Below are 230,686 nucleotides of genomic sequence, written 5' to 3' on the forward strand. Positions count from 1 at the left end.
CACTAAACTGCACATCGTGTCATTTAGATGGAGGGGAACATCCGCAAGCGGCCAGCTTTTTGGGAATCGCCACTGCCTATCCCGCTTGGTCGCCGCGCGAGCAGCGGGTGGTGACGTTGCAGGATCGGTCTTTGAATTGTTTTATGCGGAGCCAGAATGGAACGCGGCCGCCGTTGGGGAGCGAGGTTTCGGTGGCGATCACCGCTTACATCACGTGGTTGTCGACCGATCAACCGATCCGCCAGAACCCCAACAAACCGCTGGGGCCGCGTCACGTTCCCGCACTGGACGCTCCCGATCAACAGCCGAGCGTTTCGCGAGGTGCCGTTTTGTATGCCGATCATTGTGCGTCGTGTCACGCCGATAATGGGCTCGGTTCAGACGACGGGCCTCCGGTCTGGGGCGATGAGTCGTACAATGATGGAGCGGGTCTCAGCCGTGTGCCGAAATTGGCGTCGTGGTTGAAGGTCGCGATGCCGTTGGATGATCCCTACCTGTCGACGGCGGAGGCATTTGACATCGCAGCGTTTGTGAACAGCCATCGGCGTCCCCACTTTGAATTAAGCAAACATCTTCCCGCCGCTGACGCGCGGGGCGAATACAACGGAGTTAGCGATGAAGGACATCACTGAGAAAGCTGCGGGGAAAATGGTCCGGCAAATCAAGTTGATCGTGTTTTTGACGGTCGTGCTGCCGATCGTGGCGTTGGCGATATTTGTCGAGCTGCGGTTTGCTTCGATCAAAGACGATCTGCACTTCCGCGAGCCGGGAGCGCGCGACGAGGCGCGGATGGATTTGGATTCGCTGCCGTGGTCGCCGATCCAAGGCCAGACCCTCTACGTTCCCGCCTACTCGCATATCTATCAACAAGGGGGCGATCCGCGGTTGCTGACCGTGACGCTCTCCGCACGCAACACCGATCAGGCTCATGAGATCGTGATCACATCGGTGCGATATTACGACACCGCGGGAAACGAACTGCGGTCGCTGGTAGAAAAGCCGCTGCGTCTGGCTCCGCTGGCGTCGACCGAGTTTGTGATCGAGCAGAAGGATAAATCGGGCGGGAGCGGGGCGAGTTTCATCTTGGAATGGAAAGCGGGTAAGCCCGTCACACATCCTGTGGTCGAGAGCGTGATGATCGACACCAATAACGCTCAGGGGATCTCGTTTGTCCGGTCAGCCACGGTTTTGGAAGAGACACGCCCCGACAACGGCAACTCTGAGTCGGAGCAGCCCGAGTCGTAGGAAGAGGAGGTTTTGGCTCTGGCTTTGTGACTCGTTCACAAAGTCTCTTCTCTGAGTTTGCATGTCGACAGCTTGATTAAGCAACTGCGACTAAGAACCTGCGATGGAGTCACCGTTCCACTTGTCACTGACCTTGCGGGGCGGTGGGTTGCGAGTTGCTGAGACGGAGTTGCAGTTCTGCGGGGAGAGGTCTTGCCCCGTGATTGGTCACTCGATCGAGTTCTCTGTATCGAATGTCGACTAGTGACAGGATGCTAAGATAGATCGTCGCGACATGTTCCTTGGCGACTCGATTCACTTCCGCAGCAACCGCCGAAGAATAGCTGGAACCTTCGATCGGGGTGATCAAAGGCTGGTCTTGCACTTGAGTCAGAAAGAGTGAGGCGAGTCGTGGATCGCTGGAGATCAGGACGTGGTCGAGTTCGTGCAGCACCAGTGGGTTGCTCCAAAACGTTTCGATTTGGGGAGCTTCCCGGAACCAAACTGTATGTTTGCAGCGGAGTCCCGATTCGCTCAAGCGGATCCGCGTCACAGCGTGTGGACTCGAGTTGCGGTTTCGCAAACTCGTGTGATGTTCAAACTGGTAGCTCAATTCGTAGACGGTCAGTCCGTCCAAACGCCGGCCGACATCGGGCAGCTTCGCATCGGGGCGGGCATCCCATCCGTAGACGAAGCGAACGTTGCCACGATCGATCAGATCGGCGATCTGTGCGGGGGGCGTCGGCAATTCGGAAATCGGAATCGTTCCCGATTGGGCGAACGCCGGGGACGCTGCGGCGGAAACCAGGATTGCAAACGCAGCGCAAATCAAACGATGTTGCTGATGCGACATGGGAGGTCCCGCAGATGAGAGAAGCGTGAAAAGTAGAACGACCGGATCATCTGGCAGTTTACCAGACGTCGGTTTGGTCCTGGGAATAGAGCGGCATGTGTCGGTAATAGACTTCGAGATTGTACAGCGAAAAACAGGTGGTGTAGAGTCGGCCGCCCAGCCGCCCCCAGGCATCGCGTTGCGGGGGCCAGCTGCCGCGTTCGGCCCCTTGTTTGTCCTGCATCGCCGGCAGATCGACTCGCAGCTTTGCGTTCCAATCGTCCCACAGTGGGCCGCCATAGTGATGCATCGCCTGGGTTGCATAATACCAGTAATAAACATCGGGTTGGCCCGGATCGATCGGATAATTCGCCTCCAGCGTGATCAGGCCGCGAGACATCGCCGGATGATTCCGTTGCCAGCCAAGGTATTGTCGGCAGAGTAGACCGACGGCAGTCATCGTCGGCGACGATCGCTCGCCCTGCATGTAGGCATACCCTTCGTCGTATCCGCCGCCGACCGTATCGAGGAACTTGCCGACGCGAAGCAACACGTCCGGATCGACCTCCAGCCCCGCCGTCTGGCCACTTTTGAGTCCCATCAGAAACCAACCGGTCACCGAAGTATCCGAATCGGTCCGCGGTTGGTACCGCCAACCGCCGGCTGGCGATTGTGATTTGTCGGCGAAATCGCAGGCGGCTTGCGCGTAGGGACGCAGCCATGAATCCTTGGTCATCGCGTAGAGTTCGCACAGAGCGATCATCGCTTGGGATTGGGCGTACATCTTCTCATGCGAGTTGGCACGGTGGGCCATGAACCCGCTGCGGTCCTGTTGCTTGGCCAGCCAGTGGACGGCGCGAAGGACTTCCTTTTCGTAAGGGCCGCTGCGATGCGTGCTCCCCGCTCCCATGAATGCAAGCATCGCCATCGCCGTCGCAGCAGTTTCGTTTTCGCTGAAACTGCCCGTCGTATAAGGTCCGCGCATGCTCCAGTTGCCGCCAGGCAATTGCTGGCGTTTGAGCCACGCCAAGCCGAGAGCGACAGAATCTTCTGTTAATTTGGTTCCGCCGTATTTCTTCAGCAGTTCGGCTTTCAGCGGTCCGCTGCGACCTGCAAACATCGCCGGGTGCGCGGTGCGGATCGGCGTGGTGAGGTCAGCCGATGGAGTCGTTTTGGCGATCAATTGGTCCAACATCGGCGAGCTGGAGGCCATGGCGACGGTCTCGACAGTCGGCTGGTCGACTTGCAGCGAGCGAAGATCGAACTCGGGGTCGTGCTGAACCTCCGCGACCGCTTCGATCGGCAATTCCAATGGCGCGATCGGCTCGATCACAAATTCAGCCAGCTCCGCTTGCGGTTCCCATTCTCCCTGCCGCAACGTCAGCAGAGCGCGATCACCGCCGCTGGCGGCTAGCGTTATGAAAGCCAACGCCAACAGCAAGCTCAGGTGCAAAAACATGCTGATCGCCCATGCGGGCGTATTCTCCAACCGCCAGTCGATCGTGCGCCAGTCGAATTTCCGCAAGTCGCGGATCTTATCGAACAGCCGATGGAAGACCGATGTCGGCACAGCGACGTCGGCCGCCGACTCGTTCGGTTCGGTCCGCCAGCGATCGCGTGGCGGGGGAACGACGCTTGGCGGAATTCCGGCAGTCTGGAAGGAAGGACGCAGTGGCGCTGACATTAGTTTTCCCTTCGGCTTTCATCGCCTTGCATCGGTCTGGGCATCGACTCTCTAACCTACAAGTGCGATTTTCACTGAGGAATGTCACTTCCAACGCATGCAATTTTAGCCTGCCGAGCGAAAAAACACCGAATCGAAGCAAAACCGTTCCCCGATTCGACAAGTTTTTTTAACCGCAGCGCGTGATTGGGAAACGCACTTCGCCTTCTTCCCCTTCACGCGGTTGCGGATGGATTTCCGTGCGGGTGGATGGATGCGAAACGCAAAATGCCCGCGATTGGAACAACCGCGGGCATTGGCGAGGTGAACGAAATCTCCACCGCAGGGGCGGCGGCAAGAAGAGGCTATTCCGCTGGCGGACGGCGAGGACGTTCGCCTCCTTCGGTTGGCTTCTCCCCATCGGGACGACGGCGGCCTTCACCGCCACCTTGGCGACCGCGGCGCTCAGCCATCTTCATCAGTTCCTCTTTGCTCAAAGCTTCGTCGCCGTCGACATCGGCGCGACTCAGCATCGCCCGCATCCGTTCTGGCAGCTCTTCGCCACTCAGTTTTCCGTCGCCATCTTTGTCCAACTTCAAGATCCGCTCGACAAACTGTTCGGGATTCCCGCCGCGGCGATTGCCTTCTCCTTCAGGGCGAGGCCGCCTTCCCTCACCATCGGGGCGACCTTGTCCGTCGCGCATTTCAGGACGATCGCCACGACCTTGAGGGCCACCGGGACCGCGATCGCCACGCGGCGCGGGCATCATTTCTTGAAACGACAGTTTGCCGTCGTTGTCGCGATCGAGCGACTTGAGCGCTTTCGCAGCCTGTTCGATCTCGGTCGCGTCGAGCATGCCATCGCCGTTGCTATCGAGCGCTTCCAGGATGGGGATCGGCGGCAGGCGTGGAGCTCCGTGGCGTGGGCCTCTGTCTCGCGGACCACCATCGCGAGGTCCGCCGTCGCGAGGACGTGGGCGATCGCCATCGCCTGGCCCATCCTGGGCAACAGCAATGCCAGCGGAAACACCTACAGAGACCAGTAGCGCCGCGGTGGCGGCGAAATGACGGTAACGCATTTTTTTGACTCGGGGCTGAATTTCAAGAAGAGATCTAACGGGTGCCGAGGACTCGCTTCGCGATCGGGGATCGCTCCATCGTCGACACGTAGAATGAAACCCCAGAGGCAGGCAAACGTTCCGCATAAATCTTGGCGATTGATTTTCCCGTTTCCGCCGTCGGAAGCCCTTCTTGACGCGATCGGATTCCGACACGGTGCGGTCTACGTTTCGGGGCCGCCCAGCAGCGGTTCGTCCATCGCGCGGATATCGCTGTTGGGAAATCCGCCGGGGAATTCCTGTTTGGCCAGCTCGATCGCGGCGATTGCGACCGCCAGATGCTGACTCTTCGTCTTCTTGTAGAACTCGAGCGCTTCGGCGGCCAGTTTCGGTTTGCCGTGCAGCGGTTTATCGGAAACGCACAGCAGCGTCGCCGAGGGTATTCGATAGCGGAAGCCGTTGGCGGCGACGGTGGCCGATTCCATGTCGACCGCGATGCTGCGACTGGCTCGCAGATCGGCTAACGTCCCTCGCAGCGTCAGTTCCCAGTTCCGATCGATCGTCGTGTAGACGACGCCAAATCGGTAGGGAAGCTTGCGTTCGTCGAGGACGCGGGCCAGGTTGCGATTCAAGACAAAGTTGGGCGACAGCGGGACGCTGGTCGGCAGCGTTTGGTCCAACAACCGATCGGCTCGCATGTAACCCGAACCGAGCACAAAGTCGCCGATCTCTTGGTGATTTCGGATCCCCGCGCAATGGCCGACCATCAACATCGCGTCGGGCCGCAGCACGGCGATATGGTCGGTCAGGTTCTTTGCGTTGCTAGGTCCAACGCCGATGTTGATGATCGTAACGCCGTCGTTGTTGACAGTCCGTTGATGCAGCGCCGGCATCTGCACATCGGTCCGCTGCGGACGGATGCAATCGGGATAGGCTTCGATAAATGCATTCATATGCATTTGGTAATTGGTCAACAGCACATAGCGTTGAAAGTCTTCGACCTGCGTGCCGGTGTAATGTTCCAGCCGTTGGATCGACAGCTCGGCTCGCTCGGGCCCAAACAGGAAGACCTTCTTCCGCGTGTGGTCAAAGTCGCTCTCGTCGATCAATTGCAGCAGCTTGGGCGCGTTCAAGTCGACTCTTGCCCGTGACGGTGCGACGTGCAGTTGTGCCCCGCGCTGCGCCAGCTTGGTCAGCTCGCGGCGCAGATACCAGCGAAAGGCGGAAGGCCGCGCGATCGAACCGGAGATCGTAGGATTGTGCTTCGACCAACTGCGGACGACGGTGAGCTTCGAATAGACTCCCGACGCATAATGCCGCTCCATCAACGCACAGGCAGCTTCGATCTGTTGCTCCAGATCGGCCTGCGACTGGCCGGGCAAAATTTGCATGGTCTCGGACACGACGATTCTCCAGGGCCCTTAATCGGCGACGAATCATTGGGTGCCGCCGATCGGCGATTCGATCCGCTGGCGAGGCGGGCGTCGATCAAACGTTGATTCGACAGTGGTCGAGGATCTCTTCACCGGTAGCGGAATAGCCGACGTAAAACGGGCCAAACTCGCCGTACTTGGCACTCGCTTGATCGAACCGCATGCGGTAGACGATCTCTTTCAGATGTTCGGGATTGCGGCCCCACAGCGTGACCATCCATTCCCAGTCGTCCAGGCCGACGCCGACGGTGATCAATTGCGACACGCGGCCGGCGAACGCCATCCCGCTCTGAGCGTGTTCGGCCATCAGCGACTGCCGCAGCGACGACGATTCCATGAACCAGTTGGCTCCCGGCACGCGGGATTTGTTCATCGGATAGAAACAGGCGGCGGGCCAATCGGGGATATCGGGTGACAGCCGCTGTTGATTCATCATCGGCAGACGACGCTCGTACGCGGCGACCTTGGCGGCCAGTTCGGGCGAATCGGGGGCGTTCCCTTCGCGGATCAACTTCTCGCGATACTGCGGGACCGAGGGGACGTATTCGGAGATCTCGCTCATCGAAACAAACGACCAAGTCGCCTCGACCGCAGCGCCCAACGGGCCCGACACGACCGCTTGGTGAACCGCGTCGATCTTGAGCGGATCGGCGTCCATCATCATCAAGGCAAAGTCGGCTTTGTGACCGCTGATGATGTACCGCTGCAGCTTCTCGGGCCGCGTCGCTTCGGCTGGATCGACAGCCGCCAGGAATTGACGCATGCCGTCGCGGAGCCGCCGCGCCGACAGACCGGCCAAAACATCGCGTCGGAAGCGATACATGAAGTGCGAGCAGTGGAGCCCTTCGGATGGCGTGCGACTTGGTTCGGGCAGGCTTTGCGAGGCGGCGTGGGGACGTCCAGCGGGTTGGTTCATGAGCTTCGTATGGTGGTGGATGGAAAGGCGTGGTGGGCAGATGAGCCGTCGCCGGCTGACCCAGAGTCTACCGCTGATTATACCGGCGGAGGCGGTTTGCGGCAAAGCGGCTGGTCGCGTGTCGGATCGCGATTCGTCACCGCGCTCGCCGACGATTTATTCGACCAACATCGCTCCGGTTCGCTTGGCGAGCGTCGGATCGATGCAGGCCAACATGTGTGGCCTGAGTTGAGAATAATGAGCCACGCCCAAACCGTGGACGTAGGTCAGCGCTTCGTTTAACAGCGTGTCGATGATCGGCGAGATCATCCGCGTCGCGGTCGCGGTGCCAGTCGACGGAGGCCCGAGCGCCGACGCGTGGGCATAACTGGCGTGCGGGTCGCCGGCTGCCGGTGCCGGATCGGCGGCGGGCCAGTTGTGCAATACGAGATAATCGATGCTGACCGCCGAAGCCCCCAGAGCCAACAGTTTCACGAGGTCCAGCGGCGACGTGGTCGGTGCGGAAACCCAGAGTGCGATCCCGGCGGCTTCGCTGGCGTCGATCATCCGTCGACAGGCAGCGGTTTGCGCGGCGATCAGGTTGCCAACGCTGGGGGATGTCGGATCGAGATCGAACCGCAGCACGATCCCGTCGGGGCGAGCGGCCAGCAGGTTGGGCAGGTCTTGCTGCAGATGGAACGGGCTGATCGCGACGAAGATCGCCGCCTGCGGCGCGAGTGCCCTCAGTTGTTCAATTTTGCGGCCTAGCTTGTCGGGGAGGGCGACATCGGCGGGCCAACGCGATCCGGTGATGACTGTCGAATCGGGCAGCGAATCGGCGCGGTGATCCCACCGCCGCAATTGATCCATCGTATAGACGCTGCCATCGCCGACCTCGCTGTTCAAACGCAAATCGACAAACGCCGCTCGCGACAGATCATCGATCGTGACGCCATAACGTTCGGGACGATAGGGGCACATCACCAGATCGGCCGGTCGATCCTCATCGACATCCAGATCCAACAGGCTGGTCACGACAGCGCTTTCGGTCAGCTCGTGAGCCAACAGAGCGCAGGTGGTCGGTGGCAAAAGCGCCCAGGGAAGATCGTAAGCAAACAGCGGACAGCGCAGCGGGATCGCCGGGCCGTGGGCGCGACGCACCTCCGATGCCGGCACCTCGCGATCGCTTGTCGACCGTGGACCTGTTGGCGGTGGCGCCAAGTGCAAGTCGCCCAGCAGCGAACGGTTGGTATCCAGATGCATCGATCGATCGTCCTGTTACAGTTTGCTGAGAATCTGCGCCGCTTTGGCTTCGTAGAGCGCCTGCCACGCCGGGGCCAACACGCAATCGCTGTCCTCTTGCGCATTCCCCACGTTCCGCAATTGGTCGGCGGTGGGGGCGTAATAAATGTAGCCGTTGGTATACCCGGCGACAAAGGTGTGCTCGTGCGGCGACGCTTGTTTGATGTTCTTGCCGATCTGGACCGTCAGTTCGCCGGGGAACGTCGTCAGCACAAAATCGCCGACGCGCAGCCCGACCAGTTCGACATCGATCATCCGCTTGCCGCCGTCGACTAGATCAGCCTGATGTTTCCGCAGCAGGCGAATGTTTGTGTTGACTCGGGTGATCTGTTCCATCGTGTGGATGTTGTCGATGTAGCGAGCCATGTTCTTGCGGTTCTCGATGTCCAAATGGCGTAGGTCGCTGCGACCGAGCGCTTTGTCGTGCAGATAGCGATGCGAATAATAGGAGGGGAATTCTTCGGACAGTCGATACTTCACGACCAGCGGCAAAAACGTCTTCAGGTTCAGACTGGTACCGGTCAGCGAGTTGACCAATTTCTCGCGTTCGGCTTCCATTTCGATGATCCGCTGCGCCAGATCGGCTCGCGGCAACGGTAGCGTTTCGTTGACGACGCGCAGTGTGGCGTCGGGACGCGTTTCGATCTTGCGAGCCGCTTGCAGCGTGCTGAGTCCCAGCAGATTGCCGAGCGTTTGGGCGTGACGCGGATGGTCGACATCTTTGTAGTCGATCGGATTGATGTCGCCGGCGCAGCCTTGGACAAACAACGCGACCGTTCCGTCGCTCATGTTTTGTTCGATCACATCGGACGCATAGCCGGTCATGTCGGCGGTGTTCGCGCCGCCGGGGACGCCTTGGATCGGATGGCAGGCAAAGTTGTAGACGATCGCCAACGTATCCCCTTCGGTCGTGTCGACTCGCAGCACGCCGATCTGCGGATCGATCGGTCCGACAGCGGCAACCGCTTCATCGGGCGGCAAGGAGTAGGCGTGGCGGACATCGATCTGCCGGCCATCGGCCAACTGCAGCCGACGGTTCTCCATGATCCGATCCTCGTGGCCGACGCCAACGCCGACTTGGACCGGGACCATCTTGGCAGCAGCTTGCGAAATCGCTTGGACCGTCAATTCGTCGACGTCGGTCCGGACGACGCTGTGGCAATGACTGGCGTTGATCATCACGTTGGCCGGAGAAATGCCAAGCGACTTTTCGACCTCGCCGCGGACCTTGCCGAGATATTCGTTGTCGATCCGGCCGATCTCGCCGATCGCCACGGCATCGACTGTCACGATCGCGGCGGTCGTTGTCCCGTCGCTGATCACCAACGCTCGTACATAGGACCGATCGTTGACCGGACCGGCCTGCATGTCGGTGATGTCGACTTTGGCAACTCCCGCGGTCAGTTCCGCCGCTCGAAGCTCGGCGGCGGAGTAAATCGTCAGGGTGAAAGAGAACAGGCAGCAGAGGGCAAGATGTCGAAACATTGGCGGGCCTTGAGCGGAGGTGGGATAGGAAAGGCAAGAGATCCACAGTTTGTCCGATCCAGCGGCCGCTGTCGAGCAAATTTCTCCGGTGGTCAATGGTTCCGCGGGGCGAGGCGTTGCGTGGACAAGAGCCCGCGTCGCACGACGACGCTGTCAAATGCTACGCCTTGGCGGCGGGGACTTTATACATTTTGGTGCCGGTCGTAGGCAGCACGGACGATCAGGTCGATCTTTTACGCCTTGGCGGCGGGGACTTTAAAGATCTTGGTGCAGCCCGGGCATTTGACAGCTTTGCCGGCGCTGGCTGCGGAAATCTGCAAGACCTTCTTACAGCCGGGGCAGCGAATTTTGATCTTCTCGGTCGAACCCGACAGCGCCGCCTCGGCAGCTCGCTGGATCTCTTCCAGATCGGCCTCGTAGGGGACGTTGACGGTTTCTTGACAGCCGGGACAGCGGACGCGTTTGCCCGCCTGTTTGAGCGTCACTTGCAATTGATTTTTGCAAGATCGACATTGGATTGCGATCGACATCGGTACAGCCTCTTCTTTTTTGACGCCTCGCCGCGAGAGGAGGTTCCCATGGTTCGTTCCCGAACCGTTAATATGGGAAGCTTGTGGCGGAACGGCAGCCTCGGGCTCCGGCAGAATGAAGCGGAGTCAACGCCCCATTGGCGGATAACCGGAAAGGTTTAATAACATGGATGCCTTGAAGTTACCAAGCCGCCGCGAATTGCGATAGTGAATAAGATGTCCTACGAAACATCCGCATCATGCCGCCCCCGCCGAAGCGGTTTAAACGTTATTTGAAACACTCAACGAAACGATTTGCTCGATGGACACGCAACTTTTGATCGACACCCTCTCTCGGGTGATCCACGTCGCCACCGCGATCACGTTGGTCGGCGGCAGCGCTTTTATGCTGCTGGTCCTGATCCCAGCCGCGCTGAATCTGTCCGACGAAGAGCACGACCGCTTGCGAACGGGACTGATCGCGCGTTGGAAGCGGTTTGTCCACATCGGGGTGACGCTGTTTTTGATCAGCGGCCTGTACAATTACTACCGCGCGATCCCGTCGCACAAAGGGGATGGGCTGTATCATGCCCTGTTGGGGACGAAGATGTTGATCGCGCTGGTGATCTTTTTTATCGCCGCCGCCTTGGTCGGACGCTCTGCGAAACTGGAACCGATCCGCCGCAAGCGAACGCTTTGGCTGAAGGTCCTGCTGATCTGTGCATTGATCGTCGTCACGATCTCCGGCTTCGTCAAAGTTCGCGGCCCGCAGCCACCCGCCGCGGCGAAAGCTCCCGCAGCGGTAACCGAATAAGTCGGCTGGATCAGCAAAACTTCAGCCGCTGCGATTCGCGTCGGCAATGTTCGATCGAGCCAGCGGGCAGCTCTTATTTTGCAGCCCGTTTGACGTCGACTTCCATATCGATCAGCAAACGTTCATCGACGACGTCGACCGAAGCTTCCAGTCCGCGGAACCAGTTCATCACAGCGGCGGTTTGCGGCGCGTGGGCTTCGGTCGCCGAGGAGCACCAGTGTCCATCGTCGCGGCAGTGGTATTCGCCGTGCAGCGGACACTGCATCGCTGCCCCAAGCAGTTCCTCGGCAAACGGTAGCGTCGACGCGGCGTCGATTCCCAGTTGCTCGGTGAGTCGCGACAGCAGGTCACAGCCGGCTTGCGATTTCTTTTGTTCGCCCTCCAGCAGCGTCTCACTGACCCACTGGCCAAGATCGGTCTGCGAGAGGTCGGCGATTGTCAGTTGGGCTCGTCGCAGCGGTTGCTTGTCGAGCACCGCCAGATCGGGAATGCTCTCGACCAACACCTCGCGGTTGAACGACAGCAGGCTGACGCGTTCGGATTGATAACGGTACGCGCCACCGACAAGCCGCGTCATGTTGGGGCCGACGGGGCTGCCGCGTCCGAGTCCCAGCGGCAAGCGGTCGATCAGGCCGGGATCGGGCCAAGCGGCCAGGTATCCGCGGATCGTCGAGAATGCAAAGATGCGATCGATCGGCGATTCGAATTTCTCCAGCGGGGCCGGCCGGCAATCCTTGATTCCACCAAACAGATAATGAGGCGGAATCGATCCGTTCAATTTATCGCTGTGTACGTTGGCGTAGAACGAAACCAGATCGGACTTCGAAAACTGGACGCCGATATCGGTCGCTGGCCCCAGTTGATCGACTAGCCAAGCCTGTTTGCCCAACAGTCCTGGCGAGATGTCCAGTGCGATCTGCAATCGCTCTTGCCCCGGTGATTTTGAATCGGCAGTTGCCCGTGCGATCTGGATGAAGACCGGTTCCAGCAGCCCCGGTTGATCGGTTCGTGATCGGTTGATCTGGTCCTGCCAGACGCGCTCGGCCGGAGTGATCTTGTCGATCGTGGTGTCGTCGATCGGCAGCAGGGTCTGTCGACCGCCGCGTCGCGAATCGAGCATCCCGTCGGGCGTCAGGATCAATCCGCTGCGATCGGCTCGCCGGCCAAAGCCCTCCGGAAGGTAGCCCGCGGCGATCAAGTCTTCGGGCAATTCCAGCGTTTTGCCTTCGTTTGCGGCAGTCGCGCGGGCGGCGACCAGCACCGCCATCTCAGCGGCGGCGTGGCTGCGACGCTGCAGTTCGATCTGAAACTGTGGCGTGTAGAGGCGACTCAAGAATCGCCCCGACAGATAAAACGTGATCGCGGCGGTTTTGGCGTTGGGATACTGTTTGCGGAACTGTTGGAATTCGGCGGTTGCGGCGAGCGTCGTTCGCGATTTGCGGGCGGCGATGAACCGCCCCGCCAAATGCTCGCTGCTGGTCACGAACATCCAGTTCCCATTGGAGATCCAAAACGAACGGACTCGATTGTCGGGAGTCGACAGCAACGAGACTTCGATCCCTTCGATCGTTTTCGTTTCCAGCGTGCAATCGTCGAACTGGGCCTCGGTCGCGCGGCGGTCTTTTTCCAGAAACGTCGACAGCAGGAAGGCGTTCTTCGCTTGCAGCAGCACGCCGATCGAAGGTCCATCGTCGATCAACAGGTCGTTACCGATGACGGCGACGTCGCCGATCAGGGCGTCGCCAAACAGATCGGCCAGTTGGTTGTAGCGGACATTTAATAGCTCTTCGATTCGCTGGCTGCTGCGTCGATCCAGGATCGGCCGAGCGACCATGTTCTTGATGTCGCCGTCATGTTCTTGAGCCAGCTTTTGAAACCACAGGAAATTCGAAAAGCTGCCGAACCGCAGATAGAAGCACTCCGGCGGAACCATCCGCGCGATTGGTTCGATCTCCGCCGGGACATCGTCGTCGTCCAGCGGATCGATCTCCGGCGGGGCGGCAGCGGCCGGCAGATCGGTGAGGACTTCGGACTCTTCGGTCGAGTTGCCGCGCAGAACATTAGCCAGCGCGATCCGCTGCAGGACAGCCGAATCGGCCATCATCGCGATCGCAGCGGGTGGCTTTTCCAACCGCATCCGCGACAGCGACGCCGGTGCTGGCAGATCGAGTCGGCGGGAGAGATAGGAGAGCAGGTAGGCGTCGGCGACGGGAAGGAAGGGAGCCGCTTCGATCTGCCCTTCGGCTTGGTCTTGGTAGGTCTGCCACCACTGCAGCATCGCCGCCCGTTGGTCCTCGGGGCTGGCGGCGACCGGGACGATCGGAATCGTGGCGACCGCGGGCCCGGAGATCTGCAATTCAAACGGGCTGTCCCCTTGGAACAGGAACCAGATTTCGTAGCCGGTGACCTGTTCTCTTTCGTCGGCGGTGACCGCCGCTTTGACGACTTGGCCCAGTCGTTCGAGGATCTTACCGCGGCCGAACTTCAGTTCGCGCGGGGCGGGATCGAGCCGCATCGGATCGCGAACCGTAACGGTTACCGGTTCGGCAGTCGGATAAAGGACACGGCCTTGTGGCGAAGTGACCAGCACTCGCGAGAGCCCCTCGACCGGCTGAGGCCACTGAACGCGAGCGTATCCAACGCCATAGGTCTCGCCGGCGATCGCAATCACTTCCTGCCCCACTGCGGTTGTTGGGAACCAAGGGTTCGAAAGGCAATACGAGAGCCCCACGAGATACAGAAACAGCTTGGCATGATGCATCGCGTTCAATTTTCCATGACGAAGAGAGAAGCAGGACAATCCGTTTTCGCGTCGCGGCAAATTGGTTGATTGCGTTGTGCGACGCGCCCCATCGAACCGGACGCGATCACGCGGTCCGGTTTTGCTTTCCCAGGGACGTTACGCTGGAGCGCAACGTCTGCGACTACTGGATCGACATCGGTGCGTCTTCACGCAGCGAGCGGATGTAGTTGACCAAGTCCCAGATCTGGTTCGGTTCCAAACTGGCTGCGGGCATTGGCGTGCCGTCGATGCCAGCGGCGATCCGCAGATACAACAGCTCCGGATCGGAACCGCCGCGGTACAAGCCCTGGCGGAAATCGCGAGCCTTGATCAATCGTGGTGGCAGGACGCCGCGAGCGATCAATGGGATCTGAGCCGCTTCGTCGGTCGGATCGATACCGCGTTGCAGCGTCCAGTCTTTAGTCCAGTCGTCGTAGTCTTTGTTGGTTCCGTCGCCCCAGCCCTTGGGGCCGTGGCACTTGGCACATGCAGCGCGTTCGGTGACGAACAGCTCTTTGCCGCGTTGGATCGATTGCTTCAAGGGCGAATCGCCCGGCGCCTTCGCTGCGGCCACAACCTCGTCGATCGTTGCCGGTACGGGAACGTCTTCGGGTTCGGGGACTTCGACCACTGCATCCTCGGCGTCCAACCAACCCTCGACGGCGCCAAAGGTGAGGTCCTGGATGAATTCCCACTGCTCGGCGAACATTTCGTACTCTTCGATCTGAGCTTCATCGGTGAGCGTTTCGGGATCGAAGTCGTCTTTGTATTTCTGCAGATATTTGTCGACCATCGCGTTGTCGAACAGCGTTTCGCCAGCGGCAAAGTCGATCAATTCCGCCTCTTCCAACAGCGCCCGTTCGACTTCGCCACGCCAGGTCAGATACATCACGTAATCGATCAGCGCTTCGACATCTTCGGGATTCTTATTCAGCTCGGGGATCGCCACCATCGCGGTCCCATCGAGTCCGTGGGTGATCGCAAAATGGAGATCTTCACGCAGCGGCTTCGATCCGCGGCGGGTGCTCTTAAATTTGTATTTCCCCATTCGATAGTCGCGAGGATAGGGATCAAGCAGTGCGGCGGTCGTGCCGCGACCGTTGCCGGTGATGCCGTGGCAGGTCGAGCAATGTTGGCGATACAGCCCGCGGCCCTGTTCGCTGGGCGAACCCGACGCGGCGACCAAATTATCCATGCTGACCAGCGTTCCGAGATCGGGATCCTCGAGAAGGAAGTCGGGCAGTTTCGGATCGTCGGGAGTCCCGAACAATCGCGTAAGCGCGGTCTGCGTTTCCGCCAACGCTTGATCCATCGGCTCTTCGACCGACATCGACACCAGTTCGGCCAAGACCATGTTCGGTTCGAATTCCGCAACATAAGGCTTTTCGCAGCCAGTCAAAGCAGCCAAACCGATCAGCAGCAATGCGTAGGTAGTCGTTTTCATGGTGATCCTATGTAATGTGGTGGTCTGTTGTATTGTATCGTTTGCCATGCCGATTCGTCTTGGGGAGGTCGGCATTGGTGGCCGCCGGATCAGCCATCGGGATCGGCGGAACCGCGTCGATCGAGATCGCTTTCCGCGGCCTTCGCCGGCTGGGGGCGCGTGTCGCGGTCGTCGATCAAGATCCGTACCGCCGGGGTTTCCAAGTCGTCGTATTGTCCGCCGCGGATGCAGTACACGCAGGCGATCATGCCAGCTGCGCCCAGGGCTAGTGCCAGCGGCAAGGCGACAAACAACACGCTCATTTTGTCCTCTCGAGTTCATCTCGTTCGCGGAAACTGCGCGAAGCGAGCGTCAACGACAACACGCTCACACTGCTCAACGGCATCAACACCGCAGCGACCAGCGGGCTGATCCGGCCGGCCATCGCCAGGCCGACAGCGATCACGTTGTATCCTAGCGAAACGGCAAAGGTGATGTGAATCAGCCGAGCGGTTCGGCGGGCGCCGCGGACCAGTTCGACAACACTTCCCAGTCTACCCGATGCGATGAAAATTGGCGCCGCTTGCAAACTAACTTCCGCTCCGCCACGGACCGCAATCCCTACATCCGCCGCGGCCAAAGCTGCCGCGTCGTTGGCTCCATCGCCGATCATCACCTGCAATCCCGGGGCTGGTTCGGGCAGATGAAGTTCCGCCGAGCCAGGATCGGCCGGGCTGTGATGCGACACAATGTCCAGTTTGTTTTCGGGAGAAAGCCCGCCGATCGCAAGCGATTGCGGCACGCCCACGCGATCGGCAACGCTGCGGACGACGCCGGGATGGTCTCCCGACAGGATGCCGACTCGCCATCCGGCCCGCTTGAGTTCCGCGATCGCCACGTCGGCGCCAGCTCTCAACGGATCGTCGATCCCCAGCACGGTGATCGCGATCGCGTCGCGAGCGACCACGATCGCCGTGGTCCCTTGAGCGGTCAACCGCTCGGCTGCCTGCGACAATTTAGCCGGGATTTCGATCCCCTGGGATTGAATGAATTTCAGACTTCCGGCCGCGATCGCGGCGCCGCGATGTTCCCCCAAGACGCCGCCGATCGCGATCTGCGTTCGGGCGGTTGCTTCGTCGGTTGAGTCGGTTCCTGCGGGCGAGTTGTCTTTGTCAGTTGCCGCCACCCCTTCAAGGTCGTCGGGAAGATCGGCGGCGGCCAGGATCGCATCGGCGATCGGATGGCAGACATCGCGTTCGATCGCCGCGGCACTTGCCAAGCCGTCGCGATCACCGATCACTTCGACAACCCGCGATCGCCCCTCGGTCAGCGTTCCCGTTTTGTCGAACCAGATCGTCCCGGTTCCGGCCAGTTGTTGCAGCGAGCTGCCGTCGCGGATCAAGATCTTCCGCCGAGCGGCTCGGCCCAGCGAGACCGCGATCGCCAGCGGTGTTGCCAACGCCAAGGCACAGGGACAGGCGACGATCAACAGCGCCGTGGCATTAGCCGCTCCCTGTTGCCAATTGTCGCGAGCACTGAGCGCAAACGCGACGAGCGCCAGCGTGGTGACGACGATCACAAAGATCCCGCCGATCCGGTCGGCCAATTGAACGATCGGCGTCTTGCGAGCCGCGGCGGCTTCGACAGCTTGCATCACCCGCCCGATCCGGCTCGCATCGCCGCTCGCTTCGACGCAGACATCGATCGAACGCGTGACGTTCACCGTGCCGGCAAGGACCGTCTCCCCCACTGCGGCGCGAATCGGCTGGCTCTCCCCCGTCAGCAACGACCTGTCGATCGTTGTTTCTCCGGCGATGATCTCTCCGTCGGCAGGAAAGCTTTCGCCCGCGGCGACGCGAATCCGGTCGCCCGCCTGCAAGTTGTCGGCCAGCACCGCTTGCGTCTCGCCATCGTCCAGGATCCGGCTGGCGTGGCGCGGCGTGATCCGCAGCAGCAGATCGACCGAGCGAGCGGCGCGATGCTGCTGGCGGAACTGGATCCAACGGCCGATCAACAAAAAGAAGACCAGCACGGCCAGCGAGTCGAAGTAGACGTCGCCGCGGCCGGTGATCGCGTTGATCAGCCCGGCAATCGAACCGACCGAGAGGCCTAACGCGACCGGTAGATCCATGTGAGGTGTGCGGGTTCGTAGCGACGCCAGCGCGCCGCGGAAGAAGGTTCGGCCGGGCACCGCGACCGCCAGCAGGCCCAATCCCGTTCCGATCGTTCTCAAAAACGTGCGGTGATCCGCGTCGACGCCCGAGGCTTCCCCGGCGTACAGACCGATCGCAATCCACATCGCGTTGGCGGCGCAGAAGCCGGCGATCGCGATCTGGATCAGCAGTCGCCGGTTTTCGCGAGCGAAGTGGTCGTCGAGCTGTTTGGTGAGCGGAGCGACTTGGTAGCCCAAGCGGTCCATCGTGCGAGCGATCTCGCTCAACGGAACCCGCTGCGGATCGAAGACGATGCGGATCGTATGATCGCTCATTTTGACGCGGGCCAATTGCCAGCCGTCGATCCGCGCCGCCGCGTTTTCGATCAGCCAAGCACATGCGCCGCAGTGCAGTCCGTGGAGCGCTAGATCGGTCGAAAGCAGACCGCCCGATTGCGGCTTCGGTGCCGAATCGCCTAAGAATTCCGGCTGGTCGAAGACGTCGTATCGCGACCGTTGGCCGGGGACGCCTTGAGCCGCGGCGGAGGTCATCTGGTCGCGAAGGGCGTAGAAATCGGAAAGGCCCCAGCCGTTGATCAGGTCGTACGCACCGTGGCAACCGTTGCAGCAGAAGATCCGCTGCGGATCGGCATCGGCGCGGACTCGCGTCGGCAGTCCGCAATGGACGCAGGGAAGTTCGACGATCGCCGGGCAAGCGGTTTCGTCGGCACTGGCGGCTTCATCGGCTGGCAATTCAGCTGCGCTGGAATCAGAGAACGCTTCGGTATTCAACGCCTTTTCCTTATCCCTTTCACTATGCAGATCCCCGTTCATTAAAGGACCGCTCGCAACATGCCCTCGGCCTTGTCCCACGTCTCCTGTTCCTCTTGAACCGGTTTGCTGCGCGATGTGATCCCGCCACCGACGGGCATCTGCAGCCAGCCGTCGCGGCAAGTGACGGTGCGGATCAAGATGTTCAAGTCGCCGCGGCCGCCGGTCGAAAGGTAGCCGAGCGATCCGCAATAGGGCCCGCGGGCTGTCGGTTCCAGTTCGGCGATGATCTGCATCGCGCGGACCTTCGGGGCTCCGGTGATCGATCCGCCGGGAAAGCTGGCTCGCAACAGATCGACCACGCCGACATCGTCTTGCAGCGTGCCGTGGACGCGCGAGACCAGGTGCTGGACGCATTCATATTGTTCCAGTTCGCAGAGCCCCGCGACGTCGATCGAATCGTCGTTGCAGACTCGCGACAGATCGTTTCGCATCAGATCGACGATCATCACGTTTTCGGCGCGGTCCTTGAGACTGGATAGCAGTTGCGCCCCCAGTTGTTGATCGACTGCGGCGTCGCCGGTCCGCGGGCAGGTTCCCTTGATCGGTCGAGTCTCGACGAAGCGGTCGTCGATTTGCAGAAACCGCTCCGGCGAAGCGCTGACAACTTGCCAATCACCGCCGTCAAAATAGCCGGCAAATGGAGCGGCGTTTCGCGATCGCATCCGCAGGTAAGCGGCAACCGCTCCGTGTTGATCGGGGTACAACAGCCGCTGGGCGAGGTTGACTTGAAAGGCATCGCCGCGGCGGATGTAATCGATCACATCGCCGACTGCGGTGCGAAATTCACCGGGGGCGAAGTTGCTGGTCAACGAAGCGTCGATCGGCGTGCGGAACTGCGGCGCGAGCGCGTCGTGCGCCCGCGGAGCGGATCGGGGCGGTCGAGGCATCGCCGTCGGCGTGCATCCCAGCCACCATTGGATCTGTTGCATCCGTCGTGCCGCGGCGACGCGTCGCCGATCGGGATCGGTTTCGGGCCAGCCTTGGCTGATGATCCAGCCGCGGTTCTGTTGGTGATCGACGGCGATCGTCCAATCGTACAGGCCCAGGCAGAGTGGCGGTGTCGGCAGGTCGTTGAACCGCGGTGCGGGGATCGGTTCGAGCGATCGGCCCAGTTCGTAGCCGAGGACGCCGGCGAGGCCTCCTTGGAAGGGAGGCAGCCCCGGCGCGGCAGCTTGGCTGAGCAGGGGGATGAATTTTTGCAGCTTGGCCAGCGGATCGGCGTCGTCATCGGTGGCCGATACGATTTCGATCGGATCGGCGGTGAGGAACGAATACCGGCCCAGATCGGGCATCGGTTTGGCGCTGTCCAACCAGAGGCAATGGGGCAGATGGCACAGCCGCAGGAAGACCTCGCGGAGGTCGGTTTGCGGCGGCAGTGGTGCGACCAACGGGCAATCCCCCGCCGACGTGAAGTCGGGCGTGGCGGGGTGCAGGTCGGCGGGCGTGGGGATCACCATCTACAGCAAGTCGGTAGGGAGAACCAGCGACGCGGGCGTTCGCTGGCGGTGGGAAATCAAGCTTCGACAGCAGTCAACGATTCTTGCCCCATCACGGGTTCAACCGCTGGCAGATTGCCAGCGACCCGCGTCTCCTGCCACTTGCACCCCAGCATGACACAGTTGATTCCCGAACCGATGCCGAGCAGACCGATTCGTTGGTCGGGTTGAACATGTTGGTATTGGCCCGCTGCGGCCAGCGCCAGCGGCAACGCAACCGAACCGGTGTTGCCCAACCATGGGAAGACGGCGGTGTCGTTTTCCGGTGGCAGACTCAGGGTTTCCAACATCAGCGCGCGATGGCGTCCGCCCACTTGATGGCAGATCGTACGATCGATGTCGGCGCGATCCCATTTGGCATCGGCAAGCAGTTTCTCGAACCCGGCGGCTCCGGCGGCAACTCCCGCGGCCAACAGGCGTTCGGAATCGGTATCCATCAGCGGCGCCATGTTCGCGCCGGCCGAATCGGTGTCGCTGCGGCAGAGGTTATGTCCATCGGTGGCGGCGTGCGAAACCGCGTGTTCCAGCCGCGAGCCCGATTGGCTGATCCGGCGGTGGGTCAGCAGCACGGCACAGCTGCCCGAACCGATCGTCAGCGAAGCGAAAGCCGGTTTGACCGTCTTGCGCGTGATCGATTCATCGGTGTTCAGGTTGTTGATCGTCGCTTCCAACAGCGGACGGCTGTTCTCGGTCCCGACGACGATACCGGCTTCGATCGCACCCTGTTCGATCAGCGTCGCGATTTGCACGATCCCGTTGAGCAGACCGAGGCAGGCGTTGGAGACGTCATAGACCCAGCAGTTTGGGGAAAGGCCAGCGCCGTGATGGACGCGCGACGCCGTGGCGGGTTCGAGAAAGTCGCGGCAGACGCTGGCGTGGATCAGGCATCCGACGCGGGCTGGATCGATTCCGGCGGCGGAGATCGCCGACTTGCAGCTCTCGATACTCGGACCGCTGGGCAGTGTGCCGGCGGGCCAAACGCGGCGTTGGGAGATCGAACTCATCAATTCCAGGCGGCCTTCGGGCAGACGCAGCCGGCTGTAGAGCGGTTCCAAGCGGCGTTCGATCTCGTCGCTAGTCCAAACTTCTTCGGGCAAATGGACTCCCAGCGATTCGATGCAGACGTTTTCAAATTGCAATGGAAGCCTCGTAGAGCGGGGGGGTTGCGGCGGAATCAGGCCCGGGGCGAACTGGATCGGTCCCGGAAAAAGCTGGTCTCACGCTGAATTAGAACTGTAATCCCGACGCTCAAACGAAGCGCACGGCGACAGATCCGTCCGTGAAGGAATCTAAGATACCGCATATGGCAGGCGTTGGTAAAGCTGCGAAACGCCCAGGAGCGAGGGGGCGACAAAACGCCCGAACGGCTCTGCGGACCAGGCAAACAATGCTAGCAACGGGTTTGCTAGCACAACGGGTAGTAGCAGCAAATCGGGGCGGGCGTCAAATGTAGAAACTGCTTGCCATAGCGAAAATGCCCGATACAGTTCCTCCCGTCAGATGACGTGTCGCCCGTGACACGTCGCAAGACCCTTCGCTCTATCCAGAGATGGAACTTTCGATTCGCGATTGAGACACCAGCCGCAAACGCGGCGACACGGTTGGACCAACAACCGTTGATGTGATGATCCAGCGATCGATTGGAAAGAGGGTAGCGAAAGAATTCGGATGACGCCGAACCACGCTTCCCGACGCCGATCGATCGACGCTAGCGGCAAATGCTGCTGAAGACCCAGACTATTTAAATCATCACCGTCGCTGCAAGAGCAAGCTGCAAGCAATTACGAAAAACGTTTTGGAAGACGCGAAGAAATTCATTAACGTTCACTCTGGAGAGGATTTTCAGATGACGTCTACTCGACCACTTATCGGCATCAACACCGACTTTCGCCCTGCACAACAACGCACCCCTGCCTACGTCTACTTGGCGGCTGGTTACTACGAAAACATTCAAGCTGCGGGCGGCATTCCGGTAATCCTGCCACCTAGCGACGACGTCGATGCCATTCATGCCGCGATGGATCGCCTGGATGGATTTGTCTTGATCGGTGGTCAAGATTTGGACCCACGCAACGACGGTTATATGTTGCACCACAGCATGAAACTGATGCATTCGAACCGCGAGACATTCGACCGAATCGTCGTCAACGAGATCACCGAACGCCGCATGCCTGTGCTGGGAATCGGAGCGGGGATGCAGTTGTTGAACATTGTTCAAGGCGGCAACTTGTTTTATGACATCGCAGAAGACCTACCGAACGCGGTTCCGCACCGCGATCACCAAGACCCATTGCACCGCCACAGTCTGGTTGTCGAATCGGATTCGTTGGTCGGTCGCGTTTATGGCGACGGCGAGATCCGCGTTGCCAGTCGCCATCACATGGCGATCGACGAAGTTGCTCCCGGTTTCCGCGTCACCGCTCGCTGCCCCGATGGCGTGATCGAAGCGATCGAGAGCGAGATGATGGACTGGTTCGCCGTCGGCACCCAATTCCATCCCGAGTGCGAAGCGGCATCGGCGTTGGATATCCGGATTTTTGAAGAGTTTGTCGATGGCGTGAAAGAGCGTCAGACGGGCGACCTGCGATTGGTTGCTTAATAAGGAAGACGAAGGGGTTTTTACCCGATAACAGAATTTGCCCACCGGACAAGGATTGTCCGGCAGGTCACCATGGTCGGCACGCTTGGCGTGCTACGCGGCAAGGAAGCTGCGTCATGGTGGACTGGGCGACTGCGAAGAGATTGATTTAGACATCGGCTGACCTCAGGGGCATGGATGCTTTGCTGGGTTGCCGTTTGTCCGATTGACACGCAGCGGATCGAACGCGGTACGATGATGGACTAGACGACCGCTCGATCCTTTTTCTGTTGAAGGGCCTCCCGACGTGAAGAACTTCAGTATCGTACCGACCGACGACGAACTCGCTTCGGTACCACGCGACTTGCGTTTCTACAGCGTCAACAACGACGCCCCGACGGTTTTAACCGGCGATCAGATCGATCGATTCAATCGCGATGGCTACGTCGCGCCGCTGCCGATCTTCGGCGACGCGGAGATCTCCGGCATTCGCAGCTACTTCGACGATCTGTTGGCTCGTGTCACCGCGGCGGGTGGCAACAGTTATTCGATCAGTTCGGCGCATCTGAAATACGGTCCCGTTTACGACATCCTGAAGGATCCGCGGATCGTCGACTGTGTCAGCGATCTGTTGGGCGAAAACGTGATCGGTTGGGGATCGCACTTCTTCTGCAAGATGCCCCACGACGGTAAATCGGTCGCCTGGCATCAAGACGCCAGCTACTGGCCGCTGTCTCCATCGAAAGCTGTCACCGTTTGGTTGGCGATCGACGACGCGGATGAAGAGAACGCTTGCATGCGTTTTATCGCCGGTTCGCATCATGTCGGCCACCTGACCTATCGCCCCAGCGATTCGGCGGAGCACAACGTGCTGAACCAGACGATCGACAACCCGGAGCAATACGGTTCGGTCGTCTACAATCCGCTGCCCGCTGGCAGCGCATCGATCCACAGCGATCTGCTTCTGCACGGTTCCAAGGCGAACGATTCGGATCGCCGCCGCTGCGCCCTGACGCTCCGCTACTGCAGCGCCGACGTCCATGCAGCTCTCGACTGGAACCAAAAGGGAGTCCAAGTCCGCGGAACCGATCCGTCGGGCCACTGGTCCAACCTGACGCGCCCGGCGGAGAGCTGATTAAGTCGGATGCGTTCGCGCATGCGAGAAGCCTGTCCCGATGAAGCGTCTCTCGTGTCGTCGCTTTGCGACTAGCGAGGTTGCGGGCGCGAAGAGTCCTGGGACTCGCGTCCCAGGCTTTTGCATGTCGTCGCTTTGCGACTGGTGCGGATTGGGGCAGTCTATATATAGGACTGCCTCGCCTTGTTCCGTCGCGGACTTCGGAGAAAACGCTAGGAGACGCGTTCGTTTTCTTGGTCGACTTCAGGCGGGGCGGTCGGGTCGCGCTGTTCGCGTTTCTGCAGGTACATCTTGATCGGGACTTCCGAAAACGGCAGGTTGTCTCGCAATACGCTCAGCAGAAAGCGGCGGTAGTCGGGAGCAAAGCCCTTGGGATCGTTGCACATCAGCACGATCGTTGGCGGTTCGGTCGAGACCTGAGTCGCGTAATAGATCTTCGGTCGCCGGTTTTGGAACATCGGCGGTTCTTGGTGCTCGATCGCCGCTTGCACGATTCGGTTCAGCCTTCCGGTGCTGGTCCGCTCGCGAGCCTGTTTGAACAGCATTTGCGAATGGTTCAGCAGGGCCTTGATGTTCTTGCCGGTCTGCCCGGTGATAAACGCGATCGGGGCGTATTGCATCGTGGGGAATTGCGACCGCAGGTATTTAACCCAGCGTTCGGTTGGCATCTCGTCGTGGTAGAGGTCCCACTTGTTGACGACAAACACGCACGGTTTGTATTCGTCGGCGATGTAGCCGACCAATTGCTTGTCGACCTTGCTGATCTTTTCGCTGGCGTCGAAGAACATCAACGAAACATCGGCTCGGCGGATGCTGCGTTGAGCCCGGTGCATACCGTAATAATCGAGGTCGGTCCGGACGCTGCGTCGACGACGCAGACCGGGAGTATCGATCGCGGTGAATTGATGGCCGTCGAGTTCGAAGTTGACGTCGACGCTGTCGCGGGTCGTTCCGGCAACTTCGCTGACGATCATCCGTTTGGCTTGAGCCAGCGAATTGACGAACGTGCTTTTGCCGACGTTGCGGCGGCCGACGATCGCAAATTTCATGTGCGCGTCGACGGCGCGATCGCTGCTTGGCGGCAAGCGATCGACGATCAATTGCATCAGTTCGTCGCGGTGCCGCTTCTGTTCGGCGCTGACACAAATCAAATGCCCTCGCCCCAGCTTGTGGAACTCTTCGGCTGAGATGTCGAGGTTCTCGTGGTCGGCTTTGTTGGCCAACAGGACGATCGGGCGGTCGATGCTGCGCAGACGCTCGGCGACCAGAGAGTCCAGCGGCATCAGGCCGGTGCGGATATCGACGACAAACAGAATCACGTCGGCTGTGGCGATCGCGACTTCGATCTGGGCTTCGACATCGGCCGTCAGGTCGTCCGAATCGACGACTCCCATCCCGCCGGTATCGATCAATTCGAAGAAGTTCCCTTCGTGTTCGATCAGCGTTGTCATGCGATCCCGGGTCACCCCTTCGTAATCGTCGACGATGGCGATACGGCGGCCGGCTAGCCAATTGAAAATACTGCTCTTGCCGACGTTGGGACGTCCGACAATCGCGACTTTGGGCATCGACATGAGTGATAGCTAACGAGGGGAGACGCAAGAAAAAACGATACAACCTTTTAGAATCCGCTGCCGATGTCGATCAATCAATCCCAAATCGCGTCGGCGGTGGGCGAATGCATGAAAATTGGCCCCTGGTTTGGTTATATTTGACGTCCTGCCTGTTCTCATCCTCGATCGCTCGGTCATCAGCCCCCAAAAGGGAGATCTTTTTGGCTGCTCCACGCTCCGCACGTTTCCGCTGTTTTCTGCAGTTTGTCGTCGCTATCGGGCTGCTTTCCAGCGGCAGTTGGGCGGTCGCAGCCGATGCGGTTTGGTACCTTCCCCCAGCGGCCAGTTCGGTCGGCCAGACCGGTTGGTTGCCCCAACCGCTGCGAAAATTGAGCGGCACGATCGAGTCGTTCCAACAGGGGAAGTTGCAGATCGTCGTCGCCGATGCCTCGTCGGTCGAAGGGCTCGCCCGGCGGGAGCTGGACGACGACCGGATCGTTTGGATTCAGGTCGATTGGTCGGGAGAGGGAGCTGAGGTCCAACAAGCCTTCGAAGACTTCAACAACCGGCGGTTCGCAGCCTGTTTGAAACCGATGGGCGAATATGTCAAACGAGCCAAGCCGCGATGGCGGCAATTGATCGCTTACGGTTACCTGATGAATGCCGCCGCGGCTGTCGATAAGCATTCGGCGGCATTGGCGATCGCGGCGGGGTTCCACGCCGCGGCGCCGCCAGCTTGCTTTTACAGTCTGCTGCCGATCGCGTGGACTCGCCCGCCGATCAACGCTGCCCGCGATCAAGCGGCTGTGGCGGGGCTGCAGCACGCCGACCCTGCGGTTCGCGTGATCGCGGCCAGTTGGCTACTGACGGGAACAAATCGGCAGCGAGCCGATGCTGTCTTGTCGCGGGCCAGCAATGATCAGACTGATCCGCTGTTGGCGCGACTGGCCGATGCGATCCGCTGGCGAACCGCCGCCGGGCCGGAGATCGCTGCGTCGCTTGCGACTTGGGAGCGAAAGGTCGACCAATTGCCGATCGCGGTGCAGGCGGGGCCGATGGCCGCTATCGCCGATCGATTGCAAGCGAGCGGTCGCGGGGAGGAAGCGCTCGCGTGGTGGTTGAGCGTCGCCGAGCTGGGGAAACAGCCCGGCGAGCTGGCCGACGAAGCAGCTGCCAAGGCGCGGCAGCTGATGGAAACGATGGCCAAACAGGCCGCGGCGGATCAGTCCAACAAGTGAACCAGCAGACCGCTGCGCAGCTTTGGTTCGAACCAAGTGCTCTTGGGCGGCATGATCTCATCGGCGTCCGAAACGCCCATCAACTGCTCGATCGACGTCGGGAACATCGAAATCGCACAGGCCCAGGCGCCCGAATCGACTCGCGTTTCCAGCGCCTTGGTGCCGCGGATGCCGCCGACGAAATCGATTCGCGGATCGGTGCGGACGTCTTCGATTCCGAAGATCGGTTGCAGGACGCGTTTTTCCAGCAGCGCCACGTCGAGCGAGTCGATCGGATGGTTGTGATCGATCGAATCGGCCGGCAGGGTCAAACGGTACCACGATCCGCCCAGGTAGAAGCAGAACGAACCAGCGGTTGGCGGCACGGGATCGGTGATCGGTTCAAACGTGCCCAACTGACCCAGTTTCTCGCGGATCTGTTCGACCGATTGGCCGTTGAGGTCTTTGAGGACGCGGTTGTAGGACAAGATGTTCAATTGGCTGGCGGGGAACAGAACCGTCAGGAACCAATTGTATTCTTCGTCGCCGGTGTGGTTGGGGTTGTTGTCGCGGCGTTCGGCTCCGGCTCGCCAAGCACTAGCGGCGCGGTGATGTCCGTCGGCGACATAGAACTTAGGAACGGCGGACAATGCGGAAACGTAATCCCCCGCGTTGTCGATCTTCCAGACCGTGTGTTGGACTCCATCGGCCGCGGTGAAGTCATACAGCGGCGCTTCGGTGATCGCGGTTTCGACCATCGCGTTGGTCTTGCTGTCGTCGCGGTAGGTCAAGAAGACGGGGCCGGTGTGAGCACCCAAGGTGAGGACGTGGCGCGTGCGGTCGTCCTCTTTCGCTTTGCGTGTTTTTTCGTGCTTTAAGATCAGGTTATTTTCGTAATCTTCGACGTGGCAGCAGCAGACGACGCCGACTTGGCTGTTGCCATTCATGACCTGGCGGTACAGGAAGATCGCGTCGCCGTCGTCTTGTTGCAGGACGTTATCGCGGAGAAAACGCTGCAGGTTGTCGGACGCTTTGGCGTAGATCGCGTCGTCGTAGGGATTCGTATCGGCCGGCAGATCGATGTCGGGACGAACGATGTGCAGGAACGAATCGGGATTTCCAGCGGCCAATTCAACCGCTTCGTCGCGGTCGCACACGTCGTAGGGGACCGAGGCGACTTTAGCTGCGTTGTCGGCTTGGGGACGCAACGCGCGGAAGGCTTTAATTCGTGGCATCGTGTTGGACTTCTTTAATAGGAAGATTCAGTCGGTGATGGGCGGATTCCATTGCCCGACGCGGCGGCGGCTGTTTGAAAGGAGCCGGCCTGGGGCAATCCGAATACGCACCAAGGGGGCGTCGCGGGATTGCCCGGCGTTTGTCGGACGCTCGGAAAAGGCGAAGCCTAGCCGACTTTCCGCAGCGAACAAAGCCCCGGCGATATCAAACCGCGGTGCAGAAAGGATAGGGAAATGGTCAAGTTGTGCGGGTTGTCCAGCCGATAACGATTCTAACGCGTAATTTGTACGAGCCAAGACTTGGGCGGGATCCGCATTGGTGACTGCCGGCAAAATTTCCTAGAGATTCAACGATGCCTCGAAAGAACACATCCCACTTGCTCGAACTGGTTGGTTGCCTGTCGCTGGCGGCCACGATCTTGGTCGGTTCGACTGGCTGCCAAGTTAGTGTTGCCGGGCAAACGCTGCCAAGTCCCTACTATCTGGACGACGATGTTCAGTATTTCCCAGCGGGACCTGAGTTCAAGCTGCCACGCGAAGCTGCGGCGTTGCGAGCCGCTCGAGCCGAAGAAAAGCTCAAAGGCAATTAAGCTGCGAAAGCCGATCGTGCGGCTGGGATTTCAAACATCGCGCTCGCTTGGGACGCTATCGGTCCGGCGAGTGTAGGTTGAGATCCGGTTGTTCGCACGGCGATTTGCACTGCGGCCGAATCAGCCGCCGTCGAAGAAGAAGTCGTAACGTTCGGCTTTGACGTTCGACGTCGCCACGCACTTGTGGTCGGGGATAAACAGCGGCGCGAAAAACGCGTTCTTGTTGTATTTGACTTCGACCTTCACGACGATCTTCTCTGTCGTCGAAGTAAGTGGTGCGCCATCGTTGACCGTCACGGTCACGCCTTTGGCTCCAATCGCATCGAGCAGATTCTCTGCCGTATCGATGGCATCTTGCGCCGTCGCTCCCGAAACCATCGCGGCTCGAGCACCATAATAAGCGCTGTTCTGCGCGGTGTTGCGAATCAGGTTCAGTCGCGAGAACTCGACACAGGTGAAGATCACCAGAAACAGCGTGTTGGCGACGACTGCAAATTCGACAACTGCCGCGCCGCGACGATCCTGCCCACGGCGTTTGCCGCGGCGTCGTCGAGGACGATCGGTCGTGTTGGCGATTTGTGATCGGTTCATTAAATGGTGGGCCTGTTCAAAATTGCGGTGGGATCGAACGATTCGCTCGAATCCGCATCAGTCGATGTTCTCGTACTCTTTCCGCATCCAGACGAACGACTGGATATTCCCGCTGGTAAACAGCTTTGCCGGCGAGAGGACGTTTCCGCTGGCGGGAACTTGGACCAGGATTCGGCAATGTTCCAGCGTCTCGGCGGAATTGAAGCCGCCGTTGGTTGGACTGTCGGTGCGTTGGATCTGCACGACGTTGCCGTCGTTGTAGGTAATTCCCCGTTCGTCCAAGATCTCCTTCACTCGCGCTGTCGCTTGAGCGTTGGTGCCGCCGCGAGCGACTCCGACACGAGCCCCTTCGTAAGCCGCGATCGACAGCGATTCTTTTAAAAACATCACCGAGCAAACGTCGATCGTCGCCACGGTCAGGGCGATCAAAACCGGTAGACAGATCGCCATCTCGACGACAGCGGCTCCGGTGCGTTGTGACTTTCTATTGCTTCTGTACACGGTGCGATTCCAGTGAATCGGTGAACGAATGGATCTTGGATGCCATCGGGAAAAGAGTCTCTCCCTTATTGGGAACCATAGTTTCGAATTTAAAGAGAGCGGTTAGGTATTACGCAAACTTCGGCTCGGTGTTGTCGCTGGCGGTTCGTTCTGTAACGAATTTAACGCCGCGGTCGAGCGGTACTGCCGCATTGATGTCACCCGCGTGGGGGTGTTGGTGTAGTTTGTTTGTGCGTCTTTTTTCGCATTTACTCCCATTATTCGATTGCATCGACGTGAACTAAAGCCCCATAATCACGGCTTAATGGTGTTCTTTGTAAACAAAAGGGGAGAGAGATGGCACTCGAATCGGCAGCAACTACCACCACAGCGAAGCCTTCGCGGACGCGAAGCTATCTGCTGTTTGGCATCTTGGGGTTGATGATCATTGCGTTGGCTTACGATTACAAAGTCGCTCGCCCTAACGTTGAACAGGCGTATGAGGATCTGGTCGCCTTCAATATGCAGGTCAACGCCGACCCATCGGACATGGTGACACCCGAGATGGTTGCGGAGATGTTGGGCAAAACACCAACGCGAACCTTTAAAGACATGTCCGATTTCGTCGAGGTCTACAGCTGGCGTGGCGGTCTGTTTTTCAAATCCCACGATTTGTATGTCGCCTATCGCGTCACCCCGCTCGGAACGCTGATGGCTCGGACCTCGAAGTTCAACTACGACGCTCATCGAGAGGTCTACGAAGAGGTCTACGCCAGAATGGGGGTGGAGTTACCGTATGTCGAGGCAGAGGATGGGCGATACGAATCTCCCGTCCCGTCTTCGATGGCTGCCATGCCAATGGATCCGCAACTGGCTGTCGATAGCGGGGATGCATCGGTCATCGCCGTCGTCCAGGATGCGGAAAGCATCCCCACGGTCGAGCTTGCACTGCAAGAATAGGCTTTTTAGGAAAGCCACCTTCTCCCAAAAAGAGCGGCTCATTTGGCCAACTTGGCAATTATAGGATTGCCAAAGCGGTAGCCGAGCGGTTGAATGGTGTCTGGTTGCTAGCAACGCGATGGAAACATCGCCGTTGCGTGTAGCCAACCCACCATTGGATCGAATCTCGTCTGACGCAACGCACGCTCTTTCTGACCAAAGGGACGTTCCGTTTTAGGGGCCGTCGCTTTTCTCTCCGCGAGCTCAAGGTGCCGGGACGATCGATTCGATCTGCCCACCTTTGCGTCGTCGCCTGTCCTTCCCCCCAGCCTCGCGACACGCTCACCCTTCCTTCGACTGCAATTGAGGTGAACGTGAATTCTAGTGAGCGATCTGCAGATAGCCCCGATACCCCGATCGAATACGACACTTCGTATTTGAACTCGTTGCGAGAGTTGAAATTTGTCGGCGCGATCGGGACTTTGGCATTGGCTTGGACGCTGATCTACGGCGGCTTAAAAGGTTATTCGAGCGCTCCCGATGCGATGGATGTCATCTTAGGGATGCCATCGTGGGTGTTCTGGGGGATCGCGGTTCCCTGGTGCGTCACCTCGCTGGCGACGCTCTTCTTCGCTCTGTTTATCCTCCGCGAGGACGATGACGATCTGCTGGAACAGGAAGCACAAGCTCAAGCCGAAGCCCAAGCACAAGCCGAAGCGGCTAGCAAGGAGGACGTATCGTGAACCTCGACTCTTTTAATCTCCTGGCGGTGACCGAAGCTGGCACGCCGATCGCCGCTCTGGTCACCTTCATTCTCTATTCGGTCGCCGTGGTCCTGTTGGCGGTTGCCAGCCAGGTCGTGTTGCAAAAGCGATCGTTCCTGCAAGAGTATTTTCTCGGCAGCCGCAATCTCGGTTGGATCGCGTTCACGCTAACCTTCGCCGCCACCAGCGCTTCGGCCGGTTCCTTCGGCGGCTTTCCGGCCAAGGTCTACAACCACGGTTGGGTGCTGGGGCTGTGGATCGCCGGCTACATGGCGGTCCCGTTGGTCTCGCTGGGGCTGTTGGGGAAACGACTGAACCGGATCTCCAAGGAAACCGGTTCGATCACGATGCCCGAAATGATCGGTTTGCGTTTCCCCGGCCACGCCGTCCGCGGTCTGGCGACTGGGATGATCGTGGTGCTGATGAGCATCTATCTGGTGCCGCAGTTTAAGATGGCCGGCGTGATTCTGCAGTCGTTGCTGCACGATTTCGTCTTCTGGCAAACCGCTGCCGGGTACATGCAGCAACTGACGGCCGACATCCCGATTTTGCAAGCCGATGATCCGGGCTACCTGTTGGGATTGTTCGTCTTTTCGTCGATGGTGATCGTCTACACATCGTTGGGCGGTTTCCGCGCTGTCGTCTGGACCGATGTGCTGCAAGGGATCGTGATGCTGTTCGGCGTCCTAGGCCTGTTGGTCCTGGTCCTTTCGCAAGTCGGCGGACTGACGAAAGCGACACAAACGTTGGCTAAGATGCAGCCGCCCAACTTGGGAATGGTCGAATTTTCGACCGATGGGTCGATCGATCAACCGACGCGAGTCGCGATGGATACGTGGTTCGAAGTCGGCCCGGATCGCTTGTTCCGCACCAACGCGGCGGCTTACATCGATCCCGAAACCGGACGCTCTGCCCCGATCAAGACGGTCGAGATCATGGGGGAAGAGGAGAAGCAGCGGATCCGCCGCGATCTGCTATCGGGAGCGGCTCCCGCATTGCCACCTGGGCTGACCGTCGAACTCGACGAATTTCATCCCTATGCCTATGGAGCTGGAAAGGAAGGCGTCTACACGACCGCCCCGGGACCAAGCGCCCGTTCGGAAGTCGGTTTCCTGCCGCTGTCGCTCGCCTTTTCGTTTTTCCTGTTCTGGTCGATCGGCGGATCGGGGCAACCGAGCAATATGATTCGGCAGATGAGTTTCGATCGGGTGCGAACGCTGAAGCGATCGATGATCTTCCTGACCTTCTATTTCGGTGCGATCTATTTCCCGTTGGTGGTGATCTTTGTCTGCGGCCGCGTTTTGGTCCCCGGCTTGGATCAAGATCCCGACCGGATCATGGCGGCTCTTTCGTTGACCGCCGCGACCGCCGCGGACGTTCCTTGGCTGGCGGGCCTGCTGATCGCAGCGCCGTTTGCCGCGGCGATGTCGACGGTCGACAGCTTCATGTTGATGATCTCTTCGTCGCTGGTCCGCGATATCTACCAACCGATGGTCAAGGGCGACGTTTCGGATCGGACGGTCAAGATGCTCAGCTACGGCTGCACGTTTTCGGTTGGCACGATCGTGATGTTGGTTGCGATCAGCCCTCCCAAATTCCTGCAGGACCTTGTCGTCTTCACCTCCGGCGGCCTTTCGTCGTCGTTTTTGGTCCCCGTCTTTTTGGGCGTCTATTGGACCCGTTACAACTCGATCGGCGCCGTCTGCGGGATGCTGACCGGGTTCTTCACGTTCCTGTCGATGTACGGGATCGGGTATCTGATGTACGGCAGTTTGCGTGCCTACGAACCGCTTTCGTTTGACCCGATGATCGTCGGTGTGTTGGGATCGGGGATCGGCAGTCTGATCGGTTGCCTTTCGTCGCCGCCGCCACCGCGAAACATCGTGCATATGTTTTTCGGAGCGAAGTCGCCGGGCTCGCCAGCAAAGGGTGACGCGGCCGCAAGCGAAACGGTTTGATCGGGGCATAAACGAAAAAAAGCCCGGCGCGATTGCGCCGGGCTCCACAGATCAAGACCTGTGGTCTCCACCCCCATGGAAATTGTTGTGTCGCCTGCGGGTTTGCTGATCGGACGCGAATCTTCGATTCAGCGTGCGATCGGTTCCGCGATCCAGGCGACTGGTGCGACTATCCTCGATAGGGATTCGAGGAGCTGGCATTCTCACCGACCGCTTGGTAGCTGGCCGGTGCGATCACCGATCGTTTCTTCGAATCCATCGCCGATGTCGTCGGGCCCGGGCTGACCGCCGAGTTGTTGCTCAGCGGCGGGTTGATGCTGTTGAACTCAACATCTCCTGGCACGACTTCCATCGGCATCGCATCCTCGTAGTAGATCTCGCCGACTTCGTCACCCATCACGGTCTCGTTGTCGATCATCACGTTGTTGACGTTTGTCTTAACAGGACCTTGGCGGACAACGCCTGGACGTGTGTAGCCGTAGTTCATGTAGTAGCTGGCGTCGCGTTCGCGAGCTCGTTCCAACGCATCCCAGTAAGCCTTGTCGACCCATGGTCCTTCGCTGAGGGTGATGTTGTTGTAATCGAGCAGGGTTCCCTTGAGGTAATGGACGTAGGCGATCGATTTGTTGTATTCGCAAAGCGATCGGTAGTATTCGATCTGTGCCAAGGCACGACGTTGTTGACTTTGTAGGACCACGTTGACCGGCGATCGGCCACCTTCGTATTCAGCCAATCGAGCGCGGACTTCTCGCTCCGCAGCGGCCCAGCGTTGGAAACTGTTGTGGATCAGGTCGTAGTGCACCTGCAACTTGCCGACCGCATCGCTCAATTGATGCACCATCGCCAATTCCTTCTCTTGCAAGAACGCTTCCTCGCGTCGCAGTTGCAGTTGAGCATTGCGAACCCGAGCCTTCTCGCGTCGCGATCCAACCGCGGGTGGTGTGAATTCCAATCGTGCACCAACTTCGGTATGGTCCCCGCCGGTCAGGTCGGCCAGAGCGGAGTTTGGAAAATTGTTGCCGGGAAGGTTTCCGCCATCGCGGTCCGATGGTCCCAGTGTGTCGCCAACGCCGACCCAGCGAGCCGAGAACGAAAGGTTCAAGTCGGGCAGCATCTGGTTCTTGGCGACCAAGCATTCGAGTTCACGTTGTTTGATGCGGATCTTTTGAGCACGCAGTTCGGGGCTGCGATACAAAGCTTCGGTGGTTAGTTCGTGCCAGTCGAATTTGACAGCAGCCAGCGACGGTTCGTCGATCGGACGTGCAAGTCGTCCATCGGTCGAAGCGATGCCCATCAGGTTGCGGAGTTCGCGTTCGCGGCCGTAGACGCCAAAGGGATCGTTGCCGGGAACGTTGGTTCCCGCCAGAGCGGTTGTCAATTGAGCACTGAAGGCGAAGAACTGTTCTTCGGCTTGAGCGACGTCTTGAGCCGTTCCCGAACCACTTTCCAAGTTCAGTTGTGCGAATCGAGCTGTCGCTTGAGCACTGTCGCGAGCGATCTGGGTTGTTTCGACGTTGCGGTAAGCACAATACAGTTCCCAGTAAGCGTTCTCGACGTCGGCGACCAAGTTGCGAACCAATGCTTCGAACTCGGTTAGCGAGCTGTCTTCGTTCAAGCTAGCCAGAACCACGGGGACGCGATTGACCATCGTGCCGCGGTTTCGCATCAAAGGATGTTGTACTTCAGCTTCCAGGACGACGGTGTAGTCGCTGGGAACCAGACGTCCAGCGTTGGAAGTCAGGTTCGCCGGGATGTTGTTACGTGAGTAGATGATCTGCTCGCGAAGTGTGGCAACACCACCGGTGGCGAGTCGTTTGGACAACGCCAACTGTTGGGTGCTGTCCCAAGCACGGAATTGCTGTGCGCTGAAACCGTTGTTGGCTCCGACGTTTCGCGGGCGATCGGTTGTATCGTAGCTCAAGAAGCTGCTCATCTGAGCGTCGAATTCAGCCAACGCGTCTTCGACACCACCAACCTGCGAAGCTCGGATCGCACCACGTGGCAGCGTGCGGTTGCCATCGCTGTCGATGGTCAATGGCAACGACTGAGTGGTCGATGATTGAATCGCGGGGTCGTAGGTCGAACCCAATCCGTCAGGCGAACCGCTCAGAATCTGAGCCGCTGTGTTCTGACGTTGTTGGGCCGTTCCCGAAACGGTGCGAAGGATCTTGCTGTTGTTCAGCGCGATCGATACGCACTCTTCCAACGTCACATCCCAGAACTCGTATTCGTGATTGTCGACCGTCAGCGGCGCCTTGGCTTGCAAGACATCCTCCAACTTGGGTAGCTCGACATCCGGATACTCGATCGCGGTTGCGGTGTCCAAATAGTGCGATAGATCGCCGTCCTCGTGTAGGTAGAACGGTTGCGTAGGTGTACGACAACCCGTTGCTACGACAAGCAGCGCGATCTGCAGGTAGACTGCGTATTGATATTGTGTGCGATTCATCCGTCTCGGTTTCCTCTGATGGGTCGCGCCCCAGCTCCACTAACTGGATAACGCAACGATCCCTGGAAACCCCCCTCAACACCCCGACCCCAAAGCTGGGCGTACTCGTGTTGCTGTAATCGTTATCGTCAACGCAACCGGCAAACTTTGACATTTCACCCGGCGATTCCAGAATTTCTTTTCGATTCGATTAACGCCAACAAAAACGCTCGGTTTTTCGACAGCTAGCAATCCGCCGCCGACCGCCCGCTACTCTCCCCTCGCCGGCAATCGACGCTAGCATCCGCAGATCGGCGGCACTGATTGGCGCTCGCTCGCTTGGCCGTCATGCTGGGACTAACACGTGAAAACATTTGACACGTGGAAACATTTGACACGTGGAAACATTTGACACGTGGAATTATTTGACACGTGGAATTATTTAAAGCACTTTCCAATCGCGCGTTCCCCGCTGCGAAGTACCTGTTCTTTGTTGCAAAGTCTACGAATCGCCCATGTCCCCTCCCCTTTCCCGAATCACATCCCGCTGGAAATCGACGACGATCCTAGGCGTTCTGTTTTGGAGCGGATGTCTGGTGGCGATCGCGATCGCTGCCCGGACTCATCGCGCCGAGGCGTCGCGAGTGACCGAATTGGCGACTCACTTCATGCGGTCGCGCGATCGGTTTCGAATCGAACTGCCCGATGGACCGCTCCGCCGCGGCGACGCGATCTTTGCTCAGGATGCTAGCGGCCAGTGGACTCAAGTCGGACATGCGATCTCCGACGACGAATCGGGCGCGCAGCCGTCGGCTGAAATCCTTTGGTACGGCTCGCAGCCGGCATCGCATTACGGTTTCACCTACTGTCGCAATCGCGGCACGCTAGCCGAAGCTGTCGAGATCTTGTTGCCAGCCGAGCGACGAACGGTGATCCTTAATAAGATCGCCGCAGCTCAGCGGTTGCACGGTCCCGAGCTGACCGCAGCCTTTAAACCGATCATCGAACAGACGCTCCGCGAAAGCGTCCCGGTGATCCAGCAGGCGTTGGTTCGAGCGGTTACGGCGCATCAAGCTGAATTCGATGCGATCGGCGAGCGTTTCGAAGCCGAATTGATCAACCAACGCGTCGTACCGCTGGTGCGGTCTGAGGTGCTGCCGATCGTCCGCACCCACGGTGAACCGGTCGCCGCCGAGATCGGTCAAGAGATTTGGGATCGGGCGTCCTTGTTCCGCTTCGGCTGGCGGATCATGTACGACAAATCGCCGCTGCCGCAGCGCGATCTCAGCCAGCAGGAATGGGAGCGTTTTATGGAGAACGAAGCGATCCCGGTCTTCGAATCGCACGTCGACCAGATCGTCGGAGCTGTCAAAGCAATTTTGCGAGACGTCGTGAAAAACGAAGCGGTTCGCGACGAGTTCACTCAGGTTTTGCAGGAGGTCGCCAGCGACGATCAATTGCAAGCGTTGGCCGGTTCGATCGTTCGCGATGCGATCATCGACAACCAGGAACTGCGGCAGGTCTGGCTGAAAAACTGGCAGACCGCCGAAGCGCAGCAGGCGATGCAATTGGCCAACGCGCGGCTGGAACCGCTGGTCCGCGAGATCGGCGACGAGATCTTTGGGACGCGCGAGACGGGAATCAGTCCCGGATTCGCTCGCGTGTTGCGGAACCAGATCCTTAATAAGGATCGCCGTTGGATCGAAGCGCAGGTTTTACCCACGGCTCGGAATGAAGACCAGCCCGCGATCGCCGAGGCCGATGATCGCTCGCACCCCTATCCGATGCTCTTCTTCGCCGATCGCGATTAATCCGCGAAACAGCACACCGATCAGTGCCAAACGATTCCATCAGCCCAGCCGCGGCAAGCGATCTCAATGGCGAAGCCATGGCATGTGATCGCCCCGGACGCAAGTCCGGGGTGACGTGCGTGCGACTCCACGCTGCAATCTTCGCGAAGCGAAGACATTCTAGAACCGGATGTCGGCACCAAAATTGGCACCGTGAGCCCAGAAATCGGTCTCGCGGAATTCGAATTCGGGACGCAGGACCGAGTCGACCAGCGGCATTTGTTCGGGCGGGAACAGGTTGGGGTTCAGATCGGTATCGATCTGGTCTCCGGCTCGGACAACGTTGCTGAGATAGAACAGCGAATATCCGGCGCGAAGCGTGACGTAACGCGTCACCCGAGCACCGAGGTTGAAGGTCAACTGAGGCAAGACCGCCAGTTCGTTCCGCTTGTATTCGCCGATGTTTGTCCGCTGCGCCAGCACGCCGCCGGGGAAGCGTTCCAGGAAACCGGCTTCGACGATGTCGCTGTAGCCATCGATCTGGACGGTCTGCTTGTTGTTACCCGCCGCGACTTTGGCGACCAGTTCGGTTGTAAACCGATTCCAGCGACCGTGATAAGCCATGCCCAGCTCGATGCCGTTGAATTCGTTTTTCGTTTGGAAGCTCTCTCGAATTTGGAACGATCCCGGATTGGCAACGTCCAGACTGCGCAGGTCTTCAGCAAACACCAGGCTATCTCGCAGGTTGGCGTATCGATATCCAAACAGGACGTCGAAGCGGCCGATCTGCATGCTCAGCGGACTGTTGATCGCAATCACATCGCAGGGGCCAGGCGTCGGGCAAGTCGCTCCGCGGCCGTAGAGACCAAACGAGCTGAGCTTCGATTCCGCATTGACGCTGATCCGCCCCGAGACGACGTCTTCGTAGGAGATCAATTGAGCGGTTTCGCGTCCGTTGATCAGATCGAAGAACGGCCGACCGAGGATATTCGTCGGGGCGACTTGATCGTCCGAAGCGGCAGAAAACGATTCGTTGCGGTCGAAGATCTTTAAGTAGTCACCTTCGAGCTGCCATCGCAAGTTGGGATCCAAGGCAAATCCGGCCGTGATTCGATAACCACTCTGCCAACCACCGTTAAGGTCTTGCTGGCCAAACAGCACGGTTGTGTCGGGGCCTCCCAAAAAGGCGGCTTGGTCTCGCGGCGTCCCCGAGGGGCTGGAGGTGACCAGGGCGGGAGTGCGCATCCCTTCGGCGGACCAATATAAATAGTCGGGGTTGACCCAAAAGCGGCCGGTGCGGCGGAAGGGTAACCAGGTGCTAAACGTTCCGCCAAAGTTGGTGATCTGATTTCGAAACGCCGTCGGCAGGATGGCATACGGATCCTGGTCGCCATTGGCCGCCAATCGCGCATCGGCAATCCGCTCCGCCGCTTCGTTCTCTTGCAGTTCGTCTTCGAAATTTCGGTCCGCCAAATCTCGATTGTCCGATGGACTCGACGCTTCACTGGGGATCACGATCTGAGAATCGGCCAGCGAAGGGACTTGGATCCGCGACGGCTTTTTGTATGCGGGCTTCGGTGGGAGCGAAGCGACATCGACGCGATCGGTTTGCGATTGGCTCGACGTCTCGGCACCGTTGGATTCGGGAAAGCGAAAACGCCACGACGGACCGGCTGTCTCTTGTCCAACGACAAGCGACGCAGCGGGGACGCAGCATAAGGCGATCAGAATAACAACGCGAGCGAACAACGGATGACTCCCAACTATTCCGAAGAAAATCGAGCGAATTGCTCAAGTTTCCTGGAAGCGACGGGATCATCCGATATTTCGAACCCAGGGGTCAATACACATCCAGCCTGCTAGCGGCCTGTTTATGTAGGACTTTTCGGGAATCTTGGCTCGTCTACTGCGCCGCCGATCGATCGGCCGCGGATTCAACCATCGCGTGGCAGCAGCCGGCAGCAGATGCCAGCATTTAAAGAGAGGCTGAAATCGTGACAGCCAGCATCCGGGCCTCGATGATCGAGGCCTTGCATTGGATGTTCTGAAACCGCCGGAGGTGTTAGCGGATGAAGCCGCGTTGTTTCAGCAGATCGATCACCGCGTCGACGCAGGCATCGATGCTTTGCGTATCGGTGTTCAGCGTCAGATCGGCCGCTTCGGGAGCTTCATAAGGAGCGCTGACGCCTGGGAAATCCTGCAGCTTGCCCGCATCGGCGTCGGCGTATTGCCCGGTGGTGTCGCGCGAGCGACAGACGTCGATCGGTGCGTCGACGTGGATCGTCAAGAAGCGTTCCTTGCCGATCACGCTGGCCACCTTATCGCGGACCGAAGCGTTGGGGGCGACAAACGATGCGATGCAGATCAGCCCCGAATCGTTCACAAGGTGAGCCGAGTAGGCGGCGCGGCGAAGGTTTTCGCTGCGATCTTCAAAACTGTATCCGAGGTCTTTGCTCAATCCGCGACGAACCTGTTGGCCATCGAGGACCGAGACCGAACGGCCCGAATCGAACAGCCGACGTTCGACGGCGCGAGCGATCGTCGTTTTGCCGCTGCATGTCAGGCCGGTCAGCAAGACCGTCGCCGGCTTTTGACCGTAACGGGCTTCGCGTTCCTCGGAGCTGACTTGGCTCAACTGGCCGCTGCTATCCTCTTCGCCCGTCGATTCAGCGAGGTCTTCTTCCCAGATCGCTTGGCTCTTACCGCTGGAGCTGCGGTCGAGGATCATGCCGGCGGCAACGGTTTCGTTGGTCAATCGATCGATCAGGATCAACGCTCCGGTCGCTCGGTTGTTGCGATAGGCGTCGAAGCAGATCGATTCGTTCAGCGACAATCGGCAGCGGCCGATTTCATTTAGGTTCAACTGCGGCGATAGCGTGCGGTGGACGGTGTTCACATCGATTTGATAACGCAGCGTTTCGATCGCTCCGGTGACCGTTTGCGTCGCGTGTTTGACGACGTATGTCTTTCCGGGGACCATCGGGCTGGCGCTCATCCAAACCAGAATCGCTTCGATCGCGTCGGCGGTTTGCGGCACATTGCCCGGTCGGACGATCATGTCGCCGCGGCTGCAATCGACTTCGTCGGCCAACGTCAGCGTGACCGATTGCGATGCAAACGCCTCTTCCAAGTTGCCGTCATGGGTCACGATCTCCTTGACCTTTGTCGTCTTGCGACTTGGCATGATCATGACCTCATCCCCTTGGCGGATGATGCCCGATGCGATCGTGCCGCAGAAGCCGCGGAAGTCGAGGTTGGGGCGATTGACCCATTGCACGGGGAAGCGGAAATCCTGCAGGTTGCGGTCCGATCCGATGTAGACCGACTCCAGGAAATTCATCAGCGTGCTGCCGCGGTACCACGGCGTGTTGGGGCTCGGTTCGACGACGTTGTCGCCATTCAGAGCCGACAACGGGATGAAGTGCAGATCGGGCAGGTCCAAGCGGACGGCAAACGATTTGTAGTCGGCGCAGATCTCGTTGTATTTCTCTTCGCTGAAGTCGACCAGATCCATCTTGTTGATCGCGACGACAACGTGCCGGATGCCCAGCAGCGAAACGATAAAGCTGTGCCGTTTTGTCTGTGTCATCACGCCGTGGCGGGCGTCGATCAGGATCACCGCGAGGTCGGCTGAACTGGCACCGGTCGCCATGTTGCGAGTGTATTGTTCGTGGCCGGGAGTGTCGGCGATGATGAACTTCCGCCGCGCGGTGCTGAAGTAGCGGTAGGCGACGTCGATCGTGATCCCCTGCTCCCGCTCCTCTTTCAAACCGTCGGTCGCCAGGGCCGGATCAAATTCACCGCCGGCAGCACCTTGGGTTTTCGAATCGGCTTCCATCTTGGCCAATTCGTCTTCGTAGAGCATCTTCGAATCGAACAACAGCCGCCCGATCAGCGTGCTTTTGCCATCGTCGACGCTACCGCAGGTGATGAAACGGAGCAGTTGCTTCTGCTCGTGCTGCTTCAAGTAGGCGTTGATGTCTGTCGAAATGAGGTCAGATTGATGCGACATGTCAGTTTTTTAAGGGCTTGGTGCGCCGTCAGGATCGATCGATGGCGAGATGGACGACGGAATGAAGTCTCAATGATTAAACAACGGATACAGAGTTCGAATTCCGGCGGACGCCCTGAGCTGTGGCGACCGCCGAAACTATTAGAAGTATCCGCGTTCCTTTTTCTTCTGCATGCCTGCACCTCCCTCATCCTTATCGATCAGGCGGCCTTGGCGTTCGCTGGTGCGAGTTAGCAACATTTCTTGGATGATCTCGGGCAGCGTCGTCGCTTCGGATTCGACAGCGCCGGTCAACGGGTAACAGCCCAAGGTGCGGAAGCGGACCATCTTCTCCATCGGCTTTTCGCCCGGACGCAGTTGGACTCGTTCGTCGTCCAACATGATCAGCACGCCATCGCGCTCGACCACTTGGCGGACCGCCGATTTGTACAGCGGCACGATCGGGATGTTTTCCAGGTGGATGTATTGCCAAACATCCAGCTCGGTCCAATTGCTCAACGGGAAGACGCGGATGCTCTCCCCTTTATTGACCTTGGTGTTGTAGAGGTTCCACAACTCGGGACGTTGGTTTTTCGGATCCCAGCGATGCCGGCGATCGCGGAACGAAAAGACTCGCTCTTTCGCGCGGCTCTTCTCTTCGTCGCGGCGAGCTCCACCAAACGCGGCGTCGAAACCGTGTTTGTCCAACGCCTGCTTGAGGCCGTCGGTCTTCATCACTTCGGTGTGCTTTTCGCTGTCATCCAACGGGTGGATCCCCAGCTCACGTCCCTCTTCATTGATATGGACGATCAATTCCAGCCCCAGTTCATCGCGAACGTAGGTGTCGCGGAATTCGATCATCTCGCGGAATTTCCACGTCGTATCGACATGCATCAGCGGGAACGGCGGCTTGGCGGGATAAAACGCCTTCAGTGCCAACTGCACCATGACCGCCGAATCTTTGCCGATCGAATAGAGCATCACCGGGTTCTGAAACTCCGAGACCACTTCGCGGATGATGTGGATACTCTCGGCTTCGAGCTGTTTTAGATGCGTTAGGTTATAATCAGTCATGGATTTTTGTTAGCTTTTGTCCGGCACCGGGAACAGAAGTTGAGGGCGTTGGTTCGCCCGAGTGGATCGAGCCCCGGGGCAAAAACGGGGACCGATGGATGGCCGACGCGATCATCTGGGCGTTGGCCAGACGAAGTATAAACGACTTCGTCGTAAACGTTTAGCCCAGGCGTCGCTGGGCTGGAGCGTGGGAAATTACTTGCGAACCACGGGGACGCCGTGCTTCCAAATCTGCAGGATCACCCCTTCGTTTTCGGTCTCCGGCATTTGATAGCTGGCGACCTTTCGCAATTGCAAGCCTTTCATCACGCCGTGATGACGCGCTTCATTGCGTTCTTCGACCCACTTGGGGCCTTTGACCGCAAGCACTTGGCCGATCGAAGCCCAATGCGGCTCCAACCATGTGCACAGCTTGCGAAGCGAGCCGACGGCGCGGACGACGATCGTGTCGAATCGCAGATCGTGCAACAGATCCTCGGCGCGGGCTGCGTAAACGGTGATCGGCAGGTTCAGTTCGGAAACGATATCGTTGAGGACTTGGGCTTTCTTGCCGACCGATTCGGCCAGCGAGACCTGTAGGTCGGGGCGGACGATCGACAGCGGAATCCCGGGGACGCCACCGCCCGAACCGAGGTCGAGGACTTCGTGGTCGTCGGGGATGATGTTGGCCAGTTGGGTGACGTCGAGCATGTCGCGCGTCCCAAACAGCTGCCACGTCGTGTGCCGCGTCAGATTGACCTTCTCGTTCCATTCCCACATCAAACGGGCATAGTCTTGCAATCCCTCGAGTTGATCGTCGGGCAGGCTGATCTTTTCTTGAGCGAGTGCCTGCAGGAATTCGGGTTCAACGGTCATTCAATCTCTTTGTCTTGTTGTCTTTTGGTTGGTCTTCTGTAAACCAGATCGCGCGTCGGGTAAGCTGGTCGATCGCCTTGTTCGCGGATCGTTCGCGGCAGGAGCTGCGATCGTTGGGCTGCACCGTGGCGGCCTTCACACGCCGCGGCAACGGTTCTCAAGCACCTTGGTTTCCATCGGTCTTTGAGTCGCCGATCACGTAATGAAAGTCGCTCGGGCCTTAAGCTGCAATGATTATATTGACAATCGAATCAACGTGCGATGAGACTGCCGCCGCGGTGATCGCTTCGGGGCCCCACGTTTTGGGGGCCGCAGTCGCCACTCAGACCGAATTGCACGCCCGGTTCCAAGGCGTTGTCCCCGAGGTCGCCGCTCGCGCTCACGTCCAACGCATCCTGCCGGTGATCGACGAAGCGATCCGACAAGCCGACATCGATCCGGCCGATCTCGACGCGATCGCCGTCGCAAACACCCCCGGTTTGGCGGGGTCGTTGATGGTGGGGCTGACCGCCGCCAAGACCCTGGCCGTTGCTTGGAACAAGCCGCTGGTGGCGGTGAACCATCTGCAAGCCCATATCTACGCCTGCCAAATGTCCGATCCCGGCGAGATCTATCCCTGCGTGGGACTGATCGTCAGCGGCGGTCACACCAGTCTGTACGCTTGCCATAGCGCGACCGAACTGGACTATCTGGGGGGAACAATCGACGACGCTGCTGGTGAAGCGTTCGACAAAGTCGGGGCGATGCTGGGATTGCCCTTCCCCGGCGGGCCGTCGGTCTCCCGCGCGGCGGCCGCTGGAAATCCGAAGGCGCACGATTTCCCTCGCTCTCTGGTTGGCGAGGATCATCTGAATTTCAGTTTCAGCGGTTTGAAGACCGCCGTTCGCTACTGTTTAGTCGGTCCGGGGAAGCAAGATTTTTCGCAGCTGGACCTGTCCGAGCAGCAATTGGCCGATCTGTGCGCCAGTTTTGAACAGGCAGTCGTCGACTGTTTGGTCGCCAAGAGTCGCCAAGCGATTCGGCAAACCGGTTTTTCCAAGCTGTGCGTTGGCGGCGGCGTCGCGGCCAACGGGCGACTTCGCGCCGCCTTGGCCGAAGCGGCTGATCGAGACGGATTTGGGCTGGTGATCGCCCCACCGGACCTATGCACCGACAACGCGGTGATGGGAGCGGTGGCGCTGGAACAGATCGAGCGCCACGGATACGACAGCCTCGACGTCGACATCCACCCCGGCCTACAACGGGGCTACTGAGTTGGGGCGGTAGGAAGCGCTAAACCGAATAGATCGACCAGAAATGTCTGGACGGCCTTGATTCGCGGCAGGCTTAGGTTGTTTCCACGCAACCAAACGTTGTCTTGAATCGACGCCTGCACGGCTCGCCCTGGACGCAATGTATTTGCAATCGAACCGACGACAGCTTTGTTGTACTTTGCAGACTTTGACAAGTCTTCTCGTTTTTTGTCGACAAAGGAAGTGTCGTCCCTGGCGAAGTCGACATGTTTTCGAGCACTTTCGAGTAGCTTAGGAAATGTAGATTCAGCACATTGAAGCAACAGATCTTCCAAGTTGCCTTCGCTTTGATTGTCTGGCAGCACAAAGACGCCGACGCGCTGTTCATCTGCCGAAATCGTTCCCGGTATTGCTGGCAGATTGAAGGAATTGCGAGCAAACTCTTCCTTAAGGCCAGCGTAGCGGGTAGTGACGGCGACTTCTTTGTCGGTGTCCAAAATAATCCCAATGCCAGCAAGCTGACTATAGTCGATCGAGAATGCGGATTCTTCGATCGTTTGGGCAAGTCGTGTGTCACCCAATGCACTGTGGAGGGCGATTGCATGCGAGTTGCTTTGCATGAATAGCGGAACGGGGACTCTCGCTTGCAAGTCGCCATTGTGCGGAAACGTCGTCGGTACCAGCGGTTGAAAGAATGGATCGAGTTCTGCCTCGAGCCGTACACGTTCTAAGCCGTATGGTGCCAGCAATCGATAGGCAAATTCGATGTCATGGGGGCCTTCAACAACTAGATAACCGTATGTTCTCACCGCCTACCTCACATCGAGTCCGCGTTGATGACGCATTCGCCGCAACAGGTCACCATAAATTCGCTTCGCGTCCGTTCGGTCCCCGTCGTTGTCGAGATGGAAGGTCACCAAATCGTCGAGATTGTCTCCGCTGGCGGCTAAAATACCGTCGATTGCTTCGAGACTGTGGGTGGTCGCGATGACTTGAACGTCGAACTGTTTTGCCGTCTTCATCAGCCAATCGAAAACCTTTACGAGCGAGCTGATGTGAATACCGGTCTCGATTTCATCGATCATTAACAGCCCTCCCACTAGCTTTGGCAAGGTGCTCGAAAGCAGCACGGCCCGGCGTAGCGCATCGCCAAACACAGAAAGCGGTGCCGGTCCAAGACGCTTATGGTTTAAGTAGATCGCTGCATCAAGGCCGCCGTAAGAAGCGATTTGAATATCGGTGATCTCAGGATCGAACTGGCGAATGAGGTCGAGCACATGCTCGCGTTTCTCCATCGCATCGCCGTTGCCCTGGAATAGCTGGCTGGAATGTGAACGCAGCTGGAGTTGGTTGATCTGATACGAATAGGGCGTTAGCGTGCTTGACGGCAAATTCCCCTGTCGAGGCCTCGATAGGATCGGCCCCATGCGATCATCGTCATCCCAAAACTGAAGCGTGATCGGATCTGTCGTGGAAACCGTAGGGAAACCAAAGGGCGACGGTTGGTCAGCTGCGTCGTTCATTTCAACAACGTGCTTGAGCTCAATACCTCGCCATGATTCGGCGAATGCGATCGATTCGGTCGCATCCTCTGGCAAACGCCGCATGTGCTTCAATTCGTTCAAGCTCGGGATGCCCTGAATATCGGAGACTTCAGCGACTAATTTTCGCAGCGGGTAGCGACCCTGCGAATTGATTTCGCATCGACCTTTAAACATGAAGTCTTGATTTCTGAGCGCTCCACTTTGCGGAAAGCACCACCGCAACGATTGCCCGCGATTTTCGTCCAGACCGCCAAAATCTCGACGCCGAATCATCGCTAACCATTCTTGAGGACCAAACGGATTGCATGCGATCGACATCGCTTCCAGGACGCTTGTTTTCCCCGAATTGTTGTCACCAACGAGAATGTTGACCGCACCGAGTCCTTCGAGCCGCAAGTCGCGCAGCCCACGAAAGCCGTCGATTGTGATCGTTTCAAAGGGGAGCGTATTCATGTCGACATTCATATTCGTTTTTCGCGGTTTCCAGCGCCCGGCTTGTATCTTCCCCTGCAATTCGTCCCTCTGCGGCGGATTTCAGCAATTGCCTTCAGGGTCGGTTGGGAACCGACTCAGAGAAGTCAGCGTTAACAACGCCAGACGCATCGCCTCTACGCTTTGATTCTATTCGGAATTGGTTAGGCAGTGCTATGCAGTCTGCCGCGTTTCGCTTCATCAACTTTTCCACCGGCTTGCGACTGCAGGACACGGCGGGCGATTACGACGATCGGCGGCGTGGCAGCCGCGATACCTTGGCGATCGTTGGCGGCGAGGGGCAATCGGCCAGCCACTGCAGCACCCGCGGTTCGATCTCGGCGATCGGGACCGAGGTCCCTTGCCAGCGGTGCGTCTTGTTCTGCATCGCGGCTTGCAGCGGGCGGATCCGGTCTTCCCAGCGCTGCAACATCTGCTGCGTCTGCTCGGAATTCAACGGGTGTTTGGTCAGTTGCAAGCGGCCACCCGAAGCGGTTTGTTCGAGTCGCAGGATCTGACCGCCAGCGACTGCGTACCGCGTGCCGTCACAAAAAATGCGGCGCAATTGGAAGTTAGGATCGAACTGGAAGACAGGATCCGCGGCAAAGAACCAGCTGGGCGAACCATCGTCGCGAAAACCGACGACAACTTCGTTCCCGTCGGGCATCTGGATCACACCGCGGACCGGCAGCCCGGTCGCTTCGGCGAGTAGGTCTTCGCGGTCGTGAGTATCTCGAGCCATCAGCGTGTTCCCGATTGGAGGTTCGCGGGCGGTGGATCTGCTCGCGTCGGTTCATTTTACGCTGCCGCGGATCGGCAGCGGGATAGGGCTTTGCGGAGTCGTCCGGTGGATCGTCGGCTGACGAATCGACTGAGGCAAGGCGGGGGGAGTTTGAGGATTATTCGGATTTTGCGGATTTGATCAAGTTTTCCGATTCCGAGTGACGATAACGAATCCTGAGTCAAGATATGTTGGCATTGAGGGCACGCGATCGGTGTGCTGATGCGATGCTGGCGCGAGAATAGCCTTCACACCAAAATAGGAATCGAAACGATGCGATTCTTGATCGCTAGCATGATGCTAGTTTCACTGATTGTTCTGTCGACGGGCTGCGTTTGCGGCCCCGGCGGATATCCCCTCTGCGATTCAGGTCCTGGATACGCAAGCGGCTGCGACAGCTGTGGCCCCGGCGGTTGCGAACCGTCGTGCGGTTTCGACGGCGGCTACATGGAACCCGCTTGCGGGATCGATGGTGGTTGCGGTGAACCGAGTTGTGGTTGCGGCCCGGCCGCGTGCAATTCCTGTTGCATCAACCCATGTGCTTTCGTCTGCGGTTTCCTTCGCGATATCGGTTCGTGCATCTTTGGAGGCGGCGGTTGCCAATCGGGTTGCGGCTCGCTGTATATCGACGAATGGGCCAGTTGCCCGCCCGCTTGCAACGACCCCTGCAACAACCATGGCCAATACGTCGGTGGCGGCGGATGTGGTTGTGGTGGTGGATGCGACGGCGGCGGTGGCGTTGCCCCGGTCCACGGTCGCGGTTTAGCATCGATCTGGGGATTTAAGTACATGGGCGGCAGCAGTTGCGGCGGTGGCGGATGCGGCGATGGGTGCGGATGCACCGCCGGATCGTGCGGCAGCTATGCTTCAGGCGGCAGCTGCGGTTCGGGTGGTTGCGGATGCCAAAGCCAAAGCTACAACGTCGGCTACTCCCACGGTGGCTACTCTCACGGAGAGATCATTCGCGAACAGGGTCCTAGCCTGCAGCCGCAGATCATGGAACACCAAACCGTGCCGCACGCTGTCGAGCAGCCTGCCGACACGTTGCCTCAACCGAAGGTCTCGCAGACCAGCAGTCAAAACAAGTCAGCTCGCTTGGTCCGTCCCTCGCAGCCCACGAGCTACATTCGGCGTTAAGATTTGCTGAAAAAACGGAGCTAGTGCGGTGTGTGGTTTGGCACGTCGCACGATCTCCGGTAACAAACTTTGTGTGAAGGCAAAGATCGCCCGGTCGCTGGCTATCGGAAACGATTGCCGCGACCGGGTTTTTTTGATTCAAAGGGACGGTGACCCGATGGTAGTGCACCCCGCAATTCAACCGACGTTATGCGTGATCGGTTTTCCGGTCGCCGGCAACGCGATGCAATTCGCATTGGAAAGAGTGTTGGTCGAAGCGGGCCTGGATTGGAAATTTGTTTCGTTTAACGTTTCCCCTGATTCCTTCGACGAAGCGGTCCGGGGCGTCAAAGCGTTGGGACTGGCGGGGCTGGCGATCGCTTCTCCGTTTGAAACCCAGCTGTCGGCCCACGTGGAGCGTTTCACCACGGGGTGCGATGGCGATGGCTGGATCGATTTTTTGCAACCGGTTCAAGGCGTTTGGGTCGGCAGCAATCAACTGGCACGAGCCGTGATGCAGCTGGCGCGGCAAGCGGTTCCCGAACCGAGCCAGATCTATATTTTGGGCGATGGTCCGCAGGCTCGCGGAATCGCCGCCTATTTCTCCGCTCACTCGCTCTCCTGCCAGTATTCAACCGCCGGGCTGCAGGAACCGGCTGTTGCCGTGGCCGAGGGGGCCGGAGCGTTTGGCGAATCGATATCGGATGTCGATCCGCTGTCGATGGAGAACATCGATCCAAGCGTGATCGTGATCCGCGCCGATGCCGAGGACGGTAAGCCCTGCTCGCTCGATTCGGCGGAGATCGAAGGCTGCCAAACCGCGGGCTGCTGTGTCGAATTGGCGCTCGATCCCGCGACGCAGTTGCCGATCGCCGAACATGTGGTTGCCGTTTCGGCTGTCGATGTTCTGGTCCAGCGTTTTGCGAACGGGTTCCAGGACTGGACCGGCCTGTCGGCTGAGAAGTCGACGCTTCGCGAAGCGGTCGAAGAATATTACGAGCTATAGCTGGCGGCGGTTTTGTCGCTTCCAAGCCTCTTCCAACAGCCGATTGATCTGGACCGTTGGATCGATCCGTAGCTAGGATCATTGCCAGGAAGAACGCCCGATTTGGTCCGATGGATCTTCCCGTCCTTTGGTCCCCCGTTTCACCCAAGTCACCTTAAGACCTCAATGAAGATCGCACTTGCATTTTCCGGTGGCGGCGTTCGTGCGACTGTCTTTCACTTGGGAGTGCTCGCCCGCTTGGCTCGCCAGGATCTGTTGAGCAGCGTGAAGATCGTTTCCAGCGTTTCGGGAGGCAGTTTGGCTGCCGGGCTGGTCTTTGCTACCGCCGGTAACCGTTGGCCCAGTAGCGAACAATATCTGCACGATGTCGTGCCGCGATGTCTGTCGCTGCTGACGACTCGGAATTTGCAACGCACGTTTGTCATGAAGTCGCTGATGCAGCCGTGGCGATTGATGTCGGGCCGGGCGTCGGTCTTGGGGGACGTTTTGGAGAGCACTTGGGGACTGAAAGGTTCGCTTGCGGATCTGCCGATCGCGCCCCGTTGGCTGATCAACGCTACCTGTTATCAGACCGGTAAGAACTGGCGATTTCAACGCGATCTGATGGGCGACTACCAGACAAAATATGTTCCCGATCCCGACTTCCGTTTGTCGCACGCACTCGCCGCGTCGGCTGCGGTCCCCGGTTTGATCGGGCCGCTGTTGGTTCGATCGAAGAAGTACAAGTGGTCGGAATTTTCAGACGACGATTGGCAGCCGATCGCACCAAAATACAAACATCTGCACCTCTGGGACGGCGGCGTCTACGACAACTTGGGTGTCGAACCGCTGTTCAAACCCGGCGAGGGGCTCCGCGAAGGGACCGATTATTTGATCGTCTGCGATGCTTCGCGACCCTTGGCCAGCGAGACCCGCCAGTCGCGGTGGCGACCCGGGTTTTTGCAGGCTTCGTTGCGGTTAGTCGACGTTGCGACCGACCAGGTTCGCAGCCTGAGGGCGCGGATGTTGATGGAGCATTTCAAACAGAATCCAGGAACCGGCGCCTACTTGCGACTCGGGCTGGCGACCAAAAGTGTCTACGCTCGCAGTCCAACGCCAGGCAAACCAGCGCTATCGGACGACGAAGTCCAACGCGTCGCTCAGATCGAAACCACGCTCCGGCAGCTCTCGCACAACGAGTTCAGTCTGTTGTTCCGCCACGGATTTGAAGTTGCCGACGCGATGTTGTCGACTTATGGACAAGAATCGCTGCGCCACGTTCCACGCAATCGCGTACTGTTCAAAGCTGCCTGATGCGGCGACGAAGACTTCATCTAGAAGTACGCCGAAGATCGATACAGATCCACGGGCCGGGACGGTTGATGTTCCTCATGTGAAAACTCGCAAGCCCAGGTCCGGTGCATGCGATGGTGATCCGAGCGTCTGGATTTACGCCGCTAGTCAACAATTAGTTCGTCGCGCACCATTCGACATACCGTGTAGGAAACGTTTTTAGTTCTTTCTTCGGGAACCATCTTACAGACGGTGTGAGCAATGTGTCTTTCTTTGATTTCTGGCACCATCTTGCAGACAACGTAGTCGATTGATTCCCCTGTCACATCGTCCAGCTTCGTTCGAGTTTCGCGAACGACGTTCATCTGAGTGTAACGACGCGTCGTAGTACGCTGTTCGTAAACCGGTTGCATGACGGTGTAGGTAACCGTTTTTTCCTGACGTTCGTACACGGGGCGCATGATCCAACGAGTTGAAGTCATTGCGGATGAATCAGGCGTGTCGGACAGCGATATAGACTTGGAGCGGGATTCGTCAGGTACGTCTCCATTTCCCGAAATGCAGAAAAACAAAGCGATTAACGCTAGGACGACGACAGAGTACGTTTTGCGAATTTTCACTGACTGCTCCGTGCGTTAAGAATCGCGGCCCACCAGTTTATCGGCAACCCAGTGACGCTTGGTGAATAGCCATTCGGGTATATGCGGCGGTTCTTGGTAGCACATCCGTCGGATAGCTAGTATTTCAGCAGCTAGCACTGAGATTTTTTGTGTAACTGCGTGGGCATCGCCCCGCGCTTTTAATGACCGCGCCGCCCGGATGGGCTCGCGGCTTAACCGAACAATCCAATGTGACGTGCTTACGTCGCAAATCCGCCGCTGGTGTACCAGAACGCAAACAGCATCACGATCCAAACCAGATCCAGGAAGTGCCAATACTGGGCGGTGAAAGAGATGCCCCACATCCGTTCATGATCGTATTGGCCGCGGGCCAAACGGATCGTCACGATCACGAGAGCTGCCACGCCACCGATCACGTGCAGAGCATGTAGCAGTGCGAGGACCAGCATCATTCCGGCAAGGCCGGCTTCCAGTCCCGCGGTGGCATAGCCGCCAGCGACGTGCCACATCGCCACGCCCTGGACTACCAAGAATATGATCGAACCGATCAGGGCCGCGACCAGCAGAGCCAGCGATTGGCGGCAGTGTTCGTGACGCACGCAGTGGACGGCCCAGTGCAGCAGGCCGCTGACAAAGACCAAGCACAACGTGCTCCAGGCGAACGACAGCGGCAGCTTCTCCGACTGGATAAACGTCGCCTCGCGCCAGCTGGCGTACAGGACAAACGATATGATCCCCGTGATGAAGAAGACCAGCAGGGAAGCCAGGAACAGTAGGCCGCCTTGCTGGGCACGTTTGTCTGCGGGCAACGCAGTCGAAGCAACCATGGAAATCGCTGGTTAAATGTAAGCCGCTGGCGGATTAAGTCTTGTCGGCAACCGAAGCGACAACCTTGTCGATCAAGCCGTATTCGACACCTTCATCGGCCGACATAAAGCGGTCGCGGTCGGTATCTTTTTCGATCTCTTCCATCGACTTGCCACAGTGATGGATCAGGATCTCGTTCAGCTTCCGCTTGATGCGGCGGAACTCTTCGGCGTGAATGCGGATCTCTTCGGCGGTTCCCTGCATGCCAGCCAGCGGTTGGTGGATCATGATCCGCGCGTTGGGCAGCGCGTAACGCTTCCCCTTCGCACCGGCGGTCAACAGCACAGCACCCATCGAAGCGGCTTGGCCGATGCAATAGGTTGCCACGTCGCAGGAAACGAACTGCATCGTGTCGTAGATCGCCAGTCCGGCGCTAACGCTACCGCCGGGCGAATTGATGTACAGATGGATGTCCGCCTTGGGGTCGTCCGACTGCAAGAACAGCATCTGGGCGACCAGCGAATTGGCGACATCGTCGTTGACTTGCGAGCCGAGGAAAATGATCCTGTCTTTCAGCAAGCGACTGTAGATATCGTACACTCGCTCTTCGCGACCGCTCTTTTCGACGACGTAGGGGATCAATGGCATCGTTGGCAACCTGTGGAATCGGGGATAAATGCGTGTTGAATGGAAGTAGACTCAGCAGACCGCGACGGCTAGCCCTTGGCAGCTTCGTCTTCGGCACCCACCGGTGGCTTGGTCAAAATGTCGTCGACGATTCCGTATTCCTTGGCGGCTTGAGCGGTTAAGAAGAAGTCGCGATCGGTATCGTGAGCGATCTTTTCCACTGTCTGCCCGGTGTGTTCAGCCAGGATTCCGTTCAGGACGTCGCGATAACGCAAGATCTCGTTGGCATGGATCTCGATGTCGCTGATCTGACCACCCACGCCGCCAGCGGGTTGGTGCATCATCACGCGTGAATGAGGCAATGCGTAACGTTTGCCCTTGGTTCCACCGACCAACAACACAGCTCCACCGCTGGCCGCTTGGCCGACACAGTAGGTTGCGATCGGGCACGACAGCATCTGCATCGTGTCGTAGATCGCTAGCGTTGCGATCACGTCGCCACCTGGCGAATTGATGTAGAAGTGAACGTCTTTGCGACGGTTTTCACTTTGCAGATAAAGCAGTTTCATAACCACTTCATTTGCGTTGCCGGTATGGATCTCGCCTTGCAAAAAGACGATTCGGTTTTCCAGTAACAAATCCCCAAGCGTCAGCTGACGTTGGCGTTGCACGCTTTGGTAGGAATGGGAATTCCAGATCTCTTGATTCATGGGGCGCCTTCGCAAGTGGGACAGTAATTCGTCTGCTTTATGATTGCTAATTCACAGTCGGTGGCAAGGTGGGGTATCGGCACCGACACCGCAAACGCATTAGATTCTTTACCGTTTCGAAATGCCTGCATTTAACGACAGCGCGACACCTGCCTCGACTTGCCGTCGCAACCAACGCAAAAGATCCTTGTCTCAGCGGTCGGCTGAAACAAGGATCTCGCGATTTTCGGCTGGGGGAGTTGTCACCCAACTAGCGGACTATTCGTTCGACGATTCGGGACGTTGGCGCCCACCGCGGCGTTGTCCGCCACCTTCACCGCCGCGTTCTCCACGTCCGCCGCGGCCACCCGCTTCACCACCGCGGCCACCGCCAGCTCGCTGAGGCACGTCGAACTTTTCGCCTTTCAGCTTTTCAAAGTTGGCTTGTTGTTCGGTCGACAAAACCGCCAACAGGTCACCTTCGACGCTTTTGCGAAGTTCTTCAAATTGAGCTCGCATCGCGTCGCGGTCGGGACGCTCGCCGCCTTGGTCGCCGCCGCGGCCTCGACCAGCAAACATCTCCTGCATCTTTTCACGCATCTTGGCTTGCGAAGCGGCTTGGGCTTCGGTCAGCTTGCTTTTTTGTGCGTCGGTGATCTTCAGCTCTGTCGTTACGTAATCGGAGAACAATGCGTTAACGCCTGTCATTTGAACGGCGATCTCACGCAGACGATCCATTTGTGGCGGCAGCAGGATCTGTTCCACCATCGCGTTGGACTCTTCCATCTGCGCTTCGCGTTCCTTTTGCATCTTAGCCATGTATTCGCCCCGTTCCTCTTCGGACATGTTGCGGAAATCGGGACGATCTTGGCCGCGGCGACCGTTCTCGCGATCGTTCAGCTTCTTCAATGCTTCGACCTGGTCGGGCATCAATTCGATCTCTTCGCGAACCTCTTCCGAACGCAGGGCTGCGGCGATCGGCAAGAACTTGCTGTTGCCGACTCCTCCACCGGGGCCGCCGCCGCGTCCGCCACGTCCACCACCGGGTTGAGCCAAAACAGGGGTCGCGAACATTGCGACAGCTGCGCATACGAGCAGCGAATTTCGAGAGCGAACGAACATGGGCCGGACTCCAATACTTACGAAGGTTCACGCTGGTCGTGAATCGACTCAGCTGAGAAGTTTGTTTTTACACAGCTATTAACCATCCCGGCGGTCGCGGGTTTCGCATGATTTTTGCCGTTTTCCAAAATCTTCGGTTCCGTCGCCGAAAACGCCCGGCACGAGTTTTCATTTGCTTTGGCCACCGAATCGACGCAGAATGAGCGGACTCGATCCACCACTCGTCCGATTTCTGCGAATCCGCTCTTGGGGAGTTCACCGCCATGTCCATGCTCTTTCGCTCGCTGGCCCTCCTGCTTCTCGCCGTTCCGCTAGCCGCGTCGCCCGCGGTCGGACAATATCAAGCGCTTGCTCACGGCGAACGCGTGATCTCCGTCGGGCCGCCGATTCCGCCAAAACAGGCCGAGCCGGATAGCTCTCCGAAGCGGCTGCCTGCCCCCCCATGCACCGTCGACTGCGAAAAAGCGGCCAACCGAAACGCTCCCGCTGCGCCGGCGGCGGCTTCGACTGGCGATTCGGTGCTGCAGATCAACCGCCCGCAAAACCATGTCGATGCTGCAGTTCCAGCCGACATACCGGACGATCTCCCCGCGCCTCCCGACCTCGCGGCGCAGCTCCGCGAAGCGACAGCCAACTTTCAGCACGATCTGAACCAAGCCAATCAACGGATCGATCACCTGACGAAACAGTTGCAGTTGTGTGAACAAGCTGCCGCGAAGCAGGCCGAAGCCAAGCCAGCGTTGGAAAAACTGCAAGCGACGATCGAGGCGATGCGGAAGGCGCACGCCGAAGAACTCGCCGCTGCCGACGTTCGCTTGAAGACCTTGGTCGATGAAATCTCCGCCGGGCTTGCGTCGAAGCGTGAGATGCAACAGCAGCGCGAGCAGGCACTGAAAAGCAAATTAGCCGAGCAGATGCAGTCGCTGCAAAAGCAAGCCGCAGCCGCCAAGATGGAAGCGGTCGCGAAAGCCAAGGAGAATCGCGAGTTGGTCGAGCAACTCGAGGTAACCCAAAAGGAACACGCTGAGCAAGCGATGGCGTTCAGCAAGCGAGCCAACGAGATGAAGGCTCTGATGATCGAAAGGTCGAAAGCCGTCGACGCGGCGAGCAAACAATCGCGTGAGCTGCGGGGGACTCTGGCGAATAAGTTGCGTGCGTTGGAGGACAGCCTGGCAACGACTGAGCTGATGAAGAAAAAGACAGCTGAATTAGAGAAGCAGTCCGCTGCGATGGAGAAGGAACATCAGGCGGCGTTGGATCAGCTGAAACAGGCGAACAAGAGAAACGAATCGCTGCAACGACGGCAGAAATCGCTCGAAAAGGAACTGACCGCACTGAAGCGGAACCGCGATTCCGACCGCCGCGACGACAAGAAACGCAAGCCAAAGAAGAAACGCGACGACAAATAGCCCCGTTTTTAGATAAATCTCCGCCGCGGGAACATCATCCTTTCCAGCGGCCCCGCGATTCTGCTCTCTCCGATTGACGAAGCCTCCCACCTCACTGCAGCCGAAATTCCCACGGACCGAATCTTATGAATTACGCGACCTCCGAAAGGCAATTCGCGAGCGTCTTAACGAACGGCATCAAGCTGGCTCTGCTGTGTCTGATCGGTGCGACAACCGCTTTGCCGCAGCGAGCTGCCGCCCAGCAGAAAGCATTCGCTCCCGCGCAGGCTCAACCCGCCGCCCGGCCCTCTGGCGGCTCGCGGCCGCAGCCCTCTGGGAAGTCCAGCGGCCCCAAAGACTCAAAAGATGGTAAACCGGAGGACAAGGAGAAAGGCAAAGAGGAGAAGTCCGACGGCGACGCCAAGAAGGGCGAAGAGGCCAAGCCGCCGGAAGTGGTGATGCGACCGGGCGAACCGCCAGTGCCACCCGATCCGAAAGAGTTCGAACTGCGTCCCGATCCCGATGGGCGGATCCGTTTCCGATTCCGGAACCAGCCTTGGCCCGACTTCTTGCAATGGCTAAGCGATGTCGGCGGTTACAGCCTCGATTGGCAACAGATGCCCGGCGGCTATCTGAACCTGATCACCTACCGCAGCTACACAATCACCGAGGCTCGCGATCTGGTCAATCGGTTGCTGCTGGATCGCGGCTACACGATGCTGCTGCGCGGCCAGGTGCTGTCGATCGTGAAGATCGACAAACTCGACCCCAGCATGTTGCCGCGGGTCGAAGACGAAGCGGAGCTGATGGACCTGTCCCCCTACGATTTTGCCAAGATCACGTTCCCGCTGCCGACCAAACTGAAAGCCGAAGCGTTGGCGGCGGATGTCAAGTCGCTGCTGAGTCCCAACGGCAAGGTGCAGCCATTGGTGTCGTCGAACCGGTTGTTGGTGATCGATGCGGTCGCCAACCTTCGCGATGTCAGTCGATTGATCAACGCCGAACACGCCGCTGCCGATTCGCATCAGGTGCCACGCGAATTTCATATCCGATACGTCCGCGCCGACTATGTCGCCGATCAAGTTATGATCCTGCTGGGCTTGGACCCCTCGTCGCGCCGCAGTCCCAATGAATTGCAAGTCGAACAGCAGCGGTTGCAGTTGTTTATGCAGATGCAGCAGAAGGGAAAAGACGTGACGAAGTTCCTGCGAGGCGACAGTGCCCCGGAGGTTTTTGTGACGGTGAACAAACGGGTCAACAGCGTTCTCGTCAACGCTCCTCCCGACGTGCTGGTGAAAATCGAACGGACGATCGAGCAGTTGGATGTCCCCAGCGGATCGGCTGGCGGCAGCCTGGTCACTGGCGAACCGGGGGAAACCGGTGGCCTTGTCGAGATGCGGCGTTACGCCTTGGTCAGCCTTAAGCCTGAATCGGTCGTGACAGCGCTCAAAGAGATCGGCGACCTCGACCCGCGAACGATGCTGCAGATGGACGCCGATGCGAAAGTCATCTTCGCCAGCGCGACCGTTCGAGATCATGAAAAGATCAGTGCGATCATCGACAAACTGGATGGTTCGGGACGCGAGATCGAAGTCATTTGGCTCAAGCGTCTGCCCGCCGATCAAGCGGCCGTCACGATCCACAATCTGTTGATCGGCAAGAAAGAGAAAGACGATAATCGCAACAACTATTATTACCGGCGCTACGGTGGTGGAGACGATGACGATAAGCCCGAATCGGATTTCCGTGTCGAAGCCGATATCGAAAATAATCGCCTGCTGCTGTTCGCGAACAAAGCCGAACTCGAAGCCGTCAACAACCTGCTGGTCAAGCTGGGCGAGCTGCCGGGGGACAGCGGCAATCCGAACACGATCCGGGTGCAGGATTCTCGGGGAGCGAAATCGACAGCCGATCTGATTCGCCAGTTGCAGCAGTTGTGGCCCGCAACCGCCAATCCGATCCGCGTCGAAGGGGAATTGCCGGCGGTGGAAGAGGAGTCCGAATCGGCACCATCCGACGAAGGTCAGCCTACGGATTCCGCAGAACAAGACAACGCCAGGACGACCGCGGTGCCAAAGCGACCGCGAGTGCAGACCGCTGTTTTTGCGCGACCACAAGTTGCGCAAGGATCGACTGGAAACGCGGCGCAACCGCCCGCCGACAACGAGAAAACGGCCGCTGACGACGCGAAGAATACGGGGAACGAAGCGTTGCCCCCGATCACGATCTCGATCGCCAACGATGGCCGCTTGATCTTGAGTTCTCAAGACACCGCGGCGCTCGACGCTTTGGAAGAGTTGATGCAGCGACTCTCCCCGCCTCCCAAGAAACACCGCGTTTTCTATCTGCAATACGCCTTGGCGTCGCTCGTTAAATTGAACCTCGACGAATACTTCGAGGACGAAAAATCGACCGACAGCAGCGACAATTGGATGCGTGCCTGGATGGGCATGGACTTCAAGGAAGAGTCGAAGAACAACGGTCTGGCCAGTCGTCGTCCCGTCCGGTTCATCTACGACATCGATACCAATTCGATCCTCGTCCGCGATGCCACGCCGCAGCAGATGGAGACGATTGCGGAGTTGATCGAAATCTACGACCGCGCCCCGTCGGAAGAATCGATCAGCGCCCGTCGCTTAAAAGTTTTTAAGCTCGAATACTCCGACGCCAACGTCGTCGCAGCGACGGTAAAAGATGTCTTCCGCGACCTGTTGTCCTCCAAAGATAAAGAGTTTGCCGGTGGCGGCGACAAGGAGAAACAGAGCTCGGGATCGTCGCGGACCTTCCGCATTTTCGGTGGCAACGACGATAAGGACAGTAAGCCGACGAAAGTCAAAGCGTCGTTCGAAGGTGCCTTGTCGGTCGGTGTCGATGCGCTCTCCAACACGATCATCGTTTCGGCGCAAGAGGAGTGGTTGCCCGCGATCGAAGAGATCATCCAATACATGGACCAGAACGCCAAACCCGACACGACCGTCGTGGTTCAATCGTTAAGCGTTCCGATGGATGCCAAGTCGATGCAGACTCTGGCCGACCTGCTGCGTCCCTGGCCTGGAAACAAGAAGCCCGAAGGGAATCAGCCGGGCAAACAGGGGAAGGAAAAGCCGAACAACAAGCAACAGCAGCCCCAACAAAACGCCACGCCGCAACCGGGCAACGATTCCTAAATCTCAAGGAACACGCACCAGCCGCGGAGCGGCGCTCGCATAAAGCCTGGCGGCGCGAGCCCCAGGCCGGCGAATGCCCCATGCATACGCGCATCCGATTTACAAACAAACGCACCAGCCGCGGAGCGGCGATCGCATAAAGCCTGGCGGCGCGAGCCCCAGGCCGGCAAATGCCCCAGGCATACGCGCATCCGATTTACAAACAAACGCACCAGCCGCGGAGCGGCGATCGCATAAAGCCTGGCGGCGCCAGCCCCAGGCACTCAAACACCGACGCCTACCCGACCGCGACGCCGCTACTCAAACACCGACGCCTACCCGACCGCGACGCCGCTACTCAAACGCCAACGCCTGCCAACCGGTGGGCGAGCATGAGATCGGCGAATCGGCGACTTCGTTTGGCTGTAACGTTTTCAAACGCACGAACCAGACATCGCCGGGAGCTACCGGCAGGCTGCTGAGATCTTTTCGGCGGATCGCCAGTTCGGCGTTCCAACGTCCGTCGTGATCTGTCGTTTTGACAAACCACATCGGTTGCCACTGCGCAAACCCGTTGCAGGTATCGCGGCAACAGCCGCTGCGATCGATCTCCAACTGGTAAGTCGTCAACAGGTCGCGGTCGACATCGATCTGTAAACTCAACCGCTGCACGTCATCGAGGTCCGCATCGCGCTGACGCAACGCCGCCGGTTCGCTCGGTTCGTTGCCGGGGAAACCGCCTGGGATCGCGATGTAAATGTAATCGGCATCGTAAGCGACTCGCGGTTGCGGCGCGGGGACCTCGATATCGATAGGCCCCCAGAACGCTTCGTCCAGCCGACCATCCAATACGGGCGGATGGGGGCTGTAGGGAGCACGGATCGCTTCGGGTTTTAAGGCTCCCCGTCGAGCGGCCAGTTGGTCGCGAGCCAGCGCCTGCCAAGGGCCGGCGCTTGGCGCCGTCGACAATCGTTCCAGGCCGGAGAGTAGTGCCGGACCAGCTGATTCGCCCAGCACGCCGACTTGCGACAACAGGCTGATCGGATGCTGACGCCAGGTCAGGTCGGGAGTTTCGGTTTCGCGGATCTTTCGTCCGCTCTGCTCGTCGTTGCTGCTAGCCAATATGACCGGCGATGATTGCTCGAAAGGAGATCCATACGCGACGGGGGAAGAGCGTTGTCCGCGATTGGCAAAGCTGGCCGTTTGGCTGAGTCCCCGCGGCAACCGCGTCCATTCCTCGCTGGCATCGATCGACGCTAACATCAGATCGGCCCAGTGACCGATTGGACTCTCGGGAACCAACGCCGCCGTCTCGCGAAGCGCCTCGCGATAGAGGGCCGGTTCGCCGTAGCGATGGCATTGCAGGACCAAACCACGCATAAATCGCGGCCGATCCGACGGGCGGATCTGTTTCGTTAGTTGCTTTAATCGCGAAGAGAATAGACTTTTCGCATCGTCGGCGATCGAACAGGCGTCGATCAAATGTTTGATCCATTCGGCGTGCCGAGTCCGCGGTTGCAGTCCCGCCAATTGCGATCGGCTGCCATGCGGCGGCAAACGACGCGCCAGCCCACCGGCACCGATCGGCAACCGATGCAGCAGCGATTCGATCGACTGGACGCTCGCCTCGCGATCCAACAAGCGGTTGGCGACCATCACGTCGACGTCGGTCTCGCCCGGAGAGAGGACCGACAGCACGTCGCCCCATTCCTCGCCAACGACCGCTCCCGCAGCGGGCAGGATCGCCGACGGATGCACAACCACGTCGCCTCGTTCGCCACGCTGGACGTGAAAGACGCGTTCGACAGTCGGCGTTGCCGTGGCAACTCGCAACCACGCGGTACGCTGTTCGGCGGTCAGATCATCGCTCAAAACCACCACTGCCGGCTGAGCCGTTTGCAGCGCCTGGTCGATCGCGGCTTGATACGCTCGCGGATCGGCATCGTCTTGGATCGCCAGCACCTCGCATCCGCCGACATCGCTGAATCCCTGCATCGTCAATTCGTCGGCGGAATGTTGCAGCGGATCGTTCAACCGCTCGCCCGCCCGATCGTGGATCACTCCCATCGAACGATAGCCTTGTTCCAACGAGTTGGAGACGATCATCGACCACGCCAGTTCGCGGGCCTCGCGGCTGACAAACAACGCCGCCGCGCGACGCGGTCCGCCACGCTGCGTCTGCCATGTCAGGCCGCCGTCGGCGGTGTGCAAGATCGTTCCCATTCCACACGCGGCCCATCCCTTTTGATCGTCCAGGAAGTGCAAGTCGTGGATCGGCGCGGTGATCCCGCTGCCGACGGCAACGATTTCGTTTTGAGCTGTCTTGCGAAAGATCTTGTCTCCCGGAACGCCCGCCATCCAAACCTGGTTGCCGCCGCTGGCCAGGCACTGAAAATCGTAGCGGCTGATGTCGACGGTTGTTGCTTGCCGGTTCAGCGGTCGCCAGCTGAGTCCCGCATCGCGGCTGAACGCAACGGCGCCAGATCGACCTGCCGTCCACTGTTCGGTTGGCGTTGCTGTGATGCAATGCATCCGACGATCGGAGAAGACCGGATCGGCCGGCGCTTCGGGTCGGTCGCTGCGAAACAGCATCCCCGATCGGTCCAGCGTCAACATCGCGCCGCCGGCCATCGCGATCGATCGAATCGCTTGGGATTCGGATCGCGGAACCGGTTGCCACGAACGGCCGGCGTCGTAGGTGATGAAGACCGATCCCAAGTGGACCGGCGACCAATCGCCAGCGGCAATCGCCGTCCGCCGCGAGGTGAATTGCAGCTGCCGAATACGAGGCAGTTCGTTTTCCAGACGCTCCCAAGATTTGCCGCCGTCCTGGGTTTGCAGCAACACGCCACGACTGATCTGCGTATCGCTCTCGTACCAACCGCCCGCAGCCCAGCCCTGTTGCGGATCGATAAACTGCACACAGTCCAACCGGCAACCGACGCCACTGTCCTGCGCCAACCAATGTTCGCCTCCGTCGGGCGTATACCAGATGACGCCACGGTCCCCGACAGCCCATCCCTGCTTGGCATCGATGAAACAGATGCTCCGCAAGGAGGCATCATCGCGCAAGCTCTCCCGTTTTTCCGTCGCTGGCGGATCGGCGGCCTGCAGTTGCGGAGGCTGCGGTTGTGCAAAAACTGCAGCCAGCAGCCCTAAAACAAGAACAACCGATCGCGGGGATCGGCTTGGCCGCTGGGCGTGCCAAGCGGCGGCGATCCCCGGTTGCGCATGCTGTGGCGCAAGCGATGGATCCGAAGTCACAGCGGTCTGTTGAATCGGTGCGTTTGCAGTCATGAACTTGTTTGAATCGTTGACGAGTGGTTGGAATGAACTTGTTCGAGAGCTGTCGATAGCTCAGGTGTAGAGGGCTCGGATGCCAAAAATCCCCAGGCAAACCGCTCCGATACCCAGCACAAGGTTGGTGGTCACATAGGCGGCGGCGGGTCCGAATCCGTCCTTTTCTGCGAAGACAACCGCTTCGTAGCCGAAAGTGGAAAAGGTGGTCAGGCCACCCAAAAGCCCCACGCGAATCGCCAATTGCAGGCGATCGGGCATGCTGGTCCCCAGAATCGTCGCTTCGGCCAGGCCGCCGATCAACAGGCAGCCCAGCACGTTAACGGCGATCGTTCCGGCGGCACCCAGCCCTAAGGCGGTTGCGGCGGCCAGTGTGACCAGGAATCGCAAGGAGGAACCGATGGCACCGCCGGCGGCGACGGCAAGAACGTCAGCGAACATGGCGAACCCTTCGCGGCGAATGCTTGTCCGTTCCATCTTTCGGACAATTCGGAGTCACCGGCGCATTGGGAATCGCGTCGGCAGGAGTCAAATGCCTGCTGAGATTGACCGGCATTAGCCCTCTCCAAATCAAGAATCATTGTGTAAACTGACCGAGCAGGCGATCTGCCTGCGCGTCGCATAGATTCGATGTTTTGATGACTTCGTGTAAATGCCAGTTCGTTCGAACAGACCACTACACCCCCAAATGAGCGAGACGTTTTAGATGAGTACAGCTAGCACCAAATCCGAATCACAGCTGATGACAGGTGCGGATATCCTAGTCAAATCGCTGGTGGATCATGGTGTCGACGTCCTGTTCGCCTATCCCGGCGGGTGCAGCATGCCGATGCATCAATCGCTGACGAAATTCGGGACCGAAGTTCGCACAATTCTGCCGCGACACGAGCAGGGTGGCGGTTTTGCAGCTCAAGGTTACGCCCGCAGCACCGGCCGCGTCGGAGTTGTGATGGCGACCAGCGGTCCCGGAGCGACCAACTTGGTCACCGCGCTTGCCGATGCAAAGCTCGACAGCATTCCGATGGTTGCGATCACCGGCCAGGTTCCGACCGGCGTGATCGGCACCGACGCATTCCAAGAGACTCCGATCGTCGAAGTCTGCCGCGGAATCACCAAGCATCATTATTTGGTCACCGATCTGAAAGATCTGCCTCGCGTGATGAAAGAGGCGTTCCATATCGCGACCACCGGCCGTCCGGGCCCCGTTTTGGTCGACATGCCTAAAGACGTTCAAATGGCGTCGATCAGCGTCGAAGAAGACGTAGAGATGAATCTGCCCGGCTATTTTGCCGAAGCACCAAAGGTTGCTCCCGAAAAGGTGCGCCAAATCGCTGCGGCGATCAAAATGGCCAAGCGACCGATGATCTACGCCGGTGGCGGCATAATCGCTGCAGGTGCTAGCCCTCAGTTGCGCGAACTGGTTCGCAAAACCGGGATCCCAACCACGATGACCGTGATGGGACTCAGTTCGTTCCCGAACCAGGACGAACTGTCGATGGACATGTTGGGCATGCACGGATCGGCTTACGCCAACTATGCCGTTCGCGATTGCGATCTGTTGATCGCGTTGGGCGTTCGTTTCGACGATCGCGTGACCGGCAAACTGGCCGAATTCGCCAAGCACGCCAAGATCATTCACGTCGACATCGACGCTTCGGAATTGAACAAGAACAAACCGGTTCACATCCCAGTCAACGCGGACGTTGCCGATACGCTGAACGAACTGCTGAAGATCGTCGAAGCACCCACCGACATCAGCCAATGGGTCGCCGACTGTAAGGCCCTGAAAGCCAAGTATCCTTTCAAATACGACGAATCGTTTGACGGCATTCTGCAACAGCATGCCATCCGCACGCTGTCGAACCTGACCAAAGACCGCGACACCTATGTCTCGGTGGGCGTTGGGCAGCACCAGATGTGGGCGGCTCAGTTCTTCCAGTTCAACAAGCCGCGAACTTGGGCTTGCAGCAGCGGATTGGGAACGATGGGCTTCGGTCTGCCAGCGGCGATGGGAGTTCAAGCGGCAAACCCCGACGCGTTGGTGATCGACATCGATGGCGACGGCAGTTTCCAGATGAACATCCAGGAACTGGCGACCTGTTTCTGCGAAAAGCTGCCCGTGAAGGTCCTGTTGCTGAACAATCAGCACCTGGGAATGGTGGTTCAGTGGGAGGATCGCTTCAACGAACGCAACCGCGCCCACACCTACTTGGGCCCGATCGATCACGAAGAAGCTCGCGGTAAGAGCAACGTCGATCGCTTCGCTTACGCTCAGAAGCGTTATCCCGATTTCGTCGGGATCGCCAAGGGATACGGCTGCGGTGCGGCGACGGTCAGCAAAAAGTGCGACCTCGAAGGAGCCCTCTTGGAAATGATCAACTACGACGGTCCTTATCTGTTGGATGTCGAAGTTCCTTACCAAGAGCACGTGTTGCCGATGATCCCGACGCAGCACACCGTCGACGACATGATCTTGGAATAATCCCAGGCGATTCAGTACCGCTGGCGTAGGCATCGCCGGCGGATCCAAACTTGGCTGTCGCCCCGATCGAATGATTGGGGGCGACAGCCTTTTTTCGCATCGATCTTGGATCGACGGCCTGTTAGCTAGCACGTCGCAGGCCGCGCGAGAATTCAAGTTTCTCTAAACTGCCACTTCCGTTACACTACCGGCCAACGGATCATCCAGCGGAAGTCACTATGAATGCAGCATTGAGTAAGAAGAAGCGATCGGCTCGCGACAGCGAGACCGCCGATGCGAAACCAAATCAATCGTTTCGCGAGACGGTAGAATCGATCGTCGTGGCGATCATCTTGGCGCTGCTGTTCCGCGCGTTTGTCGCCGAAGCCTTCGTGATTCCGACAGGTTCGATGGCCCCGACGTTGATGGGGACGCACAAGGATATCTATTGCCCGCACTGCGGTGAGAATTATCGCACCGGGGCGAGTCTCGAGCTGCCCGACCGCAACACCGGCATGGTGGTTGTTGGCACGATCTGTCCCAATTGTCGATCCGAAACGCCACTGGATCTTGAGGGGAACCCAAACGACGCGACCTTCTCGGGCGACCGAATTTTGGTCAGCAAGTTTTCGTATGCGTTTGGCAAACCCGAACGCTTCGACGTCGGCGTCTTCAAGAATCCTGGCAACGCCAAACAGAATTACATCAAACGGATCGTGGGGCTGCCCAACGAAACCGTCCGGATCACCAACGGCGATCTCTACATCCGCCCCGATGGATCGCAAGATTTCAAGATCGCTCGCAAGCAACAACTCTCCAAGCTGTTGTCGATGAGCCACCTGGTCCACGACTCGGCGCACCAGGCGAAAGAATTGTTGGACGCGCGATGGCCGCTGCGTTGGCAACCCTGGGACGAGGGAGCGACTTCGCCGCCGGAGGACTCTTGGAAGACGCGAGCCGACACCGGCGGGATGACAGCCAAGCTGGACGCCGGCCAATCCGAGACGCGTTGGCTGCGGTACTATCACGACTGGCCCGGCACCGATGCGTGGGACAAAGCCCGCAACGGGATCAAACTGGATAACGCCCGCCCCTACCGCGTGCTGCCGATCACCGACTTCTACGCCTACAACGGCTACCTGACCGTGCCGCGTTGGAAGGTCTACGACGAACAGGGCCAGTTCCTCAGCTCGTATCGTTCGGGGCAGAGTCTTTCGCAGTTTGGCGATGTGCAACAGGGAGCCTACAGTCGGATGGGCGCCCACTGGGTTGGCGATCTGTTGATGGAGATCGACATCGAAACCGAACCGGGTGAAGGTGCTCTCGATCTAATGTTGGTCCGCGCGGGCGTCGAGTATCGCTGCACGATCGACCTCACCTCCGGCGACGCGACGCTGAAAATTGTCGACGGCGACAAACAGCATCCCTTCGATCCGCCAGTCGGAAAGGCCAGCGACGATCCAACGGCGCTGCAGTCACCCGTCGGACAGACGACAGCGCGCGCGGGAGATCGGATCGATATTCGCTTCAGCAATTACGACGACGAACTGCGGCTATGGATCGATGGCGACGAGGTCCTTTTCGATCGGCCAACGACCTACGACAGCCGCAGCTATCGAACGCGGGAAGAGGATCGCCCGTATTGGACCGCCGAAAATCCATTGGATGGTGCTCCGTTGGCGATCGGCGTCTCGGGCGTCGCCGCGACGCTGAACCATGTTCGCGTGTTGCGCGACAAATATTACATCGCGTTGCCAAAGCAATCGCGTTACGGCAGTGCGTTTAATGATTACTCAAGCGATCACGGCGTCGCCAACGACCCGCGCAGCGTAGGCCGCATCTTGGGAAATCCCGAGGACTGGGGCACGACCAAGCTGTGGGCCGCTCGCCGTTCGCAAGAATACACGATGGACGAAGGACAATATTTCCCCTTGGGCGACAACAGTCCCGAGAGTGCCGATGCCCGGGGCTGGACCGGCAAGCACTTTGTTCCTCGCGACTTGTTGGTTGGCAAAGCGGTCTTCGTCTTCTGGCCTCACCCCTGGAATACGCCGGTCCCCTTCACGCCTAACTTTCGCCGCATGAAATTGATCCATTGATCCCCGCGCCGTCGAACCCCGACGACGCGCTGCGACGTTGAACTCCGCAAACTCCATTGGCAAGGATGCCGAACATGTCACTAGCGATTCTCGAAGCGATCGATCTTCATAAAACGTATGGTCGCCGCAAAGTCGTCGACGGTGTGAACCTGCACGTCAACGAAGCGGAGATCGTTGGCCTGCTGGGCCCCAACGGTGCCGGTAAATCGACAAGTTTTAAGATGATCTGCGGGATGGTCGATCCCGATCGAGGTCGTGTCTGCCTGGGCGGCGAAGAGGTCACCGATTGGCCGATGTTTCGCCGCGCCCGCGACGGCGGGATGGGCTATCTGCCGCAGGACTCCAGCGTTTTCAAGAAGCTGACAGTCGAACAGAACATCCTGGCGCTGTTGGAATTACTGGGGCACAACCGCAAGCAACGGCAGGCCCGTTGTGAGGAACTGCTGACCGAATTCAGCATCACCCACATTCGCAAATCGCGTGGCGGAAAACTCAGCGGTGGCGAACGCCGCCGACTGGAGATCGCCCGCTGTCTCGTATCCAACCCGCGGATCATCCTACTGGACGAACCGTTTGCCGGTATCGATCCGATCACCGTGCAATCGATTCAAGGCGTGATCCACCAGTTGCGAGATTCGGGGATCGCCGTCTTGATCACCGACCACGCGGCCCGCGAGATCTTGAGTACCGTCGACCGATGTTACGTGATCGCCAAAGGCCAAGTGTTGGTCGATGGAACACCCGACGTCGTCAAGCGCCACCCGCAGGTGCAAGCCGAATATCTGGGCGACTTGGACGCCGCCGAATCGCATGGCCAAAGCAGCCAAACCCTGCGACACGATTCCCCCGCCCCAGCCGCCGCCGCTCCTCCCGCTAGCTCGGGACTGTTCAAATCCTCCGCCCCCCGCCGCCGCACCGACGTCTAGTCGCGCGGCCACAATCGCAAGACAGATTTGAAACGTTTGCAGATTGCGGCGAACCGAAATACGAAAGACGCCTACCTCTCTGGCAAATACCTGCTTAGGGAGGTTGATGTATCTTTTGCCGTTGCAAAAATGCGACTTAAATACGGAGTGTTCCGCGACCTTCCGGTCGCGCCGATTGCAAACATTCGCATCGACTCCCACTTCGCACTCCGTGTTCAGAGCGAAGCGAATCGATTCTTCATTGACGTTCAGGACCTAACGAAATTATGACTAAACCGACGCTCGGATCGCTCGAAGTTTTTGACGACATCGCCAGCATCAGCCGCCAAGCCTGCGACGACCTGATTCCGCTGTGCTGCGACGCGATCGCCGCTCGCGGCGTCTGCCGGATCGCGCTGGCTGGCGGTTCGACGCCGAAGCTGCTGTATCGATTGATGGCCGAGAACCAGCAGGCGTTCGATTGGGCCAAGATCGAATTGTTCTGGGGAGACGAACGGAACGTGTTGCCCGAGGACGACGACAGCAATTTCCGGATGGTCCGCGAGGCGATGTTGGATCACGTGCCGATTCCCGAGGCGAACGTCTTTCGCGTGCCGATCGATCCAGCCGATCCCGCGGCGACGGCGGTTCAATATGAAGCGACGTTGAAGACGCAGTTCGGCGGCGATTCGCTCCAGTGGGACCTGGTACTGCTGGGAATGGGAGACGACGCGCACACCGCGTCGCTCTTCCCGCAAACCACAGCGATCGACGCCAACGACCGTTTGTTTGTCGAAAACTGGGTTGAAAAGTTTGATACCTTCCGGCAAACGCTGACCGCTCCGGCGATCAATTCCGCTCGCAACGTCTGGTTCCTGATCGGTGGTGCCGGGAAACGCGAAGCGCTGCAACACGTCTGGGGCGCTCGACAGGCTCCGTCGGAATTCCCATCGCAATTGATCCGCCCGTCGGCAGGCAAGTTGCGATGGATGATCGCTATCGATGCGATGCCAGAATCTGCGTAGCCGAAGCAGAATGCAGATACCGCCGCGGCATCAAGTGCCGCGGCTTTTCTCGTCGCTCTATTCGATCCCCGCCAATTCGCACAGGTGCGCGTTGGCGATCGGTTGCGGGCAACTCCAAACCAGAAAGAAGAGTGCTTCGCGGCACCATCGGCCGGCGGGATGTCCCTGGACAAAGCCGGCTCCTTTGGCAGCCGTCAACGCCGCCTGAGAGGCTCGCAGTGCCAACCGATTGGCCCGGCCTCGAAGATCGGCAGTCGAACAGACCTGGTTGCCGCTGGCGACACTCAACAGATCGACTTCTAAATTGCGGACCTCGGTCTGCAGTTGCTCGGCGACCGGAAGTAGAGCATCGCGTTGTTGCGCCTCGGCCGTCAGAAAATCGACAGCGGCCTTCGATAGTCCAATCGCCAGAGTCGACGTTTGCAGACCGCCCGTCCCCGCGCCGACGCCTTGACTCATCACATCTTCGATCGGTCCGGCGATCAAATCGTCGGGGCCGATCGCGACATCTTGCAGATCGACGCGATCGGTCGCGCTGGCCGAAAGAGCCACCAACGGGATACCGGCTTGCGCGGCAACGCCTGGGCGATCGGTTGGGACGGCTGCCAACAATTGCCGGCCGTCGTCGAGCGTCGCTCCCACAACAATCACATCCGCATGCGCCCCCCCCGTTACCCAGGGGCTGTAACCCGACAAGCGATAGCCGTCGCCGGCCGCTTCGGCTCGCAACACCGGCGTGCTCAGATGGCGACGGCTGGTCGTTAGGTGACTGATTCCGACCGTCGCAAATTGGCTGCCATCCAACAGCGGCGGCAGCCAGCGTTTTTGAAGGGCCTCGTTTTCGCAGCCTTCGATCCGGCGGCAGGCTCCCATCCGTTGGGTGATGATAAACGTGGTCGTCAGATCGGCCGCGGCCAGCCGCAGATAACCTCGCGTTTGATCGGCGTCGGACCATCCGAACCCGCCCGCGGTGGTCGGCATAAACCAACGAAAGACTCCCGCCGCGGCACACAGTTGCAACTGCGCCGCGGGCCACTCGCCACTGCGGTCGGTCTGGTCGGCGAGCGTCTGCAGGCGATCGCACAAGGCGTCCATCGCGGGAGAATCGGGAGCTTGCACGATTTCGACAGCTGCGTTGTCGGCGGGTTGATTCATTGCGGCTGCTCCTTCGTCAGAACTTCGCTCGGGGTCGGATCGTGGTCTTCGGGTGGATCGTGAAGCATGCCGACGCTCTTGGCGATCAGCATCGCCACGGTCGCGTCGCCGGTCACGTTCACGGTAGTCCGGCACATATCCAACAGACGGTCGATGGCGAAGATCAACGCCAGGCCCTCTTCGGGAACGCCGATCGCACCCAACACGATCACCAACATCACCATCCCGGCACCGGGCACGGCAGCGGAACCGATCGAAGCCAAGGTGGCGGTCAAGACGATCGTGACTTGATCGCCGAGGGTCATGTCGATGTTATAGGCTTGAGCGATGAACATCGCGGCGACGGCTTGATAAAGACTGGTGCCGTCCATGTTGACGGTCGCTCCGACGGGCAGCACAAAACTGGCCACCTCTTCGTCGACGCCCAGATGCTCCTGCACGCGTTCCATCGTCACCGGTAGTGTCGCGGCGCTGGAGCTTGTCGAAAAGGCGAGCAGTTGGGCCGGCGAGATGCCACGGAAAAAGGAGACATAGCTGCGGCCGGTGAAGATCACAACCAAGGCTGGATAGAAGACAAACGCCATCAGGCCCAGCCCCAGCAGAACGCAGAAGGCGTAGACCGAGAGGGCGATCAAAAGGTCCGACCCCGGGGCGTCGACGATCAATGCACTCAACAGCGCGAAGACGCCAAAGGGGGCTGCCAGCATGATCAGATCGACTAGCTTGAGGATCACTTCGTTTAAGCCATCGAAGAAATCTTTGACCGGTTTGGCCGATTCACTTGGGATCAGGATCAGACCGATTCCAAAGAAGACGACAAAAAAGATCACCTGCAACATGTTCCGGTTCGACGACGAGGCGGAGAAGATGTTATCCGGGACGATGTCGACCAGCGGTTGCAACGGCCCCTGCGACTTGGTCGCCGCCGCCTCGGCTTTGATCTTGTCGATCTGTTGCGATTGCCCTTCGCCGCCGGAACCGCCATCGGCGCTCCCCAGCAGATCGTTGCGGGTCTGTTCGGTGATCGAACGTCCCGGAGCGACCACGTTGGCAACCACCAACCCCAGCGTGACCGCGACGATGGTGGTGCACAGATACAACAGGATCGTGCGACCGCCCATCCGCGAAAATTTGGAGATGTCCTGCAGATCGGAGACGCCTTTGATCAGCGAGGTGATGATCAAGGGGATCGCGATCAGTTTCAGCATGTTGACGAAGATCTGCCCAAACGGCTTGATCCAGTTCGTCGTGAATTCGGTCCAGCCGAAGTGAGACGCCAGCAGTCCAAAGAGTAGCCCGGCGAGCATGCCCAGAAGAATTTGCCAGTGGAGGGCAAGACGCGGTGACGACATGAAGGGCTCGTTGGATTTGGGGTGGGATACGCTGTGATCGTTGGTCTATACGCTATCGAATCTGTCGCGATTTGCAAGCAAGCCGACGCAGGTCAAGCCGCAGCGGTAACGAAAAACAGCGGGCCGAATCGATTCGGTCCGCTGTCGAGGTTTGCAATCGTCGATCGCCGAGCACCCGCAAGAGGATGATCGCGATCGCTGCCGCCACGTAGGTTACGGCATTTGAAACGGTTGGCCGTCATCGCGAGCGATCATCTTTTCGAAGACGCTGTTGACCAACGCAGGGTCGGTGTTCTCTTGGGCCGCATTGCCACTGAAATCGACCGTGTCAGTGACGAACTTGACGCTGCCGTCAGCCAGTGCGAACTGGGCGCCACCGGGATGGAAGCTGGAGAAACTGACGTTGGCGACGTCTTGCACGCCCAGGCTGTAGTTGATCCGACCGCGCGACGTGCCGATCGCCGATCCGAGCGATTGGTTCAGTGCCGTTAACGACGACGTATCGGTATGTCGAACGCCAAACACCTCGGCAGCGTCATCATACAAGCTCCCCCAGTTGCCTAGACCTTATGTTGCCATTTCCTCAGGCGTTCTTGAAGCAGTGAGTTGCACTAGAGTGTGACCGGGACGCTGCGGCGCGATACAATCACGAGGCTATCGGTGGGGTGCAGCTTTGGCAGCGGTTGTTCCCACCGATCGTCAGCGAATCAATGGACGACACGAATCGATCAAGGAACATCCATCATGTTTGGCCTTCGGCTTGGCTTTGAGCATCCCGGCTACTTGGCCCTGCTGGTATTGATCCCCGTGCTTTGGCTCGCCAGCTATCGCGGATTGGCGCTGCTGGGGCCGGTTCGGCGGACTTTTGCGTTGCTGTTGCGAACGCTGGTGGCCGCGGCGATCGTCTTAGCGCTGGCCGGTGTTCAGTTCGTCTGGACCGACGACCGGATGACGGTCATGTATCTCTTGGACCAAAGCGAGAGCATTCCGGCCGCCAAACGGGATGCGATGCTGCAATACGTGATCCGCAACGTCGCCGCCCAACGCAACACGGCTCGCGCCGACAGGGCGGGAATCATCGTCTTTGGCAAAGAGGCGGCGGTCGAGATCCCACCGTTTGACGACGACATTCCCGATCTCCGTCGTTTGGAAAGTTATCTTGGCCGCAAGGATGCCACCAATCTCGAGGCGGCGCTGAAGTTGGCTCAGGCGGCGATGCCCGATGACACCTCGCGGCGGATCGTGATCGTGACCGACGGGAATGAAAACCTCGGCAACGCGAGTCAGCTGGCATCGCGAATCGCCCGAGCTGGCATCGGGATCGATGTCGTTCCGGTCCAGTTGGATGCGACGTCGGAAGTTCTGGTCGAAAAGATCGATCTGCCTCCCGATATTCGTCGCGGCCAACCGTTTGAAGCCCGCGTGGTGATCAACAACTATTCTCCCAGCGGCGAATCGAAGGTACCGATCCCGGGGCGGTTGGAGGTGACTCGCAAACTGGGCAGCGACGAACAGGTGCTGCTGAACGAACCGATCACGCTGGATCCCGACAAACCGACTGTCTTTCCGCTGCGTCACACGATCGACCAACCGGCTCCCTATACCTATAAAGCCCGATTTGTCCCGGACGATCCAGCGAGCGATGCGGTCAGCCAGAACAACGAGGCGTCGGCCTACACGTACGTTCGCGGCAAGGGACGCGTGCTGTTGATCGAAGATTGGGCCAGGCCGGACGAATATCGCGAGATGATTGAGACGCTGCGCAAAGCGGACATCGAGATCGTCGTCATGCCCAGCAACAATCTGTTTACGTCGATGGCCGAACTGCAGGCCTATGACGCGGTGATCATGGCGGGCGTGCCGCGGACCAGCGGCGAGGATGCCGATTCGATCAGCGGGTTCGACGACGATCATATCGAGATGCTCGTCCGCAACACGCAACAGCTCGGATGCGGCCTGCTGATGCTCGGCGGTCCCGATGCCTTCGGCGCTGGCGGTTGGGCGGGAACGAAGCTTGAAGAGGCGATGCCTGTCGATTTCCAGATCCGCAACACCAAGGTGCAGGCGATCGGTGCGTTGGCGATGATCATGCACGCCTCGGAAATGGCTCAAGGGAATCACTGGCAGAAGGTGGTCGCACGCAGCGCGATCGAAGCGCTTGGCCCCGCCGATTATTGCGGCATCATCCACTGGGCCGCTGGCGGCGACCAATGGTTATGGGGCGGAAGAGCGGGATTGTTGCCCGTCGGCCGTGGCAATCGCCGATCGATGTTGGCAGCGGTCAGCCGGATGACGCCGGGCGATATGCCACAGTTCGATCCCGCGATGCAGATGACGTTGGCGGCACTGAACGCCAACCAAGCCGCTCTGAAACACTGCATCATCATCAGCGATGGCGATCCCAGCCCGGCGGCCGGCGGAACGATCCGCGGATTCGCCAACGCGGGGATCAAGATCAGCACCGTCGCGGTGGCATCGCACGGAACGATCGGCAGCAATCGTTTGCGCGACATCGCCAAAGATACCGGCGGCAAATATTACGAAGCCAAAAGCCCCAAAGCGCTTCCCAAAATCTATCAACGCGAAGCGCGTCGCGTCTCGCGTCCGCTGGTCTACGAACCGCCCGGCGGCGCCACGCCTCAGATCTCCCTGCGGCATTCGGTCCTCGAAGGGATCGACGGCCCACTGCCGCCGATCTCCGGATTTGTGCTGACCGAAATCAAACAGAGTCCGTTGGCTCAGGTCTTGATCCGTTCGCCGATGCCCGAACAGCCCGACAACCAAACGATTCTCGCCGCCTGGACCTACGGACTGGGCCGCGCTGCGGTGATGACAACCGACACCGGCAAGCGATGGGCAACCGATTGGCCGCAGTGGGATGGGTACGACAAGTTTTACAGCCAGTTGGTCCGTTGGATCATGCGTCCCAGCGGCGACACGGGCAAGTTTACGATGGCGACCAAAGTCGAAGATGGCCGCGTTCGCGTGGTCGTCGAAGCGCTCGACAAAGAGGACGACTTCCTCAACTTTCTCGACATGAACGCCTCGGCGATCGGCCCCGATCTCAGCCCGCTGCCGCTGCAGATGCGACAGGTCGCGCCGGGGCGCTACGTCGGTGAATTTGCGGCGGATGAATCGGGCAGCTATTTCTTAAACGTCGTGCCAGCCGCCGGCGAAGCACCGCTGTCGCAAGGCGTGACCGTTCCCTACAGCAGTGAGTTCCGCGTCCGGACGGTGAACCAGGCGTTGTTGCAGGCGCTCGCCGATACCGAGCCGAGCGGAGGCGAAGCGGGCCAGTTGACCGAGCCGTTGGAAAAGTCGAGCATCGCGGCGCTGACCGATCACGCCACCTTCCGCGGCGGACTGGCGCATGCCCGCAGCATCCGCGACGTCTGGCCGCTGTTTGTGTTGGCCGGGTGCTGCATCTTCCTGGGCGATGTCTTCATCCGCCGCGTGGCGATCGATTTCAGTTGGATCGGCCGCTTGCTGGCCTCCCGTCGCGGGCAAACCAACGACGCGGAGAACTCACAGACACAGAGGATGGCAGCGCTGCGCAGCCGCAAGCTGGAGATCAACGAGGAACTCGATCGCCGCCGCTCGGCAACGCGGTTCGAACCGCAAGGCGATCCGACGCCGGGCGGCTCGACATCCGCTGCCGCAACGACGTCGACAAAACGACCGTCGGCGGGAACTCCAGCCAGCATGGAACCACAAAAAGAAGAGAAGAGCTACACCGAGCGGTTGCTGGAAGCGAAGCGGGCGGCGCGACGAAAGTCGGACGAATCGTAGCCGATCGGTGGTGGATCGCGTCGCCGATTTTGTAGCATCGGCCGACGGCGGGTGTTTACAATACATCGCTTTCCCAACCTCGATGGAGCTAACTCGCGATGCGTTTTCTGACCTCTCTACTGTTCGTTGTCAGCGGTGCTGTTTGTCTTGTCGTTCCCGCTGCCGCCGACGCTGCCGAGCAAGCTGCCGTTCATCTGGACGCCAAGGTGGAGGTGCAAATGGATTATCTATTGTACCTGCCGCAAGACTACGACCAGAAGAAAGCGTGGCCGCTGGTGCTGTTCTTGCACGGAGCCGGTGAACGTGGCGATGACTTGAACCTTGTCAAAATGCACGGCCCGCCTCGCTTGATCGAAGAGGGGAAGGAGTTTCCGTTTATCGTCGTCTCGCCTCAATGCCCCAAAGGTCGCTGGTGGCGAGAGTTTGAATTGACGGCGTTGTTAGACGATGTGATCGCGACGCAAAACGTCGATCAAGACCGTGTCTATGTGACCGGTTTGAGCATGGGTGGCTTTGGCAGTTGGGGCTTGGCGGCGTTCAGTCCCGATCGTTTCGCCGCGATCGCACCGATCTGCGGCGGCGGCGAACCTCGCTCGACAAGGAACTTCAAACACGTCCCGGTCTGGGCATTCCACGGTGCCAAAGATACAGCGGTTCCGTTGGAGCGAACGCAGGCGATGATCGACGCATTAAAGCGGCAAGGAGCAGAGCCGAAGCTGACGATCTATCCCGAAGCGGGCCACGACTCGTGGACCGAAACCTACAACAACCCCGCATTCTATGAGTGGTTGTTGGCACAAAAACGCGTTGCCAAAGAGGACTAATGTACCCAGCAAACAGTTTTTGGTTTAACCGCGTGGGCATCGCCCCACGCGTTTTTGAAGGTGACGCGGCCCGATGGGCTCGCGGTTAAACAAAAAGCAAAGTTCGTCCTTAGCGATTCAGTCCTGGTAGAAGACCGCCAGCCAAACGGTCGGCTCGGTCGCCGAAGTCGATTCGACGCGGTGGCGGCGATGCGCGGCAATGTCGACGTGATCGCCAGGGATCAGATCGATCGATTCCGGCGGATCGGCGAACTGCAGCGTCGCAGACCCTTGCAGCAGCAGCACCCACTCGCGCTCGGGCTGGTCGTACCAGAAGTCGTCTGGGCTGCGATGCCCCGTCGAAACGATCCGCTCCACGCGGAGACCGCTTCCCGACGCGAGGATCTCGGTCAATTCCTCGGGGACGTTTTGGGGAAGGTTGGCCAGCAGATTGCCTGGCCGCGCGGCTGACTCTTCACTCATCGGAATCCCCCGCGATGTTCTCGCGGATCACGCGACAGGGATTCCCCGCCGCGAGCACTCCCTCGGGAATGTCTTTTGTCACGACGCTCCCTGCACCGATCACGGTCCGGGATCCGATCGTCACGCCCGGCAGGATGATCGCGCCGCCCCCAACCCAGACATCCGACCCGATCGAGACCGGTTTGCCGAACTCCTGCGTCCGCCGCAGCTTGGCTTCCAACGGATGCGATGCAGTGTAGATCTGCACGCCCGGACCGAAGAAGCTGAAGTCGCCGATCTCGACAGCACGGACGTCCAGAACGACGCAGTTGAAATTGAAATAGACGCGCTGTCCCAGCCGGATGTTGCTGCCGTAGTCGCAATAGAACGGCGGCTGGATCCAGACCGAATCACCGCCGCTGCCCAACAGTTCGGTCAGCAGGCGGCGTCGTAGTTCCTGGTCCCGCTCGCGCGAAGCGTTCAAGTCGTGGCAGAGGTCGCGAGCACGTTCGCGGTCGGCGACCAATTCCGGATCCAACGCGTCGTACAACGCGCCGGCAAGCATCTTCTCTCGTTCGCTTTGCAATGCGGTAAACCTTATCGTTAGGCTTGCGGCTCCCACAGATAGCTGTTCTGTTTGCGGAAGCCGGTGATTTTCAGCGTGCTGTCGGGCTGGACGTCCAGCAGCGTGTAGGCGTTGGTCGCCTGTTCGCCCCCTTCGACCATCGCCACCAGTGTACAGTAATGGATGCCGCCGATTTCCTTCAGCTCGTTCCGGTGGCTGTGCCCTTGGAAGACCGCCAAAACGTTGCCGGAATCTTCGAAAATCTGTCGCACGGCCGCGTTATTTTTTACGCCATGGTGGTTGCTGACATCCAATCGCTGGTGAGCGAAGACGATCGTCGGCTTGTCGTTCGACTTCAGATCCGCCGCCAACCACTCGAGCTCCGCCGCCGGGATATTGGCGTCGGTCCACTTGAAGTTCTTTCGTTGATACGGCTGGCCATCGCTGCGGAAACAGGAATCCAACACGATGAAGTGGAATCCGCCGCGATCGAACGAATAATACGACTTCGGCTGCTCCACCGCCCCCAGGAACTCTTCCTTCTTAAGCGTATCGACGCAGTGGTTCCCCAGCACGTAGTGGCGGTCTTTGCAGATCGCCGAAAAGGGCCGGTTGATTGTCTGCAGGTAGCGGCTTTCGGTTTCGACGCTATCGGCGGCGTCGATCAGATCGCCCAGTTCGACCAGCATCTGCGGCTGCTCTTGCTCGAATTGCTTCGCCGCTTCGTCCAGCTTGCTCAAGGTCTTGCGATAGTGTCGCGATCCGCCCGGCGGTTTGTCGGCGTAGTGCAGATCGGTCACCAACGCGATGCGCACGTCGGCGGGTTTGTCGGCGGGTTTGTCGGCGGCTAACAGCGTGGCCGGTGCGGCTGCGGCAGCCGACAGAATCAGCGTTCCATTTTTCATGAACGCGCGGCGTTCGCCCAGTTTACTTTTTTGTTGTTGGTTCATCGGATGGAGCCCATTGTTTATTTGGTTTGGAGCAGTTTCAGTCCGTTGGCGGCGTCGGGGACTGCGCGGGTCACGCGTCCGGTGCATCCGGTCCCTTTGCTGCAACGACCGCTGGCGACCAGCAGTTCACCGCCGGGGAGTTTTTCGATGCCCAAAGAGCAATTGAATTTGTAGCGTCCAATCATCTTGAAGTTAGCGTCGGTGACCAAGGTTTCGGCGGGGCTGCCGTAGCAACCGAACCACCAGCGGTCGTGAGCGAACGTGGCGGTTTGGATGCCCAATAAGGTTTGCCCGCTGGTGACGATGTGCTTCTTAACGAATGTGAAATCGGCGTCGTATTGGTAGACGTAGTTCACTTCGATGTCGGATGGCAGACCGCCGACGACGTAGAAGTTGCCGTCGTATACTCCGATCCCACCGGCACCGTGGAAGACCTGTTGAGTCTCATGGCGGGCGATTTCTTTCAGGTTCGTCGCATCGTAGACGTAGACCCAAGAATCGGCATTCCCCTCGGGATCGTTGAAGCGGCCCAAGTTGACCGCGACATAGATCTTGCCCTGGTCGATGCAGAGGTCGCCATGGTGGTTGGCGACAGGGATTTTCGTGATCACCTTTCCGTCGAGGTCGGTTTTGACAAGCGTCGTGGTAAAGCTCCAATAGATCGCATCGCCATCGGTGCAGACGCCTTGCAGGTGGTGCGGGTAGGTCCCTTCGCAATCGACTTGGTTGGGAAATGTGGAGGCAGGTTTTGTGGCCGGCGTGGTGTCAGCAGCCGATGCGCCGGGAGCGACCGCGGCCGCGAAAACCATCAGGAAAGCGATTGAGGCAAGTTTCATCCGTCGACTCTTTCGATAGGGTTGGGGATTCTAGAGGTGGTTCATTGGTGATTTCAGAGGCCAATTCTACCAGTTCCCGATGGCTGTGTGAGCAGATCGTCGACGGCATCGGATTCCGGCTTCTGTCTGCCCGTTGTCGTCCCCAAACGCAGATCCCATTTCGCTTGACTCACAAACGGTCGTCGCGTAAAGTATCTGCATGTCATCAAAAAAGAGGAGCGAGCCAACGAAAGGCCTTCGACCGCTGCAACAGGAGCTCAAGAAGAAGGCTCCGTTCACGTCGCCGCATCAGGAAGCGGTGCTGAATGTGCTGCGGACCAGCGACCAATTTCAAAACCGGTTTGGGCGGCTACTGCGGAAGTACGGCCTGACCGGTTCGCAGTACAACGTGTTGCGAATCTTGCGAGGGGAGGGAAAACCTTTGCCAAGCCTGGAAATTGCCGATCGGATGATCCAGGTCGTACCCGCGATCACCGGTTTGATCGATCGACTGGAAAAGCAGGGCTTCGTTAGCCGAGACCGCAGCACCGTCGATCGCCGCGTGGTCAACGTCGCGATCACCGACAAGGGGCTCGACGTTTTGGAACCGCTGGATCGGCCTGTGAACACATTGCACAAACAGCTTCTCAAGCACCTCGATCGCAGCGAACTGTCGCAACTAAGCCATCTGTTGGAGAAAGCTCGCAGCCGAATCGACGCGTTGGACGACTGAATCGTCTCACGTTTTTCCTGCATGCTTGACGCATCAGCAGGCCGTCCGGCGAGTATGAAAAACGAGTGAAGTTTGCCGGCGTCGACGCGTTTTATCGATAGACGGTTTGAATTGGCATTCGCCCCGCAACGACGCACTTCCAATCGGCAGCTCCTTTGTTCGGGACCTGTCCCATGACTCAACCACCACTTCAATTTTGAGGAGCCACAAAAGATGAACAGCAACCCCCTTCAAGGTGTCGCCGCCGTACTTGGCCGGATCATGATCGCGACCATCTTTTTGATGAGTGCGATCGGCAACAAGATTCCCAAGTTTAATGACGTCGTCGCCTACATGGGCTCCGAAGGCGTGCCGATGCCGAAGGTGATGTTGGCCGGAGCGATCGTGTTTCTGATCGCCGGCAGCCTGTCGATCATCCTGGGCTTCAAAGCCCGCATCGGCGCGCTGCTGCTGCTGGTCTTCTTGGTTCTGGCGACCTACTTCTTCCACGATTTCTGGACCTTTGAAGGAGAAGCCCAACAGATGCAGATGATTCAGTTCATGAAAAATCTGTCGATGATGGGAACGATGATCTTCCTGATCGCCCAAGGCTCCGGCCCAATGAGCCTCGATAATCGCAGCACGCATGTGAGAGAAGAGGAATCGCCCGCTGCGTGAGTGGAACGTCGTGCCGGTCGCACCCCGCAGGGATGCCAGAGGGTAGCCGGTGGTCGGAGCGTAGCGAATACCACCGGATTCGACGCCGAAAACGCTCGACGTCCCCGGCGGGGGCGTACAACAACCTGTGATCCCTTCGGGAGCACCGCGCATTGAGACGCTGCAATCCGGAGGGGCGCCGCTGCGCGACGACCTCCGGCTACCATCTGTGATCCCTCCGGGGATCGAAACTCTTGACGGCTCGTCGGTTTAGTCACAACGAGTTTCCTTGAATTAGCCGTTTGGGCGTTAGCCCCGGTTTAGCGGTGCTTGAACCGGGGCTAACGCCCAAACGGCTGATTAAATCGACAGGCCGTTGACGACTTCCGCTACGGTCGCGTTGCGTTCGTTTACGTGGTCGGTTGGGGCTTGGGCTGAGAGTTCGCTTGCCACCAGGCGTTTGCTTCTTCGGCAGTCCATGGATCTTTGGCCGCTAGCTCTTCCAGGCGAGTCCGCAACTGGGCGGCGTTATCGGGGCGATCGTCGGGTGACTTGGCGAGACACCGCATCACGATCGCATCGAGCGCGGGGATCGACGCCGTCGCTCCCGCTTGGCTCGGCGACAACGGCATCACTCCCAACACCTGCTCGAAGATCATCTCCGGATTAGCTGTCGTAAACGGCGGCCGCCCCGTCAACATAAAATAACCGACCGCACCGATCGCGTAGACATCCATCCGCGGGTCGACAGCGGCGGGCGTGCGAACTCGCTCGGGAGACATGAACATCGGCGTTCCCGCCCAGATCGTCTCTCGCGTGCGGAACTCTTTACTGTTGGGAGCTACCGATTTGGCCAAGCCGAAATCGAACAGGATCAACCAATCCGCTTCGTTCCCACGACGGGTGATGATGATGTTTTCCGGTTTGATGTCGCGATGAATCAATCCCGCCGTATGCGCCTCTTCGATCGACTTGCACAACTGAATCAGGAAGTGCAAGGTCCGGCTTGCCGACAGCGATCCACTGCGGGCGATCACCGTGCTGAGCGTTAATCCGTCCAGATACTCCATCGCAAAATAGATCAGCCCATCGTCGGTCCGGCCGTAATCGAGAATTCGGATCGTGTGCGGGCTCGTCAACTGAGCGGCCAGTTTGACTTCGCGATCAAACCGCCCGACGTCGACCATCGTCAAGCGGTCGGGACGCAAGATCTTCACGGCGCTGGCCCGTTTCAACAGCGAATGCCGAGCGCGGTAGACGTACCCCATTCCACCCTCGCCGATTTTCTCTAACAATTCGTAGGCACCGACCTGTTGGATTTCCGAACCAGCCGAAAATTGTTTCGGCCGGAAAAAGCTGGTCCCAAACCAAGCGAGGCCCGCGAACCCAAGCGGCAGAAACAACATCGCGGCCAGCCCCAAACGCAACCAGCGAGAAAACTGATACGCGTTGGCAAAACTCAACTCGCTGATAATCCCTAGTTGCAGTTCGGGGATCCAACGCCAAGCTCCCACGACCCATTCGCCGCGGATGTCGCGATACCCATCGATGTTCGAACCATCCTCGCCCACGACCACGCGAGCCGCAGCTTCGGTGAGCGGCAGCATTTGTCGCTGGCGGTCCGAGCGATAGCCCTTGGCAAGTCGCCCGCCGGGATCGACAACGCGAGCAAAACCCGCGTCGGCGTCGGCATCGACGATTCCCAATTCCGGCCATCGATTTGCATAACGCGATCGGATCAGCATATTTGCGTAGCGGTCGATACAAAACGTGTCGGCGGTTGTGCCGACATTCTGTTTTTCAAACAGGGCCTGGAAGTGCTGCAACCACTCGGGATCGACAACTCGCATCACCGCGATCGGACGATCGTCGCTGTCGTTGATCGGAAACGAAACCCACATGCCCGCTGGCGGCTCGCGATCGTCTCCCACAACCGCCTGCATCGGGAACTGGATCTGCACCGTGCCGTTTAACGCGTGCCCCAGTTCGACCATCGCTTCGGGCGGCAGATGCCTGCCAACCTGCGCCTGCTCCCGCGGCCCACTCGCCAAGATCACACCTTGAGGACTGAACAAGCAATATTGCGTCTTGGCACCAAACAGACTGGCTGACCGACTGCGGAGCGCATCGGCGAGGTCGCGAGCATCGCTCTCCCCGCGTCCCGGTTCGACATACTGCTGTGCCAGATCAAACAGGTTAGGATCGCGGCCCCACATCCGCCCCTGGCTGCGCAGATGCGTCGCCCATTGTTGGATTCCGGCTGCCGCCGATTTGACATTCGAACGCAGCGCCGCTCGTTCCGAATCGATCGAATACCTTCGCACGCCTCGATCGATCGACCAAGCGATTAAAAATGAGACGAGGCTGATGCCAAGAAACGCGAGCAACCGACTGGAACCTCGCAAACGGGACCTCAGCCACGCCGCGACCGTAGGTTTGTGAGGTCGCATCCTCGCCAAGACCGACGAGTCGTTGATGATGGTCTGCGAAGCCTGCTGCAGAAACGGCGTCTGACCCTCGCGTGTCGCCGCTTCGGAATCGTGATGCTTCAGCAGTTTCAAGACATCGCTGCGGAGCGAACGATCGTCGCCACAAAGCGAATCCAAACGCTGCAGTTGACTTTCAGTCGGCACGCTTTCGACGGCAAGAAAGATCTCTTTGACACGTGCATAATGCTCCGGCGTCATTCCCGAGCATCCTCATCGAGAGTATTCCTCAGCCACGCCCTCGCCATCGCCCACTCCTTTTCGACGGTGCGGAGCCCCATCTGCAGAGCCCCGGCGATCTCTTTCATCGTCATCCCGCCAAAGAACCGCATCTCGACGATCCGAGCTTGAGTGGGATCCAGTCCCGCCAACGTCTCCAACAGATCGTCCAGCGCCAACACGTCGGCATCGCGTTCCATCGAAAATGTCGACACATCGTCCAGTTCGATCCGCGACCATTCCCCGCCCCGTTTTTGGGCGTGCACGCGGCGGGCATGATCGACGAGGATCCGCCGCATCACACGAGCGCCAATCGCAAAAAAGTGAGTCTTCCCGGCCCAATCGACTCGATTCTGATCGATCATCCGGAAATAGGCTTCATGCACCAGCGAGGTGGCGCTCAGCTTGTCGCGATCGGGTTCGTCGCGCAGATAACTGCCCGCCAAACGAATCAGATCGTCATAAACGAGCGTGAACAGACCCTCCGCTTTGGGATTGCCCTTGGCACGCTGAGCCTTCAGAAGTTCGTCCGTTGCATTTTCCATCTGATCTTGGGGAGACTGCCTTTTTCGAACTCTAATTGCAAACCGCTCGCTCGCGTGCCCAAACCGCCGCCGAGAACACCACAACCAATACCTTTGTAAACTCCACTTATTCTACCCGAAACCGGAATTTTTCACTATCGCGAAGTCTTAAAGCATTCAAAAGTTAGCGAATTGGTACGACAAAAACGATCGCGCCGACAATACCGCCCCCCGACACCATCGCAGAGCCCGCGTTTTCCAGCAATTCCAGAAACCGGACCCGCTCGCCAGCGGGAGACAGCAACCACCTCACTGGTTGCCGCCGATCGTCACAACCCGAACAACCCGCACCACTCAGTTAGGGCAGGGCATTCCCTCCGGTCAAAAAAAATCGGCTCGCCCCCCCACAAAACCTCCAGACCGCGGGTCGGTAGCGGTCGGGAGGTCCCCCGGTCGACGGACCGGCCGTCCGCATTAACTCTCCAAGACAACAACAAGATCTCCGGTATCGACTTGGCTGCCCGGCTTCACGACCAGCTTCTGGACGACACCTTTGTGCGGAGCCGCGATGGTCGTCTCCATTTTCATCGCTTCCAACACCAACAGCTTCTGCCCGGCCTGCACCTTGTCGCCCTCGGCGACGGCAACGCTGACCACCATCCCTGGCATGTTGGCAGCAACTTGGTTCGCGTCGCTGGTGTCGGCCTTCACGGCTTTGGCGTTCTCCGGCTCCAACGCCTTGTCGATGACTTCGATCTCACGCGGCTGACCGTTGAGTTCAAAGAAGACCGTCCGGTGCCCGTCGGGATGCGGCTGGCCGGTCGCCAAATATTTGACGATCAACCGCTTGCCCGGCTCGATATCGACAGCGATCTCCTCGCCCGGCGTTTGGCCGTAGAAGAAGTTCGGCGTCGGGATGTTGCTGACGTTCCCGTACTCGCGGCGATAGGCGGCAAAGTCGCTGAAGACCTTCGGATACAACAGCATCGATGCAGCATACCGATCGGCATCGCTGCCGACCAATTCTCCCGCTTCTGTCTTAGCCGCCGCGATGTCTGCTGGCGGCATCGATTCGCCGGGCCGACCGGTGACCTGAGGCTCTCCCTGCAGCACGACCTCGATCATCCGCTGCGGGAAACCGCCCGGCGGCTGCCCCATCCGACCGCCGACCAGATCGACGACCGACGCGGGGAAAGCGATCGGTTTATCGGATCGCAACACATCGTCGGCCGTCAGTTCGTTAGCGACCATAAACAGAGCCAGATCGCCAACCGCTTTGGAGGTCGGCGTGACTTTGACGATATCACCTAACAACGTGTTGCACGTTGCATACGTCTTGCAGACTTCGGCCCAGCGATCGCTGAGTCCCAAGGCGCGGGCTTGCTGGAATAGGTTGGTGTACTGTCCGCCTGGCATCTCGTGTTCGTAGAGATCGCCGGTCGCCGGCAGGACCAAGCTTTCAAAGGGCGTATAAAATTCGCGAGCCGCCTGCCAATAGGTCGCCAGCGAAGTCAACGATTCGGTCGACAGCGAACTCGCCCGCGGCGTGTTCCGCAGGGCTTCGACCAAGCTGTTGAGGTTAACCTGCGAAGTCCCGCCCGAGAGCGGCGCCAGAGCAGCGTCGGCGATCTGCAGCCCTTCGTCGGCAGCCGCCAAGATCGATGCGGCTTGGATTCCGCCGGTGTCGTGGGTATGGAAGTGGATCGGGATTCCGACGTTCTCCTTCAACGCCTTGACCAGCGTACGAGCGGCTTGCGGTTTCAGCAGCCCCGCCATGTCTTTGATCGCCAGCAGATGCGCGCCCAGTTTTTCTAACTCCTTGGCCAGCTCGACGTAATAGTTCAACGAATATTTCGTCCGCCCCGGATTCTGGATATCGCCGGTGTAACAGATCGACGCTTCGCAGATCCCGCCGGCATCGATCACCGCGTCCATCGCGACGCGCATGTTCGGCACCCAGTTCAAGGCGTCGAAGACACGGAAGACGTCCATGCCCGCCGCGGCGGCTTCTTTGACAAACAGCTGCACGACGTTGTCGGGATAGTTTGTATAGCCGACCGCGTTGGAGGCTCGCAACAACATCTGGAACAGAATATTTGGCACCGCCGCTCGCAGATCGACTAAGCGATTCCAAGGGCATTCGTTCAAGAACCGCATCGATGTATCAAACGTCGCACCGCCCCACATCTCCAGCGAAAACAGCTGCGACGCCAGATGCGAATAAGCTGGGGCAATCTGCAACATGTCGAAGCTACGGACGCGTGTCGCCAACAGCGATTGATGTGCATCGCGCATCGTGGTGTCGGTCAGCAGCAGCCCCGATTGGTTGTTGACCCAATCGACAAGCCCCGCCGCACCGCTCTTTAGAAACACATCGCGCGATCCCTCCGGCGGCTTCGTAGCGGCCGGGATCTCAGGCACAGGCGCCGGGGCGCGGCGAGTCGCGACGGGACGATCCAAAACCAAGGGATTGCCGTTGACAATCGTTTCGCCCAAGAACTTCAACAGCTTGGTGGCGCGATCGCGGCGACGCGGCAGATTAAACAGATCCGGCGTCGTGTCGATCAACCGCGTCGTCGCTTCGCCAGCCAGGAACTTTTCGTTTTTGATCAACCGAGTCAGAAACGGAATGTTTGTCTTCACACCTCGGATTCGGAACTCTTGCAGGCAGCGTTCCATCCGCGATGCGGATTCGGCGAGCGTACGTCCACGAGCTGAAACTTTGACCAGCATCGAATCGTAAAACGGATTGACGACAGCACCGCTGAACGCGCTGCCGGCATCCAAACGAATCCCCAGCCCACCGGCGGAACGGTAGTGCGTGATCCTACCGTAATCGGGCAGGAACTGGTTCTCGGGGTCTTCGGTCGTCACGCGGCACTGCATCGCAAAGCCGATCGTTTTGATCTCTTCCTGCGGCGGCAGCGCCAATTCGGGATCGGTCAGCGGCAAGCCACTGGCGACCATGATCTGCGACTTGACGAGATCGATACCGGTGACCTCTTCGGTGACCGTATGTTCGACTTGGATTCGCGGATTGACCTCGATAAAGAAGAAGTCGCCCGAGTCGATGTCCAGCAGGAATTCGACGGTTCCCGCGTTTTCGTAGCCAACTTTGTTGCCGATCGCCAACGCCGCATCGCACAGTGCCTGGCGAGTCGCTGCGGGAAGGTTGGGTGCGGGGGCCAGTTCGACAACCTTTTGATGCCGCCGCTGGACGCTGCAATCGCGTTCGTACAAGTGCAGCAGATTGCCGTGCTGATCCCCTAACAACTGGACTTCGATGTGCCGTGCTCGTTCGACAAAGCGTTCGACAAACACCTCGTCGCTACCAAACGCTGTCAACGCTTCGCGCTGCGCCTGTTCAAACGCGGCTGCCAGTTCCTGTTCGCTGCGGACGACTCGCATTCCACGACCGCCGCCTCCCTTGGACGCCTTCAGCATCACCGGGTAACCGACTGCCGCAGCCTGTTTCAGCGCGTCGTCGAGATCGCCAAGAGCTTGGTTGGTGCCGCCCAGAACCGGTACACCCACCTGTTGTGCGATCTGGCGAGCGGCAACTTTATCGCCGAGGCTCTGCAGCGAATTGACGCTCGGCCCGACAAACGTGATTCCCGCGTCCTGCAACGCCTGCGCAAAGTCGGCGCGTTCGGAAAGGAAGCCGTAACCGGGATGAACGGCATCGATATCGTGGGCCACACAGATTTCGACGATCGCCGGAATATCGAGGTACGAACGAATCGGTTCGCCCTGCTTACCGATCTGATAAGCCTCGTCGGCTTTAAAACGATGCAACGCGTAGCGATCCTCGTAGGAGTAGATCGCGACGGTGCGGATTCCCAATTCGTGGGCACTGCGAAACACACGCGTTGCGATTTCGCTGCGGTTGGCGGCAAGCAATTTTCGGATAGGACGCATTGGGGATTCAGTCGTTCTAGGTGGGCAATGTGAGTCGGCGGTTGGGTGGGACCGCACTACGAGAGCCTTTTTATAGTGAGCGTAAGCCGCGTCGGGGAGGTCCGGGGGCGATAAATTTGCCTTACACAGGTCATCTGTCGCGTCGCAGACTTGGGAAGCGACCGCGAACGATTTAGAATGGACTCACTATGAACAACCATATCGGCTACATGCTCCGCGTGATTTTGTTGACCTTCGCATCCGCATGCCCCTCGCTGGGGCAGTCGTTGCTGGATTTCGACACCGACAAAACGGTCGCCGCCGACGCGGACCTGCCGCCGATCGAGAAACCATTCCTCACCCAGATCGACGACTTTCGCGAGCTGCAGTCGATCCTTCAACCGTTGGCTCGCAAAGCGATCGCGGCGACGGTGGGAGTTCGCTTGGGCGACTCGTATGCCAGCGGCGTGATCGTCAGCAGCGACGGGTATGTCTTGACCGCCGCACACGTCAGCGGAAGCCCCGGCCGGGCGGTTAAGTTGACCCTCTCCGACGGCCGCACCGTCAGCGGCCGCACGCTGGGACAGAACACCGACGTCGACGGCGCGTTGATCAAGATCGACGGCTCGGGACCCTGGCCCTTCCTGCCGATGGCTGATCCCTCGGTGGTGACGCGGCCGGGCGATTGGTGCCTGGCGACCGGACACCCCGGCGGATACGACCACAACCGTCCCGCGCCGCTTCGACTGGGCCGCGTGATCTCGGTCAACGGATATCGGTTGCGCAGCGATTGCCCGATCGAACCGGGCGATTCGGGAGGCCCGTTGGTCGACTTGCGCGGCTACGTGATCGGAGTGCACAGCCGGATCTACGACGATGCGACGGGGAACTTGCACGTTCCGATCATCACCTACCAGCGGACGTGGGATCGTTTGAAGGAGAGTCGGGTTTCGGCGCTGGGGCCGGCGAGCAGCTTTTTGGCGCAGTTCGACTTCGACCAAGACGGCCAACTGACACTCACCGAATTGCCCGAGGGACCACGCCGCGACGCCTACCAACGACTCGCCGAGACATTCGACTTCGACGTCCAGCAGCCGCAGGAGATCAGCGAACTGCGATCGCGGATCGGTTTGGATCTCTCCAAACGCAGCAACCAACAACTCGATCGCCCCGGGCAGATGTTGTTCCGATCCCCCGGCGAACTGGAAACGCTCACCGATGCCCACTTCACTCGCGGCATGGCGGCTCTGAATGTATTGCGGAACGTTACCGACGAGGCGAGCCGATGGACCGTCGATGTGCTGGTCGATGGCAAGCAGGTTGCGACCGGAACGATTCTCGACAGCCGCGGATGGATCGTGACCAAAGCGAGCGAGATCGAAGCGGCTCGCCGCGACGCGGGGGACGAACCGCCTCTAATCAGTTGCCATCTGTTCGACAGCCAGCGTTATCGCGCGAAACTTGTCCAAGTCGACAGGCAATACGACCTCGCCTGGCTGAAGATCGATGCCGAAGACCTCGCCGCGGTGAAGTGGCGGAAAAACGGTTCACCGACCGTCGGGCAATGGGTGGTCAGCACCAGTCGCGGGCGGACGCCGCTGTCGGCGGGGGTGATTAGCGTGCCGGCACGCGAGATTCGCTCGACACCCGGGTTCATGGGAGTCGGCGGATCGCCAACGCGAACCGACGCGTATGTCGAATCGATTGTCAAAGGAAGTGGTGCCGCCGATTCTCAGCTCCGCCCCGGCGACGTGATCGTAGCCGTCGGCGACGTCGAGGTGCCGACCTTCGCAGCTCTTTCAGCCCAAGTCCGCCGCTTTGTCGGTGGCGACGTAATCTCGCTGCGGGTGAAACGCGATGACGAGGAACTGACCATCCCCGTCCAACTGGGGCACCGAACCGACCCGAAGGCTCAAGACGATGCGACGATGGCTGGGCGATTGAGCTCGCGGCGCGACGGATTCCCCTTTGCGTTCACTCACGACAGCGTGCTGTCACCCGAGGAGTGCGGCGGGCCGTTGATCGATCTCGACGGCCAAGCTGTCGGAATCAATATCGCTCGGTCGCAGCGGACCGGGACGCTAGCACTCTCGGCGACGACGATCCAACGCCTTTTGAATGCGATTCAACAGCGGTTTCCCGAGTCCCCGTGAGCGATGTGTCCAGGCGAAACGGCAGCTTTCTAAATAGGGACGGCCTCGGCCGAGGCGGGCGAAAACGTTGGTTTTGCAGGATTTGCAGGCAAATCTTGGTTGACAATTGCCCCCGCCCGGCGTCAATGGCCTATACACTGGCCCCCAGGGCATTAACAATTGCTTGAGGCACCGGGCACGCGAGCAAAACGCGTGCCCTCGAGGTCTCTCGATCCTGCCACTTTTCGCATCATCAACGTGAGGAGACCTGAATGAGTGGGTATGACGCCTTCAGCGACGACTATTATATGAACATGCATCTGTCCACCGAGCTGGACATGCCGCGTGATCGCGAGTCGGTGATGCACTTCTTCGAACAGATCCAGCGTCGCTATCGGTCGATGCAAAACTTCTATGCTCGCGAGAAGAACGAGTTTGTGCTCGAAGAGGACAAAGAGGCGGGGCAATACAATTGGGCGTCGGTCGAACCGCGGCGAGTCAGCTGCGGAGCGGTGAACCCGAAGAGCCTCGACGATGTGGTCGCCCGCCACCGCACGATCCTCGAAACCGCTCCCTACGCGCTTTCGATCAGCCCGCTGGAATGCGAATCGCTGAGCGTGATGTTCGGGTTCGACTTCACCTACCGCGGCAACCAAAACGAATTATTGGCTGAAGCTCTGGGTGTCTTGCCGGCGTTTGACAAAGCGTTGGAGGTGCCGGGGATCTCGCTGCTGTCGCACGAACCGTCGATCCAATTTGCGTTGGACGACCAATGCCGCACGCAGTGCCGAATCGGATTTGAAACGCGAACGACCGCTTACCAAATCCGGACGACCGAGTTTTCCGAAGACCAACTGAGCGTCTATTTGACGATCCGGCGGTTCGACAGCCTGAGTGTCGGCGAGAATTTTGTCGAAGAATACGATCGGCTGGCCCGCTTGGGACGCAACCTAGTCGAAGACTATCTGATCGAAAACGTGTTGCGTCCGCTGCAGCAGACGATCGCGTTGCATTAACGCGTCGTCGCCTGTGAACGCTCCGCACGACGCCCTTCGCTAACCGGACATCTTGGATTCAGTCGGTTAGCCGAGGCGTGGCGTTTGACTCGCGAACTAGCGAATCACGGGAGCTTCGGTGTCCAAAGGAACGCCCGAATCAGCCGCTGGTGCGGTCGCTTGCAGCGTTGGCTGCTGGCCGGCGGGGCTGCGTTGCGGTTGGAACATCGCTGCCAAGTCGCTGCCGTTTTCGAAATCGACAACGATCGGAGCGTCGCCGGTCGCTTGACCGATCACCAGGCCAGAGATCTTCCAATCGCCAGCTTCCTGTTGGACAGCCCACACGACTTCATAAGATTGGGTTTCACCCGATTCGGTCGGCTCGGTCCAGTTGGAGTGAACCAGAGCTGCGTCGGTTTGGCCGGGAACCGATTCGCTGCGAGTAACTTCGAACTTGGCGTCGGGCGAACCGATCGGCTGCATCACCAATCCGGTGCGACGAAACTCTTCGCGAGCCTTCGTTGTCACCAAGCTCAACGATTCGGTATCCGAACCTCCACGGCGCATCGCGTCGAGGAACTGGCTGACCACATTAGCGGCGGGAGTCATATCGACGGCGGGTTTCGGAGCCGGCGAGGTTGCCGGACTCTTGCTAGCATCATTTTCGGCAACCGGCGTGCTGCTAGAACCGCAACCGACAACCATCGACAAAGCCAACAGGGTCAAGCCCAGACCGGTTTGTTTGCTCATAGTCATAATTTAACTGTTCGTCTAAATACCAAAGGGGGCGAGCGCTCACATCGGTAGCGCTAAGATTTCGGCAAACGCGTTGCCGCCAGAGATGCTTGGTATTCAATTCGATCGTCCGCGGTCAAGCTCGATTCCGCCGAGAGGACCAACGCTTGTGAGTGACAAAGGGACAGGCATCTTCCGCCGGAAGGCACGAAAAGGACAGGCACATTCCGCCAGCAGCCAACGCGGACCGAAGGTCCAGCAATTTGCATAGCCCAGCCTGCAGGGCTGGGTATCGGCCGACACGTTCCCGACAGACTCCCCAACCGTTGACGACAATCGGCCGGGCCTTCAGCCCTGAGCGTCTTGCGATTTGTGTGCCGCCCCCCCAGGCCGATGGCCTGGGCTATGCAAATGATCGAGCCTTCGGCCCTGACGCGGCGACGTGCCGAAATGGCCAGCGCGGCCAAAAGGGACAGGCATCTTCCGCCGACATCCACCGCGGACCGAAGGCCCAGCAATTTGCATCGCCCAGCCTGCAGGGGGGGGCAACGACCGTCGCGTTCCCGACAGACTCCCCAACCGTTGACGACAATCGGCCGGGCCTTCAGCCCTGAGCGTCTCGCGATTTGTGTGCCGCCCCCCCAGGCCGATGGCCTGGGCTATGCAAATGATCGAGCCTTCGGCCCTGACGCGGCGAGGTGCCGAAATGGCCAGCGCGGCCAAAAGGGACAGGCACATTACGCCGACATCCACCGCGGACCGAAGGTCCAGCAATTTGCATAGCCCAGCCTGCAGGGGGGGGTAACGACCGATGACGCCTGCACCAGATTCTCATCGGGTGAAGGGCCAACGGCCCGGCGACATGTCGAAAACGGAGGGTGCTATCTAACGCCAGCAGAGGAGCTGCGTCTGTCGCGGTCGGGCGGCGGCTTGCCACTGAGCCAGGTGGGGTGGCAGAGCGAATTCGTAGTGCCGCTGCTGGGCGTCGACGGTAAATCCGGCGGCTGTTAACTGGCTGGTGATCGCCTCGACGCTGTTCTCTGCCATCGTCGCCGGCGTCTCGTGCACCTCGACGTAGATCGCTTGAATCTGCTGAAGTTTGTCGGCGATCTCTTGCAACACCGCCTGCTCGCTCCCCTCGATATCCAGCTTCAGAAAGTCGACCTGTTGATCGCCGATCAATGGGGAGAGCCGCCGACAGGCAACCGTTCGGCTAGTCGAACCGGGCCGCTCGGCCCAGCCTGCGTTTAACGAATTGCCACGCCCATCGGCGGTCGGAGACATGTCGCCGTAAAACGTCGCCTGCCCCTCGCAATCGCTGACCGCTGCCTCGATGCAGCGAACGCCCGGAATGTCGTTGACATCGACATTCCTCTGCAACGCGGCAAACGCAAACGGATCGGGCTCAAAACAGATAATCTTCGCTTGCGGCCAGCGACGCTTGCATTCGAGCATCGTAACCCCAATGTTCGCTCCGCAATCGAGAAACAACGCATCGTCGTCGCGGGGGGTGAAGAAGGCGGGAAACTCGTCGGCCTCCCGACACATCGACTCCATCGCCTCCGCGTCGGTGTAGTGCAGCCGATAGCCGCGGAATCGTGTCACACGCGAAATGGGAAAGACTCCTGATTCAAGCTTCGTTCAAATTTGAGCGTCATAGAATAAGATCAACCGTCGCCGTGGCAGCGAAGCTTCGCCAGCGACGCGGCGCGTGCCCCAACGCTGTCCCGATCGACGCGTTAGCTAAAACTGATGTTCGGGACCGGGGTAGTTGCCGTTTTTGACTTCCGCCGCATACTGCTGCACCGCCGACGAAATCGTCCCGCCGACGTCGCTGTACTGTTTGACGAACCGCGGCAGGTAGCCGTTGGTCAGCCCGATCAGGTCGTTGGTCACTAGCACCTGGCCGTCGACATCTCCCCCCGCACCGATTCCGATCGTGGGAACCTGGATCGCAGCGGTGATCTGCGCGGCGATCTCCGCCGGCACGCATTCGATCAGGACCGCAAACGCCCCCGCATCAGCTGCCGCCTGGGCATCGGAGATCAATTGCTGCGCATCGCGTTGCACGCGGTAACCGCCGTCGATGTGGATGTTCTGTGGACGCAGCCCGACGTGAGCCATCACGGGAATGCCAGCGGTCACCAGAGCTTCGATCCGGTGCGCCTGTTCGCTTCCTCCCTCCAACTTGACAGCTCGGCAACGCGTCTCTTTCAGAATCCGAGCCCCCGCGGCCAGCGTCCGTCCAACCTCCAACTGCCCCTCGGGAAAGGGGAGATCGACAACAACAAGTGCCCTGCGTGCCGCCCGGCCAACCATTTCGGCGTGATAGATGATCTGATCGAGCGTCACCGGCAGCGTCGTTTCATGCCCTTGAACGACCATCGCAAGGCTATCGCCCACCAACAAGACATCGATTCCAGCCTCGTCCAAGAGGCGAGCTGTGGGAAAATCGTAGGCGGTTAGCATCGCGATCCGCTCCCCCTTGGCCGCCATCTTTGACAGCGATTGGGTGGTAACGGGTCTTATTGTCTCGGACATATTTCTCCCAGTTTACGACGAGTTGCGGGGGCAACAGTCACCCAGTTTGCCTAAGCTTAATCGAGCCACCCGCCAGGGGGCCAAATGGTAAGTTTTGAGGCCTAGGCAACCTGATCTCAATGTTCCGGTTGTTCTGCCGGTTTCAAATGCAACGGCGGATCGTTGCCCTGATTCAATGGTTATACCGGTTGTAACACACCGATCTGAGTTAAGCACGATGCCGTTACGTATTGTGACGCTTAACCCCGTTTTTCGGTTCGGATCACGAGTGTCAACGGATGAATTCCAGAAGATCTGCCGCCAAGGCTCGAAACATCACATTGCTGGCAGCCATGCTGACCTCGCAACATGTGATCGCCGTCGACCGGCTGGACGATTGGTCGAGCCCGCGGCCCATCAAATATGCAGCCAGCGGTTCCTACGACGCTGGCCGGCAACCGAACACGACGACGCCTAGCCGCTCGCCGATCGCAGTTCCCCAAACGCCTCAGCGGCCTGAGCCCAGCTCGGTCGTGCGCCCGCCGGAACCACCGGTGTTGAACGATTCGGCTTCACCACCTCTTTCGACGACTGGCCGAGCTCTCTTCCCGCCCGCCGAACCGATGCGTCCCGAGCATCGCGGCCAACCAACAACCACTCCCGTTGCCGCCGGTTACGCTCGAGCAGTCATCACAGCACAGCCTACCGCGACCGAAGCCTACTCCGACAACGCGATGCCAGCGGATCGCAACGGTGCCGCCGCGATGCAGCTTGCCGCAGCGCGGCGCCCCGAGCCCGGGTATCCCGCCGCGGCCACCGCCGACGATCGCCCGTCGCAATCGGTGCTGGACATCGCATCGCTGTCGTCGCAACCGTCGGCCGATTACCAAGCGTTAGATTATTCTCCGCCGTCGCTGCAACTGCGTCCCGCCGGAGATACCAACACTCAAAACAACCGGGCCGCAATCGCTGTCGAAGAACAGCCGCTGCTGCCCGTGCCGACGGTCGCCACCAAGACGGTTTCGAACTGGCAACTAGGCCGCTTGGCTTCGCAGAAGATCGAGCGAGCTGAGATGCTGCTGGAGCGACAGTCGCCGATGACCGCTCGCCAGCAAGCGATCGAAGCGCTCCACTTGATCGCGCAATCGACCGACGAAACGACTCACAGCACCGACGGCACCGAAGCGCTCACACAAGCTCTAACCGCCGTCCGCGAAGCCTCCGACTTTCTCGGCCGCTTTGGAGTCGTCGACGCCGCCGCACTTCAACGGCTTGTCGATTCGCATTCGACGCGGGTTTTGAAACGCTGCGACTTGGAACAGGTGACGCCGCTACGCGCCGCGGACGTCTATTACGAGTTCGCTCGCGGACGATTTGTCGACGCGGTCGCCGGTTGGGCTCCCGCCTCGCGAGCCCTGATGATCGTCGCCAAAACCGAACCTCTGACCTCCGACGTGGGCGACAGCAACCTATCGGCAGCCCAGATCTGCTGCCTACGATCGGCGATCGCTTGCGATCCCGACAACGCTGTGGCGGCAAACGAATTAGGACACGAACTGTTGGCGTTGGGGATGTTCGACGAAGCCCGCTGGGCGCTGGAACACAGCTACGCCAAACAACCATCGCCCGCCGCTTTGCAGAACCTCGCGGAACTGCATCGGGTCACCGGCAACATGGAACTCGCCGAGGTCTGTGCGACGAATCTGGCGATCTTGCAAAGCCAACAACAGCGGGTTGCGCAAGTTGTTCAACTGACACCAAGCCAGTTCGCTCAGATGTCGCCACAAGTCATGTCGTCCGACGCTGGGGCGCCGACTAGCGACGCGATTGCACAGCGAACCAACGTTCAACCAGCCCACACCGAAGCGCCCCAACAGGGGCGTGTGGCCAGTACTTTTGACCGGGTCAAAGCGATCTTTCGCTAGGAAACACGGATGTCTTGCCTGATGAATTCGGACGGATCGATGACGCTACCAAACTTTGCCAGTGTTGCCTTGATGTGCCTTGCGGGCATCGGCGGGTTGTTGCACCAGCGAGCCGACGCTCAACAGCCGATGCAATACGCGCAGCCGGGATACGACACCTCGGTGCCGCACGTAGCATCGGCGAACGGCACCGTGCTGGGAGCTCCCCGAGCGATTACCGGCCCGTCGGCGGCGGCTTGCAATTGCGGCAACCTGACGCCACCGCAAGCCTGCCTGGGCGGGTGCCAACCCTGCATGCAAGGCTTCGATTGCGCCAACGGGCAATGCAATCCGAAGCTGAAATGGAAGAACATGTACCCCGTCGACTTCGGTCCTTACGGCCAAGGCGAATACGCGGGTCCCTCGCGATTGTCTCACATGCGAGAATACCGGGTCCGCGTCGGCGACACGCTGCAGTTCACCTACGTTCTGTCTCGCGACATGATGCGCAGTTCGTATCGGATCGGAATCGGGGATCAATTGTTGATCGAATCGCTGGCCGACGAAGAGGTGCTGACGCGTGGAACGTTTGAACGCGGTTTGGAAGTCCAACCCGACGGTACGATTTCGGTCCGCATCCTGGGATCGATCCACGCCGCTGGACTGACGATCGATCAACTGCGCGATCAATTGGAAGAGAAATACAAAAAGTACTACAACGAGCCGGGGATCGACGTCACACCGATCAAGACGAACATCTTGCTGGAAGACATTCGCAACGCGGTCGGCGGTGCCAGCGGCCTGAACGAACAAGCGATCTCGCGAACCGTCACGCCCGACGGTCGCGTCGCGCTACCTAAAATCGGACCCGTCTGCGTCCAGGGACTGACCCTTGGCGAGATCAAGCAGGAGGTCAACCTGCGTTACCGATCGATGGTCGTCGGTCTGGAGGTCGAAGCCGGCCTGCAAGAACAAGCGACTCATTTTGTGTCGGTCTTGGGCGAAGTCGCTCAACCGGGCCGATTCGAGATGCAGGGCCCGACGACGGCGCTCTCGGCGATCGCGTTGGCTCAAGGACATTTGGTCGGTGCAAACCTGCGACAGGTTGTCGTCTTTCGGCGAGCGGAAGATTGGCGTCTGATCTCCACGGTGCTCGATCTGCGAGGCGCGATCCTCGGCAAGTCTCCGCTGCCAGCCGACGAGATCTGGCTCCGCGATGGCGACGTCGTCGTCGTGCCATCGAGCCCGATCCGACTGTTCGACAACTTCGTTCGCCAGGTCTTTACCGAAGGCATCTACGGCATCGTTCCGTTCAGCGGATTCAGCGTCGTCGACGCCGTCAACGGATTTGCACTCGAGAACGTCGTGAACTAATCGGTTCGCAACTGCCCCGCCGGATCGGATTGCCAGGTCTGGCGGGTCCGCACGTCCATCGCCGTCAGCCAGCGGCCGCCGTAGCAATAGGTGTCTAGGCAAACGATGTGCCCAAAATCCATGATCTCACCCTCTTTGTGAGCCGTGTGGCCGACAAAGCAAATTTTGCCATTCTCATGAGCCGGGGGCAGACCCTCCCGCAGCGAGTGCCATCGCAGCAATTCGACCGGCTGGTATTCCAGCGGCAGGTCGTGCTTGTAGGCGGCATGGGTGAAGAAGTAGCCGTCGGTCTCGTAGTAGTCGAGCATCCCGTGGTAGAAGGCGTGGTGCGATTCGGGAATCGCCGAGAAGTCCCCGGTAAAACCGTAGCTGTCGAGCGTATCGATCCCCCCAAATTGCAGCCACCGCTGCGGCGACTCGCCATCGAGCACCCTCAGCATCATCTCCTCGTGGTTTCCCTGCAGCGCGATCAGCTGCGATTGTTGGGCGATTTCGAGCAGCATATCGACTGCTTGGCGGGTCGCGCTGCCGCGGTCGACGACGTCCCCCAACACGACCAAGGTGTCATCGGGGGTCGGATCAATCGCTTTAATCAGCGTCTGCAGCGCGTCGGAACATCCGTGTATGTCCCCAATGGCTATCAATCTCTCTGGCATATTGTTTATATAATTGACAGTTGTGGAGCGAATTAGCAGGCAAACCGTTGGTTCAAGATGAGTACAAAAGGCACCAACGATCGTTTTAGTACCAGGTTCCCACGCAGAGCGTCGCTCGCGGGAACGGAGCACTAGTAGACGACAAACGATTGATTTATATCGGTTTATCGACGAAAATACAGCTGGTCGTCGTCTGTCGCAACGCGAAGACGTGGAATTGCCACTGTCGACTCGATATGCTGACGACGGGCAACTGCGCAGCGGATCGATGCCGCCAACGCCGTTTCGCGCCGCGCCGATGGATTCGTGCGCTCTCACTTCACTGAGGAACAAGACCTTATGTCGATCGACATCAGCCCCTCTGCCGTACCGACCGATGCCGTTGCCGGCCCGCAGTCCTCCGCCAATCGCTCCGAAGCGATGGAGCGTGAGCGGCTCGACGCAATCGCCGAACAGGCCGAGTACGAAGCGGAGGACTACGACGACGAGGAGGATGAGGACGAGAGTTGGTTCGACGATGAATCGATAGCGTTTGTCGCCAGCTTGATGGCCCACATGGGGATCGTTCTGTTCCTCGCTCTGGCAACCTTCTCCCCCCACTTCGATCCCGAAGCGATCGTGATCGTTTCGCCGATGCGAGACGTCGCCGAAGACAAGATCCATTCGATCGAAGAGATCGTCGCCAGCGAAGTCCCTCAAGAACAGATCGGTTCGAACGCCGATTCGCTCGAGAGTGCGATCGCGATGGCGACGGCTCAAACGTTTGCCGAAACCGCTCAGATCCCAAGCCCGATGGATATGACGCCGCAGAAGCTGGCGACGATCGATCTGAACAACTTCTTCACCGAACCAGTCGCTCCGCTGCAAGCGATGGTCAATAAGAAGGGGAGCGTCGGGGAAGGGCACAATGGCGCCAAAGGAGCCGTCGATCGGTTGACCTTCGAAATTCTGCAATCGATGGAAGAACGCCCGACGCTTGTCGTGTGGGTCTTCGATCAAAGCGGATCGCTGCATCGCCAACGCCAAGAGATCCGCGATCGGTTCGATAAGATCTACGAGGAACTGGGGATCATTTCCAGCCAAGAAGAGAAATCGGGCAAGCGGAAGAACGCCAGCGAGATCCCGCTGCTGACCTCGATCGTCGGCTTCGGCAAAGACGTCAGCCTGTTGACCGAGGAACCGACCGACAACCTGCAGGTCATCAAAGATACAGTCAACAACATCGAAGTCGATTCCAGCGGTGTCGAACGGGCGTTTTCCGCCGTCTACATGGCCGCCAACGAATTCAAGAAGTATCGCGTCAAACGGGGGGCCGAAGGGCCGCTGCGAAACGTGATGTTAGTCGTCGTGACCGACGAGCGAGGCGACGATCAAGAGGGACTCGAAACGACGATCGATCTGTGCCGTCGCTACGGCATGCCAGTCTACGTGATCGGATCCCCCGCTCCGTTCGGCCGCGAACACTCGCTGGTCAAATACGTCGACCCCGATCCGAAGTATGACCAATCCCCTCAATGGGCCCAGGTCGATGCGGGCCCCGAGAGTGTGATGCCCGAACGGGTAAAGATCGGCTACACCGGAAATTACCAAGAGGAGCCGGTGATCGATTCAGGCTTTGGGCCGTTCGCTCTGACCCGATTGAGCTATGAAACTGGGGGGATCTATTTTTCGGTCCACCCCAACCGAAACGTCAACAAACGGATTCGCAAGAAAGAGACCGAAGCGTTTTCGGCGCAGATCGATTACTTCTTCGACTCCAACACGATGGCTCGCTATCGCCCCGACTACGTATCCCCCGAGGAATACGTCCGTCAGGTGCGGGCAAGCGCCTTGCGAACCGCTCTGACAACGGCAGCCAAAGACACACAACTGGAAACTCTACAAGCTCCCAAGACGCGTTTCGTCAAACGGGGCGATGCTCAACTGGCGACCGAACTGGGCGACGCTCAGAAGTCGGCGGCGGTGATCGAACCGCAACTGGTTCGAATGGCAGGGATCTTGGCAGAGGGGTTGAAAGACCGCGACGAGGAGATGAGCCCCCGCTGGCGAGCCGGTTTCGATCTGGCTTACGGGCGGGTGCTGGCCCACAAGGTGCGGACCGAAACCTACAACGCGATGCTCGCCAAGGCGAAGCGTGGAATGGCTTTCGAAAAGGAAAAGAACAACACCTGGATCTTGGAAGCGGCCGATGAGGTCAGCGTCGGCAGCAAGTGGGAACGCGAGGCGGAAAAGGCCCGCGAACTGCTCAGCGGCGTGATCGCCGAACACCCGGGAACCCCCTGGGCGTTGTTGGCCAAGACCGAGCTGGAGACGCCGATCGGATGGAAGTGGGTCGAGAAATACACCGACCTCAATCCACCAGCTCGCACCGGCGGGAACAACAATAATAACAACAACATGACCGCGGCTCGCGACGACGAGAAGCGGATGTTGAAGAAACCGGCTCCCAAGCGTCCGCTCCCCAAGCTGTAATCGCCCCCCCTGCTACCACTCTCGGACCGCCAGCGATCGATCGCCTTATGAATGATGCCGAAACCTCTGTCGCGGAACTGCGAGCGGTTATCGAACGTTTTGTCGCTGAACGGGATTGGCAACAATTTCATACGCCTAAAAATCTAACGATGTCGCTGTCGGTCGAAGTGGCCGAATTGATGGAACATTTTCAGTGGCGAACGCCGGAAGAATCCGCAGCGATTGCCCAAGACCCCGAACTGTTAACCGAAGTCGCCCACGAGATGGCCGACGTCGCTTGCTATCTGCTGGCTCTCTCATCCAGCCTCGGGGTCGATCTCAGCAGCGCGATCGAGGCGAAGATGGTGCTCAATCGCAAGAAATACCCTGCCGAAAAAAGCAGCGGCCAGTGGGCTCCCCCCAAGGCGTGAGTTGCATTCCACCAGCGTTTTCATTGCTATCCCGGCGCGGATTATGACGGCGGTACCGATCTAATTGGATTTCATCCTTGCATCCGTCCGATCGATGATCAGGAAAGGATCGTTGCGGTTGGGGTCATCCCCGAACGCAAAAATTCAAGGACGATGGCTTTAGCAAGGAGTGCGGGGCATGGGCCCATTACGGAAATTCCGGATCATCTTTTGGCCGACGGCAGCGTCGGCCGCAGTGATCGGATTATTGTGCGTTTTCGAACGTGACCAGATGGAACCGAGCATCGCGCCGGTGGTCCGATCGGCTTCGACCCGTCCAATGCCTCGTCCCTGGACGATCGTCGACGAGGAGCCGCAACCGGGCCCCCGAGTCGCTTGGACCGGCCCCTCTTTGAGTCGCGAACCGTTCTCGCGGCGCGAGCTGTCGTATCCGTTCCCGCCCAACAGCGGAGAGAGCGTCACGCTGGTACCGCAGCAACCGATCGATTTCCCGATCGTCCAAAAACCACAATACGATGAACCGGTCGTAATCGAAACGGTGGAGAGTCCGATCGAACCGGCCGCGGTGCCATCCTCGGCGCTCGCCTTCCAAGACCACCATGCTCCTTCGGTGCTGTTGACCGATAAGATCGACCACGGTCTGGTCGAAGCGGCGCTGGAACCTTCGGCCACCGTAGAGTTCCGCGATGACGCTCCGCTGGCAACGCTTGCGGCACCGGTGGTGAACGTCAAAGATGAATTGGCGGGGCTGCCCGATCCACAATCGTTTGAAGATCCGTTCGCCGCGCTCCAGCTGAGCAGCAACCGCGTCGACCTGCCGCGCCGCGCTATCGAAACGCCCGATCCCTCGCCGTCGCTGCCGCCATCGCCGACGACGATCCCGACTCCGAGTCAATCAAAGCCGTCGTCCCCTTCGATCGCCAGCCCGATCGAACGTACTCCCGTGACGCAACAGCCTAGCGAATGGCCGAAGACGCCTGCCCTGGACGCTCAACTGGCAGCCGTCCAACAGACCGGTCCGCAGGGAAGTCAGTGGAGCCAACAAGTTCGCGAAACGCTGCAACGGCTGCGCGAAGAGCCTAAGCTTGGCACCGCGGAATCGGGACATTTGATCGCCGACCTTCACTCGCTGGCCGAGCAGGGTTACCAGATGGTCGACGACAAAGACCTGACGATGCACCGCAACTGGGTCGCGGCGGCGTACGCTGTCCAACGCCGCGCCGACATCTGGTACGCGGTTTGGAACAACTTGCACGCTGCGGCGAGTGGCGAGCGCCACCCGCGGCCCGAGGCAAAAGCGAACGTCTTGAATTTGGTAGCCGATCTGCGCGAACAGATTCGTCCGACTCGCGATGCCGCCGACTGGGCGACGTTCTTGATGCTCGACGAGATCGAAGCGGCGAGCCTGGGGAACACGACCGATGCCCAACGTCGGTTGATCGCTCAACGCTACCTATCGCGTGTCGACTACACCGAACTCAACGAAGCTCAAACCGAATGGCTGCAGGAATCGGCTTGCCGCGAACTGGGCGAAACGATTCGATCGTGGGCTCATGGACCGGTCGATTACGTTGCTCTGTTGGATCAGATCGAAGTTCAAGAGACCGACACGCTCGACCGCGATGGCGGACGCGTCGCTGCCACGATGCAGACGCTGCGATTTGCGAACAGCCAACCGGCTTACGCGATCGCCGAAGCGATCAACCGCCACTACCGCAACGCCAACCTACGAGTATCGATCTCGTCGGCGATGCTGAACCGCATGTTGCCCGAAGTCCCGACGAAGACGCAACCGATCCGCGACCGCGTGTTGGGTGCATCGGTGATGGGGACCAGCCACGCCAAGGCCGATCTGCATGTCCGTCTGGAACCGTCGGACTCCGCTTGGCAGATCCGACTTCGCAGCGAGGGTACGATCGACACCGAGACCTGGAGCTCGCAGGGCCCCGCGAAACTGAAACATGTCGGCAACGCCAACTTTGAAGCGGGAACATTGATTCGCGTCGATCGCAGCGGCGTCGATATCGATCGCCCCAGTGTCGAAGTCGATGCGGACACTCAACTCCGCCGGCTGCGTACTCAATACGATGGCTTCCCCGTCCTCGGACCGTTGGTTCGCGAGTATGTGAAATCGCGGCACGACGATGCGCGTCCCTACGCCCAACGCTACAGCGAACGGCGGATGCGATCGCAGATCGAAAACCAGTTGACCGAATCGCTGAAGGAACAGATCGACCAAGCGGAGCAGGCCTTTTCGTCGCGTCTGATCGGCCCCTTGGCGATGCTTGGTCTGTCGCCAACCGTTGTCGATCTGTCGACGACCGAAGAACGTCTGACCGTCCGATACCGCCTGTCGGGCGACTGGCAATTGGCTGCCTTTACGCCGCGACCTCGCGCACCGACGCACTGCATGATGAGCGTGCAGATGCACCAATCGACGCTCAACAATGCAATGGCGCGGCTGGCACCCCAGGGAAACGCGGTGCTCGTCGATTCGGCGATCCGCGAAACGATGCAGGTGTTCGGATTTGAAGGCCGCAAAGCGACTGAGGAACTGCCCGACGACGTGCGGATTCAGTTCACCAGCAGCCGCCCGGTGACCGTTGAAATTCACGAGGGCCGATTGGATCTGACGATGCGAATCATCCGACTCGATCAAACCGACGGGATCTCGCTGCGGAACTTTATCGTCAAAGCTTCGTATATCCCGCACATCGATGGCCTGCGTCCGGCGCTTGTTCGCGACGGGCACTTGAACATCAGCGGTCCTCGATTGAGCATGGGAGATCGCGTCGCGGTGCGAACGATCTTCAATAAGGTGCTCTCACCGAATCGGTCGTTGGAGTTGACCAGCGAGCAGTTGCGAAATCATCCCGCGATGGAAGGCCTGGCGATCACCCAGTTCGAACTTCGCGACGGATGGATCGGATTTGCGATCGGCGACGAAGCCAATTACATGGCCGAAGCCGCACTTTACTCGCAGCCGGTGAAACGATAACGCTGCGATCTGCTATCATCGGAAACGCGCTGCGGCCGCACCAAGTGTGAGCCGCAGTTTTTCCGTTATCCCGGCAGTTCGACATCTTCCCAACCTTGGCGTGATCTCGCGACCGCCCCCAGGAAGCTGCAACGTGCCGGGTTCGCCATTTCCCTCTTGCTCCGATGACCGTGCCGCGCCGATGACTCTGATTGAACCAAACACCTCCACCGAACTGACCGCTGGCGATCCGAACACCCTGGGGCTGGCACTGCGACTGGTCTGGCAGGAGGATCGTTTTGGGCACGCGATCGAACTATTGCGCGGCGGAAAACGGACGCTGTTGCTGGAAACTCTCGCCGATTCCGCGGCGGTTCCATGGCCAGCCAACCCGCCGTTGCAACAGGCCTCATTGGAAACGATCGACGGCCGTTTGGCGATCCTCGGCGTCGGCTTGGCCGGCACCAGCCACTGGAGCATCAGCATGGAGACGCTTGCGGGCGACAGCCAAGGCCTGCGGATCGATTGCGCCTGTCGCTGCACCTCGCTCCCCGAATCGTTGGGCAGCGGATACCGTTGGGCGGAAGGAGTCGACTTTCAAACCGACGCCTTTGCCGGGATCTTGTTTCGCGCCGGCGAAGCCTGTGTACAAATCGCCCCCGACGATCAACAAACCGTTGCCACCTGCAGCAGTGACGATCGGGTCTGCGAAATTCGCCCCGAGAGTCTCGGCGAGGGGAACGCTCACACCATCCGCTGGTGTTACCAAATCCTGTTGATGTGATCCAACCGGCCGGATCCCGATCAGGATTCCTCGTCGGGAACTAAGAAGCTGAGATGATGGGCGGCGTGAATCCACATGAATTCGCGCCAATCGTCGGCGGACAGACCGTCCAACAGCGCGTATTCTTTCAGCGAACCGTTGAACTCTCCCGCTCGCCGAATCGTGGCGATGCAGTGATCGATGACATCGTAATCGTCGCGATCGCTTGACGCCGGCGGCCGCAAGACCGGCAACGTCGGCGTGCCACTCAACAACTTGCGTTTCTTGAGCGCGTAACCGAAGCCCCATTTGACGACGGTCCGCCGCAAGATCCAAGGCAATCGAAATCCAAAGCCGTCCATCCCGCCGGTCATCGTTGCATCCAGATGCTGGCAGACCTGCGTCAGGTTCCAACGTTTCGTTTTAGTGTAACCGACAGCTCGCAGGTGCTCGATATCGGCGATCACCTCAGCGGCGTTATGCAGGTCGAGCGTTCGGCGTTTCAAAACAAGGTCTCATGGTTGCGAGGCAACGGAGCATTAGAGCGAGACCAACAGTTCCAACATCTCGGTCGCGGTGGAGATGACGCGTGAACTCGCCTGAAACGCTCGTTGCAAGTAGACCATCTTAACCGCTTCCTCGTCGATGTTAACACTGGTCACCGACAGATAATCCCCTTCGAGCGCCGAGTGGTAGGTCCGCAGGCCATCGGTCACGCTCTGTTGGATCGCAGCCCCTTGCGTGATCGTGGTGACCAAGCGTTGGTAGCGATCGCGGACCGAGATGTTCCCCAGCTCGGGCAACGGTTTTTCGAACAAGTCGACCAAATCGGTGAGATGGTCGGCATCGGTCCCGATCCCCTCGGCACTGATCGCCAAATACTCGGGCGATTCGAGCAGTTTTTCGGAGATGTTCAGCGAGGCGGCATCGTTGCCAGTGAAAAACGTGTTGATCCCCGCGGCTGCTAGAAAGCCGCTGGTATCGTTGCCAAATCCAAACTTCACACCCGGCGTCGTCGCGGAGATCGTCAGATGCCCGTCGGGTGTGATGCTGCCCTGAACGCCATCGATGGCGCTGATCTGAGCAGCGACATCGGCCAGCGTGGTCCCGTTGCCATTGCTGAACAGATCGATGTCGATCCGGTGTGATGACAACGGTTCATTTGTCTCGCCGAACAGCTGCAATTCGAAGGAGCCGTTTTCGGGAGTGAAATCGAGCCCGGCCTGATCCAACGAGACGTCCGGCGTCACGCCAACGACGGATGTTAGATCGGTAAAACCTGCGGTTCCCTTGCCCTGCGAATGGATCCGGTTGAACGATTCGGCAATCCCCGCGGCGATCGAATCGAGATCGGAGATGAACTTTCCGTAGATCCCTTCGCGAGCCTCCGAGATGCCCCCCAGCTTTCCGCCGTTGATCTGCAACGGCGCATTGGTTTCGACGATTCGAATCTCCGAAGCGCTGGTCGGATCCTTGCTGACGTTGGTGCTGTAGACGTCGCGGGAGATCCCGTCGGTGACCAAAAAGTCGCCGCCGACGAAGACCGCCACCGCACCGGACGCTTGTTCCTGGCTGTCGATATCGAGATATCCGGAAAGTTCGTTGAGCGCCATTTCGCGTTCATCGCGCAAACCAGTCGCATCGCTCCCCAGCGTGCGTCCCCCTTCGATATCGACGATCTTGCGATTCAACGATGCGATCTTGCTGGTCAAGATATTGACCTGTTCGATGTCCGCGGAATAGCTGGCGTCGGCGGCATCCGCCAATTGACTTGCTCCGTCGTTCAAACGACGCACATGGTCGGCCAGCGTTTGCCCCTCGAGAATCACCTGTTGCTTCAGCGCGTAATCGCCCGGCTGGTTGGCGAGATCGTGAAGGCTGGAATTAAACGACGACAACTGGGTGCTCAGGTCGGCGTCTCCCAGTTCGTTGACCAGCGCTTCCAACTGCGTCTGGGCCGATCCCAAAGTATCGTTGGCCGCCAACGCCGACGTTGCGTCGCGCAACCGCTCCGCCAACGCATTGTCCAGCGTCTGCCTGATCCCAACGGGGCGCACGCCGCTGCCGATCAATAGATCGCCCTGGCGGTTGGCCAGCCCAGGCGCTTGAACCAATTCCTGGCGGATGTAGCCAGGGGTGTTGGCGTTGGCAATGTTATTGCCCACAACCTGCAGCCCAAGTTGGGCGACGTTGAGTCCGCTTACCGATTTGTTGATCGCAGAGATTAGCGACATGGCGATTGTTTCGCGAGTTGAGTTACGGTGGCACGGCGTCGCGGCGCGACGTGTTTATGCCAAGCTTGGATACCTGCCGGCGGGCCACCAATGTCCCACCGACTTGCGACCGATGGCTGTGGCAAACGATCGATCGCTCTGCCGACGCTCACGCGGCGCGGTCCAAAAAGCTGCCGCCGGTATCGTCGTCCGCCGCATCGTAGGTGATCGGTTTTGCCGACACACCCGACATCAACCGCAGCAATTCTTCGGTCACGCTGGTCAGATGATATTGACCGACAAACAAACTGATAGCTTTCTGGTGGATCCCGCGCAACTCGCTGCTGATCAGCGTGCAGCGTTTGGCTAATTCGTTGGCCCGCGGATGTTCGATCGTCCCCAAGGCGGACTGCAAATTGGCCGGTGCGGTATCGGCAGCGTCGGGAAATTCGACCAACAACGCCTCGCGTTGACTCAATTGCTGCTCGAGCACGCGCAACAGGCTGCCTAATTTTGCACACGCGCTGTTGATCTCTTCGCTGTCCGCTTTCCGCGTCGCTTGCTCCAACCCGACCAGCGTCCCAGCGAGCGCATCGGAGGTCTCGTTGAGCTGCTGCAAATAGGTGTCGACATGATCCATCCAGTTCAGCATGAAACTAACCTTTCGCTAGGATTGCGATCCCTCGAAATGCGGGGACCCGTCTGCGCCGCCCGTTTTAGCTGCGCAACCGGTTCTGCTTCTCTCATCCTTAGTTTTCGGTTGTCACGCCGACGAGGGTCCAACGATTCATACCCGGGAAAGCTGTAGAAGTCGAAGAATTCCGCGATAGCAAACGTATCGCATTCACTGCCGATCTAGGCCACAATAGGGCCACCGACCCTGTGTTTCCATTGTCCGCCGCTCCGTTCTTGGGCCCTCCCGATCCATCATGCCGCAACCTACATCGCCCAATGTGACGGAAGTTACCGAGCTTTCCAAAAAGATCATCAGCAACGTCGAACAAGCGATCGTCGGCAAGCGGAAACAATTGGTGCTGTCGCTGGTCGCCTGGTTCTCCAGCGGACATATCCTCTTGGAAGATGTGCCGGGCGTGGCCAAGACGATGTTGGCCCGAGCGCTGGCCAAAAGCGTCGGCTGCAAATTCAAACGCGTTCAATGCACCCCCGACCTGCTCCCTTCGGACATCTCCGGAACGTCGATCTTCAATCAGAAGAGCGGCGAGTTTGAGTTTCGCAAAGGGCCGCTGTTCACCCAGTTGTTCCTAGCCGATGAGATCAACCGCGCCACGCCGCGGACTCAGGCGGCGTTGTTGGAAGCGATGGCCGAATCACGAGTCACCGTCGACGGGACGACCTATCAACTGGAGGCTCCGTTTTTAGTTGTCGCGACTCAAAACCCGGTCGATCACGAGGGAACGTTTCCGCTGCCCGAAGCTCAACTGGATCGCTTTCTGATGCGTTTCTCGCTCGGCTATCCGTCGTTGGAAGAAGAGTTGCGGATGCTGGAATTGTTGCAGGTCCAACATCCGATCGACGGACTCAAGCCGGTCGCGACGGCGCAACAACTGGTCGCCTGCCAAACCGCGGTGCGACATGTGCATGTCGACCGCTTGGTCCGCGAGTACATCTTGCAAATCGTACACGACACCCGCGAACACGAAGACCTTGCGTTGGGAGCGTCGCCGCGTGCGACGATCGCTTTGTTCCGCTGCGCCCAAGCGATGGCGGCGATCCGCGGCCGCAGCTTTGTGCAGCCCGATGACGTCAAACGGATCGTCGGCCCGGTGATGAATCACCGCATCATCGTCCGCCCCGAAAGCCGGCTGAGGAAGATCACTGCCGAAAAGGTGATGGAATCGATCCTCGGTGAGATCGCCGTCCCAACGGTCGGCGAAGCATGAACGCCGCAGCCCCGCCCGCCGATTCACGCCAAGCGGCGTCCGAGGGTTCCTCTAAATGGATCGCACTCGGCGCGGCGGTGCTGTTGGTCGGGATGCTGTTTGGTTCATCGCTGCTGCTGTACACCGCTTACAGCGCGATCGCAGTCGTTGCCGTCAGCCGCTGGTTGACCAACGCATGGTCGGCCGCGCCGAGGGCGCACCGTGTCAGCGGCCCGCTGGAAGCGGAGATTGGCCAAGTCGTGCCGATCGAGATCGAGATTCAAAACACCGGGAAGGTCTTGATCCCCTGGCTGTTAGCCGAAGATCTGTTGCCCCGCGACGCGTTGCTCTATAAGGTTCCCGCGCTGCAGATCGAAGGCGATCGAATTCGCGTCATCTCGCTATCCGCTGGCGAGACCGACACGATCCGCTACGAAATCAAATGCAATCGCCGCGGGTACTATCAGATCGGACCGACGGTCTTGGAGACCGGGGACCTGATGGGGCTGAACCGTCGCTACCGCGTCGGCGCGGTACCGCAGTATCTGCTTGTGATGCCACGCGTTGTTCCCTTGCACGGTTACGACATTCAATCGCGTCGCCCGATCGGCGAGATCCGCATGTCGCATCCGTTGATGGACGACCCAACGCGAATCGTCGGTATCCGCCAATGGCAGCCCGGCGATCCGATGCGACGCGTCCACTGGTCGGCGACCGCCCGCACCGGGGAACTGCACAGCAAGATCTACGAAGCGTCGTCGATCGCCGGAGCGACGCTGGTGATCGATCTCCATCGCGACACCAATCCGCGGCAGCACGAACCGGTCCGCAGCGAGTTGGCGATCACGCTGGCCGCATCGATCAGCAACGCACTGTACCAGATGAATCAGCCGTTCGGTTTGGTCTCCAACGGACGCGACGCCGCCGACCGCATCCGGACCGAAGGTTTTATGACCGATTACCGGACTCGCGATGCCGCCACGCAGCATCTGAAAATGCATGAGGTCGACGCGCACCTGAAACCAGTCTGTCTGTCGGCTCAGCGCGGCCCGGTCCATTATCGCGACGTCCATCGGATGTTGGCGCGGCTGGAGATCACCGACGGGCTGAATTTGTCGCAGACCTTTTTAGAAGTCGAATCGCGGTTGTCTCGCGATACGACGCTGATCGTGATCGTGCAGAAATGCGACTCCAGCACCGCTGAGGTGCTAGCCGGATTCAAACGCCGTGGATGGGCGGTGACCGCGATCATCAACACCTTCGAAGTCGATGACTATAGCAAAGCGGCGGGCCCGCTGGTCGCCAGCGGGATCGCCGTCATGCAGTTGCGCGACGAAGCCTCGCTGGCGATGATCTGCCGCGCTCTGGTCGAACGCTAAACGCGGCGACATCGCGTCGCTGGTTGTTGCCGCGCGACGCTGTTTACTGCCGCATCAAGATACCGAAACTCAACACGTCGGCCGACATCTCATTGGTCACCGACGATCCGGGGATCGCTCCAACGCCGGGCAGCACGATCGGGCCGGTTCGCGAGTTCTCGAAGAAGTGCGAATAAGCAATGTTCAGCGCCAGCATCTCGTTCAACTTGTACGATCCACCGACACTCAACGTGTGTTCGTAGATCAGCGGCGTCGCGACGTTATAAAACGACTCGCTCTCGCGGACCGGATTTTGGTTGTACGAATACCCGCCGCGAATGAAGGCGCGGTCGCCGATAGCTCGCTGAGCACCAAACGCAACGGCCATCACGCTGCTCCAATCGAGACCGTTTAAACGCCCGGTGGCATCGTAGGTGGCGGGATCGCCGAAGCCGTCCGCGTTGGCATAATCGATGTAGCGGAGATCGACCGCCAGCAGCCATTTATCGAACCCGGCATAAGCGGTCCCCAACGACAGGATCATCGGAAGATCGATGTGGGCGCTCAATTCTCGTGGCGCTCCGGTTTCATCCTCTCCGTAGAATTCAAACTCTTCCATCCACGAGGGGCTTTTGAACGAGGCCCCGAAACGCCAGTCTTCGTTGGGAATGAAATAGACGCCCGCTTGCAAGCCGCCACCCCAGTGATACCGACTGGATCGACCCGACGAATAGGTTAAATCGGAGTTGGCCGAACCAAACACAAACGGTTCCAAGCCCACCTGGCCGCTCGTGATCACGGGGCCGCCGCCGATCGAGATCCGATCGGTCAGAGCGTAGGAGATGACCGGCGCGATCTGCAGGAACGAGGCCTCGGAGCTAACCCGGCCCAGCCCCGTCGGTTGACGCGACATGACCGGATTGGTCGGATCCGATTGCACGTTGGTCTTGAAGCCGGCGACTGCGTTGACGCTCAAGCCGAGGCTGACGGGCGAGTTCTCCAGATGATGAACCCAACCGATGTTAGGGATTGGAAACGTCCCGGGTTCGGCTTCCGTGGAACCGCTGAACGGCCCAATGGTCGAATCGACGCGGTGCTGCGTGAACAACAGGTCCATGCCGACTTCCAGCTCACCATGTTCCATTCCACTGATGGTTGCCGGATTCCAATAGAGTGCACCAAGCGCACTGATCGGCGCAGCGGTTGATGCGCCTCCCATACCCCGATGAACTGGGCCTGCTGATGATACAATTGCCCCTTGACCAAAACAAACACCTGTTGTGCCCAGCAACAGGAACATGCCTTGGACAAACCTTACGCAACGATGAAGTGTTGCCATAACTGCTGCCCCCCAATATCGACAAGAGAACGAATCCAATCTTCGTTCGGTCTTTGACAGCCTTATCGACGCTCAACGATAGCGACCGTTCACGATATGCAGTAAATGCAGTTACTTTGCGGAAGTCCCCCTGCAGCGTTTCGGGGTCTGGCAACCGATGATGGCAACGGCACGGCTGACGACGCGTCGAGTCGTCGCCTCAACGCGATCGCATTAGCGCGGATTTGTCGGCCGACCGCCAAACGCGACTGCAAACTGATACTCCGATAACAGCGAATCGTCCGATTCCAGATACTCACCCGACGGAGTTGTTTGCGTCTTGCCGAATCCGCAGCTCTCCATCACTTCGGACGGCTGATCACAGCCGAAGATGAAGCGTTCACCAAGCTCATCCATCCCCTCGAGAAACTTAGCGACCTCGGGGTGCTGCGACGTTCCATCGACGACGCAGCGAGTGACAAAGTCGCACCAGATGCGACTGTCTCGATGCCCCAACAATTGGCTGGCGGATGTAAGAATCCGGCGGTTCTCCGCGGGGCTGAAGTACATCGAACAGCCTTCGTAGACGATGACCGTTGGCAATTCGGGATCGAAATCGGGATGCTCCAACAACAGGCTGGCGATGTCGTCTCGCTTGAAGTCGGCGGCGACCATCCGGCGTCGGACGTCGGGGCGATCTTTCATCTGAGAGATTACCCGCGTTCGCTCTTCGAGCATCTCCGGTAGATCCAACTCGAAATAGGTCGGCTTGGGCCCCTCGGCGAACAACCGGAACGGACGCATGTCCAATCCCGCCCCGAGGATCACCACCTGTTTCAAGTTATCGACGGCGTCGATCGTTTGGTCGATGTGGCCGGTTCTCGCCAGGACCATATCTTGCAGCTGGGGCAAGACGCGACACAGCCGATTCGCCAACAGTTCGCCATGTGGTCCCGCGGCAACGCGTTCGTGCCCCGAATCGAGTCGCAGGCGATCGTTTTGCGAAGAGGATCGCAGACCGGCGATCATCCGCGCCGACGATTTCAGTTTGTGCTTGTACAGCGGAGAGATCTGCGGCTGCGCTTCGGTGGGCCGCAACTGGATCGAAGGCTGCGCGAAGTATTTCATCTCCGCTTCGGCGACGACATCACCGTTGGCGGTGAAGACGACCGGCAGGGTGACCAAGACTCGTTTCCCCGCGAAATAACGCTGGCGAACCTTCGTGGCAAGCTTTTCGGGAATCTCGCAGAAACCACGCACATGTCCCGTGCTGGGGATTCGGTATTTGACATCCATCGAAGCCAGCCACAGCGACGCCGAATCCTCTTCGTGACACGGGTGAACGCCGACGACGGGCACGCCGCGCAACAGCGCCGCCAACGCGATACCACCGGTGTAATCGGCAGACAACGAAATCAACGCGGCTTGATGCGTACCGTGCTGATTCGTCGACGCAAAGCTGAGCGGCAACTCGGTCGCGCACATCCCTTCGCGGACCTCGGTGATCCGCCAATCGATCGCTTTCAAAACCGGGACCGCTTCATGTAACAAGCTTGTCACCAAGCCTGGGTTCATTCGGGTCTCGTAGTCCTGCTCCCAAGAAATGGACATCGGCCCCAGCTGTGAACTCACCATCTTCCAACCTCAATATCGATCCAAAAAGACAAGATGCAAATGGTTCGAAGCTCTAAGCGTGTGCCTCTGCTTCGTGCAAATCGATGCTAGTTAGATCGCCACTAAAAGCTTCCGGTGGGTGAGAGTTTGCGGAAAATACTCCCTTGCAAATCGCAGATCGCAGAAATCCAGCCGCAAAACCCACCCCTCTGGAACGCCGACACGGGCCATAGGTCCATAGGCTTTGTCGGTGGCGCCGTTTTTTTACAACGATCGCCATAGCAACGGTTACCTGGGTAGACACCGCGCCGCATCGCAGATGCGTCACAACTTGGACTCAGCAAGCAACGGCATCGGCGGTTGGAAAACTTTTTTTCGAAGCTGCCGCGTTTAGAACCTAAGCTTCCTTTGATGGCACCGCCCCTGCCTGACCCAATTTCCATTCACTCACTGACGACTTGCCCTGTCGAAGCAAGGAGCGGCTTCCGTTTCGCATCCGATCTGCAAAGATTCGCGGTCAAGTTCATGACACACCCATCGTTTTCTAACGAAACGCTGACAATTGGCGAAAAGCGGTACCAGATTCTGGACCGGTTGCCAAACAGTCCCGTCGTCTGCGGCTACCGCGGACGCGACCTCCAAACGGACGAGCGTGTCGTATTGCGGGAAGTCCCCAAGCGGTTGTTCCGCGACAGTGGCCTTGCGCGGTTCATGAACGAAGCCCGGCTGACGTCGGGACTTTCTTGCGAGACCTATTCCCACCCGCTGGAATTTGAACTCAGCGACGATCACTTGCGATTGGTCTACGCCGAAGTGCCGGGAACGCCGTTGTCGGCGCGGATTGGGAAAGCCCGCTTTACGCCTCGCGACACGATGCGGATCGCCCGCGATCTACTGGTAGCGCTCGACGGCGTCCACCAAATCGGCTGTATCCAACGCGACCTCCGCCCCTCGAAGATCATAATCCGCCCCGACGGACTGGCGGTCTTGTGCGGTTACCTGCCGCTGAGGTCGCCCGACGGACTCGGTTGCAACGATGCTTTGAGCCGCGAGTATGCGTCGTATATGTCCCCCGAACTCTCGGGAGTCATCGATCACGACGTCGCTGAGGTCTCGGATCTCTATTCGCTCGGGCACGTTTTGAATGCCTGTTTGACAGGCGTTCCCGCGTTTGATGGAGAGGTCAACGAGATCCTTTATCAGCACATGACGTCCGATCCGGCTCCCGAGCGTTTTTCGGTCGAGACGCCTGATCTGGTAATCAAGTTCATCGAAAAACTGATCTGCAAAGAGCCCCGCGACCGCTACCAATCGGCTCGGGCGGCGCTGTTTGATGTCGACAAGATCCTCTCGTTTATCGAAGCCGGAATCGTCGCTCCCAAGTTTGTGATCGGCACCGCCGACCGGCGCACGGTATTGATCGAACCTGCGTTTGTCGGTCGCCAAGAACAGACCAACGAACTCCGCTTGGGAATCGAGGATGCCCACTGCGGTCGCTTCCACAAGATCTTGATGGTTGCCGAATCGGGGATGGGCAAGACCCGGATGTTGAATGAAATCTCAACAGCCGCCGCCCGCAAAGGCTTCCTGATCCTCAACGGAAGATCGACGCAACACACCGGTCAACAACCCAACGCGGCTTGGTTGCAGATGGTCGACCAACTGGCCAAGCTGCTTGTTAACGATGGGATCTTGCGGGCCCAAACCACGCGGCGAATGGAGGACTTTCGCGAGGAGGTGATCACGGCGATGCCGGCGATCGCAAACGTCCTCGGCTGGACCGGAACGCGACTGTCGGGCCCCGAAGAACTTGGACAAGGCCGAATCATCCTGGCGTTTCGAACGCTTTTCGCCAACTTGGGAACCGCCGATCGCTGCGTGATGCTGACTCTGGATGATTGTCAATGGATCGACGATCAATCGATGCGCGTGCTGACCGAGATCAGCGAAGCCAACGCGCAACACCTGTTCCTGCTGGCGGTGATGCGCCCCGAAACAACTGCCTGCGAACAACTGAAACAGGCGCTGCAGGTCTCCCACACGACAACGCTTGGTCCGCTCAGCAATCACGCAGTCAAACAACTTGCCCTGTCGATGGCGGGTCCGTTGCCAAGCGTGGCGATCGAAGTCGTTCAGAAATACGCCGAAGGCAGCCCCTTCATGGCGGCAGCGGTTTTGCGTGGGATGGTGGAATCCAACGTATTAACTGTCGAAAACGAAGCCTGGAAGATCGACCACCACCTGCTATCGAACTTTCAAGCTGCCGACAATTCCAGCGAGATTCTTGTCGACCGCTTGACCCGCTTGCCCGCCAGTTCGCGAAAACTGTTGACCGCCGCAGCGGTGATCGGCCACGATTTCAGTCTCGACGCGGCGGCAAGCCTGGCGGGAATGGAGATGGCCGATGCGCACGGAGCGTTTAAACCGGCGCGTGCCCATCGCTTGGTCTGGAGCCGCCCCAACAGCATGTTTTCGTTTGTCCACGACAAGATTCGCGCTGCGATTTTGAGTGGCATCGGCGACGAGACGAAGCGATCGATGCACGGTCAACTTGGGCGTTATCTGGAGTCGCACTTTCCCGAACAGGTCTTCGATATCGCCTACCACTTCGACGCAGCCGATATGCACGTCGAAGCGCTCTCCTACGCTTTAAGCGCGGCGAAGGTTGCGCTCAAGAGCTTCTCGCTGGCCAGTGCGCAAACTCAGCTTTCGATCGCGGCGCGGGCGCTGCAACACGCCGAGACCAGCACGCGGCATCAAGTCGAATCAATGATGAGCGAAGTCTTGATGCTGCGCGGCCAATACGACCAAACCGAAGAGTGGCTGGAGGCTGCGGAGCGGAGCGCGGTAACCGACAAAGACCGCGCGAAGGTCGCCATGAAGCGAGGCGAATTGCACTTCAAACGCGGCAACAAGGACGTCGCCGTCGAATATTTTGAAGCGTCGCTAAAACAGCTCGGCCAGACCGTCTGCCGCAACAAACTGCAACTCTCCTGGCACATCGGAATCGAACTGATTCGACAGATCCGAAACTCGATGTTCCCTTCGCTGTGCGGGCGACGGCAGGGCGAACCGAGCGAAGCCGAACAGATGGCGTTGAGTCTGTACAGCCAAATCGCCCACGCCTATTGGTACACTCGGGACCAGTACTACACGTTGTGGGCTCATCTGCGTGGCATGAACGCCGCCGAACGTTATCCCGCCAACCAGTATTTGGCGCAAGCCTATTCCGAACACGCCCCGGCGATGTCGCTGATGCGTTGGGAAACGCGTGGCATCCAATATGCCAAGCGTTCGCTGGAGATGCGGAAGACGCTGGACGATCTGTGGGGGCAGGGGCAGACACGCAACTTCTTCAGCATCCTGCTCTATTCGTTCGCGCGATTCGAAGCCTGCATCGAACAAGCCCGCTTGGCCGTCGAGATCCTGGAACGGACCGGCGACTACTGGGAAGTGCATATCGCCCGCTACCAACTGGCCGCATCGTACTACCGAATCGGCAAGTGCGAAGAAGCCGTTCGGCATTCGCAGGTGAACTATCAATCGGCGGTCACCCACGGCGATTACCAAGCGACAGGAAACATCATCGACGTCTGGGCGCGAGCCTCGCTGGGCGAAATTCCGGCGGAGATTCTGCAGACCGAACTGCAGCGCGACGTGATCGATGCGCAGCGTGGATGCCAGGTGCGGTTAGCTTGCGGAGTCTGCGAGTTTTACCAAGGACGTTATGCCGAAGCGGTTGCGATGTTCGAATCCGCGATCGAGATCGCCGAACAGGCAGAGGTTTGCAACACCTATATCAGCCCCTGTTATTCCTGGCTTTGTTCGGGGATGCGGAAACAGTTCGACACACAGCCAGCCAAATCGCTGGCCCAACATAAACGGCGACTGAACAAACTTGTCGCCGCCACGAAAAAGGCGCTCGCCTACGGAAAACGCTTCCCCAACGAACTGCCTCATGCGCTGCGTGAGTGCGCTGCGGCGGCGGCGATGTCGGGCCGCGAGGGCGCGGCGAAAAAGTACTTTCAACGCAGTCTCGATGAAGCGGAGCGGCAATCTGCGAATCTTGAACACGCCGAAACGACGATCCTGTTGGAAGAGTTTGCGTCCGAACTCGGCTGGCCCACCGATTCGTCGGCTTGTGGCCGCGCGATCGCCACGCTTTCCCGCTTTCAGTTCGCCAGCGAATCGGTCGACGACGAGGGTTCGCTGTCGCTGTTCGATCGCTTCGATACGCTGCTCGCCTCGGGACGCAAGATCGCCACCAGCGTCTTGCCGGCGGAGATCTATCACGAGGTTTGTGTCGCGGCCCAGAAGATCCTCCGCGGCGAACAGGCGTTTGTTATCGCCATCTCGCCCGACACCGACGAACTAGTCACCTATCCCGAAGGCCAGGTCTTCGACACCAACCTGCTCGCCGAAGCTCAGCGGAAGATGGTGACTGTCGTCAAGGACGAGGAGAACTGCAACGATCGCGGCATCATCACCAAATGCCATGGATCGTTCCTGTGCAGCCCGATCGAAGTTCAAGGCCAGATGTCGGCGTTCCTGTACATCACCAACAAACGCTTTTCGGACCTCTTCGGTAGCGACGAAATTCGCATCGCCGATTATCTAGTCTCGTTTGCCGGGGCGGGACTCGAACGCGCCGACAGTTTCCAAAAGCTGCAGGATCTGAATCAGAACCTGGAAGAGAAGGTTCAGGACCGGATCCTCGCGGTTGTTGAACGATCCAAAGAACTCGAACTCACCACGCAACAGCTGCATAAAACCAAGGAAAAACTGCAGCGAGCGAAGGAAGCCGCCGAAAACGCCAACTACGCCAAAAGCGAATTCCTGGCGCGGATGAGCCACGAGATCCGCACGCCGATCACCGGCATCTTGGGCTTCTCCGAACTGCTGCTGCGCGGGATCGCTACCAGCGAACACGATCGCACTACGCATCTCGAAACGATCTATTCCAACGGCACCCATCTGCTGCAACTGTTGGACGATATCCTCGATATCTCCAAGATCGAAGCCGACAAGGTCGAGATCGAACGCGTCACGTTTGCCCCAACACAACTGATCAACGAAATCATCCGCTCGCTCCGTTCCAAAGCGATTCAAAAAGATATCGCGTTGAACTTCCAGATCGACAGCCCGATCCCCGAATCGATCGTCAGCGATCCGACACGATTCCGCCAAATCATCACCAACCTCGTCGGCAACGCAGTCAAATTTACCGACACCGGTGGCGTCACTGTGCGGCTGAACTCCCAAGGCGATCCGCAATCGCCGAGCCAGCTGGAGATCTGCGTCGACGACACGGGCGCAGGGATGACTCCCGAACAGATGCAGCGGATTTTCGAACCGTTTGTCCAAGCCGATACGTCGACAACAAGAAAACATGGCGGCACCGGATTGGGGCTGTCGATCGGCAAGCGTTTGGCGGAAGCTCTCGGCGGTTCGCTTAGCATCGCCAGCACGCTCGACGTCGGAACTCAATTTACCTTCACTCTGCCGATCGAGAACCACGCCGATACGCGTATCCTCAGTCCCGAAGAGGCGACTGAGTTTGCCAGTCAAACGCGAACCCAAGAGTTTCACAAAGCCGACGTCTCGGGAGCGCGAGTCCTGGTCGTCGACGATTGCCAGACCAACCGTAAACTGATCACCTACCTGCTGCAGGACGCCGGCAGCGAAGTGATTTCGGCGACCAACGGAAAGGAAGCCTTCGACCTGTTGATCGATCAGAAACTGGCTGTCGATATCGTTCTGATGGATATGCAGATGCCGATCATGGACGGCTATACCGCCGCCCGCGCGCTGCGGAACAGCGGATACGACCGACCGATCGTCGCCCTGACCGCCAACGCAATGGTCGGCGACGAAGCGAAGTGCCGACAAGCCGGCTGCACCCACTACCTCACCAAACCGATCGATCTGGACGCCTTGCTGCAAATCGTGCGAGTTGGAACAGCGCCCTCATCGGATTCGCTAGCTTCTGACGCACTCGCTGCACCGCGGCAATCCGTTGGCGAATCGTCGACACAACAGCTAACGGCACCTGCACAGGATCAGATCCTGTCGCCACCTCAGCAGACACCGACAACGGATCAGCATGAATCGATGGCTGATCAACTGGTGGCGTCGGTTCCCGAGTCAATCGAGTCGGCGACTCCGCCAGCGCCATCACAACCGCCTCGCGACGCCGAACCGCTCCCGAACGACTGGCGAAACGATTTTGCCTGCTTCGTGATCGATCGCGTCTCAAGCCTGCTGCCGCAGATGTTCGACGCTTGCGCCAGCCACAACTACGACGAAATCGTTCGCCAATCGCATTGGATTAAAGACTCCGGCGGAACCGTCGGACTCCGGAAACTCTCTCAACTGGCCGCCGGTTGCGAAACGGCGGTTCGCGACCACGACACGGTTCAGCTGCACGACACGCTGCAGGAAATGAAAAGCTATCTCGACGGCGTCCAACGGCAGCGCGCCGACCAGCCTCTTTCCGCGACCGAAAACGATAAAGCTCCCACTGGTGAGTCCGGCAAGCTACTCCCGTGGGCTCGACTTTCGCGATCCCAATGGTTCGGCCGTCGCCAACCGCGCTAGCTAGCGAACCACATCTGGCGGCTCCACGCGGCACCATTCGCCGACGCCCACCAGTGTTTGGTATCGCTTTGGCAAACAGCGAATCTGCCCTGTCGCGTCAGCAACACGGCGGGCAACCCGCGGGCCGTCGCGGTATACTTCAGAGGACGCTCATCAGTCGTTCGTCGAGACTGAAAAATAAAGCTTGCGATTCCAATAGCCTCCTATTTGTTCCCGAGCCCGCCATCGCCCACTCGCTGAAATCCGAAATGCCTGCGATCCAATGCACAGGTCTTTGTGAAACTCCTTTGGGCTTGCTGGTCCACCGCTGGACAAGTGCCGGTCTGTACCAAGTGGAGCTGTGTGCGGATCCCGCGTCGCCAAAAATCAAAGCCGCTTTGGAGGGTCCCGATTCGGCGGCGACGCCCGAGATCGAAGCCTTCACCAATCGGATCGATCAATATTTTGCGGGACAATTGACGACGTTTGATGAGATCCCGATCGACGAGTCGGATTGGCCGCCGTTTTTTGGTCAGGTCTACCGCGCATGCCGCCAAGTCGAATCGGGGCAGACGATCAGCTACCAAGAATTGGCTCGCCGAGCCGGTCGCCCGGCAGCCGCTCGAGCGGTGGGGCAGGCGATGGCGCGAAACCGAATCCCGATCGTGATTCCCTGCCACCGCATCGTGGGCAGCAGCGGACGGATGACCGGATTTTCAGCCGATGGTGGGATCGAGACCAAGCGTTGGCTGCTGGACCGCGAACGAAGCGATTCGCTGTTCGATATCGACCGAGAAACGATTTGATTATCGATTGAAACGTCGCGGCGGGAAAAGCTTCCGCCGCGGGAGAATGAGCCGGCGGTCTAGATCAAGACGTAGACAGCCAGCACCGAAGTCATCAGCATCGTCACCGCGATCAACCACCAATTACGTGGCTGGGTGAGCCGATGCTCGCTGGCCAGCTGCCGCACCGCCGCTCGAGCGGTTTCGACGTCGGCGCCGGTCTCTTCGCAACATGCAACGACGGCGTCATGCCAATTGCCTTGCTGAAGGAGATGAAGCACAAGATCCTTCTGTGAATCCGTCATAAAATTATCGTGAATCTGTAGTGGGGATACCGATGCTAGGTTCAGCTAACTCGCGGTGGAGTGCCGGTTGGGGCGGTAAGCAGAGCGACACGGAAAGCGTGTCCTCCCTAAACGTCTAGCTCGGGACACAAAACATTTGGGTATTTTAGGAAGGCCAGGGTGCATTCGCTAGGCCCTGCCACAAAATCCGCCAGCAATCGCTCCGTTGAGGTTGTTATTTCCGGGATATCCCCATAGATTATCAACCTACAGCGCTGCGCAACCGCTATGCCGCAACCGCCACAAAACCCGTAAACTATTATTTAACAAGCATTTAAGACGTCGGAGTCCAACCTCCCATGACCATGGATAAAAGCCTGAAAGTTCAGGCCGGAGCTATCAAGAGTCGTAATGTCCTGACCCGTGCCGAGCGAATCTCACGGTTGCAGGAACTCGATAAGTGGACCGAGGATTCGGCAGTCGTTGGCATGGCCAAGGTGCGAGTTCAAAAGGTTTCGCTGAAGAAAAAGAAGAAGGTCAAGAAAGAAGACGACAAGAAGAAGTAATCGCTTCCCCCTTGTCTTGGTCTCTTTTTACATACAAAAAAGCGGCTCGATCCGATCGAGCCGTTTTTTTTCGTGCGCCCGCAGCTGCATTTCTGCCCCCCAGGGGACCGCTGCCCGCTGGGCAAGCCAATCGTTGTGGGTGAGAATTGCAGGATTCGAATTCGACAACGCGCGGAAATTGCCATGAAGCCCGATCCCCTGGCGCCAGCAGACTTCCACCTTGCCAGCCCCTTCCCCCCGGCGGGTGATCAACCGCGGGCGATCCAGTCGCTGGTCGAAGGTCTGCACACGGGCAAGCAACACCAGGTGCTGATGGGTGTGACCGGGTCGGGCAAGACCTACACGATGGCCAACGTGATCCAGCAGATGAAGCGGCCGACGCTGGTGCTCAGCCACAACAAGACGCTCGCCGCCCAACTCTATTCGGAATTCAAAGAGTTTTTCCCCGAGAACGCTGTCCACTATTTCGTCAGCTATTACGACTACTACCAGCCCGAAGCCTACATCCCGCAGCGCGATGTCTACATCGAAAAGGATTCGTCGATCAACGAAGAGATCGATCGGCTGCGACTAGCGTCGACAAGTTCGCTGATCAGCCGCCGCGATGTGATCATCGTCGCGAGCGTTTCGAGTATCTATGGCCTCGGTTCGCCGCGAGACTACAAAGAGATGGTCGTGCCGCTGAAGGTTGGCGAATCGTTCGACCGCGACGCCCTCTTGCTGCGGTTGATCGACATCCAATACAGCCGCAACGACGTGAACTTCGAACGCAGCAAGTTCCGCGTCCGCGGCGACTGTATCGAGCTGTGGCCCAGTTACGAAGAGTTTGCCTTGCGGATCGAGATGTGGGGCGATGAGATCGAACAGATCTCGATGATTCGGCCCGTCTCGGGCGAGATCATCGGCCGCACCGACGAGGTCTACGTCTACCCGGCGAAACACTTTGTGATGCCCGAGGACCGAATTGCCGCAGCGATCGAATCGCTGCAGCAGGAACTCGAGGAGCAACTCGAAAAGATGAAGGGCCAAGGCAAGCTACTGGAGGCACAGCGGCTGTCGGCGAGGACCCGCTTTGACCTCGAAATGATGCAAGAGGTAGGCCATTGCCCGGGGATCGAAAACTACAGCCGCCCGCTGTCGGGCAAGCCGCCGGGGGCCACTCCCGATACGCTGTACGACTATTTCCCCAAGGATTTCCTGGTCTTTGTCGATGAATCGCACGTCACCGTCCCTCAGATCCGAGCGATGTTTGCCGGCGACCAAAGCCGCAAGAACACCTTGGTCGAACACGGATTCCGGCTGCCGAGCGCGCTCGACAATCGGCCGCTGAAATTCGAAGAGTGGGAACAAAAATCGGGGCAGACCGTTTTCGTCTCGGCGACTCCGAGCGATTACGAATTGGAACAAACGCACGGCGAAGTCGTCGAGCAATTGATTCGGCCGACCGGACTGCTGGATCCATTGGTCGAAGTCCTGCCAGCCCACGGACAGGTGAACCATCTAGTTGGCGAGATCCGCAAGCGAGCCGAGAAAGACGAACGCGTGCTGGTCACAGCGCTCACGAAACGGCTGGCCGAAGACCTCTCCAGTTACTTCCAAGAACAAGGGCTCCGCTGCCGCTGGCTGCACAGCGAACTGAACGCCTTCGAACGCGTCGACCTACTGAAGGAACTGCGTGAAGGAAAGTTCGACGTCCTCGTCGGGGTCAACTTGCTCCGCGAAGGCCTCGACCTGCCCGAGGTCTCGCTAGTCGCGATCCTCGATTCCGACAAAGAAGGCTTTTTGCGCAGCGAGACCAGTTTGATCCAAACGATCGGGCGGGCTGCACGTAACGCCAACGCCCAAGTCATCTTGTACGCCGACAAGATCACTCGATCGATGCGGCTAGCGATCGACGAAACCGCTCGTCGGCGCGAGATCCAGCAGGCGTATAACCTGGAACATGGCATCACCCCCAAGACCGTAAAACGCAATATCGGATCGGGCATCGACGCCGCTGCGAAACAGCACCGCGCTACCACCGCGGCGGCTCAAGAGCAGGGGGAAGGCAAATACGTGACGCTGGAATATATCGCCGAACTCGAAGGCGAGATGCTCACGGCGGCGGAAGAACTGGAGTTCGAACGCGCCGCGGCGCTCCGCGATCGGATCGACAGCCTGAAGGGGCAGGTCGGCAAACCGTTGATCGAAACGGCACCGGCGGAAGAAAAGTCGGGGCGAGGTCGCCGCAAAAAGGTCGCCGGTCGCCGAAGTGTCCCGCGCCCCAAAAAAGCCTAACCAGCTGGCACCCCGAACCGGCAAACCGCCCAGCGGACACGCTGTCCAGTCGCACAAAGGCCCCTGGACGGCTGGCCTGTGCTGGAAATCTCCTTGCCCGCGACCAGCCCCAACTCTTCGGATCGCGGATCCGCGCTCGCAAGCTCTCCGCTTCGCTCCTCCCTCAGAACAACCATGTTGCGTTTGACCACCCACTGATTTACATGTAAACTATTTACGTGACGCCTAAATGTTTTAACAAAGCAAAGGAGAATCGCAATGATCAAAGTTCGCAAAGCCGACGACCGCGGGCATGCCGACCACGGCTGGCTCGATGCGCACCACACTTTTTCGTTCGCATCGTATCGAGACGCGACGCAGATGGGTTTTCGCGCCTTGCGGGTGATGAACGAGGACCGCATCGCTGCCGGACAAGGATTCGGGACACACCCGCACCGCGACATGGAGATCGTTACCTATGTCCTGGAGGGAGCATTGGAACATAAGGATTCGCTCGGCAACGGCGAAGTCTTGCGGCCGGGCGAGTTCCAACGAATCACCGCGGGGACAGGAATCACGCACAGTGAATTTAACCCTTCGGCCGACGAACCGACTCATCTTTACCAGATCTGGCTGCACCCGAACCGATCGGGGATCGAGCCGAGCTATGAACAGAAGCGCTTCGACGATGACAAACTTTCCAACGCCCTACGCTTGGTCGCCTCGCCCGACAGTTCAGACGGTTCGCTTTTGATCCATCAGGATGCTCGGATCTACCTGTCGAAGCTGGACGCAAACCACTCCGTTCAGACGCCGCTCGCCGCAGGACGACACGGCTGGTTACAAGTCCTCCGCGGATCGATCACGCTCAACGGCGAAGCCTTAGACACCAGCGACGGCGCGGCGATCAGCGATGAACCGACACTAGAGCTCACCGCCACGACCGACGCCGAAATCATGCTCTTCGATCTCGCCTAAGCGTTCATCGACGGCAGGCCGTCACGGCTGAAGTTCGAACGCGTTCAGCAGCCGCTCCCATTTCAGCCGTCGAGCAAGAACTGCCCGATGACTCCCAACAGGAAACCAAACACCGCCCCGATCGCCGGTGCCCGCTGGCTCTCGCTACGCGACTGCGGCGCCAGATCTTGAAACGTCAGATACAGGATCCCGCTGGCGGCGAAGAGCATGATAAAGCCGACGACGCTGGGGTATTCCGCCAGATGATGGTACCCGATCCAACCGGCCAGCGGCCCCAGCGGAACGCAGGCGGCGAGCATCAAAACCAACTTGCCGCCGCGAACATTGCCGCTCACTCTCAACTCGCGAAATGCATTAAAACCCTCGGGCAGGTTCTGCAACGCGATCAACACCGCCAACAGCGCACCGGTGCTTTCACCATGCGCGAACGCCGCTCCCAACGCGATCGCTTCGGGAATAAAGTCGGACAGCATCGCCACCAATTGAGCGATCGAACTCTGCGACCGAGCCAGCAAGGTCTCCAGCCCCCAAAACGCGATCGCCCCGGCAACAAACGCCGCCACGATCCATCCCAACGACAACGCCTTCACGCCATCGGGGACCAGCACCAACGCCACCGCAGAGATCAATACGCCGCCGCCAAACGCGATCACGCTGTGCCGCAACTCCTCCTCGAGCCACTGAGGCGATATCCGCTCGACCATCGCGATCGCGCCGCCGATCGGAATCGCCGCTCCCGCCATCGTCGTCAACAACAACACCTGCACTAGCTCGCTCACGCCAACTCCTTTATTTGCTGACGGTCCATCTCGTCGACCACGCCAACGTAACAACAAATCTCCCGCTCGCGACACATGTTTCGCATCGCCAAACAAGCAAACGAAAAACCGTTCACCGGGACCAGCAAATGGTAACAGAGCGAACCAAAGAGAGCGACTAAAGAGCGATTACCACCGGACTACTGTTCGCTCTTCGACCGACCTGTTGGATGATTGGACAGCGCGAGCGCCGGCTTCCTGGCGACGCTGACTGCAGGCGAGGGCGGCATGCGATTTGCGGGCGATCCCTTCCTCGCCCCGACGGCTGCAACGTCGGCCGCGGGCCAAACCGCTGACGCACGCACCGCACTCCAACCTTGGCAATCGGATGGATTTTCTAAAACAGACCTTTTCGGAGTTCTCCAAAGACCGCTGCACCACCTTGGCTGCGGCACTTGCCTACTACACCACTTTTGCGCTGCCGCCGCTGCTGTATCTTCTACTGACCGTGCTGACCTACGGGTTGTCAGTCGCCTACGAGAGCGACAGGGCACACGACAAAGCGGAAGCGGTACTGGAAGACCAGGCGGCGGACATGCTGGGGAATCCAGCGGCCGCCGAGGGGATCACCACGATCCTGCAGCAGAACCGCGAATCGAGCGGCACGTGGTGGAAGACGGCGATCAGTTTTGTGGGAATCATCGTCGGAGCGACCGGCGTAGTCGGCGCGCTGCAAGACGCGTTGAACCGCGTCTGGGAAGTCAAACCCAATCCGAATGCCTCCACATTGTGGACGATCATCAGCAAACGATTGCTCTCCTTTGCGATGATCCTAGGACTGGGATTCCTGCTGCTCGTCTCCCTCGTTGTCTCATCGGTTCTTTCCACCGCAGGCCAACAACTGGGAGAGCTGATCGGGATCAGCGGCATCGTGGCTCGCACGATCAACTACAGCGTTCAAGCTGCCGTGGTCTTTACCATCTTCGCGGCAATCTTCCGATTCATGCCCGACGCCGACGTCCGCTGGCGCGACGTAATGGTGGGCGCCGCGATAACGACGGCTCTATTTTTAGTCGGCCGGTGGGGCATGCAGATCTATTTCGGATTCAGCGAACCGGGGGCACAGCTAGGATCCGCGGCGGCTTCGCTGGCGGTGATCCTCGTCTGGGTCTACTACAGCGCGATGATCGTACTGCTGGGCGCCGAGGCGACTCAGGTCTACGCGGCGCGATTCGGCCACGGAATCCAACCCGAGAAACACGCCGTCCAAGTGGTCGAGCAGGTCCGCCACTCTCGATCGTAGCCACGCCCGGCCAACGCATATCGCGACGTCGCGACAACAACAAGAAAACCTGCCGTCACCCCGAAACCGCGTCCCCAAAAACAGAACCCCGATTAAACATCGACGTGCAGGCACGATCAGCTGACGCGATGCAACGGACACTTCCGCAACGCAACTACAAAAAAACACCCAGCCGATTTGGCTGGGTGTTTCGATTGAACGTTTTCTATTGTCGCGATGGTCGGCTCAGCCGCACCGCTTACAACGGAACCTATTCGGTTGGGATCAAAGGACCGCCGTCGCCGAGGCCACCCTTGAGCTCTTGATGCTCGGAGACCTTTTGGCGTTCTTCTTCAGCGGCTGCTTCCTCTTGGTCTTCTGCCCATTCGACGCGTTTGCGGCTCAAGCCGATCTTGCGTTCCTCGGTGTCGACACGCAGGATCTTGACCTCGATCTCATCGCCAACCTTGACGACTTCTTCGGGATCTTCGACCTTGTGGTCAGCCAATTCGGAGATGTGCAGCAAACCTTCCAGGCCATCTTCAAGTCCCACAAAGACACCAAAGTTGGTGATCTTGGTGACCTTGCCGTTGATGACTTGGCCGGGTTGGTAGCGATCTGGAATGTCGTTGTCCCAAGGATCGCCTTCCATCTGCTTCAGACCCAACGCGATCCGGCGGCGACTTTGATCGACGCTCAACACCTTGCAGTTGATCTCTTGTCCCTTCTCCAAGACTTCGCTCGGGTGGCTGATCTTGCGAGTCCAGGACATGTCCGAAACGTGCAGCAAGCCGTCGATGCCTTCTTCCAGCTCGACAAACGCACCGTAGTTGGTGAGGTTGCGGATCTTGCCGGTGACGTCGGCACCCTCGGGGTACTTGTCCATGACAATGTCCCAAGGATTGTCTTGAGTCTGCTTCATGCCCAGGCTCAATTGTTGGCCTTCGACATCGACACCCAAGATCTTGACTTCCACCTGGTCGCCGATCGAAACCAATTCCGATGGATGGTTGACACGCTTGGTCCAGCTCATTTCGCTGATGTGAACCAGGCCTTCGATACCAGCTTCCAGTTTGACGAACGCACCGTAGCTCATCACGTTGACGACTTCGCCAGTGTGCGTCGAACCGACTTCGTAACGCTCGCCGATGCTTTCCCACGGGTTGCGTTCTTTTTGCTTCAGACCCAAAGCGATCTTTTGCTTTTCGCGGTCGATGTGCAACACCTTGACGTCGATCTCTTGATCGATGGCGACCATTTCGCTTGGGTGTTGGATACGTTCCCAGCTCATGTCGGTGATGTGCAACAGACCATCGATTCCGCCCAGGTCGACGAACGCACCGAAGTCGGCGATGTTCTTGACGATACCCTTGCGGATCTGGCCAACTTCCAGTTCTTGCATCAAGTAAGCGCGATCTTCTTCACGCTGCTTCTCGATCAACGAACGGCGGCTGATCACGATATTGCGGCGAGTGTCGTCGATCTTCAAGACTTCGGCTTGGATCACGCGACCGATGAAATCTCCGATATCGCCAGGGCGACGGATATCGACTTGGCTTCCTGGCAGGAAGACGTTGACGCCGATGTCGACCAACAGGCCGCCCTTGATCTTGCGAATCACGGTACCGGTGACCACTTGGTCCTCGGCAACCGATTCCATCATCTTTTCCCACTGGACGATCTTCTCGGCCTTTCGCTTGCTCAGCGAAATCATGCCGTAAGGGTCGTCCGCGCCACCCAGCTCGTCCTCCATCTCTTCGATCAGGACTTGGACGCTGCCGCCAACCACGGGCGGATCTTCGTCGGGGCCCCATTCGTTTAACGGGACCGTTCCTTCGCTCTTGAAGCCGACATCGACCAGGGCCCATTCGTCGTTCAGTTCGACGATACGGCCGATTACAATTTTGTTGACATCGAAGTCTTGCTGCTCGACCTCAAAGGCCTCCAACAACATATCTTCTAGTTCTTCGTCGGGGGCCAGTCCCAACAGTTCATTGGCCAGAGTGTCATCTTCGAGGGAACGGATCAGATTTCGATTAACCATGAAAGACTCAGTTGCTGAGGATCGGATTCGCGTGGCTGCTTGTCGTAAACGGCTTTTGATTAGACGCCATGTTTACGAAGCTTCGATGAGAAGCTAAAACGCGATCCCAGCGGGGTTAGAGTATTGCCGAGCTGCTCTCAATCGACCCTTGCGATTGACAATAAAAAACAGCGATAGCAACACGAAAGGCTATCAGAATCGCCTAGTCGCCACAACGGACGTCGTCGTTTCCCCCGGCAATATTCCAATCAAATTCAAACAAAACCGGAACCAGGATCGTTTAACACAGCCCATGAGCAACGCATCTTCTCTGATTTACGCCATCGGCGGCGATCACGCCGGATTCCCGCTGAAATCGGTGGTCACTCAAACCCTCACCGATCAGCATCTGCAGATCATCGATTGCGGCGCTCACGATGAAACCAGCAGCGATTTCCCCGACTTCGCCCTTGCCGTTGGCGAAGCGATCCGATCGGGAAAAGCCGACCGTGGGATCCTGGTCTGCGGCAGTGGCGTCGGCGTCAGCGTGGCAGCTAACAAAATCCCCGGCATCCGCGCCGCGCTGTGCCACGATAGCTATTCCGCCCGCCAAGGGGTCGAACACGACGACATGAACGTGTTGTGCATCGGAGCCCGGATCATCGGCCCCGAGCTAGCAATGGAATGCATCCGCGCATTCATGAACGCTCGCTACACCCCTTCGGAACGCCACGCGCGACGCTTGGCCAAGCTGCTGGAAATCGAAAAGCGATTCATGAAGGCGTAAACGCCATCGCAGCCACGGCCGTTTCGCAGCGGCCTCTGCTAGCATCTGGAACCGGGCTGACTTTGATGTCAGCCGATCCGCCCAGGAGCCGGCCCTGCCGACTCCTGAAACCTTCCCACCGCTGCTATTCCATCGGTTCGGGCTGCGAATCCAACAGGCTGCAGATCAGCGGCAACAATTGCTTCTTGCGGCTGACCACGTTTTCCAGCTTGTAGAGATTGCGGCCGACGCGTGGGTAATTGATCTCTTCCCAACAGGCCGGTTCGCTCGACATCATCAACAGGCTGCCCGACGAACTGATGTCGGTGACCAGCAGAGCGGCAAAGTCGAGCCCCTTCTCCTTGGCATGCCCCTCGAGCGCTTTGCGGATCTCTTGCTGCCGATCCCAGAACAGGCCAAATCCGAGCTCTTCGATCTGCGAGATCGAGAACCGATGCCCCGCTTCGCTGAACTCCTTGCAGTCCTCGGCGACAACTTCTTCGGGACTGCAGGTCTGCAGCGCCGATCCGATCTCGAAGAAATCGTGAGCGAATTCGTCCAGGTCACAAGTACATAGACTGGCCAACCAGCCATAGATCTCGCGATCGATGTCGGTTGTCGTCGGCGACCGCAGCTTGATCGTGTCGGAGATGATCCCCGAGGCCATGCAGAGCGCATAAGCGGGGGCCGGTTCGATCCCCGCGGCGCGATATCGCATCGCCACCAACGTGCACGTCGAACCAACCGGTTCGTTGATGAACCGGATCGGCTGGCTCGAACGCAGCCCGCCGCCCAAACGATGGTGATCCAAGACTTCGATAATTTCCGCCTCGGCAGCTCCGTCGACCGCCTGCCCTAATTCGTTGTGATCGACAAGCACCAACTGAGGTTTGGGAGGATCGATCAGATCCGATTTCGACAACACGCCGCACAGTCGCTGCGAATCATCGACGACAGGAAAGATCGACTGCCGCGAACGCTCGACGCTCGACCGCGCGTAAGCGATCGTGTCCTTGTTCGACAGCGAGAGGAATCGATCGGTGATCGCCGGTCCGATCGCACGAGCGCTTTTGATTCGGACCGTTGTCGTCGCGGTGTCGAATGGGCTGACCAGCACCGACACGTCTTTGGCTTTGGCCAGTTCCAGTAGGCCGGGCGAAAGGGTGTATCCGCCGGTGACAACTAAACACCGAACGCCACGCTCCAACGCCGGCAACTGGATCGTCGGGCGATCGCCGCTGACGACCAACAACTTTTCGGGCGGGTAGTCTTTGATGTGTTCGACGAAACCGTGAGCACTCATCGCCCCCACGCTGACGATAAAGTCATCGCGTTGGTCGGCGTTGCTGACATGTTGGAAGTGCCCCTTCAGACATTCGCAGATCTTGGCCAGGCTGGAGTTGACGGTCCGCGACTTGGTCGGATCGCCGTCGCCGTGGAAGACCAGTTCCAACAGATCCAACAAGTTGAGAATCCCGACCAATTCGCCTTCGCTGGAAAGAACCGGGATCGCTCGCAAGGAATGTTGCTTCAGTCGTTCGTAGACCTCCGAAAAGATGTCGGTATCACAAGCGGTGACGACATCGGTGCGGCAAACGTCTTCGACTTCCGGGCGGACATCCATCACGATTCGCGGCGTATCGAGCCCCGCCCTTCGCAAGACAAACTCAGTCCGCTTGTTGGGCGGGCCGCAGCAGCACGCAATCGCATCGGGCCGCGAGGTCTTCTTTAATAAGTTCGCATAGGCCAGCGCCGAACAAATCGCATCGGTATCGGGATTCTTGTGACCAAAGACAAATAGACTCATTGAAGGCCGCTGAGGGGTCGCTTGGAGGGAGGGCGTGAGACGATGTGCAACACTTCCTGATCGTCCTCGATTCACCGCAGTGAAACAAGGTGCAGGCCGAAGTTTTGGCCTGGAATGCACCGCGCCATTGAAACGCCGATGAATGGATCAACTAACCCCATCGACACTAGCTACCCCAAACCTGTAACGGTTCCAAGCCACTCGGCAAGATTCCGCTGGCCGCCGCACGCCGGGAAAGCTGGCTGAGCGCGTTCGCACCGACCGGTCCCAAATCGACAGTCCAATCGTTGACGTACAGGTCGACGTGCTGCATCAGCACCTCGTCGTTGAACTCCTGGGCATATCGTCGCATCGTCGGAATTGCCGCATTGCGATCGGCCATCGCGAAGCACAGCGAATCGTGAATCACGGCCTGCACGCGCGCCAGCGTCTCGTCGGGCAAGCTTCGCCGCGCGACCAAACCGCCCAGCGGCAAAGGGCACCCGGTTTCGGATTCCCATCGCGTGCCGAGATCCTCTACCAGACCAAGCCCTTCGGACTGCCAAGTGAATCGGCCCTCGTGGATGCAGACTCCAAAGTCGGCTTCGCCGCGTCGCAGCATCGGCATGATCTGCGAAAAGACGACCTGCTGCAGCCCCGTCTTTTGGGGATAGAACAACTGAAACAGTAACGTTGCCGTGGTGTGTCGTCCGGGACAGAGTGTCGTCTGTGAAAGCGAATCCGGAACCTGCCCCCCGCGAGCCGAAAGCAGCAACGGGCCGACGCCAAACCCAAGCGCCGATCCGCTTGGCAGAACCACCGTCTGATCGGCCAACAGTAGTGCGGCGTGGAAGCTGGTTTTGGCGACGTCAAAATCGCCAGCGAACAAGCGGTCGTTCAGCTGTTGAATGTCGAGCAGTTCGATTTCGAAATCGAGCCCTCGCCAATCGACCAACCGCTCCATCAAGGCGTGAAATGTGAAAGTGTCGTTTGGGCAGGTTGATATTCCGAGTCGAATTTTCATTCGCAATTTGCTCCGTTGGCCGGACGATCTAAAACGTGTTGCAACAATTCGCTGGCGGCATCCAACGCCGCTGCGATTCGCCATCGCGACTTGTCCCGATCCCCGGCGATGTTTGAAATTCCACGGACGATCGTCAGCGGAACGCCGTGCATCCGGCAGGCCATCGCCACGGCAAAACCTTCCATATCCTCGGCAACCGCTGCGGGGAAACGCTGCAGATAGCCTTGCACGTCGGCCTCGCTTGCCGATGCCGAACAGACGGTGACCAAATCCCGAGCAGCCTCCGCGGCGGCGGCGGGAGCCAACGTGAGACGGTCCCCAATGGCGTCCCCCGTCTCCGGCGACCACTGATTCCAGCCCAATTCGCTGGCACTTTGAAAGTCGGCTCCGCCTCCAGCGCCGATCCCGTGGCAGCTGACCGAATCGAATTCGCTAGCTTGGCCAACCGCCAACCGATCTCCGACCGCGCCGGCGATTCCGACTAAAAAAACTCGAGCCGGTCGATGCAGTGCAATCAGGCTGGCAGTTCGCGCTGCCGCGGCGATCGGTCCAAAACCGCAAAGCTCTAACCTGACAGAGGTTGCGGCAACTAGCGAACCGCGAACCCGGGCCAATTCCCCAGGGGTTGGAACCAGCACCAAACGCTCCCGCGACGGGCTAAAGTTCGCCGTGTGGTCGCCCTCGGATGTGTCAGGGACTGGATCGATCATTACAATGGACGGTAGCAGGGGATTGGTTGACCGCAGGTTCCAAGAGACGAACAATTCCCTGGTACCACCGCGATATCGACGGACCGTTCCGGCCGGCATCACTTGCCGAACCAAACGAACATCCGTAACTTTTCATATTGTTTCTGACCGGCTAATCGGAAAACTCTTTGATTCCTTGGGAACCAATGGGGCTTGCGAATTAGTCTTACATAATAGGTAATGGAGTCGTTGGGAAACCACAGGGCTCTCCACGATTTTTACGTTCGGCCCCCCTCCAAGAAATCGTAACTGCCATGACCACCACCGCTGCTGCAACTCGCTGGTTTACGCCCGCCAAGGCCGACAAGACCCTGCCGCTGGTCAGTGCGATCGTGTCGGACATCAAAGAACTGCGCGAAGCTGTCAAATTGCGGCAGTCGCGAGTCGATGAAGTCCTGATGTCGCGTCCCGACGCCTCTTCGGGGCCTTACCACGAAGAGCTCGAAGCGATGCGGCGATCGCTCGACGAAGATCGTCGCCAGATTCGCGCGTTCATCAGCGAACTGACAGCGATCGGTGCGGAGATCGTCGAAGGCGACGATTCGGCTGTCGAGTTTCCCGCCTGGGTCGAAGACCGCGCGGTGCGACTGCGATGGTCGCTCAACGATCCGGGAGTCAGCTCCTGGCGTGAACTTGCCGATCCGATCACAACCGACCGCGACATCGATAGCGTTCTGTTCGGCGAAGGTCCCGACATCGCCAGCTACAGCGGCCGCTAAGCCGCTGACGCAGCTTCATGCTTGCGACTCGCCGAGTCGCCTCTACGCTCTCGCTGCCCGAGCCCGCTGCACGCGAATTGCATTCGCACGACGGAATCGCCGAACCGGTAAAAGCGTTCGCACGTGCCGCTGCCCAACCTCTCGCGACTCGTCACCCGCGACAATTCCCGCTCGGTCAATCGATAAAAAAACAGGACCTCGAATTCGATTCGAGGTCCTGTCATAAAGCTTTGATTGCGACCGGCGTCGCCCGCGGGCAAACCGATCTGCTGATCTGCCGTTCGCTGGCCCTTAGCCGCCGAAGTCGTCGTATGCGACGTTTTCTTTTTCGACGCCCAGGTCATCCAACAGATTGAAGACAGCTGCGTTCATCATGGGCGGACCACAGATGTAGTACTCGATGTCTTCGGGAGCCGGATGATCCTTCAAGTATTCGTTGTAGAGCACTTGGTGGATGAAGCCGCGGTATCCGGTCCAGTTGTCTTCGGGCAACGGTTCGCTAAGCGCGATGTTGAACTTGAAGTTCGGGAACTCTTCTTCGATCTTGCGGAAGTGATCGACGTAGAACAATTCGCGATGGCTTCGTCCACCGTACCAGTAGCTGACTTTTCGACCGGTCTTCAAGTTGCGGAACAACTCGAACAAGTGACTACGCAGCGGAGCCATACCAGCACCACCACCGATGTAGACCATTTCCGAATCGGTATCCTTGATGAAGAACTCACCATAAGGACCGCTGATCGTCACCTTATCGCCGGGCTTGAGACCGAAGATATAGCTGGACATCTTGCCCGGAGGGGTGTCTTCAGGAGCACGTGGCGGCGGCGATGCGACCCGCACGTTCAACATGATGATCCCTTTTTCGCCGGGATAGTTCGCCATCGAATAAGCGCGAACGACTTCTTCGTCGACAACCGATGTGTAACGCCAAATGTTGAACTTGTCCCAGTCCTCGTGGAACTTCGATTCGATATCGAAGTCTTTGTAGTGGACCGTGTGCGGTGGACATTCGATCTGGATGTAACCGCCCGCCTTAAACGCAACGTCTTCCCCTTCGGGCAATTCCAACACCAATTCTTTGATGAAGGTCGCGACGTTGTTGTTGCTGCGAACGGTGCACTCCCACTTCTTAGTCTCGAAGGCTTCATGTGGCACTTCGACTTTCATGTCTTGCTTCACAGCAACTTGACACGACAGTCGCTCGCCACAGGCAGCTTCCTTCTTGGAGATATGGTTGCGTTCGGTGTCGAGGATCTCTCCACCGCCGTCCAGGACCTTCACCTTGCACTGTGCACAAGTACCACCGCCACCACAGGCGCTGGAAACGAAGATGCCCGCGTCGGCCAACGCGCCCAGAAGTTTGCCCCCGGCGGGGACGCTAATGTCTTTTTGATCGTTGATGTTGATCTTGACGTCACCCGAGGGGACCAAGATCTTTTTTGCACCCAGAATCACGCCAACCAGCAGGAAGATGACCCCGGTGAACATCAATACGCCGAAGAAAATGGTCATAGGGAAATTACTCGTTACCAGTGTTTCCAGAATGCATAAATTTGAAAAAGTTAAACGCTACCGCGACGACTCATGCGTCGCAGCAGTTGTTTAGATGCCGCCGAAGGCCATGAAAGCCATCGCCATCAAACCGACGGTGATAAAAGTGATTCCCAAGCCACGAAGTCCCGGTGGGACATCCGAATACTTCATCTTCTCACGAATTCCCGCAAGCGCGGCAATCGCCAACGCCCATCCAACGCCCGAGCCCAAACCGTAGGTAACGCTCTGTGCGAAATCGTATTCGCGTTGGACCATGAACAAACTACCACCCAAGATGGCGCAGTTCACAGTGATCAGCGGCAGGAAGATTCCCAACGCGTTGTACAGCGGTGGAAAGAAGCGATCCAACACCATCTCGAGAATCTGGACCATCGCGGCGATCACGCCGATGTAGCTGATAAAGCCCAGGAATTCCAAGTTCAGCGTCGCATATTCGCTACCCAGAAAGCGTGCCAACGCACCCTCTTTCAACAGGTAGGTGTAGATCAAATTGTTAGCGGGAACCGTGATCGATTGGATCACGATCACAGCCAGGCCAAGGCCGACGGCGGTCTTCACATTTTTGGAGATCGCCAAGAAGGTGCACATTCCCAAGAAAAAGGCTAACGCCAAGTTCTCGATGAAGACAGCCTTCATAAAGATAGTCATCAATGATTCGTTCACGTTAAGCCTCCTCGACTTGTTCGGGCCGTGCGACTCGAATCGCCCAGATCAGGAAACCGATCAGGAAAAACGCACTCGGTGGCAACAACATCAAGTTGTTGGGGTTGTACCAACCACCGTTGCGAGTCAATTCCATCACCTGGTATCCGAACAGCGATCCGTTGCCCAGTAGTTCTCGGAAAAACGCAACGACCATCAGCACCATGCTGTAACCGAGACCGTTGCCGATGCCGTCAAGGAAGCTCATCCCGACGCTATTTTTCATTGCAAAGCCTTCGGCGCGTCCCATCACGATACAGTTCGTGATGATTAGACCGACGAAGACCGACAATTGTTTACTGATGTCGTACAGGTAAGCCTTCAACAATTGATCGACCAGAATCACCAGCGACGCGATCACTGTCATCTGTACGATGATCCGGATGTTGCTGGGGATGTAGGTTCGGATCGAGCTGACCGCGGCGTTACTGGCCGCCACCACGCAGGTTACCGCCAAGCACATCACAAACGCTGTGCTCATCTTGTTGGTAACCGCCAAGGCGGAACAGATCCCGAGGATTTGCAGGGCGATTGGGTTGTTGTGGAAGATCGGTCCCAGCAAAACGTCTTTTGATTTTATAGCAGCCATCTATGACTTCCCTCCCGATTTTGGAAGTTCCGTTTTGAGTTTCGCGAGATACGGTTTGAAACCGTCTTCACTGACCCAGTAACGAACCAGATTCGTGACACCACGACAGGTGATCGTCGCCCCACTGAGGCCGTCGACCAGGTAGTTGTCATCCAACGGCGCGGGGCCCTTGCTGACACCCAACTCCGGCTGACCTTCATCGTTGTAAATTGTCAAACCTTCCCATTCGGCCTTCCAAGCGGGATTGTCGACTTCACCACCCAAGCCCGGCGTTTCACCATGTTCGTAGAACGTGATGCCTTTGACGGTCTCTAGGTTCTTATCCAAGGCGAGGAAACCGTACAGCGTCGACCAGAGTCCGTTGCCGTAAACCGGCAACACAACTTGCGACAACTGTCCATCAGCCGTTTTCACCAGGTAGACCTTGGAGACAGTTTCCCGTCGTCCGAGCCCGATTGGATAAGCGGTATCGCCGATGGCGGTGCTTTCATCTTTATCGCGAGCCGCTTTGCGAGGATCAAACGACTTGACCTCCTCGGGGCTTGCTTCGACATAGTCGCCCGTTTCGAGATCGACCAACTTGGTCTCGATCTGTTCGAACAACGTTTCAACTTGAGTCTTGGTCAATTGGTTCGCTGGAATCCCCAACTGCTCCATCGCCATCCCGGTCGCGTCGAGAATGTTCTTCTGGACGTCGAGCGCTTTGTTGATCTCTTGCAGCGGTTTCAGCTTGACGGCGGCGACGCTGACCAAGCTGGAGCAAACCAGACACAGGACCAGAGCGACCAAAACCGTATTGGTCATTGAATCACGAGGTGGCATAACGAGCGACCCTCCGTTTGATGTTGGCTTGAGCAACGTAATAATCGATCAGTGGAGCGAACACGTTGGCGAACAGGATCGCCAGCATGATGCCTTCTGGATAAGCGGGGTTCACAACACGAACCAGGATCGTCATGAATCCGATCAGCACGCCGTAGATCCAGCGTCCGGTGTTGGTCATCGCTGCGGAGACCGGGTCGGTCGCCATGAAGACCGCACCGAATGCGAATCCGCCGACAACCAAGTGCCACATCGGCGGCATCTCGAACATCGCGTACTTGTCGCTGCCGATCGCGTTCATCAACGCTGCGGTTGCAACCGCACCGACCACGGTACCAGCCATGATCCGCCACGATCCGATGCCCGCGGCGATCAGAATCGCTGCTCCGATCAAGCACGCCAAAGCGCTTGTCTCGCCCATCGAACCTTGGATCGTTCCCAGGAAACAGTCCCACCAGGTGAGCGTTTGCGTTCCCCATGAGGTCGCGATTCCGCCGGCAACCAAGTCACCCGCTGCGTCGAATTCGCCAGTCACAGGAGCCATGCCAGCTCCGGGAACCGCCGATGCCATCGCACCCAGGCTGGTTGCACCGCTGAAGCCGTCGACCGCGGTCCAAACCTTGTCGCCGCTGATCTCACCAGCGTAAGCAAAGTACAGAAACGCACGGGCGGTCAACGCGGGGTTAAGGAAGTTGCGGCCGGTGCCGCCGAAGACCTCTTTACCAACGATCACGCCAAACGCAATTCCGATGGCGACCTGCCACAGCGGAATCGTGGGCGGTAGCGTCAGCGGAAACAGCAAGCCGGTAACCAGGAAGCCCTCGTTGATTTCATGGCCGCGAACGACACAGAACAGAGCTTCGATGTGACCACCGACAAACATGCAGACGATGTAGATGGGCAGGAAGTGCAACGCGCCGAAGACAAAGTTGTCGACAAAGCTGCCCGGATCGCGCCCCAAACCAATCGCCGTTTGGATCGTGTAGTGCCAATCGGTCTTGGCCAGCTTGCGGAGCGGAATCTCGGTCTTGGGGACCAGTTCGTATTCCGCGGGGGTCAGGATTTCGTAGCCCGCCGATTCCATCTTGGCCATCGCCAAATTGGCTTGGTAGCCGGTGTTCCACATCGCAAACAGCGTGCAGGGAATCAAAGCGACCACGACCATGATCATCATCCGTTTCAGGTCGATGTTGTCGCGGACGTGGGTGGAACCTTTGGCAACGTGTCCCGGAGTGTACAGAAACGTATCGGGCGCTTCGTACATCGGATGGAGCATTGCCAGCGGTGAGCCTTTTTTGAACCAAGGCTCGACCTTCTGGTCGAGAAATTCTCGCAGCGCTTTCATGATATAAGGGGCTACGTTAGTGGTGAGTGATAAAGCGACGTGACGCTAGCCGCGAATAATAGTTCGAAAGCGGCAACCGCTTGGGGCTGGGCTTTCGTTTCATTTTGTCTTGCGCCAGCCGGGCTCGGCGGCGGCCGACAGGATCAGCCTTCGATTTCGATCGTGGTCAGATTCTCTCGCAAGATCTCACCAAATTCGTATTTGCCTGGGCAGACAAACGTGCAAAGTGCCAGATCTTCTTCTTCGAGTTCCAAAGCGCCCAACTGCTGCGCCTCTTCGGTGTCGCGAACGATCAACGATCGCAACAATTGAGTCGGCAGGATGTCCAATGGCATCACCCGTTCGTACGACCCGATCGGAACCATCGCCCGTTCGCTGCCGTGGGTGCCGGTGTTCATCGCAAATCGCTTGCCGGGGGTCAGTGCCGAAGCAAAGACTCGCGTGATCGAGAACTTGTCGAAGCCGGGCTTTTGCCAGCCCAAGAACTCGCGTTCGTTCCCTTCCTTCAGCACGCTGACCTGAGTGTGGTAGCGGCCCAAGAACATGCAAGGTTCGGTAGCGGTGCGACCGCCAAGGATCGAACCCGATACGATTCGCAGGTTGTCCCCTTCGAGTTCACCCGAGGTCAATTGAGTCAGATCGGCACCCAAACGTGTTTCGATCAAGCGTGGCTTGGTGACGCAGGGACCGGCCAGCGAAATGATCCGCGTCGGATCCAACTTGCCAGTCGCAAACAACTGTCCGATTGCGATCACGTCTTGATATCCGATGTACCAAACCGTTTTGGTCGGCCCAACGGGATCCAAGTAATGGATGTGAGTGCCAGGCAAACCGGCGGGATGCGGACCGCTGAAATCACTCAGCGTGACGCCATCGACGTTTGCTCCGGGGATATCGGCATCGGGGTTCTTGCAGACAAACGTCTTGCCAGCGGTCAGCTTCTTGATCGCGTTCAGACCGATCGAAAACTGCTCCGCCTTGCCACGCATGACAACCGAAGGATCGGCAGCCAAAGGATGCGTGTCGATCGCTTGAACAAAGATCGAATGCGGTTGGCTGCCTGGAGCGGGCACCTTGCCGAAGGGACGTGTGCGGAACGCCGACCACAGACCGCTGGCGGCCAGCACTTCGGTGATCGCTTCGCCACTGGCGGAGCTCAGATCGCTAGGCGTTTCAAAGGTTTCGCTGTCGTCACCTTCGATTTCGATCACCAGCGATTCAAAGCGACGCTTTGCTCCGCGGTTGATTTCGACAACCGTTCCCGCGGCGGGAGCGGTGTAGGTGACACCAGCGGTCTTCTTGTCAGAAAATACAGCCTGGCCCAACTTTACCTTGTCGCCGACGTTCACAAGCATGGTCGGCTTCATACCGATGTAGTCGTCTCCCACAAGCGCGACACGGGTGATCGCATGGGACGATTCGACAAGCTGCTGTGGCTCGCCGGAGATCGGTACGTTCAAGCCTTTGGTGATAGTGGTCATTCTCGGTCACCGATTCCTCGAGAGAGCGAACCGCCTAAGTAAAATGTTGACGGGAACCTATTGTGAAAATTTTCACAAGCCATAGGTTAAAGAAAGCTCGCAGTTGGATAGTTCAACTTCGAGCATTCGCTAACCGGGCAACAACGCGCGTATCATAACGAAACTTCGTCGCGACTGTAACGCCTGATGCAGAAAGGAATCTCAGCCTTCCACCTGCCCGAAATCTTTCGGACAAGCCAAGTTATTTCGCGACGAGATCCTGGGAAACTATTGCACAGTCGATAGCGAATGACAACGGCACCTCGTCAGTTTCCCGAGCCGCCACGTCGGATCTTTGTCCAAAACGCCGACTGAAAAAGAGAACAACGGAGCGGAGAGTTCCCCAGAATCGCACTAACGGACAGCAGCTCACCCGATCGATTCAACCGAGGCCAGAAGCCGCCAGTAACAGCTGAGATTTATTTTTGTCGCTCCGCTCGCAGCGATTACCGGCCCCTCTTACGGAACATGAGATACCGCACACCGAACCATCGGAGATTCCGCTCCCGGGCGTGCGATCTGCAAGCTCCGAGTTCTAGAAATTTTTTAGTCCCCCACGCCGGACCGCTACCTCAGCCAGAACAGCTTAGGGGGAGAGTCCGAAGCATTTTGGCGCGTCGGTCCCGGGCGGGATTCAAGACCGCCGCGATACTGCCGAGAAGCGAAAAGGAGATCCGACAGCGAGGGATCTAGCCGTCGATCGCAAAGGTCGATTCGACTTTGACGATCGCTTGGTCCTCGGGGAAGGTGTGGATCGCTTGGATCATCATCGATCGCGCTCGGGTCTCGATATTGATGTAGCTGACAGCTCCCATCGCGATTCGTCCGTTGGAATCGAAGCGATGCAGCAGGCCCTCGGTGGCGTCGGCGGTCAATTGCTTTTGAATCGTCCAAAACAGATCGGTGGCGACCGGTTCGAGCGTAAACCGCGTGGAATAGGTGACGCCCGATCGACATTCGGCGCGGTCGGTTCGCGAACCGCGGAGCGGGTATTCCATCAACCGGCGGCGGGTCGGCAGCAACTGCTGCGACGACGCTGCGACTTCGGAGATCGTGATCCCATTGCCGCGCCAGGTGACGACATGCCCGGAATTGGTGATCGAGATCTCCGCATGGAAGGCATCGCGTTGGATCCGCCGGGACCGATGGAATTCGAACAGTTCGGGATGTAGCGACCGCCCGAATACCTGAAATGTCAGTTCGGCGATCTTGGGGCGGACGGATAACACGTTACATCTTCTCAAACTTGTTGTAGATTTGTAAAAGACTGGTCCGCAAACCGATCGGCCATCGAGCGATGGCTGCAACGAATCTGGCGAACCCGAATGAAATTATACGGTCCCAAGGAAAGATTGCCAAAGACCGTTTAGGCAAGTTCGCTGGTTTTGATTTTTTGCAGCTTAGTGGTATTGCAATTCCAGCTTGGCGTTGGTCGGTTAACGTCCACTGACCGCCGGACAGCTGATCGCTGGCGGAAAAAATTTACGCGACGCAAGCTGGTCGCCGGTTCGAAGCACGAAGAAAGCACTATGGTCGTTGTCATCGATAACTATGATTCGTTCACCTACAACTTGGTCCAGCGGTTGGGCGAAATCCAGCCGCAGATCGATGTGCAGGTTCGTCGCAACGACCAGATTTCGATCGAAGAGCTGGAACGACTGAAGCCCTCGCGAATCCTGATCTCGCCGGGCCCCTGCACTCCCAGCGAGGCGGGGATCAGCGTCGATGTCGTCAAACACTTCGCCGGGCGGATCCCATTGTTAGGCGTCTGTCTGGGGCATCAATCGATCGGCCAAGCTTTGGGAGGCAAGATCATCCGCGCCCCCGAACTGATGCACGGCAAGACCGACCAGATCTACCACGACAACGGCGGATTGTTCGAGGGAATCGAGATGCCGTTTGTCGCCACGCGGTATCACAGCCTAGTGATCGAACCCGCTTCGCTCCCCGAGGATCTGATCGTTTCCGCCTGGACCGACACCGGCGGAACGCGGCAGATCATGGGCGTGCGGCACAAGAAATTTCAGCTCGAAGGCTGGCAATTCCACCCCGAGAGCTTTTTGACCGAACCGGGCATCGCACTGCTAACCCGCTTCCTCAACTGGACTTAAACGCCCCCATACCAGCACGAAGCGCAAGCGAGTGATCCCTCAACGCTCGCCCTCATACCAGCACGAAGCGCAAGCGAGTGATCTCACTGCGACACTCCTACCATCCCCGCGCTCACCGTGCTCCCTTCTTCCCCGCCGGCGCATAATCGGGATCGAAATCGGGGTTGAGCGTCCGGGGGATATCCGCCTCCGTTTCGACCTGCCATTTCTTGAGCACCTTCAATAACTCGGCCGCCTTTTCCGGATGTTGGTCGGCGAGATCGGTGCTTTCGCCTAAGTCATCCCGCAGGTTATAGAGCTCGATCGATCCGGTCTCAAAAAACTCCATCAGCTTCCAATCGCCCATCCGGACGACGCTGCAGGGCGTCCCTCGCCAATACATCCGGTCGGTCCCGTAGATCGGCTTCACCTGCACTTCTCCGTTGAGATACAGCGGGTAGTGCCAGTAGATCGCGCGCGGAGCGATCGCGTTGCCCATCATCAGTGGAACGATGGAGACGCCGTCCAGCGGCTGGTCCTTCGCCAACGGCGCCCCCGTCATTTCGGCAAACGTCGGCATGTAATCGACGCCCGTCACCGGCGTATCGCAGACGGATCCCGGCTTGATCTTCCCGGGCCAACTCATGACAAGCGGCGTGCGAATACCGCCTTCGTAGAAGCCACCTTTGGAACCTTTCAGCGGCGTGTTCCAGGTCGCTCTGCCATACCCGCCGTTGTCGGACGTAAAGATTACCAGCGTCTCCTGCTGGATCCCGTTCTCCTCGATCGCCTGCCGCAGCCGGCCAACCGATCTATCGACAGCTTCGATCATCGCGGCGTAAACGGGGTTCCAGTTCCGGCTCCACTTTTTCGATGCCAGCTTCCTCTTGTATTTGTCGACCACGGCGGCGCGAGCATTGATCGGAGTGTGAACGTCGAAGTGGTTCAGATAGATAAAAAACGGATCGTCTTTGTTGTCGGAGATGTAATCGACAGCCGCATCGGTCAGCCACTGAGCGACATTTTTGTTGCCGTAGAATTTGTGATCCTTCTTCAAGTCGGCGCCGCGCCCGTCGACATCGTTCCTGTCGAAGCCGAGCCCGCTGCCCGAACCGAGGTGCCATTTGCCCAGGTGCAACGTTTTGTAGTCGACTTGCTTCAGCAAGCGGGCCAACGAAAACGTCTCGGGATCCAAGCTACCAACGGTTGGGATCTTGCCGTCTCCTTTTGGCTTCTGCCTGCTGGGAACCAACAACCGCATGTAACGCTGCTCTCCCTTGGAGACCATTCCGGGAGTCCACATCTTCGTCCGCGGCGTATACATTCCGCTCATGATGCAGGACCGTGAGGGCATGCAGTTCGCAGCACCAGGATACGCATCGGTGAACTCCATCCCCGACCGACAGAGCGCGTCGATGTTGGGCGTTTCGTAGAACTCCGCGCCGTTGTAGCCGACGTCCGCCCAGCCCAAATCGTCTGCCATGATGAAGACGATATTGGGCTTCCTGCCGTCTGCCGCTTGAACGACTCCATCAGTCACGACCAGCATGATCGCGATGCTGGATGCCCAAATTGTTACCCGATTGATCATCGTATTTTTCCGTACGTTGGGAAGGTAGTTCGATGGTCGCCTTTCGCTCCGCGAAAGAGCGTGCATCCGGGCCGCACTTTCGCGGAGCGAAAGGCGACCATGGCAGCAACCACCCGATTGTATGGCAGGGAGGCGCAGAATCGACCATAATTCAAAGCTCTGGCGAATTTCTTGTCCAACCGAGCAGCCTGTGCGGGAAAGAATATGTACGGACGAACAGAACCCGATACCAGCACACGGCAAACGCGCGTCGCTGCGGCGATGGTCGCATTTCGATCCGCGAAAGTGTGTCCCCACAGATCGATCATTCGAACAATCCACACGTTGGCCCTCCTGGCTGTCCTACTCACCAGCGGTATCGCACCGGCAAGCGCCGCGGACAAACCAAACAAAGAACTATCCGGCGAAAGCGAAGTCCTCTTCGTCCGCCGGATCGCACCGATGTTCCGTGAGAAGTGCCTCGGCTGTCACGGGCAGGATCCCGAAGCGATCGAAGGCGGGATCGACTTCCGCACGATCGCTCCATTGCTTGCTGGCGGAGATAGCGGCGAAGCTGGCATCGTACCGGGACAGCCCAACGCGAGCTCGATCTATCTGGCGGCGGCGCGAGGCGAAGACGCTTTCTCAGCGATGCCACCGAAAGAAAGCGAAGCCCTCAGCGAAGAACAGCTCCGGTGGCTCAGTCGTTGGATTGAAACGGGAGCCCACTGGCCATCGGATGAACGGACGCTCGCGATCGAAACGGAATTCGCCGACGCCTGGTCGTCCGAAGATGGCGTGAAGGTCAACACCTCCGGCGGTCTCGATAGCAACTGGACCAACCGGCGCTACGACCCGGCGGGACTGTGGGCCTATCAACCGGTCGCTGGTCGCCTTTCGCTCCGCGATAACGATGCGAACTTTCACGAAGCGAAACGGGACGATGTCGATCACTTCATCGACGATGCGATGCCCGACGGGATCGCCGTCGCACCACGAGCGGACCGCCGGACGCTGATCCGCCGTGCGACTTTCGATCTGACCGGATTGCCGCCGACGCCCGGCGAGATCGCTAGCTTCCTCAGCGACCCAGCGGATGACGTAACCGCCTTTCGCTCGCTCGTCGACCGCTTGCTCGCTTCACCTCATTACGGCGAACGGATGGCCCAACATTGGCTCGACGTGACTCGCTACGCCGACTCCTCCGGCTTCGCTAACGATTACCAGCGCGGCAACGCCTGGCGATACCGCGACTATGTCATCCGATCGTTTAACGACGACAAACCTTATGACCAATTTGTCCGCGAGCAGATCGCGGGGGACGAGATCGATCCCGACGATCCTGAAGGCATCATCGCCGTGGGGTTCCTTCGCATGGGCCCTTGGGAATTGACAGGCATGGAAGTCGCCAAGGTCGCCCGAATGCGATTCCTCGACGACGTGACCAACAGCGTGGGCGAAACGTTTCTCGGCCAATCGCTGCAATGCTGTCGTTGTCACGATCACAAATTCGATCCGATCCCTACTCGCGATTATTACAGCATCCAAGCCGTCTTCGCGACGACGCAATTGGCGGAACGACCTGCCAGTTTTCTGCGGGATGAGAACACCAGCGGTTTTGAAGAGAAGACGTATCTCGAACAGCAGCGGAACAGCTACGCCCAAACGCAGCAGCAGTTAGATGAAGTCCTGCTGGAGAACGCTGAAAAATGGTACGACGACATGGTCGCCTTTCGCTCCGCGAAAGAGCGTTCCGACGATCAACGTCCGACTGCGGAGCAAACGACGACTCAAGATGAGCGCACTTTCGCGGAGCGAAAGGCGACCATCAAGCAGCGATGGAACGATGCGGTTACCAAGGCAAAACAGAAACGTTCGGGGCGGGGGAGTTTTGCTGCCGCTCGTGGTGCACTGATCTCTGCGGGAGTCGATCCACAGGAGATACCACCGGTCCGCGTCGGATTCACTCCGCAACAATTTGGGCTCGAACGCGTCTCTCGCAAAGGCATGCAACGACTGCAGTGGGAATTCGATCGCTACCAACCGTTTGCACACTCGGTTTACAACGGGTACACGCCATCGATGACATCCGTCTCCCAACCGCTTCGAATACCCAAGGATCGCACTCGCGGTGAGCTCGAGAAATCGGTGATCCATACCGGCGGCGACCCGTTTGCCGCGGGCGAACCTGTCGCGGCGGGAGTGTTGAGTGTGATCGAGGACCAGGTTTCGGCGGAGATCCCCGGAACGATCGACGGTCGCCGAACAGCGCTCGCCAATTGGATCGCCGATCCCAAAAATCCGCTCACCACGCGCGTGATCGCCAACCGAGTCTGGCAATGGCACTTTGGTCGCGCGATCGCGGGAAATCCCAATAACTTCGGTTCGACTGGCAAACGCCCCACGCATCCCGAGTTGCTCGATTGGTTAGCCGGTGAATTGGTTGCCAGCGGTTGGTCGATCAAGCACCTGCACCGCACGATCATGAACTCCGACACCTACTGTCGGTCGACTCGATACCCGCTCCCCGCGGAAGCGGATGAACCGCAAGATCCCCAATCGCTTGATCGCGACGCTTTGGCCCGCGCGTCGAACGCGTACGCAGTCTTCCTGCCGCGGCGTTTGAGTGCGGAAGAGCTTCGCGATTCGATGCTGAGTGTCAGCGGCGAATTAAATCCCGCGGTGGGTGGCATTCCCTGCCGACCGATCATCAATGCGGAAGTTGCGTTGCAACCGCGTCAGGTGATGGGCACGTTTGCTGCGGCGTGGACACCGAATCCCAAGCCACAGCAACGCAACCGCCGCTCGATCTACGTTTTAAAACTCCGCGGCTTGGTCACGCCGGGGCTCGAAGTTTTCAACGCGCCGTCGCCCGACTTCTCCTGCGAACGCCGTGACACATCGACAGTCACGCCTCAGGTGTTTGCAATGTTTAACAGCCGTAACACGCACGCCCGGGCGAGGGCATTGGCAAGAGAAGCGATGCAAAACACCTCCGATCCAACCGAAGCGATCGGCATAATTTATCAGCGATTGTTTTGCCGCGAAGCGACAGCGGAAGAGATTGAGCGATCCGTGACGCATTGGCAGCGGATCCAGTCGATGCTGCCAGCGACAGCGGATCCGGTCGACCCGCCAGCTCGCGAAGTCATCCGCGAGGCGGTTGAAGAGAACACAGGCGAGCGATTCCGCTTCACCGAAACAAGACACGCCGTCGACGACTTCCAACCCGACATACAACCAAGCGAAATGGATCCGAAGATACGAGCCTTAGCCGATGTTTGTTTGGTGCTGATGAATAGCAACGAATTCGTATACGTGTACTGATGGTCGCCTTTCGCTCCGCGAAAGTGCGTCCCCATACAGGTCTTTCGCGGAGCGAAAAACGACAATCTCTTTCGCGGAGGTATCAATCCATGATTGGCGAATTGTTTGATCCGAAAGCCGAACTATTCATCCATGAGCATTGCCGACCGCATTGGTCCCAAGTTGGCGCAATCGTGTTTATTACGTTCCGGACTGCAGATTCGATTCCGAAGGAAGTCATTGAACGTTGGGAGCGGGAAAAGCAAGATTGGCTCGAGCGGAAAGGCCTTTCAATCACAGGTCAACACTGGTCTCAGATTGTGCCTACGCTCGACGACAGCATTCGCGAGATGTTCAATCGCAATTTTGATCGCTGTCGAGAAGATTGTCTCGACACATGTTTAGGTGAATGTGTCTTGCGTCGCCCAGCACTAGCTAAAATTGTGGGCGATGCCTTGCTTTATTTTGATGCCATCCGATATCGGATGGGCGATTTCATCGTAATGCCCAATCATGTGCATGCACTTGTCGCTTTCAGCACCCCCGAAGCACTGGCAACCCAAACCGACTCCTGGCTCCATTACACCGCGTTTGAAATCAACAAAACGCTCGATCGTAAAGGAAAATTCTGGCAACAAGAGCCATTTGATCATCTTGTTCGCAGTCCTGAGCAATACGATTACCTTCGCGATTACATCCAATACAATCCACAGAAAGCTGGGCTTAATCCAGGCGAATATCTATATCGACGCTATGAATGACGACTGACAGTTCTTTCGCAACAGGGCCTATATGAATGATTGCTTCACGCTCTGCGGCTCTTGAGCTATGAGATGGTCGCCTTTCGCTCCGCGAAAGTGCGTACAACAAAAACTGCATTTGCAGCGTGCAAGGCACCAATATTCAACCAATTCCACGGCCACTTTGTATAACTGCGTTATCCGACTTTCTAGCGTTCTTTCGCGGAGCGAAAGACGACCAAACAGCGGCAACCACGGGACCCGACACATGCAAGCTTCACGACGAAATTTCGTTTATTCGTTGGGTACTTCCCTCGGTAGCATTGCGCTCTCCGCGATGCTGTCGGACGATGCGCAAGCGGCCTCAGTCGCCAACGACAGCGCCGCGGCGCCGCTGGCTCCTAAGGCGGGGCATTTTCCGGCGAAGGCTAGGAATTGCATCTTTCTGATGATGGAGGGTGGGCCGTCACACATCGACACCTTTGACCCCAAGCCGTCGCTGAGCAAGTTGCACTTGAAGGAGTTCACTCGCCAGGGTGAGCAGAAATCGGCGATGGAAAGTGGCAAACGCTATTACGTCGAGAGCCCGTTCCGTTTCGGCAAACACGGCGAAAGCGGAGCCGACATGGCGGATAACTGGACGCACCTCTCCAAGCTCGCCGACGATCTATGCTTCTATCGCGGATGCCAAGTCGACAGCGTCAATCACCCGACGGCGATGTATCAAATGAACTGTGGCAATCGCTTCGGCGGCGATCCGGGACTGGGGGCATGGGTGACTTACGGGCTGGGTAGCGAAAACCAAAACCTACCCGGCTTCCTGGTCCTGCCCGAGGTGTCGTATCCGCAAGGCGGCGCGGCGAATTGGAGCAACGGCTACCTGCCCGCTTTTTATCAGGGAACGCCGCTGCGTCCCAAGGGATCGCCGATCCTCGACCTGCAACCGCCGCCCGGCGTGAGCGCCGCGAGGCAGCGAGCGAATCTCGATTTCCTGAACAAACTCAACGCCGACCATGCCGCGAAGCATCCCGCTCACGATGACCTAAACGCTCGGATCGAAAGCTACGAACTGGCCTTCCGCATGCAGATGGAAGTCCCCGATGCGATCGATCTGTCGGGAGAGGACGCGAAGACGCTGGACCTTTATGGCATCGGTGGCGAGGCGACCGATGCCTTTGGCCGCAAGTGCCTGCTGGCTCGAAAGATGGTCGAAAAAGGAGTCCGTTTCGTCCAACTCTACAACGGTTCCTGGGACAGCCACGACTACATCGAACGCGCTCACGGCAACTTAGTCCGCAGCGTCGATCAACCGATCGCCGCGCTGATCCAAGACTTGAAACAGCGTGGGTTGTTGGAGAGCACATTGATCGTGTGGTGCGGCGAATTCGGTCGCACTCCGGACAATGGAGTTCGTGGCGGCGTAGCATATGGTCGCGATCACAATCCCAACGCGATGACGATCTGGATGGCTGGAGGCGGCTGCAATGCCGGACATACGATCGGTGCGACCGACGAGCTGGGCATGACCGCTGTCGAAAACGTCCACCACGTCCGCGATTTCCACTGCACCCTGCTTCGTCTGCTGGGCTTGGACGACAACAAATTGACTTACTATCACGCCGGACGCTTTAAACAGCTCAGTCAATTCGGCGGCAAGGTGATCGATGAACTGATTGCATGAACTGCCTGACAGCTTCAAACCGAATGCTGGCGTGCCACAGATGCAGGAACGCGGCTCCTGCGGCTCGCGTATCTAAACCGCGCCGATCAGTGCTCTAGCGGTGGGATCGGACTGCCGTGGGGATCGGTTTGCGTATCGCGGGTCTCGCGATTCAACTTGTCCCCCATCTCCGCATCGGTCACATGTTCCAGAGCGTCCGCTTTGGCGTGCAGTCGGTCGGTGTCGACTCCCGCTTCATCGACAAGGTATTGCTCCCACAAGCGATGACTGCGGACCAGCCACCGCGCTTGGGTGCGGCCGCGTTTGGTCAATCGGTATCCAGAATCGATCGGTTGCACGTTGCCACGCCCCTGATGCATCCGCAACAGCAGAGCGGTCGAGAGCGGACCGGCCATCAACCGCGGCCCCAATTGAGCTCCCGTCGCAACGACATGATCGCGATGCTCTTCCATTCGGAACATCACCGCCAACACATCTTCCGCCAAGATCCGCCAACTGAGCATCTGCCGCCGGACAGCTTTCACCAGCACGCCGTGCCGCGGTCCCAACAGCATCGCCACAACAAACAGTAGTCCCGTGGCAACGGCCATCATCCCCGAGGTGCTTGTGCTGCGGAAACCGAACCAACCGGGAACGACCAGCGCCGACAGATGTCCAAGCACTCCCGACGCGATCGCGATCAGACTGCTCAGCAAAATCACCATCGATAACCGATCGGTCAACATCAGCGCCGCTGCGGGCGGAACGACAAACATCGCCACGACCAAGATATTGCCGACGCTTTCAAAACTGGCGACCGCGGTGATCGCTACCAACGTCATCAGCGAATAATGGATCAACGTCGCTCGAAAGCCCAACGCCGTCGCCAACGAAGCGTCGAACGAACTGAGCTTCAACTCTTTATAGAACAGCGCAACGAAGGCGACGTTGATGCACAACACCACGCTTAAGACGGCCACGACGCGAGGCATTTCCAGCCCGGCGAAACGCACAAGATCCAACGGCGTCAATTCGATTGCCCCATATAAAACGCAGCCCGGGTCGAGATCGACGTGATCGGCGGCTTGCACGATCATCACCAGTCCGAGAGCGAACAGCGAAGTAAAGACGACTCCCATCGACGCCCCTTCGTCGACTTTGCCAAACCCTCGAATCCATTCGCTGAACAGCGCCGTCAGAACGCCGACGATCACCGCGCCGACAAACATCGCGATGCTACTGCGATTGCCCGTCAGCAGAAACGCCGCGGCTAGACCGGGCAGGACCGCGTGAGTGATCGCGTCGCCAAGCATGCTCATCTTGCGAAGGACCAGGAAATTGCCGAGCAACGCCGCCGACAGCGCACACAGACACCCCGCGACGATAATCCAACCATCCAGCGACCAAGTTAAGCTTTGCAATGCGTTCATGACTCCATCTTAAACGATGCGGGGGAACGCCGGGAGTCGCGTTCGAATCACCGCCACCACCCACTGAACAACAACTCACTATGGGGGATTAAAACCCTCCACACTTTGTGGACTTTGCAAATCCCACCCCTTACCATCAGGCCCAGAACTCGCCTTGCTCTTCTAAAAAATCCGCGGCACGGCAGCGATTCGATTTGGCTCAACCGCAAACAGGGAACATCTCATCATGATGAACAACCGGATCAAACGCCGTCGCGGACTTCGACTCGAAGCTTTGGAACGACGCTATTTGTTGGCCGGGGTAATCAGTGAGTACTCAACCGATCCAGCAAATCAATTTATCGAATTGCGAGGCCAGCCCAACGACGTGATTCCCGCGGGGACCTACGTCACGGTTGTCGAAAGCACGGGAAATGTTTTAGGCGGCCGAATCGAAACGGTGCTCGACCTGTCGGGGCAACGCTACGGAAGCAACGGTTTTTTGGTGATCGCAATGGCGGACCATCCGTTTGCGATCGCCCCTTCAGCCACCGCCCTGGTCAGCGCGACGGCCAGTCTCAGTGGTTTGCCGGCGGAAATTCATCAAGCTGGAAATTTTTCAGTCTTCACCGATTCGGTGTTTTTGATTCAATCGGATATCGCTCCCGTCTGGGGCGACGACATCGACTCCAACGCCGATGGGATCATCGACCCAGCGGGCGCCGCCGCGACGTGGACGATCCACGACTCGGTCACTATCGGAACGGTCCACGATTATTTTGGCTACGGCAAAACCGTCATTGGCGCCCCACTGGGACAGATGTCGCTGCAGTCGGATTCGTCGTTTATCCCAATCGACGAAGTGAATGGCGACTACTTGAACTACGTCGCCCGCGTCGGCGATTCCAGCGGCGGCGGAGTTGATGACTGGGTGGCTGGACATATCCATATCGACGTGAGGTCCGAAAACTCGCTGAGACTCTACGCCGGGGAAATCCTCAACGACGCAGCGAGTCCCACCGTCTTCAGCGGTCGAGAGATCGATCATGTTGGTACTTACAACTTCTTTGCCGGTGTCCGTGGCACCGCGACCAACGACATCACCGGCCAATTGCTTGCGGGACTGACGGTACTCGCCGACACCAACGGCAATGGAATCCGTGATTCAATCACAACCGTGATCGAACCGGACGACTTTCTCATAGACACCGATATCACCAACGCGATTCCGGGAGTCACGATTACGGTCGCCAATCGCAGCGACACCTTGCCCCATGGCCTCATCGAACCGCGAGTCGACAGCCCGGGGCTGGCATCGACTGGATCGCAGGTCTTCTCCGATCGCGGCTTCCAGTTTTCATCCGGCGAAGGGCTGCGAGTCGAATTCTATCGCGATGCCGATTCGGTTCAGATCGATGCCATCGGAAGATCGGCAGGCACTCAGGCAACCGTCGTGATGGAAGCGTTCGATCGCGATGGTCGTTCGATCGGCACGACGCGTTCGGGAGCGTTGTCGCAAGGAGAACGCGAACAGTTGAGTATCGAATCGGCAGGCGGCGCAATCGCGCTTGTGATGATCTACGAAGAGACCGGCAACGCTGCTCTCGTCAATTACGATCACATGGTCGTCACTCAAAAAGAAGCCACCGCGACGACCAACGCGAGAGGCGAATACCATCTGAAATACCTGACGCCGGGATCTTACGATATCACGATCACCAATGCGCTTTCGGAACTGCCCAAGCTGCCCGTTGGTGGATCGCAACCGCTCACGATCGATTTCAACGAACACTACACCGTCGATTTTGCGTATGGTGAAAACCAGCCTCCCGTATTCGACTCGGAAACGCTTGCGATGCGTGTCGATGAGAATTCGCCGATCGGCACGCCCATCGGAATGGTGCAGGCCAGCGATCCCGATACTGGGCAAAGCGTGCGTTATCGATTAACCGGTGGGACCGGGCGTCGCTACTTTTCGCTCAACCCAATCAGCGGCGAGATTCGTGTTAACAACTCGAGCGGTCTCGATTTCGAACGGGCCCGCGAATTCACGTTGGTCGTCGAAGCTGCCGACAACTATCAGCCGAGCCTCTCCGAACTGGCGACGATCACCGTAGCCGTCAACAACGCCAACGACCCACCAAGATTTGAAGACAATCGGTTTACCGTTGCCGAAGATGCGGCCGGCGGTTTCGTTTTGGGAACCGTTCAGGCCAGCGACCAAGACGCGCTGAACGACGACAGCGACGAACCGATCCATCCCAATGCGGAGATCGGCGAAGAGAGTGGCAACTTCAGTTTTGCCATCGCCGATCCGGTGTATGGTGAGATGTTCGCTATCGATCCACAGTCAGGTCTGCTGACGCTGACCGATGCCGCCGCGCTCGATTTCGAAACGACTCCCGAACTGTTGCTGTCGATCGCCGCGACCGATCGAGGCCTGCAACCGCAGACGCAACTGGGACAGGTCCGGATCCGTTTGCTCGACGTCAACGAACCGCCACAACTCGACGCGACGCCGATCCTCGTTCCCGAAAACGCGACGCCCGGCATCCTGCTGGCAACCCCAGCGGTCCTCGATCCCGAGGGGCACGATCTGTTCACGCGATCGATCGTATCGGGCAGCGGGCAGGGAATCTTCACGATCGACGCAGCGACCGGTGCGATTCGGTTAGCCGACGGGGCCGCGTTGGATTTTGAAACTCAGTCGACCTACGAACTGCTAGTTCGCGTCGATGAAGTTGCCGACGAAACCGGCCAACCGGCGGCTCCGCTGGGAACCGAAACGCTGCTGACGATCAACGTGCAAGATATCGACGAAGCCCCGCAGGTAACCTTTGTCGCTGCCGCGATCGATGAAAACACATCTCCCGGCACGATCGTAACGGCGGTAACCGCGATCGATCCCGAAGGCGCACCGGTGACGATCACTCAGCGTGGCGACAATTCGAACTTTGTCTTCGACCCGACAACTAACCAGGTTAAAGTCGCCGACGGTGCAAACATCGACTTTGAATCCGCCACCAGCTACCAGGTGCAACTTCGCTTCGCAGACGCCTCCTTCCCACCTCGCGTCACCAACCTCGTGATCCCCATCGACGTTCGGGACGCCCCCGAATCGCCATCGATTATGACGGAATCATTGGCGGTTCCGGAAAACGTTTCCAGTGGGCCGTTGGATTTGCAAATCGCGGTGTCGGATCCGGACCTCAACGATTCGCTGCTGCTGGAGATCGACGGCGGCGACGGAGCCACGATCTTCGGAATCGACCAACAGACCGGCGCGTTGTCCCTGTTGCCCGACGCATCGCTCGACTACGAAGCTGGCCCGACCGATTACGCATTGCAAATCAAAGTCACCGACAGCAAGGGGCTGACCGACGAAGCGACGATCCAGGTCGCGGTGTTGGATGTCAACGAACCGCCGACAATCAGAGAACCGTTTGCGAATCTACATTTGCATGCCGGCCGTCGGTTCTGCTTTACCTTTGAAGACAGTCTCTTTTCGGATCCCGATGCCGACACCGAATTGGAAGTCGCCGTCACGACCAGCAGCAACGTGATGCCCGGTTGGATGAGCTACGACAGCCAGACGCGAACGCTGCGAGGGACGCCGCAAGCGAGCGACGTCGAGCAGTTGTCGATGGTCGTTCGCGTCAACGATTCGGCGCCGACACCGCTAGCAGCAACGACAGCCTTCACGATCTCGGTGCTCAATTCGGACAACGGCGATTTATACACATCCCATTGTTCTGCGCCTTGGCAAAACCAAACCGATCGCTTTGATGTCAACAACAACGGCAACGTCGCGCCGATCGATGCGATCATCATCCTGAATTTCTTAAACCGCCATGGAGCTCAAGTCGTCCCCGCCGAAGATCCGCTGGGGCGTTATCTGGATGTCGATGGCGACAACACGATCCGGCCGATCGATGCGCTGCAGGTGCTCAACCACCTCCACGCCTCCAGTGTGAGCATCGATCGCGAAAGCGCCGCCGAGGAATCCGAAGCATCGATCGCGACCGATCTGGCTGTAATCCAAATGACCGCCGACAGCTCGAGCGACAGCGGTCTCGCGGCGGGCTTCGTCGGCTTGCCCTCGTCGCTCGATGGCATTCACGACGACGACTCCGACGATGAAGATCGCGATACCGCGGTCGATCAATCGCTGCTAGCGTTGCTCTGGGAATAATGTCGCTGCTACCGTGACGCACGGTCGTCATCGCGGGGCGACTCCAACGCCTGGGGCCTCCAATCCCAACCGGTTCGCAGCAGATCGCGGGGTTCAGCCCCGGCCGGACGGATGATCCGGGCGGGAATTGCTTCGCCGCAGCTGCTGAACTACCCTGGCCTCAAATCACACCGTCTCGCTTGCAAATGGCGGTTGGCGTATGATCGGATGCGTATCCCCAAACCAAGCGGAGTTCTCCAGAACATCATGCTCGCAAAACGTGTTATCCCCTGTCTGGACGTCAGTTTAGGTCGCGTCGTCAAAGGGACGAATTTTGTCAACCTTCGCGACGCCGGCGATCCGGTCGAAGTCGCGGCGCGTTACGAACGCGAAGGGGCCGACGAATTGGTCTTCCTGGACATCACCGCCAGCCACGAAGAGCGGGACATCATCATCGATGTCGTGCAACGCACGGCCGAACAGATCTTCATGCCTTTGACCGTCGGCGGCGGAATTCGCAGCCTCGAAGACATCCGCGCGCTGTTGAGCGCCGGTGCCGACAAGGTCTCGATCAATTCAGCCGCCTGCAAGGATCCCGAATTGGTCCGCGCGGCAGCCGATCGATTTGGCAGCCAATGCATCGTCGTGAACATCGATCCCAAGCGGGTCGTCGTCGATGGAGAGACAAAATTCGAAGTCTTCATCAACGGCGGCCGCAAACCGACAGGGCTGCAAGCTGTCGCCTGGGCTCAAGAAGTTCAGCGGCTTGGCGCCGGCGAGATCGTACTGACTAGCATGGACGCCGACGGAACCTGCGACGGATACGACTTGGAAATCACCGCAGCGGTCAGCAACGCGGTTTCGATCCCGGTGGTTGCTAGCGGCGGGGCGGGGAAACCGGAGCACTTGGCCGACGCAATCGAAATCGGCCGCGCCGATGCAGCCCTTGCGGCCAGCATCTTCCACTTCGGACAGTTTACAATTGAAGAGACCAAACGCGTGATGGCGGACCGTGGAATTCCTGTTCGACTGGGATCGGGTGTCTGCCGATAAAAGAGATCATCGGGACGTGACCGCCGCCCATTGTTAGACCTCAAGACGAAAGCAGACGACGATGAAGCCAAAGACAGCTGAAAAGCCCGCGATCCCCGCTCCCGATCCTTCGATCTCGCCCGAGGCGCAACGCACCGCGATGATGGCTCGGTTGAAATCGAGCCTGTTGCAAGAGAAAAAAGAGCTGCCGGTCGACAAGATCTTCCGCGCCTTGGTCAAGCTGGAAGGCTCCGATCTTCACTTGAAAGTCGGCCAACCACCGATGGTCCGCGTCGGTGGCGAACTGAAGCCGCTGAATCGTGGCCCGATCGACACCGAAGAGATGGTCGATCTGTTGCTGCCGATGATGGATCAACGCAATCTGATGATCTTCGAAGAGGAGGGCGGGGCCGACTTTTCGTATCAATGCGAAGTCGATGGCGTTCGCTGGCGTTTCCGTATCAACATGCTCAAATCGCTCGGCAACATGGGCCTTGTCGCGCGACGTATCAGCAATTTCATCCCCGACTTTCGTGGGCTCTTCCTCCCCGAATCGATCGAAAAATTGTGCCACTACGAACAGGGCATGGTGCTGTTGGCGGGAGTCACCGGTTCGGGAAAAAGTACGACAATCGGTTCGATGCTGAACTACATCAACAGCATCTATCGCAAGCACATCCTGACGCTCGAAGACCCGATCGAGTTTATCTTCACCGAGGATAAGAGCCTGATCAACCAGCGGGAGATCGGCCAGGACGTCCTCGATTTTAGCATCGGTATGAAACACGCGGTGCGTGAAGATCCCGACATCATCCTGGTCGGCGAGCTTCGCGACGAAGAGACCTTTATGACGGCGATCCACGCCGCCGAGACCGGTCACTTGGTCTTCGGAACGATTCACGCGGCGAGTGCGTCGACCTGCATCGGTCGTATTCTCGACCTCTTCCCCGAATCGTTGCACGGCGCGATCCGTTCGGCGATCGCCTTTAATATGAAGGGGATCGTCGCCCAGAAATTGCTCCGCAGCATCAAACCGGGCGTCTCCCGCGTGCCGACTTGCGAAGTCATGACCTTCACGCCGATGATCACCAAATTGATCCTCGAAGGGCACGACAGCAAGCTGCCCGATGCGATTCGGATCGGTGCCGAGGACGGCATGCAGGACTTTACGATGAGTCTGAAGCAGTTGATCGACGACGAATTGATCGACCGCCCAACCGCCTTCGCCGTCGCTCCCAACAAAGACGCCCTCAAGATGGCGCTCAAGGGAATCGACGTCAAAGCCCCCGGCATCATCTGATCCCGGCAACGTTGGAGTAGAGCCTTCAGGCGACCTCGACATCGCGTTGGAGTCGAGCCTTCAAGCGAAGGCTCAGCATCGCATCGATCGCCTAAAGGCTCGACACCAGCACGTGCGTCCGGGACATGGCATCCCGGACGCGTCTCCATGGTCATCGCCACAGCGGGCGGCTATGCACAGCCCGTCGCTCGGCGGGGCAGTTCGAACATCGAATACTCCAACTGCTTCTGGCTGATCCCCAACTCATCGCGCAGCCGGCGATACATGTCGGGCATCTGAGCTGACGAACCGACGAAGTGCGATCCGTCGGCGGAGGTTGGTGGCATCCCCGCTTCGACGCGGATCTGTTGCCCGGCCAGCGTATAGACTCCCGCTCCCAAACCGGCTGCTGCGATGCAGTCGGTCGTGAAGACGAGATTCTCTGGCGGGATGCAGCGGATGTAGTTCTGCAGCGCCACCAACGGAACATGAAACCCGTCGGCGATCATGCAAACGACCAACCGATCGGACATCGACAGCACGCGTTGGATGATGTTGTCGTGCCGATGCATCAGTTGCGGGCAACCGTTGCCAAGATGCGTGAACATGCTCAAGCCCTGATCGATCGTCGTGGCCAATTGCTCCACACTCGGATCGCAATGCCCTGCGGCCACGACCACGTTTTGATCGACCAACCAGCGCGTCAGCTTGCCGCCGGGATCTTGTTCCGGTGCAATCGTGACCAACCGGATCAGACCTTCGCCAGCCGCCAACAACTCTTCCATGAAGCCTTGTTCGCACTGCCGGGCGTGAGCCGCCGGGTGAGCACCGATATACCCGGTGACCGGACTGATGAACGGGCCTTCGATGTGCAGCCCCGGAATCATCGCCGCCGCCGCTGGCAACAGCTTCCGCAGTTCGACGATTCGCCGCACGCGAGCCAACATCGCTTCGTTGGAATCGGTGATCACCGTCGCCAAGATCCCCGAAACGTTGTCCTGCTGCAGCCGCGTTACGGCGGCAGCTAGCTGCGATTCGGAGAGCGATGCGTCGTTGAAGTCGGCACCAAAAAAACCGTTGACCTGCAGGTCGAAGAACTTCGGTAGCGATTCGCTGTCGCTCATGACTGAACCTTTCGCGCTTTCTCCTTCGATTCAGCCGACAGCAGCGAAGCGGCTGGTTCGTCGACCAACAGCGTCGTTTGCGGATGACGCTGCAAGATCGATGCAGGAGTCTTGGGGCAGATTTCGCCTTCGAACGATCCCTGAACCGCCTTGGCCTTCCGTTCATCGGGAACGCTGCAAACGATCCGCTTCGACTTCAAGATCTGGTTGACCGACATGCTGATCGCTCGCTTAGGAACCGATTCGAGCGAATCGAACCAGCCTTCGCCAACCTGTTGCAACCGGCAAGCTTCATCGAGATCGACGATCAGATAGGGATCGTTGGTTTCGAAATCGGCGGGCGGATCGTTGAACGCCAAGTGAGCGTTTTCGCCGATGCCAACCATCGCGACATCGATCGGTGCCGCCGATACCGCCGCTGCGGCTTCGCTGACAGTCGCTTCGATGTCTTGATCGCCACGCAGGAAACGGAAGCTGCGAAGGCCGACGCGGTCGACAAATCGCTCTTTCAAATATTTGCAGAACGATGCGGGGTGATCGGGCGAGATCCCTTCGTATTCGTCCAAATGGAAGCCATCGACGACCGACCAATCGATCTCATCGTGCTGGATCAAGTGCTCCAGAACGGTGAACTGCGAGGCGCCGGTGGCGACCAAAAGTCTCGCTTGGCCCGAATTTTTAATTGCGGCGACAAGATCCACAGCGGCGATCTGGGCGGCTTCGCGCCCCATCAAGTCAGAATTAGCTGCAATAACGAGGTCCATTTGGGATGCTCCAGGTGGGATTCGAGAAATTTTTTGGAAATTAGTTCGTGCTGCTCAGACCGCACGCCGCGATCCAAAACCAGCCGGCGTACGACTCCGCAGAGCTGTAAACCGTGAAATATCCATTGCCTACCAACGTTAACGAAGGTAAACTCAGTATTGTGACCTTAAAATCTAAGGTGAGGTTAGGTGCCACATCGTGGCGTTAAGGCGGGAAAGACATCCGCAGCGTGGCGAAGGTGGGTCGATTGTGAGTTCGAAAACTTGTTTTGTGGTGTGCGATCGGGTACACTGCTGATCTCGTTCGAATCACTCAGATAAGAACTGGGTAATGGAGATGCCAAAAATGACTCATCGTTTTGTTCAGCCGTGTCCCACTTGCGGTCGCAAGTTGGAGATCGGTATCGAGCTGCTCGGCCGGGCTGTCGCCTGCCAACACTGCCTCGCGGAATTCACCGCCGCCGATCCCACCAGCACACAGTCGATTTTGGATGACGACAGTGCTCTGCTGGCACGTGTGGATCAAGCGCTCCAACGCGCCGATAACCTACTGACCACAAACAACAACGCGGATGCTAATCTTACCGCGAACTAGCACCCCTTTGCTACCACCAATGCCCGATGCTTGCGTCGGGTTTTTTTATGCGCCGATCTAATCGGCTGGCTTCAAAGTCGACACGCTCGCCCACATCGTGTGCTACCGCGGAAGAAAGCTCCCTCGCGAGCTCGCCGAATTCCCCCCTAGCCATCAATCGACCGTATTAAAAATCCGGTCGCCGGCGTCTCCCAAGCCAGGGACGATAAACTGCTGGTCGTTCAGCGATGGGTCGACGGCGCAGACGAAGATCGAGACGTTGGGGAATTCCGCCTGCACGCGTTCCAGCCCCGGGCGGGCCGCGATCACGCTCAAGACGCGAATATCGGGGACGCCCCAGCGGATCAGCCGCTCGACGGCGCTGCGGATCGATCCGCCAGTCGCCAACATCGGGTCCAACACTAGCGCCACATCGACCGCGTCGCGGCTGGGCAGTTTGTCGTAATACGAGACCGGCTCGGCCGTCTCCTCGTTGCGATACATCCCCAAATGCCAAACCTCCGCATCGGGAATCAATTGGTGCAGCGGTTCGACCAATCCCAATCCGGCTCGCAAGATTGGAACCAGCCCCACGCGAACGGCTAGCGTTTGCGAAGGGCAATCGGCCAACGGAGTCCTGACCGTCGTGGCCGCCATCGGCAGATCCTCGGTAGCGTAGACTCCCAACAACATTGCAAGCCGACTGACCGTCGCTCGGAATTCGGCAGGACTCGTCGTTTCGGCCCGCATTGTGGCCAAATGATGAGCCACAAGAGGATGGCTCAACTGATTCAAACGCCCCATCGGCCTCCCCCTCGTCTTAAGTTGTGGAAACTGCCGCGGCCGATCATCGCGACCGGCTTCTGGGCGTTTTCGATCGCACCGGCTTAGAGTACCGGGCAGACGTCAAACCAGCTGCGTTTTTGACCCTGCATCCATTCGGACGATTCCGTCGGGCCCCACAGTCCGGGTTCGTAGACGTGTAGGTCGGGAGCGGCGGCGCTGCCCCACGCATTGATGATCGGATCGATGATGCTCCACGCCAATTCAACCTCGTCGCTGCGTGCAAACAGGCTCGCATCGCCGTTAACAGCATCCATCAGCAGACGTTGGTAGGCGTCGGGCATTCCGTCGGGACCAGCGTCCTGGAAGCGGAAATCGAAGTGGCTGGTGCGGGTCTTCATCTCGGTGTCGGGTACCTTGGACTGGAAGTACATCTGCAGTCCTTCGGCCGGTTGGACCTGGATCACCAATTGATTCGCTTCGGGCGTCCGCATCTTCCCCGATGGGAACAGCAAATGGGGAGGCGAACGAAATTGGATCACGATCTGCGTCGTGCGACAGGACATCGCTTTGCCGCTGCGCAGATAAAACGGCACGCCCTTCCAACGCCAGTTGTCGATGTAAAGCTTCAAAGCGGCGAAGGTCGCCGTTTGGCTGCCCGCCGGAACGCCATCCTCTTGCAGGTAGCCCTGATACTGTCCTCGAAGCGTATTACAGGCGAAATCGCTTCCCGACATCGGTCGCACGCTGTGCAGCACCTTGACCTTTTCATCGCGGACCAGATTGGCGTCGTACCGCGCCGGTGCCTCCATCGCGGTGATCATCATCAACTGCAGCAAGTGATTCTGAAACATGTCGCGCAAAATGCCCGACGTATCGTAGTATCCCCCGCGACGGCCAATCACCACCTCTTCAGCCACGGTGATCTGCACGTGGTCGATGTAGTTGCGGTTCCAAAGTGGTTCAAAGATCGTGTTCGCAAAACGCAATGCAAACAGATTCTGAACGGTCTCTTTGCCCAGATAGTGATCGATGCGATAGATTTGGTTTTCGTGGAACGATTTGTGAATCGATTGGTTCAGCGCTTCGGCCGATGCCAGATCGGTCCCAAACGGCTTCTCGATGATCACCCGGCGACTGCCTGCGCTCTCGTCGGCCAAGCCAGCTTGTCCCATCAGCGTGATCGCCGATTCATACAGCCGCGGCGAGGTGGACAGATAATAAACGCGGTCGCACGCCGCACCTTCCAACTCGTCAAGGTGCTTGCCCAATGCGACAAAATCATCGGCTTTGGTGATATCGCCCGGGCGATAATAAACATGCTGGCAGAACTGCTTCCAATCCTCGGCAGTAAAGCTGGCGGGCAAGAATTTTTCAGTCGTTTCGCCGAGCTGGTTGCGCCATTGTTCGTCGCTGAAATCGCTCCGCGAAACGCCGACGATTCGAGTCCCCTCGGGCAGTCGTTTCTTTTGGAACAAGCGAAATAACGCGGGAATCAATTTGCGACTCGTCAAGTCGCCCGAGGCACCAAAGATTACGATCGTACTGGGCATGTCGTTGTCTCTCACCATCGCTCGTCCAACGGATTAGGTTCTACGTCGACAAATAAGTGTAACGGCCAGCCCACGCATTACGAGTGGTGCAACGCGGCGTTTCCCGGCGTGGTCAGCCAGTCCGGAGATCGCGCCGCAACAGCCTGCTGACGTGCGACTCAGCGCCCTAGAGGTCGTTCCGATTGGCCCTCTTGCCAACGGACGTCGTGCAACGTCTGCCCGCGATCCACCAGATGCTCGAACAAGAAATCAGCCGCGTCGCGACGCAGCCGCCGATGGTCGGTCAAATCGGCAAAGCTCCGGTCTCCGTTCCGCTTTTCGTGGACGTAAACCAGGTGCAGCCCAAGCCCCGATCGAACAACCGGCAGCAACGTCTCGGACTCCGCCATCAGCGCCGCTTCGGCAACAACAGCTGGCAGGTCGCCATCGGCCCCAATCCAACCGATCCGTCCTCCAGCGTCGGCGCTACCGGCTTGCGAGTGCTCGGCTGCCGCATCGGCAAACGAGATCTCGTCGCCACGAATCCGATCGGCGATCTTTTCCAAAGCCTCCAGCTGTGCCGGATCGCTCAGGAAGATCTGCGAGACGTCGACCTGCGTCCCATCGTAAAGCGAGGACCGCGTCTCGAAGAACCGCTGCAGATTCGCATCGTTCAAGCGAACGCGCAGGTAATCGTTCCATAGACTCAACCAAGCGACCTCGGCCTGCAGCGCTGCGACATCGCTCTGCAGCAGAGCTGCAAATTCTTCCAGCGTCTTGCCACTCGCCAGCACCTGCTGCTGCCACGCTTGGATCGCATCGTCGATGATCGCCGCTCCCCCTTTGCCCGACTGATCCCGCAGCGCCGCAAGGGCCAGATGCCGCCGGACCAAAACGTTGGCGATCGCCGAGCGGAGCGTGGGATTGGCATTCAGATCGGTGGCCGCCAAACCACGGCGATGAACCAGCAGATCGATCTCGCTAGCCAACACCGGATCGTCGCCGATCCAGGCGATCGCATCGGTCTCCGGTTGGCTTTGTCCCGTCGCGGTCAGCCCGCACAGACAAGCCAGTAGCAACGACAACAATCGAACGCGGCGATGGATCATGGCAACAGGATGTCGTGCAAGGTGAAACGAACTTCGCTGCGGACGATCGACGCGGGCGTTTCGTAGTGGAAGCGAAAGCGATCAGGCTGGCCCTCGAGATCGAACAGATATCCGATCCCGATCTCGTCGGAAGTTTGGCGATAGATCTCATACCCCAAGTTTTCGATTCGCGGCGGTTGAGCCTGTTCGGCGGCAGCATCCTGTCGCGTTTCGGCTTGATCGGTATTCGCAGCAGTCACGTAAGCTGGATTGTCGAAGACCCAACCGCGATGCGATTCGAGTGCGCGATCGGCCTGTTTGAATTTCACGTTCACCCGCAGCTCGTGCAGCGATCCGTTGCCGCGGACACTTTCCAACATGACCGTCACATCGCCAGCATCTCTCGGCGGAAAGTTATCGTCGCCCAAATCGAAATCGAAGTGTTTGATCTTGCCCGGCAACAACGCGTCGATCGTTCCCGAAAGCGTATCGATCTTCGCGGGCCGGCCGGCGGGCAATTGAAACGGGATCAAAGTTTGCGTCGACGGAATCCCCGCGTTGGGCATCGCTTCAGCCGTCTCGGCGGAGGCTTGCAACTGCAGCACATCGCCATTGTCCAGCTTCGCCCCAAACTCTTTCAGCGGCAGCGAGATCCCGATCGGGGTCAGCCGCAGTTCCCACGAGATGTCGATCAACAGATCGAGTCCGCTGAGCCGCGGGTTATGCAAATCGCGCCGCGCGGTGACGCTGATCGGTTCGACGCGAAAGACTCCGCTGTAGGCAGCGGTATCGCTGCGGCGGGGACGATCGGGACTGCGCGGAACCAACTTCAACGATCCCTCGACACCGCCAAAGCGATCGATATCCAGTTCGGCCGCGTCGAGGACTTCATCGACAGCGTTCCAGAACGGAATTTTGACGGCGTCAATTTTGACCGGCAGCGATTCTTTGATCGCGCCGGCAAACTGCACCTTCGTCTGCGCTGAGATCTGCCCAAGCGCGTCGCCAAGCGTTCGCGCGTCGCGGATGGTGACAGGCGTTGCATCGATCGAGGTCGTCGATTCCAGCTGTTCCAACTGGCTGCGAATCCGCCGCATCCGCTGTCGCATCTCCGCTGTGGGGAGATCGTTTTCCCGCGGCAGAAATTTTAGGATCTGCGGCCCCAGATCGATCAGATCGCGCTCGGCCGCTTGGCGTTCGGCGAGCGTTCGCCCGTCGAGCCCCGCGACCAATCGGTCGACCTCCACTCTCGCTTGACGATCGTCGGCGTCGGTATCGGTCGACTCTTGCCCCGCGGCGAACGAGCAGCTTGCGATGACGATCAGCAACAACAGCCCGACAGGATTCCAACGCGGAAGCCAAGACTTAGGGGACAATCGGGTCGAATTAATCGTCATGATCGGCACGGGCTTAAGTGAGAGAATCGTAAGTTCAAGCGTTCGGCCCACCACGGCCGCCGCCGTTCGTTCCCCAAGGGGTTCGATGGCGTAGGGTTTCCAAGCACGGGCAGCGGCCCGGCGTCTACCGTTCCATCGTAACACGTTCCCCGTTTTGGGGCGCAAACCTCGCAGCAAATTTGCCACGGATATGTCAGCTCCCCATCGCACCATTTGGATCTTTGCAGGGCTCGCCTTTGTCACAGCGTTTGCCGAGCCCAAGCTGCGCGCGGCCGATCGCGACCCGATGGTAGCGATGAGCCTGGGGGGAGAATTCGTGCAGGGGATGTCATTGTTGTGGACACCGGACAGAGCGGTCGTGTTGCAACGCGACGGGCGACTGTTCGATTTTGATCCGGCCGATGCATCGCAACTGACGATCGACACGGGACGCTTCGACGCAGCCAGTTCGGCTGAACTGCGCAGCCAGCTGTATCGCGAGTTCGGCAGCACGCACCAAGTCACATCGACGTCGAACTATCTTGTCGTCCACCCGACACGCGGGACACACTGGCCGCAGTTGCTGGAGGATCTGCACCGATCGTTCTTGCAGCACTGCCGCACGCGAAATCTACCGCTTCGCAAGGCGAGGTTCCCAATGGTTGCGATCGTCTTCCCCGACCGATCGAGCTTTCTTCGCTATGCCCAATCGGATCGCGGCCGGCCGCTGGGAGCCAACGTTTTGGGATACTATTCGCAAAACAGCAACCGCGTGGCGCTGTACGATCACGGCGCGTCGGCGGGAGGCGTTTCGTCGACGATCCGCCACGAAGCGGCGCATCAATCCGCCTTCAACTGGGGTATCCATTCGCGCGTCGCAAAGCAACCGCACTGGATCATCGAGGGCTTTGGAACGATGTTCGAAGCCGCGGGGATCCACGATCCAGCGAATCACCCAAGCTTACAAGATCGCGTCAACCGAGAGATGTTGGCCAGCCTGCGTCAGCGTTTTCCCGACTCGCAATCGCTGGCCGCCGCAATCGAGGAATTGGTCCAAGACGATCAGCGTTTCGCGTCCGATGCCGAATCGGCATACGCTGTCGCATGGGCGATGACCTTTTATCTGGCCGATCGTCGCCCCGATGTGCTGCGACAACTGGTAACGCACTACAGCTCGCGGCTTCCCTTTATCACCTACCCGGCGGTCGAGCGCCGGAGCGATTTCGAGCGAGCGATTGGCATCTCGATACCAATGCTCGCTTCGCAGATTCAACAGTTTTTAAGCGACGTCCGCTAAGCGTCGGAATCGGGTTGCATAACGGCAACGCCACCAAGAATCCGACCCAACGCTAATAGAGCGACGTCCGCTAAGCGTGGATGCTCTTGTAGCGAGTCTTGCGACCGTCGTCGGATTCGCCAAATCGCTCCTTGCGTTGCGCTTCATAGGTTTCGAAGTTCCCTTCGCACCAGTGCGCGTATCCGTCGCCTTCGAACGCCAGAATGTGCGTCGCCAGTCGATCCAAGAACCAACGATCGTGCGACGTCACGACGACACAGCCCGCAAAGTTCTGGATCGCTTCTTCCAAAGCACGCAACGTATCGACATCCAGATCGTTTGTCGGTTCGTCCAACATCAATACATTCACGCCGCGACGCAGCAGTTTGGCCAAGTGAACGCGGTTGCGTTCACCACCGGACAACCTGCCAACCTTCTTCTCTTGGTCGGGGCCTTTGAAATTGAACCGCGTGACATAGCTGCGCGAATTCACCACGCGACCGCCCAGGTCGATCGTGTCGTGCCCGCCGCTGATCTCTTGATAGACCGTCGCGTCGTCGTTCAACGAATCGCGACTCTGGTCGACGTAGCCGAGATCGACCGTCGGGCCGACGCGGAACTCGCCGCTGTCGGGCGTGTCCTGACCTGTCAACATTCGGAACAACGTCGTCTTGCCGACACCGTTGGGCCCGATCACGCCAACGATACCACCGGCGGGCAGGTTGAACGAAAGGTCCTTCATCAACACCTTGTCGCCGAAGGCCTTGTTGATGTTCTTCGCTTCGATCACCAGTTCGCCCAAGTGCTTTCCAGGCGGGATCTGGATTTCCAATTCGTCGGGACGTTCCTGGAACTCCTCGGCAACCATCTTGTCGTAAGCCGCGATACGCGCTTTGCTCTTCGACTGCCGTGCCTTGGGACTCATCCGAATCCATTCCAGCTCGCGAGCCAAGGTGCGTTGCCGCGCCTGTTGCTTGCGGCTTTCGCCTTCCATTCGCTTTTCTTTCGCCTGCAACCAAGCTGTGTAGTTGCCTTCGAATGGGAAGCCCTTGCCGCGATCGATTTCCAGAATCCACTGAGCGACGTTGTCCAAGAAGTAGCGATCGTGAGTGACCGCGACGACGGTGCCGGGATATTTGGCAAGATGTTCCTCCAACCACTGCACCGATTCGGCGTCCAAGTGGTTGGTCGGTTCGTCCAATAGCAGCAGATCGGGTTGGCGGATCAACAGCTGGCACATCGCGACGCGGCGGCGTTCACCACCGGACAGCTTGGTCACGTCGGCGTCGCCCGGCGGCAGATTCATCACCTGCATCGACATCTCGACTTGGCGTTCGAGTTCCCACAGGTTGCCGGCGTCGATCTTGTCCTGCAAGTCGGCCATCTCGTCGCACAACTTCTGCATCTGGTCGGGATCTTCGATCTCGCCCAACAGCGTGCCGATCTCGGTGTAGCGATCCAAGACAGCCTGGCGTTCCGCAACCGCAACGGCCACATTTTCAGCGACGGTTTTGGTCGGATCCAGATGAGGTTCTTGCGACAGATACCCGGCGGTGTAGCCCGACGCGAGCCGCGCGACACCTTCGAATTCGGTATCCTGGCCGGCCATGATCTTCAGCAGCGTACTTTTGCCCGCACCGTTGGGGCCCAAAACGCCGATCTTGGCACCGGGGTAGAACGCCAGCCAAATGTTCTCCAAGACAACCTTTTGGCCGTGCTTTTTGGTTAAGTCTTCGACTTGGTAGATGTGGTGTTTTCCCATTCTCTTCGCTTCAAGTTCGCTGGGCTGTGCCCGATCTGTGTATGATTCGATCCAAAATTGATTCGTCCCGCCGATCGCGGAACGATTGCCGATCCGGTCTGCGGCGACCGAACTAGCTGAGCATCTTTTGCAACGTGTCGACCATCCGTGTCTGCACCATCCCCTTGAACGGCATCGCCGCCAAAGGCAGTTGGCTTTCGACATCGACAACGTCTTCGCCGACCGACAGCAGCGATTTGATCTTGAAGCCCATCGCTTCGAACGAGATCGTCAACGTATCTTCGTCCCAGACCCGCTGCATGTTCTTCACCTTGTCGCCGTAATCGCGTTCCATGCGTTCGGCCATGTAGTCCAACTTCTCCTTGGCTTTTTCTTTGCCCAGGGTGTTGGCAACTTGGGAGTTCACTTTCGGCATCTGCTTTTAATCCTGATTGAGATGTTTTGGGTTTCGCATTGCGAGCCGGTCGGCTAGCCCTCGCGAACGATGGCACTGATCTGTTTGAACTTGGGATCGGCGGCGGTCTGACACCACTCGAACAAGACGCTTTCGGTCGTCACCAGCGTCGCCCCTTCGGCTTGCATCCGATCCAGTCCGATCCGATGATCGCGATCGCCGCGGGCCCCAACGGCATCGGCAACGACGAAGACATCCAATTGCCGTGCCAACAAATCTAACGTGGTTTGCAAAACACAGATATGGGTCTCGATTCCGACAACGATCCATTGAGTCAAATTGTGCGTTTCGGCAAGCTGGGCAATCGAGGCGCAGCCAGCCGCGCTGAAATCGAGCTTCTCGTCGGGCGTCGGGAACCGCTCGGCCAGGCGAGCTTCCAACGGGCCAAGCCCCTGCGGATATTGAACCGAAGCGGTTTGCGGAACGTTCAACAATTCCGCCGCTCGGCACAGCCGATCGGTGTTGGCGACGATTTGCTCGCTCTGCTCGATCCCCGGCAGCAGCTTGGTCTGCAGGTCGACGACCAGCAATCCGCTTCGCGCACGGTCGATCAAGCGGCTGCTTCGAAAGGTTGGATCCATCGGACTCGTCTATAAAGGTCGTGGCGTTAGAGTGTTCGTTGGCTCATCCTAACGCGAGTCCCATTTTCTTCCAACCAGCCCGAGATTCCACGCCGCCGCCACGCGGACACTCGCGGCACGCGGAAGGCAGCGTTTCAGGAGACTATCGTGCGACCGTCCGTCCAGCCCGAGCGTGGCTCGCGCGCCGCGCGAGCCACGAAGCTAGCAAGATCGGGCTGCTGAAGAACAGCCGCGGTCGCTACATCTGGCAACCGCCGCCGCAGCAACGCGGCGCACCACACGCTTCGCCCGAACCGGCGACGGGCAATTGTCCGCCGCTGCCAGTCGATGGCGACGCGGGAACGCTCATCAGTTTGTCCAGCTTGGTTCCGCCACAGTCGGGGCATTCGGGTTGTTCATCGAAGCGACGCAGCAGCACTTCGACCGCGTGTCCGCAGCCTTCGCATTGATATTCGTAGATCGGCATCTTTTAAAAACTCTTCTGAACCATCGGGTGGAATGGACTCGAACCGCAGCGATGGTACCCACCTCGCAGCGTTCGATCCGAAACACGAACGATCCGTCATATTAATCGAAGAGCCAGCCGATACGCTAGGCTCGCTCAGCTGCCTTCCAGAGCTGTAATAAGTGGCTGGGTTCAGGCAAATGTGCCGGCTCCCGCAAGCGCGGCGTTGCTCAACGGAACCGGAGGCGATCGCGTGCCGGGGGATACCTCAAACCTAAACAATGACTAGCCCCGATCGGAACCTTCGAGCGTTCAACATTCCAGCGTCGCTGGTGTTTATAATGCTGATCCCCCGACGAAATCTCTCCTTCCTCCTTTCCCCACCTGAATCTCGCTCCTATGAAAAATCCATTCCCTCAAGAACTCAACCGTCGTGGTTTCATTTCGGCAACGGCCGCGGCAACGCTCGCTAGCGGTATCGCCCCGCTCCCCGCACTAGCCGCGGAATCGGCTGGCAACCTTCACCTGGGAACCTTCCGGTTCGACGTCACGCCGCCGATGGGACATTCGCTGTGCGGCGGGTGGATCAAGCCTGTCGTAGGAGTCGACGATCCGTTGGAGGCGATTGGGTATGTGTTGTTGGGGGCGGGCAAGCCGATCGTCGTCTGTGTCGTCGACTGGACGGGGCTGCTGAATTCAGCTCACATCCAGTGGCGGCAAGCGTTGGCCGACGCTGCCGGCACGACGATCGATCGCGTCGCGGTTCACTGCGTGCATCAACACAATGCCCCCTTTGCATGTCTGGACTCAGAAGAGATCGTTCTGGCACAAGGCGATCTGCCGCACATCGTCGAACGCGACTTCTTCCTCGAGTGCTTGGACGCCGGTCGCGAGGCGGTTGGCAAAGCGATGAAACAGACGACGCCGGTCACACACGTCGCTCGCAGCCAAGCGAAGGTCGACAAGGTGGCGGGGAATCGCCGACTGATCGGTCTTAATGGCAAGGTGATCTCGCAGCGTGGCAGCAGTTCCAAAAACGCTATGCATCACGCGTTCCCTGAAGGGCTGATCGATCCGATGCTCAAGACGGTCGCGTTTTACAACGGCGACAAAAAGCTGGCGGCGTGCCATTATTACGCCTGCCATCCGATGAGCTACTACGGCGACGGTCGCGTTAGCGCCGACTTCTGTGGGCTGGCACGCAAGCAGATGCAGAAACAAGAACCCGACTGCACTCACATGTACTTCAACGGGTGCGGCGGCAACATCGGAGCGGGCAAATACAACGATGGCTCCAAAGTGATGCGTCCTATCTTAACCCAGCGGATTCTCGACGGGATGGTCGCCGCTCAAGAGACGTTGGTCCCCGAAGCGATCGAATCGATTCGCTGGGAGACCGAAGACATCCTGCCGCCGATCAATCCGGCCTTCGATGAAGAGGCGCTGATGCGACAGATCAGCGACAAGACGCAGCGCGTTGTCCATCGCAACCGGCCATCATATACCGTCGCGTGGATTCGCCGGATCCAGGCAATGGTGCCGATCACGCTCAGCTGCATGCACATCAACGATGTCTCGTTGGTCCATCTGCCGTCGGAGAGTTTTATCGAATATCAATTGCGAGCCCAAGCTGCGGCTCCCAATCGTTTCGTCGCCTGCGCCGCCTATTCCGACGGCGGTCCGTGGTACATTCCAACCGCCGACGCCTATCCGCAGGGTGGCTACGCTGTCAGCGTCGCCCATTGCTCAGCCGGTATGGATCCGATCCTCAGCGGCGGAATCGCGAGCATGTTGTCTCGCGTCTAAGCGTGTCGCAGACCAACTCAAAACACGCTCCCCGCCAAAGATATCGGCGGGAAGCGTGTTGCTGCACAGAAGATGACATCCGCGGGGGACAGGCGGAGTCTTAGCGTTGCCAAGTCAGCGAGAAGACGGGGCCAGCCAAGGCGAGATCGACATCTTCGGGATCGATCGATCCGGCCAAACTGCTCAGGCTGCTGAATTGCTGATGTTCGTAGCCGACACCCGCGATCAGTTTGTTGCCACCGGCAAAGACGTGTGCGTATTCGGCACCAAGGCGTAGCTCGGTGACCGGGACAACGACGTTATCGAGTCGGTTGCCAGTGCTACTTTGGGTTTCACCGTAGAGCATGCTTTGACGGAATCCTGCGACCAACGAGAATCCATGAGCAACATGCCGTCGCACATCGGCCCCCAGCGTGAATCCGAAGCCGTCGAATTCATGGTTTTCAAATCCGCCCCAGCGGGACTTCGAAAAATCGATCGAACCCCAGCGGAGGCCGCCAAATCCCTGAATCTTCCACTCACCCAGCTTGAGGTCGGTGGTCGCTTCGAGATCGTAGGTTTGCACGCCAAAACTGCTCTGCGGCGTGCTGTTGTTCGTCGCATTAAAATCGAAGAAGCGAAACCGGAACCCCATGATGCCCGTCGTTTGATACGCAGCGGTGACTCGCAATGCAGCTTCGGTATCGTAACCGTCGCTCCAAGTACTACTGGATGGGTTCAAACCATGATTTGCATAGGTCGACAGCAAAGGCAGTTCCGCCCCGATGGAAAAGACGCCACGCGGTCGGAACTTCTGCAACTGGCTGCCGATCGGGCCAACCGATTTGTATCCAACCAATTGAACAGGCTCTTGATCCGCGATCATCGCCTCTTCATACAGACTAGTCACAACCGTTTCTTCCGCCGACGCCGTGGCGCCACAGACCAGACCGAGTGCTACACCGACGTGTTGCAGTAACTTTTTCAACTTCGATTTCCTTTGCTATATCGCGCATCCGCCAAACGACGCACCCTCCCGGTGCCTCTTGCCTGTTTTCATCGACGCGCCGAGATCGCAAGTCATGGCATTCCGGTCGGGTGGGATGAGGCGGAATCTCCGGAAAAGTTGACGCGAATTCGCCAGGATCCATCACAATAGGTGAACTTGACACCACCACCTCCCCGGCGGGACAACGGTCATCCGTTAGTGGCGTCGCGTCGCGGATTACCAGTCTTTCATTAGACGATAAGCAGGCTTGGCGGGGCTGAAAGGAACTTTGCAGCGGCGATAGAAAGGGGCAGAACTTCCCTGCTGGTAAATGTCAGCTATCCGTTTGGGTGGACGCGACAATTCGAAATCCATCCCTATGGGGGCGAACGGAATCCACTGCACGGCGGGCGATCTGTTTACAGCACTTCAACAACCGCGGGGCCGATCACATCAAAATGGGGAGTGATGCCTAGACCAGGTGCGGCGCTCGCCTGCATGAATCCGTGCTCCCGTTTTGGCGCCCCGTCGGCATTGCAAACGGTGACGTAGCTGTTGAAGTCGGTGCTGGTGAAACGCAGCGGTTCGGGAGTGCTATGGGCCAGGTGAGCGATCGCGGCGGTGGTGATATCGCCACCCCAGCTGTCTTCGATCGTCATCGCGATCCCCATCGAAGCGCAGACGTCGCGGGCCTGCCGGGCTTTCGTCAGTCCGCCAAGTTTGCTGATCTTCAAGTTGACGACGTCCATCGCCAAGTCGGCTTTGGCGCGGAACAACATCTCCAGCCCGTCGATGTTCTCGTCCAGGATAAACGGATGCGTTGTGTTGCGTCGCACCGCCAGACACTCTTCGTAAGTCAAGCAGGGCTGTTCGATGTAGACGTCCAGATCGGCGACCGCGCGGACGACGCGTTGCGCTTCGTGCTGCGTCCATCCAGTGTTGGCGTCGGCGACCAAACGATCCGACGGACGCAAGACATCCCGCGCCGCGCGGATCCGCTGGATATCGGTATCGGGGTCGCCCCCAACCTTCAATTGAAAACGCGTGTAACCCTGGTCGCGATAGCTGGCGACGTTTTCGGCCATCGCGTCGGGAGCGATCTGCGAGATCGCGCGATACAGTCGCACGCTCTCCCCAACCCTGCCTCCCATCAACATGCAGACCGGCAGCCCGCTGGCATTCCCCAACAGATCCCAACAAGCGATGTCGATTCCCGACTTCACATACGGATGCCCCTTCAACGCCGCATCCATACGTTGATTCAACACGCCCAGTTCGCGCGGGTCGAGTCCGATCAAATGCGGCCCCAGTTCGCGCAATCCAGCCCGCACACCTTCGGCATACGCCGGCAGATAGAATGGGCCCAGCGGACAGACCTCACCATACCCAACCAATCCCTCAGCCGTCTCGACAGCGACGATCGTGCTGTCGAAAACGTTGACCGATTTGCCACCCGACCAATGATAAGCCCCTTCGATCAAAGGAAGTTCGACGCGGTGGGCAGTGATCCGGGTGATTTTCATCGGCAGTGTTCCTTTCCGTTATCGGTACCAAAAGCCAGTTTTCAGGCGATCCTCACAGGCCATCACGATACCCGATGCAGAACTCCACGTCCGAACCTTCAACGAAATTTTGCGTCGTGCTTGTGTGACAAATGATGGTGCCGAGGCATACCAGCACGAAGCGCAAGCGAGTGTTCCGGGTGCAATCACTCGCTGGCGCTTCGTGCTAGTATGGTCGCCTTTCGCTCCGCGAAAGTGCGTACCCTGATTTTTCTTTCCGTCCGCACTTTCGCGGAGCGAAAGGCGACCATCTGCGATCTTGGACTCGGACCGACTCACGAAGGAATACGATGAACGTTACCGCAACATCCAAACATCGTCGTGTGTGACACTTAATGGCGACAACGGTGGTACCGAGGCATACCAGCACGAAGCGCAAGTTTTGATGTTGCGCCGATGGATGCTTTAATCAGGCGAGGCACCGGTATTCCTGGGATAAAAGCTCAGTGTAGCGTTTCCTCAGTGTGCGGAGGCCGTGGTTGGTTTTTAGCCGTCGCAGATGCCACTGGTGCTCGCGATAGCGAATGCCTACCAACAACGCCTCGCGGACGGTGTAGCTGCGAGCGTGCTTCCAGCATTTGCGCTGCCGATCGTCGATTCGACGATCGGCCAGCTTGCGGCGACGAGTCCATTCCAGATAGCAGAACGTGATCAACACGATCCCCATCCAGCTCTCGACCGCCTCGAAATCTTTGAAGCTGTACTGGTTCATTCCCAGCGTGCTCTTGAGTTCTTTGAAGAACAACTCGATCTGCCAACGTAGACTGTACAGCTCACACACCTGCCGAGCCGACAAGTGCTTTGCATTGGTCATCAACAACTTCGTCCCTTCACGTTGAATCTTTTTGCCAATCGGCTTACTCGAGGAAAAGACGAGCATGACCATGCCCACATTGTGGACCTCGCTTCTCTCGCTGTGGACGTGATACGTCCGAGTTGACTTCGTCCCGTCGCGGCGGCGTGCCGTTCGATGGCAGGAGGCTCGTCGCTGAGCAGCGTAAGGCCCCGCACCGATCGAAAGACGAATGGTTTGGAAACGTGATGCAGGAAGTTGTTCGATTCGCAAACTCACACGAGGCCGCTTGCCGTGCTTCTTTGCAGAGAAGACGCGATTGGTGTTGACCGGAACGATCCAAAAATAGCCTCGCTCCCGGCAAGCCGCACGCACGCATTTGGCGTCAAATGCGGTGTCTCCGAGCACAATCAGTTCGGTGCCGGCGGGTACTTGCGCGTCGCAAATCAACTGCGCCGCAAGCTGCGCCTGCGTCCGATGTTTGATCTTGTGGGCCTTCGCATAAGGCTTGGTGTAGTACGGCAGCCACATCGGTACTCGCAGTCCGTCAGGAGTCAGCAGCAATGCGAACACGAAACAGTGGCAACTCTTTCGTTGATACTTGTACTTGGTGTAGCGGCGATTCTTGGCTGGTCGTCGCTTGGAGTTACCGGTGCTGAAGGTGTTTTCGATGGTCTGGCCGGCAGTGGCGACGAGCGTTGAATCGAGCAGCAGGAGATAGCGGCCGTTCCAATCCTGATCACGAAGCATCTTCAGTGTGATCGCCGCGAGCAAATCGGCGATAGCCTGCCGGTACCGTTTAAGGAAGCGTCCGGGGTGTGCCCGATGCCGCGGTTTTCCCTCGATGGCGGAGACAGCAGACATGCACGAGTTTCGACCGTGCCGCGTAAGAATAGCGATCAAGAATCGCAGCAGCATGCTTCGAAAGTGAGCAGAAACCTGCGTGTTCGGCAGAAACGACTTGATTGCGGGGAGGGAATCTTCCATGATTGCCATCGGTGAGCTCCTGGGCTTTGTTTGTGTGGTAACTCACAAACTCAGGATGTCTCACCTCTTTCTGCAATACCAATTCTCGCTAGCAACCCCATCAACGCGCAACATCAAAACTCGCGCTTCGTGCGAGTATGGTCGCCTTTCGCTCCGCGAAAGTGCGTGCACCGATCTTAACTTTCCGTCCGCACTTTCGCGGAGCGAAAGGCGACCAAGCCTCCGGCGCGCGGCCCGATGGGCACGCGGTTAAACGAATTTGGTATGGGCGAATGGCGACGGCTTGGTAATCTTAATAGGCTTCGGGTTGTCGCCAGGCGACCAACAGCGTCTTGAACAGGATGCGGATATCGAGCCACAACGACCAGTCGCGGATGTAGCGATGGTCGAAGTCGACGCGGCGTTGCATCTTGTCCAGCGTGTCGGTCTCACCGCGACAGCCTTCGACTTGGGCCAAGCCGGTGATTCCCGGTTTGATCTTATGTCGCAGCATGTAGCCGCGAATCTGGCCGCGATAATGTTCGTTGTGAGCCGACGCGTGAGGGCGTGGGCCGACCAGCGACATCGAGCCTTCGAGGACGTTGAACAATTGAGGCAGTTCGTCCAGCGAAGTCTTGCGGAGGATCGCTCCCAGCGGCGTGATCCGAGCGTCTCCCTTGGTCGCTTGGCGAACGACCGAGCCATTGTCGCAGGTCGTCATCGAGCGGAACTTCCAAACCAGGATCTCGCGGCCATCGACGCCATAACGTCGTTGCCGGAAGAAGACTGGACCGGGGGAGGTCAGTTTGATCGCAGCGGCGATCATCAACATCGGGATCGCCGCGGCGACAAGCGCCGAGATCGTGACAGCGATATCGACCAGTCGTTTCGAGACGCCATCGACGCCGTACAGCGGCGATTCGAACACGCTGACCGCAGGGATTCCGCCCATGTTGGTCCATTGCGAGTGCATCAGTTCGAAGACGAAGAAGTCGGGAACGATGTAGACCGACGCGGTCGAATCACTCAGTTTTTCCAGGATGAATTTGATCCGCTCCTCCGCCCGCATCGGCAGCGAGATCATCACGATATCGAATTCATTGTTCTGAGCCGCGACGATCAGGTCGTCGATCTTGCCGAGCAATTGCGGATCGTTGGGCCCAAGTTCCGAACGACGCTCGCGCTCGCGATCGTCATAAAACCCGGTCAACTGAAAACCGAGACCGGGCGATTGTTCGATGTTCCGCGAAACCTGCAGGCCGAGGTCGTTTAAGCCGGCGATGGCAACCCGCCGCGTACCGATTCCTTGTTTCAAAAGCATCCGTTGGCCAACCCTCCAAATCATCCGGATCAGGCAGATCATGACCGGTGCTATAATGCACCAACCGAGAACCACCGAACGAGCGAAATGTTGTCCGTAGCGAGCGAAGAACGCCAACCCGGCGATCACCGCCATGGTCAGCACCCACGTCGTCGTCACGCGAACTACTTCTTGATTTGCCGTCATGTCCAGGCCCGCGCGATACAGACCGGTGACGTGTCCCAGCAACAGGAAGGCCAGGATCGCTGTCAGTCCGGCGACGATCGCTTGGTTGTCGAACCAACCGGGCGAGAGTCCTTTGACGATGGCCAGCGTGCCGATGATGGCGGCGCCGTCGATCAACAACCTCAAAAACTCGATGGATCGTTGTCGCGGGCGAATGGGAGTAATCGATTGCATGGATCGGTTCGGTCGTGACAGGAGGTTTGCAAAGCGTCGCCGACCACTCACACGACGGTGGGCAGCGAGACACGAAACTCTAGGTCAAAACTGAGGCCGAACCAAGAAAAACTCAGTTGACGCGATGCGGTTCCAACGCCTGGGTCGTCGCGTTGGGTCCCCCGCTGTCAGCTGGTTCGATTTTCGCCGAAGGGAGTGCTGTGCAGTCCCCGGAATTAGCGAGGCGACTTGGGATACAAAACGTTCTCGAGATTGGCTGGCATGACGCGACGCGGTTCCAATCCCGCCGAGACAAACAATCGGCTGACACCCGTCATCAAACGGTGCCATTGGTCCAGAAGGATTGGTACTTCGAACTCGCCAGCGTCGCTGCGGCCGAGCCCACATTCGCTGACTCGCACGGTCGAGCTCAAGTGCAGCAACGCTTCGAGGCTCAGGTGGTCGCGACGGTCTTGTTCGCTGAGATCCGCGTCGTCGTAGATCCAAGCGTGAGCTGCCATGGCTTCGTCCATCAATCGCATCGCAGCGAATTCCGCGGTTGGAGCCGAGATGATGAGAGTTTGAGATCCGCAGCTTACGTAGAACTTTGCCATCGCAGTGTCATCCTTGAAAGGTGGATTGGATGTTGCCATCCGGTCGAATAGGAGAGTCGTTTGCCGAAGTGAACTGTTTCGTTCCCCTCGACACCACTAATCATCGCGACCGGTAGGGACAACTTAGGTCACGCAGCGGAAAGGACTGGAAATTTACTGCTCGGTGGCTGCGAGAGTCGCCAATAAGTCTCTGCGGCGGGGTGACAAGTAGCCTGCCCCCCCCGGATGTTCCCCAGCGGAAATTGTTAGCTAGCTCACGTTCGCCGTGGTGGTCGCGATAACCCGGCCCGCGGTCCGTTTTTTCTGCGTTTGACCTTCTGTTTAGCGTTGCTATGGCCATGTTCTCGGTTCAATCTATGGGTAAACTCACAGCAGCTAGTGCCCAGCCCAACAGTTCGGGTTTACCGTCAGAATAGGAACACTCGTTATTTCGTCCGAAATCTCCGCCAGTTCTTCGATCGAGTCTCCCGAATCGGAAGCGACGACGCCCGATGGGAACATTCTTTCGAAGCGGCGTATTCGCTCGCTCGCCAGCGCGATCGCCGCAGCGTTTGGAACCTTTGGATTCTTCGCGATCCAAGGGATCCTGCTCGCGCGCCTGCTGGGGCCCGAGGGACGCGGAGCCTACGCGACGATCGTCGCCTACCCTCAGATGTTTTTGTACATGGGGTTGTTGGGATCGGCAGATATCTTCGCCCGCTTGGCAGCCAAGTTGCCAGCGTCAGCCGGCGACTCCGCGGCCAGGCGTGCTGCGATGCGTTACGGTCTCACGACGGGAATCGTCACCGCGGCGGTCTGCGTCCTGTTGGCCTGGTTCGCGTTGCCCGTCGACAAACGCTACCTCGCTCCGTTGGCTTCGTTAGTCGCACTGACTTTGCCGCTGCAGCACATCCGCTTGGCGGTTCAAGGCGTCGATCATGGCCGCGGCTACTTCTACCGCCTCAGTTCGCTGCGAGCCGCCGCGGCCGCATTTTTTCCGCTGCTTCTTTTGGGCATGTGGCTGGCCGGATGGAGCGAATTACGCGACGTGACCTGGGCTTTTGTCGGCTCCTGCGTCGCCGGCCTGTTATTGTGCCAAGTCGGAATGCGAGGCAGTTGGTTCGGGCCGCCACAACAATCGGTGCTCGAATCGCTGAGCGAAAATCGCGGGCTGGCGATTTCGCAGATAGCCGCCGAACTGCTGGATCGGGCCGACCTGTTCCTGATTCTGTTTCTCGGAACGCTGACCGACCAAGGCTTCTACACCAGCGCGATCCCGATCGCTAGCACGATGATTATCGTCCCCAATGCGTTGGCGTTGTTTTCGTTCCGGCATGGTGCCGATCCCAATACTCCGTTGACTGCGGCGGGAGTGACCCGTTTTATCGCGTTAATGTTTGCGGGGCAGATCGCGACCGGATGCCTGTTGGCGATCGTGATCCCCTACGCCGTGCCGATCCTTTACACACAAGCGTTTACCGGCACCGTGATGTTCGCCTGGTACCTGTTGCCTTCGGGCGGCCTGCGAGGAATGCTGATGACAGCCGATGGGTACCTTCGCGGCCGCGGAATGCCCACGCCAGGAATCATCGGGCGGATCGTGGCGCTGATGATTCTGATCGGACTGACGTTTGCATTGCAACCACGGATGGGAATCTGGAGCATCCCCGTGGCGCTTGCCGCCGGGCAATTCGTCTGCTTGGTGATCGTCTTCTTCGCGATGTATCGCCAAACGCAAGCGAATTCACAGAACAAGGTCTAGGGAGAACGTGCAGGTGCAACGCACAGGAAAGACGTTTCGATCATGAATACGGAATTGCAATCGCATCCGAAACCAACGCACTGCGACGCTCCGGTCGTCGATGCGCGCGTGGTTTTGTTGACGCATTACATTCCGATCTATCAGCTGCCGATCTATCAAGAGCTGTCCCGGCAGATCCGCGACTTCCACGTGCTGTTGTCGACCGATGTCGAACCGAACCGGCACTTCCAGCCGCGTTGGGAAGGGCTGGACGTGACGCTGCAGAAGACGCTTACGCTGCAACGCCATTGGCGACATTCGGCCGGTTTTGACGACACCTTATATGTTCACGTCCCCTACGATACCGGCCGTCAATTACGGCGACTGCAGCCCGACATCGTGCTCAGTCTGGAGCTGGGGTTTCGCTCGTTAGCCAGTTCCCTGCATCGGATCTTGCACCGGCGCAGCAAGCTGATTCTGTGTACGTATATGTCGCAGCATACCGAACAGGGACGGGGGATGATGCGAGCCGCAGCTCGGCGATGGCTGATCGGCCGCGCCGACGCGATCACCTACAACGGCCCCAGTTGCTTCGATGTGCTCAGCGATCTCGGCGCCGATCCCAAACGACTGTTCCACTTTCCTTACGCGGCCAACCCCGACAGCATCTACACCGGCCCGCTGCAGCCCTCCGGTTCGCCAAGCGTCACGCGGATGTTGTACATCGGCCAGATGACGCAGCGGAAAGGAGTGGAGGCGATGGTCCAGCAAGTCGTCCGTTATGCGCAGCAGCACGCGGAACAAACGTTCCAGTTAACGATGGTGGGTGAGGGACCGTTGCGTGAGTCGTTGAGTGCTGTCGCGACGCCGGCGAATTTGGCGATTGAATTCACCGGCAATCTGCCCAGCGAGCAATTGCCGACGCTGATGCCGGCGCACGATCTCTTGATCTTTCCGACGCTAGCCGACGAGTGGGGCTTGGTCGTCAATGAAGCTTTGCATTCGGGGCTGCCAGTGATCGGCAGCCGCTTGGCGCAGGCGAGCACCACGCTTTTGCAAGACGATCGCAACGGCTGGCTTTACGATCCTCGAGACGACAACGGTTTGGCTGGCTGTTTGGACCGCTGGCTCGCTTGCGACGTGGCGGCTCGCGCGTCGATGGCCGGAGGCTGCCGCGATTCGGTTCGCGATCGAACTCCCGCGTTTGCGGCCTCCGGTTTGATCGACGCCTGCCAATTTGTAATGGGCCATTCAACAAACGATCGATGCGATGATTGATTCGGGAAAACACAGTGTGATCGGCGTCAATGTCGATGCGGTCGACTATGAAGCCGCCGTTGCCAAGATCATGCATGCAGCGATCGAGCGGCAATCGATGTCGGTCACGGCATTGGCGGTGCATGGCGTGATGACCGGCTATTTGGATCGCGAGCAGAACTATCGGCTGAATCGATTCGATTTGGTCTGCCCCGATGGGCAACCGGTCCGTTGGGCGCTGAACCTGTTGCACGGCTGTGGGCTCAGCGACCGCGTCTACGGGCCCGAATTGACGCTGCGGTTGTGCCAGGCGTGCGTCGAACAACAGCAATCGATTTTCCTGTTCGGCGGGACCGACGAGATGAATGCGGTTTTGATCGACAAGCTGGCCGAGAAGTTTCCCGGACTGAAAGTCGCTGGCGCACGAGCCTCTCGTTTTCGGACGCTCTCTCCGGAGGAGTGTTCCGAACTGGCCGACGAGATCAACGCCAGCGGTGCCAGTTTGTGTTTCGTCGGGATCGGATGCCCACGGCAGGAAACGTTTGCGTTTGAAATGCGCGATCGGATCTCGATGCCACTGATCGCAGTGGGGGCTGCGTTTGCGTTTCATGCCAACCTGCTGCCGCAGGCACCTCCTTGGATGCAACGCGCCGGGCTGGAGTGGCTGTTTCGTCTCGTCAAAGAGCCGACGCGACTGTGGCGTCGCTATCTGTACCTCAATCCGCTGTACCTAAGCTTGTTGGCCTTGCAACGGCTGGGTATCTTCAAAGGCCGTACCGACGACGGCACTCCGCCCCAGCAAGAGGTTTTGTTTGGGTGAACGGCCCGCGATCGTTTAACCGCGGTGGCAACGCCCCGCGCGTTTCGGTCGGCTGAAACCTCGATTCCAACGCGCGGCCCGTTGGGCACGCGGTTAAACCCAATATTACTAGCACGAAGCGCAAGCGAGTGAAATCGTGAACGAGATCGTTTAACCGCGGTGGCAACGCCCCGCGCGTTTCGGTCGGCTGAAACCTCGACTCCAACGCGCGGCCCGTTGGGCACGCGGATAAACTAAGCTGTCACGTGGTGCCGCAAAAAACTAAACCATCCTTTTAAAAGATCGATCCCTTCGATCGTGTTCCGCAGCGATTGCGTCGCTGTATGGCGAGACGTTGGGCCGACATCAATATGCCCAATAAAACCGCTACTCGATTGATCGAAGCTGCCGCGAACCTGGCCGATGAAGTCGACCGATTGTTGTTCGCCGAACCGGTGACGCACGTCTACAACCCGCTGCGGTATGCCGCCGCGGCGCATCGGATGTATCTGTCGCGATACGCCAAACCGACCTGCAAGGTTCTGCTGTTGGGAATGAATCCCGGGCCGTGGGGGATGTCGCAGACCGGCGTTCCGTTTGGCGAGATCGATGCGGTGCGGAACTGGATGAAGATCGAAACCGAAGTCGAAAAGCCCGATCCCGAACATCCGAAGCGGCCGATCGAAGGGTTCGCTTGCCAACGCAGCGAGGTCTCCGGACGTCGCCTGTGGGGACTGTTTGCCGAACGTTTTCCCGATCCCAAAGATTTTTTCAAGACGCACTTTGTGGCCAACTATTGCCCGCTGGTCTTCATGGAAGCGTCGGCTCGGAACGTGACTCCCGACAAGTTATCCAAAGCCGAACGGGGCGCGTTGGAACAGGTCTGCGACGCGCATTTGGCTGAAGTGATCGAGGCTCTCGATCCGACTTGGGTTGTGGGAGTCGGTGCGTTTGCTGAAAAATGTGCCGGCCGCGTGCTGACGGGAGATCGCAAATTGGCGAAAATCTTACACCCCAGCCCCGCCAGCCCTGCTGCCAACCGAGGCTGGGCCGAAGCGGCGACCAAGCAACTCGAAGACCTCCAGATTTGGTGAAGCGATGATTTCTATGACCGAAGATTTTTGTTCGCTGCCGCTGCCGCAGGAACTCGTCGACGCAATCGCTGGGTCGCAATTGCCAGGCCTGGGCGACGGCCCCGCCAATCCGGCGATCGTCGATTGGATCAGCGGCAATCGGCTGCAGGATTCTCAAGGAAAACCGCACGACCGCGACGCGGCCGCCTGCTGCGACAGCGGTTTGTGGTTGCTGGCGGGCGATCTCGACCGATCGCACTCGATCAGCCAGGATATCCACACCGCCGACGGCAGCTTTTGGCATGGCATCATGCATCGCCGCGAGCACGACTTTGGCAACGCAAAATATTGGTTCCGCAATGTCGGAACCCATCCAGCGTTCGAGACCTTGGCCGAGGCCGCAGCGCCGTTGATGACCGATCAGACCGCGTCTCTGATCGCCGACGACCGCTGGGATCCCTACGCGATGGTCGACCTGTGCCAGCAAGCGGTTCGCAGCGGCGGCGATTTGCAGTCGCAGTGTCAACAGCTGGCTTGGCTGGAGTGGCAGGTGCTGTTCGCAGCCAATTTCCGCTACGCTTTTATGGACTAATCCGCAGCGCGCAAGCGGCTTGTCGGTTTAGTCACAACGAGCTTCATTGCATTAGCCGTTTGGGCGTTAGCCCCGGTTTAGTGGCAGCGGAACCGGGGCTAACGCCCAATCGGCTGATTAAACCGACAAGCTGCAAGCCCCTTTTTTCCGCCTCCAACCAAGCAACCGATCATGAGTCAGCGACCACGCAAGACGCCCGAACAACTCCGCAGCTACCGCTACTTCGGCCCCGACGACCTGCGTTCCTTCGGGCATCGGTCGCGTCAGAAGCAAGCCGGGTTTGCAACCGAGGAGTTTAAAGACAAGCCGGTTATCGGGATCTTGAACACCTGGAACGATCTGATTTCGTGCCACGCCCACTTCCGCCAGCGGGCCGAAGACGTCAAGCGAGGCGTTTGGCAGGCGGGTGGATTTCCCGTCGAGATTCCCGTGATGGGACTCAGCGAAACATTCATGAAGCCGACCTCGATGTACTATCGCAATCTGTTGGCGATGGAGACCGAAGAGACGCTGCGGACCTATCCGTTGGACGCAGTGATCTTGATGGGAGGCTGCGACAAGACGACGCCGGCGATGTTGATGGGAGCTCGCAGCGTCGATATCCCCAGCATCTTCATGCCGGGCGGGCCGATGTCGCGGACCAGTTGGCGCGGCGAACCGCTGGGGAGCGGTAGCGACGTTTGGAAGTATTGGGATCAACGCGGCGCGGGGCGTCTGTCGTGCGAAGCCTGGTGCGAATTGGAAGACCACATCGCCGCATCGCCCGGCCACTGCATGACGATGGGAACCGCATCGACGATGACGGCGATCGCCGAAACGATGGGGCTGTGTCTGCCCGGATCCTCGTCGGTTCCCGCGACGCATTCGTCTCACTCGCGGATGGCATCGGCCACCGGATCCCGCGCCGTCGAACTCGCTTGGTTGGACATCAAGCCGTCGGAGTTCATGACCCCCGAATCGTTCGACAATGCGATCACCGCGTTGATGGCGATCGGCGGATCGACCAACGCGATCGTTCACTTGATGGCTTTGGCCGGACGAGCCGAGGTGCCGTTGACGCTGGAACGCTTCGACGAGATCTCGCAGAAGACGCCTGTCGTCGGCAACTTGCGTCCGGCTGGAAAATACGTGATGGCCGATCTGTTTGATGCTGGCGGGCTGCAAGGGCTGCTGCATCGGATCGGCGACCTGTTGAATCTCGATTGCCCCAATGTCGCCGGGACGACGCTGGGGGAAGCGATCGAAGGCGCGGAGGTGTACGACGAGGATGTGATTCGTCCGCGCTCGAATCCGCTGAGCGAATCGAGCAGCCTAGCCGTGCTGCGCGGCAACTTGGCTCCCGACGGTTGCGTGATCAAACCGCCAGCGGCTGAGAAACATTTGTTGCAGCATCGCGGGCCGGCAGCCGTCTTCAAGAACTACCCCGATCTGAAGGCTCGGATTCATGATCCCGCCTTGGGACTGACCGCAAACCATGTGATCGTCTTGCAAAACGCAGGTCCCTTGGGCGCTCCGGGGATTCCCGAATGGGGCATGCTGCCGATTCCAAAATATCTGCTGGAACAGGGCGTGACCGATATGGTCCGGATCTCCGACGCGCGGATGAGCGGCACCAGTTACGGCGCGTGCGTGCTGCACGTGGCACCGGAATCGTTTGTCGGCGGACCGCTAGCGTTTGTCCAAGATGGCGACATGATTCGTTTGGATGTCGCCGGGCGGCAGATCGAACTAGAGATCAGCGACGAGGAACTCGCCAGCCGCCGCAGCGGTTGGACGCAGCCGGAGAACAAGTTCACTCGCGGTTACGGCAAGCTGTACTTCGAACAGACGACGCAGGCCGATCTCGGCTGCGACTTCCGCTTCTTGCACGCCGATGGCAGCCAAGATCCAGATCCCGAGATCTATTAGGTTTAGATTGAATGACAATTACCCGCAGTTGTTCGCAGTGGCGATGGCTTTGAGGTCGTCGGAAGCAAACGAACCTCGCGATCGCCCCGCGACAGCTTTGGCAATCATTCCTCAGGGGCTTCATTGGGTTTGACCGAAAGTGACTCACTCTCCGCAGAAGCAAATCACCTGGTCCTAAGCCAGATGAGCTTCCGACAACGGAGTGCCGCGACCGATGGCTGTCGCTGCCTTTCGTTTTAAAACGCGTTCCAGGTGTTTGGGGGCCAAACCGTATCCGGGACGAATCGAGCGTACGTTCTGCCTCGTGAACGGTTCTCCGGGGGCTACGTCGTTGACGACGAACAGCGACCGTCTAAAGACCTTGCTGGACTGTTCCTTGTCGGTGAGTTGATAGTTGACGGTTCCAATCGCCTTTTCCGTCGTCCTCACCGAATCGACGAGCTGGCGGAATTCCGCAGGCTCTAGCGAAAACGCGCTGTCGGGCCCCGGTTGTGATCGTGACAAGGTGACATGCTTTTCGATAATGCATGCCCCAAGCGAAACAGCAGCCACGGGAACGGAGATTCCCAGCGTATGATCCGACAACCCTGTTGGTACATCAAAGGCTTCCGCCAAGTGCGGAATGGTGCGCAGGTTCATCGATTCGGGAGGCGAAGGGTAGGCACTTGTGCACTTCAACAAGGCTAACGGCACCCCCGCCTGTTTCACGACGTCAACCGCTTCGGCGATTTCGGCAAGGGTCCCCATTCCGGTCGACATGATGATCGGACGCCCCTTCGACGCGACGTATTGAATCAGGGGCAGGTCGATCAGTTCGAAGGAAGCGATCTTGTAGCAAGGCGGGTCGAGTGTTTCCAAAAAATCCACAGACGTCTTGTCAAATGGTGTGGAAAAACAATCCATCCCCAGATCACGGGCAAGCTGAAACAGTGCGGAATGCCACTCCCACGGCGTATGCGCTTCCTGATACAGATCGTGCAGGGTCCGACCCTGCCAAAGCGTTCCTTCGCCCACGCGAAACTCGGGCCGGTCCGAGTCGATTGTAAGCGTATCGGCGGTGTAGGTTTGCAGTTTCACGGCATCCGCCCCGGCATCCTTCATTGCCCGAACGACGTCCAGGGCCTGATCCAAGCTTCCTCCGTGATTGGCTGAAAGTTCGGCAATTAGATAAGTTGATAAGCCGGGAGCGATGTCGCGGGAATTAAGTGTAAATTGCTTCATTTTATGATTGTGTTGTGAGGTCACGATAATAGGTACGCCATCGTCCATCGTCTTGAATCAGTCGAAAGCCGGCGGCTTCTGCAATCTTTTGTGATCCCGTATTGTCGCTGCGAGTTACGGCTTTGATCGGCGACTTGACGGCGCCAACGGCAGCCATCACCATGCGTTTTCCGAGGCCCTTGCCCCGAGCCTCGGGGGCGACCGTCCATGAAATCTCAGAGACCTCGTCGAGGTCCAGTCTTACCGTTCCGATCGGCCTGCAGTCGATCTCCGCGATCAGCAGCATTCGTTTGTCGCTGCCAAGCGAATGCTGCATCCACTTTTGATGCGACTCATGATCCACAGCCGCCGTGTTGCGACTTGCATTGCGGGTCGCCGGATGGTTTCTCCATTGCATCAGCAAATGCAGATCATCCATCGTGGCATCGCGTAAAACGATCTGGTCGGTTGTCGGTGGAGGCATTTGCCAGCTAGTTGTTTAGGGAATCACGATGGATACAAATTCATTGGCTTGTTGTGTTTCAGTAGACGATCGACACACCGCCAGGCCCCCTTGCCGTCGACGAGCTTCAGCGCCTCAGCTCGCGCGACTTGCAACTTGGCCGGATTGTTCAACATTGCGTTGACCGCAGCCTTGACGTCGCTGGGCTCCACATCAGCGGCAGGCCCCAAGTTGACCGCGATCTGTTTGCGCTGCAACGCGGCGGCGATTTCGATCTGATTGTCCGCTATCACCAGAACAATTCTTGGCAGTCCATAATAACACATCTCCCAATTCGAACTGCCTCCTGCTGCGATTGCCAAGTCGGCCCAACGATACTGGTGCGACATCGCGGCAACATCTTGCAGGATTTCGATCCTTGCGTCACCGCCAATCGCTTGCTTAAGCGAGTCGACGTGCGAATTCATCGCGCCGACGATCACCCGGACCGACAAATCGCTGTCGCTGTCCGAACGGAGTGCTTTGATGATTGCCGACGTGACATTATCCGGGTCGGAGCCCCCCAAGGTTACCAGGATCCGCTTCCCTGTCGGCTCGTCCCGCACCGTGTCGAACGCATCGACCAGCTCGCGTCTCAATAACGCATACGAAGTTCCCAGTAGCAGTTGGGTCTGGGGCGAGAGATTGGGATACCGCGATTCCGCAACGTCCGCGTTTTGATTGAGCACAAAATCGGTGCTGTAATGTGCCAGGTGAGAACAATCGTCTATCGCCAGCGTCGAATGCTTTGAACGACCAATCGCAGCGTGGTAATCTGCGCCGTACGTATAGCCGTCAAGGACGATGGCAGCGGCCCGCATCCTGTCCGCGACGGCAAGCAGTCTACGGGCATCTTCGCTGCTGCCGGGAGGGTCTGTCACGGAGATCAGACGAAATCCTTCCGCGGCGATTCTCGACTTCAATGCATCGGGCAGCTCCGAGCTCGCAAACGTAACCTCCCCGCCTCGGTCCTGCCAGGCTTGAGCAATTGCCAGGGATCGCATGACGTGTCCGGCCCCGATCGTTCTGGAGGCATCGGATCTAATGATCAGTTGAGGGAGGGCCATGGGATTCTTGCGCCAGAAGCTCGAACATTAGCTCGGCACGCCGCCAATCTTCCGCAGTGTCAATATCTTGCACCCGGTGCCGAGGAATCGGAATACCAACTAATGATGCTGAAAGAATTCCGCCCGCCAGTCGTCGCCACGTCGGTTCGGCTGCCCAGTAGAACTGTCCCGCATCGTGCCACGCTTCGGGAAGGTCCTGCGAGCGGGTTGCTTGGTGCTCCGGGTAGAGCATTGCATGCAAGCCATTTTGCTGCAACGCCAAGGACCGGAAAATCGAGTAGGGAAACGTCGTCACGGGGAGTGCAAAGTCTGCAGCCGGGGTTCGTTTGAGAGTCTCCAGTCCACGTCGGATGTCTTCTGGAGAGACAAAAGGCGCGGTCGCGTAGATGCAACAAGCATATCCCACAGGGTCTGCTGTGGAGGTCAATTGAGCGATCGCGTGTTGCACTACGGGAGTCGTCGTTGCAAATTCGTCTGCCAATTCAGGCGGACGGACGAACGGGACTTCCGCTCCGCAGCGGATTGCGGCGTCAGCAATTTTTTCGCTGTCTGTCGAAACGATCACGCGGTCAAAGACGCCCGCCTGTTGCGCCGCTTCGATCGAATATTCGATCATCGGACGTCCGCAGAACGGACGAATATTCTTATCCGGAATGCGTTTGCTTCCGCCTCGCGCGGGGATCACGGCCAAGATCATGCGACCACACTCAAGCGAGTAACGCAACCGATCACATGCTGGACGTCTTGATCACTCATGGCCGGATAAAGCGGCAGGCTCAGGGCACGTTGGTAAAACCGCTCAGCGACCGGACATTTGCCGACCCGATAGTCGAACATCTTGCGATACCAAGGCTGTAAATGAACTGGAATGTAGAGCACCTGGGTTCCGACACCCTGCTCATGCAATCGCCTCATGAATTCGGTGCGGGTGGTTGTCAATGCGTCAAAGTCGATCTGAAGTGTATATAAATGCCAGGAGGTCAGCGATGCATCCGCAGGGTTCCGCAAGCGGGGTGTTTGGATTGTTTGGATATCAGAAAATGCGGCATTGTATTCTGCGACGATCGATCGACGTCGAGATAAAAAAGCCTCCAGACGCTCAATTTGGCTTAACCCCAGCGCACACTGCAGGTCGGTGATTCGGTAATTATAGCCAAGATGCTGCATCTCGTAATACCACGGTCCGCGCTCCTCGAACGAGGGATCGCCAAGGCCATCAAAATTTTCACTCGATCGGACCATGCCGTGTGTCCGCAACGCCCGCGCCCGCGCCGCATACTGATCATTGTTGGTAACCAGCATCCCGCCTTCGCCGGTGGTCATTGTTTTCACCGGGTGAAAGCTGAACGTTGTCAGATCCGCCCAGGGGTGGCCGCCGATCTTCCATGTTTTCTCTTCATGCTGGAATTGCCCCGCCACGGCATGACATGCGTCCTCGATAACGACCGCACCGTTGGTTCGCGCCACGGCGGCGAGTGCCGGCATGTCAGCCGCTTGGCCCGCATAGTCCACGGCCACCACCGCTTTGGTGTCATCCTTCCAGTTCTGCCGCAAAGCATCCGGACATAGATTGTAGGAAACCGGATCGATGTCGACGAAATCGGGGACGGCGCCGGCAAACGCTGCCGCGTTTGCTGATGCAAGAAACGTGTTCGGGCTTGTGACGACTCGGTCCCCCGGCCGGACTTCTGCCACCAGCATCGCCAGATGCAAGGCAGCCGTTGCGTTGCAGACGGCGATCGCATGCTTTGCCCCGACAGCTTCCGAAAAACGCCGTTCAAACTCCGCGACACGCGGCCCAGTTGTCAAGAAATCCGAACGCAGGGCGTCCACGACGGCCTGGATGTCCGCTTCATCGATCGATTGTTTTCCGTAAGGAATCACAGTGATTCTTTGCCACAGGAGAGGGAGGGGGACACACGACGTCGCGATTCAACAATCCAAAATCCAACGCACCTAAGCCCGGTGGTTGGGATCCACATGCAGCTTGATCAGATCGCGAATCTGGGCGACGGTCAGCCAGTCGTCGTTGTGTTCGCTGCTGTAGCGAAAATCGTGAGGCACCGGGGTCCCTTTGTGATACTCAGCAAACTTCTGGCTCATTTCGTTCTGGTTGGTTTGGTGCATCATCGGGATGATGACAAAATAGCGATCGTTTTCAATCGTGTTTTGACTATCGCTCGCTGTCACCATTTCTTCGTGTAACTTCTCGCCCGCACGGATGCCAACGATCGGTTTTTCACATTCCGGACCAATCGCTTCGGCAACGTCCATAATCCGATACGAGGGGATCTTGGGAACGATAATCTCTCCGCCCAAGTTGTTTTCCAGTGAATACAACACCATCGCTACGCCTTCGTCCAACGAGATGTTAAACCGTGTCATGCGTGGGTCGGTAATCGGCAACACGCCGGACGAGCGGCGGTTCAAAAAAAATGGAATCACGCTGCCACGGCTGCCCATAACGTTACCATAGCGAACGACCGAGAACTTTATGTCCCGACGCCCCCGCAGGTTGTTTGCCGCAATGAACAGCTTGTCACTGCAAAGCTTCGTCGCACCATAAAGATTAATTGGTGCGGCGGCTTTGTCGGTTGACAATGCGACGACTCGATTAATGCCTGAATCCAGAGCCGCCTCGATGACATTCTGAGCACCCAACACGTTCGTTCGTATGGCTTCAAAGGGGTTGTACTCTGCAGCGGGAACCTGCTTCAACGCCGCAGCATGAACGATCGTGTCGACCCCCTCCATCGCACGCTTAAGCCTGCCGGCATCGCGCACGTCTCCAATAAAGAAGCGAATCGCGGGATACTTGTCAGCCGGAAACTGTTGCGCCATTTCGAATTGCTTGAGTTCATCTCGCGAGTAGACCACGACCCTTGGAATGGCCGGATACTCTTCAAACAAACGCTGGATAAAACGTTTGCCGAATGACCCCGTGCCACCGGTGACGAGGATCCGCGAATCGTTCAAGCTACTTGCCATGCCTCAATTTCCTTCGATATGGTGTTAATGTGGCCAGCGGCCCGAAACGAACTGGTAACGTTCCTGTGTCCAGCGGACTTCGTATCTGCGCGGCACACACACCCTGCACGCGATCTCCGAAGCGAATAAAACTCGGTTGCCGTTTGCGTGGTGGGCTTCCTGGCCGTAGGTCTGCTAAGTACGTAGTCGCAGACCGCTACGACAAAGTCCTTCCCCCAGCCCCCCTTGCCAATGAACAACACGTCCGTTTCCAACAATGCCGACTGCGATAGGGTTATCAGGGCTTGCTCGCGACTTAAAAAATCTGGATTCAGGTCCTAATGCATCTAACACTCTGGACTTGTTGGGACGCGAAACACTCGGTCCGAACTGCTACGTCTGGCTGCACTTCTAATTTCAGCTGCGCAGGCCGCCTTGGTTGGAACTAGCGCCGATACCAAGCATGATAAACGACTCTTGACTTTATCCGCAATACAGATATCGGGTCACCCTTGTGTGAGTTCATGCGGGTCGAACATTCGCGGTGTCCGGGAAGCAAACAGTGGCCCCGGCAGCTTGGCCGGCTAATTTTGTCGCCCCCGTTTCGCTGCGTCTGTGCATCGGCGTGTTGCATCGGCTGGCTAATCCGAAATTCACGCTCTTGCGGCGATGCCGTGTTATCGCCATCCTGGTGCAGCGAGCCGCCCGTCCCCGCCCGGGGCCTTGCTTGCCGCCTCCAGTGCCCGCTGGGGATCGACGCGGGGCGCTCGTCCGCAGCGAGCGGTACAAGGCGTCGGCCGTGGCCCCGACCCTGGTGATGCTTCCAGCAGAAGCCCAAAAGGATGACGTTGCCACGCCACCGCCATCCGAGGTATACATGACACATAGCACACCCATCTTGAGTGCCAAGGGCAATGACTTCAGGTAGGAGACGCAGGAACACTTGAAGATCGATAACCGAATTCAACGCAGACACTTAACCATAGAAGAGTCGTTATGGATAGCAGCCAGCAGAATGATTCTGGGCACCCCAGTTCAATGCTCTCACCGACCTCTTCGGTCAATGATCGCAAGCCGGGCTCGCGGGTATTAATTCAATTGCCGTCTCCCTACCAACGGCGTGTGTTTCTATTGGTTTTGGCTTACGCAAAACAGTTACAAAAAGTCGGGCAACAGCCAACGCTAGCATATTGTGGGGTCACCGGCGGCGCCTGCTCGGCCAACCTGGTCGGTAACCCCCTGGTCTGCATAGCATGCCAGAAAAGCACTCGAGAGTCGACCTCCGATACCGGCCTGCCTCTTGTGAAGCTAAACGCCCCCCCCTCGCATGCGACAAAGAGCCGTCTAAGTCACTCCGAGCGCAAAGAAATTGCGGAGGGTGTGCAAAGCACTTTGATCTCGTATCTCAGGGTCCTGAAACGCGACCTAAACAAAATTGGCATCGTTCGGGCTATCAAACGCAAGCACTACGAAACAGCGGCAACGCTTCTCGAAGCGGCGAATACCGTGATTGAAGAGCAGGGCATCGAGGAAACGGTGGTACCCAACGGGCGATTCGCGTGCCGAAAATCACTGATTATTGCATCGAAGTCAAAGGGGCTTCCTTTTACCACCTTGGACTTTAATATCCTGGGGAGGCCGATGGTGTTTCGGGGGCATACGCCGCACGATCGCGATGCGATCCAAACCCGCGTGCTTAGCAACCCCACCAGCGCCGAAGTTGCAGATCGATATTACAAAGCCCGCGAAAACGCAAACCTAAACCCGTTTGCAGCCAAGCACAACCAGTTCGCCCCTCCCGAGCAAGCCGGTGACCATCAACGTCGCATTTCATTCTTCCTGAGCAGTCAAGACGAATGCGAAGCACTTGGCCCGTTGTGGCGCTCACCATTTAGAGATAACGCGAATGTGATTTTTCAGGCAGCCACCAGATACCCCGAAACCTACTTTTGCGTGCGATTTCATCCCAACCAGGCCACCATTGCAAGTGATGTTTTCAGCGGCTTCGAGCAACTGAACGGGCTTAGCAACGTCAAGATCTACGGCCCCGAGGATGATGTCAACACCTATGACATGATTCGATGGAGCGACGTCATCATCACGTTTGCATCAACGGTAGCAGCCGAAGCCTGCTGGAGACAAAAGCCGGTTATCCAGCTAGGCCCATCATTTACTGACAAGCTTGGCATATCTGAAACACCACAAAGCATCGAGGAATTTCTCGAACTACTGGGCACCGAAATACAGCCCCGCGGATATGACGCTGCATGCAAATATGCGCACTACTCCGTTAAGGATTTCGATGAACTCGAATACCTCGAGTACAACGACGGCAAACTGGCGGCAGTAGGGTTCCGCAGAAAGCTGGCGGGAGTCATTGTCCCACTGGCACAAGTCAACGAACTTTCAAAACGCGGGCTCAAAAAGCTAATCAAGTATCGCTTACAATCCGGTCGCAAAGCCGCGTAGCAAGCACTGGAGCTTATGCATGTGCCAGCAAGTCGCCGCCCCACTAGCCTGCTATTGCTGATTGAGGTGCAGCGGGAGCCCACCCGCACACCGCACAAGATGCCATCACATTTCAACGCCCCGCATGCAGCAGCCCGCTGATGTCGACCACACCCCAGAGAATATCAATGGATATTGAAAACGTATCAATCGACGAAATCACCCAAAACATCCAAACCCAAACTTCGGTGAGTTCTGAATCGCTGCTGGGGACCGACCGCCAAAACGACCTGGACAAAGGCTGGCATGACACCGACAGGAAAGCAATTCACGAAGACTACTGGGGGAATGTGGTCTACCGAGAAGCCAAGGCACGACTGGACGAGGGCGAGCTGAGCTTTGACGAGTTGTGGGAGCATCTAAATATTCACGAATTCCTGGAAGGTTCCGCCGCCGGGCGAAAAGCTCAAGCGAAGTCCGCTATGCGCGGACTGTTCACAAACACGGCAAGCGAAAACACAGCTGCATCTGGTGCAGCGCTACACCGCAACTGCATCAAATTCATGCACAAGGGGCACGTAGGCGACATCAGCCCGTTTTCAATGTGCTCATTGAAGCGGGACAGGATGCTGACTCTACTCAGCCGCTTTGTCAAGCCAGGCGATGCGATAGTTGACTTAGGTAGCGGTTGGGGTCGGTACTCCACGCTGTTCGCCCACCGCATGCGTGATGTCTCAATATATGCAGGCGAAATTTCCGAGGCTGGCAGAGCAACCACAAAGCTGATAAGCGACCACTATTCGCTTGGTATCGGCAGCTTTGCTTTTAACTACTATGAGTGGAACGGGCTGCTGTCGGTGCTGAAAGAATGTAAGCGGGACAGGGTAGTGCTGTTTTCTAACTTCTCTATCGAGCAAGCAACGTATATTAACCTAGATCTTTATCGCGATGTTTTAGCACTAGGCAAGCAGATCCAGTTTGTGCATATCGAACCTGTCGGCTGGCAAACGTTACCCAGCCAAGACGCATTAAGATTTTCAACCCCGCCAGCCCGGCGGCTTGGCCCTGGCCAAGGTTACAACAAAAACCTGCTAGTGGTCGTCAAGAAGCTGGCGGACACGGACGCAATTAAAGACGTCAACGTGGAGCCAAATTACATTGCCTTCGGCAACATCCGCAACAGCGGGACGCTACTGACGTTTCGATCGAACTAACGTCTGCGCTGCAACCATTTCGGGAGACGCAGGAATGTTGATGCGTCGCGGTGCAACTTGGCAGGACTGTCGGGCGGTATCGCATCGACTCGGCGGGCCAGCGATTCTGAAAAATAGGACCGGCAAAAGGCAGATGTAATCTCCCGCACGGCCGCCGGGCGTATGTGACGCAAATCGTCGGAGCGAAATGCCGTTCCCGACCACATCGCGTACTCATAACTCGGCCAATATGTCACCGCGGGGTAGCGGCATGTCAGCGTGTCGGCACAACTGCGCAGGATCGACTTCGCTCGCATCGTTGCCGTGACAGCGTCGGCGCCCGAAAAGGTACGTGCAACCGGAATCGGCGATACTGTCAAGACGACATGCTTTTCCGGGAAGGCGCTAAAAAGCAGGTCCAACGCGCGCGTCATCACCTGGAGAACTTGATCGTAGGACGCATTGACGAACCGCAACTTGGATTCGTCAACATGAGAGCTGTACTCTGCGAGATGCCCTTCCCACCCCGTGATCTGAAAGGACTCAACCAAGCCGAGCGTCATGACAATTACCTTTGCCTTGTCCAGCCCTTGCTTGATCCGTTCGCTCATACGTTCGCGAATCTCCAGCGCGTCGGCCCTCGAGCTGGCGTAGACGCTGCGTCTGAACGGATCCATGAATGCTGTTTTGCCCTTAAATCTGCATTCCAGAATCGTTTCGGGATCCGATTCCTTGACTCCCAGGGCAAGCTCAATCTCTTGGCAGATAGAAAATGGCGTGAAACACTGGTAATGCGCGCGCTCGTCCCACCTGCCCCAGCTAGGATCTATCTTAAGTTCATCCATCAGCAAGGCTCCGATTCGAGGGTCGATTGCTGGGTGAACCTTCACGCCAACCCTTTCTAGAACCGCGCGGATTTCATTAGCGAAGCAAGAGCCGATCACGTATACCTGATCTGCTGCGGTGAGGCTAGCGTATCGGGGTACCGTAATCGCAGGCGACTGTACGACACGACGCCACACTTTCTGTCGCTTTGCTGAGGCTTCGCAACCAACCGTAAATTTCAAGCCAGCCAACATCTTGCTGTATTCCCTGTGACGGTGTGTGTGCAGCTACGCTGCTTTCGTGGGGGCTTTGGGACGCTGCTTAAGCAGCCCTGCGATCCGCGACATGAATCCACGCCCCCCCCGGGACGGCGCGCCCGCACGCTCGCGATAATTTTGAAAAACGCGAGGAACCTGCTCGCGCAAGCGTTGGTTCGCGTCAGACAGATCCGAAAACGAGAATGCCGGCACGGGGTTGAAGTACAGCGAGCTAGCGTACTCGAACTGCAGAAGCAGGCGGTGCCCACGAAGCACGCTGGCACCCTTGTGGTAACCTCGGGTGTTGACAATAGCGATCGTCCCCGATTCGCCCGTGATCGCCTGGATCCGGTCGGCCCCAAATGCTTGCTGGATGGCTTCATCCGAAACTCGAGCCGACAGCTTCACGCCGGGTAGCTTGTCTTCGTAATCACGCGCAGAACCTTTCACATAAACATGCGGCCCGTTGTCCTGGCCCACATCCGAGAGATACACAAACACCTTGACAAAGTCAATAAACTCCATGTCTTGGTGAAACCACTGGGCGTTGCGCTTTTGTGTCGCTTCGGAGGTCGCATCGCCCTCCAGCGGGAAGGACCACCAGGCATTGGTTTGAGCGTGTATTGGCGCAGCACCAAGCACCGACTGGGCAATCCCCAGCAGCGTTGGATCGAGCGCCAAGGCTTGCACTGCGCTGCATGTTGCCAAGTCCGCAGTATCGCTTACCCACCATGCCCCATGCAGACCCGATTGCGGCGAAACACCCGATGCTGTTTGCTTAGTGGAGCGATTCCTAAATGTCTTGCGACTCAGTGCCGAATGGATCGCTTCCAGCGATTCATGCGACAGTCGTTGCGGCAGCACAAAAACACCGTCTTCCTCAACAGCGTCCGCAGCGGATCGAACCACGGCTTGGTCTGCTGCACCAAGCACCCCCGTCTGTCCCAACCACTCGATGCGCTCCGGAAACACTCTTGCCAGCAGCGCTGTCAACAATCGACAATCGGCAAACGACAGACTGGCCTTCTGCTCTACGGTCTTCTTGAAATGGCGAGGGTGGAAGTAGCTTTGGTTCCGCTCGGACCGCAGCAGTTGCTTTGCAAAGTACAAAAAGCCCTGATTGCGGCTCAGCGTCTGTAGCTGTTGTTGCCAAGCGTCGGGAAGGGTAAAACTCGGATTCAAGCCCTTCGCTAAATCAACCAGTTCATCCATTGCACAACTCCAACCAATTCGTGAGATCCTCATTACCTGGGGACGCTCCGCGCGAACCCCACGCGAGCGTAAGCAATTTCACCCGGCGGAGCTAGAGCACTTTCGTCCAGCCATACCAGCAAGGCCTCTTGGCCTCAATCTACAATTAGGTTTCAGCCTCAGGCTCTTTCAATTTCGGCTGTCGGTGATGCACAAGAGACTGTTGGCGAACACGGGGTGGGAGAGCGAGCGCCCGGAGTAATTGTCAATTGTTGTGTTTTGAGAAATTGAATTAGGCGGCGATCTCATCCTGCATGATTCCGTCTTTGCAGGAACGCCCTTCGATGACGAGAGTGATCTTTTCGTGGCAGTTCAGGCGTCTCCATTTCTTGGATGCTGATTGGGCGGGCCTGAACATCATCGCCAAGCTTGCTCGCCGGGTTCCACTTCCTTTGGTCTTTCGATGGCGAAGCCGGATCGTCGCGAACGTGGACTCGATCGGGTTGGTCGTTCGGAGGTGACTCCAGTGCTCCGCCGGGAAGTCGTAGAATGCCAGCAGCACGTCGCGGTCCTTCTTTAAGCACGCGCATGCAGGAGCGTATTTCGCACCGTATTTTTCAAGGAAGTGATCGAACGCTTTGTTCGCTTCGGCCTTCGTCTCGGCTTGCCAGATTTCGTGCAGGTCACCCTTCGCCTTGGGCTGCACGCTCTTGGGCATCTTGTTCAAAACGTTGGCCGTCTTATGGACCCAGCAGCGCTGTTCGCGGGTCTCGGGAAACACTTTCCGAATCGCCGCCCAGAAGCCTAACGCACCGTCACCGATGGCGATCTTCGGAGCCATCTTCAGGCCTCGTTGCTTGAGATCGATGAGCAGTTCACTCCAGCTTTGTTCGCTTTCACGGTAGCCATCGAGGACGGCGATCAGTTCCTTTTTGCCATCGGGCGTTGCTGCCATCAGCACCAGCAAGCACTGCTTTTTGTTGGCATCGTCTTCCAGGCGGACCTTCGCGTGAATGCCATCAGCCCAGACGTAAACGTATTGCTTGTCGGATAAATCACGCTTGCTCCAATCGTCGTACTCGCTACACCACTGTTCCTTGAGCCGACAGACGACGTTGGGACTCAGCCCCGCGGCACGCGCGCCCACAAGCGACTGACGGGCTTCCGCGAAATCACCGGTCGAGATCCCTTTGAGGTACAGCCAAGGAATCAATTCTTCGATGGCCTTGGTCTTTCGCAGGTAGCTTGGCAACACGCTGGGCGAAAACGTGACCCGTCGTTTTCGATCGGGGTCATTGTCACGAACTCGCCCCTGGGTGATGGGAATGGATCCAGCACCGGTGAGGATGTCCCGCTCCGGCAAGCTTCCGTTTTTGACGACGAGTCGTCTGCCTCGCTCATCGGTTCGACTGGAATGCATGCCGATGAACGCTTCGACTTCAGCGTCGATCGCAGATTGCAGCATTCGCCTGGCTCCTTCGCGGACAATTTCGTCGAGTGGACTTCGCTGGTCGAACTGAGCCCGAAACGAAACCACTTCGGGATCGATCTGGTTGTCCACTGGCACGTCGGTTCGATCTGTTTTAGTCTGATTCATGGCGTATTCCTTTGCCCACATCGGGCCGTTGGAGGGTGATAGTTCCAACAGGATGCGCCACCTTTTTCATTCACTCAAGAACACGACTTTCGACAATACCTCGCGGACAACAGGAGTGCGAGCTCTAGATTAACCGTCTGACGCGGGCACCCTGCAATCAATGTCGATGCGGCTGAGCCCCTTGCTGTAGGTTGCCTGCCGGTGGTCGGGGATTGCAGCCGCTGGAGCTTGGTTGGTTAGCGGGGATGTCATGTTAACGAATCCGCTCACGGAATAGCGGCTGCGATCGGGGCAACCTGCTTCGCTGCTGCATGGCCGGTTGTTTAGGCGACCGACCTTAGGACCTGGGATGACAACGTGTTTATGTTTCTAGCCAGGATGGGGATGAGCGGAAAGCTGCGGCTTAGTTCGGTTGATTTCATCACCTTGTTTTCCGTCATCAGGTAAGGCAGGTCATCGCCGGCGTGGGTAACGTAATACGCCAGCTTCGCTGCCCCGGTTCGGTCTTTTGGCTCTAGCCGCTGGACGCACATCAGTCCATGCAGTTCGTTTTCATTGGCCGGCGTGTACGCTACATCCAAACTGTCGTAAAACGACGGCCCGATCATAATGACGGGTTTGCCAATCCAACATGCCTCCACGGCGACGGTTGAATTAAATGCGATTACGGTATGGGCAGCATGTAATAGATCGTAGGTGTTTGCTTGGTCCTGTGGATAGTAGATCCTCACGTTGGGCATCTGCTCGAGCGCCTGGTAGGGCCAGGTGATATCGCTGCGAATGCCAGCTTGGTTGGGATGAAAACGAATGCAGAACAAGGTTCTAGGATTGCGCTGACACAGCCGCATCAAGACAAGATGTTCTGAATCGAAGCTCGACTTCCAGGCCTTCCCCAAAGAAGCAAATTCGTCCTGACTGCTTAGGAAGATCGGAACCATCCGATCAAACCCGGTCGTGTCGGGCACCTCGAAGGCTTCGCATTGGTGTTTCGCAAATTGATTGGCGCTGGCTGCATGCTGCCGGTCGGAAAAGAACTTTTCTGCTAGTTGCCAGTCAACTTCTTGCTGCATTACTCGCTTCTGGATGCCTACCCGATCGTGGGCCGTGTGGCCGAGGTGGATGATCGGACGCTTTGCTGCGGTGACTTCCAGCGTATTAAACGGCTTGCCCTGCTGTTTGGCTGCGATGATACCGAACTTGCTGCAGGCGTGGCGGCCATTAAAAACTTCGAACTCATCGATGCCGTGTTTCGTTATCAGGCGTTTCATTTGGACCAGCAGCCGCGTGCTGGTCACATAGTATCGCCGCTTGAGCCAACGCAGCAAGCGATGCGATCGAATGTCTTTGGGCAGCAGACGGAACGATGAAATAAAGGCGCTCAGAACTCCCTCAACAATCTCCTTGCGTTCGCTAATCGACAGTTCTTTCTCCACCTCGATATCGACCTTGTCGGGACATAGTGCCACGACGGGCAAGCCGAATTTTTTTGCAGTTCGTTTGGTTGCGAAATGGCACATCGTGCATACCAGCGGATTGCCCGCTTCGTTGCAAACGCAGACGCCACACTTCGCATTGCAATAGGTAACCGTCACGTCATGCCCCTGGTCTTGCAGTTGCTTGGCGCGTGCAAACCCGACCAACGCGTTCTTTCTCCATAGCGGGTAGGCTGCATGAACAAAGATTTTTTTCAGCTTCATCTCTAGTCCCAGAAAGACAAACGTTTCGACACAGCCAGAACCTGCTTCCCACCTTCCCGACGTTGTATGGTCAAGCGTGAAACGCCCTTATCTCCGTCAGCCAAACGCAAACGCCCATGCGTATGGGGTGTCGCGATGATCTAGCAAAACCGCGTGCAGAGTGAAAGGGCAATCCAGTCCGCAAGATGTCCCCAAAAGCCAACCAGTGAACACGACTGGGGCCGCTGCCAACAGACCATTTCAAGCAGGTTCAAGCAGGTTCAAGCAGGTTCAAGCAGGTTCAAGCAGGTTCAAGCAGGTTCAAGCAGGTTCAAGCAGGTTCAAGCAGGTTCAAGCAGGTTCAAGCAGGTTCAAGCAGGTTCAAGCAGGTTCAAGCAGGTTCAAGCAGGTTCAAGCAGGTTCAAGCAGGTTCAAGCAGGTTCAGGAAAGTGGTCCTGGGCGTTCGGTTAGAACGCCTTGCTAGCGTACCGGTGCGCCACGCCGAAGGGCTGGCCTTCGCCGAAACTAGAGGGGGCGAGTTGGGGACAGGCTCGGTGCCGGATCGATTGTGCAAGGGCACGTCGGGTTGGGAGAGGTGGCGCGGTCGGTTCGGTTTTGACGTATGGCAAGCTGGTCGGTGGGGCGATCCGCGACTCTCCCCCCCACGAAGTTTTGACCGGCAACGCTACGCAACGTAGGAAATGTCAGATGATTTTGTCGTCGTCCAAGGAATTGTGCTCAACTGGCGCGTTGCGATATTTGCTTGCGGCCACCGTTCCACCTCGATCCACTCAAAATCATTTGGCCCCCTTTCCCCTGCAGCGTGTAAGCGAGACGCCGCTCTTCCATTATAAAGTACTTATGGCTCGTTCGTCACGGATTAAAAAACGATAACAAACCGCAGGCTCTTCGAACGGCGTCACCGGACGACGTTTCAAGGGGAACGCTGGTCGAGCGCCCGCAGCAGAGCCGGCTGCAGCGTCGCCGGCAGAGCGATTGCGCGTTTCAATTTGGGGTCTCTGCCGGCACCAGGGGCCCCGCTGGCAATCGCTCAGTGCAATGCGGCCCCCCGATGTCGAGGGATGGAAGGCGGCAGCCAAATACCCCAAACCTCCCCTCTCTCCACGCCGCAAGAACAGCTGACACGATCTCGCTGAAAAGTCCCCAGGTTTGTATTGCATTAATTTGCGATTTGTCCGACCATTCGTTTGGCTCGCTATAACTCCGAGAATCCATTCATGAGGAATGATCGTCCGGCGTGCGAGATCCGATACAGAATTACAGGCGATCGCTTTTCCCGCATCGCTAGTCCCGCCGGTTGTCCCGACCCGAGCGACTTTGATAGCAATGTCAGAGAGGTTCGAGTCGCGACAATCGATATTGCTCAGTCCTCTCGACCGGAATATTTCGATGGATCGAAATCAACTGCTGTCGCTTTATAAGTCGCTGTTCACGGCCCGCGAAGTTGATCGTGTTGAGCAGGAACTCACCCGCCGCGGCGAGGCCTTCTTTCACGTTTCGGGGGCCGGCCACGAAGCGCCGGCAGTCCTCGCGCGTCATCTGACCAAACACGATTGGTTGCATCTGCATTACCGCGACAAGGCGTTGATGATTGCTCGCGGTGTGACTGCGCGCAAATTCTTCGATGCGTCGCTGTGCAACGACACCTCGCACTCTCGCGGCCGCCAGATGTGCGCCCAGATGAGCGATGCCGACCTGCATATCCTCAGCCTCGGTGGCCCCGTTGGAAACGCCGCTCTGCAAGCGGTAGGCGTTGCTGCGGCGACCAAGGAAAACAAAAACAAACCGGTCACGATCTACTGCATCGGCGACGGATCGACTCAAGAAGGCGAGTTCTTGGAAGGCGTTGCCGAAGCGGTTCGCTTGCAAGTTCCGCTGATGATCGTCATCCAAGACAACCAATGGGCGATCTCGACCGAGACGCGCGGGCAAACGTTCTTCTCGCGCCCCGATGGCGATGCCGATTCCTTTTATGGTCTGCCGATCCACCGCGTCGATGGCCGCGATATCATCGGTTCCGACGAAGCGATGGGCGACTTGGTTCAACAGGTTCGCGAATCGCGCGGCCCGGCTTTGGTGCTGTTGCAAACCGAACGGCTGAGCAACCACACAAACGCCGACGATCAATCGATCTATCGGCCGACCGAAGATATCGAAGCGGCTCAAAAAGAACGCGATCCGTTGGTCCGTTTCGAGCAACAGTTGCTCGAGCGTGGGATCAGCGAAGCCGAACTGGCAGCGATTCGCGAGACCGTCGTGGCCGAAGTGGTTGCCGATGAAAACGACGCGATCTACGCGGCTCAACCCTCCGCGACGCACGAAGCCAAGAAACCATTGCTGGTCGAATTGACCCATCCCTCGCGCGAACAACGCGGCGATCGGGAGGCCGACGGCCAATTGACGATGAAAGACGCGATGCGTTCGGTCCTGCGTGATCGCTTGGGCAACGACGACCGCGTCTTCCTTTACGGTCAGGATATCGAAGATCCTAAGGGTGACGTCTTTGGCGTCACGCGTGGACTCAGCACCGCGTTTCCCGGACGCGTCTGCAACGCTCCGCTGTCGGAATCGACCATCCTGGGAAACGCCATCGGCCGCTCTCTCGTCGGACAACGACCGGTTGCCTTCATTCAGTTCGCCGACTTCCTGCCGCTGGCCTACAACCAATTGACCAGCGAACTGGGCAGCATGTACTGGCGGACCAACGGCACTTGGGAATCGCCCGTGATCGTGATGGTTCCCTGCGGCGGTTATCGCCCCGGCTTGGGCCCGTTCCACTCGCACTCGTTCGAATCGGTCTGTGCTCACATCCCCGGCGTCGACGTCTACATGCCCAGCACCGCCGGCGATGCGGCGGGAATGTTGAACGCTGCGTTTGAATCGGGACGTCCCAGCGTCTTCTTCTATCCGAAGGCGTTGCTGAACGATCCGAGCCAATCGACGAGCCCCGACACCGCGAAACAGTTCACGCCGATCGGAGTTGCACGCAAGGTGCGAGCCGGCCGCGACATCACCTTGGTCGGCTGGGGAAATACCGTCGGCCTGTGCGAAAAATCGGCGACTGCTTTGGAACAAGCTGGGATCGAAGCCGAAGTGATCGACCTGCGTTCGCTCTCCCCTTGGGACGAAGCGACCGTGCTGGCGTCAGCTGAAAAAACAGCTCGCATGATCGTCGTTCACGAAGACAATCACACCTGCGGAATCGGTGGCGAAGTCGTCGCGACGATCGCTGAAAAGACCCGCGTTCCCGTGGCGATGCGACGCGTGACGCGAGCGGACACCTTGATTCCGTGCAACTTCGCCAACCAGATCGAAGTCCTGCCATCGTACAAACGCGTTCTGTCGACAGCGGCTGAGCTGTTGAACATGGACATCGAATGGATTCCGCCGAAGGAATTGGAAGTCGGCATGGCGGAGATCGAAGCGATCGGTTCGGGCCCGTCGGACGAAAACGTTCTGCTGGTCGAACTGAATATCAAGCCCGGCCAACAGGTGTCTCGCGGAGACATCGTCGCATCGTTGGAAGCGACCAAAAGCGTCTTCGATCTGACAAGTCAAATCGACGGCACGATCGAAGAGATCTTTGTTGCTGAAGGGGATACGGTTCCCGTCGGCGATGTGATCGCCAGCGTCCGTTGTGCGACCGACAACAAGCGACCGAAACCGGTCACTACCGAAAACCCTGGCACTCCGGTCCTGCGTCGCCGCGTGACCGATCCAAACCGCTTGCTGGTTCCTCGCCAGACGATCGAACGTCGGCCGTTCGATGTTGGAATCTCCAGCGTCGCAACGGTTCAAGGCAGCCGGTTGATCACCAACGAAGAACTTGTCGAAGGCAAGTCGATGTCGCCCGAAGACATCATGCGTCGCACCGGAATCCAGTTCCGTCACTGGGTGCAAGGAAGCGAGACCGCTCAGAGCATGGCCAGTCAGGCGTGCTGGGAAGTCTTGGACAAAGAAGGCTTGATCGTCGACGACATCGATCTGGTGATCTGTGCGACGACTTCGCCAAGCGTTGTCACGCCGTCGATGGCTTGCCAAGTCCTGCACCAACTGACCGGCGGTGCCAGCGAAGCGATGATCCAAGCCTACGACATCAGCGCGGCTTGCTCGGGATATCTGTACGCGTTGCAAGCTGGTTACGACTTCTTGCAAAGCAAGCCGCACGCCCGCGTGTTGGTTGTGACCGCCGAGGTCCTTTCGCCACTGTTGGATCTGGGCGACCTGGACACCGCGATTCTGTTTGGCGATGCCAGCAGTGCGACCGTGTTGTACGGCGAAGATCACTTCGGCCAATCGAAGGCGCGGCTGCACCGTCCCGAGCTGTCGGCTCGAGCCGATGATGGCAGCACCTTGTCGGTACCGTCGCAAAACAATGGCTTCATCAAAATGAAGGGCCGCAAAGTGTTTGCCGAAGCGGTTCGCGCGATGATCGGCAGCATGACGCGAGTCTGCGATCAACAGGGTTACGGCATCGACAACCTCGACCTGATCATCCCGCACCAAGCGAACCAACGGATCATCGATGCGATCCAGAGTCGCGTGTCGTCGTCGGTCTTCAGCAACATCCGCGAGCACGGCAACACGTCCTCGACCAGCATCCCACTGTGCCTGGACGAAGTCCTGCCGAAGATGAAACCTGGCGAGCGATTCGGCATGTGCGCCTACGGTGGCGGTGTCACCTTCGGTGCCGGCATCCTGGAAAAGAACTAGGTTGCGACGCTCGTAACCGCGGGGCTGCCTAGTCGCAAAGCGACGGCATGCAAAAGCCTGGGACTCGCGTCCTGTCAGTTATACGTAAGTCATGGTGAGTTATCGCGACCGAACGCTTGCCAGGCCAGTGGGAAGTCTTTCGTTCGTCGCAGACCGTTCCACATCGCATTCATCCGAGTCAGGGCCGCAGGCTCGACCGTTTGCATAGCCCAGGCCATCGGCCTGGGTTCTAGCGGCGATGATTGACATGGTTGGGCTGTAGGCCCGGTCGATTGTCACCACCCACCCCGGGACGTTGCCCCTTCGCCTGTTGTGAAATGAAACCGGGCGCCGTCGGCTGATACCCAGCCCTGCAGGCTGGGCTATGCAAATTGCTGGACCTTCGGCCCGCGCCAGGCGTGCCAGGAATGTGCCTGTCCCTTTCGCCCCTGCACTTCGCGGCCAGAGCGTTGAGTTGGTCTTTGCCGACGACAAAGGTAATCGCTGGCCCGCAACCTGTTCCGCCTCGACAAGCTCCAGCAAAGTGAAAAAAACTCAACAAAAGCCACACCCTGAAAACCGGACAACCTCGTTGCCGGGCGGGTGAAGTTGAGTTGTTGCTACCGCAATTATTCACCCTCCCCAAACGCAGTTTGCGGGGGAGGGTCGAACCAGCGCAGCGAGGTTCTGGGAGGGGCGTCACGCGGTGATTGATCGTGCGGTATGCCCTCCCCGAAAAACTTGCTAAACGCACGTTTTTCGACCCTCCCGGCGTTGCCGGGCGGGTGTAGGTTGGCGGTTGTGGCGAATGCGAATCGACGGATTGTAAAACTCTGCCGCCGGCGATCAGTGGACGCGTTGGCCGGGGAGAGCTCCTTCGTCGACGCCGAGCACAAAGACTTCGACGCCGCCGGGACCTGCCGCTGTGGCCATGCCTTCGCTATGGGCGAACCGCATCATGCGCGGCTTGAAGTTAGTCACCAGGTACAAGATCAAGATTCCGATACGGAACAGCTCGATGAGCCGTTGCCGTATCGGAAATGCTTGATGAGTCAAACCGGACGGTTGGAACTAGTGTCCGCCGCCAGCTTCTGACAGCTTCTTCATCACGTCGTCGAGATTAAAGCTGGCCGGTGGTTGCCGTGGTGGATACTCCTTGAATGTCTTCAAAAAGTTAGCTGCATATTGCTGTGCAGGAACGATCAAGAAGGCATGACGCAGCAACCAGTCGTAATAGGTGTTGGAGGTGATGTCGGCTTGTTCAAATGGATCGGCACGGAGGTCGAACATCTTTGGCAGGCGAAGCGGTGTAAACGGTTCGGCCCAAATCCTCAACGTTCCCTGGGCCCGTTGCTCCAGAAAGACGAGCTTCCAGTTTGCAAAGCGAATGCCAACCAATTGAGTGTCATCGTTGAAGTAGAAGAACGATTCTCGCGGCGACTTCTCCTCCTTGCCCGTCAGGTAGGGCAAGAGGTTATAGCCATCCAGATGAACCTTGAAGGTTTTGTCATTTGCTTTGTAGCCCTTCAGCAACTTCTCTTTAACTTTTGGTTCGCCCGCAGCGGCGACAAACGTTGGCAGCCAATCGAGTCCGCTGACGATTTCATTTGAAACCGAGCCAGGCTTGATGTTGCCAGGCCAGCGGATAACACACGGCACACGAAATGCGCCTTCCCAGTTCGTCTCCTTTTCGCTCCGGAAAGGGCTAATCCCGGCGTCGGGCCAGCTGTTCTTGTGAGGACCATTATCCGTTGTATACACGACGATCGTGTTGTCGGTAATTCCGAGGTCATCGAGCCCCTTGAGCAGTTTTCCGACATGCCCATCGTGTTCTACCATTCCGTCGGCGTATTCGGTGCGAGCCGTCAGCCCCGGTTTATCGCGTCGATCTTCTTGGACGTGCGTGTAGAGGTGCATGCGTGTCGAGTTGTACCAGCAGAAGAAAGGCTTCTTTGCCTTGACTTGGCGATCCATGAAGTCGACGGCAGCATCGGTCGTTTCATCGTCGATCGATTCCATACGCTTCTTGGTAAGCGGCCCCGTATCCTCGATTTTGCCATCGGCAAAACTATGGATCACCCCGCGAGGACCATAACGTTTTTGGAACTCAGGATTGCGGGGATAGTTGCGGTTTTCCGGTTCTTCCTCCGCATTCAGATGATAAAGGTTTCCGAAAAATTCATCGAAACCGTGATTGGTCGGAAGGAACTTGTCCAAATCACCGAGGTGATTTTTGCCGAACTGCCCCGTCGAATAACCGTGCGGCTTGAGCAATTCCGCAATCGTCGGATCCTCTGCCTGCAGGCCTACGTCGGAACCAGGAAGGCCAACCTTGGAGAGCCCAGTGCGGTAGGTGCACTGCCCGGTGATGAACGTCGATCGTCCCGCGGTGCAACTTTGTTCAGCATAATAATCGGTGAACATCATGCCTTCTTTGGCAATTCGATCGATGTGCGGGGTACGATATCCAACGATCCCGTGCGAATATGCAGAGATCTGGGTCTGCCCGATGTCATCCGCCATGATGACCAAGATGTTGGGCCGATCCTGCGCGAAGATCGGACTGACGAATAGTGTTAACAACACATAAAGCGTTGCTGTGCGAACGGGGTAGAACATACCTGCAGTTCTCCTAGCTGTTGTGGAGGTAAAAGAGTCGCGCGCCGATCGATCTTTGTCGCGAAGAGATAGAGACCGCATTAGGAAACGCGCAACGGAACAGAGCCACGGCGTGATGTAGCGTTATTCACGCCCGTAGCTTTGTGGCAACGGCAACACGCCACCCCAGCTATGATACGATCCGGTATAGCCGGGTCAATCAAACCGGTGCGCTCATATGAGCCAACGGCAACCTAAACTTTGTATTGATAGACACAGTGAAAATTGAACTCTTTGACGCCAGGGCACTACATCCACTGGTGAGGTACCTAGAACAGAACGGTGCCGATTCGCAATCGGTTCTCGATACCGTACGGATACCTCAGCAGATAATCGTCGAAGGCGGATGGGTTTCCAAAAAGCAAGCCTACGACTTTGCGTTGGAAGTGGTCCGCCATGCTGGCACCGAAGAAGCAGTTTTTGCCGCCTACCAGGATTTCGACCTTAGCGACCTGGGCCCAATCGCAACTGCAATGCAATCGTGCAAGACGGTCAAAGATGCGTTGGAGACCGCAGCTCGGTTAGGTGCTATCGCGTATGAAGGAAGCAGCTACTTTCTCCAAGTGCGTGGCGACGTCACGTGGTTTTGTTTCAGCGAAACGCAATTCATATCGAACGGTCAACAGTACGTCGATGATTTGACCGTCACGATCTTTTGGCATTTGATCCAGAGCGCAACCAACCAGAACTGGCAACCCGATCAAATCATCTTTTCGGGAAGGGCGCAGGACAGACATCGAGCGATGCTTCCGTTGCAAGAATGTGCAACGGTCCCAAGAAGCAGCTTCTCGGGACTCGCATTTCCAACCGATTTCCTACGGCAGCGCGTGGCATGGAGCCCACCAGCAGTTGCGTTGGATGAAAGCAGCGCCTGGCGTTTTGGGCCCGACGGCAGCGTGGCGATCGTCGAAACACTGCACAGGGTGCTAGAGTCCCAGTTTCGGATGGACAATCTCCCGACACTTTACCAACTGGCTCGAGTGTGTGGATGTAGCCCAACGACCTTAAAAAACATGCTCCGCAGCTCGGGCACAACCTATACCAATGTTCTCGATCGTTTGCGTTTCGACAGCGCCTGCGATCTGCTTGCCGTGCCGCAGGCTTCGATCCGCGAAATCGCCCATGAACTTGGTTACTCCACGACAAGTAACTTTGTTAGAAGTTTTCGTCGCATGACCAACATGACTCCCGGACAGTACCGTCGTCGGGAGTTCGATCTCTAAATGCATCGGGCGATCGGGAGCGTTTGAGCGCATCGTCGCTGGTGAAAGTTATGCACCGTCGCCGACGATTCGCGACGCGTATTCACAATATGCACCACTTTTAGTGGACGCGCTGGCCGGGGAGAGCTCCTTCGTCGACGCCGAGCACAAAGACTTCGGCGCCGCCGGGACCAGCGGCGGTGACCATTCCTTCGCTGAGTCCAAACCGCATCTTGCGCGGCTTCAAGTTGGCGACCATCACGACCAATCGGCCAACCAGTTGCTCGGGCGTGTAAGCCGCTTTGATGCCAGCGAAGACGCTGCGAGTCTCGTCGCCGCCCAGGCTGAGGGTCAGGTGCAGCAGCTTGTTTGCCTCAGGCACCTGTTCGGCTTTGATCACGCGAGCGACCCGCAGATCGACTTTGGCGAAGTCGTCGATCGTGATCTCGTCGGCCAGCGGTTCGTCCTTCAGCGGTTGATCGCTGTCGTTCCATTGGTTCGCGGCGGGGGCTTCGGATTCGGTTGCGGCGGATTCGTCTTTGCTCTCGTCGATCATTTTTTGCAGGTCCTTAACTTCGATACGTTTTAACATGTGTTTGAACTTCGCCACCGGAGTTCCCAGCAGCGGCGATTGGCTCTGCTGCCAACCGGTGATCGGATCGCCCAACAGTTCGCCACACTTCTCGGCCAGCGATGGCAAGACGGGCGCCAGGTAGACGCACAGTTGACGGAACAGGTTCAGTCCGACGGTGCAGACGTCGCGCAGTTCGGCTTCCCGCGCGGGATCCTTTTTCATCTCCCACGGCTTGGCGTGTTCGACATATGGATTGGCGCGATCGGCCAGTTCCAAGATCAATCGCATCGCCTTGCTGTAGTCGCACGCTTCGTACGCCGCGGCAATCTCGTCTCCCGCATCGGCCGCCTGTTGGAACAGACCGCCATCGTCGGGATAAGCTTCCGACAGGCCCAGTTGATGCGCGAACTTGGCGACTCGCGACGCAAGGTTGACAACTTTGCCGACCAGATCCGAATTCACCTTCTCAGCAAACTCTTCCAACCCCAGGTCGAGGTCTTCGACGCGCGAGGTCAGCTTCGATGCGTAGAAGTAACGCAGGTAGGTCGGATCAAAATGTTCCAGGTACTTTTCGGCCGAGACCAACGTCCCGACACTCTTGCTCATCTTATGGCCGTCGACCGTCAAGAAGCCATGGATATGAACCTTCGTCGGCAGCGTGAAGCCAGCCGTCTTGAGCATCCCCGGCCAGAAGAGCGTATGGAAATAGGTGATGTCTTTGCCGATGAAGTGGTGGATCTCGGTGTTCGGGTTCTGCCACCAATCCTCCAGCTTTTCGCCGTTGGCGTTGCACCATTGCTGGGTGCTGGCGACGTAGCCGATCGGCGCGTCGAACCAGACGTACCAGTAATTGCCGGGGCTGTCGGGGATCTCGAATCCGAAATAGGGAGCGGGTCGAGAGATGTCCCAGTCGCGAAGGGCATCGCTGAGGAAGTGGCCTAACAAGTAGTTCGCCGTCTCGCTCTGCAACGCTCCCGATTCCTTGACCCACTCGGCTAGGAAGCTGTGCAGTTGTTCCAGTTCGACAAACAGATGGGTCGCTTCGCGCAGCTCCGGTGCCGCACCGCTGAGCGTGCTGACGGGATCGATCAGATCGGCGGGGCTGTAGGTGTGCCCGCAGGCCGAACAATTGTCGCCCGGCTGGTTGGTGGCATTGCACTTGGGGCAGGTGCCACGAACAAACCGATCGGCCAAAAACGTCTGCTCTTGCGGATCGAACAACTGCTGAACCGGACGCTCGACGATCAGGTTGGCATCTCGCATCGCTTGCCAGAACCGACCGCACAGCTGACGATTTTCCTCGCTGTTGGTGCTGCCGTAATGATCGAATTGGACATCGAAGCCGGCGAAGTCGCGTTGGTGCGATTCCTGCATCGCCGCGATCAATTCCTCTTCGCTGCGGCCTTCGCGACGGGCTCGCATCATGATCGCGGTGCCGTGCGTATCGTCGGCACAGACGTAGATGCAGCGGTTGCCGCGAAGCTTCTGGAAACGGGTCCAGATGTCGGTTTGGATGTATTCGACCAAATGCCCGATGTGAATCGGCCCGTTGGCGTACGGCAAGGCGGCGGTGACCAGGATCTGTCGCGTCATTTTAAGTTCAAGTGCAGTTTGCTGGCGAAATGGATGGCGAACAACCATAGAGGCCAGCATTGTAAAGAAAAGCTGCACGACGCGAAGGGCCTGGGGTGAGGTCGCGTGATTTGCGGGGCGATTCCGCTGCAAATCACGCGGTTCCTCGAGTTCTTCCCGGCCGTGGGCCTACAGTTCGGCCTGCTTCTTGATCGCAGCGACCTCGGTTTCCAGTTTGTCCAGCCGATTCAGAATGCGATCGATTTTCTCGTGCATCGTCTTTTGCTCGGCTGCAATCGCTTTAGCGGCGGCTGGCAATCGGACCTGCTGTTGAGCTCGGTTTCGCAGCGTTTGCACCTGTTTTTCGATCCGCTGCTTCGCTTTCATCAGTTCGACAGCGACATCGGCCGGAATTTCCACTCCCGATTCGATGATCGCTTGTTCGATCGATTTCGCCAGTTCCTGACCGGCGGGGGCGAGTTCTTCGAAGTCGAAGTTGAACTCCTTGCCATCGGGACCGATCACCTGGATCTCTCCTTCGACTCCCGCATCCGAAGTGATGCTCTTGCCGATCAACGTGCTGATCGTGACCGGCAACGCGTCGAGTTCCTCCAGGATTCCATCGTTCCCCAGTTTCATAATCTTGCTGAGATTCAAAACGCGGCGACGCTTGATGCCACGACGCGGCGAATCGCCATCGCTCTCTTCGCTCTCTGCCGATTCGGCGCCGGGTAGGTCGCTGACATCGACCTGGCCACCGGGACCGACGTGGATCACTTTGCCGAAGCTGCGAACGACGATCGTCGTCTCGCCATCCTTCGATTCGACCTTCACCTGCGTTCCAGGCTTCCGCGCCTCAACGTCGGCCGATTCGGCCTCCGCATCAGCCAGCGCGTCGGCATCGGAATCAGCTTCGGCGGCAGGTGCCGGAGGAGCGGGAATCGCTGGCGCCGCACCATCATCGGCGTTTGCAGTGGGAAGCGTTGCCGAAAACAGCAAGGCGGCGATCGTCAAAGAGTACATCGATTTCATTTCAATTCTCCCAAGGAAGTTGGATAGCACATTCAATTCGGCAAAGCGTGGTCGCGGTCGGAGCGCAGCGTCCCACCGGGAGACCACGCCGCAAGCGTTGGTTCATTCGAGTTCAGAGGCTGCACCGCAGCTACGGCTTGACGTAACGCAGGTTTGCGTTGTGTGTCGGTACGGCGTATTGCTCGCCGTCGTCGGTGCTGAAGACATAGATCAGCGGCTCTTCTTCGACTTCCCAGCCATCGCTGCGGAGCTTCGATTTGGCTTGGTCGCTGAAGATCGGCTCGCGTTGGGCACCGCGGAACAGTTCGGCAAGCAAGCTTCCCAATTGGCGAGCGGCTTGGTTTTCGGGAGTCTCCGAAAGATCGGCCTCCGCCTCCGGAGGCAGTTCCACAAAGCGTGGATCATGTTTGGGGCTGCCCCCAGGATCAGCGGGACCGCCGTCCTGCTGCAGCGCGATCTGCGAGTTGCCGCCGGTCTGTGGTGGGGCCTGTGCTGGTGCGATCGCTTCTGTCGCTGCCGGTTGCGATTCGGCGAGCTTGTCGTTCATCGCGTCGCCGCGGCCGATCGCTCCCAAAAAGTAGCCGCCGACGGCGACCGCTGCGATCGCCGCCGCTATGGCAAACGTCACACCGTGGGACTTCGCCTGCGGCGGATGCGGGGCGACTTGAGCGGCGGGCGTCGGTTGGCTTTCGGGAAACGAAAACTGAGCCAACGCGTCGCTGATCCGGCGGTGTTCGACCAGCGCCAACGCGGCAGCTCGGTAGCGAGTCGGTTCGATTTCGCAGCGAGCCAGAAAATCGTTCTCCTGGGCAACACTCATTTCACCGGCGGCGAAGCGTTCCAAAGTTTGTTCGTGTTCGGGATTCATGACAGATCCTCTTGGTCGATTCCACGCTGGGTCAACATTTGCCGCAGGCGTTTTTTCGCTTGGGCGACTCGGTATTGAACGACATGCTCGGCGACGCCCAGTCGCTGAGCCAATTGCGGGTAAGTCAATTTCTCGACGAACTTCGCCAGCAGCACGCCGCGGACGTCGGGTTCCATCTCGTGCAACACCTGGCGGACCAGATCGCGTCGTTCCTGGTCCATCAACCAGAAGATCGGATCGTTTGCGGCGGGGCTGTCGGGCGACTGATGGGCGTAGTCTTTGTTCAAACGATCGCGACGCATCGCCGTGCGGTTGGCCAATGCGGACTGCCGGATGGCGATCTTGCACAACCAAGGAGCGAGCGAACTGTCGTCGCGCGGCCGATGATCACTCTTCGCGATCGCCAGCAGAACCTCCGAATAAACATCCTCGACGGCACTCGCTAGCGTGGTCCTCGCCTGGATCACCCGCAGCAGCCAAGGGCGATGCCGGTCCAGCAGTTCGTGGATCTCGTCGGCGATCATGCTCACGCGGTCTACCAGCAACAAAGGTGTGAAATCGGTCGGTTCACAGCGATTATTGCCGTCGCCGACAAACCTCAGACAAGAAATTGAAAAAAAGTTTCCCTTGCCTTTTCGCTTTCCACGTGGCGACAGGTCGATTAGAGGACTCAAACAAAGCCAGTGAGCCCGACTTAGGTGCTCCGATCGCAAGTCGCTCGAAACGTCGTTCCTCCATTGACGTGTCGTCTGTGCGAGGAAGTTCAGCCCGGACGAAATTGCCGTGTCCCCTACGCATCACGTGGGGCTTGCGGCCGAATTTGCACCGTTCCCTGGTGTTGCGTGAAGGCCATTGGAAATGTCGAATTTCATGCTCCAGAGGCCGAAGATCAAAAACAGCTTTTCGGTCACTCCGCACTGCCGAGGTCGCGTTTGTCGAAGATTTGCGAACTGTGGAAAACGGCGAGGATATCGACCCGCCGCTCTGAAACGCGATAGATGATGCGGTAATTCCCTTGGAGCACTTCACGCAAGTCTTCGCGTCCAATTTCGGGTACAACCTCACCGGAGAACGGGAATTGTTTCAGACGACCAACGGAATTTCGGAGTTTACGACCATAGGTCATCGCGGTTGCCGGAGCGTCACGCGCGATATGATCGCGCACCGAACGGAGATCTTCTCGCGATTGTCGCGTCCAGAAGATCTTATTGTTGGGCATCTTCCGCCTCTAGTTCATCCATGAAAGCGTCGTGCTCCATCACATCACCAGTATCGGCCTGGACAATTCCAAGTTCGATTTTGCGCAGAAGGTAGAGTCGATCGATGACATCGTCGATCGAGACGTCATCGTCAAGATTTTGAATGAGCGATATCGCCTTTTCTTTCGAAGACATTGAGTGTCCTTTGGTCTGCGTGAACGAAATGAGTGACTCTGCGTACGCTAAATTGCACCAATTCGAACGCCCGTTTCAAAAGAGCGAAGGTGAGTCGAAGGGGTTTGCGTAAACAACATCTTGGGAGTCTCTTGAATTACGGAAAACGCCCCAGTTTAAAAGACGTACAAACCAACGGCCCAAGCAGCGGGAGATTTGAACTACGAAAAACCCGAATCGAAAGCGACGGTTTCGTGTCTTTTGTAGTTGATTCAGAAGTCCGCGCCAGCTGTGCACCCAAAGCCCAGCGGGCTGTGTACGACAACCCATCACATCTGCAGGTCGTCTGTTTTCTATCTACCCAAATTGTCGAGGGTTAAAGAGGCTCGGGCAAGTGCTTAGGGTTCAAAAATGGTTGCGCGCTCGCTTTTGCTTCGCTGCAGTTTATCAGCCACAGTGTGTTCGACTTGCTCTGCCGATTGGACACCAAGCCTAACCGCGGCGGATCTCCGATCCCTTGAATGAGATCTTGGTGCGGATGATCGTCTTCAAGCGGTTGTGGATCTGCCCGGTCTCCAAATCGATTCGCTCGGGCGTCGCTTGGATATGTTTATCGACGACGGCGTGGTAGCCGCGTTCGGAGAAGATATCGATCAACATCCAGAGCGCCAGCGGATCGGTGAACAGTTCGTCTTCGGAGTTCACAATCGCTTGGCCCGAGAGGGCGTGGCGTTCGATGATCGGCATAAATTTCCGATCGATCGTGTCGACGGTGCGAATGAACAGATCGCGGTGTTCCAATTCGTAGGAATCGAGGCGGCGAACGAGTTCCTGCCGCGCGTGGACTGTGATCTCGCTCGCTAGCGGCAAACCACGTAGCCGATCGTAGGTGCTGGGATCGAGTTCCAACGAGCTTTGGTACGCCAATTCGCCGATGATGTTCGCTTCGACTTCCGCGATCGGTCCCTCGGCGTTGATGAAGTGGTAGTGATAGATCTCTTTCAGGGACTGCAGCGCGTCCCACGTCATCTCTTTAAAGACGCGGTAGCGACGCTTCGCCTTTTCCGGACTCAGATCGGTCGCTCGCAATTCGATCGGGCGGCCGATACCTGTCTCGGCGACTTCTTGGTTGTGCGCTTCGATCTCTCGGCCGCGTTGCAGTTGGCGGCTGATGCTTGTCGCTTCGCTGATGAACAACAGCATCGCGTGGATCGTGGGGCGGCGGAAGTTGACCGCCAGTTCGGTCCCTTGGAACTCGGCGTGCAGTTGCGTGATCTTATCGACCAACAACTTCAGGCATTCGACTTGCACGCGCGTTCGCGGAAAGCCATCCAGGACTGCTCCATCGCGAAAGATCGGTTCCAACAGTTTCCGCAGCAAGATCCCGATCACCTCGCCATCGCCGACGATTCCGCCCTGATCTTTGATCCGCTGGGCTTCGGGAGTGACCAACAGATCGCTGACTACGATCGGCGGGCAGGTCAGCCCGCGAGCGGCCATGATGAACTGCGTTTGCGTTCCCTTGCCCGCACCCGGCGCACCGCCCAGCAGGATCAGTTCTTTCGGGAAACGCAGGTTCTCGTGCCCGACCTCCTGTTCCAATTCCTTCCACACCGATTTGAAGATTACTTGAGCATCTTTGATTTCCAAGTCGATCGGCTCGTTGACGGGGTGGTCGGATTTGTTATTGGACTGCATAGGTGTTGATCGCTGATCTGAATTGCACGAGGTGGGTTCGGCCCAGTGTCAGCGACCATCGCCATCATGCTTTGGTCTGCTGCTTCAGGGCCATGATCTGCTGGCGCTCGGGCATCGCTTTATAAAACGGATCGAGAGGGAAGCAACCCGAGATCATACCATTTCGCGGCCCGGTTGTGCATTCGCTGAACGTGCGACAAATTTTCTTCCGCGGCATCGTCCGCCCCGCGATCACGTCGGCCGGCAGTTCGGGATACGAAAGGACCATCCGCCCCAAACCGATGAAGTCGGCCATGCCTTGCTGGACAACCGCCTGCCCAACATTGGGCAGCCAATCTTGCAGGTAGGTGTAACCCGATCCGACAAACAGCAGATTTGGGTGCGCTCGTTTCAGCATCGCCGTCGCGTCGATCTGCCGCGCCACGCCGACCAACGGATCTTCTGGCGGAGCGTAGCCGTCGGAGGGAGGGAAGATCGCCGGCCGCTGGATGTGCGGACAATAATAAGGACTGCCAACGGTCGAGCAGACGAGCTGGATCCCCAGTTCTTCCAACAGCTGCATCAGTCGCGAGGGTTCGGTCAGATCGTATCCGACACCGGTCCCATCGCCACCGAAGGCGCTCCGGTATTCGCCCGTCTGGCTAGGTTGCCCCAGCCCTTCGGGACCCGGTTCAAACGGGATGAAATCGAAGATGCTGATCCGCGTGCCGATCTGTAAACCAGCCGCTTCGCTGCGGATTCCGTCGACGATCGATCGCAAAAAGCGAGTCCGATTCTCGAAGCTGCCACCATATTTCCCAGGCCGATCGTAGCCCGAGAGGAGTTCGTGCCCCAAGTAGCCGTGGCAGTGTTTGACATCGACAAACGCGTATCCAGCCTGCTGAGCGAGCTTGCTGGCGGCGACGAAATCGTCGACTAAGCGATCGAGGTCGTCGTCGCTCAAAATCGCCGCGTCGCTGTCGACGCCAAACTTCGCGTCGAGCACTGCATGCCGATACGCGACTCGCGGTTCGAGTTGCTTCTTGTCGTTGGGACGCGCGAAGCGGCCCGAGTGGGTCAGCTGCAAACCGACTAACAAGTCGTCGACCGTGCCAAAATGCTCGCGATGCGTGTCGACCAACAGCGTCCGCAAGGCTTCGATCTCGGCGAGGTTGTCCGAGTTGATCACCAGTTGATTTGGATTGGCGCGGCCGTCGTGACGGACCGCCACCGCTTCGCCACCCCAGATCAATTTCGCTCCGCTAAGTCCAAAGTTCTTCCAACGACGACGCGTCAGATCGGTCGGCCGCCCGTCGGTCGTGCCGTCCCAACCTTCCATCGGCAGGATCGCAAATCGGTTCCCAATCGTGCCGCCGTTCCAATCGCACGACTGGGCCAACGGCGCCGCGTCGCCACTTTGCATCGCAGCATCCAACGGGATCTGGATCTCCAGTTCATCGAGCCGCGATTGAAAAGCGTCGAGGGTTTTCAGACTGTTGATTTTTGGATAGCTCATGCGTTGCCTCCCTTTGCCAGCGAGATGCCTAGCTGCCGCGCGACGTCTTCCAGAATTGGCAGGTCGCTGTCGGGACGCTGCGGGCTGCCGGGATAGGTTTTGTTGGTCGCGATCCAGCCGCGGAGATGCAGGAACATCGCGGCAGAATGTTTGTACCCCGGGACCGGCTGGCGGAACGTCAAGAAGCCCAGATACTGCAGGGCGTCGTTGAGTTCATAAAACGCCGGATCGCCCGCGGCCCAATAGGCATCGCGTCGAGCGAACAGGTCGGGAGCAAATGTGCTGAGTCCCAGCAGATAATCGCTGCCGTACATCACCATGTCGATCGCCAGATCGTTGCCGGTGAAGACTTTGAATTCGGGACGCAGTTGGTCGCGAAGGGCCAAGCGTTCCCATTCCGCCGCGCGGCTGAGCGACGAGTGTTTCGCACCGATACACTGCGGCAACAGCATCAATTGGCGATAGACGTCGGTCGAATAGATCTTGCCAAACGGCAGGAAACATTGCCCCAGTTCGAACCCGATAAACTGGTCGCACGCTTGGCCGATCTTCTCGTAACTGGCAACGATCTCGGCGTCGCCTTGGTCGGTCAGACCGTAGGACTGGAAGATCACCGGCGTCGCTCCACGCGCGGTGATCTCGTCGATCCGAGACTTGTAGGCATCGAGAGCCAACGTGCTGCCGGGCGTGTCGCCAACAAAGGCTCCCGCGACAAACGGTCCCGATCCCAGCACCTCTCGCGTCACGTCCAGGACCTGCAGGCGAGTCGCTTCGTCGATCAAGTTGACATAGCCGGTGTCCATGTTCACGGCGGGAGTCAATCCCGCGTCGGCGGTCCGCAGGACATGCTGGCGAAAACCGTCCCAGTCGACTTCGTTGTTTTCGAGCAACGGCAACAGAATCGCCGAGATCCCGGTGATCTTGCGTCGGGGACGCAGCAGTGTGGTTGGATCCATGTCTTCTAATTTTCTTTGCGTTGTGAAAGTCGCCTAGGGTAGCGCATCGCTCCGAGACGGTCAGTTGAACGGTTGTCGCCTTTTGCTCCGCAAAAGTGCGTGGTGCATCCGCACTTTCGCGGAGCGAAAGGCGACCAAGCGGTCGATCGACGTCGGTAGGGCGGAGTATAACGCCACAAGCGGATGCGGGCATTGCAATCCGGGCGAACGGAATTCGCAAATCGGGCAACTGCCAAGCTACCAAGCTAGAAGGTTTGTCCGCGGCGAGCGATCAATTGCCGATCGAGACCAATTGATTCAGGTTGCCCGACCGCAGCCCTTCGATATCGACGGTGATGAACTGGAAGCCGAGCGAACGGAAGTGTCGGCTCATCCGCTGGCGAAACTCCGGCTGCACCAATTCAGCGATCCGCGCCGCGGGGACTTCGATCCGCGCCAACTGTCCCGGATGCAATCGGACGCGAAGTTCGGCAAAGCCTTCGTCGCGGAGCCAGTTTTCCGCGCGATCGATCTGTTGCAGCTTGTCGACGGTGACCGGTTCGCCATACGCGATCCGGCTGGCCAAACAGGGACCCGCTGGCAGATCCCAAACCGACAATTCCCAGTGCTTTGCCAGCTGGCGGACCATCGTTTTGGTGATCCCAAGATCGGCCAACGGCGTCTGCACCGCGGCGTCGCGACCGGCTTGGATGCCCGGTCGGTGATCGCCTAGATCGTCGGCGTTCGTTCCGCTGCAGATCACGCTGTCGCGGTGCTCGTCGGCGATCGTCGCCAGCGTTTGATAGAGTGTCTGTTTGCAATAGAAGCAGCGTTGGCCATCGTTGCGTTGGTAATCGGGACGTTCGGTTTCGTGAGTTGAGATCGTTTGTAGATTGATCCCAATTTCCGCAGCCACCTGCGCCGCCAATTCGCTCTGCCGCTCCGGCACGCTGGGGCTGATCGCCCTCACGGCCAACGCCTTGTCGCCCAATGCTCGCTGCGCAGCGGCGGCGACCACCGCGCTGTCGACTCCGCCTGAAAACGCGACGACGACGCGGGAATGCCGCTGCAGTTCATCGATCAAACGTTGGGCGGTCGCTTCAGTTTGCATCATCACTTGAGTCCGTGTTGGAAGGACTGTCCAGGTGCCAGGTCGCGCGAACGAAATATCCGGCGTCGAGCGAGCGGCCCGAGCTGTCGGGAATCTTGCAACGCCCCTGTTCGATCTCGAGCCCCGCCGGTTGGTTCTGCCGCAACCAGTCGCTGATATCCGAATCGAAAATCGTATCGGAATGGCCGGTGATCAACATCGCCGCGCGAGGCGTCAGCAGCGACAGACAATCTTCCAACAGCGGCCAGAGGTCGTGTTGGATCCGCCACGAATCGCCTTTGGTTCCGTGACCGTAGGCCGGCGGATCCAGCACGATCACGCTGTGCTTTCGGCCGCGGCGAATCTCGCGAGCGGCAAACCGGCGGGCGTCTTCGACGATGTAGCGAATCGCCGCGTCGCCCAGTTCGCTGCGGCGGGCGTTGTCGCCGGTCCGCGCGACGCTCGGCTTAGACGCATCGATATGGGCGACGCGGAATCCGACGCGAGCAAGAGCCAGCGTGCTGCCGCCGGTATACCCAAACAGATTCATCGCGTCGCGACAGTCGGCTGGCAACCGGTCGGCCAAACTCGCCAGCCACTGCCAATTCGCAGCCTGTTCGGGGAAGAATCCGATATGCCCAAACGGCTTCGGTTCCGCCGCCAACCGGAACGCACCGGTGTCGAGTTCCAGCGACTCGGGCCACTCGTTGAAGATCGTCCAGGACGAACCATCGTAGACGGCATCGGCTTGCTGCCAGGCATCGGCCTGCGCAGGAGCATCCCATTCCGCCGCGGGACTGGGGCGGTCGAGCTTGTAGCCGTCGATCGATTCGAGTTTGCGACCGTCGCCAAAGTCGATCAGTTGGTAATTCTGCAGCAGGGATTCAGCGGACATAAATAGAGCGGGATCGACTTTCGAAAGCGGGAATAGTGGTTGGAAGTGGAGATATTAAAGTTGGTGAACCATCGCGTAGCGGAACTCGTCAAGAGTTTCGGAAGGAAGACTCGCCGTGGATCGAAAGTCTTGACGACTTCCGCTACGGCAACAATACGGTGAACCACCCCGTAGCGGAACTCGTCAAGAGTTTCGGAAGAGCGGGTAACTGCCGTGGATCGAAAGTCTTGACGACTTCCGCTACGGCAACAATACGGTGAACCACCCCGTCGCGGAACTCGTCAAGAGTTTCGGAGGAGCGGGTAACTGCCGTGGATCGAAAGTCTTGACGACTTCCGCTACGGCAACAATACGGTTCAGGATCGCGTCGCGGAACTCGTCAAGAGTTTCGAGAGGAGCGGGTAACCGCCGTGGATCGAAAGTCTTGACGACTTCCGCTACAGCCGAGAACCGACATCCTCTATAACGAAAAACGCGTTGCGGCGTTGCTCGATGGGGAAGAGCCTGCTGGCAAGATTTGCCCAGTTCGCCCAACGCCCCACACCGCGAAATCACTTGATTGTGACCCGCAAATCTTTCTTCTATAATCAAGCGAATGGAGTGGGAACGATTCCGCATCGCCCATTGTATCCGATCACCTATCGATTCAGGAGCGCCCCTGTGAAGACGGACACCATTCTCGAAGCACCGCAGACCAGCGAAACGTTGCCTCAACCGCAAACCTTGGAACAGATCATCGACCGAGTCGCCGTCGATGCCCAAGATCAACCGCAGCGATATCTGGACGAGGTTGTCGTTCCCGACGGCGGCGAATAAATCGATCGGCGAATCTTTTAAAGGGTGGGGCGACGATCGATCATCGCCCGACCGAATCAGCCCGTCGGGGCGTGCTGTTTGAATTTGCGCACCCCGGCAGGCGAAGCTCTTGAAAACCAACGCTCCAATCTTTCAACGCTTACTGGGGCTGGAGACCGAATACGCGATCCGCTTTCGGCCGCACCAAGACGGGCCGCCCGTAAAACAGATCGAACTCTATCGCTCGCTGTTGGAGAAGTTCCGGGAGCGATTGCCGACGGCGACCGGCAGCCTCTTGGAAGAGAAGCACTTCACGGCCAACGGCGGCACGATCGGTTTCGAACGCGTTTTGCATGCGGGCGGTTTTGGGCTGATCGAAGCGGCGACGCCGGAGTGCCAGAGTCCTCGCGATGCTTTGGTCTGGCAGCGTGCTCAAGATCGTTTGCTCAGCGAGTCGGCGGCCAGTTGTCGCGACGATGGCGAACTGGTCTTGATCAAGAACAGCCGCGACAGCCAAGGGAACGCCTACGGCACTCACGAGAACTACGAGATCCAAGTCACCGGCTGGCTGGGGCTCGCGTGTTGGCGTGTTGTCTTGTTGTTAGCGGCGACGATCTGTCTGCTGTTTTGGGTAATCATGGTCCCGTTGGTGATCGTCGCGATCCCCGCGTACCTGTTGATTGCTGTGGCGGTCTATCCGTTTGCTGTGATGCGAACCGACAGCGGGCAGCGAGCGGAATTGTTCCGTAAGTTCTTCGGCGATGGATTCGACACATCCGAAGATGCCACGCCGATCCCACGCTCGGTCGAACGGGCACTGAACCGCGTGGCGATGATCGCACTGAGTCCGATGCTGTTGACGATCATCGTCGCTGCCAGGTTCTGTCTGTATCGTCGACATGTCCGAATGTTGACGCCGTTTTTGGTCAGCCGATCGATCCTCTCGGGAAGCGGTTGGGTTTCCCATAGCGGCGATTTTTTGTTGGCTCAGAAAGCTCCCGTGCTGCGATTTATCTTTGGTCCGCTGGGCAACCACGCTTATCCTTTGTTCAGCGTCGCCCATCTGATGGATGCTTGCCTGATCGGATGGTTTAATCCGATGGACCTCTTCAGCAACCTGGGTTCACGCCAACGGATGCAAGTCTGTTTGGGAGACTGCAACATGGCGGAGGAGGCTGAATATCTGCGGCTCGCCACGACCACATTGATGATCGATGCGATCGAAGCGGGCGCGATCAAAAATCCACCGCGCGTTCGGCGACCGATGCGCGCATTGCAAGCTGTGGTTCGGGACGAACCGATCGAGCGTGCGATCGCCGTCCACAACGGCCGACCGATGACAGCACTCGACGTCCAGCGATGGTACCAAGCCGCTTGCCGCCGATTTGTGGAAGCCAATCAGAATCGGCCCGATGAAGCGTACGAAGTGCTACAGCGGTGGAGCGATGTGCTGGATGGATTGGCCGGTGATCGCACGATCCTTGTCGGCCGCATCGACTGGGTGACCAAGAGGATGTTGTTGAAACAAGCGGGCCAGAACCTGCCGTTGCCGGCCAACCGCAAGCTCGACATCAAGTACCACGAACTCTCATCCGACGGGTATTACTTGCTGCTGGAATCGGCGGGTGAGACCGAGCAGATCGTCAGCGAGCAGGAGATCCTGCGAGCGATGCGCCAGCCGCCTCCCACACCACGCGCGATGCGGCGTGGCAGTTTCATCCGCGAATTCTCCGGCACCGACACTCCCGTGCATGCCTCGTGGAACAGCATCCGTCTGGGCAAAGCCTTCGGCAACCGCCGCGTCCGACTGTAGATCTCGGCCGCGTGACGGAAAGATCCTCTCTAGGCAGAGGCTGCGAATTTTGCAACGTTCGCCAGCGAAAGTGTGAAACATAAGACGCACTGGTAAACTCTGTGTCAGCACGGGTTTACAGTCCGGCCCCGCTTTCGTCCTCTCGGCTAGGGTTGCTTTCCGTCGGCTTGCGACAGCTTTCTTTAAGTCTTTGAAAGTTGGCCAGAAAACGAGGGGAATTTGGCGACGAAATGCTCGATATCGAACTGTAGGGGATCACCGATAAACCACTTAGCCGAATGCAAACGTCGGGAATCGAAAATCATGCTGAAGTTCCGTCGGAAACGATTTCAAGTAGCCGCTTGGTTCCTCTTGTCGATGGGGATCACATCGATCGCGCAGGGGCAAGGTGAGTGTGCCGACCCAAGTCTCGACGATGTCGTTGGCGGGTGTGAGACCACGAGGTGGAGCTTCGGTGCCAAGGCTCTGTTTTTGGAACGGACCGACGACGACAATCGAATTTTCTGGGGCCCCAACGGCAACTTTGATTCCGACGAATTCGATTTGGGATTCCAACCTGGCTACGAACTCAATGGCCGCTACAACCTCAATGACTCCTACGCGTTGACCGTGCGATGGATGAGTGTCGATCAATGGAGCGACAGCCACCGCGACCTGGTTGGACCGGCGAGCAACGCGACCCTGAACGCTTCGCTACCGTTCACCTTTCCCGGTGTCACGTCGATCGATGGCGTTCGCACATCCGACTTGCATAGTCTGGAACTTGGCATCAGTCGGCGGTTTACCGACGCGATCCGATTCACGGCAGGTTTTCGATACCTGGAGATCGACGATCGGATTGGCTTTCGTTTAGACTCTTTCTCAACAACAACGATCGACACTGCGGCGCAGAACCGGCTGTACGGTGGACAGATTGGCCTGGAATCGGAACTGTTCCGCAGTGGGAAATGGTCGCTCGACGGCTTTGGGCAGGTCGGTCTTTTCGGCAATGCCGCAAAACAATCGACATTGCTCGACACGGGACTCGTTCAGCTTCGCGATGCGGGGGACCGTGGAAAGCTCTCTTTCCTGGCAGAACTGGGGCTGAATGCACGGCGAAGCCTGACCAGCCAGCTAGATCTCGTCGCGGGCTATCAGATCATGTGGATCACATCGGTGGCCGTCGCGTCGGATGAACTTGTGCATTCGAACATCCTCGTACCGCACGGCGTCGACGCTTCCGACAGTCTCTTCTATCACGGAGCGACTGTGGGGCTGGAATATCACTATTAGCCAGCCAGGGCAATTAAGCGTTTGTGCTTAGGCGAGTTGCCCGGCAAACGCTGACGAGGCGTCGTTCAAGCCAACCGGACGCTAGCGGCTTGTCGGTTTAATCAGCCGGTTGGGCGTTAGCCCCGGTTCCGCTGCCACTAAACCGGGGCTAACGCCCAAACGGCTAATGCAAGGAAGCTCGTTGTGACTAAACCGACAAGCCGCTAGCGCGTGTCGGGTGATACCTCAAATTAATACAAGCACTGCTTCGTTCTTCTAATCAGCCAACAGTGCACCCCCGCGGTTTCTCGCCGCGGTGTCAGCCGACATGCGGACCGGTGGCCAGATCTCTCTGCCCGGCACCATCAGCCAGCGACGGCTGACTGGTTTACCTCTCATCTCAAAACGATGCTGTTGTTTTGGGATCCTGCTCGGCTTAGAACAACTCGCCGAAGACAAGGTCGACAGCGTTCTCGTACTCGTCCTTGGAGTTGGCATCTTGTTCCTGCAGATCGCTGGGGCTGTCTGGCGACTGGATTTCGACGGAGTTCGGCGAATCGAAACTCGCTGCTTTGGTCGTCTTGCTGCCTGACAGGAACGCGTCGACTGCGGCGTCGTAAAGTTCGGGACTCTCGTTCGAGGAGTCGCGATCGTCGAACTCGCCCTCCGGTGGTAGCCCGGTGCCTGCCAACGCAGCCGCTTGGTTCACGTGGTTGAGCACTTGCAGCGCGTCGAAGGGAGTGACCCGACGATCACCATTGACGTCAATCATCGATTCGCCATCGCTACTTTGGTCGGACAACGACGCATCGCTGGTCGTGTTCAATCGGTTGATCACAATCAACGCATCGATCGGCGTGATCGCCCCGTCTCCGTTGACGTCTCGCGGTTCGGAGACGTTCTGCCAGACGCTGCGGTCCTCGACGGAGCGTAGAACAAACGTCGTGCTGGAAAATTGGACCGGCGTGCCGCGATCGGTCGCCGTGACTCGGATCGACCACTGGCCCGATTCGGGAATCGAATCGCTGTGGAAACTCTGCGACGTCGGATCGAACGACAACCAGTCGGGCAACGGCGATCCATCGGTCAGGCGTGCGTTGTAAACGAGTGTTTGATCCGAATCGGGATCGACAAAGGAGTCGCTTGGAACGTCAAACGCAAACGGCTTGTCGACCGTCGCCGTGAAACTCGGCAGGTCGTCGGACAATTCGGGAGCTGCGTTGTCGGGAGCTGCGTTGTTCTGAGTGACGACGAGGGGAGAACCGGCGATACTCAACGGCAAGACATTGGTGACCTGCGGATTGGGAGCCAATTCAAATGCTTGGAACAGATAGTCTTGGCCCTCCATCGTCAATGGAATCGGAAGCAAGCCGGAAGTCGTCCCGTCGCTTCCACCTTCGGCCAGGGAGGCGAGGGTGGGATTCGCGATTCCCAGCGTCACCCCAAATTGCGGAAAGTAGGTTGAGCCCGGTTCGGTCCCCCAGACAAAGACGACCACTCCGTCGGGCGTAACCCCCGAAACTTCCAACCAGAGCTGTTCGTTAAGCACTTGCTGGAAGCTGATGATCGGTCCATCACCCGAACTGGTGACCTGCAGGTTATCCAAGGGCATCGCGTCGTACTTTGGATCGTCGCTGGCGACGGTGGGTTCAATGGCAAATGTCGCGATGCCATCGTCAACGCCATCATCCTGCCCCTGGATTGTCAGCGTTTGAGGTTGATCCCAATTGGCTGGCGTAAAGGTCAGCGTCGTCGTCGCGGCAAACGGTTCGCCATTGGTGGAAACCAGTCCTTGGGTGGAGTCCGTCGTGGTCCACTGCACCGTGACCACGTCGGTCGGTTGCGATTCAAGAACGACGGTCACGTCGCTGGAACCACCATCATCCGATACCGTTAGCCCGGCCGTCGGTTGAACAGCGATCCCCACGGTGTCGTTATCGAGAATGGTTCCCGTCGCGGTCCCCAGTGAAACGGGCCTCGAACCAAACGACGTGCCCGAGGTGAGATCGACTTGGAAGTCTTCGTCGAATTCATCGATTGCGTCCTGCACGCTGGCAACCGAGAAACTCTGTGATTCCACGCTCCCCGCCGCAAAGGTAACCGTCTTCGCCGTGCTGTCGTAATCGACGTTACCGCCGGTCGCGGTGCCGTCGGTAACGTTGACAGTCAAACTCACAGCGGTGTCGATCGGATTGTCCAACGAAACGGTGAAGAGAGCGTTTCCGCCTTCTTCGATCGATACGTTTTCGACAGTAAACGTTGCCGAGTCGTCGTCGGTGATCGTGCCCGTTGCGGTATCGGTCGCCGTGACGTCGCGAGCACCAAGCGTCGTCGCGGTGCTGAGCGTTGCGGTGAAGGTCTCGGTCAGTTCGACAAGGTTTTCTTCAGTCGTGGCGACACTGAAAGTCTGCCCGGTTGTCGACCCGGCGGCAAACGTTACCGTTTGCGCCGCGTTGTTGTAGTCCGATCCTGTGGCGGTTCCGCCGCTGAAATCGATGTCGACAACGACGGCGGTGTCGATCGGGTTGTCGAGAGAAACGGTGAACAGAGCGTTTCCACCTTCTTCGATCGACACGTTTTCGACGGTGAAGGTTGCCGAGTCGTCGTCGGTGATCGATCCGGTTGCGGTATCGGTCGCCGTGACGTCACGTGAACCAAGCGATGTCGCAGTGCTAAGCGATGCGATGAAGGTCTCGGTCAGTTCGACGAGGTTTTCCTCGGTCGTGGTGACACTGAAAGTCTGACCGGTCGTCGAACCGGCGGCGAAGGTGACCGATTGCGCCGCGTTGGCGTAGTCCGCGGCGCTGGCGGTGCCGCCGCTGAAATCGATGTCGACCACGACCGCAGTGTCGATCGGGTTGTCGAGAGAAACGGTGAACAGAGCGTTTCCGCCTTCCTCGATCGTTACGTTTTCTACAGTAAACGTTGCCGAATCGTCGTCGGTGATTGTTCCCGTTGCCGTATCGGTCGCCGTGACGTCGCGAGCACCAACAGCCGTCGCTGTACTGAGTGCTGCGGTGAAGGTCTTGGACAGTTCGACAAGGCTGTCTTCGGTCGTGGCGACACTGAAAGTCTGACCGGTCGTCGAACCAGCCGTGAACGTGACCGTTTGCGCCGCGTTGTCGTAGTCCGAGCCGCTGGCCGTTCCGCCACTGAAATCGATGTCGACAACGACCGCGGTGTCGATCGGGTTGTCCAACGAAACGGTGAACAGAGCGTTTCCGCCTTCTTCGATCGACACGTTTTCGACCGTGAAGTTTGCCGAATCGTCGTCGGTGATCGTTCCCGTTGCGGTATCGGTCGCCGTGACGTCGCGAGAGCCAATCGCCGTCGCGAGGCTGAGCGATGCGATAAAGGTCTCGGTCAGTTCGACAAGGTTTTCTTCGGTCGTGGCGACACTGAAAGTCTGCCCGGTTGTCGACCCGGCGGCAAAGGTGACCGTTTGCGCTGCGTTGTCGTAGTCCGATCCGCTGGCGGTTCCGCCGCTGAAATCGATGTCGACCACGACCGCGGTGTCGATCGGGTTGTCCAACGACACGGTGAAGAGAGCTGTACCGCCTTCTTCGATCGTGGCGTTTTCGACGGTGAAGGTCGCCGAATCGTCGTCGGTGATCGTTCCCGTTGCGGTATCCGTCGCCGTGACGTCGCGAGCACCAATGGCCGTCGCAGTGCTGAGCGATGCGATAAAGGTCTCGGTCAGTTCGACGAGGTTTTCCTCGGTCGTGGTGACACTGAAAGTCTGCCCCGTCGTCGAACCGGCGGCGAACGTGACCGTTTGCGCTGCGTTGTCGTAGTCCGCGGCGCTGGCGGTCCCGCCGCTGAAATCGATGTCGACCACTACAGCGGTGTCGATCGGATTGTCCAACGAAACTGTGAAGAGAGCGTTTCCGCCTTCTTCGATTGTGACGTTTTCGACGGTAAACGTTGCCGAATCGTCGTCGGTGATCGAATAGACATGCGTCGATTGGATCGTGTTGTCACCGTCAGCATCTTCAATTCGCAGCCCCGAGGATGGATTGGTAAGACGCAACTGAACATCTTCGGACAGCTCGACCGAGTTGTCGTCGGTGATGTCCAGGGAAATCGCAACGGCTGTTGCCAGAGTGCCGTCGTAGGTCCCCGCGGGGATCGTGACGCTGGTGGGGAGAGTGAAGTCCGTGCCAAGCGTTGCGGAGCCGCCTGTGATGGTCAGGTCGATGGTTTGCGGCGTGTTGACGATCCCGTCGATCAACAACTTGGGAAGGTTGCCTCCATCGGCCTCGGAATCGCTGGCGGTCGCAACACTAAATTCGACATCGGCATGGAACCGGAAATTCGCTACCGAATCGAGTTCGCCTTGAATCAGGTACGCATCCGCTTCCCCCGTGAATCCGGCCGGGGTGACCAATGCTGCTGCGGCAGCGGTGGCGTCGGCACGCGTCTCACCGAGAATCGTAAGCGTTGCCAGTCGAAGAGTTTCACCGGCGGGGACGGTGACATCGAAAGTCCAATAGACATTGTCGTCGATCACCTGCACCGCGGAAGGTGCCAATCTGCCGGGACCATAGATGTAGTGAATGATTGCGGGTGAACCGGTTCCATCGGCATCGTCGGTGCCGATCCAACGATCGGTGACGTCCGCGGTTGCGTCGCCGCTGGACGTGGTAAAGACGTTGGTCGCCGCGTCGGAACCGAGATTTCCGACAACCCGAACGGTCGTGGTGATATCCGCGCCCGTCGCGTTCTGCAATACTTCGATCGTGCGCACGAAGTCTTCGCTTCCGTCGGCGAGCAGGGTGACTTCCCGCGATACCGTCAGACCGCTGAGAGCCTGTGAACCGGTGGCGACGGTTGCTCCCGAATCGGTGAGCGTTCCGGAGGCAGTCGGTTGGAAGTCGACGCCGTCGATCTGCAAGCGGTTCAGGCCGTCGAACGCATTGTCGGGCCCCTCGATCAACTGGCCACTTCCATGGTTTGCCATGTCGATTTCAATATCCGCTCCTCCCGCGGACTCTACATCGACAACAAAATCAATCCGGAAGCTGCCGCCGGCGGCTCCATCGCCGTCACCGTCGATTGGATAGCCTGCGGGATCGGTCAACGTGTCCGCAACCACCAATCGGTAAACGCTTTCGGTGAGTCCAGCGAAGGCCAGCGTGACCGAATCGCCGTCGTAAGTCGCCGACGTGATCGTCACTTCCACATCGTCGCCGCTTCCCAACAGGCCGTCTTGCCCGACCGAAACCAGCGTAAAGGGAGCTGTCGCGGCAGTCGGGTCGACGTCACGACTGAAGTCGATCGTCAATTCGGTTGTTCCCGAAACGATCACCCCCGCGTCCAGATCGGGAACCGTGACAGTGACCGGTTGGAAGTCCGTTACCGTCACCGTTACAGTGCTCGAAGAGGTCGCGCCGTTCTGATCACGCATCGTGTAATCGATCGCGACGGTCGCTAGTTGGCCGGCGGAAAGTTCATCAAACGCGGGGCCGGGATCAAAGACAACCCGATTCGCAACGATGCTGACCGAACCGGCTGCGGCGGGGGAACTGGCGAGTCCGGTTGTCGAGGCGATCGATACGCCGGTCAGTAAGAAATTGCTAGGACCGTCGTCGCCATCGACATCGGTGTCGTTAGCCAGGGCGTCGATCGTGACCGGGGCACCCAGCAAAGTCGACGCCGCATCGGCCGCCGCGACCGGATCGTCGTTCACCCCGTTGACCGTGACGGTAACCGTTGCGGAATCGGTTAGGCCTTGGGAATCTTCAATCTGATAGGTAAAGGTCACATCGACCGAATCGCCAAGATCCAGATCGTCAAAGTCGCCATCGGGATCGAATGTGATCGTGCCATCGGCGTGGTTGTTCAGCGTTCCTAACGCGGGAGCGCTTAGCGCTACGGTGAGTGTGCGATCCAGATTGTCTTCGGCATCCGAATCGACCCCATTCCCATTGTCCGCAAAGAGATCGATCAACACCGACGCATCTTCGGTCGTGCTGACGGCGTCGGGTTGGGCGACAGGTGCCGTGTTGACGACAAACAACAGTTCCACGTCATCTCCGTCCCCTCCTCGATACGTGATCCAAGCGGGACGCCCCGAGCCGAGGAAATCGCTGCTGATCGTCGCGCCTTCGGGAAGGCCGTCGAACGTCCCAGACCCGCCGGTGCGTTGGATGATCGTGTAGCGCTGGTTGCCGACCGGAGTGTAGCCGATCATTCCTGCAACGTTCAGCGCGACCCCGGTTCCAATGTCGACCGATCCGGTTGCGTCGATTTGGTCGTGAAAACCGCTGCCGTTGCCCGCACCGGAGCCATCGAGGTCGACAGTGAAGCTGCTGTTATCGGCAAGCAGCATGTCGCCGTCGGCGCTGAAAATGCCGACCGATGCACCTGGCTGCAGGTTACCGAACAGACGTAGCGTTTCGACAGTCAGGTCGGCGCCGGCGGTATTTGTGTCGGTGATCGCACCGTCGCTGTGGATTTCCAGCAGCTGTGCGTTGCCGGTCAGATCGATCGCCGCGTTGATCGTCACATCGCCACTGCTGGCGTCGCCGACAATCAGCCGTGGGGTCGAGATCAAATCGAGTTCGGCATCGGTCAGCCCAAGACTGTCCGCGACGTGAGTTCCCAGGCTGATCGGTCGATCCGTTTGCGCCGAAGCGATGGAAACGCCATCGGTCGATAGGATCTCGGCTTGCAAGTCGACGTCTGCCGCGTGCAGCGCGATCGAGCCATCGCCAGCATCCAACGCACCCGTGCCCAGCCCAAAACCAGACTCCTGCGAACCAAGGACCACTCGGCCACCGCCATCGTTGGGAAGCCGAATAAATAGACTGTCGCTATTTTCATCGGCCACCACCGTCCAGTAATCGACCCCTACGTTTGTGGTGCCAATCACGCTGTTGGTGCCGGAGATTACACCGCTGATCCCCGCGCTGCCGCTGACCCAGGTCAAAGCCGCTACATCGGTCGCCGCACCGTTGTCCCAGTCGGGACTAATCACGACAAAATTGCCGTTGGCAATCCTCGTAAGAAAGCCACTGCCGACCATATCGTCTGCCTGGGAACCGACAAGGCTGTTGGCCGCGCTGACTTCGCCGCGGACTCCCGTGCTGCCGTCACCCCAAGTAACAGCACCGGCGTTGGCGACGGTCCCGTTGGCCCAGTTGGGACTGAAGACCAGATAGTTGCCGTTGCCGAGGTCTGCGATAGAGGACCATCCCACTCGGTCATTTGCGGTGGAACCGACAAGGCTGTTGCTGGCGCTGATCTCGCCGGTGATTCCCGTGCTGCCGTCTGCCCAAGTAACCGCCCCCGCATCGGTTACCGCACCGTTGTCCCAGGTGTGACTGCCGACCACATAGTTGCCGTTGTCGAGCGCCCTCACACCCAAGCCCACTTGGTCTCCAGCCGTGGAGCCGACGAGGCTGTTCGCAGCGCTGATCACGCCGGTGCTTCCCGTGCTGCCATTACCCCAAGTAACCGCCCCCGCATCGGTTGCTGTGCCATTGTCCCAATACTGGTTGTGGATCACAAAATTGCCGTTGCTGAGCGCCGTCAAATCGGACCGCC

The 230,686-nt window shown here is 58.5% G+C and carries 171 protein-coding genes and 2 pseudogenes (2 of these 173 running past the window's edge); 66 read left to right on the plus strand and 107 right to left on the minus strand.

Annotated features, from left to right (window positions below; translation table 11 throughout):
- Both CA51_RS07970 and CA51_RS07975 read left to right on the plus strand, forming a co-directional pair.
- Positions 1-632, plus strand: partial view of a c-type cytochrome gene (locus CA51_RS07970; protein ID WP_145119417.1) — the 3' portion only. Its footprint begins 247 nt before the window's first position; 632 of the gene's 879 nt are visible here — the last part of the coding sequence; its start codon lies beyond the left edge, outside the window; it ends in the stop codon at positions 630-632.
- On the plus strand, positions 616-1,245 hold the full coding sequence (locus CA51_RS07975) for a DUF3124 domain-containing protein (protein ID WP_145119419.1): 630 nt from the start codon (positions 616-618) through the stop codon (positions 1,243-1,245). Before CA51_RS07970 ends, CA51_RS07975 begins: the two co-directional genes overlap by 17 nt.
- A 124-nt stretch (positions 1,246-1,369) precedes the next feature.
- Here CA51_RS07975 and CA51_RS07980 read toward each other — a convergent pair whose 3' ends face one another.
- The 8 genes from CA51_RS07980 to CA51_RS08015 all read right to left on the minus strand — a co-directional run bounded on the left by CA51_RS07980 (position 1,370) and on the right by CA51_RS08015 (position 10,422).
- Complete coding sequence (locus tag CA51_RS07980) at positions 1,370-2,077, minus strand: hypothetical protein (protein ID WP_145119421.1); 708 nt, start codon at positions 2,075-2,077, stop codon at positions 1,370-1,372.
- A gap of 58 nt (positions 2,078-2,135) precedes the next feature.
- On the minus strand, positions 2,136-3,740 hold the full coding sequence (locus CA51_RS07985; protein WP_231746060.1) for a prenyltransferase/squalene oxidase repeat-containing protein: 1,605 nt from the start codon (positions 3,738-3,740) through the stop codon (positions 2,136-2,138).
- A gap of 344 nt (positions 3,741-4,084) precedes the next feature.
- A complete protein-coding gene (locus CA51_RS07990) occupies positions 4,085-4,798 on the minus strand; it encodes an EF-hand domain-containing protein (RefSeq protein WP_197451678.1) in 714 nt (237 codons plus the stop codon).
- Between the two features lie 203 nt (positions 4,799-5,001).
- Positions 5,002-6,180, minus strand: a complete 1,179-nt coding sequence (locus tag CA51_RS07995; RefSeq protein WP_231746061.1) for a phosphorylase family protein — start codon at positions 6,178-6,180, stop codon at positions 5,002-5,004.
- Positions 6,181-6,265: 85 nt separating this feature from the next.
- Positions 6,266-7,126, minus strand: a complete 861-nt coding sequence (gene hemQ, locus CA51_RS08000; protein WP_197451679.1) for a hydrogen peroxide-dependent heme synthase — start codon at positions 7,124-7,126, stop codon at positions 6,266-6,268.
- A 156-nt stretch (positions 7,127-7,282) separates the two neighbouring features.
- A complete protein-coding gene (locus tag CA51_RS08005; RefSeq protein ID WP_145119425.1) occupies positions 7,283-8,368 on the minus strand; it encodes a hypothetical protein in 1,086 nt (361 codons plus the stop codon).
- 15 nt (positions 8,369-8,383) lie between these two features.
- The gene (locus CA51_RS08010) at positions 8,384-9,892 is read right to left on the minus strand and encodes a hypothetical protein (protein ID WP_231746062.1); all 1,509 of its coding nucleotides are present in this window, start codon (positions 9,890-9,892) and stop codon (positions 8,384-8,386) included.
- A 233-nt stretch (positions 9,893-10,125) separates the two neighbouring features.
- Positions 10,126-10,422, minus strand: coding sequence for a hypothetical protein (locus tag CA51_RS08015; RefSeq protein ID WP_145119427.1), 297 nt, complete (start codon positions 10,420-10,422; stop codon positions 10,126-10,128).
- Between the two features lie 301 nt (positions 10,423-10,723).
- Between CA51_RS08015 and CA51_RS08020 the strand changes: the two genes are divergently transcribed.
- The gene (locus CA51_RS08020) at positions 10,724-11,215 is read left to right on the plus strand and encodes a hypothetical protein (protein WP_145119429.1); all 492 of its coding nucleotides are present in this window, start codon (positions 10,724-10,726) and stop codon (positions 11,213-11,215) included.
- A 73-nt stretch (positions 11,216-11,288) separates the two neighbouring features.
- Here CA51_RS08020 and CA51_RS08025 read toward each other — a convergent pair whose 3' ends face one another.
- The 6 genes from CA51_RS08025 to CA51_RS08050 form a co-directional block, all read right to left on the minus strand.
- Positions 11,289-13,976, minus strand: a complete 2,688-nt coding sequence (locus CA51_RS08025; protein ID WP_145119431.1) for a hypothetical protein — start codon at positions 13,974-13,976, stop codon at positions 11,289-11,291.
- 163 nt (positions 13,977-14,139) lie between these two features.
- Entirely contained in the window at positions 14,140-15,441 is a 1,302-nt protein-coding gene (locus CA51_RS08030) for a c-type cytochrome (RefSeq protein ID WP_197451680.1), read from the minus strand.
- Between the two features lie 89 nt (positions 15,442-15,530).
- Entirely contained in the window at positions 15,531-15,743 is a 213-nt protein-coding gene (ccoS, locus tag CA51_RS08035) for a cbb3-type cytochrome oxidase assembly protein CcoS (RefSeq protein ID WP_145119435.1), read from the minus strand.
- The gene (locus CA51_RS08040; protein ID WP_231746063.1) at positions 15,740-18,364 is read right to left on the minus strand and encodes a heavy metal translocating P-type ATPase; all 2,625 of its coding nucleotides are present in this window, start codon (positions 18,362-18,364) and stop codon (positions 15,740-15,742) included. Before CA51_RS08040 ends, ccoS begins: the two co-directional genes overlap by 4 nt.
- A gap of 41 nt (positions 18,365-18,405) precedes the next feature.
- Positions 18,406-19,863 carry an anthranilate synthase component I family protein gene (locus CA51_RS08045; RefSeq protein WP_145119437.1) on the minus strand — a complete coding sequence of 486 codons (1,458 nt, stop codon included), beginning with the start codon at positions 19,861-19,863 and terminating at the stop codon, positions 18,406-18,408.
- A 56-nt stretch (positions 19,864-19,919) separates the two neighbouring features.
- Positions 19,920-21,041, minus strand: a complete 1,122-nt coding sequence (locus CA51_RS08050) for a 3-oxoacyl-ACP synthase III (protein ID WP_145119439.1) — start codon at positions 21,039-21,041, stop codon at positions 19,920-19,922.
- Positions 21,042-21,748: 707 nt separating this feature from the next.
- Here CA51_RS08050 and CA51_RS08055 point away from each other — a divergent pair.
- Together CA51_RS08055 and CA51_RS08060 are read left to right on the plus strand one after the other, a co-directional pair.
- Positions 21,749-22,501: a gamma-glutamyl-gamma-aminobutyrate hydrolase family protein gene (locus tag CA51_RS08055; protein ID WP_145119441.1), complete on the plus strand. Its 753-nt coding sequence runs from the start codon at positions 21,749-21,751 to the stop codon at positions 22,499-22,501.
- A 286-nt stretch (positions 22,502-22,787) separates the two neighbouring features.
- A complete protein-coding gene (locus CA51_RS08060; protein WP_145119443.1) occupies positions 22,788-23,615 on the plus strand; it encodes a phytanoyl-CoA dioxygenase family protein in 828 nt (275 codons plus the stop codon).
- A gap of 212 nt (positions 23,616-23,827) precedes the next feature.
- Here the strand turns inward: CA51_RS08060 and der are convergent, their stop codons facing one another.
- Entirely contained in the window at positions 23,828-25,189 is a 1,362-nt protein-coding gene (der, locus tag CA51_RS08065) for a ribosome biogenesis GTPase Der (protein ID WP_145119445.1), read from the minus strand.
- Between the two features lie 200 nt (positions 25,190-25,389).
- Here der and CA51_RS08070 point away from each other — a divergent pair, with 200 nt between their 5' ends.
- Entirely contained in the window at positions 25,390-26,406 is a 1,017-nt protein-coding gene (locus CA51_RS08070) for a hypothetical protein (protein ID WP_145119447.1), read from the plus strand.
- Here CA51_RS08070 and CA51_RS08075 read toward each other — a convergent pair.
- Positions 26,391-27,620: a DUF1015 domain-containing protein gene (locus CA51_RS08075; protein ID WP_145119449.1), complete on the minus strand. Its 1,230-nt coding sequence runs from the start codon at positions 27,618-27,620 to the stop codon at positions 26,391-26,393. The two genes, CA51_RS08070 and CA51_RS08075, sit on opposite strands and share 16 nt — an antisense overlap.
- Before the next feature lie 353 nt (positions 27,621-27,973).
- Here CA51_RS08075 and CA51_RS08080 point away from each other — a divergent pair, with 353 nt between their 5' ends.
- Complete coding sequence (locus tag CA51_RS08080; protein WP_145119451.1) at positions 27,974-28,210, plus strand: hypothetical protein; 237 nt, start codon at positions 27,974-27,976, stop codon at positions 28,208-28,210.
- A gap of 120 nt (positions 28,211-28,330) precedes the next feature.
- Here the strand turns inward: CA51_RS08080 and CA51_RS08085 are convergent, their stop codons facing one another.
- Together CA51_RS08085 and CA51_RS08090 are read right to left on the minus strand one after the other, a co-directional pair.
- Positions 28,331-28,801: a TadE/TadG family type IV pilus assembly protein gene (locus CA51_RS08085; protein ID WP_145119453.1), complete on the minus strand. Its 471-nt coding sequence runs from the start codon at positions 28,799-28,801 to the stop codon at positions 28,331-28,333.
- Between the two features lie 57 nt (positions 28,802-28,858).
- Positions 28,859-29,302 (minus strand): TadE family protein, encoded by a 444-nt coding sequence (locus tag CA51_RS08090; RefSeq protein WP_145119455.1) that lies wholly within the window; start codon positions 29,300-29,302, stop codon positions 28,859-28,861.
- Between the two features lie 336 nt (positions 29,303-29,638).
- Between CA51_RS08090 and CA51_RS08095 the strand changes: the two genes are divergently transcribed.
- The 3 genes from CA51_RS08095 to CA51_RS08105 all read left to right on the plus strand — a co-directional run bounded on the left by CA51_RS08095 (position 29,639) and on the right by CA51_RS08105 (position 32,942).
- Positions 29,639-30,241 (plus strand): hypothetical protein, encoded by a 603-nt coding sequence (locus tag CA51_RS08095; protein WP_145119457.1) that lies wholly within the window; start codon positions 29,639-29,641, stop codon positions 30,239-30,241.
- Between the two features lie 353 nt (positions 30,242-30,594).
- Entirely contained in the window at positions 30,595-30,963 is a 369-nt protein-coding gene (locus CA51_RS08100) for a hypothetical protein (protein WP_145119459.1), read from the plus strand.
- Positions 30,960-32,942: a sodium:solute symporter family transporter gene (locus CA51_RS08105; protein ID WP_145119461.1), complete on the plus strand. Its 1,983-nt coding sequence runs from the start codon at positions 30,960-30,962 to the stop codon at positions 32,940-32,942. The genes CA51_RS08100 and CA51_RS08105 overlap by 4 nt, the downstream gene beginning before the upstream one ends.
- 169 nt (positions 32,943-33,111) lie before the next feature.
- Here CA51_RS08105 and CA51_RS08110 read toward each other — a convergent pair whose 3' ends face one another.
- Positions 33,112-35,391, minus strand: a complete 2,280-nt coding sequence (locus CA51_RS08110; protein WP_145119463.1) for a TolC family protein — start codon at positions 35,389-35,391, stop codon at positions 33,112-33,114.
- A gap of 494 nt (positions 35,392-35,885) precedes the next feature.
- Here CA51_RS08110 and CA51_RS08115 point away from each other — a divergent pair, with 494 nt between their 5' ends.
- Positions 35,886-37,181 (plus strand): hypothetical protein, encoded by a 1,296-nt coding sequence (locus CA51_RS08115; protein ID WP_145119465.1) that lies wholly within the window; start codon positions 35,886-35,888, stop codon positions 37,179-37,181.
- A 159-nt stretch (positions 37,182-37,340) separates the two neighbouring features.
- Here CA51_RS08115 and CA51_RS08120 read toward each other — a convergent pair whose 3' ends face one another.
- The 4 genes from CA51_RS08120 to rsmG all read right to left on the minus strand — a co-directional run bounded on the left by CA51_RS08120 (position 37,341) and on the right by rsmG (position 43,080).
- The gene (locus CA51_RS08120; RefSeq protein WP_145119467.1) at positions 37,341-38,909 is read right to left on the minus strand and encodes a BBP7 family outer membrane beta-barrel protein; all 1,569 of its coding nucleotides are present in this window, start codon (positions 38,907-38,909) and stop codon (positions 37,341-37,343) included.
- Positions 38,910-39,222: 313 nt separating this feature from the next.
- Complete coding sequence (cysN, locus tag CA51_RS08125; RefSeq protein ID WP_145119469.1) at positions 39,223-41,172, minus strand: sulfate adenylyltransferase subunit CysN; 1,950 nt, start codon at positions 41,170-41,172, stop codon at positions 39,223-39,225.
- 141 nt (positions 41,173-41,313) lie between these two features.
- Positions 41,314-42,225 carry a sulfate adenylyltransferase subunit CysD gene (cysD, locus tag CA51_RS08130; protein WP_145119471.1) on the minus strand — a complete coding sequence of 304 codons (912 nt, stop codon included), beginning with the start codon at positions 42,223-42,225 and terminating at the stop codon, positions 41,314-41,316.
- Between the two features lie 195 nt (positions 42,226-42,420).
- Positions 42,421-43,080: a 16S rRNA (guanine(527)-N(7))-methyltransferase RsmG gene (gene rsmG / locus CA51_RS08135; protein ID WP_145093424.1), complete on the minus strand. Its 660-nt coding sequence runs from the start codon at positions 43,078-43,080 to the stop codon at positions 42,421-42,423.
- A 230-nt stretch (positions 43,081-43,310) separates the two neighbouring features.
- On the opposite strand from rsmG, the gene tsaD reads away from it, so the two are divergent.
- Positions 43,311-44,333: a tRNA (adenosine(37)-N6)-threonylcarbamoyltransferase complex transferase subunit TsaD gene (gene tsaD / locus CA51_RS08140; RefSeq protein WP_145119473.1), complete on the plus strand. Its 1,023-nt coding sequence runs from the start codon at positions 43,311-43,313 to the stop codon at positions 44,331-44,333.
- Here tsaD and CA51_RS08145 read toward each other — a convergent pair.
- From CA51_RS08145 to CA51_RS08155, 4 genes and pseudogenes are all read right to left on the minus strand, one after another.
- Positions 44,327-45,121 (minus strand): DUF3226 domain-containing protein, encoded by a 795-nt coding sequence (locus tag CA51_RS08145; protein ID WP_145119475.1) that lies wholly within the window; start codon positions 45,119-45,121, stop codon positions 44,327-44,329. The genes tsaD and CA51_RS08145 overlap by 7 nt on opposite strands.
- A gap of 3 nt (positions 45,122-45,124) precedes the next feature.
- Positions 45,125-45,937: an AAA family ATPase gene (locus tag CA51_RS08150; protein WP_231746064.1), complete on the minus strand. Its 813-nt coding sequence runs from the start codon at positions 45,935-45,937 to the stop codon at positions 45,125-45,127.
- 228 nt (positions 45,938-46,165) lie between these two features.
- Positions 46,166-46,321 (minus strand): annotated as a pseudogene (locus CA51_RS26500) (AAA family ATPase); the annotation flags it as partial.
- Between the two features lie 250 nt (positions 46,322-46,571).
- Positions 46,572-47,069, minus strand: coding sequence for a hypothetical protein (locus CA51_RS08155; protein ID WP_145119478.1), 498 nt, complete (start codon positions 47,067-47,069; stop codon positions 46,572-46,574).
- Between the two features lie 312 nt (positions 47,070-47,381).
- Here CA51_RS08155 and CA51_RS25735 point away from each other — a divergent pair, with 312 nt between their 5' ends.
- From CA51_RS25735 to CA51_RS08170, 3 genes are all read left to right on the plus strand, one after another.
- Positions 47,382-48,245 carry a hypothetical protein gene (locus tag CA51_RS25735; RefSeq protein WP_197451682.1) on the plus strand — a complete coding sequence of 288 codons (864 nt, stop codon included), beginning with the start codon at positions 47,382-47,384 and terminating at the stop codon, positions 48,243-48,245.
- 157 nt (positions 48,246-48,402) lie between these two features.
- Entirely contained in the window at positions 48,403-49,230 is an 828-nt protein-coding gene (locus CA51_RS08165; protein WP_145119480.1) for a hypothetical protein, read from the plus strand.
- A 165-nt stretch (positions 49,231-49,395) separates the two neighbouring features.
- Positions 49,396-50,523, plus strand: a complete 1,128-nt coding sequence (locus CA51_RS08170; RefSeq protein ID WP_145119482.1) for a patatin-like phospholipase family protein — start codon at positions 49,396-49,398, stop codon at positions 50,521-50,523.
- A 143-nt stretch (positions 50,524-50,666) separates the two neighbouring features.
- Here the strand turns inward: CA51_RS08170 and CA51_RS08175 are convergent, their stop codons facing one another.
- From CA51_RS08175 to CA51_RS25740, 5 genes are all read right to left on the minus strand, one after another.
- Positions 50,667-51,122 (minus strand): hypothetical protein, encoded by a 456-nt coding sequence (locus CA51_RS08175; RefSeq protein WP_231746065.1) that lies wholly within the window; start codon positions 51,120-51,122, stop codon positions 50,667-50,669.
- A gap of 239 nt (positions 51,123-51,361) precedes the next feature.
- Positions 51,362-51,949: a cytochrome c oxidase subunit 3 gene (locus CA51_RS08180; protein WP_145119484.1), complete on the minus strand. Its 588-nt coding sequence runs from the start codon at positions 51,947-51,949 to the stop codon at positions 51,362-51,364.
- 34 nt (positions 51,950-51,983) lie between these two features.
- Positions 51,984-52,577, minus strand: coding sequence for an ATP-dependent Clp endopeptidase proteolytic subunit ClpP (gene clpP, locus CA51_RS08185; protein WP_145119486.1), 594 nt, complete (start codon positions 52,575-52,577; stop codon positions 51,984-51,986).
- A 68-nt stretch (positions 52,578-52,645) separates the two neighbouring features.
- Positions 52,646-53,266 (minus strand): ClpP family protease, encoded by a 621-nt coding sequence (locus CA51_RS08190; RefSeq protein WP_145119488.1) that lies wholly within the window; start codon positions 53,264-53,266, stop codon positions 52,646-52,648.
- Between the two features lie 258 nt (positions 53,267-53,524).
- Positions 53,525-54,319 (minus strand): Spy/CpxP family protein refolding chaperone, encoded by a 795-nt coding sequence (locus tag CA51_RS25740; protein WP_197451683.1) that lies wholly within the window; start codon positions 54,317-54,319, stop codon positions 53,525-53,527.
- Positions 54,320-54,630: 311 nt separating this feature from the next.
- Between CA51_RS25740 and CA51_RS08200 the strand changes: the two genes are divergently transcribed.
- A complete protein-coding gene (locus CA51_RS08200) occupies positions 54,631-55,776 on the plus strand; it encodes a coiled-coil domain-containing protein (RefSeq protein WP_145119490.1) in 1,146 nt (381 codons plus the stop codon).
- 125 nt (positions 55,777-55,901) lie between these two features.
- Positions 55,902-58,922: a secretin N-terminal domain-containing protein gene (locus tag CA51_RS08205; protein ID WP_145119492.1), complete on the plus strand. Its 3,021-nt coding sequence runs from the start codon at positions 55,902-55,904 to the stop codon at positions 58,920-58,922.
- 333 nt (positions 58,923-59,255) lie between these two features.
- On the opposite strand, the gene CA51_RS08210 is transcribed toward CA51_RS08205, so the two are convergent.
- A complete protein-coding gene (locus CA51_RS08210; protein WP_145119494.1) occupies positions 59,256-62,198 on the minus strand; it encodes a YCF48-related protein in 2,943 nt (980 codons plus the stop codon).
- Positions 62,199-62,258: 60 nt separating this feature from the next.
- Complete coding sequence (locus CA51_RS08215) at positions 62,259-62,639, minus strand: fluoride efflux transporter FluC (RefSeq protein WP_197451684.1); 381 nt, start codon at positions 62,637-62,639, stop codon at positions 62,259-62,261.
- A 265-nt stretch (positions 62,640-62,904) separates the two neighbouring features.
- Here CA51_RS08215 and ilvB point away from each other — a divergent pair, with 265 nt between their 5' ends.
- From ilvB to pgl, 4 genes are all read left to right on the plus strand, one after another.
- Positions 62,905-64,680, plus strand: coding sequence for a biosynthetic-type acetolactate synthase large subunit (ilvB, locus tag CA51_RS08220; protein ID WP_145119498.1), 1,776 nt, complete (start codon positions 62,905-62,907; stop codon positions 64,678-64,680).
- Between the two features lie 218 nt (positions 64,681-64,898).
- A complete protein-coding gene (lepB, locus tag CA51_RS08225; RefSeq protein WP_145119500.1) occupies positions 64,899-66,758 on the plus strand; it encodes a signal peptidase I in 1,860 nt (619 codons plus the stop codon).
- Between the two features lie 74 nt (positions 66,759-66,832).
- The gene (lptB, locus tag CA51_RS08230; RefSeq protein ID WP_231746066.1) at positions 66,833-67,684 is read left to right on the plus strand and encodes an LPS export ABC transporter ATP-binding protein; all 852 of its coding nucleotides are present in this window, start codon (positions 66,833-66,835) and stop codon (positions 67,682-67,684) included.
- A gap of 266 nt (positions 67,685-67,950) precedes the next feature.
- A complete protein-coding gene (gene pgl / locus CA51_RS08235) occupies positions 67,951-68,688 on the plus strand; it encodes a 6-phosphogluconolactonase (protein ID WP_145119504.1) in 738 nt (245 codons plus the stop codon).
- A gap of 57 nt (positions 68,689-68,745) precedes the next feature.
- Here pgl and CA51_RS08240 read toward each other — a convergent pair whose 3' ends face one another.
- The 3 genes from CA51_RS08240 to CA51_RS08250 form a co-directional block, all read right to left on the minus strand.
- Positions 68,746-69,843: an acyl-CoA dehydrogenase family protein gene (locus CA51_RS08240; RefSeq protein WP_197451686.1), complete on the minus strand. Its 1,098-nt coding sequence runs from the start codon at positions 69,841-69,843 to the stop codon at positions 68,746-68,748.
- Entirely contained in the window at positions 69,840-71,195 is a 1,356-nt protein-coding gene (locus CA51_RS08245) for a dicarboxylate/amino acid:cation symporter (protein WP_145119506.1), read from the minus strand. The genes CA51_RS08240 and CA51_RS08245 overlap by 4 nt, the downstream gene beginning before the upstream one ends.
- A gap of 213 nt (positions 71,196-71,408) precedes the next feature.
- Positions 71,409-71,741: an H-X9-DG-CTERM domain-containing protein gene (locus CA51_RS08250; protein WP_145119508.1), complete on the minus strand. Its 333-nt coding sequence runs from the start codon at positions 71,739-71,741 to the stop codon at positions 71,409-71,411.
- Between the two features lie 198 nt (positions 71,742-71,939).
- On the opposite strand from CA51_RS08250, the gene CA51_RS08255 reads away from it, so the two are divergent.
- The gene (locus CA51_RS08255) at positions 71,940-74,984 is read left to right on the plus strand and encodes a VWA domain-containing protein (protein ID WP_197451687.1); all 3,045 of its coding nucleotides are present in this window, start codon (positions 71,940-71,942) and stop codon (positions 74,982-74,984) included.
- Positions 74,985-75,082: 98 nt separating this feature from the next.
- Positions 75,083-75,808, plus strand: a complete 726-nt coding sequence (locus CA51_RS08260; protein ID WP_145119510.1) for a carboxylesterase family protein — start codon at positions 75,083-75,085, stop codon at positions 75,806-75,808.
- Between the two features lie 117 nt (positions 75,809-75,925).
- On the opposite strand, the gene CA51_RS08265 is transcribed toward CA51_RS08260, so the two are convergent.
- Genes CA51_RS08265 through CA51_RS08280 form a run of 4 tightly spaced genes read right to left on the minus strand, consistent with a single transcriptional unit; the run spans position 75,926 to position 78,600 of the window.
- Positions 75,926-76,270: a cupin domain-containing protein gene (locus tag CA51_RS08265; RefSeq protein ID WP_145119512.1), complete on the minus strand. Its 345-nt coding sequence runs from the start codon at positions 76,268-76,270 to the stop codon at positions 75,926-75,928.
- Positions 76,263-76,835: a sugar O-acetyltransferase gene (locus CA51_RS08270; protein WP_145119514.1), complete on the minus strand. Its 573-nt coding sequence runs from the start codon at positions 76,833-76,835 to the stop codon at positions 76,263-76,265. The genes CA51_RS08265 and CA51_RS08270 overlap by 8 nt, the downstream gene beginning before the upstream one ends.
- A 17-nt stretch (positions 76,836-76,852) precedes the next feature.
- The gene (locus CA51_RS08275; protein WP_145119517.1) at positions 76,853-77,764 is read right to left on the minus strand and encodes a metallophosphoesterase family protein; all 912 of its coding nucleotides are present in this window, start codon (positions 77,762-77,764) and stop codon (positions 76,853-76,855) included.
- A 17-nt stretch (positions 77,765-77,781) separates the two neighbouring features.
- Positions 77,782-78,600, minus strand: a complete 819-nt coding sequence (locus tag CA51_RS08280; RefSeq protein ID WP_145119519.1) for a Kelch repeat-containing protein — start codon at positions 78,598-78,600, stop codon at positions 77,782-77,784.
- Between the two features lie 199 nt (positions 78,601-78,799).
- Between CA51_RS08280 and CA51_RS08285 the strand changes: the two genes are divergently transcribed.
- Both CA51_RS08285 and CA51_RS08290 read left to right on the plus strand, forming a co-directional pair.
- A complete protein-coding gene (locus tag CA51_RS08285) occupies positions 78,800-79,312 on the plus strand; it encodes a MarR family winged helix-turn-helix transcriptional regulator (protein WP_145119523.1) in 513 nt (170 codons plus the stop codon).
- Positions 79,313-79,525: 213 nt separating this feature from the next.
- The gene (locus CA51_RS08290) at positions 79,526-79,969 is read left to right on the plus strand and encodes a DoxX family protein (RefSeq protein WP_145119525.1); all 444 of its coding nucleotides are present in this window, start codon (positions 79,526-79,528) and stop codon (positions 79,967-79,969) included.
- A 389-nt stretch (positions 79,970-80,358) separates the two neighbouring features.
- Here CA51_RS08290 and CA51_RS08295 read toward each other — a convergent pair whose 3' ends face one another.
- The 3 genes from CA51_RS08295 to CA51_RS08305 form a co-directional block, all read right to left on the minus strand.
- Entirely contained in the window at positions 80,359-82,635 is a 2,277-nt protein-coding gene (locus CA51_RS08295; RefSeq protein ID WP_145119526.1) for a serine/threonine-protein kinase, read from the minus strand.
- On the minus strand, positions 82,632-83,198 hold the full coding sequence (locus CA51_RS08300) for an ECF-type sigma factor (protein WP_145119528.1): 567 nt from the start codon (positions 83,196-83,198) through the stop codon (positions 82,632-82,634). The genes CA51_RS08295 and CA51_RS08300 overlap by 4 nt, the downstream gene beginning before the upstream one ends.
- A gap of 453 nt (positions 83,199-83,651) precedes the next feature.
- Complete coding sequence (locus CA51_RS08305; protein ID WP_145119531.1) at positions 83,652-87,095, minus strand: pyruvate carboxylase; 3,444 nt, start codon at positions 87,093-87,095, stop codon at positions 83,652-83,654.
- A gap of 188 nt (positions 87,096-87,283) precedes the next feature.
- Between CA51_RS08305 and CA51_RS08310 the strand changes: the two genes are divergently transcribed.
- A complete protein-coding gene (locus tag CA51_RS08310) occupies positions 87,284-89,227 on the plus strand; it encodes a S1C family serine protease (protein ID WP_145119534.1) in 1,944 nt (647 codons plus the stop codon).
- Positions 89,228-89,478: 251 nt separating this feature from the next.
- Positions 89,479-90,222, plus strand: coding sequence for a hypothetical protein (locus CA51_RS08315; RefSeq protein ID WP_145119536.1), 744 nt, complete (start codon positions 89,479-89,481; stop codon positions 90,220-90,222).
- A 96-nt stretch (positions 90,223-90,318) separates the two neighbouring features.
- Here CA51_RS08315 and CA51_RS08320 read toward each other — a convergent pair whose 3' ends face one another.
- The 3 genes from CA51_RS08320 to panB all read right to left on the minus strand — a co-directional run bounded on the left by CA51_RS08320 (position 90,319) and on the right by panB (position 93,477).
- Positions 90,319-90,951: a hypothetical protein gene (locus tag CA51_RS08320; protein ID WP_145119539.1), complete on the minus strand. Its 633-nt coding sequence runs from the start codon at positions 90,949-90,951 to the stop codon at positions 90,319-90,321.
- An 870-nt stretch (positions 90,952-91,821) separates the two neighbouring features.
- Positions 91,822-92,541, minus strand: a complete 720-nt coding sequence (locus CA51_RS08325; RefSeq protein WP_145119541.1) for an FkbM family methyltransferase — start codon at positions 92,539-92,541, stop codon at positions 91,822-91,824.
- Between the two features lie 138 nt (positions 92,542-92,679).
- Positions 92,680-93,477, minus strand: a complete 798-nt coding sequence (gene panB / locus CA51_RS08330) for a 3-methyl-2-oxobutanoate hydroxymethyltransferase (protein ID WP_145119543.1) — start codon at positions 93,475-93,477, stop codon at positions 92,680-92,682.
- A gap of 278 nt (positions 93,478-93,755) precedes the next feature.
- On the opposite strand from panB, the gene CA51_RS08335 reads away from it, so the two are divergent.
- On the plus strand, positions 93,756-95,381 hold the full coding sequence (locus CA51_RS08335; protein WP_145119545.1) for a tetratricopeptide repeat protein: 1,626 nt from the start codon (positions 93,756-93,758) through the stop codon (positions 95,379-95,381).
- 21 nt (positions 95,382-95,402) lie between these two features.
- The gene (locus CA51_RS08340) at positions 95,403-96,734 is read left to right on the plus strand and encodes a polysaccharide biosynthesis/export family protein (RefSeq protein ID WP_145119547.1); all 1,332 of its coding nucleotides are present in this window, start codon (positions 95,403-95,405) and stop codon (positions 96,732-96,734) included.
- On the opposite strand, the gene CA51_RS08345 is transcribed toward CA51_RS08340, so the two are convergent.
- Entirely contained in the window at positions 96,731-97,378 is a 648-nt protein-coding gene (locus tag CA51_RS08345; RefSeq protein WP_231746067.1) for a metallophosphoesterase family protein, read from the minus strand. The genes CA51_RS08340 and CA51_RS08345 overlap by 4 nt on opposite strands.
- Before the next feature lie 351 nt (positions 97,379-97,729).
- Here CA51_RS08345 and CA51_RS08350 point away from each other — a divergent pair, with 351 nt between their 5' ends.
- The 4 genes from CA51_RS08350 to CA51_RS08365 all read left to right on the plus strand — a co-directional run bounded on the left by CA51_RS08350 (position 97,730) and on the right by CA51_RS08365 (position 104,033).
- Positions 97,730-99,862 carry a vWA domain-containing protein gene (locus CA51_RS08350; RefSeq protein ID WP_231746068.1) on the plus strand — a complete coding sequence of 711 codons (2,133 nt, stop codon included), beginning with the start codon at positions 97,730-97,732 and terminating at the stop codon, positions 99,860-99,862.
- A 47-nt stretch (positions 99,863-99,909) separates the two neighbouring features.
- Positions 99,910-100,272 carry a nucleotide pyrophosphohydrolase gene (locus CA51_RS08355; RefSeq protein ID WP_145119551.1) on the plus strand — a complete coding sequence of 121 codons (363 nt, stop codon included), beginning with the start codon at positions 99,910-99,912 and terminating at the stop codon, positions 100,270-100,272.
- A 319-nt stretch (positions 100,273-100,591) separates the two neighbouring features.
- Positions 100,592-103,270: a hypothetical protein gene (locus CA51_RS08360; RefSeq protein WP_145119553.1), complete on the plus strand. Its 2,679-nt coding sequence runs from the start codon at positions 100,592-100,594 to the stop codon at positions 103,268-103,270.
- A 181-nt stretch (positions 103,271-103,451) separates the two neighbouring features.
- Entirely contained in the window at positions 103,452-104,033 is a 582-nt protein-coding gene (locus CA51_RS08365; protein WP_145119555.1) for a hypothetical protein, read from the plus strand.
- A 20-nt stretch (positions 104,034-104,053) separates the two neighbouring features.
- On the opposite strand, the gene CA51_RS08370 is transcribed toward CA51_RS08365, so the two are convergent.
- The 3 genes from CA51_RS08370 to CA51_RS08380 form a co-directional block, all read right to left on the minus strand.
- Positions 104,054-104,518 (minus strand): DUF1569 domain-containing protein, encoded by a 465-nt coding sequence (locus tag CA51_RS08370; RefSeq protein WP_145119557.1) that lies wholly within the window; start codon positions 104,516-104,518, stop codon positions 104,054-104,056.
- A 33-nt stretch (positions 104,519-104,551) separates the two neighbouring features.
- The gene (gene flgK, locus CA51_RS08375) at positions 104,552-106,246 is read right to left on the minus strand and encodes a flagellar hook-associated protein FlgK (RefSeq protein ID WP_145119559.1); all 1,695 of its coding nucleotides are present in this window, start codon (positions 106,244-106,246) and stop codon (positions 104,552-104,554) included.
- Between the two features lie 148 nt (positions 106,247-106,394).
- Complete coding sequence (locus CA51_RS08380; protein ID WP_145119562.1) at positions 106,395-106,877, minus strand: hypothetical protein; 483 nt, start codon at positions 106,875-106,877, stop codon at positions 106,395-106,397.
- Positions 106,878-107,154: 277 nt separating this feature from the next.
- On the opposite strand from CA51_RS08380, the gene CA51_RS08385 reads away from it, so the two are divergent.
- Positions 107,155-108,126 (plus strand): AAA family ATPase, encoded by a 972-nt coding sequence (locus CA51_RS08385; RefSeq protein ID WP_145119564.1) that lies wholly within the window; start codon positions 107,155-107,157, stop codon positions 108,124-108,126.
- Entirely contained in the window at positions 108,123-109,484 is a 1,362-nt protein-coding gene (locus CA51_RS08390; protein ID WP_145119566.1) for a DUF58 domain-containing protein, read from the plus strand. The genes CA51_RS08385 and CA51_RS08390 overlap by 4 nt, the downstream gene beginning before the upstream one ends.
- Before the next feature lie 43 nt (positions 109,485-109,527).
- Here the strand turns inward: CA51_RS08390 and CA51_RS08395 are convergent, their stop codons facing one another.
- Together CA51_RS08395 and CA51_RS08400 are read right to left on the minus strand one after the other, a co-directional pair.
- Positions 109,528-110,802 (minus strand): OmpP1/FadL family transporter, encoded by a 1,275-nt coding sequence (locus tag CA51_RS08395; RefSeq protein ID WP_420821477.1) that lies wholly within the window; start codon positions 110,800-110,802, stop codon positions 109,528-109,530.
- A 213-nt stretch (positions 110,803-111,015) separates the two neighbouring features.
- Complete coding sequence (locus tag CA51_RS08400; RefSeq protein ID WP_231746070.1) at positions 111,016-112,392, minus strand: SAM-dependent methyltransferase; 1,377 nt, start codon at positions 112,390-112,392, stop codon at positions 111,016-111,018.
- Between the two features lie 528 nt (positions 112,393-112,920).
- Here CA51_RS08400 and CA51_RS08405 point away from each other — a divergent pair.
- Both CA51_RS08405 and CA51_RS08410 read left to right on the plus strand, forming a co-directional pair.
- Complete coding sequence (locus CA51_RS08405) at positions 112,921-118,992, plus strand: ATP-binding protein (protein ID WP_145119572.1); 6,072 nt, start codon at positions 112,921-112,923, stop codon at positions 118,990-118,992.
- A gap of 248 nt (positions 118,993-119,240) precedes the next feature.
- A complete protein-coding gene (locus tag CA51_RS08410; RefSeq protein ID WP_197451688.1) occupies positions 119,241-119,777 on the plus strand; it encodes a methylated-DNA--[protein]-cysteine S-methyltransferase in 537 nt (178 codons plus the stop codon).
- Positions 119,778-119,836: 59 nt separating this feature from the next.
- Here CA51_RS08410 and CA51_RS08415 read toward each other — a convergent pair whose 3' ends face one another.
- A complete protein-coding gene (locus tag CA51_RS08415; RefSeq protein WP_145119576.1) occupies positions 119,837-120,037 on the minus strand; it encodes a hypothetical protein in 201 nt (66 codons plus the stop codon).
- Positions 120,038-120,399: 362 nt separating this feature from the next.
- Here CA51_RS08415 and CA51_RS08420 point away from each other — a divergent pair, with 362 nt between their 5' ends.
- The 3 genes from CA51_RS08420 to CA51_RS08430 all read left to right on the plus strand — a co-directional run bounded on the left by CA51_RS08420 (position 120,400) and on the right by CA51_RS08430 (position 123,840).
- Positions 120,400-120,606 carry a small basic protein gene (locus tag CA51_RS08420; protein ID WP_145119578.1) on the plus strand — a complete coding sequence of 69 codons (207 nt, stop codon included), beginning with the start codon at positions 120,400-120,402 and terminating at the stop codon, positions 120,604-120,606.
- A gap of 183 nt (positions 120,607-120,789) precedes the next feature.
- Positions 120,790-122,883 (plus strand): excinuclease ABC subunit UvrB, encoded by a 2,094-nt coding sequence (uvrB, locus tag CA51_RS08425; RefSeq protein WP_145119580.1) that lies wholly within the window; start codon positions 120,790-120,792, stop codon positions 122,881-122,883.
- 258 nt (positions 122,884-123,141) lie between these two features.
- Positions 123,142-123,840, plus strand: a complete 699-nt coding sequence (locus tag CA51_RS08430) for a pirin family protein (RefSeq protein ID WP_145119582.1) — start codon at positions 123,142-123,144, stop codon at positions 123,838-123,840.
- A gap of 62 nt (positions 123,841-123,902) precedes the next feature.
- Here CA51_RS08430 and CA51_RS08435 read toward each other — a convergent pair whose 3' ends face one another.
- Positions 123,903-124,619 (minus strand): ZIP family metal transporter, encoded by a 717-nt coding sequence (locus tag CA51_RS08435; protein ID WP_145119584.1) that lies wholly within the window; start codon positions 124,617-124,619, stop codon positions 123,903-123,905.
- A gap of 367 nt (positions 124,620-124,986) precedes the next feature.
- Between CA51_RS08435 and CA51_RS08440 the strand changes: the two genes are divergently transcribed.
- Positions 124,987-125,901, plus strand: a complete 915-nt coding sequence (locus tag CA51_RS08440) for a YihY/virulence factor BrkB family protein (protein ID WP_145119586.1) — start codon at positions 124,987-124,989, stop codon at positions 125,899-125,901.
- Positions 125,902-126,151: 250 nt separating this feature from the next.
- Here CA51_RS08440 and CA51_RS08445 read toward each other — a convergent pair whose 3' ends face one another.
- Positions 126,152-127,924, minus strand: coding sequence for a 30S ribosomal protein S1 (locus CA51_RS08445; RefSeq protein ID WP_145119588.1), 1,773 nt, complete (start codon positions 127,922-127,924; stop codon positions 126,152-126,154).
- A 292-nt stretch (positions 127,925-128,216) separates the two neighbouring features.
- Here CA51_RS08445 and rpiB point away from each other — a divergent pair, with 292 nt between their 5' ends.
- A complete protein-coding gene (rpiB, locus tag CA51_RS08450; RefSeq protein ID WP_145119590.1) occupies positions 128,217-128,690 on the plus strand; it encodes a ribose 5-phosphate isomerase B in 474 nt (157 codons plus the stop codon).
- 124 nt (positions 128,691-128,814) lie between these two features.
- Here rpiB and CA51_RS08455 read toward each other — a convergent pair whose 3' ends face one another.
- The 3 genes from CA51_RS08455 to mqnB all read right to left on the minus strand — a co-directional run bounded on the left by CA51_RS08455 (position 128,815) and on the right by mqnB (position 132,189).
- Positions 128,815-130,476, minus strand: a complete 1,662-nt coding sequence (locus CA51_RS08455) for a putative manganese-dependent inorganic diphosphatase (protein WP_145119592.1) — start codon at positions 130,474-130,476, stop codon at positions 128,815-128,817.
- Between the two features lie 166 nt (positions 130,477-130,642).
- Complete coding sequence (locus tag CA51_RS08460; RefSeq protein WP_231746071.1) at positions 130,643-131,479, minus strand: menaquinone biosynthesis family protein; 837 nt, start codon at positions 131,477-131,479, stop codon at positions 130,643-130,645.
- Positions 131,476-132,189: a futalosine hydrolase gene (mqnB, locus tag CA51_RS08465; protein WP_145119596.1), complete on the minus strand. Its 714-nt coding sequence runs from the start codon at positions 132,187-132,189 to the stop codon at positions 131,476-131,478. The genes CA51_RS08460 and mqnB overlap by 4 nt, the downstream gene beginning before the upstream one ends.
- A gap of 293 nt (positions 132,190-132,482) precedes the next feature.
- Here mqnB and CA51_RS08470 point away from each other — a divergent pair, with 293 nt between their 5' ends.
- The gene (locus tag CA51_RS08470) at positions 132,483-132,947 is read left to right on the plus strand and encodes a DUF2203 family protein (RefSeq protein ID WP_145119598.1); all 465 of its coding nucleotides are present in this window, start codon (positions 132,483-132,485) and stop codon (positions 132,945-132,947) included.
- 291 nt (positions 132,948-133,238) lie between these two features.
- Here CA51_RS08470 and nqrF read toward each other — a convergent pair whose 3' ends face one another.
- The 7 genes from nqrF to CA51_RS08505 all read right to left on the minus strand — a co-directional run bounded on the left by nqrF (position 133,239) and on the right by CA51_RS08505 (position 140,708).
- Complete coding sequence (nqrF, locus tag CA51_RS08475; RefSeq protein WP_145119600.1) at positions 133,239-134,459, minus strand: NADH:ubiquinone reductase (Na(+)-transporting) subunit F; 1,221 nt, start codon at positions 134,457-134,459, stop codon at positions 133,239-133,241.
- A gap of 90 nt (positions 134,460-134,549) precedes the next feature.
- Positions 134,550-135,149 (minus strand): NADH:ubiquinone reductase (Na(+)-transporting) subunit E, encoded by a 600-nt coding sequence (gene nqrE / locus CA51_RS08480; protein WP_417730150.1) that lies wholly within the window; start codon positions 135,147-135,149, stop codon positions 134,550-134,552.
- Positions 135,150-135,165: 16 nt separating this feature from the next.
- Positions 135,166-135,792 carry an NADH:ubiquinone reductase (Na(+)-transporting) subunit D gene (locus CA51_RS08485; protein ID WP_145119604.1) on the minus strand — a complete coding sequence of 209 codons (627 nt, stop codon included), beginning with the start codon at positions 135,790-135,792 and terminating at the stop codon, positions 135,166-135,168.
- Positions 135,793-136,596 carry a Na(+)-translocating NADH-quinone reductase subunit C gene (locus CA51_RS08490; RefSeq protein ID WP_197451690.1) on the minus strand — a complete coding sequence of 268 codons (804 nt, stop codon included), beginning with the start codon at positions 136,594-136,596 and terminating at the stop codon, positions 135,793-135,795. It lies immediately after the preceding gene.
- A gap of 4 nt (positions 136,597-136,600) precedes the next feature.
- Positions 136,601-137,959: an NADH:ubiquinone reductase (Na(+)-transporting) subunit B gene (locus tag CA51_RS08495; protein ID WP_145119608.1), complete on the minus strand. Its 1,359-nt coding sequence runs from the start codon at positions 137,957-137,959 to the stop codon at positions 136,601-136,603.
- 143 nt (positions 137,960-138,102) lie between these two features.
- Complete coding sequence (locus CA51_RS08500) at positions 138,103-139,440, minus strand: Na(+)-translocating NADH-quinone reductase subunit A (RefSeq protein ID WP_145119610.1); 1,338 nt, start codon at positions 139,438-139,440, stop codon at positions 138,103-138,105.
- Positions 139,441-140,168: 728 nt separating this feature from the next.
- Positions 140,169-140,708 carry a DUF2617 family protein gene (locus CA51_RS08505; RefSeq protein ID WP_145119612.1) on the minus strand — a complete coding sequence of 180 codons (540 nt, stop codon included), beginning with the start codon at positions 140,706-140,708 and terminating at the stop codon, positions 140,169-140,171.
- Between the two features lie 300 nt (positions 140,709-141,008).
- On the opposite strand from CA51_RS08505, the gene CA51_RS08510 reads away from it, so the two are divergent.
- On the plus strand, positions 141,009-141,590 hold the full coding sequence (locus tag CA51_RS08510; RefSeq protein WP_145119614.1) for an anthranilate synthase component II: 582 nt from the start codon (positions 141,009-141,011) through the stop codon (positions 141,588-141,590).
- Positions 141,591-141,702: 112 nt separating this feature from the next.
- Here the strand turns inward: CA51_RS08510 and CA51_RS08515 are convergent, their stop codons facing one another.
- Complete coding sequence (locus tag CA51_RS08515) at positions 141,703-143,160, minus strand: sulfatase (RefSeq protein ID WP_197451691.1); 1,458 nt, start codon at positions 143,158-143,160, stop codon at positions 141,703-141,705.
- A 261-nt stretch (positions 143,161-143,421) separates the two neighbouring features.
- Between CA51_RS08515 and CA51_RS08520 the strand changes: the two genes are divergently transcribed.
- The 3 genes from CA51_RS08520 to CA51_RS08530 all read left to right on the plus strand — a co-directional run bounded on the left by CA51_RS08520 (position 143,422) and on the right by CA51_RS08530 (position 148,866).
- Positions 143,422-146,466, plus strand: coding sequence for a PSD1 and planctomycete cytochrome C domain-containing protein (locus CA51_RS08520; RefSeq protein ID WP_145124078.1), 3,045 nt, complete (start codon positions 143,422-143,424; stop codon positions 146,464-146,466).
- Positions 146,467-146,555: 89 nt separating this feature from the next.
- Positions 146,556-147,206, plus strand: coding sequence for a transposase (locus CA51_RS08525; RefSeq protein WP_145119618.1), 651 nt, complete (start codon positions 146,556-146,558; stop codon positions 147,204-147,206).
- Positions 147,207-147,453: 247 nt separating this feature from the next.
- The gene (locus CA51_RS08530; protein ID WP_145119620.1) at positions 147,454-148,866 is read left to right on the plus strand and encodes a DUF1501 domain-containing protein; all 1,413 of its coding nucleotides are present in this window, start codon (positions 147,454-147,456) and stop codon (positions 148,864-148,866) included.
- An 86-nt stretch (positions 148,867-148,952) separates the two neighbouring features.
- On the opposite strand, the gene CA51_RS08535 is transcribed toward CA51_RS08530, so the two are convergent.
- The gene (locus tag CA51_RS08535; RefSeq protein ID WP_145119621.1) at positions 148,953-150,275 is read right to left on the minus strand and encodes a metal ABC transporter permease; all 1,323 of its coding nucleotides are present in this window, start codon (positions 150,273-150,275) and stop codon (positions 148,953-148,955) included.
- Positions 150,276-150,504: 229 nt separating this feature from the next.
- On the opposite strand from CA51_RS08535, the gene CA51_RS08540 reads away from it, so the two are divergent.
- The 3 genes from CA51_RS08540 (at position 150,505) to CA51_RS08550 (ending at position 156,757) form a co-directional block, all read left to right on the plus strand.
- Positions 150,505-154,446 carry a cadherin domain-containing protein gene (locus CA51_RS08540; RefSeq protein ID WP_231746073.1) on the plus strand — a complete coding sequence of 1,314 codons (3,942 nt, stop codon included), beginning with the start codon at positions 150,505-150,507 and terminating at the stop codon, positions 154,444-154,446.
- Positions 154,447-154,692: 246 nt separating this feature from the next.
- A complete protein-coding gene (hisF, locus tag CA51_RS08545; RefSeq protein ID WP_145124079.1) occupies positions 154,693-155,478 on the plus strand; it encodes an imidazole glycerol phosphate synthase subunit HisF in 786 nt (261 codons plus the stop codon).
- A 139-nt stretch (positions 155,479-155,617) separates the two neighbouring features.
- A complete protein-coding gene (locus tag CA51_RS08550; protein WP_417732338.1) occupies positions 155,618-156,757 on the plus strand; it encodes a type IV pilus twitching motility protein PilT in 1,140 nt (379 codons plus the stop codon).
- Between the two features lie 170 nt (positions 156,758-156,927).
- Here the strand turns inward: CA51_RS08550 and CA51_RS08555 are convergent, their stop codons facing one another.
- Together CA51_RS08555 and CA51_RS08560 are read right to left on the minus strand one after the other, a co-directional pair.
- The gene (locus tag CA51_RS08555) at positions 156,928-157,860 is read right to left on the minus strand and encodes an N-acetylglucosamine-6-phosphate deacetylase (protein WP_145119625.1); all 933 of its coding nucleotides are present in this window, start codon (positions 157,858-157,860) and stop codon (positions 156,928-156,930) included.
- Positions 157,857-158,624 carry a glucosamine-6-phosphate deaminase gene (locus CA51_RS08560; protein ID WP_145119627.1) on the minus strand — a complete coding sequence of 256 codons (768 nt, stop codon included), beginning with the start codon at positions 158,622-158,624 and terminating at the stop codon, positions 157,857-157,859. The genes CA51_RS08555 and CA51_RS08560 overlap by 4 nt, the downstream gene beginning before the upstream one ends.
- Before the next feature lie 346 nt (positions 158,625-158,970).
- Between CA51_RS08560 and CA51_RS08565 the strand changes: the two genes are divergently transcribed.
- Positions 158,971-159,219 (plus strand): response regulator, encoded by a 249-nt coding sequence (locus tag CA51_RS08565; RefSeq protein WP_145119629.1) that lies wholly within the window; start codon positions 158,971-158,973, stop codon positions 159,217-159,219.
- 153 nt (positions 159,220-159,372) lie between these two features.
- Here CA51_RS08565 and upp read toward each other — a convergent pair whose 3' ends face one another.
- From upp to CA51_RS08585, 4 genes are all read right to left on the minus strand, one after another.
- Positions 159,373-160,002, minus strand: coding sequence for a uracil phosphoribosyltransferase (gene upp / locus CA51_RS08570; RefSeq protein ID WP_145119631.1), 630 nt, complete (start codon positions 160,000-160,002; stop codon positions 159,373-159,375).
- Between the two features lie 83 nt (positions 160,003-160,085).
- A complete protein-coding gene (gene zwf / locus CA51_RS08575) occupies positions 160,086-161,534 on the minus strand; it encodes a glucose-6-phosphate dehydrogenase (RefSeq protein WP_145119633.1) in 1,449 nt (482 codons plus the stop codon).
- Between the two features lie 158 nt (positions 161,535-161,692).
- Positions 161,693-162,622: a peptidylprolyl isomerase gene (locus CA51_RS08580; protein ID WP_145119635.1), complete on the minus strand. Its 930-nt coding sequence runs from the start codon at positions 162,620-162,622 to the stop codon at positions 161,693-161,695.
- Complete coding sequence (locus tag CA51_RS08585) at positions 162,619-163,998, minus strand: hypothetical protein (RefSeq protein WP_145119637.1); 1,380 nt, start codon at positions 163,996-163,998, stop codon at positions 162,619-162,621. The genes CA51_RS08580 and CA51_RS08585 overlap by 4 nt, the downstream gene beginning before the upstream one ends.
- A gap of 190 nt (positions 163,999-164,188) precedes the next feature.
- Here CA51_RS08585 and CA51_RS08590 point away from each other — a divergent pair, with 190 nt between their 5' ends.
- Complete coding sequence (locus CA51_RS08590; RefSeq protein WP_145119639.1) at positions 164,189-165,274, plus strand: DUF1570 domain-containing protein; 1,086 nt, start codon at positions 164,189-164,191, stop codon at positions 165,272-165,274.
- 70 nt (positions 165,275-165,344) lie between these two features.
- Here the strand turns inward: CA51_RS08590 and ettA are convergent, their stop codons facing one another.
- The 4 genes from ettA to CA51_RS08610 all read right to left on the minus strand — a co-directional run bounded on the left by ettA (position 165,345) and on the right by CA51_RS08610 (position 168,516).
- Positions 165,345-167,015: an energy-dependent translational throttle protein EttA gene (gene ettA, locus CA51_RS08595; protein WP_145119641.1), complete on the minus strand. Its 1,671-nt coding sequence runs from the start codon at positions 167,013-167,015 to the stop codon at positions 165,345-165,347.
- Positions 167,016-167,127: 112 nt separating this feature from the next.
- Positions 167,128-167,430, minus strand: a complete 303-nt coding sequence (locus tag CA51_RS08600) for a polyhydroxyalkanoic acid system family protein (RefSeq protein ID WP_145119643.1) — start codon at positions 167,428-167,430, stop codon at positions 167,128-167,130.
- A 53-nt stretch (positions 167,431-167,483) separates the two neighbouring features.
- Positions 167,484-168,050, minus strand: a complete 567-nt coding sequence (locus CA51_RS08605; protein ID WP_145119645.1) for an isochorismatase family protein — start codon at positions 168,048-168,050, stop codon at positions 167,484-167,486.
- A 238-nt stretch (positions 168,051-168,288) separates the two neighbouring features.
- Positions 168,289-168,516: an FmdB family zinc ribbon protein gene (locus tag CA51_RS08610; protein ID WP_145119647.1), complete on the minus strand. Its 228-nt coding sequence runs from the start codon at positions 168,514-168,516 to the stop codon at positions 168,289-168,291.
- Positions 168,517-168,894: 378 nt separating this feature from the next.
- On the opposite strand from CA51_RS08610, the gene CA51_RS08615 reads away from it, so the two are divergent.
- Positions 168,895-170,301 (plus strand): hypothetical protein, encoded by a 1,407-nt coding sequence (locus CA51_RS08615; protein ID WP_145119649.1) that lies wholly within the window; start codon positions 168,895-168,897, stop codon positions 170,299-170,301.
- Between the two features lie 100 nt (positions 170,302-170,401).
- Here the strand turns inward: CA51_RS08615 and CA51_RS08620 are convergent, their stop codons facing one another.
- From CA51_RS08620 to CA51_RS08640, 5 genes are all read right to left on the minus strand, one after another.
- Positions 170,402-171,268, minus strand: a complete 867-nt coding sequence (locus CA51_RS08620; protein WP_145119651.1) for an Lpg1974 family pore-forming outer membrane protein — start codon at positions 171,266-171,268, stop codon at positions 170,402-170,404.
- Between the two features lie 419 nt (positions 171,269-171,687).
- On the minus strand, positions 171,688-172,791 hold the full coding sequence (locus tag CA51_RS08625) for a cis-3-hydroxy-L-proline dehydratase (RefSeq protein WP_145119653.1): 1,104 nt from the start codon (positions 172,789-172,791) through the stop codon (positions 171,688-171,690).
- 448 nt (positions 172,792-173,239) lie between these two features.
- Positions 173,240-174,487, minus strand: a complete 1,248-nt coding sequence (locus CA51_RS08630) for a transposase (RefSeq protein ID WP_145119655.1) — start codon at positions 174,485-174,487, stop codon at positions 173,240-173,242.
- A gap of 415 nt (positions 174,488-174,902) precedes the next feature.
- Entirely contained in the window at positions 174,903-176,309 is a 1,407-nt protein-coding gene (locus CA51_RS08635) for an undecaprenyl-phosphate glucose phosphotransferase (protein WP_145119657.1), read from the minus strand.
- Positions 176,310-176,524: 215 nt separating this feature from the next.
- Positions 176,525-176,902, minus strand: coding sequence for a hypothetical protein (locus CA51_RS08640; protein WP_145119659.1), 378 nt, complete (start codon positions 176,900-176,902; stop codon positions 176,525-176,527).
- Between the two features lie 538 nt (positions 176,903-177,440).
- Here CA51_RS08640 and CA51_RS08645 point away from each other — a divergent pair.
- The 6 genes from CA51_RS08645 to araD all read left to right on the plus strand — a co-directional run bounded on the left by CA51_RS08645 (position 177,441) and on the right by araD (position 184,251).
- Positions 177,441-178,643, plus strand: coding sequence for a lipopolysaccharide biosynthesis protein (locus CA51_RS08645; RefSeq protein ID WP_261342956.1), 1,203 nt, complete (start codon positions 177,441-177,443; stop codon positions 178,641-178,643).
- 42 nt (positions 178,644-178,685) lie between these two features.
- On the plus strand, positions 178,686-179,900 hold the full coding sequence (locus tag CA51_RS08650; protein WP_145119663.1) for a glycosyltransferase family 4 protein: 1,215 nt from the start codon (positions 178,686-178,688) through the stop codon (positions 179,898-179,900).
- Positions 179,893-180,699: a WecB/TagA/CpsF family glycosyltransferase gene (locus CA51_RS08655; RefSeq protein ID WP_145119665.1), complete on the plus strand. Its 807-nt coding sequence runs from the start codon at positions 179,893-179,895 to the stop codon at positions 180,697-180,699. Before CA51_RS08650 ends, CA51_RS08655 begins: the two co-directional genes overlap by 8 nt.
- Before the next feature lie 350 nt (positions 180,700-181,049).
- Entirely contained in the window at positions 181,050-181,772 is a 723-nt protein-coding gene (locus tag CA51_RS08660; RefSeq protein ID WP_145119667.1) for a uracil-DNA glycosylase family protein, read from the plus strand.
- Between the two features lie 4 nt (positions 181,773-181,776).
- Positions 181,777-182,343, plus strand: a complete 567-nt coding sequence (locus CA51_RS08665) for a hypothetical protein (RefSeq protein ID WP_145119669.1) — start codon at positions 181,777-181,779, stop codon at positions 182,341-182,343.
- A gap of 171 nt (positions 182,344-182,514) precedes the next feature.
- On the plus strand, positions 182,515-184,251 hold the full coding sequence (gene araD / locus CA51_RS08670) for an L-arabinonate dehydratase (protein WP_145119671.1): 1,737 nt from the start codon (positions 182,515-182,517) through the stop codon (positions 184,249-184,251).
- 174 nt (positions 184,252-184,425) lie between these two features.
- On the opposite strand, the gene pseI is transcribed toward araD, so the two are convergent.
- The 6 genes from pseI to pseB form a co-directional block, all read right to left on the minus strand.
- Positions 184,426-185,472 (minus strand): pseudaminic acid synthase, encoded by a 1,047-nt coding sequence (gene pseI / locus CA51_RS08675; RefSeq protein WP_145119673.1) that lies wholly within the window; start codon positions 185,470-185,472, stop codon positions 184,426-184,428.
- A 1-nt stretch (position 185,473) separates the two neighbouring features.
- Complete coding sequence (locus CA51_RS08680) at positions 185,474-185,935, minus strand: GNAT family N-acetyltransferase (RefSeq protein WP_145119675.1); 462 nt, start codon at positions 185,933-185,935, stop codon at positions 185,474-185,476.
- Between the two features lie 23 nt (positions 185,936-185,958).
- Positions 185,959-187,020 (minus strand): UDP-2,4-diacetamido-2,4,6-trideoxy-beta-L-altropyranose hydrolase, encoded by a 1,062-nt coding sequence (gene pseG / locus CA51_RS08685; protein ID WP_145119677.1) that lies wholly within the window; start codon positions 187,018-187,020, stop codon positions 185,959-185,961.
- Positions 186,995-187,717, minus strand: a complete 723-nt coding sequence (gene pseF / locus CA51_RS08690; protein ID WP_145119679.1) for a pseudaminic acid cytidylyltransferase — start codon at positions 187,715-187,717, stop codon at positions 186,995-186,997. Before pseF ends, pseG begins: the two co-directional genes overlap by 26 nt.
- Entirely contained in the window at positions 187,714-188,904 is a 1,191-nt protein-coding gene (gene pseC, locus CA51_RS08695; protein ID WP_231746077.1) for a UDP-4-amino-4,6-dideoxy-N-acetyl-beta-L-altrosamine transaminase, read from the minus strand. The genes pseF and pseC overlap by 4 nt, the downstream gene beginning before the upstream one ends.
- 72 nt (positions 188,905-188,976) lie before the next feature.
- The gene (gene pseB / locus CA51_RS08700) at positions 188,977-190,008 is read right to left on the minus strand and encodes a UDP-N-acetylglucosamine 4,6-dehydratase (inverting) (protein ID WP_145119684.1); all 1,032 of its coding nucleotides are present in this window, start codon (positions 190,006-190,008) and stop codon (positions 188,977-188,979) included.
- Between the two features lie 975 nt (positions 190,009-190,983).
- Between pseB and CA51_RS08705 the strand changes: the two genes are divergently transcribed.
- Together CA51_RS08705 and CA51_RS08710 are read left to right on the plus strand one after the other, a co-directional pair.
- The gene (locus CA51_RS08705; RefSeq protein WP_145119686.1) at positions 190,984-192,456 is read left to right on the plus strand and encodes a capsular polysaccharide export protein, LipB/KpsS family; all 1,473 of its coding nucleotides are present in this window, start codon (positions 190,984-190,986) and stop codon (positions 192,454-192,456) included.
- A gap of 167 nt (positions 192,457-192,623) precedes the next feature.
- A complete protein-coding gene (locus CA51_RS08710; RefSeq protein ID WP_145119688.1) occupies positions 192,624-193,649 on the plus strand; it encodes a class I SAM-dependent methyltransferase in 1,026 nt (341 codons plus the stop codon).
- Here CA51_RS08710 and CA51_RS08715 read toward each other — a convergent pair.
- From CA51_RS08715 to CA51_RS08730, 4 genes are all read right to left on the minus strand, one after another.
- The gene (locus CA51_RS08715; protein WP_145119690.1) at positions 193,646-194,707 is read right to left on the minus strand and encodes a GSCFA domain-containing protein; all 1,062 of its coding nucleotides are present in this window, start codon (positions 194,705-194,707) and stop codon (positions 193,646-193,648) included. The two genes, CA51_RS08710 and CA51_RS08715, sit on opposite strands and share 4 nt — an antisense overlap.
- Before the next feature lie 33 nt (positions 194,708-194,740).
- Positions 194,741-195,922: a phytanoyl-CoA dioxygenase family protein gene (locus CA51_RS08720; protein ID WP_197451693.1), complete on the minus strand. Its 1,182-nt coding sequence runs from the start codon at positions 195,920-195,922 to the stop codon at positions 194,741-194,743.
- Positions 195,923-196,193: 271 nt separating this feature from the next.
- Complete coding sequence (locus tag CA51_RS08725; protein WP_231746078.1) at positions 196,194-197,498, minus strand: IS256 family transposase; 1,305 nt, start codon at positions 197,496-197,498, stop codon at positions 196,194-196,196.
- A 323-nt stretch (positions 197,499-197,821) separates the two neighbouring features.
- Positions 197,822-199,195, minus strand: coding sequence for a capsular polysaccharide export protein, LipB/KpsS family (locus CA51_RS08730; RefSeq protein ID WP_145119694.1), 1,374 nt, complete (start codon positions 199,193-199,195; stop codon positions 197,822-197,824).
- A gap of 1,389 nt (positions 199,196-200,584) precedes the next feature.
- On the opposite strand from CA51_RS08730, the gene CA51_RS08735 reads away from it, so the two are divergent.
- The gene (locus CA51_RS08735; RefSeq protein ID WP_145119696.1) at positions 200,585-203,908 is read left to right on the plus strand and encodes a beta-ketoacyl-ACP synthase 3; all 3,324 of its coding nucleotides are present in this window, start codon (positions 200,585-200,587) and stop codon (positions 203,906-203,908) included.
- Positions 203,909-204,733: 825 nt separating this feature from the next.
- Here the strand turns inward: CA51_RS08735 and CA51_RS26335 are convergent.
- Positions 204,734-204,868: pseudogene (locus tag CA51_RS26335) on the minus strand (hypothetical protein); the annotation flags it as partial.
- 90 nt (positions 204,869-204,958) lie between these two features.
- Positions 204,959-206,506: an arylsulfatase gene (locus tag CA51_RS08740; RefSeq protein ID WP_145124082.1), complete on the minus strand. Its 1,548-nt coding sequence runs from the start codon at positions 206,504-206,506 to the stop codon at positions 204,959-204,961.
- Between the two features lie 257 nt (positions 206,507-206,763).
- Here CA51_RS08740 and CA51_RS08745 point away from each other — a divergent pair, with 257 nt between their 5' ends.
- A complete protein-coding gene (locus tag CA51_RS08745) occupies positions 206,764-207,768 on the plus strand; it encodes an AraC family transcriptional regulator (RefSeq protein ID WP_197451694.1) in 1,005 nt (334 codons plus the stop codon).
- A 100-nt stretch (positions 207,769-207,868) separates the two neighbouring features.
- Here the strand turns inward: CA51_RS08745 and metG are convergent, their stop codons facing one another.
- From metG to CA51_RS08800, 11 genes are all read right to left on the minus strand, one after another.
- Positions 207,869-209,914: a methionine--tRNA ligase gene (gene metG / locus CA51_RS08750; protein ID WP_145119700.1), complete on the minus strand. Its 2,046-nt coding sequence runs from the start codon at positions 209,912-209,914 to the stop codon at positions 207,869-207,871.
- A 168-nt stretch (positions 209,915-210,082) separates the two neighbouring features.
- The gene (locus CA51_RS08755; protein ID WP_145119702.1) at positions 210,083-210,925 is read right to left on the minus strand and encodes a hypothetical protein; all 843 of its coding nucleotides are present in this window, start codon (positions 210,923-210,925) and stop codon (positions 210,083-210,085) included.
- A 130-nt stretch (positions 210,926-211,055) separates the two neighbouring features.
- Positions 211,056-211,793 (minus strand): hypothetical protein, encoded by a 738-nt coding sequence (locus CA51_RS08760; RefSeq protein ID WP_145119704.1) that lies wholly within the window; start codon positions 211,791-211,793, stop codon positions 211,056-211,058.
- On the minus strand, positions 211,790-212,341 hold the full coding sequence (locus CA51_RS08765; protein WP_145119706.1) for an RNA polymerase sigma factor: 552 nt from the start codon (positions 212,339-212,341) through the stop codon (positions 211,790-211,792). The genes CA51_RS08760 and CA51_RS08765 overlap by 4 nt, the downstream gene beginning before the upstream one ends.
- A 359-nt stretch (positions 212,342-212,700) precedes the next feature.
- The gene (locus CA51_RS08770) at positions 212,701-213,012 is read right to left on the minus strand and encodes a type II toxin-antitoxin system RelE/ParE family toxin (RefSeq protein WP_145119709.1); all 312 of its coding nucleotides are present in this window, start codon (positions 213,010-213,012) and stop codon (positions 212,701-212,703) included.
- Positions 212,999-213,187, minus strand: a complete 189-nt coding sequence (locus tag CA51_RS08775) for a hypothetical protein (protein ID WP_145119711.1) — start codon at positions 213,185-213,187, stop codon at positions 212,999-213,001. The genes CA51_RS08770 and CA51_RS08775 overlap by 14 nt, the downstream gene beginning before the upstream one ends.
- 471 nt (positions 213,188-213,658) lie before the next feature.
- Positions 213,659-214,864 carry a nucleoside monophosphate kinase gene (locus CA51_RS08780; RefSeq protein WP_145119713.1) on the minus strand — a complete coding sequence of 402 codons (1,206 nt, stop codon included), beginning with the start codon at positions 214,862-214,864 and terminating at the stop codon, positions 213,659-213,661.
- Positions 214,865-214,928: 64 nt separating this feature from the next.
- On the minus strand, positions 214,929-216,359 hold the full coding sequence (locus CA51_RS08785) for an oxidoreductase (RefSeq protein WP_145119715.1): 1,431 nt from the start codon (positions 216,357-216,359) through the stop codon (positions 214,929-214,931).
- The gene (locus tag CA51_RS08790; protein ID WP_145119717.1) at positions 216,356-217,315 is read right to left on the minus strand and encodes a dihydrodipicolinate synthase family protein; all 960 of its coding nucleotides are present in this window, start codon (positions 217,313-217,315) and stop codon (positions 216,356-216,358) included. Before CA51_RS08790 ends, CA51_RS08785 begins: the two co-directional genes overlap by 4 nt.
- A gap of 271 nt (positions 217,316-217,586) precedes the next feature.
- Positions 217,587-218,408 (minus strand): ATP-dependent sacrificial sulfur transferase LarE, encoded by an 822-nt coding sequence (gene larE, locus CA51_RS08795; protein ID WP_145119720.1) that lies wholly within the window; start codon positions 218,406-218,408, stop codon positions 217,587-217,589.
- Positions 218,395-219,279 (minus strand): class I SAM-dependent rRNA methyltransferase, encoded by an 885-nt coding sequence (locus tag CA51_RS08800; protein WP_145119722.1) that lies wholly within the window; start codon positions 219,277-219,279, stop codon positions 218,395-218,397. Before CA51_RS08800 ends, larE begins: the two co-directional genes overlap by 14 nt.
- A gap of 660 nt (positions 219,280-219,939) precedes the next feature.
- Between CA51_RS08800 and CA51_RS25750 the strand changes: the two genes are divergently transcribed.
- The 3 genes from CA51_RS25750 (at position 219,940) to CA51_RS08810 (ending at position 223,159) form a co-directional block, all read left to right on the plus strand.
- Positions 219,940-220,095, plus strand: coding sequence for a hypothetical protein (locus CA51_RS25750; protein WP_197451695.1), 156 nt, complete (start codon positions 219,940-219,942; stop codon positions 220,093-220,095).
- A gap of 109 nt (positions 220,096-220,204) precedes the next feature.
- Entirely contained in the window at positions 220,205-221,887 is a 1,683-nt protein-coding gene (locus CA51_RS08805) for a proteasome accessory factor PafA2 family protein (protein WP_197451696.1), read from the plus strand.
- 303 nt (positions 221,888-222,190) lie between these two features.
- Entirely contained in the window at positions 222,191-223,159 is a 969-nt protein-coding gene (locus CA51_RS08810) for an Lpg1974 family pore-forming outer membrane protein (RefSeq protein ID WP_145119726.1), read from the plus strand.
- Positions 223,160-223,574: 415 nt separating this feature from the next.
- On the opposite strand, the gene CA51_RS08815 is transcribed toward CA51_RS08810, so the two are convergent.
- A protein-coding gene (locus tag CA51_RS08815; RefSeq protein WP_197451697.1) for a Calx-beta domain-containing protein crosses the window boundary here: on the minus strand, positions 223,575-230,686 show its 3' portion. It continues 3,898 nt past the right edge of the window; 7,112 of the gene's 11,010 nt are visible here — the last part of the coding sequence; its start codon lies beyond the right edge, outside the window — the gene reads right to left on this strand; it ends in the stop codon at positions 223,575-223,577.

The organism is Rosistilla oblonga (assembly GCF_007751715.1).
Classification (GTDB): domain Bacteria; phylum Planctomycetota; class Planctomycetia; order Pirellulales; family Pirellulaceae; genus Rosistilla; species Rosistilla oblonga.

Excerpts from the sequence above, each read along its gene's own strand:
- CA51_RS07975 (WP_145119419.1), top strand. The coding sequence starts at position 616 with ATGAAGGACATCACTGAGAAAGCTGCGGGGAAAATGGTCCGGCAAATC.
- CA51_RS07980 (WP_145119421.1), bottom strand. The coding sequence starts at position 2,077 with ATGTCGCATCAGCAACATCGTTTGATTTGCGCTGCGTTTGCAATCCTG.
- CA51_RS07985 (WP_231746060.1), bottom strand. The coding sequence starts at position 3,740 with ATGTCAGCGCCACTGCGTCCTTCCTTCCAGACTGCCGGAATTCCGCCA.
- CA51_RS07990 (WP_197451678.1), bottom strand. The coding sequence starts at position 4,798 with ATGCGTTACCGTCATTTCGCCGCCACCGCGGCGCTACTGGTCTCTGTA.
- hemQ (WP_197451679.1), bottom strand. The coding sequence starts at position 7,126 with ATGAACCAACCCGCTGGACGTCCCCACGCCGCCTCGCAAAGCCTGCCC.
- CA51_RS08005 (WP_145119425.1), bottom strand. The coding sequence starts at position 8,368 with ATGCATCTGGATACCAACCGTTCGCTGCTGGGCGACTTGCACTTGGCG.
- CA51_RS08010 (WP_231746062.1), bottom strand. The coding sequence starts at position 9,892 with ATGTTTCGACATCTTGCCCTCTGCTGCCTGTTCTCTTTCACCCTGACG.
- CA51_RS08015 (WP_145119427.1), bottom strand. The coding sequence starts at position 10,422 with ATGTCGATCGCAATCCAATGTCGATCTTGCAAAAATCAATTGCAAGTG.
- CA51_RS08020 (WP_145119429.1), top strand. The coding sequence starts at position 10,724 with ATGGACACGCAACTTTTGATCGACACCCTCTCTCGGGTGATCCACGTC.
- CA51_RS08025 (WP_145119431.1), bottom strand. The coding sequence starts at position 13,976 with ATGCATCATGCCAAGCTGTTTCTGTATCTCGTGGGGCTCTCGTATTGC.
- CA51_RS08030 (WP_197451680.1), bottom strand. The coding sequence starts at position 15,441 with ATGAAAACGACTACCTACGCATTGCTGCTGATCGGTTTGGCTGCTTTG.
- ccoS (WP_145119435.1), bottom strand. The coding sequence starts at position 15,743 with ATGAGCGTGTTGTTTGTCGCCTTGCCGCTGGCACTAGCCCTGGGCGCA.
- CA51_RS08045 (WP_145119437.1), bottom strand. The coding sequence starts at position 19,863 with ATGGTGATCCCCACGCCCGCCGACCTGCACCCCGCCACGCCCGACTTC.
- CA51_RS08055 (WP_145119441.1), top strand. The coding sequence starts at position 21,749 with ATGACGTCTACTCGACCACTTATCGGCATCAACACCGACTTTCGCCCT.
- der (WP_145119445.1), bottom strand. The coding sequence starts at position 25,189 with ATGTCGATGCCCAAAGTCGCGATTGTCGGACGTCCCAACGTCGGCAAG.
- CA51_RS08075 (WP_145119449.1), bottom strand. The coding sequence starts at position 27,620 with ATGCCACGAATTAAAGCCTTCCGCGCGTTGCGTCCCCAAGCCGACAAC.
- CA51_RS08080 (WP_145119451.1), top strand. The coding sequence starts at position 27,974 with ATGCCTCGAAAGAACACATCCCACTTGCTCGAACTGGTTGGTTGCCTG.
- CA51_RS08085 (WP_145119453.1), bottom strand. The coding sequence starts at position 28,801 with ATGAACCGATCACAAATCGCCAACACGACCGATCGTCCTCGACGACGC.
- CA51_RS08095 (WP_145119457.1), top strand. The coding sequence starts at position 29,639 with ATGGCACTCGAATCGGCAGCAACTACCACCACAGCGAAGCCTTCGCGG.
- CA51_RS08110 (WP_145119463.1), bottom strand. The coding sequence starts at position 35,391 with ATGAATCGCACACAATATCAATACGCAGTCTACCTGCAGATCGCGCTG.
- CA51_RS08115 (WP_145119465.1), top strand. The coding sequence starts at position 35,886 with ATGTCCCCTCCCCTTTCCCGAATCACATCCCGCTGGAAATCGACGACG.
- cysN (WP_145119469.1), bottom strand. The coding sequence starts at position 41,172 with ATGTCGCATCAATCTGACCTCATTTCGACAGACATCAACGCCTACTTG.
- cysD (WP_145119471.1), bottom strand. The coding sequence starts at position 42,225 with ATGACTGATTATAACCTAACGCATCTAAAACAGCTCGAAGCCGAGAGT.
- rsmG (WP_145093424.1), bottom strand. The coding sequence starts at position 43,080 with ATGACCGTTGAACCCGAATTCCTGCAGGCACTCGCTCAAGAAAAGATC.
- tsaD (WP_145119473.1), top strand. The coding sequence starts at position 43,311 with ATGATTATATTGACAATCGAATCAACGTGCGATGAGACTGCCGCCGCG.
- CA51_RS08155 (WP_145119478.1), bottom strand. The coding sequence starts at position 47,069 with ATGGCTCGAGATACTCACGACCGCGAAGACCTACTCGCCGAAGCGACC.
- CA51_RS25735 (WP_197451682.1), top strand. The coding sequence starts at position 47,382 with ATGCGATTCTTGATCGCTAGCATGATGCTAGTTTCACTGATTGTTCTG.
- CA51_RS08165 (WP_145119480.1), top strand. The coding sequence starts at position 48,403 with ATGGTAGTGCACCCCGCAATTCAACCGACGTTATGCGTGATCGGTTTT.
- CA51_RS08170 (WP_145119482.1), top strand. The coding sequence starts at position 49,396 with ATGAAGATCGCACTTGCATTTTCCGGTGGCGGCGTTCGTGCGACTGTC.
- CA51_RS08180 (WP_145119484.1), bottom strand. The coding sequence starts at position 51,949 with ATGGTTGCTTCGACTGCGTTGCCCGCAGACAAACGTGCCCAGCAAGGC.
- clpP (WP_145119486.1), bottom strand. The coding sequence starts at position 52,577 with ATGCCATTGATCCCCTACGTCGTCGAAAAGAGCGGTCGCGAAGAGCGA.
- CA51_RS08190 (WP_145119488.1), bottom strand. The coding sequence starts at position 53,266 with ATGAATCAAGAGATCTGGAATTCCCATTCCTACCAAAGCGTGCAACGC.
- CA51_RS25740 (WP_197451683.1), bottom strand. The coding sequence starts at position 54,319 with ATGTTCGCGACCCCTGTTTTGGCTCAACCCGGTGGTGGACGTGGCGGA.
- CA51_RS08200 (WP_145119490.1), top strand. The coding sequence starts at position 54,631 with ATGTCCATGCTCTTTCGCTCGCTGGCCCTCCTGCTTCTCGCCGTTCCG.
- CA51_RS08205 (WP_145119492.1), top strand. The coding sequence starts at position 55,902 with ATGAATTACGCGACCTCCGAAAGGCAATTCGCGAGCGTCTTAACGAAC.
- CA51_RS08210 (WP_145119494.1), bottom strand. The coding sequence starts at position 62,198 with ATGACTGCAAACGCACCGATTCAACAGACCGCTGTGACTTCGGATCCA.
- CA51_RS08215 (WP_197451684.1), bottom strand. The coding sequence starts at position 62,639 with ATGTTCGCTGACGTTCTTGCCGTCGCCGCCGGCGGTGCCATCGGTTCC.
- ilvB (WP_145119498.1), top strand. The coding sequence starts at position 62,905 with ATGAGTACAGCTAGCACCAAATCCGAATCACAGCTGATGACAGGTGCG.
- lepB (WP_145119500.1), top strand. The coding sequence starts at position 64,899 with ATGAATGCAGCATTGAGTAAGAAGAAGCGATCGGCTCGCGACAGCGAG.
- lptB (WP_231746066.1), top strand. The coding sequence starts at position 66,833 with ATGTCACTAGCGATTCTCGAAGCGATCGATCTTCATAAAACGTATGGT.
- pgl (WP_145119504.1), top strand. The coding sequence starts at position 67,951 with ATGACTAAACCGACGCTCGGATCGCTCGAAGTTTTTGACGACATCGCC.
- CA51_RS08240 (WP_197451686.1), bottom strand. The coding sequence starts at position 69,843 with ATGAATCAACCCGCCGACAACGCAGCTGTCGAAATCGTGCAAGCTCCC.
- CA51_RS08245 (WP_145119506.1), bottom strand. The coding sequence starts at position 71,195 with ATGTCGTCACCGCGTCTTGCCCTCCACTGGCAAATTCTTCTGGGCATG.
- CA51_RS08255 (WP_197451687.1), top strand. The coding sequence starts at position 71,940 with ATGTTTGGCCTTCGGCTTGGCTTTGAGCATCCCGGCTACTTGGCCCTG.
- CA51_RS08260 (WP_145119510.1), top strand. The coding sequence starts at position 75,083 with ATGCGTTTTCTGACCTCTCTACTGTTCGTTGTCAGCGGTGCTGTTTGT.
- CA51_RS08265 (WP_145119512.1), bottom strand. The coding sequence starts at position 76,270 with ATGAGTGAAGAGTCAGCCGCGCGGCCAGGCAATCTGCTGGCCAACCTT.
- CA51_RS08275 (WP_145119517.1), bottom strand. The coding sequence starts at position 77,764 with ATGAACCAACAACAAAAAAGTAAACTGGGCGAACGCCGCGCGTTCATG.
- CA51_RS08280 (WP_145119519.1), bottom strand. The coding sequence starts at position 78,600 with ATGAAACTTGCCTCAATCGCTTTCCTGATGGTTTTCGCGGCCGCGGTC.
- CA51_RS08285 (WP_145119523.1), top strand. The coding sequence starts at position 78,800 with ATGTCATCAAAAAAGAGGAGCGAGCCAACGAAAGGCCTTCGACCGCTG.
- CA51_RS08290 (WP_145119525.1), top strand. The coding sequence starts at position 79,526 with ATGAACAGCAACCCCCTTCAAGGTGTCGCCGCCGTACTTGGCCGGATC.
- CA51_RS08295 (WP_145119526.1), bottom strand. The coding sequence starts at position 82,635 with ATGACGCCGGAGCATTATGCACGTGTCAAAGAGATCTTTCTTGCCGTC.
- CA51_RS08300 (WP_145119528.1), bottom strand. The coding sequence starts at position 83,198 with ATGGAAAATGCAACGGACGAACTTCTGAAGGCTCAGCGTGCCAAGGGC.
- CA51_RS08305 (WP_145119531.1), bottom strand. The coding sequence starts at position 87,095 with ATGCGTCCTATCCGAAAATTGCTTGCCGCCAACCGCAGCGAAATCGCA.
- CA51_RS08310 (WP_145119534.1), top strand. The coding sequence starts at position 87,284 with ATGAACAACCATATCGGCTACATGCTCCGCGTGATTTTGTTGACCTTC.
- CA51_RS08315 (WP_145119536.1), top strand. The coding sequence starts at position 89,479 with ATGAGTGGGTATGACGCCTTCAGCGACGACTATTATATGAACATGCAT.
- CA51_RS08320 (WP_145119539.1), bottom strand. The coding sequence starts at position 90,951 with ATGAGCAAACAAACCGGTCTGGGCTTGACCCTGTTGGCTTTGTCGATG.
- panB (WP_145119543.1), bottom strand. The coding sequence starts at position 93,477 with ATGTCCGAGACAATAAGACCCGTTACCACCCAATCGCTGTCAAAGATG.
- CA51_RS08335 (WP_145119545.1), top strand. The coding sequence starts at position 93,756 with ATGAATTCCAGAAGATCTGCCGCCAAGGCTCGAAACATCACATTGCTG.
- CA51_RS08340 (WP_145119547.1), top strand. The coding sequence starts at position 95,403 with ATGAATTCGGACGGATCGATGACGCTACCAAACTTTGCCAGTGTTGCC.
- CA51_RS08350 (WP_231746068.1), top strand. The coding sequence starts at position 97,730 with ATGTCGATCGACATCAGCCCCTCTGCCGTACCGACCGATGCCGTTGCC.
- CA51_RS08355 (WP_145119551.1), top strand. The coding sequence starts at position 99,910 with ATGAATGATGCCGAAACCTCTGTCGCGGAACTGCGAGCGGTTATCGAA.
- CA51_RS08360 (WP_145119553.1), top strand. The coding sequence starts at position 100,592 with ATGCCTCGTCCCTGGACGATCGTCGACGAGGAGCCGCAACCGGGCCCC.
- CA51_RS08365 (WP_145119555.1), top strand. The coding sequence starts at position 103,452 with ATGACTCTGATTGAACCAAACACCTCCACCGAACTGACCGCTGGCGAT.
- flgK (WP_145119559.1), bottom strand. The coding sequence starts at position 106,246 with ATGTCGCTAATCTCTGCGATCAACAAATCGGTAAGCGGACTCAACGTC.
- CA51_RS08380 (WP_145119562.1), bottom strand. The coding sequence starts at position 106,877 with ATGCTGAACTGGATGGATCATGTCGACACCTATTTGCAGCAGCTCAAC.
- CA51_RS08385 (WP_145119564.1), top strand. The coding sequence starts at position 107,155 with ATGCCGCAACCTACATCGCCCAATGTGACGGAAGTTACCGAGCTTTCC.
- CA51_RS08390 (WP_145119566.1), top strand. The coding sequence starts at position 108,123 with ATGAACGCCGCAGCCCCGCCCGCCGATTCACGCCAAGCGGCGTCCGAG.
- CA51_RS08395 (WP_420821477.1), bottom strand. The coding sequence starts at position 110,802 with ATGGCAACACTTCATCGTTGCGTAAGGTTTGTCCAAGGCATGTTCCTG.
- CA51_RS08400 (WP_231746070.1), bottom strand. The coding sequence starts at position 112,392 with ATGTCCATTTCTTGGGAGCAGGACTACGAGACCCGAATGAACCCAGGC.
- CA51_RS08405 (WP_145119572.1), top strand. The coding sequence starts at position 112,921 with ATGACACACCCATCGTTTTCTAACGAAACGCTGACAATTGGCGAAAAG.
- CA51_RS08410 (WP_197451688.1), top strand. The coding sequence starts at position 119,241 with ATGCCTGCGATCCAATGCACAGGTCTTTGTGAAACTCCTTTGGGCTTG.
- CA51_RS08420 (WP_145119578.1), top strand. The coding sequence starts at position 120,400 with ATGACCATGGATAAAAGCCTGAAAGTTCAGGCCGGAGCTATCAAGAGT.
- uvrB (WP_145119580.1), top strand. The coding sequence starts at position 120,790 with ATGAAGCCCGATCCCCTGGCGCCAGCAGACTTCCACCTTGCCAGCCCC.
- CA51_RS08430 (WP_145119582.1), top strand. The coding sequence starts at position 123,142 with ATGATCAAAGTTCGCAAAGCCGACGACCGCGGGCATGCCGACCACGGC.
- CA51_RS08440 (WP_145119586.1), top strand. The coding sequence starts at position 124,987 with ATGGATTTTCTAAAACAGACCTTTTCGGAGTTCTCCAAAGACCGCTGC.
- CA51_RS08445 (WP_145119588.1), bottom strand. The coding sequence starts at position 127,924 with ATGGTTAATCGAAATCTGATCCGTTCCCTCGAAGATGACACTCTGGCC.
- rpiB (WP_145119590.1), top strand. The coding sequence starts at position 128,217 with ATGAGCAACGCATCTTCTCTGATTTACGCCATCGGCGGCGATCACGCC.
- CA51_RS08455 (WP_145119592.1), bottom strand. The coding sequence starts at position 130,476 with ATGAGTCTATTTGTCTTTGGTCACAAGAATCCCGATACCGATGCGATT.
- CA51_RS08460 (WP_231746071.1), bottom strand. The coding sequence starts at position 131,479 with ATGAAAATTCGACTCGGAATATCAACCTGCCCAAACGACACTTTCACA.
- mqnB (WP_145119596.1), bottom strand. The coding sequence starts at position 132,189 with ATGATCGATCCAGTCCCTGACACATCCGAGGGCGACCACACGGCGAAC.
- CA51_RS08470 (WP_145119598.1), top strand. The coding sequence starts at position 132,483 with ATGACCACCACCGCTGCTGCAACTCGCTGGTTTACGCCCGCCAAGGCC.
- nqrF (WP_145119600.1), bottom strand. The coding sequence starts at position 134,459 with ATGACCATTTTCTTCGGCGTATTGATGTTCACCGGGGTCATCTTCCTG.
- nqrE (WP_417730150.1), bottom strand. The coding sequence starts at position 135,149 with ATGACTATCTTTATGAAGGCTGTCTTCATCGAGAACTTGGCGTTAGCC.
- CA51_RS08485 (WP_145119604.1), bottom strand. The coding sequence starts at position 135,792 with ATGGCTGCTATAAAATCAAAAGACGTTTTGCTGGGACCGATCTTCCAC.
- CA51_RS08490 (WP_197451690.1), bottom strand. The coding sequence starts at position 136,596 with ATGACCAATACGGTTTTGGTCGCTCTGGTCCTGTGTCTGGTTTGCTCC.
- CA51_RS08495 (WP_145119608.1), bottom strand. The coding sequence starts at position 137,959 with ATGAAAGCGCTGCGAGAATTTCTCGACCAGAAGGTCGAGCCTTGGTTC.
- CA51_RS08500 (WP_145119610.1), bottom strand. The coding sequence starts at position 139,440 with ATGACCACTATCACCAAAGGCTTGAACGTACCGATCTCCGGCGAGCCA.
- CA51_RS08510 (WP_145119614.1), top strand. The coding sequence starts at position 141,009 with ATGGTCGTTGTCATCGATAACTATGATTCGTTCACCTACAACTTGGTC.
- CA51_RS08515 (WP_197451691.1), bottom strand. The coding sequence starts at position 143,160 with ATGATCAATCGGGTAACAATTTGGGCATCCAGCATCGCGATCATGCTG.
- CA51_RS08520 (WP_145124078.1), top strand. The coding sequence starts at position 143,422 with ATGGTCGCATTTCGATCCGCGAAAGTGTGTCCCCACAGATCGATCATT.
- CA51_RS08525 (WP_145119618.1), top strand. The coding sequence starts at position 146,556 with ATGATTGGCGAATTGTTTGATCCGAAAGCCGAACTATTCATCCATGAG.
- CA51_RS08530 (WP_145119620.1), top strand. The coding sequence starts at position 147,454 with ATGCAAGCTTCACGACGAAATTTCGTTTATTCGTTGGGTACTTCCCTC.
- CA51_RS08535 (WP_145119621.1), bottom strand. The coding sequence starts at position 150,275 with ATGAACGCATTGCAAAGCTTAACTTGGTCGCTGGATGGTTGGATTATC.
- CA51_RS08540 (WP_231746073.1), top strand. The coding sequence starts at position 150,505 with ATGAACAACCGGATCAAACGCCGTCGCGGACTTCGACTCGAAGCTTTG.
- hisF (WP_145124079.1), top strand. The coding sequence starts at position 154,693 with ATGCTCGCAAAACGTGTTATCCCCTGTCTGGACGTCAGTTTAGGTCGC.
- CA51_RS08550 (WP_417732338.1), top strand. The coding sequence starts at position 155,618 with ATGATGGCTCGGTTGAAATCGAGCCTGTTGCAAGAGAAAAAAGAGCTG.
- CA51_RS08555 (WP_145119625.1), bottom strand. The coding sequence starts at position 157,860 with ATGAGCGACAGCGAATCGCTACCGAAGTTCTTCGACCTGCAGGTCAAC.
- CA51_RS08560 (WP_145119627.1), bottom strand. The coding sequence starts at position 158,624 with ATGGACCTCGTTATTGCAGCTAATTCTGACTTGATGGGGCGCGAAGCC.
- CA51_RS08565 (WP_145119629.1), top strand. The coding sequence starts at position 158,971 with ATGACTCATCGTTTTGTTCAGCCGTGTCCCACTTGCGGTCGCAAGTTG.
- upp (WP_145119631.1), bottom strand. The coding sequence starts at position 160,002 with ATGGGGCGTTTGAATCAGTTGAGCCATCCTCTTGTGGCTCATCATTTG.
- zwf (WP_145119633.1), bottom strand. The coding sequence starts at position 161,534 with ATGCCCAGTACGATCGTAATCTTTGGTGCCTCGGGCGACTTGACGAGT.
- CA51_RS08580 (WP_145119635.1), bottom strand. The coding sequence starts at position 162,622 with ATGATCCATCGCCGCGTTCGATTGTTGTCGTTGCTACTGGCTTGTCTG.
- CA51_RS08585 (WP_145119637.1), bottom strand. The coding sequence starts at position 163,998 with ATGACGATTAATTCGACCCGATTGTCCCCTAAGTCTTGGCTTCCGCGT.
- CA51_RS08590 (WP_145119639.1), top strand. The coding sequence starts at position 164,189 with ATGTCAGCTCCCCATCGCACCATTTGGATCTTTGCAGGGCTCGCCTTT.
- ettA (WP_145119641.1), bottom strand. The coding sequence starts at position 167,015 with ATGGGAAAACACCACATCTACCAAGTCGAAGACTTAACCAAAAAGCAC.
- CA51_RS08600 (WP_145119643.1), bottom strand. The coding sequence starts at position 167,430 with ATGCCGAAAGTGAACTCCCAAGTTGCCAACACCCTGGGCAAAGAAAAA.
- CA51_RS08605 (WP_145119645.1), bottom strand. The coding sequence starts at position 168,050 with ATGGATCCAACCTTTCGAAGCAGCCGCTTGATCGACCGTGCGCGAAGC.
- CA51_RS08610 (WP_145119647.1), bottom strand. The coding sequence starts at position 168,516 with ATGCCGATCTACGAATATCAATGCGAAGGCTGCGGACACGCGGTCGAA.
- CA51_RS08615 (WP_145119649.1), top strand. The coding sequence starts at position 168,895 with ATGAAAAATCCATTCCCTCAAGAACTCAACCGTCGTGGTTTCATTTCG.
- CA51_RS08625 (WP_145119653.1), bottom strand. The coding sequence starts at position 172,791 with ATGAAAATCACCCGGATCACTGCCCACCGCGTCGAACTTCCTTTGATC.
- CA51_RS08630 (WP_145119655.1), bottom strand. The coding sequence starts at position 174,487 with ATGTCTGCTGTCTCCGCCATCGAGGGAAAACCGCGGCATCGGGCACAC.
- CA51_RS08635 (WP_145119657.1), bottom strand. The coding sequence starts at position 176,309 with ATGCAATCGATTACTCCCATTCGCCCGCGACAACGATCCATCGAGTTT.
- CA51_RS08640 (WP_145119659.1), bottom strand. The coding sequence starts at position 176,902 with ATGGCAAAGTTCTACGTAAGCTGCGGATCTCAAACTCTCATCATCTCG.
- CA51_RS08650 (WP_145119663.1), top strand. The coding sequence starts at position 178,686 with ATGAATACGGAATTGCAATCGCATCCGAAACCAACGCACTGCGACGCT.
- CA51_RS08655 (WP_145119665.1), top strand. The coding sequence starts at position 179,893 with ATGATTGATTCGGGAAAACACAGTGTGATCGGCGTCAATGTCGATGCG.
- CA51_RS08660 (WP_145119667.1), top strand. The coding sequence starts at position 181,050 with ATGCCCAATAAAACCGCTACTCGATTGATCGAAGCTGCCGCGAACCTG.
- CA51_RS08665 (WP_145119669.1), top strand. The coding sequence starts at position 181,777 with ATGATTTCTATGACCGAAGATTTTTGTTCGCTGCCGCTGCCGCAGGAA.
- araD (WP_145119671.1), top strand. The coding sequence starts at position 182,515 with ATGAGTCAGCGACCACGCAAGACGCCCGAACAACTCCGCAGCTACCGC.
- pseI (WP_145119673.1), bottom strand. The coding sequence starts at position 185,472 with ATGAAGCAATTTACACTTAATTCCCGCGACATCGCTCCCGGCTTATCA.
- CA51_RS08680 (WP_145119675.1), bottom strand. The coding sequence starts at position 185,935 with ATGCCTCCACCGACAACCGACCAGATCGTTTTACGCGATGCCACGATG.
- pseG (WP_145119677.1), bottom strand. The coding sequence starts at position 187,020 with ATGGCCCTCCCTCAACTGATCATTAGATCCGATGCCTCCAGAACGATC.
- pseF (WP_145119679.1), bottom strand. The coding sequence starts at position 187,717 with ATGATCTTGGCCGTGATCCCCGCGCGAGGCGGAAGCAAACGCATTCCG.
- pseB (WP_145119684.1), bottom strand. The coding sequence starts at position 190,008 with ATGGCAAGTAGCTTGAACGATTCGCGGATCCTCGTCACCGGTGGCACG.
- CA51_RS08705 (WP_145119686.1), top strand. The coding sequence starts at position 190,984 with ATGGATAGCAGCCAGCAGAATGATTCTGGGCACCCCAGTTCAATGCTC.
- CA51_RS08710 (WP_145119688.1), top strand. The coding sequence starts at position 192,624 with ATGGATATTGAAAACGTATCAATCGACGAAATCACCCAAAACATCCAA.
- CA51_RS08715 (WP_145119690.1), bottom strand. The coding sequence starts at position 194,707 with ATGTTGGCTGGCTTGAAATTTACGGTTGGTTGCGAAGCCTCAGCAAAG.
- CA51_RS08720 (WP_197451693.1), bottom strand. The coding sequence starts at position 195,922 with ATGGATGAACTGGTTGATTTAGCGAAGGGCTTGAATCCGAGTTTTACC.
- CA51_RS08725 (WP_231746078.1), bottom strand. The coding sequence starts at position 197,498 with ATGAATCAGACTAAAACAGATCGAACCGACGTGCCAGTGGACAACCAG.
- CA51_RS08730 (WP_145119694.1), bottom strand. The coding sequence starts at position 199,195 with ATGAAGCTGAAAAAAATCTTTGTTCATGCAGCCTACCCGCTATGGAGA.
- CA51_RS08735 (WP_145119696.1), top strand. The coding sequence starts at position 200,585 with ATGGATCGAAATCAACTGCTGTCGCTTTATAAGTCGCTGTTCACGGCC.
- CA51_RS08740 (WP_145124082.1), bottom strand. The coding sequence starts at position 206,506 with ATGTTCTACCCCGTTCGCACAGCAACGCTTTATGTGTTGTTAACACTA.
- metG (WP_145119700.1), bottom strand. The coding sequence starts at position 209,914 with ATGACGCGACAGATCCTGGTCACCGCCGCCTTGCCGTACGCCAACGGG.
- CA51_RS08755 (WP_145119702.1), bottom strand. The coding sequence starts at position 210,925 with ATGAAATCGATGTACTCTTTGACGATCGCCGCCTTGCTGTTTTCGGCA.
- CA51_RS08760 (WP_145119704.1), bottom strand. The coding sequence starts at position 211,793 with ATGAATCCCGAACACGAACAAACTTTGGAACGCTTCGCCGCCGGTGAA.
- CA51_RS08770 (WP_145119709.1), bottom strand. The coding sequence starts at position 213,012 with ATGCCCAACAATAAGATCTTCTGGACGCGACAATCGCGAGAAGATCTC.
- CA51_RS08775 (WP_145119711.1), bottom strand. The coding sequence starts at position 213,187 with ATGTCTTCGAAAGAAAAGGCGATATCGCTCATTCAAAATCTTGACGAT.
- CA51_RS08780 (WP_145119713.1), bottom strand. The coding sequence starts at position 214,864 with ATGCAGTCCAATAACAAATCCGACCACCCCGTCAACGAGCCGATCGAC.
- CA51_RS08785 (WP_145119715.1), bottom strand. The coding sequence starts at position 216,359 with ATGAGCTATCCAAAAATCAACAGTCTGAAAACCCTCGACGCTTTTCAA.
- CA51_RS08790 (WP_145119717.1), bottom strand. The coding sequence starts at position 217,315 with ATGGATCCAACCACACTGCTGCGTCCCCGACGCAAGATCACCGGGATC.
- larE (WP_145119720.1), bottom strand. The coding sequence starts at position 218,408 with ATGATGCAAACTGAAGCGACCGCCCAACGTTTGATCGATGAACTGCAG.
- CA51_RS08800 (WP_145119722.1), bottom strand. The coding sequence starts at position 219,279 with ATGTCCGCTGAATCCCTGCTGCAGAATTACCAACTGATCGACTTTGGC.
- CA51_RS08810 (WP_145119726.1), top strand. The coding sequence starts at position 222,191 with ATGCTGAAGTTCCGTCGGAAACGATTTCAAGTAGCCGCTTGGTTCCTC.